The following is a 230,686-nucleotide window of genomic DNA, read 5'->3' as shown; positions in this document are numbered from 1 at the left end:
ACCGGGCGCCTGGATTCTGCCGAAGCCCTGGTGCGCTGGCACCATCCGCAGCGCGGCATGGTTGCGCCGGGTGAGTTCATCGGGCTTGCCGAGGAGACCGGGCTGATCAGCGCCATCGGCGAGTTCGTGCTGCGCCAGGCCTGTTGGCAGGCGTGTGAATGGCAGCGTCAGGGCATGGCGCCGATCAGGGTGTCGGTCAACCTGTCAGTGCATCAGTTGCGTCAGGGAAAACTGGTGAGCCTGGTTCGCCAGGTGCTTGAGGAAACCGGACTGGCACCGCAATGGCTGGAACTGGAGCTGACCGAAAGCCAGTTGCTCGACAGCGTCGAACACATCATTGTGACCTTTCAACAGTTGCGCGACCTGGGCGTAAAACTGGCCATCGACGATTTCGGCACCGGCTACTCTTCATTGAGCTACCTGCGACGGTTTCCGGTGGACTACGTGAAAATCGACCGTGCATTCATCAGCGGGTTGGGCGATGGCACCGAAGACGCCGCCATCATTCAGGCGATTATCTCCATGGCCCACAGCCTGGGTTTGAAGGTGGTTGCCGAAGGCGTGGAAAACCAGAGCCAGCTGGAATTTCTCAGGAGCCATGGCTGTGATGAAGTGCAGGGTTATCTGATCAGTCGCCCGATCGAAGCGACCGCGATGGCTGGAATTCTGCTTCAATCATTTTAAGCCGACAGTCATATGCGGGAAAATTTTGCGGATGTAGGATTATTCCCACATATTTTTATGATTTGCCCTTCTAAATGCAGCGCTAGACGTTTCACGTTCGTTTAACTGGGCGTCTCGCAGGTCATGTAGTATAACTACAAGAAAGCTACAACCCGCCCACTGCTTCATTATCGAGTCTGCCTTTTGAATCTGCTGCAACACATCGCCCAGTCACGTCATCTGCTGCGCAAATCGGAGCTCAAGGTAGCCGACCATGTGCTGCTCGACCCTGCGGCTGTGATGCACAGTTCCATGGCTGATCTTGCCCATAGCGTGGGCATCAGCGAGCCCACCATCGTGCGCTTCTGTCGCGCCATCGGTTGCACCGGGTTTCAGGATCTCAAGCTCAAACTGGCCCAGAGCCTCGCCGCAGGCGCCAGTTTCGGGCAGTTCGCGATTCACGAAGACGATTCGGTCGCCGACTACAGCCTGAAGATTTTCGACACCACCCTGCATACCCTGATGGAAGTGCGCGAGAATCTCGACCCCCATGCGCTGCAACTGGCAGTCACTGCCATGGCGGGTGCCAATCGTGTCGAGTTCTATGGCTTTGGTGCATCCGGTGCCGTAGCAGCCGATGCACAGCACAAGTTCTTCCGCCTGCTGTTGACGGCAGCGGCGTACTCCGACCCGCACATGCAGGCCATGTCGGCGGCGACGCTCAAGCCGACAGACGTTGCGGTGTGCATTTCCCAGTCCGGCCGCTCCAAGGACCTGCTGATCACGGCGAACATGGTGCGTGAAAGCGGTGCGACCCTGATTACGCTTTGCCCGAGTCAGACACCATTGGCCGAGCTGTCATCGGTCAACCTGGCGATCGATGTTCACGAAGACACCGAGATCTATACCCCGCTGACCTCGCGCATCGCGCATCTGGTGGTGATCGATGTGCTGGCGATGGGTGTTGCCATGGCGCGTGGCCCGAGCCTGGTCAATCACCTCAAGAGCGTGAAGCGCAGCTTGCGCAGCCTTCGTCTGTCACCGAAATCGATCAAGCCTCACGAAGACTGACAGCGTTCGCAATCAGCAACACACAGCAACTAAACGCCCGCCAGAGACCTTCAGGTCACTGGCGGGCGTCGTTATGCGAAAGCCTGCTACGCGTTGATCAATGCGTAACTTCTACATCATCAATGCACACCAGCAACTGATCGTTGTGATAAACGCGAACAGAGGTAATGGTTGCGTCGCTTGGCTGGGCGTATGTAACTTGCGCCTCGCCCAGAACCTGCAAGCCGATACCTTCTTCGCTGTAGCTCAGTTCCAGATTCAATTGGCCAGCTGCACTCGGTTTGCCACTGAGGGCCAGCGTGGGAATATCGTTGCTGGCACCGGTGGGTACGACGCCAGTTACCGTAAAGGTGTTTGAACCGGGCATCCGGTCATCGCGTGCACGCCAGTTCTTGTTGTCGATAGTCATTTTTTCAGCTCCTTGCTGTAGAGGATGTCACCGGCCGGTTGCCGGTGATTTGCGTCCTGCAGGGCCAGTGTCTGACGATTGGTCTCTCGAACTGGAATACATATGTATATTTTTCGGCCAATGGCCCTGAAAAATGTAACGGTCTTGTCATGCATTCGCCGCGTCTTCGTAACAGCGAGGTGTGAAGATGCTCTTCCACGAAACGTATTGGGAGACAGGACATGGCTCGGCACTACGACGATTTACCCAACAGCACCGTGAAAACCCGCCGTCAGCAGGAAGATCAGCGTCGCATGGAATTTCGTCGCGCTATCGAGAGCTACTGTGAAGCGCGCCAGCTCAATCAGGACCTGTCTGATTATCTGGATGGCGTGACCGGTACCGTCTGGCAGACCCTCACGCCGTCCGAGGACGGCCGTCGAAACGTTCGACAAGCTGGCTGATCTGCGCACGTTCACTGCGAATGAATGCCAGAAAGGCGTGAGCTACCGGAGACAGGCGTTTGTCTCTGCCCTGAACCACGCACCAGCTTCGATACAGCGGCAACTCCGCCACGGGCAGCTCCACGAGCGCGCCGGTGGCGAGTTCCTGACACACCGCATGACGTGTCAGCATGGCCAGTCCCAGCCCCGCCACCACGCATTCGCGCTGGGCCTCGCTTGAAGACACTTCCGACGTCTGCGTGAAGTGCACACGCTTCTCCTTGAAATACTCCTCGCAGGCCCGACGTGTGCCTGATCCAGGCTCGCGGGTCAGCAGCGGCCAGGGTTCCAGATCCCGCAGGTTCAGGGATGTGTGACTGCACAGCGGATGATCCGGTGGCGCCACGGCAACGATGGGGTTGTTGAGGAACGGCAGAAACTCCAGCCCCATGTCCTGCGGCACCATTGATATGATCACCAGATCATCACGGTTGTCCGAGAGTCTTCTGATCACCAGCGCCCGGTTCACCACGGTCAGGTTGAGACTGACTTCCGGGTAATGGCGTTTGAAAGCGGCAAACAGGTGCGGGACGAAATACTTGCAACTGGACTCGATGGCCAGCTTCAACTGACCTTGCAGCGAACCCTGCATGTCCGAGAGCTGCATATCGAGGTTTTCCAGGCGCCCGAAAATATCCTTGCTGGCGGCCTGCAGTGCTTGGGCTGCCTCGGTGAGGTAAAGCTTCTTGCCGACGTACTCGAACAAAGGCTGGCCGACCAGTTCTTCAAGCTGACGAATCTGCAGGCTGACTGCAGGCTGAGTCAGCGCCACTTCCTCAGCCGCGCGGCTATAGGAGCGCAGGTCGCACACCTCATTGAAAATACGCAGCTGACGTAATGTCATACGCATCAATGACTTACGCATTCTTATAGATTCCTGTTGCTGGTCAAGATGATGACTATAAGCTTTTGCTTATGGCTGACCCAACTTTTACTCATTTTTATTAATTCTCGATCAGGCATAGGGTGTCCCTGCGGCATTCAGTCACATGCTTCGTTACAAAAAGCAGCCAGGACGTTGGTCCTTAAGGTCGAGGAAACGCCAGTGATAACAAAAATACTGATTGCCAACCGGGGAGAGATTGCCGTCCGTATCGTGCGCGCCTGTGCCGAGATGGGCATTCGCTCGGTGGCGATCTTTTCCGACGCCGATCGCCATGCCCTGCATGTCAAACGCGCCGACGAAGCCTATAGCATTGGCGCCGAACCGCTTGCGGGTTATCTCAATCCGCGCAAGCTGGTCAATCTCGCTGTGGAAACCGGTTGTGATGCATTGCATCCCGGTTATGGTTTTCTCTCGGAAAACGCCGAACTGGCAGACATCTGCGCCGAACGCGGGATCAAATTCATCGGTCCTTCCGCTGAGGTCATCCGCCGTATGGGTGACAAGACCGAAGCGCGCCGCAGCATGATCAAGGCAGGTGTGCCGGTGACGCCGGGTACCGAAGGCAATGTGGCCGACATCCATGAGGCGCTGATCGAAGGGGATCGCATCGGTTACCCGGTGATGCTCAAGGCGACTTCCGGCGGCGGTGGACGGGGCATCCGGCGCTGCAACAGCCGTGAAGAACTGGAGCAGGCTTTTCCCCGAGTCATCTCGGAAGCGACCAAGGCCTTCGGTTCGGCCGAGGTATTCCTGGAAAAATGCATCGTCAATCCCAAGCACATCGAAGCGCAGATTCTGGGTGACAGCTTTGGCAACGTCGTGCATCTGTTCGAGCGCGACTGCTCGATTCAGCGCCGCAACCAGAAACTGATCGAAATCGCTCCGAGCCCGCAACTGACGCCGGAACAGCGCGCTTACATTGGCGATCTGTCGGTGCGCGCGGCCAAGGCGGTGGGTTACGAGAATGCAGGCACCGTGGAGTTCCTGCTCGCCGATGGCGAAGTGTACTTCATGGAAATGAACACCCGCGTTCAGGTGGAGCACACCATCACCGAGGAAATCACCGGTATCGACATTGTCCGCGAGCAGATTCGTATCGCGTCCGGCCAGCCGTTGTCAGTCAAGCAGGAAGACATTATCCATCGCGGCTTCGCGTTGCAGTTCCGCATCAACGCCGAAGACCCCAAGAACAACTTCCTGCCCAGCTTCGGCAAGATCACTCGCTATTACGCACCCGGTGGCCCTGGTGTGCGCACCGACACGGCGATCTACACCGGCTACACCATTCCGCCGTTCTACGACTCGATGTGTCTGAAGCTGATTGTCTGGGCGCTGACCTGGGAAGAGGCAATGGACCGCGGCCTGCGTGCCCTGGACGACATGCGCCTGCAAGGGGTGAAAACCACGGCTGCCTATTACCAGGAAATCCTGCGTAACCCTGAATTCCGCAGTGGTGAGTTCAACACCAGCTTTGTCGAAAGCCACCCTGAACTGACCAACTACTCGATCAAGCGCAAACCCGAAGAGCTGGCTCTGGCCATCGCTGCCGCCATTGCCGCCCACGCAGGCCTGTAAGGAATACACCCATGTCCAAGAAGATCTTCGTTACCGACACCATCCTGCGTGATGCTCACCAATCGTTGCTGGCTACGCGCATGCGCACCGAAGACATGCTGCCGATCTGCGAAAAGCTCGACAAGGTCGGCTACTGGTCGCTGGAAGTCTGGGGCGGCGCGACCTTCGATGCCTGCGTGCGCTTTCTGAAGGAAGACCCATGGGAGCGCCTGCGTCAGCTGCGTGCGGCGCTGCCCAATACCCGCCTGCAAATGCTGCTGCGCGGTCAGAACCTGCTGGGCTACCGTCACTACAGCGATGACGTGGTCAGGGCCTTCGTTGCCAAGGCGGCCGTCAACGGCATCGACGTGTTCCGCATTTTCGATGCCATGAACGATGTGCGTAACCTGCGCGTAGCCATTGAGGCGGTGAAGGCGGCGGGCAAGCATGCGCAAGGCACCATCGCTTACACCACCAGCCCGGTTCATACCATTGATGCGTTCGTGGCGCAGGCCAGGCAGATGGAGGCCATGGGCTGCGATTCGGTCGCGATCAAGGACATGGCCGGCCTGCTGACGCCATTCGCCACCGGCGAGCTGGTCCGTGCGCTGAAAGCCGAACAGTCGCTGCCGGTGTTCATTCACTCCCATGACACAGCCGGTCTGGCTGCCATGTGTCAGCTCAAGGCGGTCGAAAACGGCGCTGATCACATCGACACCGCCATCTCCAGCTTCGCCTGGGGCACTAGCCATCCGGGCACTGAATCCATGGTCGCGGCGCTCAAGGGCAGCGAGTTCGACACCGGGCTGGATCTGGAACTGCTGCAGGACATCGGTCTGTACTTCTACGCCGTGCGCAAGAAGTACCACCAGTTCGAAAGCGAATTTACCGCTGTCGATACCCGCGTGCAGGTCAATCAGGTGCCGGGTGGGATGATTTCCAACCTGGCCAACCAGCTCAAGGAGCAGGGCGCGCTCAACCGCATGAACGAAGTGCTGGCTGAAATCCCGCGGGTACGGAAGGACCTGGGCTATCCGCCGCTGGTCACGCCGACCTCGCAGATCGTCGGTACCCAGGCGTTCTTCAACGTGCTGGCGGGTGAGCGCTACAAGACCATCACCAATGAAGTGAAACTTTACCTGCAGGGTGGCTACGGCAAGGCGCCGGGTCAGGTGGACGAGAAACTGCGCCGTCAGGCCATCGGCAACGAAGAGTTGATCGATGTGCGCCCGGCTGATCTGCTCAAGCCGGAGATGACCAAGCTGCGGGCTGACATCGGCGCGCTGGCCAAATCCGAAGAGGATGTCCTGACGTTTGCCATGTTCCCGGACATCGGTCGCAAGTTCCTCGAAGAACGTGCGGCCGGAACGCTGACACCTGAGCTGCTGCTGCCGATCCCTGAAGCGGGCAGCGTTGCCCGCGCAGGCGGAGAGGGCGTGCCGACCGAATTCGTGATCGACGTGCACGGCGAAACGTATCGTGTGGACATCACCGGTGTGGGCGTCAAGGCCGAAGGCAAGCGCCATTTCTACCTGTCGATTGACGGCATGCCGGAAGAGGTGGTGTTCGAACCGCTCAACGAATTCGTCAGCGGCGGCGCCAGCAAGCGTAAACAGGCACATGCGCCGGGCGACGTCAGCACCACCATGCCGGGCAACATCGTCGACGTGCTGGTCAAGGAAGGCGACATGGTCAAGGTCGGCCAGGCCGTACTGATCACCGAAGCCATGAAGATGGAAACCGAAGTTCAGGCTTCCATCGCCGGCAAGGTCGTGGCCATCCACGTTACCAAGGGCGACCGCGTGAATCCGGGCGAGGTCCTGATCGAAATCGAAGGCTGATCGGGCAGAGAGCCGATCCGACAGCTGAACCGTTTACCTCTGGGGGAGCCTTCGTGGCTCCCTTTTTTTATTCGTACAGCCGGGATGTATGCCCACGCGGAGCACTCATCGTTATACACAAATCCGCCTCAACACTGATCGTGCCCATCGCTCCGCGTGGGCATGCATCCCGTGACGCTCCGCGTCACAAATGGCACAGCTTGCGGATTCAGTGAGCCGAGCGCATGACGTGGATAACGCTGGAGCTTGTCCACGCATCTGCGCCACATTCAAGAGCGGACGCGGAGCGTCCTGGGAGGCATTCCCACGCGGAGCGTAGGAACGATCAGCGTGATCTCAAGCACGCCGATCATGCCCATGCTTGTGCTCAGCGTTATACCCGAGTCTTGTTGCGACCACGGGGTATGCATTCAGTCAGACACTTTCGTTTTGGCCCCGTTTTGCGCGTCTTTCGGACTTGTGTATAACGATGAGCGCTCTGCGTGGGAATGCCGCTCAGGACGCTCCGCGTCCGACCCGGACCCGCACGCTGAAACCTACTGCCGAAACGCTTCCAGCCCTTTGATCTGCGCGCCCTCCTTGAAGTTATCCACAGCCAGCCAGCCTTCGAATGCAGTCCGCAGGGCGGGCCATTCGCTGTCGAGGATCGAATACCATGCGGTGTCTCTGTTCAGACCCTTGACCACCATGTGCTGGCGGAAGGTGCCTTCGTAGCTGAAACCGAAGCGATCAGCGGCACGTTTGGAGCGGGCGTTGTTGGCGTTGCATTTCCATTCCAGGCGGCGGTTGCCCAGTCGAAAGGCTTCCCTGGCCAGCAGGTAGATCGCCTCGGTGCCCTTGGGCGTGCGCTGCATGGCGGCGCTGAAGGTCACGTGTCCGATCTCGATCCTGCCATGTACCGCGAAGATCGACAGAAAGCTGATCACGCCTTCAGCCTTGCCGGTCTGCTGATTGATCACGGCATAGAACCACGGATCCGTCGCCACCTGATGCCCGGCCAGCCAGGCGTCGAACGCGTTGCGCTCGTTGAACGGCCCGTAGGGCAGGTAGTCCCACAGCTTCGGGTCGGCAGCCGGCCCCTGGAGCACTGACCACAAGTCATCCGCATGCCGGGCTGTCTCCAGCTTTTCCAGGCGAATGAAGCGACCATTCAGGGTCTGCGGGCCGGGCAATGTCGCGGTTTGCCAATCCAGTGGAGTCTCGGACATCGATTGCTTCCTTCAAAGAGCCTTGCGAAATTGAATGTAGCCCGCGCGATCAGCGATGCGTTCATACAGCTGAATGGCCGTGGCGTTGGTTTCGTGGGTCAGCCAGTGAACCTTGTCACAGTCGTCGGCCTTGGCGGTCACGTAGACATGCTCGATCAACTGCCTGCCGATCCCGGTGCCGCGCTGTTCCGGCGCAACAATCAGGTCCTGCAGGTAGCAGGCGTTCCTGATGCTCCAGTTGGAGCGATGGTAGATAAAGTTCACCATGCCCACCGCTTTGCCGTCCACCCACGCCAGGGCCGAGTGCGTCGGCTCCTGCGGGTCGAGCAGGCGCTGCCAGGTCACATCGCTGACGCCTTCGGCCAGTTCGGTCTTGTAAAAGCGCAGATAGGCCTGCCACAGCGGCAGCCATTCGTGGTGGTCGTCAGCAGTCACGGGGCGAATCTGGATGTCGCTCATCAAACGTTCTCCTGGGTACTCATCAAGCGGGCGAGTTGCTGTTCGTTGATTTTCGGGCTGGCGGCAAGACCGTCGCGGACCCCGGCGATGTCCGGGGCGCTGCGGTTCTGGCTGAGTTTGCGTTTGCCTTCCAGTCGCTGGACGGGCAGGGCGAAGCCGACAATGGCTCCCAGCATTTTCGCAATGTACTCGGCGGGTGCATCATCGATGGACCAGGGTTGTGCCCGATCAGATTCGTGTCTGGTCGTCAGCTCATCCAGAAGCTGACGCAGCCGTGGCGCGTCGGTAAAGGTTTCGGCCTTGCCGTAGGCGTGAACCGCAAGGTAGTTCCAGGTAGGCACGACCTGACCATGCTCGGCTTTGCTCGGGTAATACGACGGGCTGACATAAGCGTCCTCGCCGGGAAAGATCACCAGCGTTTCGGCGCAGGTCTCCAGCTGCCGCCACTGTGGATTGCCCCTGGCCAGATGGCCGTAAAGCGTTCCGTTGGGACCCTGGTCCTCGCGTAGCAGGAGGGGCAAGTGTGATGCCTGCATGCCGTCTTCGTTCCAGGTGACCAGAATCGCCAGGCGGGTCTGGTTCATCTGCTCATGGAGTCTGGATGTTTCGTTGTCTCGGAATGCTACGGGTGTGTACATGGCGGTACTCCTTGGCCGATGAACAGATCCTAGGCAAGGCATTGGTCTGTTGTAAGATCCATTTTCAATAGATTTCATAGAGCCAATCCGATGACGTCCGATGCTCCTGCATTCCCCTCAACGTTGACCGGCATCAGGCTGGACAGGCGTCAGGGCCTGAGCAAGCAGCTGTATCGCGAGTTGCGCCAGCAGATACTGGACGCCCGATTGACCAGCGGAACGCGTCTGCCCGCCAGTCGCGAACTCGCGGACCTGCTGGCCATTTCCCGCAACAGCGTGATGCGCGCCTACGACCAGTTGTATGCCGAAGGTTTCACGGAAACCCGTGTGGGGGATGGAACCTATGTCACGCATTTGCCGGACCGCGCCAGCGCGTCCGATCAGGCTGCGAAAAGAAAACTATCCACCAACTTGTCCACAGGTTTGTCTACACCTTTGTCCACAGGCTTATCCACAGTTTTGCAGCAGGCTGCGGATAATATGGACGGTGAAGTTATCCACAGATCTGCGCTTGATCGGATCAAAACTCACCATCTTCCAGCCCCTTCAGAGCAGCGGCCCAAGGCTTTTCGTGTCGGGGTACCCGCTTTCGATCTGTTTCCTTTCGCCCTGTGGGGCAAGCTCTACGCGGCTTTCTGGCGTCGTCCGGACCCTGCCTCGCTGGGTTATGGCGCCGCAGCCGGAGAGCCGAGGCTGCGGGAGCTGATCGCCGCGTATTTGCGTTCATCGCGCGGTCTGCAATGCACCGCTGAGCAAATTGTGATCACCAGCGGCGCCCAACACGCCATCAGCCTTTGTGCACAGATGCTGGTAGAGCCGGGCGAGAGCGTTGCGGTCGAAAATCCGGGTTATCGTGCGGCCGCTCATGCATTCGCAGTCGCCGGTGCCCGACTGACAGGTGTAGCCGTCGACGAGGAAGGGATGCGCTGCGCCGATCTCGCCCGGGCCGGTTGTAAATTGGCTTACGTCACCCCATCTCACCAATACCCGACCGGTGTGGTCATGAGCCTGGCCAGACGCCTGGAACTGCTGGCCTGGGCCGAGAAGAACCAGAGCTGGATTGTCGAGGACGACTACGATGGCGAATACCGTTACAGCGGTGCGCCATTGGCACCCCTGGCCGCACTGGATCGCAGCGGGCGAGTGCTGTACATCGGCACCTTTGGCAAGATTGTCTTCCCGGCCCTGCGGTTGGGTTATCTGGTGTTGCCGCAGGAATTGGTTCTGCCTTTCAGTCAGCGCAAGGCTGTTGACATGCGCCACACCGAAGTCAGCACCCAGGTGGTAATGGCACAGTTCATCGCCCTGGGGCACTTCCAGCGCCACATCCGGCGTATGCGTCGTGCCGCGCTGAGTCGGCGCAACGCGTTGCTCGCCGGTTGGCCCATCGATCTTGCAGGATGCGCGGCGATGCCCAGCGTGGCGGCAGGGCTGCATGTGATGGTCAAGGTCGACAGCCTGGCACGCGAGCGGGAGCTGGTGGAAAAGGCGTCCAGCGTCGGTGTGGAGGTCAATGCCCTGAGCAGCTACTGGCTGCCGGATTCGACCGAACCCATGGATGAGCGGGCCGGGCTGGTGCTGGGTTTTGCCGCCGTGCCCGAGGCGCAGATCAGCGATGCGCTGGACAGGCTGCGCAAGGTCTGGTCCGAGTAAGCCTGTGGCACACGTATAATCGTTTCTTTCTGCTACTTGTCGTCGAGAGACCTATGAACACTTCCACTTCTGCAACACCCGGCCGTGCTTACGGCGCGCCGCTGGCGGCGTTGTTCCTGTTATTGATGGGCGCGCAGTTTCTGCTGCTCAGCGTCGGCGCTCATCAGGTCCTGCTATGGATCGTCGGCGCGGCGCTGGGCGTCACCCTGTATCACGCCGCGTTTGGTTTCACGTCGGCCTGGCGAGTGTTCATTCGTGAGCGACGCGGTGCCGGCCTGCGTGCACAAATGGTGATGCTGGCCGTTGCTGTGGTGCTGTTTTTCCCGGCGCTCGGCGCTGGCACGCTGTTCGGACAACCGGTCACGGGCCTGGTCGCGCCGGTCGGCGTTTCGGTGGTAGTCGGTGCGTTCATTTTCGGTATCGGCATGCAACTGGGCGGCGGCTGTGCCTCCGGAACTCTGTTCACGGCAGGCGGCGGCAACGCGCGAATGCTGGTGACCCTGCTGTTCTTCATTCTCGGTTCGCTGATCGCCACTCACCACGTCGATTGGTGGTTCGCGCTGCCGTCGTTCCCGGCCACTTCGCTGGTCAAGAGCTTTGGCGTGATCCCGGCGCTGATCGGCAACCTGGCCCTGTTCGCCCTGATTGCCTTTGTCACGGTGCGCCTTGAAAAACGTCGTCATGGTGAACTCGAAGCGCCTGTCACCAGCGAGCACACAGGTCTTCGACGACTGCTGCGCGGCCCATGGGTATTGGTCTGGGGTGCTGTGGCACTGGCTGTCCTCAACTACGCCACGCTGGCGCTGGCCGGTCGGCCGTGGGGCATCACCTCAGCGTTCGCGCTGTGGGGCGCGAAGGTCGCGAGCGGGCTGGGCGTGGATGTCGGCAGTTGGGTGTTCTGGCAAAGCGCGGCGAATGCCAAGGCACTGGCCGCGCCGGTTTGGGAAGACGTCACCAGCGTAATGGACATCGGCATCATGCTCGGCGCGTTGCTCGCCGCAGGCCTGGCCGGACGTTTCGCGCCGAACCTCAATATCCCGACCCGTTCGATCGTGGCTGCGGTAATCGGTGGCCTGCTGCTCGGCTACGGCTCTCGTCTGGCTTATGGCTGCAATATCGGGGCGTATTTCAGCGGCATCGCGTCCGGCAGCCTGCACGGCTGGCTGTGGCTGGTTGCGGCTTATGCCGGGAACGTCATCGGTGTCCGGTTACGTCCGATTTTCTTTGCCGGTGAGCGTCCGCAAGTAGCGTTGAGCGGCTGCTGAAAAAGTGTGAACCCCTGAGATAAAGCGGGCCGTTTGCGAACCATCTCCCGGAATGGCATTCAAAGGCCATGCAGTAGCGAGGATGTCCGAATGCGGTCTCGCTTATTTATCGATGGGGTAGGCCTTTGCAGCAGACGATCATGGGAAAATTCCGATTTCTCGGCAAGACAATCGGTTATGTGGGCTGGTCGTTGTTCTGGCTGCTGATTTGGGACGTGATTGTCACGGTCGATTTCATGCTGTACCTGGAACGCAAGATCACCTTGCCGTCCATGCCGTTGACCCTGCTGGGTTCGGCGCTGGTGGTGCTGACCAGCTTCCGTAATTCCAGCGCCTACAACCGCTGGTGGGAAGCCCGTACCTTGTGGGGCGCGCTGGTCAACAGCTCGCGCAGCTTCGCCCGTCAGGTGCTGACGCTGGTCGAAGACGACGAGGGCGGCATCAATCCCGTGAAGGCCACATTGCTGCGCCGTCACGTCGCCTACGTCAAATGCCTGTCTGCTCACCTCAAGGGCGGGCATTGTGGTGATGAGGTCCAGGCCCTGATCCCGCGTGAAGAGTTCGAGCGTCGGTTCGACACCAACAACTTCCCCAACGACCTGCTTAATACCTCGGCGGCGCTGCTGGCCAAGGAATACCAGTCCGGCCGACTGGACAGCATCCGTCTGGCCCGTCTCGAGTCGACGATGGTGGACATCTCCAACTGCCAGGGCGGCATGGAGCGCATCGCCAATACGCCGCTGCCCTATCCATACGTGGCGTTTCCAAGACTGTTCATTACTCTGTTCTGCCTGATCGTACCGATCGGCCTGGTAGAAACCCTCGGCTGGTTCACGCCGCTGGCGTCCACCGTGGTGGGCTTCATGCTGCTGGCAATCGAAAAGATCGGCACCGACCTGCAGAGCCCGTTCAAGGCCAGCGAGCACGAGATCCAGATGACGGCGCTGTGCGCAAATATCGAGCGAAATCTCGACTCGATGCTTCGTGGCGCGCAGGAGGAAAGCAAGGTTTCCTGAGGGAAGGGGTATTGCGATATTCCGGTTGACTCAGGCCAGTCCTGAGTCACCGAAGCCTCTCATAGACTCAGCGCAGCTCACCACACAGATCCAGCTCGACCAGCCGTCGGACTTCTTCAGTCGTCAGGTCTGCGCCAAGCAGGGTATGCAGTTTGCCAAGCGCTGCCTCACGCGTCATGCCGCCGCCGGACAGCACACCGGCACCACGCAGGCGGCTTCCCGCTTCGTAGACATCCAGTTCCACGCCGCCTTCATGGCACTGCGTGATTGCGATCACGCAGATGCCACGGGCACGGGCGTCTTCCAGGCTGGCGATGAACTGTGGATCGTCACTCGGGCCGGTGCCGTTGCCGAAGCATTCCAGCACCAGACCCTGAATGCCGCTGTCGATCAGGCCATTCAGTTGAGCGGCGCCGATACCGGGGAACAGCGGCAACACCGCCACGCTGGCCATTGTCCTGGGCTGACGGTAGTCGAGTGCGTCAGGCAGGGAAACGGCAGCATGACCGCCACGCGAGCGCTGCAACGGCGCGAACGGGTTGCGCCCGAAGCTGCGGATCTTGGCGCAGCGGGTCGGGTCCATCAGTTCGCCATGGAAATACAGGTGAACCCCCGACGCGAGTCCGTTACCGAGCGCGAGCAGGGCACCGTTGACGTTTTCCCACGCATCGCTGTCCGGCACACCGGCAGGCAGCATGGAGCCGGTAAACACGACAGGTGCATCGAGCCCCAGCAACTGGAAGCCCAGGGCCGCCGCGCTGTAGGCAAGCGTGTCGGTGCCATGCAGCACCAGCACGGCGTCACAACCCTCCACATCGACCGCTTCGATCACCGCTTCACGCAGACGCAACCAGTAGGCTGGCGTCATGTTGGCGCTGTCGATCAGTGGCGACATCTCGCGAAAACGCCACTGCGGTACGACCAGTTCGGGGAGTTCGGCCAGTTGCCCGGCCATTCGGGCTTCGAAGCCCGACGCCGGGGCAAGGCCATTGGCGCTGGCCTGCATGCCGATGGTGCCGCCAGTGTAAAGAACCATCACTCGCTGAGCGGGTTGATGTGCTTCATGAGTCATGATTCTTCTCCTTATGGCGTTGTGTGCTTAGCGTGCTTCTGGAGCAGGCTTGCCTGCCACTTCAGCATCATGAACCGGCGTCTGCGACGGGTTGGCTGGCCATGCGGTGCGGTCCAGATCCAGATCAGGGAATTTGCTGGAATCGAACACCGGCGTTTTGATGCCTGCGCGACGCTGGGCATCGTAGTCGCCCAGAATACGCTTCACGATCTTGAACAGCATCGCCAGTGCAATCAGGTTGACGAAGGCCAGCATGGTCATGGTGATGTCGGCGAAGGCCAGCACATCTTTCAGATCGACCACCGCGCCCCACAGAATCAGCACCAGTACGGCGATGCGGTAGCCGATGATCGCGTTCTTCTTCTCACCGAACAGGAAACGCAGGCTGTTTTCGCCCAGATAGTAGTTGTAGAGGATCGAGGTGAATACGAACAGCGCCAGTGCCACGCTGATGAAGATGCGACCCCAGTCACCGACCACGGCGGCCAGCGAGTTCTGTGCGAGCACGATACCGTTGCCGTCGTAGCCAACGTCATAGATACCGGACAGCAGGATCAGCAGGGCGGTGCAGGTGCAGATCACAAAGGTGTCGAGGAACACGCTGAATGCCTGAACCACGCCTTGGGCAACCGGGTGCTCGACCTGAGCGACCGCAGCCACGTTTGGAGCGCTGCCCAGACCGGCTTCGTTGGCAAACACGCCACGCTTGACGCCCATGACGATTGCGCTGCCGACCAGGCCGCCGAACACCGGGTCAAGGCCGAAAGCGCTGCGCACGATGGTCATCAGCATGGCTGGAACGTGATCGATCTGCAGAACGATGACATACACAGTGACTGCGATGTAGATCAGGGTCTTGACCGGTACCAGCAGGTCGGAGATCGCAGCGATACGCTTGATGCCGCCGATGAACGCCAGACCCAGCAGCACGACCAGGCAGATACCGGTGGTCATGGTGTCAACGCCGAAGGCGCTTTTGAGGGAGTCGGTCACAGCGTGCGATTGCAGGCCGTTGAAGGCGAAACCGAAAGTCACCAGCAGCAGAACCGCCATGACCATGCCCAGCCAGCGCTTGCCCAGGCCGTGCTGGATGTAGAACGCCGGACCGCCACGGAACTGGCCTTCGGAGTCCTTGCGCTTGTAGAGCTGAGCGAGGGAACACTCGATGAAACTGCTGGACATGCCGACCAGTGCGGTCACCCACATCCAGAACACGGCACCCGGGCCGCCAAGTGTTACTGCAATACCGACGCCTGCGATGTTACCCGCACCTACGCGGCCTGCGAGGCTGAGCATCAGGGCCTGAAAGGAACTCAGTTGACCTGCGCTGCTCTTCAAGCTGTCGCGGAATACCGCAAACATATGGAAAAAGTGTCGAAACTGAACGAAACGTGAGCGGATCGTGAAGTAACTACCCAGGCCTACGATAAGTACGATCAGTACTTTACCGGAGAGAAAGTCGTTAATCATTTCCAGCATTTTTGTTATTCCTCGCTACTTTTGAGGGGGCGCACTATACCGGTGCAAAGTTTTTACGTCTGTAGGTGCTTTCTTGTAAGACTGATTCTTCATTTACAGGACTAAATAAATACTCTGTGGATAACTCCGCAAAGCGTTGTTCCAGAGGCTGTGAATCGCTATCGGATCCACTTTTTGCCAGCGGGCAAAAAAAAGGGTCTGGAGAATCACTCCCAGACCCTCAAAAAATTGAGGGGTGTCTAGGCCCTCAATCTGGTGAGCTTGTTGCGCAGATCACTGCCTGTCAGGCCTTCAATGGGGCCAGGCGGGGAGCGATCATGTTTTCCGGCCGCAGAATGTCGTCGAGCATGGCGTCGTCGAGCAGGCCTTCCTCACGAACCAGTTCCAGTACGCCGCGGCCGGTTTCCAGCGCAATGCGGGCGATACGGGTCGAGTTCTCGTAACCGATGTAGGGGTTCAGGGCAGTGACCAGACCGATCGAGTGCTCGACCAGTTCACGGCAGCGCTGTTCGTTGGCGGTGATGCCGACGATGCAGTGTTCGCGCAGCATGTCCATGGCGCGCTGCAGCAGGCGGATCGAGTCGAAGATTTTGTAGGCGATCAGCGGCTCCATCACGTTGAGCTGCAACTGACCACCTTCGGCCGCCATGGTAAGTGCCAAGTCGTTACCGATGATTTCGAACGCCACCTGGTTCACCGCTTCTGGGATCACCGGGTTGACCTTGCCAGGCATGATCGAGCTGCCTGGCTGACGCGCTGGCAGGTTGATTTCGTTGATGCCGGTGCGTGGGCCGCTGGACAGCAGGCGCAAGTCGTTGCAGATCTTCGACAGCTTGACCGCAGTACGCTTGAGCATGCCCGAGAACAGCACGAAGGCGCCCATGTCGGAGGTCGCTTCGATCAGGTCGGCAGCCGGTACCAGCGGCTGGCCACTGATGGTCGCCAGACGTTCTACCGCAAGGTGCTGATAGCCAGGGTCGGCGTTGATGCCGGTACCGATGGCGGTGCCGCCCAGGTTGACTTCGGTCAACAGCTCCGGCGCCAGACTGCGCAGGCGGTTCAGGTCTTCGGTCAGGGTGGTGGCGAAGGCGCGGAATTCTTGGCCCAGGGTCATCGGAACGGCGTCCTGCAACTGGGTGCGGCCCATTTTCAGAACGTGGTTGAATTCCTGGCCCTTGGCCGCGAACGCCTGGATCAGACTGTCGAGGCTGGCGAGCAGGGCGTCGTGACCCAACAGCAGACCCAGGCGGATGGCCGTCGGGTAGGCGTCGTTGGTCGACTGGGCCATGTTCACGTCGTTGTTCGGATGCAGGTGCTTGTACTCGCCCTTCTCGAAACCCATGGTTTCCAGCGCGATGTTGGCGATGACTTCGTTGGCATTCATGTTGGTTGAAGTGCCAGCGCCGCCCTGAATCATGTCAACCACGAACTGATCGTGGAAGTCACCGCGAATCAGGCGGGCACAGGCCTCGCTGATGGCGGCGTGTTTGGCATCGTTGAGGTGTCCGAGCTGGTGGTTCGCATCGGCCGCAGCCTGCTTGACCATGGCCAGCGCCACGACCAGTTTCGGGTAGTGCGAAAGCGGCACGCCGGACAGGTGGAAATTGTTGACCGCTCGCAGAGTCTGGATGCCGTAGTAGGCGTTTGCCGGTACTTCGAGAACACCCAGCAGGTCTTTTTCGATGCGCGATGATGCAGGCGAGGACATGATAAAAAAAGTCTCAAATTAGGTACGGACGATGCCGGAACGCAGCGGATGGTGGGCTTTGCGTTTAAAATTGACCAATGCTGTTAAACGCTGGGCTATGCACAAACGGCATAACAGGTGTGTGACTCGGCTTTTGTGCCGTGCGTAAAGGGGACAAAATGTCGCACCCTCACATGTTCTTGTCGCAGGCGGAACGTAAAAGGTTTTTGTAGCGTCATCGCGAAAGGCATCGTCTCTAACCGCAGTCGCCTGTTGATGCAGTCAGCCATTGTCCGGGAGGACCTGATGAATCTGGAAAGCAAGTGGTTGGAGGATTTCAGCGCTCTGGCTGCAACCCGCAGTTTTTCCCAGGCCGCCGAGCGTCGTTTCGTGACGCAACCGGCGTTCAGTCGGCGTATCCGCAGCCTTGAAGCCGCGCTTGGGCTGACGCTGGTCAATCGGTCACGCACGCCGGTCGAGCTGACGGCTGCGGGGCAACTGTTTCTGGTCACGGCACGTACGGTGGTCGAGCAGTTGGGTGAGGTGGTGCGCCATCTGCATCACCTGGAAGGCGGACAGGGCGAGGTGATGCAGGTCGCGGCGGCGCATTCTCTGGCACTGGGCTTCTTTCCACGCTGGATCGCGCAACTGCGCAATGAAGGCCTGAATATCGCGACCCGATTGGTCGCGACCAACGTGGGCGATGCTGTTCATGCCTTGCGCGAAGGCGGCTGCGACCTGATGCTGGCGTTTTATGATCCTGACGCTGCGTTGCAGATGGACGCTGAAATCTTTCCGTCCCTGCACCTGGGGCAGACCCAGATGCTGCCGGTCTGCGCTGCCGACGCGCAGGGGCAGCCGCTGTTCGATATGGACGGCGAGGCCAGTGTGCCGCTGCTGGCGTACAGCGCCGGCGCGTTTCTGGGCCGCTCGGTGAACATGTTGCTGCGCCAGCGCAATCTGCGCTTCACCACGGTTTACGAGACGGCCATGGCCGACAGCCTCAAAAGCATGGCGCTGGAAGGGCTGGGCATCGCCTGGGTGCCGCAGTTGAGTGTTCGTGCCGAGCTGGCGCGTGGCGAGCTGGTGGTGTGCGGCGGGCCGGAATGGCATGTGCCACTGGAGATTCGTCTGTACCGCTGCGCACTGGTGCGCAAGGCCAATGTGCGATTGTTGTGGCGCAAGCTGGAAAGTGCGGCCGCTCAGGAGTGATCCCTGGACGGGCCGCTTGCGGGAGCGGCCCGTGTATCAGTCAGGGATACTGACTGAGGTGAGCTTCGATGCGCCGCTTGTTCTCGTTGCTGTAGACGTAGCAGTTGGCGCGGATCTGATTGCGGACCTCCAGCATATTGGTTTCACACCACCAGCCGCCCCGGTACAGCACCTCTGCCGCTTCGTGGGTCCCGTCGAGCATGTGGCCCAGTTCGTGTGCGGTGGCGTTATAGGTCGTCAGTGATGCAATGGCGGTGTAGCCCTTGATGAGCGCAACGCCTCCGACTTCCCGGTTGATCATGTCCTGAGTCAGCAGCATGTATTTGGTCGTCGGGTTGTATGGCAGGTTTCGCGCGTCGATGTACTGATCCACTCGATTCCTGAAATCCACTGAGATCCTTTCCAGATCGTCACCTTTATAAGCGAAGTCCGTCAATGTCGGGACATGGCGGATGAACTCCAGCTGGACACGCCGATGCGTGAAGTTTTCAAGGTCTTTCACGAACCAGGTGATGTAATCCTGAGCGATACGCTCAAGGTCGTGTTCTCTGACATCGTCGTGCAGAAACAGAAAGAGGAACAGCGGGCGTTTTGCGGAGGGTCCATCAGCCAGTGCGCTCTGGCCCATCAGAAGCGCAGCGATCAACAGCAGGGGGCCTGTTACGATTTTCAACATGAGTACTCATCCTTGAGTAGGTCTAAGGGTCTGCCTGCCCGGTAAGGGTCAGGTCATCAGTACTTAATAGCAATGCTCGGCGGCCGACAGTCGGGATGGGCAGCGGCGGCTGTAGTCTTGTTTGCGGGATGTTGCAGGTCGTGAATGACTCGAAGTGTCGTCCCATGCTTCGCCCGTCGCAGGCTTTGCAAAAACCTTGTGCGGATGGTCGTCGAGGGGGCTGTCATCCTGGCGCTTTGAGGTATACTGCGCGGCCTTTGGCCGGTTGAATCGGTCATTATTCGTACAGCAAGCCACGCCGGTCCTCCTGCGTGGCTTGTTGTTTTTAGATGCGCCTGCGGGCGCCCGATGAGAGGCACGACGATGAGCGCACTGGTTGGCGTGATCATGGGCTCCAAGTCCGATTGGTCCACCCTTAGCCACACCGCCGACATGCTGGAAAAGCTCGGCATTCCCTACGAAGTGAAAGTGGTGTCTGCGCACCGCACACCGGATTTGCTGTTCCAGTACGCCGACGAAGCGGAAGGCCGTGGTATCGAGGTGATCATCGCGGGCGCCGGTGGTGCCGCTCACTTGCCGGGCATGTGTGCGGCCAAGACCCACCTGCCTGTGCTGGGCGTTCCGGTGCAATCGTCGATGCTGTCGGGTGTCGACTCCCTGCTGTCCATCGTGCAGATGCCTGCCGGTATCCCGGTTGCAACGCTGGCCATCGGCAAAGCGGGCGCGATCAATGCGGCCCTGTTGTCGGCGAGCATCCTGGGCGCCAAACACCCGCAATTCCACGTTGCGCTGAAGAAATTCCGCGCCGAGCAGACAGACAGCGTCCTGGACAATCCAGACCCACGCCACGCCTGAGGTTTTTCCATGAAGATCGGTGTAATCGGTGGCGGCCAACTGGGCCGCATGTTGGCTCTGGCGGGCACCCCGCTGGGCATGAACTTCGCCTTCCTCGATCCCGCGCCGGACGCTTGTGCGGCGGCATTGGGCGAGCATCTGCGTGCCGATTACGGTGATCTGGATCACCTGCGCCAGTTGGCTGATGAAGTCGATCTGGTGACGTTCGAATTCGAGAGCGTTCCGGCCGAGACCGTGGCGTTCCTGTCCCAGTTCGTGCCGGTCTACCCGAGCGCCGAAGCCTTGCGCATTGCACGGGATCGCTGGTTCGAGAAAAGCATGTTCAAGGACCTGGGCATCCCGACGCCTGACTTTGCGGACATTCAGTCGCAAGCCGACCTGGACGCTGCGGTGGCCAGCATCGGTCTGCCAGCCGTTCTCAAGACCCGCACGCTGGGTTATGACGGCAAGGGTCAGAAGGTTTTGCGTTCGGCCGCCGACGTGGTCGGCACCTTCGCCGAACTGGGCAGCGTGCCGTGTCTGCTGGAAGGCTTTGTGCCGTTCACCGGTGAAGTGTCGTTGATTGCCGTGCGCGCACGCGATGGGGAAACCCGTTTCTACCCGCTGGTGCACAACACCCATGACAGCGGCATCCTGCGCCTGTCCATCGCCAGCACGGATCACCCGTTGCAGGCGCTGGCCGAAGACTACGCTGGCCGCGTGCTGAAGCAACTGGATTATGTGGGCGTGCTGGCGTTCGAATTCTTCGAAGTCGATGGCGGCCTGAAAGCCAACGAAATCGCGCCGCGTGTGCACAACTCCGGCCACTGGACGACCGAAGGCGCCGAGTGCAGCCAGTTCGAAAACCACCTGCGTGCCGTCGCCGGCCTGCCGCTGGGTTCTACCGCCAAGGTGGGCGAAAGCGCGATGCTGAACTTCATCGGTGAAGTGCCTGCGGTGGACAAGGTGATTGCGGTTGAAGACTGCCACCTGCACCACTACGGCAAGGCGTTCAAGACAGGCCGCAAGGTCGGTCACGCCACCGTCCGCAGCCACGACCGCGCCACGCTGGATCGTCAGGTCAAGCTTGTCGAGGCGTTGATCAAGGGCTGATCAAGCGCAACCCTGTGGAAGGCGCCACGTCTTCGACGTAGCGCTGTCGCGCAGCAAACACGGACCGTAGGAGCGCGCTTGCCCGCGATTGCGTTATGTCAGTCGCTGATTTTCTGTCTGTAAGAACCTATCGTCGGATTCCCGCCCAGACCAAGCGCGCTCCTACAAAAAAATCGCGTTTCTTCAGTAGGTTACAGGTTTTTTGACAAGAGGCGGCTTGCCGGTGATCTGCCTAAAACCTGCGTATGCGGTGTGTCAGATGCATTCGGGGGCTGCTGCGCAACCCATCGCTGCCGTCGTAACCTCCGAGAGCTCCTACGCCCTCCGGGCAGAAGCAGGCTTCAGCACTTCTTCAGCCCTCGGATGTTTGATAGGAGCGAGCCTTATGACCGCCGCTCTGTGGTCTGTCCTCTCCCAATCTTCATTTGCGCCGGAACCATTCCCTTTCGCCGTTCTCAGATAGCAGTAAGCCAAGGCTGCATTGGGTCGTGGCACGTTCAATTCATACAGAGGGAAATGGCATGGGTATCATCGGAACCATCTTCATTGGCTTGATCGTCGGCCTGCTGGCTCGTTTTCTGAAGCCGGGCGATGACAGCATGGGCTGGATCATGACCATTCTGTTGGGTATCGCCGGTTCGCTGGCTGCGACCTACGGTGGCCAGGCTCTGGGTATCTATCAGGCGGGCGAAGGCGCAGGTTTCCTGGGCGCACTGGTCGGCGCAATCATCCTGCTGGTCATCTACGGCATGATCAAAAAGCGCTGATAATCCAGCGTCAGCCCTCTGTTTTGTACTGCGCAGAGGGCTAGAATGCGCGGCAGTTATTCTTCCCCTTGCCGAGCACTATCATGCGTCGCTTTCTATTAATGACTTTGCTGGTGGTATCGGGGCTCGCACAGGCCCAGATGCCGGAAACCGACTGGCTGGAACTCATGCCCAAGTCGGACCAGAAGGCCCTTGAGGCCATGCCCGAAATTGATCACAACTCCCCTGAAGCGATGGGCACCTTCGACAGCAAGGGCGGGCTGAAGCAGAGCAAGGGCTTGCCTGCTGTCATGTATTCCACCAAGACCGTCGCCGCGATGAATGGCAAAAACATTCGTCTGGGCGGTTACCCTGTGCCCCTCGAAACCGATGCCAAAGGCCATAGCACGTTGTTCTTTCTCGTGCCTTATCCGGGCGCCTGCATCCACGTTCCGCCACCGCCACCCAACCAGATGGTGCTGGTGCGCTATCCCAAAGGCTTGAAGCTTGACGATATCTACGCGCCGTTGTGGGTCGAAGGCACCCTGAAGGTCGAGAAGATCAGTAACGATCTGGCCGACGCGGCCTATGCGATGGATGCAGCCAAGGTCCGTGTCGTTGTCGAATCGGACCTTTGACGCGTTGCCGGTCTAGAGCGGTTCGCTCCAGATACTCACACCCAGAATATGCATGTCATCCGGCGCCAGTGTCACCACATCACTCAGGACGTTGGCGGTTTCGACGCAGACCATGCGCTGCCAGCCGTCAGGCGCCATGTCGGTGAAGCGTGCGGTCTTTTCGATCCACGGGTTCCACAGGATCGCCGAGTTCGAACCGGTGCTGTGAATCTGGATACGACGTTGCCACTGCGGATCGACAATGCTGAGCAGGCCGGGCGTGTCCAGATAGATGCGGTCGGTTTCGCCGGTGAACGTCAAATCGCCCGCCTGCTGACGCTCTTCCCAGTTCTCCAGGGTTTCGATGTAGCGCAAACCGTCCAGCCCTTCGACGCTGACCTGACGTGAGTCGCTGACCGCAAAGTAGGTGTGCAGCGCCTGACTGATGGTGACCGGTTCGGTGCCGCAGTTGTAGCTGACCAGGCTCACATTCAGCGCATCGTCCAGACGAATGCTCAGTTTGAGCGCCACGTTGTGCGGCCAGCCCGGCAATTTGCCTTCGGCCTGCGGCAGAACGAACTCCACCAGCAAGGCGGGGCCATCTTCGCCGACGCCCAGCAGTTCCCAGTCCAGCGCGCGTACTTCACCGTGGGCCTTGGCGGGCTCATCGCCTTGACGCATGGCCTGCACGCTTTCCGGGTTGCGCTCCAGATTGCCGAACCATGGCCAGCAGATCGGCATGCCTGCACGGATCGGCTTGCCCTGTTTGAAGACCGCTTCTTCGTTCAGCCAGACCAGAGGCTGTTGGCCGTCGCGCTGGTAGCTGAGGATGTGCGCACCTTGTTGAGCGACGATCAGTTCTGCATCGCCATGACGGATGCGCCAGCAGTTCAGTTCATCGTACTGGACGGGTTCGACGCTGGATTCAACCGGGGATGTAGACATGCGAAATCTCTCACTCAAGGGCCGTGACGAAAATAGACCGTTATGGACGGGATGAGTTTACCCGAGAGGCCGCGACCCTTGCAGGCGCCAGCTCTCAGGCAGGACCGGCTCAGCGGCGCGCGGGAACCGAACGCGTACGGCCGCTGGTGTCGATGGCCACAAAGACGAAAACCGCCTCGGTGACTTTGCGCCATTCGCTGGTCACAGGGTCATCGCTCCACACTTCGACCATCATCTTGATCGAGGTGCGTCCGACTTCGAGGGTGCGTGTATAGAAAGACAGCTGTTCGCCGACGGCCACCGGCACCAGAAAGGCCATGCGGTCGATGGCAACCGTGGCGACACGCCCGCCTGCCACTTTGCTGGCCATGGCCGTGCCGGCCAGGTCCATCTGGGAGACCAGCCAGCCGCCGAATATATCGCCGAAGCCGTTGGTTTCACGGGGAAGGGCCGTGATTTGCAACGCAAGATCGCCTTGCGGAGTTGGATCTTCTTGTTCGAGCTCGATCATGCCTAGGGTGCCTCTGACCCATGACTCTATTATTTTTTGCCGCGGTTGACTGGCGCCATTCAACCCCTTGCACGTGAACATTGTATGTTCCGCTGCCGGGATGGCCCTTGAGGGAAACTCTGCGAAAACCGCTGATTCAGACGTTTTCGCACAAATTCCCACTGCGGTTGACAGCCTGCGAGTATATCGGGCGTTGCGTCATAGAACGACCGCCGGGTTCTCTTTTTGCCCCTGCGAAGTTCTCGCTAGGTGTTTTTTGAGACAATTTGTTATCTTGCTGGATCTTTACAGGTGACAAGACTGCCTGTACACGCAATTTTGGTGCCTATCTGCACAGTTGCCCCGGACAATCGCTTCTGCACGCCACCCCGCCGCAGCCAGCGTAGCTGTCGCATGCCCTTTCAGAACAAGTAAAGAGAAGCCTTGTCATGTCATCTGTTTCTTCCAGTACCGCGCAGCCGTCGCGACCCTTGACCCGTAGCGATTACAAGACGTTGTCGCTTTCCGCCCTGGGTGGCGCGCTGGAGTTCTACGACTTCATCATTTTCGTGTTTTTCGCGGCGGTGGTCGGAAAGCTATTCTTCCCGGTGGATATGCCTGACTGGCTGCGCATGATGCAGACCTTCGGCATTTTTGCTGCCGGTTATCTGGCACGCCCGCTGGGCGGCATCATCATGGCGCACTTCGGCGACCTGCTGGGGCGCAAGAAAATGTTCACGCTGAGCATTTTCATGATGGCCGTACCGACCCTGATCATGGGTCTGCTGCCGACCTACGCACAGATCGGCATGTGGGCACCGATTCTGCTGCTGCTGATGCGCGTCATTCAGGGCGCGGCGATTGGTGGTGAAGTCCCTGGCGCCTGGGTGTTCGTGTCCGAGCACGTGCCGGCACGCTACATCGGTTATGCCTGCGGCACCCTGACGGCGGGTCTGACGGCCGGCATTCTGCTGGGCTCGCTGGTCGCCACGGCGATCAATACGATCTACAGCCCTGTCGAGGTGGCGGACTACGCCTGGCGTATCCCGTTCCTGCTGGGCGGCGTGTTCGGTCTGATGTCGGTTTACCTGCGTCGTCTGCTGCACGAAACGCCGGTGTTCGCCGAGCTGCAACTGCGCAAGGCGCTGGCTGAAGAAGTCCCGCTCAAGGCGGTACTGCGTGACCATCGTGGCGCGGTCGCGCTGTCGATGCTGATGACCTGGCTGCTGTCGGCCGGCATCATCGTCGTGATCCTGATGACCCCGACCATCCTGCAGACCATTTATGGTTTCCCGGCGGCCACGGCATTGAAAGCCAACAGTCTGGCCATTGTCTTCCTGAGCATTGGCTGCATCGCGGCGGGGGCACTGGCTGACCGCGTCGGCGCCGGGTGGGTGTTTCTGCTGGGCTGCGCCGGTCTGCTGGCGAGTTCCTGGACCTTCTATCACATCCTGGCGGACAACCCAGGCGTGCTGTTTCCGCTCTATGCGATCACCGGCCTGTTCGTCGGGACAATCGGTGCGGTGCCGTATGTGATGGTCAAGGCCTTCCCGCCTGTGGTGCGCTTCTCGGGTCTGTCGTTTTCCTACAATCTTGCGTACGCAATCTTCGGCGGCCTGACCCCGATGGTCGTGACCTTCATGCTCAAGAGCAGCCCGATGGGACCGGCCTGGTACGTGGCCATCCTGTGTGGCGTAGGCATGGCAATCGGCGTCTACCTGATTTCCAAAAAGCGCTGATACGTCAGTCCCGATCCGGCATTACGGTTAAGGCCATCCCCTGAGCAAGGGTGATGGCCTTTTCATCTTATTGTCACAATCAATTCATAGAGTGGTCACAAGACTCGCCCTGGCGCGTCTGGATCCCTACATACCCTGCCAGGAGCGCAAGGCATGACACTCAAGAGTTGGATGACTGCACTTACATTCGCTGCGGCCGGAGTTGCCGCTGCCAATTCGTTCGCTGCCGTTGACCCCGCCATCAAGGCCTACACCAAGACTTCCGGTGTGTCGGGCAATCTCTCCAGTGTCGGCTCCGACACCTTGGCCAACCTGATGACCTTGTGGGCCGAGGCTTACAAGAAAGAATACCCGAGCGTGAACATCCAGATTCAGGCAGCCGGTTCGTCGACAGCGCCGCCCGCGCTGACCGAAGGCACGGCCAATCTGGGGCCGATGAGCCGCAAGATGAAAGACGGCGAACTCTCGGCGTTCGAGCAGAAGCACGGTTACAAACCGACGGCCATTCCGGTGGCGGTGGATGCCCTGGCGGTGTTTGTCCACAAGGACAACCCGATCAAGGGCCTGACGCTGCAGCAGGTCGATGCCATTTTTTCCGTGACGCGCCTGTGTGGTGCCAAGGCGGATGCGAAGACCTGGGGCGATGTCGGCGTGACAGGCGATCTGGCGGGCAAGCCGATTCAGCTGTTTGGCCGCAACTCGGTGTCCGGCACCTACGGTTATTTCAAGGAAGAGGCCTTGTGCAAGGGCGACTTCAAGCCCAACGTCAACGAACAGCCAGGTTCGGCCTCGGTGGTCAGTTCGATCAGTAATTCGCTGAACGGTATCGGTTACTCGGGGATTGGCTACAAGACCTCGAATGTCAGGACGGTTCCGCTGGCGAAAAAGGAAGGCGCAGAATTTGTCGAAGACAATGAAGCCAACACCTTGAACGGCACGTACCCGCTGTCCCGCTTCCTGTACGTCTACGTGAACAAGGCGCCCAATCAGCCTTTGGCACCGCTGGAAGCCGAATTCATCAAGCTGGTGCTTTCGAAACAGGGGCAGGAAGTTGTGATGAAAGATGGTTACATTCCGCTGCCCGCTCGCGTGGTCGAGAAGGCGCTGACCGACCTTGGCCTGCAGGGTGCCGCTGGAGTAGCGGCGAAGTAACAGACGCATCAACGAGGCTCAATGGACTGGCCTTGTCACACGTTGAACAGTCCGCCGCCGGTTTTCCTGGGCAGCGGGCTTTCTTGCGTCACTCTTCTGTAATGTTTCTGTCATACAAGGCCGCTACGGTGTGTGCGCATGAATGAGTTGGCTAAAGCCGCAATGAATCAGGACTCACCTCCAGAGCGTATTGACTTCAATACGCCTGCGATGCTGCGCAAGCGTCGTTTTCGCGCGTTCAAGGATCGCCTGACTCACTGGTATGTCGCCATCGGTGGCCTGGCGGTGCTGGCCGCAATCACCCTGATTTTCTTCTACCTCGCTTACGTGGTGGCGCCGCTGTTCAAGGGCGCGAGCCTGACCGCCGCTGCGCCACTGAATGCCGCCTGGCTGCAGGACGCCGGCAAGCCGCTGATGCTCGCCATTGAAGAACAGAACCAGATCGGGATGCGTATTTCCGACAAGGGCGAAGTGGTGTTCTTCAACATCAGTGACGGCGCGGAGCTGCAACGTGTCGCCCTGCCGATTCCTGCTGGCGCGAGCGTCGTGTCCATCGGCAAGGACCAGCCGGGTGCACCGCTGATTGCCCTGGGCCTGTCCAATGGGCAGGTGCTGATATTCAGGCACTCGTACCTGACGACCTACCCGAACAATCAGAAGACCATCACGCCAAGCGTTGCCTGGCCCTTCGGCGAGACGCCCCTGGTGCTGGATGAAGCCGGGCGTGCCGTCGAGCACGTGACGGTCAGCGCCGACGGGGAAAGCCTCAAGCTGGCGGGTTCCACCGGTACGCAATTGCATGTCATGGCGCTCGATCAGACCGAAAACATGATGACGGGCGAAGTGACCCGCGAGCAGAGCCGTATCGAGCTGCCGCAGATGTCCGCCGAGGTCAAAGCCATCTACATCGATCCGCGTCAGCATTGGCTGTACGTGATCAACGGCCGTGCGCAGGCCGACGTGTTCAGCCTGCGTGACCGCACGCTCAACGGTCGCTATAAACTGCTGGAAGACGGCAACGCCGAAACCACTGCCAGCGCGCAACTGGTGGGCGGCATTTCCTTGATCATCGGCAACTCGAAGGGCGGCATGACCCAATGGTTCATGGCCCGCGACACCGACGGCGAGCAGCGCCTCATGCGCGTTCGGGATTTCAGAATGGGCAGTGCGCCCATCGTGCAGATCAAACCGGAGCAACGTCGCAAAGGCTTTATCGCACTGGATGCGTCGGGCAAGCTGGGGGTGTTCCACAGTACTGCGCACCGCACCCTGCTGATCGATAAGGTCGTGGACGGTCCCGGGATTCTGGCATTGTCGCCTCGTGCCAACCATGTGCTGGTGGAAAGCGGCAGTACATTGTTGCCGCTCACCTTGGATAACCCGCACCCGGAAGTGTCCTGGAGTTCGTTGTGGGGCAAGGTCTGGTACGAAAACTACGATGAGCCCAAGTACGTCTGGCAGTCCACGGCGTCCAACAGTGACTTCGAGCCCAAACTGAGCCTGGCGCCGCTGACCTACGGCACGCTCAAGGCGGCGTTCTACGCGATGCTACTGGCGGCACCGCTGGCCGTCGCCGCTGCGATTTATACGGCCTACTTCATGGCGCCGCGCATGCGCCGTAAGGTCAAGCCGGTGATCGAGCTGATGGAAGCGATGCCGACGGTCATTCTCGGCTTTTTCGCCGGTCTGTTTCTGGCCCCGTATCTGGAAGCCCATCTGCCGGGCATCTTCAGCCTGTTGTTGCTGACGCCCATCGGCATCCTGCTGGCAGGCTTCTTCTGGACGCGTTTGCCGGATTCGATTCGCCTGCGTGTGCCGGACGGTTGGGAAAGCGCAATTCTGATTCCGGTCATTCTGCTGGTGGGCTGGTTCTCGTTGAGCATGAGCCCGCACCTGGAAAACTGGTTCTTCAGTGGCGACATGCGCAGCTGGATACGTGACGACCTGGGCATCACCTACGATCAGCGCAACGCACTGGTGGTCGGGCTGGCAATGGGTTTTGCCGTGATTCCCAACATTTATTCGATTGCCGAAGACGCGGTGTTCAGTGTGCCGCGCAGCCTGACCCTTGGTTCGCTGGCGCTGGGTGCCACGCCCTGGCAGACCCTGACGCGTGTCGTGATCCTGACCGCCAGCCCTGGCATTTTCTCGGCCCTGATGATCGGCATGGGTCGTGCCGTGGGTGAAACCATGATTGTGCTGATGGCGACCGGCAATACGCCGATCATGGACATGAACCTGTTCGAGGGCATGCGCACGCTGGCGGCCAACGTCGCCGTGGAGATGCCGGAGTCGGAAGTGGGCGGCAGTCATTATCGAGTGTTGTTTCTGGCGGCGTTGGTGTTGCTGATGTTCACCTTTGTCATGAACACCGTCGCAGAGCTGATTCGTCAGCGCCTGCGCAAGAAATACTCGTCGCTTTAAGGAAGGTAGAAGTTCGTGAAAAGGAACTCCCTCAAAGGCTGGTTCAAAAGCGGCGCCCCCGGCGTCTGGATGAGCGCGGGTGCCGTTTCCATTGCCGTGATCATGACCATCGGCCTGCTGGCTGTGATTGCCGTGCGAGGCCTGGGGCACTTCTGGCCCGCCGACGTGATTGCTGCGCAATACGACGTGCCCGGCCAGGCGAAGCATATGCTGGTGGGTGAGCTGGTCGAGAAGGAACAGGTGCCGCGTGTGCGCTTGAAGGATGCCGGTTTGCCGGTGCCCGAGTCGGGCCCTGAATTCATGACCCGTGAGCTGTTCAAGGTGGGTAATCGTGACCTAAACCCCAGCGATTTTACCTGGGTGATCGGCGAATGGCTGACGGATGAAAGCTGGCCTGTCGACCTGATGACTCTGGAGCGTCGTGAGTGGGGCAACTTCTATGGCTATCTGGTCAATGTGAAGGAGGACGGCAGAGTCGTCGCCGAAGGCGAAGCAGCCTGGCCGACCCTGCAGGAGCGCATCAAGCGCGTCGAAACGCTGGCTGACGAACTGTACGCACTGGAAAAGAAAGACATTGGTGCCATCAACCATGGCATCGAGCGTCTGCGCTTACAGGCCCGCAAGCTGGAACTCGACGGCAGACTCGATGCCGCCGCACAGGCCGACATGGCGGTCGAGCGCGCAGAACTCGACGCCCGTTACGCGGCCATCGAGGATCGCCTCGGTGCGCTGCATCAGGCCTTCGATCGCGACAGCCTCACCGCGCGCGATGCCAATGGCAAGGAAGTCGAAATCAGTCTGGGCAAGGTGGTGCATGCCTATCAGCCCAACGCGATGGGCACGGCCACCAAGCTGAGTTTCTATTTCAAGAAACTCTGGGAATTCCTGAGCGACGACCCCCGTGAAGCCAACACCGAGGGCGGTATTTTCCCGGCCATCTTCGGCACGGTGATGATGACCCTGATCATGGCCGTCATCGTCACGCCATTTGGCGTGCTGGCGGCGGTGTATCTACGTGAATATGCCCGGCAGGGTCCGCTGACCCGCCTGATCCGGATTGCAGTCAACAACCTCGCGGGCGTGCCTGCGATTGTGTACGGCGTGTTCGGCCTGGGGTTTTTCGTCTACGTGCTGGGCGGCTCGGTGGATCGGCTGTTTTTCCCCGAAGCCTTGCCTGCGCCGACTTTCGGTACGCCGGGCCTGTTGTGGGCATCGCTGACTCTGGCGCTGCTGGCAGTCCCGGTGGTGATCGTGGCGACCGAAGAAGGGCTGGCGCGTATTCCGCTGACCCTGCGCGAAGGTTCGCTTGCCCTGGGGGCCACCAAGGCCGAGACGTTGTGGAAGATTGTGCTGCCCATGGCCAGCCCGGCGATGATGACCGGACTGATTCTGGCCGTGGCCCGTGCTGCAGGCGAGGTCGCGCCATTGATGCTGGTCGGGGTGGTCAAGCTGGCGCCGTCGTTGCCGGTGGACGGAAATTATCCCTACCTGCACCTCGATCAGAAGATCATGCACCTGGGGTTCCATATTTACGACGTGGGCTTTCAGAGCCCCAACGTCGAGGCTGCGCGACCGCTAGTCTATGCCACGGCGCTTTTGCTGGTGCTGGTGATCGCCTTGCTCAACCTGTCGGCGGTCAGCATTCGCAACCATCTGCGAGAAAAGTACAAGGCACTCGATAACTGATCCCTGAGTGCCGCCCCCTCGAGCGAGGCGGGCGGCCCGATGAAACGAATGGTTCGCACAGGAGCAATCCATGCAACACGAAAGCCCGAATCACGGCATGAATATGTCGGCTCTGAGGCGTCACAAGCAAAGCCTGTATCTGGCCGACGAAACCGTGGCGATCGAAGTGCCGGGGCTGAATCTGTTCTATGGCGAAAAACAGGCGCTGTTCGACATCGCCCTGAACATTCCCAAACAGAAGGTCACATCGTTCATCGGTCCGTCGGGTTGCGGCAAGTCCACACTGTTGCGCACCTTCAACCGCATGAATGATCTGGTCGATGGCTGCCGTGTCGAAGGCGCGATCAATCTGTACGGCCACAACATCTATACCAAGGGCGAGGAAGTTGCCGAGCTGCGCCGTCGCGTCGGCATGGTGTTCCAGAAGCCGAACCCGTTTCCCAAGACGATCTATGAAAACGTGGTCTACGGACTGCGCATTCAAGGGATCAACAAAAAGCGCGTACTCGACGAAGCGGTCGAGTGGGCCTTGAAAGGCGCTGCACTGTGGGATGAGGTCAAGGACCGACTGCATGAGTCGGCACTGGGCCTGTCTGGCGGTCAGCAACAGCGTCTGGTCATTGCAAGAACCATCGCCGTGGAGCCGGAAGTCCTGCTGCTCGACGAACCCTGTTCGGCACTCGACCCTATTTCGACCCTTAAAGTCGAAGAGCTGATCTACGAACTGAAATCCAAATACACCATTGTGATCGTTACTCACAACATGCAGCAGGCGGCTCGGGTGTCGGATTACACCGCGTTTATGTACATGGGCAAGCTCGTCGAGTTTGGTGACACCGATACGTTGTTCACCAACCCGGCCAAAAAACAGACTGAAGACTACATCACCGGTCGTTATGGCTAGGACGTGCTTCGTCAGACCTGAACCACCGCTGCGTTTTCGCAATTAACCGGACGTTCCAAGGACACCCAGCATGATCCACAAAGACAGCCACACGCATCACATTTCCCAACAGTTCAACGCTGAACTCGAAGACGTTCGCAGCCATTTGCTCGAAATGGGTGGCCTGGTCGAGAAGCAGGTCAACGATTCGGTCACGGCGCTGATCGAAGCCGACTCGGGCCTGGCCCAGCGGGTTCGTGAAGTCGACGACCGGATCAACCAGATGGAGCGCAACATCGACGAAGAGTGCCTGCGCATTCTGGCCCGTCGTCAGCCTGCGGCTTCTGACCTGCGTCTGATCATCAGCATCTCCAAGTCGGTGATCGATCTGGAGCGCATCGGCGACGAAGCCACCAAGATCGCCCGTCGTGCCATCCAGCTGTGCGAAGAGGGCGAGTCGCCGCGCGGCTACGTCGAAGTGCGGCATATCGGCGATCAGGTGCGCAACATGGTGCGTGACGCGCTCGACTCGTTCGCCCGCTTCGATGCCGAGCTGGCCCTGTCTGTGGCTCAGTACGACAAGATCATCGACCGCGAGTACAAGACCGCCCTGCGCGAGCTGGCGACCTACATGATGGAAGACCCGCGTTCGATTTCCCGCGTGTTGAACGTCATCTGGGTGCTGCGCTCGCTGGAACGAATCGGCGATCACGCCCGCAACATCTCGGAGCTGGTGATCTACCTGGTTCGCGGCACTGACGTCCGTCACATGGGCCTCAAGCGCATGAAGGAAGAAGTGCAGGGCATTTCTGCGAGCGAAAAGACTAATGTTCCGGGCGACGCTGACGATAAGTAAGATTGCCTGCAATAAAACGCCCGGCACCTGCCGGGCGTTTTTCGTTGTGCAGAAGTACATTCTCAGCCGCCTGCGGATTAAATCCCATGGCGCAGTCAATCAATATGGCAGTTGGCTACTGGTCAACGCTATGCTTGCCGAAACAAAGGGCGTGTTGGCATTTAGCAGTTCGCCTCCAGAGTGAACACGTCCGCAGGAGCGTCGATGAGTAAGGTCAGTGTATTGGTGGTGGATGACGCGACGTTCATTCGCGACTTGGTTAAGAAATGTCTGCGCAATTATTTTCCCGGGATTCACACCGAGGACGCAGTCAATGGTCGCAAAGCTCAGGCGGTGCTGAGCAAAGATACGTTCGATCTGATTCTGTGCGACTGGGAAATGCCGGAAATGTCCGGTCTTGAACTGTTGGCCTGGTGCCGCTCGCAAGACAATTACCTGAAAACCGTGCCGTTCATCATGGTGACCAGCCGTGGCGACAAGGAAAACGTCGTGCAGGCCATTCAGGCCGGTGTGAGTGACTTCGTCGGCAAGCCGTTCACCAACGAACAGCTGCTTTCCAAGGTCAAGAAAGCCTTGGCCAAGGTCGGCAAGCTGGACGCGGTCATGTCCACCGCCCCGGCCCGCATGAACTCGCCACTGAACGACTCGCTGAGCGCGCTGACCGGTGGCAAGGCCGAGGTGGTTCGTGCTGCACCAGCCGCTGCTCCGGTTTCCGGCGGTATTGCCAAGGCACCGCCTGTGGTTGCCAAGACTGCAGAGCCGTCCGGTCGCGGACAAGGCCAGTTGCGTCTGCCCAACGGCATTCAGTCCTGCGTGATCAAGGCGTTGAGCCTGAAGGAAGCGTCGCTGGTCGTGCGTCGCAGCGATAACCTGCCGCAAGTCCTCGACAGCGCTGTGCTGGACCTGGAGCAGGGCGAAAGCAATGAGACCGCTCGCTTGAACGGCTACCTGCATTCGGTTGCGGCCTTCGAACAGAAGCCCGACAGCGACTGGCTGCAAGTGATCTTCCGTTTCGTCGACCAGGACGCGCAGAAGATGGACTACCTGTCACGCCTGATTGCCCGCGGCACGGCCCAGAAGCACTTCGTTCCGGGGGCTTGATCCTCGATTCTGTCGAAACGCGCTGCCAGACAGCGCGTTTGCCCGCGATAGGTTCTTACAGACAGAAAATCAGTGACTGACATGACGCAATCGCGGGCAAGCGCGCTCCTACAAAAAATCGCTTTTCTTCAGTAGGTTACAGGTTGTTTGATAAGAGGCGGCTTGCCGGCGATCTGCCGGGAACCGGCAGCAAAACCTGCACACGCGGTGTTTCAGATGCACTCAAGGGCCGCTGCGCAGCCCATCGCTGCCGTCGTAACCTCCGAGAGCTCCCACGCCCTGCGGGCAAAAGCAGATTTCAGCGCTTCTCCAGAAGCCAAGTGTTTGATAGAGGCTGCTGTTACCGCCGGAAGATGACGCCCACACCCGTCTGTTTGACGTCCGATAGGTCGGGGTGAGCTTTCTCGCTCATACAGACGAGCCGTCTGCTTTCCCGGAACCTGCAGGTTCTATTTAGTTTTTCCAGTCCCTCACCGTTCGTGAGGTAACTGGAAAATCACTGAATGTTATCTACATCGTTCCAATCCCCCGACATCCTGGCGATCGACGCCAATCAACTGCTTCTCGCCATCGAGCGTGCACTGGGTGCATCCAGCGATTCGGCGTCCTACATCACGGATGGCATCGTTCTGCCAGACGATCAGTTTCGGATTGTCAGGCGGGTGCTGATTCACCTGCTGGGCGAGGACATCCGGTTCTCGACACGCGATCTGGCTGCCGCAGATGCTGAGCAGGAACACAAACTGTCACTTCTGTATCGCAGCGCCAAGGCTCGTAAACTCTACGCGGATGCCATGGGCGTGGAGGAGGCCGGTGTCAGCCCCTGGCACATGCATCAGTTCTACGCCCGTATCGCCTGGCTGAATGAATCGACGGTCACTGGCGAAGCGGCCAGGGCGCAACTGGAACACTACGTGTTCAAGTCACTGCCGTTCTGGGGCGCTGCGGCGGTGCCCGGAAAATCGGGCTATTCAGCGTTAGGTGAGCTGCTTACACCCATCCCGGAAGATTTGCGTCTGTGGATGGTGCAGTTCAAGCGCGGTGCTCGTCTGGTGCCGGTTGCCGAGTGGATCGGCCACTGCTCGGCACAGTCGCTCTATAACGGCCTGACGGCGCTGCATGCGCGCGAGTCGGACGGCGACATGCCTGACGCCTTGAGCCTGTTCTGCGACACTCTCTCAGACCTGATACCTACGGATCGCTATCACGACCGGGAGTTATCCGACTGGCTGAATCCGCTGCTGGCAACGCCGGCTGGCTGGTCTGACTGCATAGGCGTGTTGACCAGCGTCGAGCACCGCGAACCGACCCTTGGCGGCCTGCAGATCGATGCGGGCACGCATATGTCATTGCCGACCCGGATTGAGTACCTGTGCAAGCTGGCGGCCTATGTGGTGAACCCCGATAACGAGCACTGGCTGGCGCCTGCAATCGCCAGTGCAGAACAAGCGCCCGCCATGCGGGCGTTGTCGCTGGCCATCAGGCTTCGATTCGAGCACTGGAACCTGGCGTTCGGGCCAGCCATGATGCTTGCTTCGCTGTTACTGATGCCGGCACTTGAAACGAGCATCGAACCGGACGATGCCTTACCCACTGCTCATACCCTGAACAGTCAGGTCGTCCCGCCGCTGGATACCTGGAGTCCGATGCACAATGCGGACTACCTGTTCTCTCAAATGGGCATCGAACTGCTTTGCGATTCAAACGAAGCAGGCCGCACGCTTCGCTTGTCACCCCAGCACACCTGGCATGCGCTGACCCATACCGTGCAGTTTCAGTCCGCCGTGGCGCCCTTGCTCGAGGCCATGGGCTGGTACGGCGCGCATCCCGGAGAGCAGGCTTCTCCCCGCATCACTCAGGCACTGGTCGGGCGTTCGATCATCGACTTTTTCCTGGGCGCTCCAGAAGCCGATGGCGAATCTCTGGAAACCTTCATCAGGCGCGGGTGGGTGCTGGACTACAGCCATGTGCAACTGAGAGAAAAGGTCCGGGACCTGGTACGGAACAGGCAGCCCGGTGCATCGCCGAGCACGGTCGACCTGCTGCATTACCTGTTGTTGCGCGAAACGATGCCCGAACTGTTGGTAGACGGCGTACCCGATCATTTGCAGTACGGGCGATCCCTGCAGAGCGTTGCCTTGCTTCATGGCGTCGCGCTGGTCGAGGCGATGACGCCGGGACTGGCGGTCATCACGTCTTACGATGAGCTGATCAAAATCAGTGCAGAGCTGGCCGAGTCCGAGGATCCCGGGGTTCAGGCGCTCTGGGCAAGCACACTGACCCTGCCTGCCTGGCGCTACGCCACGGCGCATGGTGCAGTTGAAGGAGCAGCCAGTGAGGGTCTTCAACAGGCATCCGCCGCACAGGTTGCTCAGGCCCTGAGCTATTTGCAGACACAGCAGCAATTGCACGCTCAGGAATTGAACCGTTTGTTGGCAATCAAACCGCCCGACCGCAAGGCTCTGGCAGCGCAAATGCTCACCGAGGCGGACGTGCCGGAATGGCTATGGGAGCAGGCCGTAAATATCGACCACTGGCCGGTCCTGCAGAATTGTGGATTGACGGTCGCCGCTTCCTATTCCATTGATCGCCTGACCGCAGTGGGTCAACCCCAGGCTACCGTCATCCAGTTGGTCATGATGGGAGAGGTTTACCTCTCCGGCACGCCGACCGTTGCGCAGGCCTATGCCATTGCTTTCAAGACGTTCAGCGAATCGCTGGTGAGTGCTGAAACCGATGTCATCAAAAGGCTGTTGTCCGAGGCGCAGCCCGAGGTTCGGGCGAAACTGTCGGGTTCGACCTGCGAGGTCAGTCGCGTCCGCTTCAAGGACCAAGAGGGGACACAGGGCATCTTCGTCCGCTGCCAGGAGGGCGATCACCTCAATGACTTCGAGGGCCACTCGGTAAAAGAATGCTTTTTCGAGCTGATTCCCGCGTGCGGCGTGGTGCGTGAGGTCAGCCAGTCGTTCACGTATTCGGTCGAGGGCGTGACCTGGTCTGGCCCTGTTTCGATTCCAGAGGCGCTACGTCGACGCGAAGCCCACCAACAACGTATCGAAGCAGCCAGAACCACGCCGTTACTGCCCATGGACAGCGACGCGTACCTCACGGGCACGGTATCGCGCAGCTCCACGGTTCCACATACTCCGTTGCAAGGAACGCTGATTCCTTCGGCGAAGCTGGTTTATCTGCCGGATACTGATGAACAGACCCGAATCGACACGCTGGCCGGTAACGCTGCCAGGCACCTGCTTGCCCGGTTTCTGGAGCAGAGCAACACCGAGCATTCACACGAAACCCCTTGGGAACATATCTGGGCGAAGGAGCGTGAGTACGCCGACACTGCTGCGCGGTTTCTTATTCCGTTCTATGGGTGCATTCAGGATCTGCGGGCGGGCGAGCATTCCGCCGGGGTGATCGTGGGGTGCGTGCTCGACGCGGCCTTCGCTCTTGTCCCGCTGGGGCAGTTTGCAGGCGCAACCGCACGCATCGTGATGCGTGCCGGAGAGCTGAGTGTGTTGTCGATCACTCGGCTGACAGGCAAGGCGCTCGGTCGACTGCTGGCGGGTCTTGCAGAGCAAAGCGGTCTGGCGGTGTTGCGTGACCTGGGCAAGGCCGGTGTGAAACTGAGCAGGCTTGGCTGGTCGGCGCTGTTGCACGTCTCTCCCTCGCTGAAAACCGTATTGTCATCGCGAGCGGTGGTTGAAAGTGTTTTCGGTTTCGACAAGGGCATGTATCGGGTGCTCGACAGTGTCGAACACCCCTGGCAGCCGCTGCGTGTGGCGTCGGACAGGCATGCAGCGGTGGATGGCAGTCCGGCCGTGGCGGTAAGGAACATCGGCAGCCCGGAGACACCCGATTTCAGGCTGCTCGACCCGGACTATGACCGCGTTTTCGGCAAGTCACTCACGCCGGTCGCGCAGGGTGAGCGCCTTGAGCTTTCGTCTACTTCGGCGTTGGACGGCATAGGTCCTGATCGCTACCCGGCTGTTGTGCCTGTCATTTCCGAAGCCGATGGTTTTCATGAGGTGCGCATCGACCGCGCGTCCAGTGTAAGTAGCATTGAAAGGGGCGAAGGGGAGTACGACATTCTGGTCGACGGTCAGGTCTATCACCTGGACTCCGGCGCGCCGGATGCCGCGCTGCGCAAACGGGCCGTCGAAAAGCTCTCCACGGCATCGGGCACTCTGGAGGAAGTGGAAAACCTGTGCCGGGTTCGTCGTGATCTGGAGCCGGTTGTCTGCGCCACGGGGATCAGGCTTGCCACCCCGGTGCCCGAGCCGGTTCCGGCAGGCTCGACGTCTCCGATGCGAACCGGCAGGTACCCCAGTCAGGCCATGGATGCCCGTGAGTTCGCGCTGGCCAGGCTTTCCGCACGTGCGGATGAAGCATCGAGCATCGATGTTTTCGTCAATGAGGGCAAATTCTGCAAATGGGCCGAGCCGGCCGAGGTCACCGCAACCACGTCAGCGTCCAGCGGCAAGGTCGTCAGTCCGCTTTCGGAACAGGAGCTTGCGCATCTCTCTTTGCCTGAAACGCCCGAGTACCTGCCTGCGCTGGAGGGGGCGCTGGCCCAGGATGGCGTGTTGGGTCTTCCGGCGAACATTCCCCATGATGACGCCGTGTGGATCTACCAGAATATCCCGGTGATCGAGCTTGGGCCTTTGGCTTCAGGTGTGAACGATGCCCGCACGTTACGCGGCGTTCGAATGCAGATTGCCGACAAAGACTGGATTTTCATCGAGCCCGACAGCGGTGTGTTCTACAAGGCCCTGACGCCAGCCGAAGGCGGCACGGAACTCGGGTTTGCCCGTGTTGAATCGGCAGACGAGATCAATGAATTCATTCGGGTTTCGGAGCAGTATCGAGTGTTTCGCGAGCGACCGAATGCCGTGACGGATCAGGAAAACATCGCCCGTCTGCTGTTTGATCTGCTGGACGAGTCGGAAAGGGCTGCGTGGAATCTCTCTTGGGACCAGGCCATTCAGAGCTATGACGACTACGCGAAATGGTGCAAGGCCAATGGCGAGAAGAACGAGTTGTTGGCCATTGGCCGTAACGTGCTGTCGGGTGAGGCGATTCAGAAGAAATTTGTCGATCTGGTCAAGGCCAGCGTGCCTGACTTCATGAAAGTTGCCAAACGAAGCGTGCCCGAGCAACAGCACATTGTGGAGGTGCTCAATAAACTTCTGCCGGTGCAGGGCTCAAAGGCCAAGTGGGAGGCGTTGAATCTGCAGAGTGTGGTCACGCCCAAGGCGGCGAAGACGGTTCTAGGGCAGATCAAAGGTGCCAACCTTGCGTTTGCGCACATTCACACCGAATCGGGGGAGCGAATCGTGTATTACGCGCTGTCCGGCGGGCAGCGCGCCAAGGACCTGAGGCTGCAACTCGACATGGCCGAAGGCAGCGAACGTGTCATCGATGGCGTGATCTTTCGCGATGCTCGGGCGCGTATGGTGGGTCGTGAGCCTGACCCGACGTTCACCAGTCTGCCGGTGGTGAGAGATGCAGAGCGCCTCGTGGTCAGGGAGTTTTCTCGTCACGTGGATTCCGAGCGCCTGATCGCGACGATCATCAAGCAAGACATGGCGTCGACCCCGTTGGCCCACATCAAGTTCTTTACGGTGCTCGATACCTGCCGGTCGTGCGGTGGATTTGTCTTGCCGCGTCTGAAACTCGACTTTCCCGATGCGCTGTTTTCGGTGACGTACATGAAGGATTACGCGACGGGCTGACGGGCCTGAAGCATGTTGCAGGCTTTCTGACGTGCAGTTTTTGGCGTGCGGTCTGTTGCCGATTGATACCGTTGAGTGCTGTTCGGGTCCTAACGCTGCTAGGCTTGGCATCCATTGCCCATGAACCCGAACCTTCCGATGCTCGAACGCCTGCTGATCCTGATCGCCCTTACCCTGGCCACGCCTGTGGCCTGGGCGATCACGATCTATAAAACCACTGATGCCGATGGCGTCGTCTCATTCTCGGACCGCGCCTCGCCTGGTGCGTCCGTGATGGTGTTCCGGGACCGGATGGTGGAGCGCATCGACCAGCAGGTGCACCTGAGCATCCGGCGTGACAGGGGCGTACACAGCCTTTACGTGCGCAACGACTTGTATGCGCCGGTCGAGGTCGAGTTGAAACTGTCCAGCGTGACCAACGTGCTGGGCGTGGCAGGCTCGTCGACAACCCTGCGCCGCACGATCCCGGCACGAACCAACGAGCGTGTGGTGGTGTTGAGCCCCAAGGTGGCGAACAAGGCGATGAATTACGCGTCGATGCTGACCTCGACCCTGGGCGACCCACGCAGCACGGCGCAGTCCTATCGTTATCCGCTGCCCTGGATTGGCGGCCCGTTCCGCCTGACCCAGGGGCCGAATGGCAAGTACAGCCACTTCGGTGTCAAAGGACGCTACGCAATGGACATCGCCATGCCCGAAGGCACGCCGATCATTGCGGCGCGTGGCGGCACGGTGATCAAGGTCGAGAACAGCCAGTCAGGCCGGGGTTCGAACGCCTCGGGTAACTTCGTGCGCATCCTGCATGACGACGGCACCATGGGCGTCTACCTGCATTTGATGCAAGGTTCGGTGAGCGTCAATGAAGGGCAGCGGGTGAGGGTGGGCAGTCCACTGGCGCGCTCCGGCAATACCGGCAACAGCACCGGCCCACACCTGCACTTCGTCGTGCAGCGCAACACTGGCCATGAACTGGTCTCCATCCCCTACGAATTCGCCCAGCCCGTGCAGAGCCTGCCCAACTTTGCGGTGGGCGGGAATTAGTCTGAAGCTCATCCTGATCGTGCCCGCGCTCCGTGAGGAACGATCATTCCCGATACTGATCGTGCCCATCGCTCCGCGTGGGCATGCCGCCCGTGACGCTTCGCGTCACAAATGGCACAGACTGAGGATTCAGTAAGCCGAGCGCATGACGTGGATAACGCTGGAGCTTGGGCACACATCTGCGCCACATTCCAGAGCGGACGCGGAGCGTCCTGGGAGGCATTCCCACGCAGAGCATGGGAACGATCATTGCGCGATATTGATCGTGCCAATGCTCCGCGTTGGCATGCATCCCGTGACGCTCCGCGTCGCAAATGGCACTGATTGCGGATTCAGTAAGCCGGGCGCATGACGTGGATGACGCTGGAGCTTGGGCGCGCATTTGCGCCACATTCAAGAGCGGACGCGGAGCGTCCTGGGAGGCATTCCCACGCGGAGCATGGGAACGATCATTGCGCGATATTGATCGTGCCAATGCTCCGCGTTGGCATGCATCCCGTGACGCTCCGCGTCACAAATGGCACAGACTGGGGATTCAGTAAGCCGAGCGCATGACGTGGATAACGCTGGAGCTTGGGCACACATCTGCGCCACATTCGAGAGCGGACGCGGAGCGTCCTGGGAGGCATTCCCACGCAGAGCGTGAGGAACGATCAATCCAGAACTGGCGAAGCCCGCCTCAATCCAGCTTCAGCACCTTGGCCAGGACGATCTTGGGGCCTTTCATCTTTTTGATGATGATGCGCAGGCCTTCGACTTCCATCTGCTCTTCTTCTTCCGGCACCCGCTTGAGGGTTTCGTAGATCAGGCCTGCCAGGGTTTCGGCTTCGATGTGGTCCAGGTCGATGCCTAGCAGACGCTCGATCTTGAACAGCGGCGTGTCGCCCCGCACCAGCAGCTTGCCCGGCTGATAGGCGAGGATGCCGCGCTCCACCTTGCGGTGTTCGTCCTGAATGTCGCCGACCAGCACTTCCAGCACGTCTTCCATGGTCAGGTAGCCGATGATCTTGCCATCGGCTTCTTCAACCACGGCAAAGTGCGCGCCGCCCTTGCGGAACTGCTCAAGCAATTGGGACAGCGGCATGTGCCGGGAAACACGTTCCAGCGGGCGGGTCAGCTCGGCGAGGTTGAACGACTCGGGAAGGTGGTCCAGGTCAGCCAGTTCCAGCAGCAGATCCTTGATATGCAAAAGACCGACAAACTCGCCGCGTTCGGCGTCGTACACCGGATAACGACTGAATTTGTGGCGACGGAACAGCGCGAGGATTTCCTTGAGCGGTGCGTTGAAGTCCAGCGTGACCATGTCTTCGCGGGAGTTGGCCCAGTCCACGACTTCCAGCTCGCCCATTTCCACGGCAGAGGCCAGCACGCGCATGCCCTGGTCGCTGGGGTCCTGACCGCGGCTGGAGTGCAGGATCAGTTTCAGTTCGTCGCGGCTGTAACTGTGTTCGTGATGCGGGCCGGGTTCGCCCTGGCCGGCAATGCGCAGGATCGCGTTGGCGCTGGCGTTGAGCAGGTAGATCGCCGGGTACATGAGCCAGTAGAAGAGGTACAGCGGCGCAGCAGTCCACAGCGACAGCAGCTCCGGCTTGCGGATCGCCCAGGATTTGGGTGCCAGCTCACCGATCACGATGTGCAGATAAGAGATGATGAAGAAGGCAGTGAAGAACGAAATACCTTTGACCAGTTCCGGCGTGTCGACGCCCATCGCACTGAGCAGCGGCTCCAGCAGGTGAGCGAAGGCCGGCTCACCGACCCAGCCAAGCCCCAGGGAGGCGAGGGTGATACCCAGCTGACAGGCCGACAGGTAGGCGTCGAGCTGGCCGTGTACCTTGCGCAGGATGTGTCCGCGCCAGCCGTTCTTGTCGGCAATCGCCTCGACCCGCGTGGAACGCAGTTTGACCATGGCAAATTCTGCCGCAACGAAGAAACCGTTGAGCAGAACCAGGAACAGCGCAAAAAGAATCATGCCGAAGTCGGCAAAGAGTGAAGCCAGGTTGAAACTAGGGGAAGGGTCCATGGTGGGGTTTTACGGGGTCCGTTCTAACAGAATAAGAGGTGGTGCTGCGCTGAAAAAGCGCCATGAACCCGGCAATGTAGCGGCTGTACAAGCGATTGCCTAGTAGTCTGAGTCGTCGCTTTCGGGTTTGGACATCTGGCTGGTGGCAAAATGGCAGGTGAAAACGCTGCCCTTGTTCGGCACGCTGTTGATTTCAAGGGTGCCGCGATGACGCAGCAGCACGTGCTTGACGATCGCCAGTCCCAGCCCTGTTCCGCCGGTATTCGACGCACGGCTGGTGTCGACCCGGTAGAAGCGCTCGGTCAGACGCGGCAGGTGCTTGGTGTCGATGCCGATTCCCGAATCCTGCACACTCAGGTGCGCGCCACGCTCGTCTGTCCACCAGCGGATGCGGATAGTGCCTTCTGCAGGTGTGTACTTGACCGCATTGAAAATCAGGTTGGAAAACGCACTGCGCAGCTCGGTTTCGCTGCCCTTGAGCCGCATCTCGCTTTCGATGCTGAGGCTGATCTGCTGATTCTTGCTGCCTGACAGCGCGTTGGCGTCGGCCTTGATGGTCTTGAGCAGATTGCTGACGACCACCGGGTGATTGTCCGACGGGTAATCAGTGGCTTCGAGCTTGGCCAGCAACAGCAAGTCGTTGAGCAGCGTCTGCATGCGCCCACCCTGCTGGTGCATCTGCTGCAGCGCCCGCACCCAGCGTGGATTCACTTCATCCACGTTATCGAGCAGGGTTTCCAGGTAGCCGAAGATGACCGTCAGCGGTGTGCGCAATTCATGGGAGACGTTGGCGACGAAGTCCTTGCGCATCTGCTCCAGCTGGTGGATGCGCGTGACATCGCGCACCAGCATCAGGTGTTCGTTGTTGCCGTAACGGGTAATCAGCAGCTGTATGCGCAAGTGATCGTTGGTGGGCGAGGGGATTTCCAGCGGTTCGGCGTAGTTGCCTTGCGCGAAGTATTCCTTGAAGCGCGGGTGACGCACCAGATTGGTCACCGGCTGGCCGCTGTCCTGCGGCGTCTTGAGACCCAGCAGGGTTTCGGAAGCGCGGTTCCACCACTCCAGATTGCCCTCGCTGTCGAGCATGATCACCGCGTCCTTGAGGGCAGCGGTGGATTCCTGGACTCGGTCGATCACGGCCTGCAGACGGCCTCTGACCCGCTGGTCGCGGCGTTGCAGGTGATAGATGCTGTCGAAGACTTCGCCCCACAGGCCGTAGCCATCCGGTGGCGGTTCGTCAGCCTTGTGGCTGCTCAGCCACTCGTGCAGACGCAGCAGTTGCTTGAGGGTCCAGGCCAGATACAGGCCCAGTCCGATGGACAGGCTCCAGCCGTACTGTCCGCTGATCAGGCCGACCAGCAGGCAGGCGGTCACCAGCAGCAACATGTGGCGTATCAGCGTGCCATGCCAATTTTGGTTCAATTAAGGGTAAATCCTTGTCTGGTGCACGCTGGCCGGTGCCCTGTGTCTGCGAAAACGACTGTCAGCTTTTCGTGGAAAAGCGATAGCCGGTGCCGCGCACGGTTTGTACCAGATTTTCATAAGCGTCACCCAGGGCTTTGCGCAGGCGGCGAATGTGAACATCCACAGTGCGCTCCTCGACATAAACGTTGCCGCCCCAGACCTGGTCCAGTAACTGACCACGGGTGTAGGCGCGTTCCTGATGGGTCATGAAGAATTGCAGAAGGCGGTATTCGGTCGGGCCCATTTCTGCCGGTTTGCCATCGATGGTAACGCGGTGGCTGATCGGGTCGAGCAGCAGGCCACCGACTTCGATGGGTGCTTCACCGTCCGTCGGCCCGGCACGACGCAGCACGGCCTTGAGGCGCGCCACGAGTTCCCGAGGGGAAAACGGCTTGGTGATGTAATCGTCAGCGCCCACTTCCAGGCCCTGAATCTTGTTGTCTTCCTCGCCCTTGGCCGTGAGCATGATGATCGGGATGTCCCCGGTCAGCTCATCGCGCTTGAGACGACGCGCCAGTTCGATGCCTGAGGTTCCGGGCAGCATCCAGTCGAGCAGAATCAGGTCCGGCTTGCGATCAACGATGATCGCGTGGGCCTGCTGAGAGTTTTCGGCTTCAATACAGTCGTAGCCGGCCATTTCCAACGCAACGGCGATCATTTCGCGAATAGGCGCTTCGTCGTCAACGATCAGAATGCTCCTGCCAACCATGCTTGAACCTCGTGTCATTTAACTGTCTTGGGGCGCATTAGATAACGGAATTATTGCAGTCGTGTGACAGGTTGGGATGAGGCTATCACGCATGCCATCGGCCGACTAAGCTGGGTGGGCTGTCTCGAACTCATTTCTACGATAAAAAAGAGGATGTACCCGATGGCTAATGTCTCTACTTCACTCAAGTGTCTGCTGGCTGCCGCCGCCCTTGTATCGTCCGCACTGGCCTTCGCAGCCGAGCCTGCTATGGAGAAGGACGGCAAACTGGTCGATCATGAAGGCATGGCGCTCTACACCTTCGATAAGGACAGCACGGGCAAATCCGCCTGTAACGATCAGTGTGCGATCAACTGGCCGCCGCTTGCCGCCGAAGCCGACAGTTCGGCCGAGGGCAAGTGGACAGTGATCACCCGTGACGACAAGACCCGGCAGTGGGCTTACGACGGCAAGCCGCTCTACACCTTCAAGAGCGACACCAAGGCGGGAGAGGTCACCGGTGACGGCAAGGGCGGTGTCTGGCACGTGGCCAAACCCTGAGGCATGAAGCCATTGGGTGATCAGCGCACCGCGTAGTCGGCGACAATCCCCAGGAAGATCGCCAGCCCTGCCCAATGGTTATGGAGAAAAGCCTTGAAGCACGCGTCCCGCTCGCGCAGGCGCGTGCTCCAGAACTCCCAGGCAAAGCAGCCTGCGGCGACTGCCAGACCTGCGTAGAAACACATCCCCAGCTCGAACCGCGAACCGGCGAGCATCAGGCATCCCAGTGCCAGACCCTGCAACGTCAGAATGATCACGCGGTCCGCATCGCCGAACAGCACGGCGGTGGATTTCACACCGATCTTCAGGTCGTCGTCGCGGTCCACCATGGCGTAGTAGGTGTCGTAGCCGACCGTCCACAACAGGTTGGCGATGTAGAGCAGCCAGGCAGCGGCAGGCAAGTCGCCGGTCTCGGCCGTGAACGCCATCGGCATGCCCCACGAGAAGGCCGCACCCAGCACCACCTGCGGGTAATAGGTGTAGCGCTTCATGAAGGGGTAGCAGGCCGCCAGCGCCAGACCGCCGAATGACAGCCAGATGGTCGTTGCATTGGTGAACAGCACCAGCACAAAGCTCAGGCCCACCAGCACCGCGAACAGAATCAGTGCTTCCCGGCCGCTGACCTTGCCGCTGACCAGAGGCCGCTGCTCCGTACGCTTCACATGGCCGTCCACCTTGCGGTCGGCGTAATCGTTGATCACGCAGCCTGCCGCGCGCATCAGGAATACACCGACCGTGAAGATCAGCACGTTTGCCAGCGACGGCGAGCCCTTGCCGGCTATCCAGAGCGCCCACAATGTCGGCCACAGCAGCAGATAGACGCCGATCGGCTTGTCGATTCGTGTCAGTTGGACGAAGTCCCAGACGCGTGGATTCAGGCGATTCAGTGATTTGAGCAACGACAGGTACATCAGACGGGTTCCTTGTTCTGAACCAGGCTCAGGAAAGACGGCAGGAAGACTTCGGCGACCAGCACGCGCAACGGGCCCCGACTGAAGCAGGAGCGGCGTGCCCACAGGCCTTTGGCAGAATCGGCAGGCGGCAGGCAGGTGGCAGGGTAACGGCAGACTTCGAGCGGGCCACGGTCGAATGCAGGGTCACTGAACAGCAACTCGCCCAGTGAACGCGATCCTAGCGTGTCCATCTGCAACCCGCCGTTCTGCAGGGCGCTGCGGGCCGCCACGCTGCGGGCGAAGACCCAGCGGTTGCCATTGCCGAGCAGATACACTTCGCGAACCCAACCCTCGCTCGCCTCGGGCAGCGCCAGTGCGGCGCATTCGTCATCGCGTAATGACTGCCAGCCTTCGAACAGCGGAATGACGCTGAATCCTCCGTCGGACAGACGGTCCAAGCGACGGGTCAGGGAATCCTGATTGAACAGCCAGTCCAGAATCACCGGCGCGGGCGCATCGACCAACCGGTCGCGCTCAAGCCAGACTGGCGTCGTAAAGGCGGGGTTTTGCTGGGTCACGGTAAGCATGCGTCGGCAGTTATCGGGGCGGCGAGCTTATCACGATTGATGACCCCGACAGCCGGGGGGAAGACAGCCAGTTATATAAACGGGCTTGCATCCCGGCCTGCCGATCAGTACAACGCCCCTTCAAGCGGCGAACGACCGCTGCGCCAATACTCAGCCTGATGAATAGAGAACCGAACCATGAAGAAGTGGCAATGCATTGTCTGTGGTCTGATTTACAACGAAGCCGAGGGCTGGCCGGATGACGGCATCGCGCCGGGCACGCTCTGGCAGGATGTACCGGAAGACTGGCTGTGCCCCGACTGTGGCGTCGGCAAGATGGACTTTGAAATGTTCGAAATCGCTTGATCCACCTCACTCGGGAAACAGCAATGAGCGCACCTGTCGTCATCATCGGTACCGGCCTTGCGGGCTACAACCTCGCTCGGGAATTTCGCAAGCTGGACAGCGAAACGCCGCTGTTGCTGATCACTGCCGATGACGGCCGGTCGTACTCCAAGCCCATGCTGTCCACCGGGTTTGGCAAGAACAAGGAGGCCGACGGGCTGAGCATGGCCGAGCCTGGCGCCATGGCCGACCAATTGAAGGCTGAAGTGCGCACGCACACGCGCATCAGCGGTATCGATCCCGGCCACAAGCGCCTGTGGGTCGGTGAAGAGGCTGTGTATTACCGCGATCTGGTGCTGGCCTGGGGCGCTGAAACCATCCGCGTGCCGATCGAGGGCGACGCAGCGGATGCGGTGTTCCCGATCAACGATCTGCAGGACTACGCGCGCTTTCGGGCGGCCGCTGCCGGCAAGCGCCGTGTACTGATTCTGGGTGCAGGCCTGATCGGCTGCGAATTTGCTAACGACCTGATGCTGGGCGGCTACGAAGTGGATCTGGTCGCGCCCTGTGAACACGTCATGCCAACGCTGCTGCCCGCCGCCGCCGCGGCGGCTGTGCAGATAGGGCTCGAAGGGCTGGGCGCGCGTTTCCACCTGGGGCCGGTGCTCACGCGCCTGCAACGCAGTGGTGAGGGGCTGGAAGCCCATTTGTCCGACGGTCAGGTGATCACCTGCGATCTGGTGGTGTCGGCTATCGGCCTGCGGCCCAGAATCGATCTGGCGGCAGCCGCAGGTTTGCAGACCGGACGCGGCATTCTGGTTGATCGTTATCTGCAGACGTCGCACGCCAACATCCATGCGCTGGGCGACTGCGCGGAAGTCGACGGCTTGAACCTGCTGTACGTGATGCCCCTGATGAGCTGCGCAAGAGCCTTGGCCCAGACCCTGGCCGGAACACCCACGTCGGTGAAATACGGGCCGATGCCGATCACTGTCAAGACGCCTGCCTGCCCGCTGGTGGTTTCGCCGCCTCCGCGTGGAACACAGGGTGTCTGGAGCGTCGAAGGGCAGGGCGCCGACATCAAGGCACTGTGTCACGACGCCGAGGGACAATTGCTGGGTTACGCGTTGACCGGCGCCGCCGTTATGGAAAAACTCGCCCTGAACAAGGCGTTACCTGCGTTATTGGCATAATTTCGCGTCATTTTGTCGGATAGAACACTTATTTGTACCGATAAACCTCGTCCATCCACTGGCGCAGGTAACGTCGGCATGCCATCCTCGCTCTCGTCTGCCGCTACGTAGAGCCGTCGCGGCGCCTTGTTACTGTTTGCCATAAGCAGTACGGAACATAAAAACAAAAACCGTAAAAGAGGCTTCATATGCGTAAACCACAACTTGCAGCCGCCATTGCTGAAAAGGCGGATCTGACCAAAGATCAATCCAACCGTGTTCTCAATGCCATTCTTGAAGAAATCACCGGCGCTCTGTCTCGCAAGGACAGTGTCACCCTGGTTGGCTTCGGTACATTCCTGCAACGCCATCGTGGAGCCCGTACCGGCAAGAATCCGCAAACCGGCGAACCGGTGAAAATCAAGGCAAGCAACACGGTTGCCTTCAAACCGGGCAAAGCCTTGAAAGACAGCGTCAATCCCGAGCCAGCCAAAAAGAAGAAATCCTGATAACAACGGCTTGCCTCGGCGGGAGGTAAGCAGTGAGCGACGGGCACATCAGTCAGACTGGGTGCCCGTTTTTCATGCGCGCAGAACAACCGTGGCGTCAATGTCGTCGCGTTGACCATTCGTAAGAAGTTTCCTACTTGATTGCACTCGTCTGCCTTCCAACAGCTCAGTCTTTCCTGACTTTTTATCGTTGCTCATTCCCTTAAAGTCCCGCTCCCGCAGCTTTTCTGGCTCGCGGCGCTGAACACTAAATCTTGGGAAGTCAAAAATGAATAAGCTATGGAAGTTCGCTGCTGTTGCAACCCTGATCGCCGCCACCTCGGGCTGCGTCAGCTACAACGTGAGCCAGCCGACTGCACCACTGGAAGGCACCGTCAAAACCGATCTGAAGGCTGACGTGAAAGTGGGCGGCACCATCAGTGGCGAGTCCTCCACCAACGTACTGTTCAACTTCCTGAGCATCGGTGGCGATACCCAGTTCGCGGACGGCGTTGCCTACGGCGGTGCGAGCGGCGGCGGAATGGGCCTGGCACTTCCAGACCCGGTATCGACGGCCAAGGCTGCCGCAGCCTACAAGGCTGTCAAATCTTCCGGTGCCGACCTGATCGTTGCGCCGCGTTATGAAGTCAACGTGAAGGACTACTTCATCTTCAAGAAGGTGAATGTAAAGGTTACGGGTAACAAGGGCAGCATCAGCAGCATTCGCTGATTGATCGCCGAAGTGCTGCCGTGCCCGTCAGGGCAGCACTCACGAGCTGAAAAAATTGTCTCGATTCTCGCCGAAAATAAGAATTTTCCTACAGGAAACAGGCGGATAAGCCGCTACACTGCGCCGCCGATTCTGACCGCCGGTTCGAACTCTTGCTGAGGCTGTTACATGAAATTTCGCTTTCTTCTCTGGATGCTGGGCCTGTTGATGGGCCGCGCCAGTCGTAACAACCCTGCGTTCCAGCAACAGTTGGCGGGCAAGGACCTGACGTTCCAGTTGCAGACAACAGATGGCAGGATCGCCCGCCACTTCGTGGTTCGTGATCAGCGTATTCACAGTGTGAAAGGGCTGGCTGTAGAGCCTGCGTTTGCCATCTCGTTTCGCGATGCCGCATTCGGCTTTGCCACCCTGCAGGCCAAGAACAAGCAGCTGGCCTTCATGCAGGGTATTCAGGACAAGGACATTCAGATCAAGGGCAATCCGGCCCTGGTGATCTGGTTCCAGGGCCTCACCAAATATCTCAAGCCTAAAAAGAAGACCGGTTGATCAAGGCAGCTGCAATCCGCCCGATGCCTTGTGCAAGGCGCGCAGGTGATCACCCATCTGCTTGAGGTTGGCTTCGTTTGCGGCGATTTCCTTTGCACGTTCCGGGCCCAGCAACGCGCGTACTTCCTTATCGAGGTCGCCCGTCAGGCGCTTGAGTTGCTTCTGACGCTGGCTGCTCTCGCTTTCCAGCTGTTGCCATTCCGTAGCCTGCGGCAAGCCGTAACCTCTGCTGCCGAGCAATTCTGCAGGGCGGCTGAGGAAGCCGCTGCTGGCCAGCAGTTCCTGCAAGGTGCCGGTCGCTTTCGAGACGCGGCCGTCTTTCTGCTCCCGAGCCCCGAGATAGCTCTGCTTCACTTCGTCCTGGGCCAGCAGCAACTGTCGACGCAGGCTGGCCTGTTCCAGCAGCAGAATGGCGGCGCTTGTGCGCAGGTCAGCCTTGTCGAACCACTGACTGCGCTCGTGGGCGGGAAGGCTCATCCAGTCTTCGACGGTGGTCTGCCGGATCGGCAGTTGCTTTTTCAGCACCTCGAACATGGCCTGATAGCGGTCGCGATAGGAATCGAAGCGGTAGCCAAGCCGTAACGCTTCCTTGGGATCGTCCAGCACGCTGGTATCAGCCAGACCACGCCCTTTGAGCACTTCGAGCAAGCCGTTGGGCAGGATGCTGTCCAGACCGACCAGCTTGGGGTTATGCGTACCGCTGCGAAGCAGCTTGAGGTTCTCCACCGCGCAGTTGTTCGACAGGAAGTAATAGTTGCCGTCGTAGCTCCAGTGCATTTCGGCGGCGTGCTGGACCAGCCCTTCGATTTCAGGGCGCGACAGCGTGATCGGCACAGACGCCAGGCTGCGCAGTTCTGTCTTGGTGTACTCGTCGATTACCTGCGCCAGCGGCAGCACGAACAGTCGCGAAGGGTACGCGCCCATCAGGCCGTCCCAGCTGGATAACTGTACGTCCCCCACAAAGGCGCGGTAGGACAGGACCAGGTGCTGGTCCAGGTCGAGCCGACAGTCCGGCCCGCGTGGGCGACCCGGCTTGCAGATCACCAGACGCAGCATGCTGTGGCCCCAACGGCTCACCCAGTTCTGATTCGCCTCGGCCAACAGGTAGTCGACGGCGTAGACGCGTTCGGGGTCCAGCTTGCCCAGAGGCTCGCGGCCAAAATCACTGCCAGCGTTCAGGTACGGATAAAAGGTGGGGCAGGTCTCTTTTGCAGCAGGTGCCCAGCCGAAACGCTCCTTGTAGTAGGCGTACAGCGCAGGACGACGACAGGCGTAGGCCGGGTCGAGCAGGAAGTACTCCATGTTCACCGCCACGAACTCGAGCGGGCTGGTGGTCTCGTAGATGTCGGGACTGCGGGCAACCTGACCGTTATGTTCTTCTCGTTCGCCACGGCGTCCGACGTATTGTTGCCAGCCGGCAAGGTCCAGCAGGCGAGGATCGTCGCTCAGGGTGAAACGTCGTTCGGTCTGGCCGCGGCAGTCATCGGGCAGGCCGACGTTGCCCAGCGAGCTGTTGCGACGTGAACAGCGCACCAGCGTCGCCCGCTCGCTCGCCGACCACAGGCGTGCGCGGTCATAAATGTGAGTCAGCTCATGCAGAACGGTGGCGAGCATTTCCCGGCGTACCGTGCCGTGCGGCCGACCGGTCTGCGTCGTCGCGGCAGAGCCGTCGGTCAGCGCAGGCAGCAGATGGGTGTTGAGGTACAGCTGATAAGGGCCTGCCGCCTGGCCGTAGGCATTCTGCGGCATGTCACTGGACCAGCTCACGTTGACGGTGCGGTCCAGCGACTCGACGAAGCTGGGCGGCAGAGCGCGCATGGCCTCGTCGATCAGCGCCTGGCTGGCTTGCTGTTGGGCCGCATCAAGGCCGTTGGTCTGCAGCTCAAGCTTCAGGCTGGCTGAAGCATAAGTCCCGACCAGCGACAATGCGCCGGCAAGCAGCCAGACGCCAAGTCGCCTCACAGTGCGAGGATGGCTTCAGCCAGTGTCTGGTCGCTGGCATCGCGCGCTTCCGGCACGCGGGCACGCAGCGTATCGAAGGCCGCGTCGAGCTGGGCGCCATGGATGTCGCCGTTGCTGGCGACGTAGCTGGCTGCATCGTCCCGGGCTTCGCGCACGACTTTGGAGTCGCGGATCGAGGTGGTGGTGTCCGAGGTGAAGTCGATGGTACGACCAAATGCACGGACAATGATGTTACTCGTGGCAACAACGGTCTGAGCCTGGGCCAGGTCGGCCATCAGCAGCAGGCCAAGGGAAACAGCAATCAGCGGCGTACGCATGTCAGTAACATCTCCAGTTACGCAGAAGGGCAAAGTGGCTATTGGACGAGGATTGCCTGCGCCAGTTCAAGGTCGCTGGCACGAAGTTTTTCATCAGCCTGGCGCAGGCTGCGCAAGGCCGATTCGAGTCGGGCCCCGCGGATCTTGCCGTCGCTGGCGATGAACGCAGCAGCATCATCCTGAGCTGCCATGATCTGCTTGTTATCGAACGGTGAGCTGCTGACCTGGCTGGTGGCATACCCGGTCTTGACCAGGCCCTGCGTGGTTGAGTCGAAGGCATGGGCAGAACCCGTCCAGACCAGGCTGGCGAGAGAAGCGAGCAAAAGAGAGTGCAATGAACGCATGGCTTTCACGTACCGGCAAAACAGGCGTCAAGGCTAGCGCAATGCTCTGGCCGGAGCTACCCCGGCAGCTTGCAGGCCGCCGGAGGCACTCATCAGATGGCCAGAATGGCCTGAGCCAGCTGGGCATCGGTGGCGTGCAGTTCAGGCAACTGCTGACGGATGTGCTGGAAGGCGCCTTCCAGTTGCGCACCGCGGATATCGCCGGCGCTGGCCACGAAGCTGGCGGCATCGTCACGTGCTGCGCGAACGATCTTGTCGTCCTTGAACGAAGACGAAATATCGGAGGTCGCATCGGTCGATGCCGCGACAGCGCCGACGACTGTATCGGTCGTCACGATGAAGCTGGAGGCGTTGGCGCTTGCGGCAGCGGCAGTCAGCAGAACGGCAGCGCCAAAGGTACGTAGCAGGGACATGGTCGAATTCCGTCAGATGGAGTTACAGGCAGAGGTTGCGGGAGGCACAGGCTGTGTGCCAGGCCGATCAGGCGTCCAGCCTATATCAGCGCTGTCCGGCTTGCTATTGCAATACCGCGTTGAAACGCCATACGGCATACATGAAATGGTAACTGTACCGGCTTCGTTTTGTAACATTTAAGACTGTACTTGTTTTGCTTTTGAAATCCTTGCAGCGCAAATGACAAGACCCGATTCAGTTGCCTGAATCGGGTCTTGTATGAAGCAATTCGGGTTGCTGGCGGGAGACTTCAGCAGTCTGGGGCCAGCGGGCGCTGCATTAGCGCCAGAACGGCTTGCTCAGCTCTTCGTAACGCTGTGCTTCGCTGATACCTGCGTCGGCCAGCAAACGTGCATCCAGGCGAGCCAGTTGATGGCGGCTGGAGAGACGACGCTGCCAGAGCATCAGGTTGGCGAACATGCGCAGAGGCAAGGACGATTTGGCAGTAGTGGCGGTGCTTTCGCTGAACAGATCGGAACTGATTGTACGTTCCATGGTGTGACTTCCTTCCGCTTGTGGCGGGATAAGTGAGTTGCTTGACTGGTGCCCATTCTCCGCTTGATTGGCCAGCCCCAATAGACACAGTTCATCTGTATTGTGAGGGTTCAGTTAACTGTTTATAGGGACTGTTTTGTTCGTTATTGGGGCAACTGTACCGGTCTGCACATTTTTAGTGCATTTTGCAGTGGGTCGCACTGAATCTGACTCACCTCATGCTACTTTTGACCAGTACAGCAGTACAGTTTTTTCAAGTACAGGGAGTAACAGTGGAAAGGTGGGCAACAAAACCATTTACTCACCTCCAACTGTCTTGTTCAGACGGGCAACATGCGACCGGTCTCTTCCAGATTCAGGTGCCAACTCAGTGCGTCGCGCAGTATGTGAGGCGTATGGCCACCGCGCTGGCAGGCGGCGTTGAAATAGTCGTTCAGCGCAGCGCGATAATCAGGATGAACACAGTTGTCGATGATCACCCGGGCGCGCTCACGCGGCGCCAGACCACGCAGATCCGCCAGCCCCTGTTCGGTCACCAGAATGTCCACATCATGCTCGGTGTGATCGACATGGCTCACCATCGGCACCACGCTGGAAATCGAGCCGCCCTTGGCAATCGACTTGGTCACGAAGATGGCCAGATGCGCGTTGCGTGAGAAGTCGCCGGAGCCGCCGATGCCATTCATCATTCGCGTGCCGCACACATGGGTGGAGTTCACGTTGCCATACAGGTCGAACTCCAGGGCCGTGTTGATCCCGATGATACCCAGGCGGCGAATGACTTCCGGGTGATTGGAGATTTCCTGCGGGCGCAGCACCAGCCTGGATTTGTAGCGATTGAAGTCGGCGAACACCTGAGCGTGCTTGGAAGCTGAAAGCGTCATGGAGCTGCCCGAGGCAAAGCTCAATTTGCCTGCATCGAACAGATCGAAGGTGGAATCCTGCAACACCTCCGAATACATGGTCATGTCATGGAAGGGCGAATCCAGCAAACCGTGCATGACTGCGTTGGCAATGGTACCGATGCCTGCCTGTAATGGCATCAGGGTGTTGGTCAGCCGGTCTTCACGCACTTCATTCTTGAAGAACTCCACCAGGTGTTGGGCGATGGCCTGGGTTTCCACATCCGGCGGCAGCACAGTGGACGGGGAGTCAGGCTGATTGCTGATGACGATGCCAACGATCTTGGCCGGATCGATCTTCACCGCATGGCTGCCAATCCGCGAGTCGGCTTCCAGCACCGGGATCGGCAAACGTGTCGGGCGGTAGCTTGGAATGTAGACGTCATGCAGGCCTTCCAGCTCAAGCGGCTGGGCCAGATTGATCTCGACGATCACCTGTTTGGCGAGAATGGCGAAGCTGGCAGAGTTTCCTACCGAGGTGCTCAACACCAGATGACCGTCCTCGGTGATGGCGACGCATTCGATCACGGCCAGGTCGACCGCCTTGATCTGGCGATTGCGCAGTTGCTCGACGGTATCGGACAGGTGCTGATCGATGAACATGACGGTGCCGTCGTTGATGGCGCGGCGCAACGTGCTGTCCACCTGGAACGGCATGCGTCGGGAAAGCACACCGGATTCGGTGAGTTGCTTGTCCAGATCGTTGCCCAGGCTGGCGCCTGTCATCAGGCTGATCTTCAGTGGCGAGGTCTTGGCGCGTTCGGCCAGCGCCTGGGGAACGGCTTTGGCTTCGCCTGCGCGGGTGAAGCCACTCATGCCGACGGTCATGCCATCTTCGATCAGGGCAGCGGCGTCGGCTGCGCTCATTACCTTGCTCATCAGGGAGGGCAGGCGGATACGGTCACGGTACATGGATTCTTTCTCGGAGGTGGAGACGAGCGACAAGTCTAGAGAGTCGGGCCTTGTTCGTCCCGCTACCATGGTCGCATTTGAGGGCTCTAATTAGCGGGTCTCAGCGCAAAACACTGTTACGTGAAATGTAAAAAGCCCCGGTCGCAACGCGAGCCGGGGCTGTGCTGAAGCAGATGCAGGCTATGCGTTATCGACCGCCTTCACCATGTCCTCGATCACCTTTTTGGCGTCTCCGAACACCATCATGGTCTTGTCCAGATAGAACAGTTCGTTATCCAGACCGGCGTAGCCGCTGGCCATCGAGCGCTTGTTGACGATGATGGTCTTGGCCTTGAATGCTTCGAGGATCGGCATTCCGGCAATCGGCGATTTCGGATCGTTCTTGGCGGCCGGGTTGACCACGTCGTTGGCGCCGAGCACCAGCACCACGTCTGCCTGACCGAACTCTGAGTTGATGTCGTCCATCTCGAACACCTGGTCATAAGGCACTTCTGCCTCGGCCAGCAGCACGTTCATGTGGCCGGGCATGCGTCCTGCCACCGGGTGGATCGCGTATTTAACCGTTACGCCATGATGTACCAGCTTTTCGGTCAGTTCCTTGAGCGCATGCTGGGCACGTGCCACTGCCAGGCCGTAGCCCGGCACGATGATGACCGTGTCGGCGTTGGTCAGCAGGAAGGTGGCGTCGTCCGCCGAGCCGGATTTCACCGGGCGTGCTTCCTTCGCTCCCGCCGGGCCAGCCGTGTCCGTTGCGCCGCCGAAGCCGCCGCCGATGACATTAAAGAAGGAGCGGTTCATCGCCTTGCACATGATGTACGACAGGATCGCCCCGGAAGAGCCCACCAGCGAACCGGCGATGATCAGCATCGAGTTGTTCAACGAGAAACCGATACCCGCCGCCGCCCAGCCCGAATAGCTGTTGAGCATCGAGACCACCACCGGCATGTCGGCTCCGCCAATCGGGATGATCAGCAGAACGCCGATCACGAATGCCAGGGCGAGCATGATGGCGAACGCGGTCAGGCTGCCGGTGAACATGAACGTCAGACCGAAGAACAGGGTGGCCAGACCGAGGATCAGGTTCAGCTTGTGCTGCCCGGCAAACTGTACGGGTGCACCCTGAAACAGACGAAACCTGTACTTGCCCGACAGCTTGCCGAACGCAATCACCGAGCCGGAGAAGGTGATCGCACCAATCGCCGCGCCCAGGAACAGTTCCAGACGATTGCCGGTCGGGATGGCGTCGCCCAGGTTGCGAACGATACCCAGCGACTGAGGCTCGACCACCGCCGCGATGGCAATGAACACCGCTGCCAGACCGATCATGCTGTGCATGAAGGCCACCAGCTCCGGCATCTTGGTCATCTCGACGCGCTTGGCCATGATCGAACCGGCTGTGCCGCCGACCAACAGGCCGACGACTATATAGCCGATCCCTGCGCTGGTGCCTTCAGCGGTCGACAAGGCCGCGAGCTTGAACACCAGGCCGATCGTTGTGATGACTGCCAGCCCCATGCCCAGCATGCCGAACAGGTTGCCACGGCGCGAAGTCGTCGGGTGGGACAGGCCTTTGAGTGCCTGGATGAAGCAGATCGACGCGATCAGATACAGCAGCGTTACCAGATTCATACTCATGGCTTCTGCACCTCGTCTTTCGCTTTAGGTGCCTTTTTCTTGAACATTTCCAGCATCCGCCGGGTAACCAGAAAGCCGCCGAACACGTTGACCGCGGCCAGCGCGACCGCCAGCGTGCCCATGGTCTTGCCCAGCGGAGTGACCGTGAGCGCGGCGGCGAGCATCGCACCTACAATCACGATCGCGGAGATAGCGTTGGTCACGGCCATCAATGGCGTGTGCAGCGCAGGCGTCACGTTCCAGACCACGTGGTAGCCAACATAGATCGCCAGCACGAAAATGATCAGGTTGTAGATGCCGGGGGAGATCAACTCTTCCATTGGTGTGTCCTCAGCCGTTCTTGCGGATGACCTGGCCGTCGCGGCACATCAGGCACGCGGCGACGATGTCGTCTTCCAGGTTGATCGAGAATGCGCCGTCCTTGTCGAACAGCAGCTTCATGAAGTCCAGCAGGTTGCGCGCATACAGTGCCGAGGCATCGGCTGCGACCAATGCGGGCAGGTTGGTATAGCCAACGAGGGTGACGCCATGTTCGATGGTGACCTGATCTGCCACAGTCAGAGGACAGTTGCCGCCCTGAGCGGCTGCGAGGTCGATCACCACAGAGCCGGGCTTCATCTGCGCCACAGTTTCTGCGCTCAGGAGTACCGGTGCCTTGCGGCCGGGGATCAGCGCGGTGGTGATGACGATGTCCGAAAGCTTTGCGCGTTCATGCACGGCGACAGCCTGACGCTGCATCCAGCTGGCGGGCATGGGGCGTGCGTAACCACCGACGCCTTCAGCGCATTCGCGCTCTTCGTCGGTCTCGTAAGGGACATCTATGAATTTTGCACCCAGCGATTCGATCTGCTCTTTCACAGCCGGTCGCACGTCCGACGCTTCGACCACTGCACCCAGACGCTTGGCAGTGGCGATCGCCTGCAGGCCGGCCACACCGGCGCCGAGGATCAGCACCCTGGCAGCTTTCACCGTTCCGGCGGCCGTCATGAGCATCGGCATGAAGCGCGGGTAGTGATGAGCGGCGAGCAGGACGGCCTTGTAACCGGCGATGTTGGCTTGCGAGGACAGCACATCAAGACTCTGCGCTCGCGAGGTTCTTGGAGCGGCTTCAAGCGCGAAGGCGGTAATGCCACGCTCGGCCATCCGGGCGATGTTCTCGTTATTGAAGGGGTTGAGCATCCCGATCACGATCGTGCCGCTCTTTATAAGCGTCAGTTCGCTTTCATTCGGGGCCACGACCTTGAGGATAAGTTCGCTGGCGAAGGTGTCGTCGGCTCCGCTTATGGCGGCGCCTGCGGCCTCATAGGCACTGTCCGGTACGCTGGCATGAATGCCTGCTCCGCTTTGTACAGTGACGCTATGTCCCTGGCTGATCAGCTTCTTGATGGTCTCCGGGGTGGCAGCCACCCGGGTTTCACCTGACTGGGTTTCGAGAGGAACACCAATGTGCACGACAGAATCTCCTGCGCGATCTTTTTATCTTCATGAATAAACCAGTGCACTACGGCTGGTGCGTCTGGAGTAGCCGGTCAGCACGCCCCTGAATACAGGGAGCGCCGCATTTTGCAGGCGAAGTCAAAGGGCTTCAACAAATTCTGTAACGAGACTGAAAATTAACTACAAGTCATCCTGTGACCTATTGTCGCACAGGTCGCCTTCAGGCCTTTGTTTACGGGGATTTTCTGAGTTTATAGCTGGATTTGGCTAAAGACCGACGTTTTTCCTGAACGCAGCCGCAAACCCTGAAAAAACGGGCTTTAACCCTTATAAATAGAAGGTTTAAGGCATTGTTGAGGGTCATCGTACAACTGTTGTATATGCGACATATGCTTATATCTGTAGGTGATAAGCATCATGCACTACGCCTTGTCACAGAGGCTCAAGCCCTTACGGATGGCAGCGTGTAGCCATTTGCCTGATCAATGAGCCAGTCGCGGAAAGCCCGCAATGATGCTGATTCGACTTTTCGCTCCGGAATCATCAGGTGATAAGCCTTGTTACTCGGTAACGAACGGGCGTTGGCAATCACAAGGCGTTTTTCATGCAGCTCGCGCTGAATGAGGAAGGGTGGGATCAGCGCCACGCCCATGTCGTGCATGGCGGCTTGCGCAAGCATGGAGAACAACTCGTAGCGAGGGCCTGTCATGTCGCGTGCGATGTTGAGGTTCTGAGCGTTGAACCACTGTCGCCAGGCGTAGGGGCGCGTGGTTTGCTGAAGCAGCGGCAGTTCGGCCAGCTCGCTCGCATCGAGATGCTCGCGGCCTTGCATGAAGGCGGGGCTGCAGACGGGCATGGAGTTCTCACTCATCAGCCGATGTGCTTCGGTGCCCGACCACTCGGCATCGCCAAAGTAGATCGCGGCGTCGAAGTCGGTATCGGCGAACAGGAACGGACGTGTGCGATTGGTGAGGTTGACTGTCACTTCAGGGTGCCTGTTCTGGAAGTCCCTCAGGCGAGGCAGCAGCCACTGAGTGCCGAAGGTTGGCACCACGGCAAGCTCGATGACGCTCGTTCCCTGCTGACCCATGATCGACAGCGTGTCGCGCTCCACGGCATCCAGCTGCAGGGCGACCCGACGGCTGTAGGAAAGTCCGGCTTCCGTCAGCTTCACGCCGCGCCGTGAGCGCCGGAAAAGCTCGAGGCCAAGAAACGCTTCCAGACTACCGATCTGTCGGCATACGGCCCCTTGGGTGAGCGACAGTTCCTCGGCGGCCCTGGTGAAGCTCTCGTGGCGCGCGGCAGACTCGAAGCTGATCAGTGCGGTGGTGCTGGGTATCTTGCGTCTCATGTACGGTGTCCTCACTGATCGCTCTGATTTGTCGAGCTTCGCAACGTTTCGGAGTGAGAAATTAGCACAACAGGTTGAGGAATCCTCGTTTGTCGATGCGGCGATCCGGGTCTAGGATCAGGCACACACCATTCAGGCATACGTGAGGGCAGGTTATGAGCGGCAAAGCGAGTTTCAACTGGATCGATCCTCTTTTGCTGGATCAGCAGCTCACTGAAGAAGAGCGCATGGTTCGTGACAGCGCCGAACAGTTCGCCCAGAGCAAGCTTGCCCCACGAGTACTGGAAGCCTTTCGGCATGAGCAGACCGATCCGGCCATCTTTCGCGAGATGGGCGAAATGGGATTGCTGGGCGCGACCATTCCCGAAGAGTTTGGTGGTAGCGGCCTCAATTATGTGTGCTATGGCCTTATTGCCCGTGAGGTCGAGCGTATCGACTCCGGTTACCGCTCCATGATGAGCGTGCAATCTTCGTTGGTCATGGTGCCCATCAACGAGTTCGGTACGCAGGCGCAGAAACAGAAGTACCTGCCCAAGCTGGCCTCCGGCGAATGGATTGGCTGTTTCGGTCTGACCGAGCCCAACCACGGTTCCGATCCGGGCGCCATGATCACCCGAGCCAGGAGTGTCGAGGGCGGCTATCGCCTGACCGGCAGCAAGATGTGGATCACCAATAGCCCGATTGCCGACGTGTTCGTGGTCTGGGCGAAGGATGACGCGGGTGATATCCGCGGCTTCGTTCTCGAGAAAGGCTGGGCGGGTCTCAGCGCTCCGGCGATCCACGGCAAGGTCGGTCTGCGGGCCTCCATCACCGGCGAGATCGTGATGGATAACGTATTCGTGCCCGAAGAGAACATCTTTCCGGACGTGCGCGGGCTCAAAGGGCCGTTCACTTGCCTGAACTCGGCACGCTACGGTATTTCCTGGGGGGCTTTGGGTGCTGCGGAGTTCTGCTGGCACACGGCGCGTCAGTACACGCTTGATCGTCAGCAATTTGGTCGGCCTCTGGCGGCCAATCAGTTGATCCAGAAGAAGCTGGCTGACATGCAGACCGAAATCACGCTGGCCCTGCAGGGCTGCCTGCGTCTGGGGCGCATGAAAGATGAGGGAACCGCTGCAGTGGAGATCACCTCGATCATGAAGCGCAATTCCTGCGGCAAGTCTCTGGATATCGCACGCATGGCGCGTGACATGCTTGGCGGTAACGGCATCTCCGATGAGTTTGGTATCGCGCGCCATTTGGTCAATCTGGAAGTGGTCAATACCTATGAAGGCACGCACGACGTGCATGCGCTGATTCTGGGTCGTGCGCAGACCGGCATTCAGGCCTTCTATTAAGGAGGGCGGATCATGGGCGCGCTTTCTCATATCCGGGTGCTGGATCTGTCGCGTGTGCTGGCCGGCCCTTGGGCAGGGCAGATACTTGCCGACCTGGGTGCGGATGTCATCAAGGTCGAGCGGCCGGTGTGCGGCGACGACACCCGCTCATGGGGGCCGCCGTTTCTGAAGGATGAGGCGGGGCAGAATACAACCGAGGCGGCTTACTACCTGTCGGCCAATCGGAACAAGCAATCGGTGACCATCGACTTTACGCGCCCTGAAGGTCAGCGGCTGGTGCGGAAGCTGGTGGCGAAGTCCGACATCGTGATCGAGAATTTCAAGGTGGGTGGGCTGGCGGCCTATGGTCTGGACTATGCGTCGTTAAAGGCTGTGAATCCGAAGCTTATCTATTGCTCCATCACCGGGTTTGGTCAGACAGGTCCTTATGCGAAGCGCGCGGGCTATGACTTCATGATTCAGGGGTTGGGCGGTTTGATGAGCCTGACTGGCCGACCTGATGGCGATGAAGGTGGCGGGCCTGTAAAGGTCGGGGTGGCGCTGACTGACATATTGACCGGGTTGTATTCGACGACCGCTATTCTTGCTGCGCTGGCCCATCGTGATCAAAGCGGCGTGGGTCAGTACATCGATATGGCATTGCTGGACGTGCAGGTCGCCTGCCTCGCCAATCAGGCAATGAATTACCTGACGACTGGAGTCGCGCCAAAGCGGCTGGGGAATGCCCATCCGAACATCGTGCCGTATCAGGACTTCCCGACTGCCGATGGGGATTTCATCCTCACTGTAGGCAACGACAGCCAGTTCCGTAAGTTTGCCGAGGTGGCGGGGCAGTCGCAGTGGGCGACAGATCCTCGTTTTCTCACCAATAAGCTGCGCGTGGCCAATCGGGGTGAGCTGATACCGCTGATACGCCAGGCAACCGTGTTCAAGACGACGGCGCAGTGGGTGGATGAGTTGGAAGCGGCAGGCGTGCCTTGTGGGCCGGTCAACGATCTGGCGCAGGTGTTTGACGATCCCCAGGTGCTTGCCCGCGGACTCGCTATTGAGTTGCCGCATGCATTGGGTGGTCGTGTGGCGCAGGTGGCCAGCCCGATCCGATTGTCCGAGACACCGGTGGAGTATCGGCGTGCGCCTCCCTTGCTGGGGGAGCATACAGCGCAGGTTCTGCAGGCGTTGCTCGGTATGAGTGGGGATGAGGTGGCGGCTCTCAAGGAGGCGGGCGTGTTGTAGCTATATATAGATAGGCCGGGTTTTGGCCGTCTCTATATAGCCATAGGCTTGGGATCCACTAATTTCATCTGATTTGAAAATAACGGTTGACGCGCTCGTTGAGGTGTCTATAATTCGCCCCACTTCCGGCGCAGACGGAAACGAAAAAGCCTTGTAGTTCAATGAGTTACAAGGGTTTATCGAATGAGGTCAGCGAGGAAGTCGGTCGAGTTTTTCTGAATCGACAGCGGTGAGAAAAAAGAGTTTGACACGCGGTTGTAACGCTGTAGAATTCGCCTCCCGCTGACGAGCAACGCAGAGTTGATCGAAGCGCAAGTGATTGAAGTTGATAAGGAAACTTGGAAAACTTCAGAAAATAATCGCTTGACAGTTACAGAGGACGCTGTAGAATGCGCGCCTCGGTTGAGACGAAAGGCTCAACCCACCGCTCTTTAACAACTGAATCAAGCAATTCGTGTGGGTGCTTGTGGTGTCAGACTGAAGTCAACAGATTATCAGCAACCCAAGTTACTCCGCGAGAAATCAACGATGTAACCAACGATTGCTGAGCCAAGTTTAGGGTTTTCTCAAAACCCAGTTAGATGTTTGAACTGAAGAGTTTGATCATGGCTCAGATTGAACGCTGGCGGCAGGCCTAACACATGCAAGTCGAGCGGTAGAGAGAAGCTTGCTTCTCTTGAGAGCGGCGGACGGGTGAGTAATGCCTAGGAATCTGCCTGGTAGTGGGGGATAACGCTCGGAAACGGACGCTAATACCGCATACGTCCTACGGGAGAAAGCAGGGGACCTTCGGGCCTTGCGCTATCAGATGAGCCTAGGTCGGATTAGCTAGTTGGTGAGGTAATGGCTCACCAAGGCGACGATCCGTAACTGGTCTGAGAGGATGATCAGTCACACTGGAACTGAGACACGGTCCAGACTCCTACGGGAGGCAGCAGTGGGGAATATTGGACAATGGGCGAAAGCCTGATCCAGCCATGCCGCGTGTGTGAAGAAGGTCTTCGGATTGTAAAGCACTTTAAGTTGGGAGGAAGGGCAGTAACCTAATACGTTATTGTTTTGACGTTACCGACAGAATAAGCACCGGCTAACTCTGTGCCAGCAGCCGCGGTAATACAGAGGGTGCAAGCGTTAATCGGAATTACTGGGCGTAAAGCGCGCGTAGGTGGTTTGTTAAGTTGAATGTGAAATCCCCGGGCTCAACCTGGGAACTGCATCCAAAACTGGCAAGCTAGAGTAGGGCAGAGGGTGGTGGAATTTCCTGTGTAGCGGTGAAATGCGTAGATATAGGAAGGAACACCAGTGGCGAAGGCGACCACCTGGGCTCATACTGACACTGAGGTGCGAAAGCGTGGGGAGCAAACAGGATTAGATACCCTGGTAGTCCACGCCGTAAACGATGTCAACTAGCCGTTGGAATCCTTGAGATTTTAGTGGCGCAGCTAACGCATTAAGTTGACCGCCTGGGGAGTACGGCCGCAAGGTTAAAACTCAAATGAATTGACGGGGGCCCGCACAAGCGGTGGAGCATGTGGTTTAATTCGAAGCAACGCGAAGAACCTTACCAGGCCTTGACATCCAATGAATCCTTTAGAGATAGAGGAGTGCCTTCGGGAGCATTGAGACAGGTGCTGCATGGCTGTCGTCAGCTCGTGTCGTGAGATGTTGGGTTAAGTCCCGTAACGAGCGCAACCCTTGTCCTTAGTTACCAGCACGTTAAGGTGGGCACTCTAAGGAGACTGCCGGTGACAAACCGGAGGAAGGTGGGGATGACGTCAAGTCATCATGGCCCTTACGGCCTGGGCTACACACGTGCTACAATGGTCGGTACAGAGGGTTGCCAAGCCGCGAGGTGGAGCTAATCTCACAAAACCGATCGTAGTCCGGATCGCAGTCTGCAACTCGACTGCGTGAAGTCGGAATCGCTAGTAATCGCGAATCAGAATGTCGCGGTGAATACGTTCCCGGGCCTTGTACACACCGCCCGTCACACCATGGGAGTGGGTTGCACCAGAAGTAGCTAGTCTAACCTTCGGGAGGACGGTTACCACGGTGTGATTCATGACTGGGGTGAAGTCGTAACAAGGTAGCCGTAGGGGAACCTGCGGCTGGATCACCTCCTTAATCGACGACTCAGCTGCACCATAAGCACCCACACGAATTGCTTGATTCATTGAAGAAGACGATTAGAAGCAGCTTTTGCTTTGCACACCCTATATTGGGTCTGTAGCTCAGTTGGTTAGAGCGCACCCCTGATAAGGGTGAGGTCGGCAGTTCGAATCTGCCCAGACCCACCAGTTACCTGGTGAAGTTGGTCAGAGCGCGTACGACACCCGGTTACGGGGCCATAGCTCAGCTGGGAGAGCGCCTGCCTTGCACGCAGGAGGTCAGCGGTTCGATCCCGCTTGGCTCCACCATTTACTGCTTCTGTAAAGCTTAGAAATGAGCATTTCCTTCGGATGAAGGCTAAATGTTGATTTCTAGTCTTTGATTAGATCGTTCTTTAAAAATTTGGGTATGTGATAGAAAGAAATAGACTGTTGACCACTTTCACTGGTGGTGAACAGGCTAAGGTAAAGTTTGTGAGAACAAACTTTCGGCGAATGTCGTCTTCACAGTATAACCAGATTGCTTGGGGTTATATGGTCAAGTGAAGAAGCGCATACGGTGGATGCCTTGGCAGTCAGAGGCGATGAAAGACGTGGTAGCCTGCGAAAAGCTTCGGGGAGTCGGCAAACAGACTGTGATCCGGAGATGTCTGAATGGGGGAACCCAGCCATCATAAGATGGTTACCTTACACTGAATACATAGGTGTATGGAGCGAACCAGGGGAACTGAAACATCTAAGTACCCTGAGGAAAAGAAATCAACCGAGATTCCCTTAGTAGTGGCGAGCGAACGGGGACCAGCCCTTAAGTTGGATTGAGAGTAGCGGAACGCTCTGGAAAGTGCGGCCATAGTGGGTGATAGCCCTGTACGCGAAAGTCTCTTTGCAATGAAATCGAGTAGGACGGGGCACGAGAAACCTTGTCTGAATATGGGGGGACCATCCTCCAAGGCTAAATACTACTGACTGACCGATAGTGAACCAGTACCGTGAGGGAAAGGCGAAAAGAACCGCGGAGAGCGGAGTGAAATAGATCCTGAAACCGTATGCGTACAAGCAGTGGGAGCCCACTTTGTTGGGTGACTGCGTACCTTTTGTATAATGGGTCAGCGACTTATTTTCAGTGGCAAGCTTAACCGAATAGGGGAGGCGTAGCGAAAGCGAGTCTTAATAGGGCGTCTAGTCGCTGGGAATAGACCCGAAACCGGGCGATCTATCCATGGGCAGGTTGAAGGTTAGGTAACACTGACTGGAGGACCGAACCGACTACCGTTGAAAAGTTAGCGGATGACCTGTGGATCGGAGTGAAAGGCTAATCAAGCTCGGAGATAGCTGGTTCTCCTCGAAAGCTATTTAGGTAGCGCCTCATGTATCACTGTAGGGGGTAGAGCACTGTTTCGGCTAGGGGGTCATCCCGACTTACCAAACCGATGCAAACTCCGAATACCTACAAGTGCCGAGCATGGGAGACACACGGCGGGTGCTAACGTCCGTCGTGAAAAGGGAAACAACCCAGACCGTCAGCTAAGGTCCCAAAGTCATGGTTAAGTGGGAAACGATGTGGGAAGGCTTAGACAGCTAGGAGGTTGGCTTAGAAGCAGCCACCCTTTAAAGAAAGCGTAATAGCTCACTAGTCGAGTCGGCCTGCGCGGAAGATGTAACGGGGCTCAAACCATGCACCGAAGCTACGGGTATCATCTTTTGATGATGCGGTAGAGGAGCGTTCTGTAAGCCTGTGAAGGTGAGTTGAGAAGCTTGCTGGAGGTATCAGAAGTGCGAATGCTGACATGAGTAACGACAATGGGTGTGAAAAACACCCACGCCGAAAGACCAAGGTTTCCTGCGCAACGTTAATCGACGCAGGGTTAGTCGGTCCCTAAGGCGAGGCTGAAAAGCGTAGTCGATGGAAAACAGGTTAATATTCCTGTACTTCTGGTTATTGCGATGGAGGGACGGAGAAGGCTAGGCCAGCCTGGCGTTGGTTGTCCAGGTTTAAGGTGGTAGGCTGAGATCTTAGGTAAATCCGGGGTCTCAAGGCCGAGAGCTGATGACGAGTGTCCTTTAGGACACGAAGTGGTTGATGCCATGCTTCCAAGAAAAGCTTCTAAGCTTCAGGTAACCAGGAACCGTACCCCAAACCGACACAGGTGGTTGGGTAGAGAATACCAAGGCGCTTGAGAGAACTCGGGTGAAGGAACTAGGCAAAATGGCACCGTAACTTCGGGAGAAGGTGCGCCGGTGAGGGTGAAGCATTTACTGCGTAAGCCCACGCCGGTCGAAGATACCAGGCCGCTGCGACTGTTTATTAAAAACACAGCACTCTGCAAACACGAAAGTGGACGTATAGGGTGTGACGCCTGCCCGGTGCCGGAAGGTTAATTGATGGGGTTAGCGCAAGCGAAGCTCTTGATCGAAGCCCCGGTAAACGGCGGCCGTAACTATAACGGTCCTAAGGTAGCGAAATTCCTTGTCGGGTAAGTTCCGACCTGCACGAATGGCGTAACGATGGCGGCGCTGTCTCCACCCGAGACTCAGTGAAATTGAAATCGCTGTGAAGATGCAGTGTATCCGCGGCTAGACGGAAAGACCCCGTGAACCTTTACTATAGCTTTGCACTGGACTTTGAATTTGCTTGTGTAGGATAGGTGGGAGGCTTTGAAGCGTGGACGCCAGTCTGCGTGGAGCCAACCTTGAAATACCACCCTGGCAACTTTGAGGTTCTAACTCAGGTCCGTTATCCGGATCGAGGACAGTGTATGGTGGGTAGTTTGACTGGGGCGGTCTCCTCCTAAAGAGTAACGGAGGAGTACGAAGGTGCGCTCAGACCGGTCGGAAATCGGTCGTAGAGTATAAAGGCAAAAGCGCGCTTGACTGCGAGACAGACACGTCGAGCAGGTACGAAAGTAGGTCTTAGTGATCCGGTGGTTCTGTATGGAAGGGCCATCGCTCAACGGATAAAAGGTACTCCGGGGATAACAGGCTGATACCGCCCAAGAGTTCATATCGACGGCGGTGTTTGGCACCTCGATGTCGGCTCATCACATCCTGGGGCTGAAGCCGGTCCCAAGGGTATGGCTGTTCGCCATTTAAAGTGGTACGCGAGCTGGGTTTAGAACGTCGTGAGACAGTTCGGTCCCTATCTGCCGTGGACGTTTGAGATTTGAGAGGGGCTGCTCCTAGTACGAGAGGACCGGAGTGGACGAACCTCTGGTGTTCCGGTTGTCACGCCAGTGGCATTGCCGGGTAGCTATGTTCGGAAAAGATAACCGCTGAAAGCATCTAAGCGGGAAACTTGCCTCAAGATGAGATCTCACTGGAACCTTGAGTTCCCTGAAGGGCCGTCGAAGACTACGACGTTGATAGGTTGGGTGTGTAAGCGCTGTGAGGCGTTGAGCTAACCAATACTAATTGCCCGTGAGGCTTGACCATATAACACCCAAGCAATCTGCGACTCGAACGAGCACAGATTGCGGTGACTGTGAAGACGACACGAACCGAAAGTTTGCGTCACGAACGACACCGATATCACATACCCGATTTGCTGAATCGCGCCGCACGGCACGCTTCGGTACCCGAATTTCTTGACGACCATAGAGCATTGGAACCACCTGATCCCATCCCGAACTCAGCAGTGAAACGATGCATCGCCGATGGTAGTGTGGGGTTTCCCCATGTGAGAGTAGGTCATCGTCAAGATTAAATTCCAGAACCCCTCATCGCTCACGCGGTGAGGGGTTTTGTCTTTTAGTAGAAGTCACCCTTTTCGCTGACACGTTACTGGCTAACGGATCGGCTGCAGAATTTCTTGACGACCATAGAGCATTGGAACCACCTGATTCCATCCCGAACTCAGCAGTGAAACGATGCATCGCCGATGGTAGTGTGGGGTTTCCCCATGTGAGAGTAGGTCATCGTCAAGATTCAATTCCGAAACCCCTCATCGCTTGCGCGATGAGGGGTTTTGTCTTTTCCGGCTCTGAATAACTGCAGAGTCAGGCAAACAGACTGCGTGCGTTACTCATGGCGCTGTCTGCGAAGCCCTGTAGAAACGCCTCGAAGTTCGGCAATGTTTCAGGACCTCCCTGATCGGGTTCGGCAATGATCGTCCAGGTAGCCACACACTCGTTGTCACCCTTGGACTGCACCGTCATGGATGCCCACAGATTGCCGACAGGCAAACTGGTGTGTATCAGCGACCACGTCATGTACAACGCGTGATCATCCCGGCTGTTCAATTGCTCGATCGCAAAGTTGCCGTCCTTGAACAGCTTCTTGCGTACCGAGCGGACACCTTTGCCGGTGACTTCAGTACTCTCCAACGCAGGAATGAACGCTTGAAAGCCACCGAAGTCTCCTACGACTGCCCACACACTGTTGGCATCGCTCGGGATCTCCACCGCTACCGACACACGGCACAGCGTAGGGTTCTTGATGAGGGTGTCAGGCTTGAGATTGCTGTGGATCGTGTTCATGTCGTTCTCCATTTCGTTTATTGATGACTCGACTCAGATGAAGTCGATTTCCTTCAGGTAATCGCAGCCCTTGCGCAACAGCGCGGGGGTTTTCTGCGGGTACTGCTCGCCCATCTGGCGGACGCCAGCCAGGGTGTTCTGGTGCTCGATCATCGAGATGTCCCCGATGTCTTCTTCAAAGCCGTCCAGATAGAAGCCCAGTACGCCAAACAGGGCGTTATCGCTGTCGACCCGGCTCAGTTGTGTCTGCCAATCAGCAACGCTGACCAACTTGAACTCGCGACCCGCCTCGCGGAACGACTCCACGTAGTGGTTCCAGCTCAACAGCTCAGGGTTATGCAGGTTGAATACGGCGCGCTCGGGCTGATAGCGACTGGCGTGAAAGCCAATAAAACGTGCGAGGAAGTCCACCGGCATCAGGTCGAAGTTGATGTCGAACGCCGGGACCTGACCCAGCTGCAGGGACCCCTTGAGCATCAGCATCAAGCGGTTCTTCTGCGGCTGACAAACGCCAGTGCGGCTGTTGAAGGCAATGTTGCCGGGTCGGTAAATGTTGACCCACACACCTTGATCCCTGGCGTGCTGCAAAATATGTTCAGCGACCCATTTGGTGAGGTTGTAACCGTTCTTGATGTAGATAGGCGGCGTAGCGGCAGCCGGTTGTTCAAGCACGGCGCCGGTGCCATCAATTGCGCTGCAGGCAGACAAGGTCGAGACGAAATTGAAAACCTTCTTGCTGCGTCCTTCACACAACTTCAGGCATTCGAAGACAGGCCCAACGTTGTCCTTGAACAGCGCTTCGTAATCCTGAACGTGGTTCACGTTGGCTGCGTTATGCACCAGCGCACCGAAGTCACGGTCCAGCCGCTCATACACCGCTTCGCTCAAACCCAGACGCGGCTGGGTGACGTCGGCTGGATAGACCGTCACTCGACTCAAGTCCAGATGCCCGAGTCTGTTCTCCGCCAGCGACTGTTCGAAGCGCTCCTGTGCGCTATGCCCGGCCGATTCACGCACCAGACACGCAATCTCGGTCGCGCCCCAGTCCAGCAGCGCCTGGACGATATGCACACCCAGAAACCCGTTGGCCCCGGTTACGATCACCTTGTGAACGTCGCCCAGCTTGCTGACAGGCAGCGCCGTTACCTGTACGTGCGGATTCGCATCCATCAGCGCTTTCGGGCTGATGGTATAGGTCGAGCTGCCTTCGCTATCGAGGAGGCTTGCGAGCGTCAGTACGGTCGGTGCTTCTATGAAGCGGTTGATGGGGATGCTGCGTCCGAACCGCTCGCGAATACCCAACAGCATGCGCGAGAGCAGAATCGAGTGGCCACCCAGATTGAAAAAACTCTCGTCAGTCGAGATGTCACCGGTTGGCAGCTCCAGCAACTCGCCCCACAACGCCACTAGCTGTTCCTGCCGCTCGTTTTCCGGCAGGCGCCGTGAGTGCTGATCGCTGAAGCTCACCGGCAGCTCCAGCAATGCCTTGCGATCAGTCTTGCCATTGCTGGCAAATGGCAAGGCATCGACCTTGGTATAGGCAACTGGATGCATATAGTAAGGCAGCAACTGCTGGGTATGAGCCTTCAACGCGCTCAGCGTCGAGTCATCATTCTGGGCACCGTGAGGCTGAGCGACGAAGGCCAGAATGCGCCGCTGCGCATCGACGACCACTGCGACCTGTCGATACAGCTGACTGGCACGCAGACAATGCTCGATCTCTTCAGGCTCGACCCTGAAGCCGCGAATCTTCACCTGATTGTCGCGACGTCCGCTCAGCTCGATACCCTCTGCGGTCCACTTGGCCATGTCGCCGGTGCGATAGGCGCGCATTCGCTCAGCGTCCGGACGCGTCAGCCACACGTAGCGCTCAGCCGTCAGTTCGGGATTGTTGAGGTAGCCCAGACAAACCCCGGGTCCGACGATGTACAGCTCGCCCTGAACCTCCTGTGGCACAGGCCGCAACTGGTCATCGAGAATCCAGACCTGACTGTTGGCGATCGGTCTGCCCAGATTGCGGTTGCTGCTGTTTGGCTGGAACTGCCCGGCCGTCACCAGCACCGTCGCTTCGGTCGGCCCGTACAGGTTGTGAAACTGACACTGCCCGGTGAGCTGCGCGATCACGTGAGGCTCACAGACGTCACCTCCGGTCACGACATGCTTGAGCCCCAATGGCTGATCCAACGGCAGGATGCTCAGCAATGCGGGGGGCAGAAACGCATGGGTAAGCCCGGCCTTCAAGGCGCTGACCAGTTGCAGCGGATCACGCCGCTGATCCTCGTCGGGCACCACCAGTTCGGCACCACTGAGCCAAGTCGGGAAAATGTCGATCACTGATGAATCGAAACTCAGGGTCGAGAATTGCAGCACCCGGCTGTGTTGATTCAGGTTCACGTAGTCCGCATACCAGGCCGTGAAATGGCTGAGGTTGCGCTGGCTGAGCAGAACGCCCTTGGGATGCCCCGTCGTGCCCGATGTATAAAGCGCCATGCACGGCGCATCGCAGGCAGGGTAAGCGTTTGCTGCGAGAGGGACTGTCTCCGGGATCTGCATGGCACTGATGTTCAGTGCGGGAAACTCGGCGGCCGCCAATGGGTGCGATCCGTCATGCAGCAAAAGCCTCGCCCCGGCGTTTTCGAGGATGTACTGCTGCCGCTGCAACGGCAGAGCCGGGTCGAGCGGCAGGTAAACCGCTCCGCAACCCAGGATCGCAAGCACGCCGGCATACAGTGCCGCGCACTTGGGCAGGCAGATACCGATCACGGGTGGCATATCCGTGTTGCCGGCCTGTGCAATGAGCGGCAATAGATGACGCTGAATGGCGGCGCTGTACATGGCCAGTTCGCGATAACTGTACGACTTATCCTGAACCGACAAGGCTGGCCGCTCTGCAAAGGTCTGCAAGGCCAGCGCCAGCCGCCGGGTAAGCGGCGTTTCCGCCAGCTGCAACAGCTCCGTTTTCGCGGTCTGGTTGAACTGATGCTCGAACAGCAGCGCATCGATTGCCTGCAAGCCGTCCTGGCGCTCGCTCTGAGCAGGCTGCGCCACGGGCAGATCATCGAAGTAATGATCGTCCCGTGAGCGTCGGCTCACCTGCAGGGCGATGATGTCCACCCATGCGGCAACAGCGTTGTCTCGCAGCATTCGACCATTGCCCGAAGGTTCGACGGGCAGCCACTCGCGAACAATCAGACGCTGTGCCTTGGCCGATCCATGCCAACACAACAGCTCCAGCCGTGGAAGCGATCCTGCAGTGTTGTCCAGCCCGACACGCAGGCTCAACACAGCCGGCTGGCCTAACCCTTTCAAGTCCTCACCGCCCAACGCCAGGCTGCCGTCCTCAATCAGCGTCGAGGCGTGAGACGTTCTTTGTGATTGCAGTGCGGCCAAGTCAGTCAGGTGATGCACGGCATGACCGTGAGCCTGCAGTTCGGTATTCAGTTCGCTGAGGGTCAGGCTGTGACCGAGAAGCACGATCTCCAGGCGTTTCATTGCAGCATCCCCTGGGCGGGCAGGTAATCGGCCAGCGCTTTCTGTACACACGGGGCGTCCAGCATCGAGCTGGCCTTGAAAAAGCGCATGATGTTGCCGATCAGTGGGTGATGGCGGTTTATCGGAAAACTCACCGCCAGGGATTCAGCCTTGAGTGCTTGCCTGACCGATTCAGCGACCGGCAGATGCTCGATCAGCGTGAAGTCAAAGCCGTGCTGTATGTCGCTGGTCAGGTACTGCGCGATGAACACCGGCATGATGTCAGCGATGCACTGGCGGTCCTCCTCGCTTGCCGTGTGCCAGTAGATACGCACCAGCCGCGCCCAGAAGCCTGAGTGGCGACCTTCGTCCAGCAGGTGGTCGGCCATCAGGCCCTTGACCGACTGCTTGACCGAGTCGTCTCTGGCAAAGGCCGCCACATCGTTGGTCACGGTGTTTTCCGCAATCGCGACGCAGATCAGCTCTACAGCGCTGCGCAGGTGTTCCGGCGCCAGTGCAAGCGCCGCAGGGATCGCCCGGCTCAGTTCGATTTCACCCGGCAGTTCGATGGGCTGTATGCCGGTCAGCGCGATGGTCTGCTGCATGAAGTCCATGGCAACCAGCGCGTGGTAGTCCTCATCCACCACCACCGTCATGGCGTCGTAGCGGCAGGCGAAGGGAAAGCGAATCGCGAAGTTGTCCTTGGCGATACTGCGCGCGGTCTTGTCGACGATCTCGGTTTCGAAGATCACCACATCATTGATGAATTTGTAGAGGCTCTGAACCAGCGCGTAATCACGCAAATGCGCACATTCGCGGCTGAAGGTTTCGCTGAGCACCAGTGGCTGGCGGCTGAGCGGGTAGATCAGTTTTTCATCGTTCTCGACGATTCGGCGTGGGCGAGTGCGAATCGTGGCGCGACCTTCCCACGCATCGATGAACGAGCTGTAGTCTTCTGCTTTCATGATGGCTTCCTTGTAGAGGCTTGAGCGCTGACCGTTGAGGGCAGCCCTCGGGAACTGACCGGTGCTAGGCGCTGACCTGCATCAGCGGTGCGCGCATGCTGAGTCGTAGCGTGTCCCACAGCTGAACCCTGCTTTCCACGGCGGCGATGGCGGCCTGGTACACCTCTTTTTCGCGTTGCGGATCGCCCGCCACCAGTCGTGCCAGCAGGCGCTCTGCGGCCGGGCCGTGATCTTCGGAGTCGACTTCGATGTGGCGTTCCAGGTAATAGCGAAACGTCGGTGCCTGACTTCCGGTGATGCCCCAGTCATCGAGAATGCTCTGGAACATCAGGGGGATGACGCTCTCGCGGCCATGCAGAAATGCAGCCGCCACGCTGTGAGCCGGCGCATGCAGTGCCGTCTCAAGGGTGCTTGTCACGAACACCGATGCCGCCTGGCCTGCGTTGACGCGCTGCAGGGCGGTTGTGTAATGCACTCCCTGATGCTGAAGCTCAATGAAGCGCTCGATCTGCTCAGTGCTGGCGCCTACCTCGCGCATGGCATCCAGATACAGCTCGAAATGGCTGTAATGGCCCCGGTCCAGTCGGTCGTCGGATTCCTCTCCCAGCACGATCTCGTTGATCAGTCTGGCGGCGGCGGGATCTTTCGGCGGCAGCCAGGGCAGCTGTGTACAGGTCAGTTCCTGTTGCAGGCGTTTGGTGAGCGACATGAAATCCCACACCGCGAATACGTGGGTCTCCATGAAACGTCTCAGCACGTCCAGAGAGGTGATTTCACTGAATACCGGATGACGGCTAAGTTCGAGTTTCTTTTGGTCCAATACTGTTTTTTGACAAGGCATGGCTTTATCTCTTGGTGGTGTTGGCTACGTGAAAGTTAGCGATTAAATACGCAGCGTTTATTCGAAGCTGTCCATCATTGGAATAACGGACACGCGAGGGCCTGCGGGTTGAACGATTAAAATCGTCAGCGTTCTTTATATGACTTCATTAGTTTTGCGGTGCCATGTGCTGGCGCCGTCAGCCCTTGAGGCCTTGGATTTGTGCGGTTACGGCACCTTCCACAAGGACTGCGATGAAAAGTTAAAACACAATTAATAACGTGTGCAATTGGTTTTTGAATTATTTCAAGTTGCACTTTATCAGGGCTGAAAGTTGCCATATAAAACGTGGTTTTCAAGTTTTATATGGGTGTAGGCAACCCTTCCGGTCGATAAGGACCAGAATTATAAATAATGAACGAATGCCTCGTTCAGCGTTGCCGTGATGCCGAACAATTAGAATGAATAGGTTTTTGGCGGGCGATATCGGAAACGACTTCCAATGTCTCTCTGCCCGTTGCGCTGACTCCTTTTCGTGGCGTTCACATAAACGGATATCACCGCCCTGATAACGCGCAGGCAGTGAATCCCGACCAGCATTGAACCCTCCGGTTGGATCCATCGAGGTCATGGCCGAGTTTGCCTTATTCAGGCGACCGACCACCCGACGGCCCTGGAAAATAGATATAAAAACGCCCGACGACACGGTGCCGGGCGCTGGACGGAGAGGGGAGGCAACAGCGGCTGATCCGGATGGAAAGCCGCAGGAGGGAGGTCAGTCGTGAGTCTTTTTGCGGGAGCGTACGGTTTTCTCTTCGCTGGCCTTGCTGTTCAGGTATTGGGTGATGGCCTGAACGCCGCGATTGAGGTGATATTGCAGTGCTGCCACGGTCGGTTCGACGGCCTTCGCTTCTGCGAGGCGAAGCAGTTCCCAGTGGTCATCCTGGGACAATTTGCCGAGGCCCATGGACGACAGATTGAAGCGCAGGAAACGCTCTTCTTCGTTCAGACCTTCTTCAACCAGCTGCATCAGTCGCTTGTTGCGCGTTTTGGCGTACAGCGACATGTGAAACAAACGGTTGAGCCTGCCGATCTGGGTGTAATCGGTCTCAACTTCGAGCAGCTCGATATAGCTTCTGGCGGCTGCCAGATCTTCTGCGGTCAGGTGGGGAATCGACAGCCGCAGCGCTTCGGACTCCAGCAGGATGCGCAAGGAATAGGCATCAACCGCATCTTCGGTGATAAGCGGTGCGACTACGGCACCCTTGTGCGTTTCCACCCGCAGCAGGGACTGCGCTTCAAGTTGCCGCAGGGCTTCACGTACCGGCATCCGGCTCACGCCGAACAGCGTGGCCAGTTCCTGCTGGCGCAACGCAGTGCCGCTCGGCAAGCTGCCGTCGATGATTGCATTGCGCAGTTTTTCTTCGATAACGGCCCGGGCAACATTGGCTGCGGGCTGTTCGTTGCCCAGTACCGAGCTTAAAAAGGCTTCTCTGTCTGATTTACGCATCGCCATACTTCTTCATCAATCCGGCAGGATAGGATCCAATAATTAGCTGGACTGCCGACAGACTAGCCAAGACTTGCCAGAAAGTCGCGAGCGTAGAGGTGTGTTCGGTGTTTTTAATGGGGCACATGAGTCGCATTGTGGTGAGCAATCGTTGATACGTTCAACACTATCTTAGCGCCCCTCAGGCCGAGTGCCGAATGAGCATTTATACACATAGCCATTTTCAGCTGTGTTTTCACCGCTGAGCATGCTGGCAGATCACTGCCAGCGCCCAAGGGCGGCCAGACCCGACCCTTAACTGCGGGGCACACGGCCTGACACAAAATGCTGCACGTCGTTGAAGCCAGGCGTCGATGCGTGACCGGGCGTTACCAGCGAATCGATGAACGCCTCGTCTTCCGGAGTGATGATGACGTCGAGTGCCTTGGTGTAGCCATCCCACTGCTCTTCGGTCCGAGGGCCGACGATGGCGGAAGAGACGGCCTGGTTGTTCAGTACCCAGGCAATGGCGAACTCAACCATGCCGACACCTTTTTCCTGCACGTGCGCCTGGATGCGCTGCGCGATGCGCAAGGACTCCACACGCCACTCCGTCTCCAGCAGCCGCTTGTCCTGACGTCCGGCACGGGTGCTGCTGTCAGGTGTGACGTCGGGCGAGTACTTGCCGCTGAGCACACCACGCGCCAACGGGCTGAAGGGCACAACGCCGAGTCCGTAAAACGCAGCGGCAGTGATCTGTTCGACTTCTGCCTGACGGTTGACGATGTTGTACAGCGGTTGACTGACGACCGGCTTGTCCACGCCCAGACGCTGCGCGACGTTGACGATTTCCGCGATCCGCCAGCCACGGAAATTGGAGACGCCCCAGTAGCGGATCTTGCCTTGGCGTATCAGCTCGCCAATGGCCGATACTGTGACTTCCAGCGGCGTGTCGTGATCCTCTCTGTGCAGATAATAGATATCCACATAGTCGGTATTCAGCCGACGCAGGCTGTTTTCAATGGCGTTGAACACATGTTTGCGACTCAAGCCCGCCCGGTTGGGGATGTCGCTGGGAGCGCTGTAACCGAGCTTGGTTGCCAGCACCCAGTCGCTGCGACGCGAAGCGATGGCCTGGCCCACGAGTTCTTCCGAGCGACCGCCGTTGTACACGTCTGCCGTGTCGACGAAATTGACGCCCTGATCCCAGGCCTTATCGATGATTCGCAAGGACTCGTCGGCGCCTGTCTGCTCGCCGAACATCATCGAGCCCAGAGTCAGTGTTGAAACCTTGAGACCGGACTGGCCAAGAACACGATAATTCATGTTTAACATCCTCCTTGTCATTCACGCGGGATCAGTCGGACATACTGGCGCGTATGCCGAGGCATTGAAAAGGTGAGTCGACCCACGGTCAGCGCTCATCGTTATACACAAGTCCGCCTCGACACTGATCGTGCCCATCGCTCTGCGTGGGCATGCCGCCCGTGACGCTCCGCGTCACAAATGGCACAGACTGAGGATTCAGTAAGCCGAGCGCATGACGTGGATAACGCTGGAGCTTGGGCACACATCTGCGCCACATTCCAGAGCGGACGCGGAACGTCCTGGGAGGCATGCCCACGCAGAGCGTAGGAACGATCATCATCGTATTCCTCCAGGAGGGCTTGTGTATAACGCCGAGTGGTCAGCGACAGGGCTGCTTAGCCGATATCCGGCAGTCCCCAGTCCTTGAGCGAGAAATCGGTCAGTGAATCAATGACCAGATCCGCATGCTCGTATTGTTCACGCGGCATGTGCGAATCAGGCACTGCTACGGCATACATGCCCGCCGCCTTGGCTGCGGTGACGCCGAACGGCGAGTCCTCGAACACCAGGCAATCGGCCGGGTCCACGCCCAGACGGCGCGCGGCTACCAGAAAAATGTCCGGCGCCGGCTTGGCTGCCGTCACGTCCGGGTCATCAGCGGTCACCACGGTTTCGAACAGCTCGAACCAGGCGCGGTGCAGCGTGGTCTTGGCGTGGAAGTAATGCACCGACGAACTGGTGCCCACGGCGATCGGAATGTTGTGCTCGGCCAGATGACGCACCAGCGTCTCGGCACCCGGCATGGCAGGCGAATGCGGGAAGCGCTCGTCGAGCATCGGCTGGCGAATCTCCAGAAACTCCTCGGCGGTCATCGGCAGCTCGAGTGTTTTGGTCACGTACTCCGCAAAGTCGGTGGCGCCCCGGCCGATGGTGTGCTGCTTGATCGCCCAGTCAAACGTCTTGCCGTGGCGGCTGGCGATGGCGTGAGTAACTTCGGTGTAGATGCCTTCGCTGTCGAGCAGCAGGCCGTCCATATCGAAAATGACGGCCTTGATCGGGCCGCGTGGGTTCTGCGTCGTGCTCATGTGATTCCGTCCGGTCAGCAAATTCGTTTCAGCCTAACGTTTCCGCCAAGACCATGGCTACCCCATGTTTTAAGGAGCGTGTCTTGAAGGCAGTTTCAGAACGGCCTGTTCGCAACAAAAGGCAGAAGGCCATGTCCAAGGGGCACTCAATAAGTGCAAACGCACACAGAACTGACCAACAATGCTGGGCCGTCGCGAGCTGGCGGTGATAATCTCTCGCGACTTTTCGGCAGCGCTGCAGGCTCTGTCGACCCGCGACTCACAGGTGTGAACACACTGTGATTTCAGGGACGACTTCTCATCATCAGAACGGACATCTTCGAGTCACTATGAATAAATCAGCAGGTATAGCGGTTGGCGTGATCGTCGTGGCAGGAGCTCTGGCGACGGCTGGCGCCTGGTACACCGGTACTCAACTGGAAGGCGCGTTGAACGACTCCATCAGCCAGGCCAACCAGGAACTGGCGAAGTCGTTCAAGGGCACCGACACCAGCGTCAAGCTCGAAATGCTCTCCCTTGAGCGCCATTTCTTCAGCAGCACCGCGCATTACCGCGTCGATATCCAGAACCTGTCTGATAGCACCCAGGGCGGGCAGTTCCTGTTCGTCGATCACATCCAGCACGGGCCGATCCCGCTGTCCCGCCTCAAGACCCTGAACCTGCTGCCGGTGATGGCGCTGAGCAATTTCGAGATGGAGAAAAGCCCAAGCTCGGAAAAATGGTTTGCGCTGAGCAAGGACGTATCGCCCCTCAAGGGTCAGGCCAGCATCGGTTATGACCGCGCCACCAAAGGTTGGGTGCAACTGGCACCGCTGGAAATGAACGACACTGACGGTACGTTCAAATTCTCCGGCATGACCGTGAATGCTGCTTCCTCGGCTGACGCTCAGAAGTTCGACCTCGACGGCAGCCTGGACAACCTGCAGCTGAATGTCCTGTCGCCCGATGGTCCGGTGAACATCGAAGTCAAAGGCATGACGTTCGACACCGGCGGCACCAAGGGTAAATCCGGGTTTTACCTGGGCCATACCAACATGAAAGTCCAGGCCGCCGCGTTCCAGCTGGTCGGCAAGCCGCAGGTGCAGCTCAAGGACTTCACCAACACCAACCTCGCTCAGGAAGATGCCGGTAACTTTGCCGCACAGGTCAACTACGACATCGGCATGATCGCCTATGGCGGCAAGGACGTCGGTGCCGCCCATCTGGGCATCAAGATCGCCAACTTCAATGCGGTGGCCACTCAGGCGCTGTATCAGCTCTACCAGAACACCATCCTGCCGCAACAGCAGGCCGCGATTCTGGCCGAGCGTCCGCTGCAGCTCGAACTGACGCCTGCCGAGCGTGAAGTGATGAACACCCAGACGAAAACGCTGCTGGCCGGCAAGCCTCGTATCGAACTGGAGAAACTCTCGCTCAAGACCGCCAACGGCGAAAGCCACATGCAGATCGCGGTGGACCTGACCGATCCGGGCTCGCTTGATCAGCCCGCTGATGCGCTGGCCGTGAAAACGGTAGGCGAGGTCAACGCCAAGGTCGTGCTTTCCAAGCCGATGATCCGCGACATCGTCACCCAGCAGGCCATTCGTGAAGGTCAGACCGACCTGAAGGCCATTGCCGATCAGGCCAGCGCTGCCAGTGACATGGCCAGCGCGATGGCCGAGATGATGCAACTGGCCAAGGTCGAGGGCGAAACCATCGTCTCCGACCTGCATTACGCCAACAACATGGTCGACTTCAACGGCCAGAAAATGACCCTGCAGCAGTTCATGGCGACGGTCATGGGCAAAGTCGGCGCACTGGGCGCCCAGTAAGCCTGCGTGTCGCTCGGGGCTGCAGCCGCAGCCCTGGGCTACGCCTTCTTCAGGGACACGTCGCGCATCAGCGTTCTGATGACTTCCAGCGTCTGGTGATAAACCGTCCCGTAATGGTCATGATGGCAGCATGGCCTGACCGAGAGGGTGATGGCATCCGCTGTCGCAGCGGCCAATTGCACATCCACCTGAGGGCTGGTCAGCACATTGGGAAGGCTGCCCACCTGATCCTTGAGCCGTGAGATAACCGCCTGTTCGTCTTCCGTGTTCGGCAATGTCGCCGTCAGCTCCACGCGCCGGAAATCATTGCTGGAGTAATTGATGATCGTGTCGGCGAAAATCTTGTTGTTACCAACCAGATTGAGCACATTGTCAGCCGTGTTGATGGACGTGACAAACAGCCCGATCTCGACCACCGTGCCTGTCACACCCGCTGCCGTAATGGCATCGCCGACCTTGAACGGCCGCAACACAATGATGAAACCACCCGCCGCCAGATTCGCCAGCAAACCCGACCACGCCATGCCGATCGCCAGCCCGACCGCCGCCAGCAGCGCTGCGAAGCTGGTCGTCTCTATCCCGCAGTAACTCAGAATCGCGATGACCAGAATGATATTCAGCGTGACGGTAATGAACGAGCCCACGTAACGCAGGACCGTCGGATCGAATCGCTGGCGGGTCAGGGAGCGTTGTACCATCCTGACCAGCACCCCGATCAACCAGCGCCCGAAGATCCACAGGAAAGCCGCGATGACCAGCTTCAGAACGATCGTCGCTCCATACTGCAAAACGATGTTGAGCAGCGAATTGACCTTGTCGGTGCCGACATTGATGACATTCAGCGCATCCATGAACGCAACTCCTGAACGTAAGGCTCGACCGGCAGATGGTCTGCCGGATGAACCCGTACATTGTTCAAAAAAACACCAGAACATCTACTGGCAGTTTTGACAGAAGGCGAAGTGCTGGCATTCGTTGCGCGTGATTTTTCGTTACTGAGTCAGCCCCACCAAGGTATCCGCCAACTGCCGGGTGCGTTGTGATGTTCCCGCCGTCATGTCGCTCGATCCCTCCAGCTCACTCAACAGCCCGGTCAGCGTGCCGACCTCGGCCGACTGCTCTTCGATATGCTGCGCGACCTTGCGAATCTCTTCAGCCAGACGCTCGATATCGGTGCCGATGTCGTTGGCGTTCTGCGAGGTCTTCTGCGCCAGTTGCCGAACCTCGTCGGCCACCACTGCAAAGCCACGGCCCATTTCGCCTGCGCGTGCCGCTTCGATGGCAGCGTTGAGCGCCAGCAGGTTGGTCTGTCCGGCGATCTGCTGAATCGTCTGCACCACCGACTGGATGCGCAAGCTGGATTTGGCCAGTTCCCGCGAACCCGACACCACTTCGTCGGCCTGATTGACCAGGCTCTTGACGGTATCGCCCGCCTTGTCGATGACCTTCTCCTGATGCGTGATCGTCTGGGTCAGTTCATCCATCGAGACGTGCAACTCGCCCGAGTAGTGACGCAGCTGCCCGGCAATCTCTTCCTGATCCTGGTGAGCCTTGACCAGCACGTCGCCCAGATCGCTCAGGCCGCTGAACACCGGACGAATCTGTTCATCCAGACCGCTGGGGTCAATGGACTGGACGAAGTTGCGCTGTTTGAACTGGTCGATCTGCTTGACCACCACATGGCTCAGGCCCGCCAGTTTCTTGATCTGCCGACGCAGAAAGAACGCCTTGAACTCACCGTAGTAGGCGATGAAGTTGTCGATGTAGTCGTCACGGAAGGACTGGCCTTCAGGCACTTTGAAAAAGAACACGGCGGTCAGCGTCTGATTGAGGTTCAGCCCGAGGATCTCCCCGAAGGTCGAGAAGCCCACGACAGGCGTGTCGCCGAACACATCGTTCATGCGGCCCAGTTCGCTGCCGTTGTTCAGGCGGCGCAGGATGCAGTCGCTCAACAACCCCAGCAATGGCTTGCCGGACTTGCCCTGCAGGAAGCGGGCGAAGTCCTTGCGTGTGCTGTCGATCATCGACGTTCGCTTGACCATCACCAGCTCTTCGCCTGGCGCAACGTCACAGAACAGATGGACCCGCTCGCTTTCGTAATCAATGCGCGCGATGGAACGAACGAACAGTTCCTCGCCCACCCGGATGGCAAACGAGTACTGCGCCAACTTGTTCTCCAGATCACGCCGCTCGCAATGCAGCGCGTCACACAGTGCCGCCACCATGGTGCTGATCTCGCCACGCGCGTTGACCACCTGGCTGATGTAACGCTCTTCCAGCGACGCGGTCAGCACGCTCAGGCTCAGTGACGTAGGCTCGAAGTTCTGGCTTTTGAAAACCCCGAAGCGCACGTTCTTCGCACTCTTGAGGAACACCACCTGAGCATGGTTCTCGTAACTGCGCTTGCCGTCGTGGATCAGCGTTTTCTGAAAGTCGCCCTTGCCACCCGCAGACCCGCCGACGAACAGACACGGAAAGCGCCCGGACTCATACAGCGCTTCCATGAAAAACGACTCCGACGCCGACAACCCGTCGAACGTGACATAGGCCAGCGTGTCGCGATGATCGATAGGCGTGCTCACTTGCGTGCGCTTGATCGAGTCAGTCAGCCGCGCGATACGCTCACGCATGGAAAGCCGCTTGCCCGCGCCGCGAATGTCCTCACTGTGCAACGGAATGTGCACCACCTCGGCACTCTTGATCACGCTGGCGTCGAACAACGCCAGCACGATCCGATCCCACTGATTGTCAGCTGCGCAATACAGCGAATCATTACTCGAACACAACTCGCCCGACGTTGTGCACAAGCTGATTTTGGCATTCGGAAAACGCGCCGCCACAGACCGCGCCACCTGATCGAAATCGACATGCGGCGAGACAAAGCCGGTGAGGTAAACCGGGTCGAAACTCAGGGCAGAGAGTTTTGCACTCAGCTCGCGGGCAGAGGTAATGACACTGAGAACGCCGCCGGTTCGCGTGGCCGTGGTCCGAAGACGGGATAGAAAGCTCATGATTGAGTCCGAAGAAGGTAGGAAGCGGGGCCGCGGGGGATGCGGTCAGATACTTTTTCATCGGCTGGGAGGGGGATTGCGGTAGGGCTGAGGGGTGAAAAACTGTCCGAATGGTCGGGATTTTGGATGGGTGGTTTCCGAACGTGCTTTAAAGAAGTGCCCAGACGGAGCGCTCATTGTCACGCTGATCGTCCACACAGAGCGCTCATCGTTATACACAAGTTTGGAAGACACGCAAAACGGGGCCAAAACGTAGGTATCTGACTGAATGCATACCCCGTGGGAGGCGGCTTGCCGGCGATGGCGTCAGTTCAGTCACTGATAGGTCGCTTTAGAAAAGCATCGCCGGCAAGCCGCCTCCCACAGTCCGTGGTCGCAGCAAGACTCGGGTATAACGCTGAGCACAAGCATGGGCATGATCGGGGTGCTTGAGATCACGCTGATCGTTCCTACGCTCCGCGTGGGAATGCCGCTCAGGACGCTCCGCGTCCGCTCTCGAATGTGGCGCAGATGCGTGGACAAGCTCCAGCGTTATCCACGTCATGCGCTCGGCTCACTGACTCCGCAATCTGTGCCATTTGTGACGCGGAGCGTCACGGGATGCATGCCCACGCGGAGCGATGGGCACGATCAGTGTTGAGGCGGATTTGTGTATAACGATCAGGACGGAGCGTGGGGCGATATCCGGCCTCTAACGCTCCACACTGCCGCTGATCTGCCCCAGAAACTTCTGTGCGAAAAGCACTCGCTGCTCCGGAGTGTCAGCAGCGCCGCCTCGAGCCAGTTCTCTGATGCGAGCCTCCACCCCCTCGGCTCGATAGGCCAGGCCACATTCGTTGGCGATCTGTGCACTCAGGTCGGGTCGGGCGTTGATTTCAATAACCAGAGGCCCGAGATTTTGATCCAGCATCATGTCCACTTCGATGTAACCCAGCCCGCAAAGCTCGTGGCACCTGGCAGCAAGCTTCATGAAGTCGTTCCAGGCCGGCAGCCGGAAGCCTTCGATGACATCAGTCTTGTCCAGAGGCTTTCCAATATCCTTGAGCCAGGTACCTCGCAAGGTCATGCCAGACGCGATGTCGATCCCGACACCGATGGCGTCCGGTTGCCGACTGGTCCAGCCGGCCGATTGCCGCGTGGGAATACGCAGCATGGCCATCACCGGGTAGCCCATCAACACGGTAACGCGAATGTCCGGAACTCCGTCACCGCTGAAGCCTTGAAAGACGTCGTCCGGAATAACCCGATACTCGACCAGCGCACGATCCTTGTCGCCCCGCGAATAGGCTCCGCTGAGGATGTCTGAAACATGGTCCTCAATGTCCGCGTGGGTGACGATCTGCCCGGACAGCGTTCGATAACGGTCTTCGAAGCGTTCGGTGATAACCATAATGCCTTTTCCGCCCGTGCCTCGGGCAGGTTTGATGACAAAGTCACTGTGCCCGTCGACAATCTGGCCGAGCTTTCTGATCTCTCTTTCAATGGCAATGACGCCATAGGTCTGCGGCGCTTCAAGGCCCGCCTGCGTCGCCCGTTCCTTGGTGAGGATCTTGTCATCGGCCAACTTGCTGAGCCTGCGCTTGTTGTACGTGAGCTCATAATCGAGATCGCGCCGATTGATGCCCGGTATGCCCCATGCGTTCAGGGCCTTGCGGATTTTCCACAGGCCGGTCATTAGGCTTTTCTCTCCACGAACGCTTTCAGCTCGACCAGCTCTGTCAGGCGATAGCCGCGATAGCGACCCATCGCCAGCATAAAGCCGGTCAGGACCAACAGCACGGCCGGGAAGGTAAAAACGAAGTAGACCAGCTCCGGCACGCTCATGATGATGTGCGCCAGCGACGCGGCGAAGAGGGTGCCGATTGCAACTTTCAGGGCGTGCCCGCCGCCGCTTTCTTCCCAGGTAATGGACAGGCGCTCGATGGTCATCGTCAAAATCACCATCGGAAAAAGTGCCACCGAAAGCCCGCGCTCCAGCCCCAGCTTGTGGCTGAGCAGACTGACCGCGGCAATCAATATCACGACGAAGGTCAGCACTACGGACAGGCGAGGCAGCATTTGCAGTTTCAGGTGTTCAAGATAAGAGCGAAGCATCAGGCCCAATGCGGTGATGCCCGTGAACAGCAGAATGCCAACGTCGAGTTGGGTTTCCCTGAACGCCAGCGCGATGAGCACGGGAGTGAACGTGCCCAGTGTCTGAAGACCGATCAGGTTGCGCAGCAGCAAAATCACCAGCACGCCGACCGGGATCACAATCATGATCATGAATGTTTTCTGAGTCTCCAGCGGCAGACCGTACAACGAATAGGACAGGAAACTGTTCTCTGCGCTTGCATCCGCCAGTTTGGCCAACTGCATCGCGTTCATTTCGCTGTTGTTCAGGCTGAAGCTTACCGTTGCGTTCTTTCCGCCATCGACAGTGATCAGGTCTTCGTTACCGATCCACCACAACAGCCTGTCATCCGGTAACCCGGCCTGGCCTGTGTCCGGGTTGAAGTACAGCCACTTCTTGCCATTGAAACTGCGCAGCCAGAGTTCGGGCGTTTGCGGCTGATCGGCTACCAGCCGGATCGTGTGGACTCTTTCCATCGGAACATGTGCGAGTGAGAGCAGCAACTCAGTGATCTGCGCTTTTTTCTCTACCGACGTATTGCCAGCCAGCAGGAACCTCGCGTCATCGTTACCCGTATCGTTGACGCGCTTGATGGCCTCGCTCATGAAGGTTTCGACATCGGCGGAATGCCGGCGGATCGGTGCCACCAGAGCCTCTGCCGCGATTTTCTCTGCACCCGCAACCGGCAGACTGTCGCGATAGATCGGTCCTTTTTCCTTGGGCTTCTCTCCACGATATCGCTCGGTCAGCACCAGCCGGTAATACAGCTCCTGAGTCCCTTTGGCCCGACGCGATGACCAGGTCGCCTTGCGATTGCCGTCCACCACATTGACGCTCACGCCATAGTTCCTGGAAATGAAGCTTTCGTTGAGGTTTACGTAGTCCGATGCCAGCGAAGGCAAGAACATCTGAACCTTGATCGCGTCCCCGACATTGGCCTGAAACTCTACCTTGGCATCAATGTTCCAGAGATGATCGGTTTCATTCTGAGTCATCGGGATGCCGAGAACGGCAATCTGATAGGCCGTAACCCCGATCCCCAACAGGGTCAGAATTGCGATCAGAAATTTCAGGTGGAGTGAGGTGGCGCGCATGGCTTTACTCTGCGTTGAGCGATGACGAGGTGAGTGTTGATATCGAGGTACTACGTCCGTGTGAGCAGACCATCATCTTCAGCATCGTGTGCGGATGGCCAGACAAGCAATCGTGTGCTGACATCCCAGGCAGGGTTGGCCGGATGGTTGAACAGCCAGTTTCCGCTGCCGACTTCTGCAAGGTACGTTTTGATCGTTGCAAAGCGGGATGGCACGCTCTTGACGCGTACAGATCAGGAAAGGCACGACCCTGATCTGAGTCTGAAAGGAAGGGCTGATCACGCCTGATGGGGCCATGCATCCGACAGAGGGGCCTTCAGGCAAAGTAGTGGTGGGGGCTTTAGCGTCCAGCATGCATTGAATTCCATCCATTGAATAAGCATGACGCGGAAATTTGATTCCTTCGTGTCGGGTAGCATATTGCTATTTCCGCAGGCTTGGATACCTCTATCTGCTGGTGATGGAGGCGATTTTAGCATGGGCCTCTGGAGGAGGATCAGTACGGGTCAAGCGCCTTAATCGCTTAACCGTACATGTGCAGCAGATCCTCGATCGGCTTGAGCTCATGTACCGCGAACGGTGTTATTACTTGCCCAGCCATTGCCTGATGCCTTATATTTTTTCGAAAAAAACTTCCGTTCCGATGTTGATCCTAAAAGATTTCGCAGCAGAGAAATCGGGGAGCTTGAGCCGGTAATTCAATGCTAAATCAGGGTGAAAGAATTATCTTGGTTTACCTATATTATTAATTGGGGGGTTGAATAATTCTATCGGAGTGATTCAAGCCAATTTTTATAGTATTCTGATTGTGTGGTGGGCTCGTTAGTCAAGCTCTCTTCTTCATAATCAAAAATATTAACTAGATTTTCTCTGCGCGCTTGTTTTCCTGTTTCAAGTTCGTATGCCATTAATCCAGCTGACATTTGTGAAGACATTCTGGACGGATGTACATTACGTTTTGCTCCTTTGCAAAGAAATTTAATTTCGGGCAGCTCTTGCCTGAGCTTAATAAAGCAGGAAAACAAGTTTTCGCCATGACAGATTTTTTCAAAATTTTTGAATTTAAATATTATAGATGGTTGTTCCGTATCATAAAATACCGTTGCTTTTTCTTGAGCTCCATTGCGTATTAAAGTTATTTCTCTGTTATCCATTTGTCATTTCCTCGCTGGGTTGGAATTTATTCAATTCGCCCGCTAGCTTGGTCGGGTCGGGCGTCAGAAACCGTCCATTGTCCGGGTTTTTATAGCGATGGCGGTTGTAGTGTAGGCCCGTTTCCGTATCGAAGTACTAACCCTGAAAGCGCAGCGGGTTGTCGATTTCGGCGATGTCGAGGGTGGCGAGGTTGCCTTAGGCCCGATATTTCGCCGACCACATGATCTCGCCGCTATAGTCGGTGAGTTCCTGCGGCGTACCCAGATGGTCAAGCTGGTAGTAGAATGGCGTTGCTTTCAGCGGCCCTTCGCCGTCAAGCATGGCCAATGGGCGGAAGGTGCCGGGTTCGTAGATGTAGGTGCGATACCGGTTGCTTGCGCTTTCGGCGATGAGCCGTTCGCCTTGCCAGAGGAATTCGGTAGTGTGGCCGTCGACAGTCTTTTCGATCCGGCGGCCAAAGGCGCAGTACTTGTAGGACGCGGTACTGCCGCCCGGCAGGCTGACGCCGATCCGGCGGTGCTGGAAGCAATATCAATTGCCAAATTTTTCTTCGTTATAAAACTAGTATGGAAGCTAAGTTTACTGTGGTTCCTCAACAGCCAAGTCTGACTTGAGTTTTAGATATTAAAACGCTGCTAGTCTTCGAAAAAGTTTTTTGCAATTGATGACCATTTTTTATCTTGTATTAGTTGTAGCGTGGGGTTTTCTGTTTCAAATTCTACTAGTAATGTCAGGAAGCCATTTTTGTTTTCGTCGGCATCTTTTGGATTCAGCCATCCCATTTCACAGTCTTCACAGTGGAGGTATAGTCTTTCGTTAGTTGTATCGTGGGTAATTATAAGTCTGCCCTGTTTGCAGGCTGAGCAACTTGTATACCAGTAGTGTTTTTCCATTTCTCATTCCGACGGAAAAGCAGTGATGATTTGTTGGTTCCGGGAGCCAATTTGATTTCAAGGCTGTAAACTAGTTCCCAAAATGCGCCTCTACTTCCGCAGAATGGCCAATTATTCTCCCCATTGGTACTTCTAATGTACCATCGGCGTCGGTTTAATTCCATTCGCTTGAGCCTTTTGCCACGCCTCACTTGTTAGATTGACGGCGTCGCCATTAAAAACTCCATTCAGCGGCTTAGCTGTGTCATTAAAATTATGTAGTCTGACGTGATTCTCTCGAACTTCGCCTTTATATTTGCCTTTAAGAAATACAACACTTTTCCAGTCAAGCGCCTTCCCAGAGGGTGCCGGTACTTTGGGTGAAGCTTCGCTAACGGCTGATCCTACTATAGGCCCGGTATTTTGTAAGCGCTCCATAAACCCCACTTGGCTAAAGATAGGTAAAGCGCTTAGCTGTGAAGTCGAGGTTCGCAGTTCCACGGCAGCAAGGCTTCGTAATCCTCAACCGAAGTCGCCGTTGGCAGGCGTTCCAGTGCGTGGCGCAGCCACGCATAAGGCTCTTGGCCGTTGGCTTTGGCAGTCTCGACCAAGCTGTAAAGTTGAGCACTGGCCGTCGCGCCCTTGGGCGTGTCGCTAAACAGCCAGTTCTTTCTTCCGATCACGAAGGGGCGGATCGCGCGTTCTGCCGCGTTGTTGTCCATCGGCAAATACCCTTCCTCGACGTATCGCTCCAGCTTGCTCCAGTTACTTGCGAGGTAACTGATGGCTTTGCCCAAGGCATTCTGAGCGGTGACCTGGGGCTGCGTCTTTTCGATCCAGCTTTTCAACTGAGCCAGTATCGGCAGGCTATGTTCGTGACGGCCGATTTTACGGTCAGCATCGCTACTGGCCTTCAAGTCGCGCTCGATGCCGTAAAGCTTGTTGATCAGGTTCAGCGCGATATCGGCACGCCCCGTTTTACCTTTGGGCTGCACTTTCTGTGCTTCAACAAACTTGCGTCGCGCATGCGCCCAGCAGCCTAGACGCTCAACTCCGTCCTGCGCGCCCAAGGCATTGTAACCGGCGTAGTCATCGGTCATCACGTAACCGCGATAACCTTCGAGCAGGCGCGTTGGCACCTCCTGCGCCCGGCTGGTGGAGTAGTTAAAAAGGATGACCGGCCTATCCGGTGGGCCGCCGGTTTGCACCCACATCCAGGATTGGCTGCTCGGTTCTCGATCTGGTTCTTTCAGCACTTGCACGCGCGTTTCGTCGCAGTGGATGACGCGGCTTTCCAGTAGCCGGTCGCGCATCAAATTCAGCAGCGGCTGAAAGTGTTCGCCGCACTGGATCACCCAGCGAGCCAAAGTCTGGCGCGGGATATCAATACCGTGGCGACCCAACACTTTTTCAAATCGATGAAGCGGTAAACCGTCAACGTATTTGGTAGTCAGCAACATCGCCAAAACGCTGGGGCTGGCCATGCTTTTTTCAATCAGTTGAGCAGGCTTGTCCGCAGTGACTGGGGCGGCTTCGCATTCACGGCAACCGTAGATCTTGCGCACATGCTTGATCACGCGGATCTGCATTGGCACGATCTCAAGCTGCTCGCTGATTTCCTCACCAATGCTGTGTTTACGGCAACCGCAGGCGCAGGTCAGTTCGTGCTCGGGCAGTTCGTGGATGACTTCGATGCGCGGCAGATCGGCAGGCAGCGGCTTGCGCTTGCCACGGCGCTTGGAGGGGGCGACAACCTCTTCTTCAGCGTTTTCGTCGATAGCTTCGACGACGCTTTCGGCTTCGTTGAAGAGCGCCAACTGCGGTGTGGCCGGATCGGCTGTTTGCTCGGACTTGCGTCCGAACAAGCGCTGGCGCAGCAATGCGTTCTCTTCTTCTAGAAAACCGACCCGCGACTGCATCTTCGCAAGCATTTGCTTGAGCAGTTGGAGATCGTCGGGAAGGTTGTCGGGCATGGATTTCATGCCCTGGATTATACCGAATCAGGCCAAGAATCGCGGCGTCAAAACCTGATGGGGACGGTTACGCCAGAGGTCAAAACCGTCGAGCAGCCAGTTCAGTTCCTGGACGGTGAGGACAATCGCCTCGTCGGTGGCATCGGGCGATGTTTTGAATCGCTCTGATTCCAGGCGTTTGAGCCAAAGGCAGAAGCCGTTGCGCTCCCAGTACAAGATTTTCACTCGGTTGCGCGGCTTGTTGAGGAAAACGAAAAGTACCGGGTCGAACACGGCAACCTTGATATCCAGTTCGACCAGCGCAGCCAGTCCGTCGATGGATTTTCGAAAGTCTACAGGTTTGGGGTAGAGGTACACTTTTTCGACTTTGGCGTCGGGTCGCATCATGGCGCACGGGCTCCTGAGAGTATCGGGAGCCCAGCATCCCGCGTTAGCTTACTGCTTTGAATGTGGGGTTTATGGAGCGCTTACGGTATTTTGACTGTCAGCATCCGGGCTAACCGCCAGTTAGCCCCAACGGATCTGCCCACCCCGTAGGGTAAGGCACGTACTGATAGTTGTTAAGCTAACCCGTGAGTTTAATTGAATCTGCGTCAGCCAAGTGATAGCGTTACAGTAAAGCTTATAATACATGGCAAAGCAAGGTGAAGTGGGTTTTTAACATCGGGGTCTGGCCTGGCTGACGCTCACTTGAGAAATAAATTTAGGCTTCCGGAATTTATTCCTTCTAAGTGTCGCTCCATATCAGCCTCTCCAAGCATTGAATCAAATGTTCACTTATTATCTTTCTCACTGTGGCGAGATTTCAATCACATAGTAATTATTCATTCTTTCTCCGGGAGAACGTCTACTCTATCGAGCTTTATTATTCGTCTATCGATTTGTAATTTTATTTGTAATGTCTCTAATTTTGCTTTTAGTCGTTTAAAGAGTTTCAAGGTCAATGGTGCAGCCATTTGATTTTATTTCTAAAAGGAAATTGTCAAAGCTGATTACCGGTTTTTCAGCGTTTTTTTGGTCATACTCTTCTCGAAGCAATCTAAACAGCTTTCCGATTTTTCCTTTCTGTGCATGATCAAGTTTTTGGATCAGGTCAAAGCCGTTCTCAGACATAGAGTTTATCTGTGTTCGCAGCGAATAATAGCAGCTTATGTTTGATAGGAGTGAGTCTGCGTTCTGGTAGTTGACATGTAAAGAATCTACATATGCGTTGAATGCTCCAATTAATGTTTGGTTAGGGTTTTCTTTCGGTTTTAAATATCCACACAAGCCTTGCCAGTTGTTGATGTAAAGGTGGTCGCCCCAATCAGGGTCCCGAGAAAAATATTCGTTTTGGCCTTTGAAAAACTTCGGAAATTCATTTTTTTCTAAAGCTATTTGGAATTTAGTTTTCATTGAGGTTTTCCACAGTCTTCGAATTGATCCAACAGTGAGCCAATCTTTATTGGATGAGCTATATTTCTCTACAACTTCATCCATTCAGATGATAAACCTACGAATTTAAGCTCTGGGAGGCTCCCGGTGAGCGGTTACATAGCTCTCTGGAAGAGAGTCGCCAGGATTCGGTGGCCGATCCGCTTTGTCCATGTCGATAATTTCGTCGAACTTTTCCTGAGTCATTGTAAGTGGTCAGGTTTAGTAGTGTTCGCGGAGTTTGTAGGAAGCTTACAATCAGGTCCCGGACAAGCCGAACTCAACCCCAACGGATCCACCCATCCCGTCGGGTTAGGCACATACTGATAGTTGTTCAACCCACCCGCAAGTTTGATCGGGTCCGGTGTCAGGAACCGTCCAGTGCCGGGATTGTAATAGCGATGGCGGTTGTAGTGTAGGCCTGTCTCGGCATCGAAGTACTGACCCTGGAAGCGCAGCGGGTTGTCGATTTCGGCGATGTCGAGGGTGGCAAGGTTGCCGTAAGCGCGGTATTTGGCCGACCACATGATCTCGCCGCTGTAATCGGTGAGTTCCTGTGGGGTGCCGAGGTGGTCAAGCTGGTAGTAGAACGGCTGGGCCTTCACTGGGCCTTCGCCATCGAGCATTGCTAAGGGACGGAAGGTGCCCGGCTCGTAGATGTAGGTGCGATACCGGTTGGTTGCGCTTTCGGCGATGAGCCGCTCGCCTTGCCACAGAAATTCGGTGGTGTGGCCATCGACGGTTTTTCCGATGCGACGACCAAAAGCGTCGTATTTGTAGTACGCGGTACTGCCGCCCGGCAGGCTGACGCCGATCAGGCGGTGCTGGCAGTCGTAGCGGTATTCGGTGACGAGTTTCTGGTCGGTGCTGCGTCGCTCGCGGATCTGGTTTCTTTCGCAGTACCGGTCGTCCTGCATGAGTGAACAAGCCCTGTTAACGCATACCAGAAGAGGCTTTTTCAGACACTGACGTGTTGCGTCAATGTTGCACCGGACTTTTTTCATGAAAGTAGTGAGTTGCTCCATCTAATAAGGGGTTGTTAAGTGCCTGCGTCGCTACCGCTATGTTACGCTGTTTTTAAATTGATATTACTGACTTTCTTTAGTGTTCTCATATCTGATTAGGCATTCCAAAAGCGTTCTCATAAACTTGCGGTTGTCTGTAATCTCGTCATCAAAGTATGTACTCAGGGAGTCGAACACAGAATCGAAAGTTTCATCTTTTGCTAAAAAAAACTCTAAAGTATCGATAAGGTTCTCGCGAGAGTTTTTTGGGCGCGACATAAAGCTCGGTTTTAGTATTTGATCAAATAATCTAGACAGATCTGCGCTATCATTGACATTTTTTGAGGCGATTATCTCTTCGCGTTGTACATCGTCTGAGTAATCAATGTCAAAAGCAAACAGTAGGTTCTGTAAGTGTGATAGTTTAGGTGTGTGTTTCATTTTAATATTCCGGGTATGAGGTTATTACTTTTCCTTGATCGCTTATGCGTGTTACTGCCTTGGTTTGACTTCCATAGCTTAAGCTTCCTTTTTTATAACCTTCGCCAATTTTACGACCCATTTCGATGGGCTCAGCTGCTAGATCAACATCACCAGTCCGTTTAAAGATTTGTAACGCTCGATTAATAGCATTTAATTGATCTCTATGGCTAATATAGCGTGTAGCGGCACTAGGCAGTTTAGCTTGCCCTGCTTTTTTACCCTTGGTGAAAGTTTCAATAACTCCAGTCGTTGGGTTTTTACCTGTGCTGGCTCTTTCCAATTGAGAAGGCAGAGTCGTCTGTGCGCCGTGCTTTTCGAGGAAGTGAGCTCCTGGAGTAGCGGCTTCCATTTTTTGAAGCTCTTTATGTGCGTTCGCTTCTGCAAGTTGATTAATTCGAGCTTGTCGTTCCGCTTGACTCATTTTTGGCGCGGAAGGCTCTCCTGCATTTACCGCAGGTTCGGTCGCAGGGTTGCTTCCCTCTGATTGCTTTGCACTGTCGTCCCCAGGGCACCCATTCAACCCCAACGGATCCACCCACCCCGTAGGGTTAGGCACATACTGATAGTTGTTCAACCCACCCGCAAGCTTGATCGGGTCCGGCGTCAGAAACCGTCCAGTGCCCGGATTGTAATAGCGATGGCGGTTGTAGTGTAGGCCTGTCTCGGCATCGAAGTACTGACCCTGGAAGCGCAGCGGGTTGTCGATTTCTGCGACATCGAGGGTGGCGAGGTTGCCGTAAGCCCGGTATTTGGCCGACCACATGATCTCGCCGCTGTAATCGGTGAGTTCCTGTGGGGTGCCGAGGTGGTCAAGCTGGTAGTAGAACGGCTGGGCCTTCAGTGGGCCTTCGCCATCGAGCATTGCCAAGGGGCGGAAGGTGCCCGGCTCGTAGATGTAGGTGCGATACCGGTTGGTTGCGCTTTCGGCGATGAGCCGCTCGCCTTGCCACAGAAATTCGGTGGTGTGGCCATCGACGGTCTTTTCAATGCGGCGACCAAAGGCGTCGTATTTGTAGGACGCGGTACTGCCGCCCGGTAGGCTGACGCCGATCAGGCGGTGCTGGCAGTCGTAGCGGTATTCGGTGACAAGCTTCTGACCGGTGCCGCGTCGCTCGCGGATCTGGTTGCCGTAGGCGTCGTAGTCGTAGTGCCGGTCGCCTTGCATGAGCAGGCGGTTGCCTTTGACGTTGGCCAGGTTGGCGACGGGCAGGTCGTTCTGGGCGAGCAGGTTGCCGGCCGGGTCATGGGCGAAGCTTTCCGGGGTGCTGCCGCGCACGCTGATCAGGCGATCCAGCGGGTCGTAGTGGAAGCTGCGGTTGCCTTTTCGACTGTCGTTGACGCCTGCCAGATTGCCATTTGCGTCGTACGCGTAGTGGCGGTGGAACAGGTTGCGGTCCTGCTGGCTGACACTGTGGGCCTGAAGGCGACCCTGGTCATCGTATTGATACTGGCTGAGCAACAGACCCTGCTGGCGCTGCTGCTCGCGACCGGCGATGAACTGGTGCGTGGTCAGGCGCGAGCCGTTGAGGTCAATGCTGCCAAGCTGGCCGCCGCGCTGGTGGTGGTAATCGAGTTTGCTGCCGTCAGGCAGGCGGCAATGGCTCAACTGGCCAAGCGCGTCGTACTCGTAACGCGTGGTGCCCCAGCCCTGATGCTCGGTAATCAGGCGATCCTGCAGGTCGTATTCGTAAGCGAGCGGCCAGTGACCGTCGTCGACGCTGACCAGGCGGCCGAGAGCGTCGTAGCGGTAGTGGATGGTGCTGCCATCGGCCAGGGTTTTGACCAGCAGGCGGCCAGCGCTGTCGCGCTGATACTCGGTGACGAGTTCGCTGCCGTCGTCGCCGAACTCGGTTTTCTTGAGCAACTGGCCGTTGAGGTCGTATTCGTAGGCGGTAGTGCGGCCGTCGAAGCCGGTTTCCCGCTGGATCAGGCCATTGCTGTAGTAGTCGAGATGATAGTGCTCGCCACGCTCGTTTTCGATTTCGGTGAGTAGCAGGCGGGCATTGTCGTAGCGATAACGCAGTTGGCTGCCATCCGGGTTGATGCGGCGGCTGACCAGATGCAGGTTGTCGGCATATTCATAGCGGGTGATGCGGCCCAGTTCATCGCGTTCGGCAGTGACTTTGCCGTAGGCGTTGTAGGTAAAAGCGCGGGTGGCGCCGCCGGGCAGGGTGATTTGTGCCAGACGGTCGACTGTGCTTTTTGAATGCTTTCCAGTTTAAGCTGTTTGCGAGGACATGTTCCGGCAATTGAGTACAATTTTTGGTAGTAGTAGCTATAGTTTTTCTAGGTCTAGCGTGCAGCCATTGTTACGAATTCTATCTAGTAATTTTTCTAGGGTTATAACAGGCTTTCCAATGTTTTGAGAGTGATAATCACGCCGTAGAAGTCTAAAAAGCTTTCCTATTATAGATTTTTTTTCGGGGGTTAACGCTTTTATTAAATCATATCCATCGCGCGACATGAATGCGTAGTCTTCGCGCATGGAGTAATAGCCGCTTATATTGTATGCTAGTGATTCAGCGTCGTCATATGACTGTTTTAATGAATTTAAATATACTATGAAAGAATTTTCCAGTATTTGATTCTCATCATTTTTTGTATCTAGGTTCTCTAAGTACTCGCAAAGGTCCCGCCAGTTTCTGATATGTAGATGAACTCCCCAGTCAGGGTCTGGTGAAAAATATTGTCCGGCACCTTTAAAGAACTCTGGTATTTCCGAGTTTTTCAGGGCAATTTGAAATTTGTTTTTCATTGAAGTTTTTCCCATTTTTCAAATTGTTTTAGCAACGCATTTATATCGTTGTCATGTTGAATCTTCTCTGAGCCTATTAGAGCTGCTTCTTTTGTGCCACTTTTTGTTGCTCCTCCAGGAACCCATTCTTTGGGATAGGCACCGGCTTCCTGACCGTTGGGCATTTCATATTGAAACCTTGGATCGCCTGGTGATATTTTGACTAAATAGATTTTCTCTTTTGACAAGTCTGATCCGAGGTTTAGCTCGTCGTTAAGGATCCGCCAGTCATTATTTGCTGATTTATACTTGCCTATAACTTTTTCCATCTCCGATGTTAGCCCAACGAATTTTCGTTCAGGAAACCCTGGGAACCTCGCGGTTGTGATCCATTTCTCAATTACGACAAACGACCCACCTTCTTTTGCAAAAAGCTCCCGATGAGCGGTTACATAACTCTCTGGAAGATAGTCGCCAGGATTCGGTGGCCGATCCGCTTTGTCCATGTCGATAATTTCGTCGAACTTTTCCTGAGTCATTGGTAAGTGGTCAGGTTTAGTAGCGTTCGCGGAGTTTGTAGGAAGCTTACAATCAGGTCCCGGACAAGCCGAACTCAACCCCAACGGATCCACCCACCCCGTAGGGTTAGGCACATACTGATAGTTGTTCAACCCACCCGCAAGCTTGATCGGGTCCGGCGTCAGAAACCGTCCAGTGCCCGGATTGTAATAGCGATGGCGGTTGTAGTGTAGGCCCGTCTCGGCATCGAAGTACTGACCCTGGAAGCGCAGCGGGTTGTCGATTTCGGCGATGTCGAGGGTGGCGAGGTTGCCGTAAGCCCGGTATTTGGCCGACCACATGATCTCGCCGCTGTAATCGGTGAGTTCCTGTGGGGTGCCGAGGTGGTCAAGCTGGTAGTAGAACGGCTGGGCCTTCAGTGGGCCTTCGCCATCGAGCATTGCCAAGGGGCGGAAGGTGCCCGGCTCGTAGATGTAGGTGCGATACCGGTTGGTTGCGCTTTCGGCGATGAGCCGCTCGCCTTGCCACAGAAATTCGGTGGTGTGGCCATCGACGGTCTTTTCAATGCGGCGACCAAAGGCGTCGTATTTGTAGGACGCGGTACTGCCGCCCGGTAGGCTGACGCCGATCAGGCGGTGCTGGCAGTCGTAGCGGTATTCGGTGACAAGCTTCTGACCGGTGCCGCGTCGCTCGCGGATCTGGTTGCCGTAGGCGTCGTAGTCGTAGTGCCGGTCGCCTTGCATGAGCAGGCGGTTGCCTTTGACGTTGGCCAGGTTGGCGACGGGCAGGTCGTTCTGGGCGAGCAGGTTGCCGGCTGGGTCATGGGCGAAGCTTTCCGGGGTGCTGCCGCGCACGCTGATCAGGCGATCCAGCGGGTCGTAGTGGAAGCTGCGGTTGCCTTTTCGGCTGTCGTTGACGCCTGCCAGATTGCCATTTGCGTCGTACGCGTAGTGGCGGTGGAACAGGTTGCGGTCCTGCTGGCTGACGCTGTGGGCCTGAAGGCGGCCCTGGTCATCGTACTGATACTGGCTGAGCAACAGACCCTGCTGGCGTTGCTGTTCGCGACCGGCTGTGAACTGGTGCGTGGTCAGGCGCGAGCCGTTGAGGTCAATGCTGCCAAGCTGGCCGCCGCGCTGGTGGTGGTAATCGAGTTTGCTGCCGTCAGGCAGGCGGCAATGGCTCAACTGGCCAAGCGCGTCGTACTCGTAACGCGTGGTGCCCCAGCCCTGATGCTCGGTAATCAGGCGATCCTGCAGGTCGTATTCGTAAGCGAGCGGCCAGTGACCGTCGTCGACGCTGACCAGGCGGCCGAGAGCGTCGTAGCGGTAGTGGATGGTGCTGCCATCGGCCAGGGTTTTGACCAGCAGGCGGCCAGCGCTGTCACGCTGATACTCGGTGACGAGTTCGCTGCCGTCGTCGCCGAACTTGGTTTTCTTGAGCAGCTGGCCGTTGAGGTCGTATTCATAGGCCGTGCTGCGGCCATCGAAGCCGGTTTCCCGCTGGATCAGGCCATTGCTGTAGTAGTCGAGATGATAGTGCTCGCCACGCTCGTTTTCGATCTCGGTGAGTAGCAGGCGGGCATTGTCGTAGCGATAACGCAGTTGGCTGCCATCCGGGTTGATGCGGCGGCTGACCATATGCAGGTTGTCGGCATATTCATAGCGGGTGATGCGGCCCAGCTCATCGCGTTCGGCAGTGACTTTGCCATAGGCGTTGTAGGTAAAAGCGCGGGTGGCGCCGCCGGGCAGGGTGATTTGTGCCAGACGGTTGGCCGCGTCCCACTGGTAATGGGTGATGGCGCCGGTTTCTTCCTGACGGGTGATCTGTCGACCCAGCGCGTCGTAACGGTATTTGCGCTGACCGCCATCAGGCAGGCGCTCTTCGAGCAACTGGCCAAGGCCGTTCCAGCCCAGCGTGTGGCGACTGCCGTCGGGGTGACGGATTTCCAGCAGGCGACCGTGCAGGTCGTAGCTGTAATGGGTTTCGTTGCCGTCCGGATCGATCTGGACGGTGATGTCGCCTTGACGATTTCGATCGTATTTCCATCGTGCTTCGCCACGTTCGACGCTTACCAGTTGGCCGTCGAAATAGCCGTAATAGGTTGGAAGTCCTTCAGAGGGAATGAGGGCGATCAGGCGTCCGGCATCGTTGTAGCGGTATTCAGTGACTGCGTCGAGTGCATCTTTTTCTGCAATCAGACGACCTTGTTCGTCGTAGATTTTCTGTAATTTTGCGCCATCAGGATCGGTTTGGCTGACCAGCCGCGCATTGGTGTCATGCACGTAGACCTGTTCGCTGCCGTCAGCATTGATGACCGTGGCTGTTCCGTTGTCATCCCAGACGTAGCGTATGTCCATCTGCGAGTAGTTGGCCCATTGACGCACACAGCGTGAGGCCTTGCCTTCGCGCTCCCATTCCCAATGGAAGCTGGCACCACCGGCCAACTGCCGTTCGAGAATGACGTGCTGATCACTGTAACGATAGTGCTCGCTTTCACCGGCTGCGTTTGTGGCTCGGACCAGCTGATGTCGCTCGTTGTAGTGATAGCTGACGAGGGTCTGTACTGTCAGCCATGGATCCTGCCGCTTGCCTTGCTCGTCATATTCCGGACGTTGTTGCTGGTACTCGACCGAGGCGATGTGTCGGTCGTTGTAACGCAACAGCAGCGAGCGTCCTGCTCCGTTGTCGATACGCTGGATGCGATCAACAAGGTCGTATTCGATATGTAGCTGGTTATCGTAGGCATCGCTGATGGTTGTCAGCCGACCGGCGCGGAAATGATAGAAGCGCGGCTTTTGTCCCGCTTGGGTCAGAATCAGTTCGCCTGGGGCATCACCTACAAAAATCGCTGCACTGGCCAGGCTGTTGGTAATGGCCGGACGCCGCTCGGTCGGCATCGGGAAGCGGGTCTGACGATTCTCGTTGTCAGTCCAGAGCACACCCTCATCGTCCAGTTGCAGGCGGTGGGAGAGCGAATGGCTCCAGCCGTAGCCCAGACGGCTATCGATTTCGACTGCGCTCGTCCGGTACAGGCGTGTCCATTCGAGATTCAAGAGTCCGCCGAGCTCACCGTCGGTGAGGGTCAGAAGCTCTTCCCCTGTGACCATTGAAACAGGGTCGCCGTTGGTGCAGGTTTTCTTCGCAGGTTCTGCAGGTTCATCAGCCGGGTTCTTTGACTGTGCAGGCGCGTCGTCGACGTGCTCTTTCTGTTCGACCTTTGTCGCGTTCTTCTTCTTGCCCCGTGCCTGAACCTGCGCGTCCGGTTCCACTGTGCCGGAAATGGGCGGTTTTTTCTTCGGAGCTGTAGCCGTGACAGCCGGTTTTGGTGGCGCGATGGCGACATCCGTCTTGCGCGCAGGGTTCAGCTTTGCCTCCGCATTCAGCAGCAGGGGCTTGGCGGTTTCGGCGTGAGCCTGTGCGTTTTTCCGGCTGAGCTTCATCAACATCGAGGTGAAGTCTTCAATCAGCGCCATGACTTTGCCGCTGTTTTGCGTCGCCTTGAGTGCCTTGGTGGCAACCCTTACAGTCAGGCCGATACCACCGGTCAGCACGACGCCGATCAAGATGTTCATCAGCACTTCGGTGGTCAGTTCGGCGAGCACTTCAGTGCAGGTCTGCGGCGGCAGCATCTTGACCCACGCTACAATCGCAGCCACATAGATCCACATCAGCGGCTCGTCGCTGGCAATCAGCAACGCCGTGTGGATGGCTTCTTTGGACGCGTTGTAAATGCGTTTGATTTCTTCCTCGGTGAAGAACTTTTTCAGCTTTTCGTAGTTTTCCCGGGGATGGGCGACCAGGTTGTAGAGACTTTTTATATCCCCCCACAAACCCATGATTGCTTTGAGAAAACCTTTCCAGGCCGAATCCAGTTGCTGCATGGCTCGCCCGGTCATGGACGCGTTGCTATGCGCCTGCCAGAGCGGCAAAAAGTCCGTACTCCACTGGGTGGTCAGCCAGCCGCTAAGCTCGCCTATGACACCCTGATATGAGTTGAACAGGCTGTCGATCTGTGCGGGCGTCGGGTTGGGGAAAAAAGTGATCTTGTATTGCTGGTTAGGCTTGAGCCCCGTGACTTCTTTGATGCCGCTGGGGCCAATGGTCACGTTGATAGGACCGCCAGCCTCATTCTTGCCCATGAATAAACCGTCGACCACAGGCACAAGTCGCACAGGCGTGTTGCCGATCGGTACAAAACGCGCGGACTCGAAGCTGTGCACCAGCTTGAGTTTGCCGTTGGCCGGGCATGTCGCATACAGGTCAGCGCTGCTCTTGCTGTCCTTGTCCTGGGTGCCGACTTCATCGCCTACCTGAAACTGCTGTTCCGCATCCAGAATACCGCCATACCAGGCCTCGGCATGTTTGCGGTAGTCCGCGAGGCACTTCTTGAAGTCCTTGATGATGACCTGAGCATCGGGTTGCTCGGCTGTCAGGTTGCCGACGATAGAACCCATGGAAATGTTCATACGGTCACCTCATTCTCCAAGTGGGCTTTCAAGAGCCCGGTATAGTTTTCTTCCGTGAGCGAGGTACGCTTTACGAAACGCGCCACTTTCTGCCGCAGATTGGATTCGGGAAACGAGAAGTACAGTTCGGCTTCATTTTCTTGCAGCCACTGCATCATGTTGTCGATGACAGTGTTGGGATCGTCGCCCGCAAGCTTTTTAATCAGTGCATCCGGCACGCTCCACCAAGGGAACGGCATCGGATCACCGACGACCCCCTGACCTGTTGTCAAAGCTCGTCCGTTGATCAGATAACGATCAAAAACCGGAACCACCTCAGACGCTTCTGCGCCGAGTTCGCTCAGAATCGGATAAATATGCCGCCCATCCCAAAACCGGAAAAACACCTCGGCCCCGTCCGGCATCTTCACTTGGGTCAGGCTGCGCAGGTGTTCGAACACCACCTGCGGTGGATGCGTTGAAACGGCCAGCCAGCCCCAGTCTTCGGCATCGGTTTCAGCTACCCAGGTCAGGAAGGTTGATCGAGGCTTGAGTTCGCTCAGGTAGGGCATCACCGGTTGCCAAGTGTCATAAGGCGTGCCGCCCCAGATCGGAATGAATCCGGCGTCTGGCTCAGTCATGTGCAGGGTTTTAAGTGCGTCGGCATCACTGGCGGCGCTGACGACCACGTACAGGTGTTCGTCCTTGCGCAACGGTTGTTGCGTCAGCCAGTCTCGTGGCGTAAGGCGGTCAGATTGCACAGGCACCGTCCTTGCACTTCTCGCATTCTTCACAGAACGGTGCATTGCGTTTGAGGGTGTTGATCTGCGCCGGGGTCAGTACCGCACCGGCCTTGTCGGCATCGGCCTGCTGTAGCGGACCCGGCATCAGCGGGGCTGCCGGAGTGCCGCTGCCGGGGCTTCCGCCGGTATTGACGTTGATCACCGGGCCGCTCAGGGTGACGCCGCTGGCGTCGATTTTGATGAAGCTGCCGCCCGCTTTAAGGGTCAGTTCGCTACCGGCCTCAAGCACGACCTTCATGCCGCTGCTCAGGTGGATTTCCTGACCGGCTTCGATGAACTGGCCTGTGCCGATCTTCACGTGCTGGTTGACCGCCACGGTCAGGTGATCGTCGGCGCGGGCTTCGACCTTGCGGTCGGCGTAGACGGTGTGGTGTTCCTCGGCCTTGAATTCGCTGTAACTGTTCTGCTCGACGGTGTCGTGTCGCTCGTTGCCGACGCGGATCTTTTGGTCGTGCTCGACGTTCTCGTCCCAGTCGCGCTGGGCGTGCAGGTAGATCTGCTCCTGTCCCTTGCGGTCCTCGATGCGCAGTTCGTTATAACCGCCGCCGCCCGGTGAGCTGAGGGTCTTGAACGTGCTACGGGTCTTGTTTGCCGGCAGGTCGTACGGAACGACATTTTCCTTGTGGTACAGGCAGCCAGTGATCAGCGGCTGATCGGGGTCGCCTTCCAGGAAGGTCACCAGCACTTCCATGCCGATACGCGGAATGGCGATGCCGCCGTACATCGCGCCAGCCCATGCGGATGAGACCCGCAGCCAGCAACTGGTCTTGTCGTCGGCCTGGCCTTCGCGATCCCAATGGAACTGTACTTTGACGCGGCCGTACTGATCGCAGTGAATCTCTTCGCCCTGAGGGCCTGTGACCACGGCGCTCTGGCTGCCGAGAATACGTGGCTTGGGGTGGTCCAGCGGCGGCCGGTTCGGCACGTCCCACGGGGTGGCCTGGAAACGGTTGCGGTAGCCCTGATGGAAGTCATCCTTCAGGTCGGTCGTGTCGCTGGTGACCGACTCTTCCAGCACTTGCGGCTGCTTGCCTTCGTGCAGGATTTCAGTGAGCAGCCACAGGTCGTTCCATTTGGCCTTGGGGTGTTGAGTCATGGCCAGGAAATGGCCACTGACCAGCAACGGCTGATCGCTCTTGCCTTCGACCAACTGGTAGTCGCTGCGATGACGCTCCAGCGCTCGCTTGGCGAGGTGCTTGCCCCGGTCACGGTCAACAAAGCGGCCGGGGTAGTCGTAGTCCTCGAGGTCAGGCAGTGCGTCGCCACGGTTTTCGCTTTCCAGCGTCATGCGCGGCTTTTCGAAATCGTAGTCGCGACGGGTCGTGCGGCTGGTGCGGGTCTCCAGGCGCAGGTCGAAACGCTTGATCACCGGGTCGCTGGCGACCATGCCGGAGTCCTGCTGATAAGCCACGGGCGCCAGTTTCGGGAACACCGTCTGGTCATCGCCGAACACCAGCGTGTGACCGGTGGTGCTGTGCTGGAAGTGGTAATGGATACCTTCTTCCTCACACAGGCGCTGGACGAAGTGCAGGTCCGATTCATCGTACTGAACGCAGTAAATGCGCTCCGGGTACGTTGCCCCGACCTTGAACTGATAGGCGTTGCTCTGAATGCCATGTTCTTCGAGGACCTGGCCGATGATTTTCGGCGCGCTCAGGTTCTGGAAGATGCGCTGGTTGATGCGGTGCGCCAGGTACGCCAACTGCGGGCGCAGGGTCACGGCGTAGCGGGTCAGCCGCTTGCCGGAATCGCCCTGGGCGGCGCGGTAGATCTGGCCGTGAATGCCGCTGCCGTCAGGCGAAAGCTGCAGAAAGGCCGGTTTGTGCAGCAACGTTTCGAGGTCCAGGGACGGTTGCTCACTGACCAGCTCCACCTCGAAGGCGAATGGCTGGCTGATGGCTTCCCGGCCGGTAAGGGCGAACACTTGAAGGTCGTTCGAAAGCCCTTCTACGGTCAGGCTGAAGTGAGTCTGATTGGCCGGCGCGAACATCCCTTGTTCCTCGTGCAGTGCTGCTGCGCGCGTCGAGGCTCAAATAAAGCGGCCCGGCACACGCGAAATTCTGGAGGGGCGTAAACAACATCGACCAGCAGAGCTGGCCGATGCTTGAAGCGGTCGGCGCGACTTAGCCGGCGACCGGGGAACGCCAGTCATCGGAACCCGAAGTACCGGATACTTCGTGGGTCCAGGTGATTTTGCGGTAGGTGAACTCTACATCTTCCAGGTGAGTGAAGTGCGCGTTCGCCGGGTCCTGGCAGTTGTGCATGTAGTCCTTGATGTCGACGATGATCGCGTCTTCAAGTTTGGTGGTGAAGTAGTGTTCCTGGGTGCCGGCAGCCGAAGTGCGGTACCACTGGATGGTGATCTCGGTCAGGCGCTCGCCCGACGTCAGTGCTGCCAGCAGCAGTGGCGAGGACTTGTCGAACACCTTGGTGATCTTGACTGGCTTGTGAACGCGCTGACCGGTTGGCTGACCGGACTGTGGGTCACGCGGGATGATGACTTCGTGGCTGAAACCCTGAACCATGACCTGGTCTTCGTGACCTTCCTGGTAGGTGTTGCCGACCGAATCAGCGGTGAAGGCACCGGCAGTGATCAGGCCTTGTTTGGTGCCGGTGATGGACATGTACGCTGGCGTAGCCATGGAGGTGCTCCTTGCTGAATAAGTGAAGGTGCCCGGAGGCGAAATCGCCCGGAGGGTGCCTTGCAGATATCAAGCTTCGTGCCAGCTTGCAGGCAGCGTCTGTAAATCAGGCAGTTACCTGACATGGCGTGGGAAAAGGAGGCTATTTCTGTGGGAAATACCGCTGAATGTGCGCAAGAAGTTGCGCACTACTGCGCAACTTCTTGCGCACTAAGCCGTATGGCACGTCTTGTATGGGTTGTAGAGATGTGTCCACAGGTTATACACAGATCTGGTGCGCCATTTCTTGCGCATGATGGCCATATGATGCTTTTTCGTGTAGTTGGTGTGTAATCCAGTCATAGAGATGTTTATGAAATTTATTGCATCTTTTTGGGTGCAGTTTGAAACCTAGTTCTCATGATGTGTGTCATACAACCTTATTATTTTTTTTATGAAATTTTCGCATTTATTTTTTCAACTTTTTCGTTCCGTCGCGTAGACATCCCATAACAGAATTTTCTGCTGAAAAGGCTCTGTGTCGCTGCTTTCAGGCGACTGGTCAAGGTGCATTTCGAGCGGCTCGGCAATGCGTTTTCGTTATAAAAAGAAATTTCCTACAGAAAATGAAAACGCGTCTCCTTGATGTTTAATCGAATGCTTGCTAGTGGCCATCTCCGTGAGTAAGATTCCGACCTCTGAAAGCGTAAGACTCTCGACCGGCCAGCCGCGTGGTCGAGGCTTTTTGGCGCTTTATGCCATCGCACCCTCTAATGGCCCAACGGATGTCGTCGTAATCGAAGGTCAAGGATGTCCTACTCAAGCAAACTTTCTGCCCACTACCTTGAACTTGCCAAAGTTCCTGTTTCCGCTGAAAACTTCGCGGGAGAGGACGTGCGCTTTTCGGTCGAGTTCGAGGCACTGGAAAGCGAGCTGGGTAAAGCGCAGTCCATGCACGAAGCCGGTCAGATCGACTGGCTTAAAATTCGAGAAAACAGTGAGAGTCTGCTTCGCACCCAGTCCAAGGACTTGCGCGTAGGCGCATGGCTTGCGTGGGCGCTCTACCAGCGAGAGTCCTTTCAAGGACTGTTGGCCGGACTCGGTGTTCTGCACCACCTTTGCGAACATCACTGGGCTGATATTCATCCCAGAAAAGCCCGCACGCGCGCCGCTGCCGTCGGCTGGCTGGTGCCGCGTCTCGAGCAGGTGCTTAACGAAAACGTCGCGATCAAAGAACAGTTGCCAATGTTCCGGCGTCTGGTCGAACACCTTGAAGGCCTCGATAAAGCGTGCACTGAGCATCTGGGGGACGACGCTCCATTATTACTGCCGATTTCCCGCCGTCTGAAAAGCATGGTCCAGCGCGCGGCTGACAACCAGCCGGAGCCAGGCGTGGTTGGTGCAGCGGTTGCGCAGGTCAAACAGGCGGCCACACAGCTGTTCACGCCCGGCGCGCCTATCGATAACGAAAAGGAAGCGCACAAGGCCCTGCGTGCCCAGCAGGAAAACGCACGTCCTCTGTGTGCCTGGTGGCTTAAACAGAAGGCCAGCGATCTGCGAGCCTTGCGCCTCAACCGCACATTGCTGTGGCTGCCGATCGATGCAATCCCCGAGCGAAACGCCGAGCAGATCACGGCTCTGCGCGGGTTGCCTGCAGACAAGCTCAAGGCCTATCAGGATCGCTACGATCAGGCCAAATATGCCGATCTTCTGGTCGAACTGGAAGCGAGTCTGGCGAAGGCGCCATTCTGGTTCGACGGCCAGCGCATGGCGTGGGAGTGCCTGCAAGGACTAAACGCCGAGATGGCCATGCGCGAAGTGGAAATCCATTTTGCGCTTCTGCTTCAGCGCCTGCCCGGCATTATCGAACTGCGCTATCACGACGGCACACCCTTTGCCGATCCGGCTACCCGGGCATGGGTCACCGCAAGCGTCATGCCGCACCTGCAAACCAACAGCGCACCGCGCAAGGTCGAAGTTGCCGATACCCAGCCAGCCTGGGAAGTAGCCCTCGAAGCGGCGCTGCCCATTCTGCGCAAGGACGGCCTGAAAGCGGCTGTGCAGCTTCTCAAGCAGGGGCTGCAAAAGGCGCAGGGCGGACGCGCTCGATTTTTCTGGCAGTTCGCCCTGGCCCGGCTGTGCTTCGTGGCCAAGAAATACGAACTGGCCAAGGCGCAACTCGAGACGCTGGATCAGACGTTACAGGAATCGGGCCTTCATGCATGGGAGCCCGATCTTGCACTGGAAGTACTGCATCTGCTGCATAGCTGCTGTGAGCTGTTACCGCAGAACCATGTAGTGCGCGAACGCAAGGAAGAGATTTATCGCAGGCTGTGCCACCTAGACCTCGAAGTGGTACTCGAATAGGCCCCAGGGCCACAACCGAAAGGAGAAAAGCCATGGCCAAAGAAGGCTCTGTAGCCCCAAAGGAACGCATCAACGTCACTTTCAAACCCGCTACCGGCGGTAATCAGGAAGAGATCGAGCTGCCGCTGAAGTTGTTGGCAATCGGTGATTACACCCATCGCAGGGACGAGCGCAAAGTTGAAGATCGCAAGCCGATCAGCATCGACAAGATGACCTTCGACGAAGTGTTGGCCAAGCAGGAGTTGGAGCTGACCCTGAACGTACCGAACCGTCTTCAGGATGAAGAAGGCGTAACGGAAGAGCTGCCCGTGAAGCTGCGTGTCAACTCGATGAAAGACTTCAACCCGGCCAGCTTGGTTGAACAGGTGCCGGAGCTGAAAAAGCTGATGGAACTGCGCGATGCGTTGGTGGCGCTCAAAGGCCCGCTGGGTAATGCGCCTGCGTTCCGCAAAGCCATCGAAAGCGTCCTCGCCGACGACGAATCCCGCGGTCGCGTATTGGGCGAACTGGGCCTGAAGCAGCCAGCCCCAGACGCCTGAGTCCCTATCAGCCAAGGAAGTCAAACCCATGCCAAGCAACAGTACAGCAAAGCAAAAAAACGTTGAGACAGGCGAACAAAGCATTCTCGACAGCATCATCGCCCAGACCAGCCTGACGCGTGACGACGAAGCCTACGACATCGCCAAGCGTGGTGTATCGGCCTTCATCGAAGAATTGCTCAAGCCGCAGAACGGCAACGAGCCGGTCAAGAAGGCAATGGTCGACCGCATGATCGCCGAGATCGATGCCAAGCTCAGCCGTCAGATGGATGAGATCCTGCACCACCCTGACTTCCAGTCTCTGGAATCGTCGTGGCGTGGTCTGCAACTGCTGGTCGATCGCACCAACTTCCGTGAAAACATCAAAATCGAAATCCTCAACGTCTCCAAGGATGACTTGCTGGAAGACTTCGAAGATTCGCCGGAAGTGATGCAGTCGGGCCTGTACAAGCACATCTACACCGCTGAATACGGCCAGTTCGGTGGTCAGCCGGTTGGCGCGATCATCGCCAACTACTTCATGTCCCCAAGCTCGCCGGACGTGAAACTGATGCAGTACGTCTCCAGCGTAGCCTGCATGTCTCACGCACCGTTCATTGCTGCTGCCGGCCCGAAATTCTTCGGCCTGGAAAGCTTCACCGGCCTGCCGGACCTGAAAGATCTGAAAGATCACTTCGAAGGCCCGCAGTTCGCCAAATGGCAGAGCTTCCGCCAGTCGGAAGACTCCCGTTACGTCGGTCTGACCGTTCCGCGTTTCCTGCTGCGCAACCCGTACGATCCGGAAGAAAACCCGGTCAAATCGTTCGTGTACAAGGAAACCGTTGCCAACAGCCACGAGCATTATCTGTGGGGTAACACGGCTTACGCGTTCGGCACCAAGCTGACCGACAGCTTCGCCAAGTTCCGCTGGTGCCCGAACATCATCGGCCCGCAGAGCGGTGGTGCGGTTGAAGACCTGCCGTTGCACCATTTCGAAAGCATGGGCGAAATCGAGACCAAGATCCCTACCGAGGTTCTGGTCAGCGACCGTCGTGAATACGAACTGGCTGAGGAAGGCTTCATCTCCCTGACCATGCGTAAGGGCAGCGACAACGCGGCGTTCTTCTCCGCCAGCTCCGTGCAGAAGCCGAAGTTCTTCGGCAACAGCGCTGAAGGCAAGGCTGCAGAGCTGAACTACAAGCTGGGCACCCAGCTGCCGTACATGATGATCGTCAACCGCTTGGCTCACTACTTGAAAGTGCTGCAGCGCGAGCAACTCGGTTCGTGGAAAGAGCGTACCGATCTCGAGCTGGAACTGAACAAGTGGATCCGTCAGTACGTCGCCGACCAGGAAAACCCGAGCGCCGAAGTGCGTGGTCGTCGCCCGTTGCGCGCCGCCCAGATCACCGTCAGCGACGTCGAAGGCGAGCCTGGCTGGTACCGCGTCAGCCTGAACGTGCGTCCGCACTTCAAGTACATGGGTGCTGATTTCACCCTGTCGCTGGTTGGCAAGCTGGACAAAGAGTAAACGGAGCTCACTCATGACTGGATACGGCAGCCTTTTCGAACGCCTGAATGGCGATGCGGAAAAACGCGTCAGCTGGAGCCGCGAGGTTTCCGCCACGGCGTCCGTGGCTGCCCATCTGGCCAAGATGCTCAGCACCCGTGCGGGCAGCGTGCAAACGCTGTCCGACTACGGGCTACCCGATCTCAATGACATGCGTCTGAGCCTGCACGACTCTCTGAGTCAGGCCCGTTTGGCCATCGAAAGTTTTATCGAAGCCTACGAGCCGCGCCTGAGCAATGTGCGTGTCATTTCCCTGCCGCGTGATCACGATCAGCTTCGCCTGTCCTTTAGCATCGAAGGGCTGTTGGAAGTTGAGGGTTTCAAGCGTCAGGTCAGTTTCGCCGCTCGCCTGGATGGTAGCGGTCAAGTGAAGGTCAACTAAGGAGATTCCTATGTCCGGAAAACCCGCAGCACGCGTCACCGACCCCACGGCTTGCCCGCTCCCCGGCCACGGTACCAATCCTATCGTCGCTGGTTCCGGCGACGTGTTTTTCGACGGCCTCCCGGCCGCCCGCCAAGGCGATGCCTCGGCATGTGGTGGTGCGATGTCGGGCGGTCTGGCGACAACCGTTCTGATCAACGGAAAACCGGCTGCCACGGTTGATTCTGTTGGGACCCATGGCAACAAGGTCACAGCCGGGTCCGGGACGGTGATTATTGGTAATTCGCACACGCCTGCGGCGTTTGTGGCGCCGTTGCCGGTGGATATCAAGTGGCCGTTCAACCAGCACTTCGTTGTGACTGATCCGGAAACAGGTCAACCGGTTGTGGATCGCGCTTACACAATCCGCACTGACTCAGGAAAAGAAATAACCGGTGTTACGGATGGTGCAGGTAAAACCTCGATCATTGGCTCCTCGATTGCTGAAGGGGCCACGTTGTTGTTGGAGCCCCAAAGCTCCATCGCCATTTATTGAGGCTTGTATTATGCCCGCACCGATTGCCGCACCCTTGACGCCGGCTCAAAATAAAGAAGGCCAGAACGTTCAGGCCAAGACGTTTCCGCTTTCCTCAATCCCTAAGGTTATGGCCAGGTTGGGGTGGACGGTTTCCGCTCGTGTCATGAACAAGTGGTTCTCCGGTGCTCCTTATGAACTGCCAAAGGCAGTTAAACAAGGCGATGTTTCAGCGAGCACCTTGAGTGCGGAAAAGCTGATCACCGATATACCCTTCGAGTGGCTGTTTACCGCGTCGGATCGCGTGAAGCCAAAAGTTGATGAGTATATTTCTGAGTTTTCCTCTACGTCAGAGTTTAACGGAAGTGCCGGTAGAGTAAAAGGCTCGCTTGATGAGCTGTCGAGGGGGCTGGTTGTATTAATGACTCGGCTGCAGCGACTTGGGCTGTTAGATGCAAAGTCAAAAAAGCTTAAAGGCGCATATCTGGATTACAGTAATAAGACCGCCCTTGAGTTAGAAGATATCTCTCAGTTCAACCTTATTCGATTTGGGGCGTCGGATTGGGAGAAAGCAACTGACGCGTTAGACGACGTATACGGCGCACTGGGAACATTTGTAATTAAAGTCGCGGCCACTAAATTTCGGACTGTCGAGAATGATAATGGATTTCCCGCAATCGAGGTCGAGCAGATAGGTCTTTATGTTCGAGATACCTACGACTTTCTAAACGTTGGGGATGACCAGTTGCTGGGCTACTGGTCGCCTGAGGGGGTCATTCGACCTGGGCCGATTGATTATTTTACTGAACCTGCAGTAATTGAAAAATCAGGTGTTGAATATTATAAAGTAACCAACGGTCATTTTAATAAATATAGGAAACTACATAAGAAGGGCGGTGATTTGATGGTCTATACGACTGTTAAATTGTATGACGTATCTTTCGTTATTCATCTTGGTCCCATCGATTTCGATGAATATTTATCGCGCTCTGGATCTAAGTAGTCATGAGAAAAATATCGTTGACGTTAACCTTTGTTGTTTGTTTGCTCTGCAGCTTAGGCTTAACTTGGCTGTATGTTAAACAAGGAGCTGCTTCTGCAGCTGTAGTGTATTCAACAACCTGGAATGACCCGAAAACTTGTTATATCAACTCATATATTCCGCAGTATTCGGGGTTTGGTGTTGTTGGGAAATTTGTGAAGTTGTTCGCCAGCGAAGCTTTTTTTAGGGTGTATACCGATAAAGGAGATCTGCTGAAGTCGTCTGAGTGGCTGCTTTGGCAGAATGAATTTACGACTGACGAGCGCTCGCGGTGGGTTAATGGCCATGCGATTTATCCGACTTCAAGCGGGTATGAAGGTTGGAATATTTCAGAGTGCGCAGCGTTAAATGATAATAAAGAGTAAGCAGGCGCGGAACGTGGCAGTAATTTATCAAGCGAGCGTTGAGATTACGGCTAAAGAATTGAAGGATCAGTCATTATGAGAGTGATGGATTTGAAAGGAGATCTAGTCATAGTTGCTGACAGTGATGTGTTCGGCCGCCCACTAGGGCGGTGCCTCGGCGTTGCGTTGCGGCGCCTTTGGGTTGGTGAAGACATAATGGTTTCTAAGAAACTAAAAATCTTCTTGACTTTGTTAACTGCCATCGTTGGTGTGTTCGTAGGTTCTATAAATAGTCTCAAGCACCGTCAAGCCAGCAGCTTTGTAGTAAGTAATACGGGTGAATATCTTGTTGAAAATGTGTCAGCTAGGGGATTGCTTGTGCCATTTGAGAATTTGTCGTATCTGCGCATCGCGGATAAGAGGGATTCAAATGCAGCGTTCCGTTCCCCGCTGTATTTGAGCAATTCGCTCGACATGAGCAGCCATGAGGATGAAATGATTGCTGGTATCGTGTGGCTTGATTTTTATAAGCGTGATCAGCATTTCGTTCTCAGATTTCCCGAGTGGGAGCCACACTGGTTGAATTTTTTTGTGAGCAACACTCCATATGAAGTGATTGGGGAGTAGTAGAGCAGTGAATCGCTTGGGTGGAATTGCCTCCAGTCCTTATTTTTTCTCCGGATTCTCTCTGGTGGAAGAGGTCACTGTGGTCCTGAGTCTGCGGGCGAAATTAAGAATTTTTGCGATGATTAGCAATTTTATTTTATGCGCTGAGTCCCAGAGTAAAAGGCTTGCAAGGCGTTTTTATGCCGCCGGCAACTCCTGTTTGGCGAGGACATATGGATTGGTATGGAACGTGGAAAATATGATCGCCAGAATAGCGCGAAGCTTGGTCATACATGCTCTTTCCTGCGTCCTTTATGTCGTTGTTAATTATTGTGGGATTTCGCTCTATAAAGCGATCTTTGGCGGTCTGACCTCTAGAGGCGCTTCCATTGGGATTGCCATGTACATGGTTTTTTTTCTATTTGTTTTTTCGAATGCAGTGATTGCCGTAATTCCAAGGCAGCTTTTCAAGTGGTGCGTTGTTGCTTTCATGGTTGTGTTGATATTGGCTTATCTGTTGCCGCTCTATCCCGTTCGAGCGGTAGCTTATAGCGCTTTGACGGGTGGGCTTACTGCTCTGGCAATAGTGGTGGCTGACCAGTTCGAAAGGTTCTGGCTCACTCGGAACCTCAAATGAATTTCTTTTCCATGGTCGTGCTCTCAGCAGCTTCAGCGCACATCAAACGAATCTATACCCAGGCAGCCAGACATGTCCTTTAACCACTACTACCAAAGCGAACTCACTGCACTGCGCCAGCTTGGTCGTCGCTTCGCCGAGCGTAGTCCTGCATTGGCGCCGTTTCTGGGGCAGGCCGGGCGGGATCCGGATGTGGAGCGGTTGCTCGAGGGCTTTGCGTTTCTGACGGGTCGGCTGCGTCAGAAGCTGGATGACGAGCTGCCGGAACTCAGCCATTCGTTGATGCATTTGCTGTGGCCCAATTACATGCGGCCGTTGCCTGCGTTCAGCATTTTGCAGTTCGATCCGTTGAAGCGTTCGGGGCCTGCGTTGAGGGTCGAACGCGATACACCGGTCGAGAGCCTACCGATCAATGATGTGCGCTGCCGTTTCCGCACGTGCTATCCGACCGAGGTTCAGGCGCTGGATCTAACGGCGCTGAACTACTCGATCAAGGGCGGTGGTTCGTTGTTGAGCCTGCGTCTGGAGATGAGCGCTGAGGGTCATCTGGGTGAGCTGGAACTGAGCCGCTTGCGCCTGCATTTTGCGGGCGAACGTTACATCAGCCAGATGTTGTACCTGAGCTTGTTGCGCAACCTTGATGGCATCGAGTTGATTCCTCTGGACGGTGCCGGCAAACCCATCAATGGCGTCAACGGCACGCCGATGGCGTTCAAGATGCCCGGCGACCGCGTGCAGCCGGTAGGGTTTGCCGAAGAAGAAGCATTGATCCCGTATCCGCTGAACACCTTTCGCGGCTACCGCTATTTGCAGGAATACTTCGCGTTTCAGGACAAGTTTCTGTTCGTCGATATCAATGGCCTGGATCTGCTTAACGCGTTACCTGAAGAGACACTCAAGCAAGTCCGCGGCGTTGAGTTGCGTTTCGATATTCGCAAGAGCGGCATCCAGCGCCTGCGGCCCACGCTGGACAATGTGAAGCTGCATTGCACGCCGATCGTCAATCTGTTCAAGCATGACGCGCTGCCGATCCGCCTCGATGGCAAGCAGGACGAGTACCTGCTGTTGCCCGCCGAGTACGATCTGGAAACCTGTGGCGTGTTCTCGGTTGAAACCGTGACCGGCTGGAAGCCGGGCGGTCTCGGTTATCAGGATTACGTGCCGTTCGAATCCTTCGAACACGATCCCAGTTTCGATGTGCCCAACAGCCGTCCGCACTACAGCATTCGCCAGCGTTCCTCGTTGTTGCACGACGGTCTCGACACTTATCTGAGCTTCGGTATTCGCCACATCGAAGCACATGAAACCCTGTCGATCGAGTTGATGTGCACCAATCAGAACCTGCCGCGCAAACTCAAACTGGGCGATATCAACCAAGCCTGCGAAGACACGCCGGAATTCTTGAGTTTCCGCAACATCACGCCAGCCACCTCCAGTTTCGCGCCACCGCTGAACCGTGACTTCCTCTGGAAGCTGATCAGCAACATGTCGCTCAACTACCTGTCGCTGGCCGACGTCAATGCGTTGAAGGTGATTCTCGAAACCTACGATTTGCCGCGCTATTACGACCAGCATGCAGAGAAGGTCAGCAAGCGCCTGCTGGGCGGTTTGAAATCGATCAAGCACAAACACGTGGACAGATTGCACCGAGGGTTGCCGGTACGCGGACTGCGCACTGAGCTGACCATCGACCCTGAGGGGTATATCGGCGAAGGCGACATGTTTGTGTTCGCTTCGGTTCTCAACGAGTTTTTTGCGCTTTACGCCAGCCTCAATTCGTACCACGAGCTGCGGGTAAAAAGCACACAGGGAGAGGTGTACCAATGGACACCACGTATGGGCCTCCAGCCCCTGCTTTAAGCGGGCTGACCCTGGGTATACGCGAGTACTCGCTGTTTCAGGCCGTGCTGCTGGTTGTCGACCGGCTGCGCGATGCACACCCGCACCTGAGCGAAGACGACCTATACGACCAGTTGGAGTTTCAGGCCAACCCGAGCCTTGGCTTCCCGTCGAGTGACGTCAGTCGCGTGGAGTTTTTCCACGAGCACGGGCATTTGCGCGCGCGTATGCAGTTCAACCTGATCGGTCTGGTCGGTTCGGGTTCGCCACTGCCGGCGTTCTACGGTGAGCAGGCGCTGGGCGACAGCGAAGACGGCAACCCGACGCGTAACTTCCTCGACCTGTTCCACCATCGCCTGCAACGGTTGATGTTGCCGATCTGGAAGAAATATCGCTACCGCGCCAGTTTTGAAAGCGGCGCGCTCGATCCATTTTCGGCACAGCTATTTGCCTTGATCGGCCTGGGCGGCGAAGAAATCCGGCGCGCCCAGGAGTTGAACTGGAAACGCCTGTTGCCCTATCTGGGCCTGCTCAGCCTGCGTGCGCACTCGGCTGCGCTGATCGAAGCGGTGCTGCGTTATTACTTCAAGCACGCCGAACTGACCATCGAGCAATGCATCGAGCGCCGGGTGGAAATTCTAGACGAACAGCGCAACCGCCTGGGACGTGCCAACAGCATGCTCGGTGAGGATCTGGTGCTGGGCGATCACGTGCGCGACCGCAGCGGCAAGTTTCGCATTCATATCCGCGAGCTGGACTGGCAACGCTTTCACGAATTCCTGCCGATCGGTTTCGGCTATCAACCGCTGTGCGCGCTGGTGCGGTTCACGTTGCGTGACCCGCTCGACTACGACATTCGACTGGTTCTGCGCCAGGAAGAAATCCGCGAGTTGCGTATCGGTGAACAGAACGCCTGTCGCCTGGGATGGACCAGTTGGCTCGGCCGCGAGAAAGCGGACGGCGTGGTGACCCTGGGCAGCAAAATTCATTAAGGATCAATGACTGATGAGCAACGTAGACCTGCAACAACTGATTCAAGCGCTGGACGCCGAAACCCGCCGTGATCTGGAAAGTTCTGCGGAGCGCTGCGTCGCCCGTGGCGGCAGCAAGATTCTGGTTGAAGATTTGTTGCTGGAGCTGCTTGAGCGTCCGCAAGGTCTGCTCGCGCGCGCCCTGCAGGATGCGGAAGTGGACGCTGGCGAGCTGAGTGCTTCGCTGCAATCTCGGGTCGAGCACAGCGCCTCGCGTAACCCGGTATTTGCTCCGGAACTGGTGCAGTGGCTGCAGGACGCTTTGCTGGTCGCCAACCTTGAACTGGGCCAGACCCAGGTCGAGCAGGCCGCGCTGATTCTTGCACTCCTGCGTAACCCGATGCGCTACGCAGGCAGCCGCTATCAGCCTTTGCTGGCCAAGCTGAATATCGATCGATTGAAAGAGTTTGCCTTGTCTCAACAGGAGCAGCCTGCCAGTGGCAAACCGGCTGCCCAGGGCGAGTCGCTGTTGGAGCGTTTCACTCACAACCTGACGCAGCAGGCCCGCGACGGCAAGCTTGATCCGGTGCTGTGCCGTGACGGCGCGATTCGGCAGATGGTCGACATTCTGGCTCGTCGCCGCAAAAACAATCCGATCGTGGTCGGTGAGGCTGGCGTCGGCAAGACCGCCATCGTCGAAGGCCTCGCATCGCGCATCGCAGCGGGTGAAGTACCGCAGGCGCTCAAGGGCGTAGAACTGCTGTCGTTGGACATGGGGCTCTTGCAGGCCGGTGCCAGCGTCAAAGGTGAATTCGAGCGTCGTCTCAAAGGTGTGATCGACGAGGTCAAGGCGTCGCCGAAGCCGATCATTCTGTTCATCGACGAAGCCCACACGCTGATCGGTGCGGGCGGTAACGCGGGTGGCTCGGATGCAGCCAACCTGCTCAAGCCGGCGCTGGCGCGTGGCGAACTGCGTACCATCGCTGCCACGACCTGGGCGGAGTACAAAAAGTACTTCGAGAAAGACCCGGCTCTGGCCCGTCGTTTCCAGCCTGTTCAGTTGCATGAACCGACCGTCAGCGAAGCCGTCACGATCCTGCGTGGCCTGGCGCAGGTCTATGAGAAGAGCCATGGCATCTACCTGCGCGATGACGCCGTAGTTGCCGCCGCCGAGCTGTCCGCCCGCTATCTCGCTGGCCGCCAACTGCCTGACAAGGCCGTTGATGTCCTCGATACAGCGTGTGCCCGTGTGCGCATCAGTCTTGCCGCTGCTCCGGAAAGCCTCGAGCGCCTGCGTGGCGAACTGGCTGAAGGCGGTCGCCAGCGTCAGGCACTGCGTCGTGACGCCGAAGCCGGTCTGCTGATCGATCACGAGGCGCTGGAAGCGCTGGAAACGCGTCTGGAAGCTGCCGAAGAAGAAAGGGCGGCACTGGAAGCGTTGTGGCTTGAACAGAAGACGCTCGCCGAGCGCTTGCTGGAACTGCGTCAGCAACTGGCCAAGGCGCGTGAAGCGGCCGCTGTCGAGCCGACCGTTGAAATCGGAGAGGACGACGAGGGCACGGTCATCGAGGCCGTGGCGCTGGATGAAACGCAAAGTGTCGAAGCGCTGACCGCTGCTCTGAACGAAACGCACGTGGCCCTGACCGCACTGCAGGTCAAGGAGCGACTGGTGAGCTTCGAGGTCTGCCCGCGCCTTGTGGCTGAAGTGATCAGTGCCTGGACCGGTGTACCGCTGGCGCAACTGGCTCGTGAGCACAACGCCAAGGTGGCCAGCTTCGCCAAGGACCTGCGTATTCGTATCCGTGGTCAGGAGCAGGCTGTTCACGCGCTCGACCGTTCGATGCGCGCGACCGCTGCCGGTCTTAACAAACCCGATGCGCCGGTCGGCGTGTTTCTGCTGGTTGGCCCGAGCGGCGTCGGCAAGACCGAAACCGCGCTGGCGCTGGCTGATCTGCTTTACGGTGGTGATCGTTTCATTACCACGATCAACATGTCCGAGTTCCAGGAGAAGCACACCGTTTCTCGCCTGATCGGTGCACCACCGGGCTACGTGGGCTATGGCGAGGGTGGCATGCTCACCGAAGCGGTGCGTCAGAAGCCGTATTCGGTCGTGCTGCTCGATGAGGTCGAGAAAGCCGACCCAGACGTGCTCAACCTGTTCTATCAGATCTTCGACAAGGGTGTGGCCAACGACGGCGAAGGCCGCGAGATCGATTTCCGCAACACGTTGATTCTGATGACCTCGAACCTGGGCAGCGACCAGATCAGCGCTTTGTGCGAAGACGGCGCACGGCCAACCGCCGAAGTGCTTGAAGAAACCATTCGCCCGGTCCTCAGCAAGCACTTCAAGCCCGCGCTGCTGGCGCGCATGCGCGTGGTGCCGTACTACCCGGTCAGCGGGCCGGTGCTGCGCGAGCTGATCGAAATCAAACTCGGTCGTCTGGGCGAGCGTCTGAACCGTCGTCAGCTGGAGTTCACGTACTGCCAGAAACTTGTCGATCATCTGGCCGAGCGCTGCACGCAAAGCGACAGCGGTGCGCGTCTGATCGACCACCTGCTGGACCTTCATGTCTTGCCGCTGGTTGCTGACCGCCTGCTCGACGCCATGGCTACCGGAGAAAGTCTGAAGCGTGTTCATGCCACGCTGGACAGTTCCGGCAGTGTGACTTGCGAGTTTGCCTGAGGTGGGTGTGATGTTCACTCAGATGCCGCAGCCGTTGGCGTACGCCGAAGCCTTGCTGGCGCAGTTCGCCAGCCTGGCGAGGGCGGCCAACGGCGCCGAGTTGCTGGGTGATTTTGTGCGCGGTCTTGCTGAACTCAGCGGCTGCGAGCTGGCACAGCTTTATCTTTTGGATGCCACTCACACCTGCCTGAAAATGAGAGCCGAGTGCCTGGACGGAATCCTGCAACCACGGGAAGCCGCAGGCCTGCCGGTGGATTACAACGGCGAGCAGTTGTTGCAGTTCGCCCTTTGCCAGAACCGCGTGGTGTGTCTGGGCGAACTGAGCGGCAGCCTGCACGAAACCAGTTTTCTGCCGACGCAAAGCACGCCGTGGCAGTCGTTGTTGTGTGTGCCGGTCATCAACCATCAGCAGGCCGTTGAAGGCGTGTTGTTGTGTGCGAGCCACCGGCATGTCGATCTGCAGGGGTTTGCTGATTCCCTCGGTCAGTTTGGTTCGTTCGCACTGGGTCAACTCAACCTGCTGCAACGCTTGCATCAACCTGTGGATGAGGTGCGACCGGCCGTGGTCAGCACGCCGAGCATCAGCGGATACGGTTTGATCGGAAAAAGCGCAAGCATGCGTCAAACCTACTCCATGATCAGCAAGGTGCTGCACAGCCCTTACACCGTGTTGCTGCGCGGCGAGACAGGCACCGGCAAGGAAGTCGTTGCGCGGGCGATTCATGACTTCGGTCCGCGTCGCTCTCAGGCTTTCATCGTTCAGAACTGTGCCGCGTTTCCAGAGAACCTGCTTGAGAGCGAACTGTTCGGTTACTGCAAAGGCGCGTTCACGGGCGCTGATCGTGATCGCACCGGGCTGTTCGAGGCTGCCAATGGCGGCACGCTGTTGCTCGACGAAATCGGCGACATGCCGTTGTCACTTCAGGCCAAGCTGCTGCGCGTGCTGCAAGAGGGCGAGATTCGCCCGCTGGGCTCCAACGACACGCGCAAGATCGACGTGCGCATCCTGGCCGCGACGCACCGGGACCTGGCTGTGATGGTCAGCGAAGGCAAGTTCCGCGAAGACCTGTATTACCGACTTGCGCAGTTTCCCATTGAGCTGCCAGCCCTGCGACATCGCGAGGGTGACATTCTCGACCTGGCCCGGCACTTCGCCGACAAGACGTGTGCGTTCCTGCAGCGCGGCGCGTTGCGCTGGTCGGATGCGGCCCTTGATCACCTGTCCGGTTATGCGTTTCCCGGCAACGTGCGCGAACTCAAAGGCCTGGTCGAACGTGCAGTCCTCTTGTGTGAGGGCAATGAGTTGCTGGCCGAGCATTTCTCTCTGCGCCCGGACGCTGTGCCCGAGGACAGCAGCCTCAATCTGCGCGAGCGGCTGGAACAGGTCGAGCGCAGCCTGCTGCTCGACTGCCTGCGCAAGAACGATGGCAACCAGACCCTTTCCGCGCGTGAACTCGGCCTGCCGAGGCGCACGCTGCTTTACCGCCTTGGGCGCCTGAATATCAATCTGGGTGACTTCAATGGGTAGGCAAAAGCACTTGTTTTCACCTTATTCGCTTCTGACAGCGCTCCCCGAAAGGGGCGGCGCTTTTTGCTCACTTCTGGAGACCCTCTGATGTCTGTTCGTCACTGGCAAGCCGTCCTGCTCACTGTTGTCGTTCTATGCGGCCTCGGGGGCTGCAGCGGCAATTACAAATTCAACGACAACACCTATCGCCCATTGGGTGATCCGCAGGCGGTCAACCGCGGCAAGTGACCGCAAGGAGCATCATTATGGAACTGGTTTTCGAAATGCTGAACACCAAGCAGTTCGTGCCCACTGACTTGTGCCAAAAGACCTTCAAACAGGCTGGCGGCGTGATTGGCCGGGGGGACGATTGCGACTGGATCATCCCGGACCGCAAGCGGCACTTGTCCAATCATCACGCGTTGATCAGCTATCGCGACGGCTCGTTTTTTCTGACCGATACCAGCAGCAACGGTATCCAGGACAGCACCAACGGCACGCGCCTGCGCAAGGGCGAAGCGGTACGCATCGAGCACGGCAGTGAATACATTCTCGGTGATTTCGAAATCCGTGCCCGACTGGTACGTGACCCGGCAGCCTTCGACGTGGAAGTCGGTCGTCCGCAGGCGGCTGGCAGCATCATTCCGGACGACGCATTCCTTGATCTTGATCCGCTCAATGCGCTTGATCAGCAGGAGCGCGTTTACTCGGAAATCGAAGAGCTGATTTCACCCAGCAACGTAATTGATGACGGCCGTCAACGCGCTGACTATGCCCGTATCGACATGGAAAGCCTGCTGGTGCCGGAACTGGTCGAGGTTCCAAAAGAGCCCGCACCTGCGCCAGCCCCGCCACCGGTCGAGCGTCAATCTGACGGCTTTTGGGAGAAGTTCGGGGCTGCGCTGGGCGTTGACCTCAAAGGGCTCGACCACGATGCGAAAGAGGCTCTGGCTCTGAACGCAGCGCGCTTGCTCAAGCAAAGCGTCGGCGGTTTGCAGCAGAGCCTGCGCACGCGCAGCGAGCTCAAGAACGAATTGCGTCTGGCGCAGACCACGGTGCAAGGCTCGCAGAAAAACCCGTTGAAGTTTGCCGTCGACGCCGGTGAAGCGTTGGACATTCTGTTGCACGGCAACAAGCCCGGACAGTTGCCGGCCGATCAGGCGATATCGCGCGCCTTCCGTGATCTGCAGGCCCATCAGGTCGCCTTGCTCACAGCCAGCCGCGCGGCTGTTCGCGGCACGCTTGAACACTTCTCTCCGCAACAGCTCACGCTGCGTTTCGAGCGCGACAACAAGCCGCTGATTGCCACCTCCGGCAGCCGCTGGAGAGCCTATGGCCGCTATCACCAGGCGTTGCGCCAGGATACCGACTGGAGCGAGCGCCTTCTGGCCCGCGATTTCGCTCAGGCCTACGAAGAGCAGATTCGTCTGATTTCCACACTCCACACTGACCACCAAGGATGATACGCATGTCTCGCCGCTCGACTGCTTTCTTCAACATGCTGGCTGCGCTGACCGCCCTGGTGGTGCTGGCTGGCTGCTCTACGTTGTCGCCGTATTCACACGTCACCAAACTCAACCTGAAGCTGACCGCCAGCGATCAGGTGAACCCGGATCTGAATGGTCGCCCGTCGCCTGTCGTCGTGCGACTGTTCGAACTCAAGCATCCGGTGGCGTTTGAAAACGCGGACTTCTTCAGCCTGTATGAACGCGCGAAGGAATCGCTGGCGCCAGACATGGTTGCCTCCGAGGAACTGGAACTGCGTCCGGGTGAAACCGTCGAGCTCAAGCTCAGCCTGCAGGAAGGCAGCCGCTACGTCGGCGTTCTTGCAGCCTATCGGGACCTGCCGGACAGCAGATGGCGCTACACGCTGCAAGTGACGCCGGTAGAGATCACTGACGCCGATCTGACGCTCGACCAGAACGGCATTCGCAACACTAATGAACCGCTCGCCAAGGCAGATGACTGACCATGAATTCCCATAAAGTCATTTGGCAGGAAGGCATGTTGCTGCGCCCGCAGCACTTCCAGCACAACGATCGCTATTACGATCACCAGATGAAAACCCGTACCCAATTGCTGGGTAGCTATACCTGGGGTTTTCTGAGCCTGGACATCGACCTGCAGTTTCTCAATATGGGCAAGCTGGTCATCAGCAATGCCTCGGGAATTCTGCCGGACGGCAGCCTGTTCGAGCTGGGAGGCAACACCGAGCCGCTGGCGCTCGACGTGCCGCCCAACACCGGCAATACGCCGATTTATCTCGCACTGCCGCTGGTCACGGGCAACCACATCGAATCGCGTCGTCCGGAGCAGTCCGATGTGCTGGCGCGCTACACCGCTTACGAGGCGGAGGTGTCCGACTCCAACGCGGGCGATGACTCTTCGAGTCAGGTCAGCTGCGGTCGTCCCGACTTCAAACTGCTGCTCGGCCAGCAGCAGAGCGACCAGGCTTACGTGAAGCTGAAGGTCTGCGAAGTGCTCGATACCACGCCGGATGGCGTGATCAGCCTCGACCCCGATTTTGTCCCGACCTATATCCAGGCTCACGCGTCCAGCTACCTGCTGTCCTGCCTCAAGGAAGTCATCAGCATGCTCAGCCACCGGGGCGACACGATCGCTGACCGGATTCGCTCCAACGGCAAGGTGGGCGGCGCTGAAGTCGGTGACTTCATGATGCTGCAACTGATCAACCGCACCGAGTTGCTGCTGCGTCACTATCTTGGCCTTGAGCAAGTACACCCTGAAGAGTTGTATCGCACGCTGCTCACCATGCTCGGCGATCTGGCGACCTTCTCCAGTGACAGCAAGAGACCGCGTCTGGACAGCCGTTATCAGCACAGCGATCAGGGTGCCAGCTTCCGCAAATTGATGGAGGCGATCCGCCAGGTGCTGTCCATGGTGCTGGAGCAGCACGCCATCGAGCTGGTTCTGCAGGCCCGTCAGTACGGCATCATCGTATCGCCGCTGCACGATCACAAACTGCTGGGCTCGGCGTCGTTCGTGCTGGCAGCCAGCGCCAACTGCGACTCCGAAGAGCTGCGCCACCGCTTGCCGGCGCACCTCAAGGTCGGTCCTGTGGAGCGTATTCGCCAACTGGTCAACCTGCATCTGCCTGGTATCAAGGTCAAACCGCTACCGGTGGCCCCGCGGCAGATCGCGTTCCACTCCAACAAAACCTATTTCATCCTCGAACTCAGTTCCGAAGACCTGGCACAACTCGAGCGCTCCGGCGGCTTCGCGTTCCACGTGTCCGGCGAATTCGCCGAGCTTGAACTGAAATTCTGGGCTATCAGGAACTGACCGACATGAGCAAGGACACGGATTACAACCAGGACGATAAAACCGTCCTGCTCGACCGCCAGGGCCACGGCCCGGCCGCGAGCCCGCTGACGGACTTCGCTGCGCCGCCACGGTTCGAGCAACTGGAAGAACGCATGATCTACGCGGCACGTCTGCGCCCGGCCGAGGCCTTCAACATCAGCCTCAATTCGCTGGTCGCGGCTGCCTCCGATCTGCTGTCGGAAGTGGTACGCCTCAAGCACAGCGACACCCGCGAAGACATGTACGCGCTCAACGAGCGACTGACTGCCGGCCTGAAGCTGTTTGAAGTCCGCGCATTGCACAACGGTGCTGAAAGCAGCCAGGTGATGGCCGCCCGTTACGTGTTGTGCACGGTGGTGGACGAGGCAGTGGTGACCACCCCGTGGGGTAACGAAAGCGAGTGGTCGCAGATGAGCCTGCTCAGCAGCTTCCACAACGAAACCTTCGGGGGCGAAAAGTTTTTCCAGCTTCTCGACAGGCTGTCGAAAAACCCGGTCAAGCATCTGCCGATGCTGGAGTTGATGTACCTGTGTCTGTCGCTCGGCTTCGAGGGCAAGTACCGGGTGCAGGCGCGCGGCATGCTCGAGCTTGAAGGCATCCGCGATGCGCTGTATCGCCAGATTCGCCAATTGCGCGGCGACGTGCCTCGCGAACTGTCACCCCACTGGGAAGGTTTGAACAATCAGCGCCGCAGTCTGGTGCGCATCGTGCCTGCCTGGATGGTGGTGTTGTTTACCCTGGTCTGCCTGGCGGTGATGTATTTCGGCTTCGCCTGGGTACTGGGTGAACAGCGCGAAACCGTTTTGCAACCTTATCAGCCGTTTGATCCGGCCGCGGTCCAGCCGCAGTCGCAGCCGTAAACAGGGACGCATGATGAAAAACTTTTTCAAGAAAGTCGGCGCATTCCTGCGCAAGACATGGGTCTGGACGCTGCTGCTGGTGCTGTTCGTTGCGCTGTTGGTGTGGTTCGTCGGGCCGCTGCTGGCGGTCGATGATTACAAGTTCTGGGAAAGCTCCACCTCGCGCCTGCTGACCATCAGCGTGCTGTTCCTGATCTGGGGCCTGACGATGGTGTTCGTCAGCTGGCGCGCGGGTGTTCGCAAGAAAGCCCTCGAGGAAAGCGAAGACGGCCAGGATCGTATCCGCCGTGAAGAGCAGATCGACGAAGAGCAGAAAGAGCTGAAAACGCGCTTCAAGGACGCGTTGAAAACCCTCAAGACCTCAAGCCTGTATCGCGGTCGCAGCGAGCGCTGGCGCAGTGATTTGCCGTGGTACCTGCTGATTGGTCCGCAGGGCAGTGGCAAAACCAGTCTGCTGGATTTTTCGGGCCTCGAGTTTCCGATCAACAAGATCGAACGCAAGCTGACCCGCGACACCCTCGGCACTCGCCATTGTGACTGGTACTTCGCCGATCACGGCGTGCTCATCGACACCGCTGGCCGCTACCTGACCCAGCCGGATGCCGAAGTCGATGGCAGTGCCTGGAGCACCTTGCTGGATCTGCTGCGCAAACGTCGTCGCAATCGTCCGCTGAACGGTGTGCTGGTGACCATTCCGGTGGAAACCCTGCTGAACAGCAGCGAGCAGCACCTGGAAACACTGGCTCGTCAGGTGCGTGCGCGCCTGCAGGATGTGCATCAGAAACTGCACGTCGATGTGCCTGTCTATCTGGTTCTGAGCAAAGCCGACCGTCTGTTGGGCTTCGACGAATTCTTCGATCAACTGACGCGTGAAGAAAGCGATCAGGTCCTCGGCACCAGCTTCCGCAAAGAGCAGAAGGGCACCGATGTCGCGGTGCTGCGTACCGAGTTCGAGGAGTTGCTGCGTCGCCTGAACAGTCAGGTGATCATGCGCATGCACCAGGAGCGTGATACCCAACGCCGTGGCCGCATTCTCGACTTCCCGCATCGACTGGGGCAGATCGGCGAACGCCTGTGTCTGTTTGTTGACCTCGCATTCACTGGCAACCGCTACCAGCGTGTCAGCCAGCTGCGCGGTTTCTACCTGACCAGCGCACCGCATCTCACAGAGGAAATGGACGCCACTACGGCCGGTATCGGTGCCAATCTGGGCATGAGTGCTGGCGTGCTGCCAACCCTGCGCAGCGGCCGGTCACGGTTTATCCATCACCTGCTCAGCCGTGTCATCTTTCCAGAGGCCGATCTTGCTGGCCTGGACAAGCGCGAGCGCAGCCGTATTCATTGGGGCCAGCGTGCCTTGTACGTGGGGGCACTTGCTTCTCTGGCGCTGTTTGGCGTGCTCTGGGCAGGCGGGTTCTCTGCAAACTATTCACGGCTGGAGAATCTGCGCAATCTGGCCCAGAACTGGACGCAGCAGCGTTCGGCGCTGACCGCCCGCGATGACTCCATGGCGGTCCTCAAGACGCTCGACACCAGCTATGCGGCCACTCAGGTGTTTCCCGAAAAAGGCGATGTGAGTTACCACGAGCGTGTTGGTCTGTATCAGGGCGAAGAGGTCAACCCGGTGGTCAGGGTAGCTTATGAGCGCGAGCTTCATGATCAGTTGCTGCCCCGCGTAGCGAACCTGCTGGAAAGCCAGATCCGCGCCAACACCAAGGATCGCGACCGCCTGCTCAACAGCCTGCGTGCATACCTGATGCTGAACATGACGGATCGCCGCGACGCGCAATGGCTCAAGGACTGGGTCGCCACCGAATGGTCTCAGCGCTATACCGGCAATACAGCGGTACAGAACGGCTTGAACACCCATTTTGATCGTTTGCTGAAGCAGCCATTCAGCTACCCGCTGAATGATCCGCTTGTGGCTCAGGCGCGTCAGATTCTGCGCAGCGAGTCCTTGGCGACTGTGGTTTACCGCATGCTGCGCGAGCAGGCCCGTAATCTGCCGGAATACACCTTGAGCCAGCACCTTGGTCCTCAGGGCGCACTGTTTGTCGGCACCGATTACAAAATCCCCGGCTTCTACACCCAACAGGGCTACCAGCAGTACTTCTCTGTTCAGGGCACGAAACTGGTCACCGATATCCTGAGCGACAACTGGGTTCTGGGTGAGGGCACTGGCCTGAGCACCATGGACCTGCGTCGTCTGATGGTTGAACTGGAGCAGCTGTACTTCCGTGACTACGCCAACTATTGGGGCGAAGCGGTAGGCCAGGTTCAACTGCCTGCGATCAATGACTTCGGCGAAGGCGCCGAGCAACTGGCAGGTCTGACGTCGGCCAACTCGCCGATCATCCAGATGCTGGTTGAAGTGCGCGAGAACACCCGTTTCCCGGTGGTCGCCGACACGGCTGATGAGGCCGCTGATGCAGCAGGCCAACTGGCGGAGAATGGCGGCAAGCTCGGTAAGCTGGCGGCCGCTGCAGCGGGCAAGGCATCCGATGCGTTGGCAAAAAACCTTCCGGATACCGCCAGAAAGTCTCTGCAAAGCCGCTTCGAGCCATTGCATCGCTTGCTGGATGACAACAATGGCCCGACTGCCGACCTGACCCCGGCTCTGGCCGCGCTCAACGAGCTGCAACTGCAGATGGCAAGTCTGGCCCGTTCCAGCTCGCCGGATCAGGCTGCTTTCGAAATGGCCAAAAACCGCATGGGCGGTCAGCGTGATGCGCTAAGCAACTTGCGCACGACATCCGGTCGTCTGCCACGTCCGGTGGGTGTGTGGTTCAACGTGCTGGCAGAAGACACCTGGCGTCTGGTGTTGGGCGATGCCTATCAATACCTGAACCAGCGCTACCAGAGTGAGCTGTACAGCTTCTACGGCAAGGCGATCAGCAAGCGTTATCCGTTCGATGCCCACAGCGCCAGCGACGTCGCAATCAGCGATTTCCGTGAGTTCTTCAAGGCTCAGGGTATTGCCGATCGCTTCTTCGACAGCTACATGCGTCCGTTCGTCAGTGGCGATCCGGGCAACTACCGCATGCGCAGCGTCGATGGTTACACCTTGCCGGTTTCCAAGGTCTACCTCGATCAGATGGCCTCGGCACTGGTGATCCGTCAGAGCTTCTTTGCCGACAACCCTGCCGAACCGCAAGTGCAGTTCAAGCTGGAGCCTTACACCCTTGACCCGGCTGTCAGCCGCTCCGAGTTCAAGTTTGGCGACAAGACCATTGAATACCGTCACGGTCCGATCGTACCGGTGTCGTTCAAATGGCCTACTGATGCCGAAGACGGTCGCACCAGTCTGGTACTCGACAGAATGGCTGGCCGTCCGCTGGGTCTCGAAAAGAACACCGGCCCATGGTCGCTGTTCCGCCTGTTCGATCTGATGCAGACCGAATACCTGAAGGGGCGTGACGTCCTGGTGCTCAAGGCCGACGTGGGTGGTCTGCGCGCCAACTACCTGTTGACCAGCCAGCGCACGCCTAACCCGTTCGACATGGGTACGCTGCGCAGCTTCCGTATGCCGGGGCAGCTTTGATGCTGGTAGCCAGCCCCTGGCGCAGCGCTGCGCGCACCGATGCCGGCAAGGTTCGGGCGCGCAACGAAGACGCTTTTCTGGACTCCCCACAGCATGGGCTGTGGGTGGTCGCGGATGGCATGGGCGGTCATCAGGGTGGTGATGTCGCCAGCCAGTTGATCGTCGCCAGTCTGGCGGAATTGCCGGTGCAGGAAGGCTTTGACGAGCGCCTCAAAGGCATTCGTCAATGTCTGCACTGGCTCAACCGCCGTTTGGGTCAGGAGCTGACGGTCACTGCGGGTCACCATGACAGCATCATGGGTAGCACCGTGGTGGCGTTGATGGTCGAAGGCAATCGTGCCGCCTGCATCTGGGCGGGCGATAGCCGTTGTTATCTGTGGCGTGGACAGCGTCTGTATCAGCTGTCCAAGGACCATTCACTGCAACAGCAACTGATCGACGAGCAGAAAATGAGCGTCGAGCAGGCCCGCGCCCATCCTGCCGCGCATGCCTTGACGCGTGCGGTCGGTGCAGCAGAACAACTGACCCTGGATGTACTGGAACTGGAGGTGTATCCCGGTGATGCGTTTCTGCTGTGCAGCGATGGCCTGTACCAGGGACTCAGCAGTGATGCACTGGGTAGCGCCCTGAGTTTGACCGCACCCCAAGTCGCGCTGGAGCGTCTGTTCGATGGCGCCTTGCGTGGTTCGGCGCGGGATAATCTGACGGCGGTGGTGATCCGCAAATGACTGAACTCATGCGACCGACCGACGACCTGCTGGTGAACGAGGAGCAGGACAACAACCTGACCTACTTTGCGTTTGCCAAGTCGCACAAGGCCGAACCTGCACTGGCACCGACCAAGGCCAGTATCGGTGAGATGCCCGAGGTGCTGGCGGGGCGTTACCGTATCGAGCGTCTGCTGGGTGCCGGTGGCATGGGCGCGGTCTACCGTGCACGGGACTTGCTGAGCGAACAGTTCGGCGAGCCTGATCCGTATATTGCGCTGAAAATCCTCAGCGAAGAATTTGCCGAGTCGCCGGACGCCAGTGCCTTGCTTTACAGCGAGTTCGCCCTGACCCGACGCCTTCGCCATAACAACGTGCTGCGCTTGCACACGTTCGAAGTGGACACTGAGTGCCAGCGGGCTTTCATCACCATGGAACTCATGCGTGGGCTGACCCTGGACAAACTGCTCTGCGAGCGGCCTCTTGGCCTGCCGTGGAAAGAATTGCGTGACATCGCGCTGCCGCTGCTCGATGCACTGGCCTACGCCCATGCTCGTGGTGTGCTGCATGGCGACATGAAACCCAGCAACGTCATGCTCAGCGAAGACGGCGTGCGCCTGTTCGACTTTGGACTTGGCCAGGCCGAGGAGGGCGTGATGCCGGGATTGCCTCATCTGAGTCGCGACCGTTTCAATGCCTGGACACCGGGCTACGCCGCGCCGGAACTGTTGGAGGGCCAGACACTGTCGGCCAGTGCCGATGTGTACGGTGTGGCCTGCGTGATCTTCGAATTGGCGGGAGGCAAGCATCCGTTTCGCCGCCTGCCATCGACCCAGGCCCGCGACGAGCGTCTTGAGCGTGAGCTGAAGGCCCCGGGGAATTTACCGAAACACTGCTGGCCTGCGTTGCGGACGGCACTGACATTCGATGCACGGGATCGCAAGATCACCGCCAAACAACTGCGTGACGCTTTCGCCGTCACTTCGTCCAGGCTGCAACGCTTGATGCCATGGTGTAACGGATGACGACCGAACAGGGAGCAAATGATGTTCAATCCATCTAACGAAACGCACTTCAGCCTGACCGTCAAAGACTTTTCGGGCGATCTGCAGGTGCTGTCGTTTACAGGTACTGAAGGTATCAGCCAGCCGTTTCGTTTCGACCTGGAACTGGTCAGCGAAAACCCGGACATCGATCTGGAAGCGCTTCTGCACAAGCAGGCGTTTCTGGCGTTCGACCCTCAGGGTAATGGCATCCACGGGCAGATCTACCGCGCAGCCCAGGGGGACGCGGGCAAGCGTCTGACGCGTTACACCCTGTCTCTGGTGCCGCAGTTGCAGTATCTGCATCACCGTACCAACCAGCGTATCTATCAACAGATGTCGGCGCAGCAAATCATCGCGTTGATCCTGGAAGAGCACGGCATCAAGGGTAACGGCTACAAGTTCCAGCTCGGCCAGCCGTGCCCTGAGCGTGATTACTGCGTGCAGTACGATGAAACCGACCTGCATTTCGTGCAACGACTGTGCGAGGAAGAGGGTGTTCACTACCACTTCCAGCACAGCCAGGAAGGGCATGTACTGGTGTTCGGCGATGACCAGACCGTTTTCCCCAAGCTGGGTGAGCCCACGGCGTATGTACAAGGCAGCGGTCTGGTCGCTGACGTGCCTGTCATCAAGGGCTTCAAGCTGCGCCTGGAAACCCGCACAGGCCGCGTGACCCGACGCGACTACGACTTCGAGAAGCCGAAACTGCAACTTGAAGCCGCTTACAAACCCGCCAACGAAAGCAATGAGCCGGACCTGGAGGACTATGACTATCCGGGCCGCTTCATTGATCGCGCACGGGGCAAGTTCCTGAGCCAGCGAGCGCTGGAGCGTCATCGTGCCGACTACCAGCAAGCCGACGGTTGGGGAGATCAGACCGCGCTCAAGAGCGGGCATTTTCTTCAGCTATCCGAGCACCCTCGCGCCGAGTGGAACGACCTGTGGCTGCTGACCGAAATCTTCCATGAGGGCAAACAGCCGCAAGTACTCGAAGAGTCGGTCACCAGCGACACCACCAACAATAAGGACGACTTCCACCAGGGCTATCGCAATCGATTCCTGGCGACCCCGTGGGCCGTCTTCTATCGCCCTGCGCTGGAACACCCCAAACCACGCGTGCTCGGTAGCCAGACCGCCGTGGTCACCGGCCCCAAGGGCGAAGAAATCCACTGCGACCAGTATGGCCGGGTGAAGGTCCAGTTCTTCTGGGACCGCGAAGGCCTTGCCGATGACAAGACCAGCTGCTGGCTGCGCGTCTCCAGCAGTTGGGCGGGCGACCGCTACGGCGGCATCAGCATCCCGCGCGTCGGCATGGAAGTCCTGGTGTCATTCCTTGAGGGCGACCCGGATCAGCCACTGGTGACCGGCTGCCTGTACCACAAGGAAAACCAGGTTCCGTACCCGCTGCCCACCAACAAAACCCGCACGGTGTTCAAGACCCTCAGCTCGCCGGGCGGCGGCGGTTACAACGAACTGCGCATCGAAGATAAAAAAGGTGCTGAACAGATCTTCATCCACGCCCAGCGCGACTGGGACGAGAATATCGAGCACGACCAGAAAATCCGCGTCGGCAACGAACGCCACGACACCGTTGAAAAGAACACCTACACCGAACTCAAGGCCGAAGAACACCGCACCACCTACGCCGACCGCAAAACCGAAGTCCGCATGGACGACCACCTGACCGTCGCGCAAAACCAGCACGTCAAACTGGGCACCGCGCAACTGACCAGTGCAGGCACCGAGATCCACCTGAAAGCCGGTGAGAAGATCGTCATCGAAGCGGGCGTGGAACTCACCGTGAAAGCGGGCGGAAGCTTCATCAAGCTCGACGCCGGCGGAATCACCATGGTCGGACCGATCGTGAAGGTCAATGCTGGAGGCTCCGCAGGGAACGGCACCGGGATCGGCATCAAACCGCCGGTATTGCCGGGGGTTGTGGATAAGGACAAGGCGGGAAGTTTGATGGATCAGGCGTTGGTGAATGCACCGCCCGAGAAGGTTGAGCCGAAGGCTTTTTTTGTGTTTTCCGAGTGATGAAGCCTGCAATGAATAGGAACGATCGAATGCGAAATTCCTGCTTTAAATGGTTAATCCTGCTCACTTTAGCGGTGAGCTCAAGCGCCTTTGCCGCGCAATGTCCGACTCATGATTTTGCCGGGTTCATTAAGGAGTTCTCTACAAACCCCGAAATGCAGAGAGCCTTCACGGCCTCTCCTGTAGTCCAACAGACGGTCGAGCCGAAAGGACCAGCTTATCAGGTGGTGTCGAGGCCATTGCAAACTGTTGATTCATCGGCCCTTTTACTATTGGCTCCTGAAAACGATCAGAAGCCTGGCCTGAGCGCGACAGTTCAACTGCCGAATCAAGTCTATATACGTGACAACAAAGGCAAGGTTCTGAAGATCCTAACCTTCAATCATAGAAATTGCTGGACGTTGTACCATATTGAGGACTGGTCGCTCGAAAAAGTGCTTGATGCTCAAGACCCAAGCGGTAAATTATCGTTGGCTGCAAGAGCCTTTAAACGTGGAGAGTTATTCAATCAGTTGGGTACGGAGATTCAGTCTCCTTCATCAGCCCAACTTTACGTATCGGCATTGAACAGCTATTTGGACGGTGCGGAGCAAGGTTCTGCAGAGGCCGCTTTTGCTGCTGCAGCAATCAGTTTGTCTGGCCAGGCGCCCCGTCTCGAAAATACGAAGATTCTTGGATTGCTTATCGACGCTTCAAAGAGCGTTCCGGAGGCAGGAGTAGCATTGGCCGACTTTTACTGTAATGAGGGTGACAGCGAGGAGACGCGAGCGTGTTTGAACCCCGAGAAATCGCTGGATGCTCTTGTAACGGCGGCACGTTCAGGTGCTCCTTCGGCGTTGATCCAGTTGGGTAGTGCCTACGAAGTCGGCGCCATTGTGCCAAACGACCTACCTAGAGCGATGGCCTGCTACGAGGAGGCCGAGAGAGGAGGGCACGAAGCAGCGTCCTCAAACGTGGAACGGCTTCGCAAGAAAGGTATCACCGTGGATACCAACACTCACTGTTTCAAAGCAGGACGCTTCTGATGAGCACCGGATTACTCGAACAGCGCGCTAATTATCCTCATACGGGATATGAATACGGCTATGGGAGCGTTGGTAACACCGACGCCGATGGTGACGGTCGCAAAGAGATCGACTGCTCGCATCTCCTGACCAAAATGCTCACTGGCGCGGGCTACACCATCCCTTACAAAACTACGAGGGAGTTAGCGTCAGACACCACCCACTACGATTTTATTGCCCTGAATGATGTCCAGGAGGGTGATATTGCCCTGTGGACGACAAAGGGACACACCGGTGTTGTGGAAAAAATGGATGCAACCCGCACCAAGGGAGAATTCTTCGGATCGCAAACCTCTACGGGACCGAAGTCCGCAAAATTCGGCGCTGGTGCTTACTGGCCGATGCCCGACAAATATCTAAGGCCTAAAGCCCAGTATCGAAGCGGAGCGCAACCGGCACCTGCTCCAGCGCAGGCACCTGCTCCTGCCGGGCCTGCACCTTTGATGAGTTTCCAATATCCGTTTCGTAAGGCTGACGGGAAGCAATTCACCGATGCAGAAGAGGTCTACAAGGCGTTGGAAGGAGAGACGTCCGGTCACTATCTGCTGGGCAGTAACAAATTTTGGCACGGTGGTATCCACATAAGCGACAAGAGTGCCCCGCAGTGCGTGTTGAATGAGCCAGTGCGCTGTATGGCCGATGGTGAAGTTGTGGCTTATCGTCTGAATGAGGATTATCTGGAGTCCACGTTCGGTGACAACGAGAAAAAACTCAAATACTCCAACTCCTTTTGCCTGGTGCGTCACGAGTACAAATCTCAGCCAAATCCAGAGACGGGACCGAATAAGGATAAGCAAAACAAGCTGACGTTTTACAGTCTGTATATGCATTTGCTCCCTTACAAACGCTACCCGCTTGCCCCAGACGAAACACCAACGCCCAAGGTGACCATGACGGTGGGCGACTTCAAGGCTTACGATACGGCTCCAGCGCCAGGTGTGGCGAGCGAGTCTTGTGGAAAGCTGGCAAAGGGAACGAAGCTGGAGATACTCGAGACGGCCCTGAATGGGGACGTGACCTACGCCAAAGGCAAGATTCTGTCAGGCGGTGTGAATCAGGGCTCAGTCAAGAAGCGAAGTGAAGGCGCTGAGGTCTGGTTTGCTTATTTGAAAAACGGCGAGCCGTACAAAAACTCAAAGCCTACCCAGATCTGGGTCGCCGACAAAATACCTGAGCGAGCAAGGCCTAACTATTGGCAGGGCAAGGTAAAGGCCCAGATACTGAAAAAGCTGGACATGTACGGAGATCCTGCCGTTGCAGAAAACGGTAAACCTGTGGGCGCTTCGCTTGCGTTGTCGCAGCTTAACCCAGGCGGTGTCATCGAGTTTGATAGCAAAGAGGTGTTGAATCTCAATGTGGGTGGCGTTACTCGAAGAATGGCGAAGTGCACAAATGTCAGTGCCGTATTGGCAGGTGCCGGCACCATACCGCCCAGCTTCTGGGTATGTGTAGAAAACGCTGCGGACTACCACATGCTTGACTGGACCTCTCTGACCCCAGGCAGCTTCGATTCAGTCCAGGCCGCCAGCACTGGGATCAAGGCAGGAGACCCGATCGGTTACCTGGGGCAAACAGAAAATCTGACCGGTGAGGATGGCGGTGTCTCCAGCAAGTATCAGGTACATGTTGAGATTTTTACCGCCGAAGCAGAGGTCAAAGACTTTCTCAAAAATACCGCTGGCTTGAAGAAAGGAAAGCAGTACGTTCACCTACCTGTCGGTACAGCGCTCAAGAAAAAAGCCCCTGCAACGGAGACCACTACAATCCAGAAACAGCATGCGGTTGACCTGAGCAAAGCTCCGGTCATCAAGGAAGGCACTGAGGAGTGGTATGAGGTCAGCGTGACAGAGGACGGGCAATCGATAACTGGATTGGTGAAAAAAGCGGGTGCGGTCATCATCACTCAGCACGATTGGGAGAAGTTGGGATTCCAGATCGTTGAGGAAAACAATGCGACAGCAGACGGTTTCCTTGATCCTGAAGACATGCCTCCTTTTTTCAAGGACCTGTTCGCGAAAGTAGATACGAACCATGATGGGGATGTTTCTCCTGGCGAACTCGCGGAAGCGTTAAAAAATACCGACACTAGAGATCAGTGGGCGAAACTGATTGCGCACCATCCGACTGAATGGAAGTATAAGGCTGACGCAGCCAAGTGGAGTAAACTGGACAAACTACTTGAGACGTCGCCTAAAACGCTGAAGCACGAGAAAGAGCGAATTAGCAAGTATGTCTTTTGGGAGGAGCTTACCGGTAAGGCGAGTGTGAGTACTGACGTGGTTTGGCATTTTCATCCAATCGAGTTCTTAAGGAATATGAGAGCAAAAGCCGGATTTGTATTCACACTCGAAATGATGCAAAAAATCTATCCGGCGGTAAATCCTTCCAGACAATCAGAACTGCAGGAAATCGCAGATGAGTTAAATGCCCATATCGACATTTATAGGTTGGATACGCCTTTACGAAGAAGCCATTTCTTTGCACAGGTTATGCAGGAGACAGGTGCTTCTCTTAGTGTTGAAGAAGGGTTTGTTTGGAAGGCGTCGGCTTTGATTGGGTCTTTCTCATATTTCCGTCATAATCCTGCTGCAGCACGTGCACATGGTTACGACACTACTAAACCAATAAAAGCCGATGGGACACGAGTTAATCAGGCAGACTATGAAGCTGTTGCTAACGGTGCGTATGGTGGGCGTGCAGAACTAGGAAACGGAAATTATGCAAGCGGGGACGGCTGGAGATTTCGAGGGCGAGGTCTCAAACAGCTCACGGGCAGGGCGCATTATAGAAAGTTTACAAAGTGGTGTTCGACCAACTCAGCTGAATGGCCGGGTGAACTTCATGATTTTGAGGCGAATCCTGACCTTTTGGTTCAAATGAAGTATGCCGTCCGTTCCGCTGCGTTTTTCTGGATAGATAATGGGCTGCATCGGAGGGCCGACGCAGGGGCTAATGACTCCACAGTGCAGTCAATAACCGATGTAGTAAACTATAATACTGATAGCAGATCTGCGCGAATAGATAATTTTAAAAAGATTTGGCAGCAGGAGCTATTTAAATGAGTGGATTCTATGTTTAAGTCTAAATTTACCGCTATCACCTGCTTTTGTTGTTCAATGCTTTGTGTGCCGTGGGCACAAGCGTATGACGATGAGCCAGAAAAAACTTTATGTGGAGCCAGCGAGCAGATTTATTTTAGTTGTCCTTTTTCGGATGAGAAAATAGTTTCGATATGTGCGTCCGGTAATACCAGCCCTAGTACTGGATATGTTCAGTATAGGTATGGCACTCCAGACAATATTGAGATGATATTTCCGCAGGAAAAGATTCCGCCTAGGAAAAAGCTTTTTATAGTGAATGCTTCCGAAGGTAGTGTGAGCAAAGATATTATTAAATTCAAGAATGGAAGCTATACATACCTTGTTTCACAGATGTCAATGAGCAATTTAACTGTGCTAAAAAATGGAAAGGTTATATTAAGAAAGTTTTGTGATGAGGGCGGGAATAAAGTCGTAAGTCGAGAGGCAAGACAAGGCATCGAGAAGGTACCTAAAAGTGATGAGGATTTCAAATAACTTGTTAAGGTGGACATCTAAGCTCGAGCTTTGTGTGTCCATAGTTTAAATGTGAGAGCAGACAGTTAAGTGTGGCTCCAGTAATTAAAGGCTGGGGCCAGCTGGCTGTTGTTTATTCAGGCTTCAGATGAGAGAAATCTATAAGCTGTTGACCCTGTTGACCCTGTTGACCCTGTTGACCCTGCTGACCCTGCTGACCCTGCAGGCTCAGAAGTAAACCCCCGCAATATTCTTCCGTGCCTAAATAAATATGCGGCTGCTTATAAGTTTGAGCAGTCAAGAGTTATAGCTAACTTTCTTTCAAAAGTCGCACATGAGAGCAGCTAAGGGTCGTGGAAGAGGGTCTAAGATTTAGTGCTACGCAGATGAAAAAACATATGGATGCAAAACGCAAAACAGAGTCAATGGTTATAATGCCGCGACCGATAGTTGTAACTTTGGAACGCTTCGAGATAAGTTATGGACGCAGACAAGCTTTTACGCAATGAATGCCGAAAATTTGGGCAGCTACGTTTACGCCAACAGAATGGGTAATGGTAGTGAGGAAAGCAAAGAGGGATACATGTACAGGGGGCGAGGCATGCTTGAAGTGACCGGGAAGTCGGAATATAGGAAATTCACTACCGTACACAATCAAAAAAATCCTACAGATATTCAGGACTTTGTTGCCAATCCTGACATGCTAGTAAGCTCGATAGAATATGGTGTGGAATCTGCATTTGTATTTTGGTTTACTAAAGTGGGACGGACGGGGAACAAGTTGTCGGACGTGGCGGAGACAGGTAGTGTTACAGAAGTTACCGAGTTAGTTAACGGCGGGCAGAATGGATATACAGATAGAAAGACCAGGTTTCAGTCTCTACAGTCACTAATGAGGTTTTGAATAATGTTGATTAATAAGCTTGCGTTAATCTTTTTCTTTGGTTTTTTTTCGGTTTTTGCTTCAGCGCAAAACGAAATAAATTATGTTGATGGCGGGGTGGTACAAGGGCCGTTTAAAACCGATATTATTGAGGGAGGGGAGTTGTCTATAATAAATACAAATGATATGGAATTCCCTGTATCGCCTGTTCTGAATATAACAAGGGGCGGCGTTAGGAGCGATAGAGCCCTCGTCGACAAGTATGATGTCGCTGGTTCCGACCCTAAAATCGAATCGTTGTTTTTTTTATCCTGTGAAAGGTAAAAAAATGTGTTCGTGTTGGCGTCTTGGGAGATTACTAGTAGAGGTATAGGGACGTATGGCACACTCTATCAAGTTTATGCGTACAAAAAAGATAAAAATGATAAGTTGATACGGAACAAGATTATCACCTTAGATGATAATTTGTCAGGTATGGAAGGTTACCAAGAGGGGGAGGAACAGCACTTTTCTTATAAAGACGCTGCTTCGATAAAGCGCTATGTAAAAGACGTGATTAATAAGTGATACCTTGAAGGGAGAGTATTTTTTTGAGGTTTTAATTGTATAGCGACTGATTTTAAGACGCCGGATAACTGTTACTTAGTAAATGGTGAGTTTCTTGATACGTCTAGGTGATTTGGAAGTAGCTCAAGCAGTCCCCCGGAACCGAAACCTTTCTGGGGATGGATATTGTAATGCATCCCCAAGGATAGCTGTGCAGCGTTGGACTGGCTTATATGTTAGCAACGGCTCGGCACGAGACTTATAACTACTTGGGGCCTAAGTTTTTTAGCTCCAAAGCGGAGCTGGGTAGCGTAGCATACTTCAATAAATATGATCCGGTTTTGGCAGGCACAGCTCTCAGAAGATCGACTGCCATAAAATTCGAAAATACAGTGCAGGGTGATGGTTACACCTACCGAGGGCGAGGTTTGGTAAACTTGACCTGGAAAAACTACAGAAAAGCTTCAGAATATTTTGGCATCGACTTTGTATCTAAGTCTGATTTGGCTGCAGAGTTCCAATACTCAATACCAATAATGATTTGGGGGATGAGGACGGGTATTATAACGGGTAGAAAGCTAGGTTCTTATATATATAACCGCATGCCGACTATTGTGGAGCAAGAGCTGTAATTAATGGCGCCGATATGAGAGGGATAATCGCCAGTTATGTTGTAAAGTTTGAGGCTATACTAAAGGCAATGTCTTTGGCTCCGGAGAGTAATTAGCATGAAGTTCATCAGGTTTGTAGTGGTTTTTTTTCTTCTTGGAAGCCCTTTAGTGAAGGCGGTTGAAAAGCAAACGAGCGATGCAGATATTTATGTGATTGATGAAGAAAGCCAGAGTTTGCGGATTAGTTGGCCTGCCGGAAAACTATCGTTGAAAGGAGTTGTAGGGGAAAAAGGAGCGATTACAAGAGATCTGGTAGCTTTTGACGGCAAGAAAGCTCTGCATTATGAGAATCTAGGCGTTCGATCTCAGTTCGAGGCATATGTAACCTTAAAGAGGGTTGGCCATGACGTATTTGTTGATTGCATTTATGGCAATATTAGAAGTGAGCAGAATGGGGCTTTGATTAATAAGGCTGTATGCGATATCAACGAAAAACTAATTCCGGATTACGAAAACTTTATTTATCGGTATTCTGATGCATGGAAAGAAAGTGTAAGCGCACTGGACATTTCATCTTTAATCCAAGAGCCCTCAAACGCTGCGTCTATTAAGGATGGGGTGTTTAACGATATAACAGTGCTACGGGTGTATAAGTCTCGGGATTCGTTAATAGATAAGTTGCCTGTCACTGTTTTGCAGAAGGACTCTCTTAAGCATGAGTTAGGGGCTGATATGATGTTTACTGTTTATGGTAAGTCCGATTTAAATAAGGTGACCCGCATAGAGGTTCCTCCTAAAAACTTAGAGGGGGTGTTTAAAAGATTGGATTATGAAAGCGTCAATAGTCTCTTGCATTGACGGCCTGGATTTTTTGATTTGATCGTGCGGTGTGCATGATTTAGTGTAACCGCTCAACGATAATAATACGATTCAGGTTAATGTTAGGGGTAATACAATGCTTTTTATAATAAATTCAGCTTTTTGCGAAAGCGTATTTCTCATAAAAAAGGAAGTGGGTTTATGGTGAAACTTTCCTCAAGGGGTATCGCGGCTGCTCCATGACCTATGATTACGCCGGCAACAACGTGTTGGACGAATGGGGGGATATTTGAGGGCTCGGGATGCTGGACGCATTTTCGTCGCAACCTCGTTGAATTACAAAAGTGAAGCCCTCAAGTAAAACGGGGCACGCGGATGTTGCGCTGAACCTGAAAAAAGTTATATCGGATCAAGCGTGACATGAAGCCCAGTGAGCGATGCTCACCTTAAAATAAGTTGTCACGAACGAAGTCTGCCGACACCTGTTTAGTAAAAAAATATGGATCTAAAGTGCGCAGCCACAGTTAAAGGCTTAAAATTTAACACCATCAGTTAATTGGCCAGCAACTGGAGCAAGCTCGATCGGTGCATTGAAGAAGGCTATTTACCAATGGACAAAAAAGTCGCAGAACGCACGATCTGCACCATCGTGATAAGAGGCAAGAACTGGTAGTTCAGCGACACGTCTAGAGGCGCGACGGCCAACGCCCAACTGTACAGGCCTGTCGAGACATTCAATGCCACCTGCCCAACGTTCTATGCGGGGTTGACCCACGCATAGAGCTTTTGTCAATGGCATCTTTGACTGAGGCTTACAAAGGCTTACTGCCGCGGAGCTTCGACCCTTGACCTCACGGCTAGATGTTCTACTCTGATTTTTTAGCTCCGTGGGTTCATTGAGCACATACAAAAATTGAACCATGCACTAGCGGTAATAAGGCAAAAAGATTATTTGGGCTATTATATGAATTCGTCCCAACAAGAATAATTGATATTTGCTGAAGCGCACATAGACGTCCTAAGGGAAAAAGATTAATGAGAGTGGTTTTTTCTTTTTTGATTTTGCTGGCTGCTGGTCATCTGAACGCAGCCACCAAATGTGAAGCCGATCTTAGCGGGGACGGAGTGTGTGATAGCTACACGATAACGCGCACAGAGGATGGAGCCAGCTCAAATATTACGATTAATATCGGAGCAACGGACAAGACGGTTTCTGAAGGGTTTGACCTAGGAGACGGAGGACTATCCGTAGGCTATTTTCCTGCAGAGTTTTCGTTGCTTTTGGATTTTCACACCCGAGATACTGATTTAACAAAATACGTATTCAAATGGAGTGCTGCCAATAAAGATTGGGTGCTCTACAAGAGGGCAACTTGGGTCGAGCCAAGTATAGATGAGAGATATTCGCTCTACGGAGAAAAATTCCCTAAGGAAGAATTGTTTCCACAAGGCTTTCATATTGAGCGCATAGCATGTTGCACCTATTTCTCTGCGTTTTCGGAAGTCAATCCGGAGATTAAAGTGTTAAGTGCAGATGACGCGGCTGTAGAAGTAAGTAAAGAACTGGATCTGGTATTCTCGAAGTTGCCGCAGGGCGAGAAAGGCGAACTTTTCTATACGTTGGGCAATGAGGGAAACAAAATTAGGAAAAATATACCTCAAGATTTTATATATGAAACTTCTATGGCGATAAACGAAAGGAATGTGGGTAAAATAAATGACTATGCAAGTTATCTTTATCTTAATGAAAATAACATAATGGCTGCGCTGATCCTTAAAGAGATTCGTAAGAGATATCCTGATAGGGTGGTGGCGACTCTAAATTTGGCTGATGTCTATTGGTCGCTTGTATGCGATCCGTAAACCCCACCTAACCAAGGGTGGGGCGACGGTTTACTGTGGCATCTCTGGTGAGCAGTTCCACGGCAGCAAGGCTTCATAATCTTCAACCGATTGCGCTTGCGGCAATCGCTCAAGTACGTGGCGTAGCCACGTATAGGGCTCCTGGCCGTTGACCTTGGCGGTCTCGACCAGACTGTAGATCTTTGCGCTCGCAGTAGCACCGTTGACGGTATCGCTGAACAGCCAGGCCTTGCGTCCAATCACGAACGGTTTGATCGCTCTTTCGGCCGCGTTGTTGTCGATGGGCAAATAACCCGCTTCGACATAACGTTCCAGTCGGTTCCAGTTATTCGCCAGATAATGCACCGCTTTGCCCAGGGCGCTTTGCGGCGTTACTTGCGATTGGGTTTTATCCAGCCAGACTTTCAGCTGACCCAAGATCGGCAGGCTCTTTTCCTGGCGAGCGATAAACCGCTGTTCATTGCTGGCGTCCTTGAACTCACGTTCTATGCCGTACAGCTTGTTGATCAGCGTCAGCGCGATATCCGCACGCCCCGTCTTGCCCTTGGGCTGCACTTTTTGCGCGTCCACGAACTTGCGCCGGGCATGAGCCATACACGCCAGACATTCCACGCCCGGCTGCAATGCCAAGGCGTTATAGCCGGCGTAATCATCGGTCATGACATAGCCACGATAACTTTCCAGCAAACGCAACGGTACGTCCTGCGCACGGCTGGACGTGTAATCAAAAAGCACGACTTTTCGATCCGGCGGACCACTGGCTTGCACCCACATCCAGGATTGACTGGTCGGGTCTCGATCCGGCTCTTTCAGCACCTGGACACGGGTTTCATCGCAATGGATTACCGGACTTTCCAGTAATCGGTCGCGCATCAAATTCAGCAAGGGCTGGAAGTGTTCGCTGCACTGGATGATCCAGCGCGCGAGAGTCTGGCGTGGAATATCAATGCCATGTCGGCTGAGCACCGTTTCAAACCGGTGCAACGGCAAACCATCGACATACTTGGTGGTCAGCAGCATCGCCAACACGCTGGGGCTGGCCATGCTTTTTTCGATCAACCGGGCCGGTTTGTCGGCGGTGACCGGTGCAGTTTCGCAGCCTCGGCAGGCGTATATCCTGCGGACTTGTTTGATGACGCGGATCTGCATTGGCACGATATCCAACTGCTCGCTGGTTTCTTCGCTGATCACATGCTTGCGGCAACCGCAGGCACAGGTCAGTTGGTGCTCGGGCAGTTCGTGGATGACTTCGATGCGGGGAAGATCAGCCGACAACGGCTTGCGTTTGCCGCGGCGAGGTGTCGGTGCAACGACTTCTTCGTCAGCGTCACCCACTGACGGCATGGGCTCGCTTTCAGGCTCATTGAACAGGGCCAGTTGCGGCGTATTGGGTTCTACCGTCTGCTCGGATTTACGACCGAAAATACGATCACGCAACAGCTTGATCTGCTCTTTGAGATCAACGATGTGAGTGGCGTAAGCGTCTTTGACTTCCCGCTCGCGCGCGCGCTCTTCATAGCTCTCAAGCAACATCTGTTTGAGAAGCACGGGGTCGTCGGGGAGGTTTTCGGGCACTGGTCGCATGCCCTGGATTATACCCGTCAGGCCACAAATCTTGGAGTCAAAACCTTATGCGGGCGGTTTCTCCAGAGATCAAATCCATCAAGCAACCAATTCAATTCCTGAACAGTCAGCACGATGGCTTCGTCGACTTCATCCGGTGAGGTTTTGAAGCGCTCGGATTCAAGGCGCTTGAGCCAAAGGCAAAAGCCGTTGCGCTCCCAGTAAAGGATTTTCACTCGATTGCGGTGGCGATTCAGAAAAACAAAAAGCACGGGGTCGAACACCGCCACTTTGATATCCAACTCCACCAACGCGGCCAGGCCGTCAATGGATTTTCGGAAGTCGACGGGCTTGGGGTAGAGATACACTTTTTCGACTTTGGCGTCGGGTCGCATCATGGTGGATGGGCTCCTGAGAGAATCGGAAGCCCAGCATCCGGCATTAGCTTAGTGCTTTGAATGTGGGGTTCATGGAGCGGTTACGTTTGTCTGAGTACAAAACCAGCACGTCAAACGGGGCACCGGGCGGCTGACCAGTGCAGGCACCGAGATCAACATGAAAACCGGTGAAAAGATCGTCATCGAAGCGGGCGTGGAACTAACCGTATAAGCGGGCTGAAGCTTCGTCAAGCTCAACGTCGGCGAAATTATCAGGGCCGGACCGGTCGTGAAGGTCAACACCGGAGGCTCCGCATGCAACGGCACCATTCAGGATATTTTAATTGATTGTGTATATCAAGGGTTTACCAAAAGAGAAAACCGCGATAAAAGCGGGGATGAAAGATGACTTGGATGAATTGATCCTTATATAGAAAACACCTCGGCGATCAGTCATTATGAACCCGGGCGGAAACGAGCTGCATATCTCAAAAAAATTGTTGGGAGTCGGATGTGAAAATAAATTGTAGATTTGTTTTAGTTTTAGTCTCTCTCTATTTTCTGCCAGCGCACGCTGATTGCATTAATAGCGGTACGAGCCAAGAAGTTGACGCGTGCGCAAAGGCAGAAAAAAACACCGCAGATGCCCGGCTAAACGACAGTTATAAAAAATTAATTGCAAGAGCTCAACGTCAGTATAGATCAGATGCTAGGCTTGGCGATGAATTTAAAGCGAAGCTAAAAGAGTCGCAGCGTGCATGGCTAAAGTTGCGTGATACGAATTGCCCACTTGAAGCATTTGAAATAGAAGTTGGGCAGGCTGCTTACCTGACAACGATTAATAACTGTGTGGCGGGGATGAGCCTGGAGCGTGCGGCTTATTTGGATAAAGTATTGCCCGATATTTAAGACGAATTTTAGATTGGAATTTTCCCTGCGTTCATCGCTGCGACTTAGGTTTAAAGGTTTGCAAGAGTGGAGTGGGTTTGAAGATAGGAGGCAACTCTTGGATCGGCTAACCTTATGTGTGGCTGCGCCACGTACTGGAGCGTCTGCCAATGGCAAGTTTGGTTGAAGATTACGAAGCCTTGTTGCCGTGGAGCTGTTCACCCACAATGCTAGCTGAGCGCGCCACCCTTATTGAGTTTAGTGGGGTTTATGGAGCGCTTACAAAAGATCGTCATCAAAGCGGGCGTGGAACTCACCGTGACGGCGGGCTGAAGCTTCATCAAGGTCGACGCCAGCTGAATACCTTGATTGACCTCGATCGTGAGGGGCAACGCTGGAGGCTCTGCAGAAAGCGGGATCGGCATCAGGCCTCTGGTACGCAGATAGCGACAAGGCGGGGCGTTTGATGGATCAGGGATTGATGAATACGCCGCCTGAGAAGGTTGAACCGAAAGCTTTTTGGTGCTTTCTGCGTAAAAAGGGTTTCTTGATGAAGAACAATTTGGTTTTCCGGTTTGCCATGGCTCTCTCACTACTTAGCGCTTTTACTGTGGTGACTGAGGCTGCTAGCAGTGGCCAAGTGCTCTGCCCTTCGAAGGATATTTCCACGTTTGTGGGCGTATTTGCCGAGGATGCGGCCTTTCAAAAGCAGTTCACTGTTTACCCTCTCAAAAAAATAATGACAATAGACGCTGAACCAGAGCCTAAGCAGGAAACCCAGCTGATTACAAAGGGAAGTGTGTCGTTCCCACTCATCCCAGAGAAAAGAGTACGCACGGAACGTGGGCTGACGCTTGAGGTAATTGATAATGACCAGAAGACAGCCACGGTTAAGCTGGAAAAGCCCGATACAGGCTATCTAGTCCTATACGTGTTTAAGTTAAGCAACTGCTGGTTTTTAGAAGAAGTCGAAGATTATTCGCTTTGACGCTTGGTTGAAAAGAAATTTATATGTCTTTTGCCAAGGTTATGCTTCGGGGTCTGCCTCCGGTAAATGGTATACAGCCACACATGAATGGGTACTATAGCGAGGAAAGTCCTACCCGGCGCGTTGATCAGTCCGGAGGTTTGGCGGAACGAGCGTTCGGCCGCTGGAGGTAGCCCGGCACGGTTGGAGCAGGTAGGTTCTTCGGTCAGCTTTCAGTTCCCTATTCGAAAAACGGGAGGCTCGCAGTTCAAACGAGCAGAAAAAACGCCACGAAATATCGCACTGACGCTTTTAGTAGGCGTATGGGTATCATCAAAGGGCTGACATACACCGCGAGTATGAGCGGCGAAATGGCTACGCGTACGAATACGAACTACAACATGATTATCGAAGGGCACTTCTGTGATTTCTAAGAAAACGTTATTCGCTGTTGTTTTTACGTTTGTCTCTTCTGCGAGCGCTGAAGCAGATAAAGTCGTATGTGATCCGGATAGTCATTTGTGTTCTATCCAAATTGATAAAAATTATTGTGACGATGGTGAGATTGCTACTTCGAGATGGGACATATTGAGTGGAGAGTATGTGCTAAGCTGTGAGTGTGACTGCACTGCGCAAGAGAACCGCTTTTGGATTATAAGTCCGAGTGGAGGTGTTAAGTCTCTTGAAGCGAGCAAAGTAACGAATTCAGTCGATTTAGTTAAGCATAAGAAAGGTGTGTCTGATACTTTCGGGGTAGTTCCTTTTTGCAGTGCAATGCTGTCACGTTCGAACGGGTTTATTTTTCTTGAAAAGACACCAAGTAATGCGTATGTTAGCGCACCTTATTGCTACTCATTGATAAAGAAAGATTCAGCAGGGACTTGTCAGTCTGAAACTTGCATAGATAAAGAAAAAATTGTCACGGATTTTGCAAAGAAATACAATGAGCAGTTTTTAACTGAGTTTAAAAATGCTACTTCCCGGCTATACAAAGAGAATGCCAGATTTGCCGACTTTCCAAAGAGGTCATTTGTGAAGCTTTACTTAGATAAGTATGGGTTTTCCAAAAATAATCAGCAAATACTCAATGATACAGCCTATTTTTGGCAGCAGGCCAATTACAATGGTGATGCAATTTGGTTGCTTGAGAAAATAATTGATAATAACCCCGAAAGAGTGGTCGCATATTTAAATCTTGCAGATGCCTATTGGTCGGAAGGCGAAAAACAAGCTGCACAAAAAAACTACAATACCTATGTTTCTATTATGATCCAACAGGGCAGGCAGCAAAAAATACCTAGCCGGGTAATGGAACGTTATGATCCAAGGTGGTAACAAGGAAGTATTAATAAAAACCAAAGAAACTACTGTGAACGCTAAAAGAATTTTGAAACTATATACAAAATTAAAAAGATGTTGAAAACGTTTAAACGTCAGGGGCTTATTGCTTTTTTCTGGGCTAAGTATTCCTGGCAATTGGGTTGTGGATAGTCCGTCAAAAGAACAACTGCATCCGCTTGTGGTAGCCTCATCGGGGCGGCGAAAGGTTTCGGTGTTTTTTCTGAAGAACAACTTGAAATAAAAAGTACGTAATATTCCTGTCGCACACGCAGAAATCTTCTACACACTAACTAATGGTGATCCGCAACCTGAACTATGTTTAGTAAGTTGAAGGTGAAGAGATAGTATCTGTGTTTTTTTGAAAGAAAGTTAGTGAAAGTTCTTGGCAAGTCAGTGTAAGTGCTTATAAGAAGCTATGTCGAGCATAAGGTGTTTCAAGGTTTGATATTTTCAACCCTGGAAATGCTCATTATGATAGAGGTGGATAAAATGTCTGTGAAATGCTTTGCAGGGAGATCCAATGGATGCCGCTCTCCAAAATTGCAATGAAGGGCAGGATCTGGTAACGGGAAAGGAGTTGATCGTGATAAAGGTTTGCGTACGACTTTGATGGCTTTTTCGTTGCTTTCTAAGCAGGCCAATTCCCACAAATCGTTATGGGTCGAATATTTACGGTATTCAGGTCGGCACTGAGTTTAAAAATGGTGTTGACAGTTCAAGGTTTATTAAATTCTTAAAGGTGGTTTAAGTGTAAAAAGATATGGAAAACGCATCAGCAGTTGGATTTTGGAAAGAGTTTCATTTGTGGTTTGCGCACCTAGGATAACGATCTTCGATCACACGCTCATCCAACTGTGCAGAAAGCTTTTGATGCTATACTGAGCCAACATCCTTAGGTTCGGAAAGGAGTTTTCGGAGCTTGAATAATGAATAAGCTTGTCGTTGTTTTGTTGTTCCTATGGCCCTTCACGGCGCATGCTGAAACTAAAAGTTTTAAGCTTGATCCTGAATTTATGGGCGCCTCACAGTTAGTGTTTGCCTCCGAAAGTGTCAAAGGACACGAGGTGCTGAAAGGATGGGTTATAAGCGGTGAAGGCCAAAAGTATAACGTGCCTGACGTATGCGAACCTGAAGGTGGCGTGGCAGAGATAAGCGATGCTTACGTAGTTAATGGCAAAGCTCGTTACTTTGTTTTCACCTGTTCTTGGTCTGTTTCGCACCCGGGCATCGGTTTAAAAGGAATCCAATATGAGACCTTTATATACACTGGGAGCTCCTTTGGTTCATTAAAAAAGGAAACAATGTTGTCTGGGGCTCTTTCAGGGTACGAAGGAAGTCTAGAGGAGGGTGGGTACAGCTACGCGTGGTACGTCGTACGTGATATTGCTAGCAAAAAAATTATTGAATTAGAGAGAGGCAAAACGGACGACTCGCTCACATTGGCACGTGATATTGCTTTGGTTAGATTAAAAAGTAATGATTATAATGCTGTTAAAGCGTATCTAGAACCTGTAAGAATGAGTCAGTTGCTTAAGGGGTCACCGATTAATAATTCTAACGTTACCATCTATAATGATTTGGGGTTTGCGTTAGGTCAATCTGAAAGCTTTGAACTTGCATATAAGGTTCTAAGTGAGGTGGAACGTGTTTCGCCTGATAGGATGGTTTTAAAGCTGAATATTGCAGATGTTTTGTGGGGGATCGATAAGCGCAAAGCTGGTGTGTATTATAAAGAATACGCTAAATTGATGAGAGAAGCTGGCAAGGAGAGGTTAATACCTAGGAGGGTTTTGGAGCGCATGCAATAGCCTAGTCGTGTTGAGTACGATATTGGCGTATTTGCGCAGTTGAAAATAATCCAGTAAATTTGACACGGCAGGTGTTGATGAATGCACCGCATGAGAAAATGGAATCGTGCGCTTTTAGTGTTTTCCAAGTAATCAGGTCTGCAGCAAAGGAACTGTTGAGTGCCAAATTCTAGCTTTAAATGGCTAATCTTGCTCACTGTAGGGATGAGTTCAGGCGCTTTTGCAGCTCAATGCCCGACTCAGGACTTTGTCGGGTTCGTAAAGGAATTCTCCGCTAATCCGGAAGTGCAGAGAGCCTTCACTGCCTCTCCTGTAGTCCGGCAGACGGTCGAGCCGAAAGGGTCAGCTTATCGGGTGGTGTCAAGGCCGTTTCAAGCTGTTGATTCATCAACCCTGTCATTATTGGCTCCTGAAAACGCTCAGAAACCTAGGCCGAGCACGACGGTTCAATTGCCGAATCAAGTCTATACACGTGACAACAAAGGCAAGGTTTTGAAGATATTCACCTTCAATCATGGCGATTGCTGGACTCTGAACCGTGTTGAAGACTGGTCGCTCGAAAAAGTGCTCCATGCTCAAGATCCAAGCGGTGAGCTATCGCTGGCTTCAAGAGCCTACAAGCGTGGGGAATTGTTTAATCAGTTGGGCATGGAGACCCAGTCTCAGTCATCAGCTCAACTTTACGTATCGGCATTGGACAGCTACCTGGACGGTGCGGAGCAAGGTTCTGCAGAGTCTGCTTTTGCTGCCGCTGCAATCAGCTTGTCTGGTCAAGCGCCCCGTCTCGAAAATAAGAAGATTCTTGGATTGCTTATCGACGCCTCCAAGAGCATTCCTGAGGCAGGAGTAGCGTTGGCTGACTTCTACTGCAGCGAGGGGCATAGCGAGGAGGCGCGAGCGTGTTTGAACCCTGAAAAATCGCTGGACGCTCTTGTAACGGCCGCACGTTCAGGTGCTCCTTCTGCGTTGATCCAGTTGGGGAGCGCCTACGAAGTCGGCGCCATTGTGTCAAACGACCTACCCCGAGCGATGGCCTGTTATGAGGAGGCCGAGAAGGCAGGGCATGAGGCTGCATCCTTAAACGTGGAACGGCTTCGCGAGAAAGGTATTATCTTAGACAACAACACTCACTGTGTTAAAGCAGAACGCTTCTGATGAGCACTGGATTACTCGAACCTTGCGTCGGTCAAAAAAAATACCGAATTCTATGAAGAGCAATTTAAAATGTCCAATAATGGGTAAAGCGATAGGTGGTGGCAATGTTTGATAAACGAGCGCTATTGTCTTGGATTATAGTTTTTCCATTTTGGATCAACCATCCCGCGCTGGCTGTTGAGAGAGCAGCGAGCAATCAAATAGTAACGTTTAAAAATGTCGATCTGGTGCCAGGTGTTACCGAGCAGAAAATTGTAATCACAGAGAGCGACAGCGGTGCGGAGGTGATCGCTATTGGTAATAGGTTAGGAAAAAAAATTGTAACTTTTGAGTCAAGTAAGTTGCTGCCGAACGTAAAAAACAAGTATTCCCCTGCAAGCTTTGATGGGTTTAAAATTGAATTTTTCAAAGGTAAAGACAAACTGCTGAGCGCCGTCGATGTTCAGGGTAAAGTTACAGACTATAATTACAATGGGCCTTCAGATCAGGGCGTTTTGAATTTGGTTACGAAGGAAGAAGATAATGCTTCCTATGTATTCAATATCCAGTTTCAGTATGATGAAAAACAAAAAGAAATAAGAGTGAGTCGAGTTATATATGTGGCTGCTAACGAGTCATGCGACAGATCGGTTCTGAGCGCTTACGTGTTAGCGGGCACAAGCCTAGAGGGTAGAGTGTTAGACGATTTTGACGGATCTGAAGCTTTTGACTATTTAAAGCGCGTTCACTTCAGTGTTCAATCCGGTGGACAAGAAGCGAAGAAGTTAATGCCGAACTCAGTCGCAATAGATATTAGTAATGCATTAAGCGCTTACAGAAAAGAGGATAAGAAGGAGCTTGATCAGTTGATGAGCGCTTTGCTTGCTGATGGAGGCAAGGATGAGGATTGTGCTCCGGAGCGGTACATCGTGCAGAAATACTATTTCAAAGATAAGGTTGCTTGGTCTAATGATGTAGGTTTTTTGTTTTCTGAGTCTGGGCATTACGCTGAGGCGGTTGAACTTTTGAGACGAGTAGTCTTGGATAATCCAGATAGAAAAGTCGCTTATCTAAATTTGGCGGATGCCTATTGGGGTATGAATAAGAAAGTTGAAGCAAGAGAAAACTATCAGAAATACCACATGCTCATGCTGGCGGCTGGAAAGAAAATAAAACTTCCAGAAAGATTAAGTGTAAGAATGGCTGGTGATTAAGGGCTGCTTATTAGTTTAGAGCACGCTTCGTGGTGCGGTAAACTAGTTAAGACGTTGGTAGGATGGTTTAACTAAAGGAGCAGTATCTGTGATCACCCCTAGATTTATCACTGTTGCCTGTTTTTGTTTTTCAATGCTTTGCACGCCTTGGGCGCAAGCAGATGAGGAAAAAACAGAAACAACTTTATGTAGCGTTGGTGAGAAAATTTATTTTAGTTGTGCTTTTTTCGGATGAGAAAATAGTTTCTATCTGTGCTTGCGGTAACATCAGTCCTTATACTGGATACGTTCAGTATAGATATGGCACTCCAAACGATATTGAGATGATTTTCCCCCAGGAAAAGATTCCACCCGAGAAAAGAATTTTTGTGGTGAATGCTTCCGAAGGAAGCGTGAGTAAAGATTTTATCAAGGAGTGGAAGCTATACCTACCTTGTCTCACAGATGTCAGCGAGTAATTTAACTGTGATAAAAAACGGAAAAGTGGTTCTGAGGAATTATGTGATAAGTGCGGAAATAAAGTCATAAGCCGAGAGGTTAGAGAGGGTATTGAGAACGTGCCTAAAAGTGCCGAGGATTTCAAATTAACTATTGCAGGGAATTCCATTTGCGAGCTTATGTGTTAATTGCAAAAGAATTTGTTTCGCCCTACCTGGTTATCCAGATTTTAGACCCCAGTAAAGCCTGGCATGTCGTATCTGAAGAAAATATTTGTAGCTTGGGTTCGAAATCGTTGCTGGATGATTTTGCTTTTGCGGAGACGAAGAATACTGTCCTCAAGCGGCGGTATCAGTTTTGATTTGGATGTTACACCCCTGACGCCGATTGAAGATGAGTCTTACGCTTGCGTCATTCCTGTCTCAAATTATACGATAGACAAACTTGAATGCTCCAAAAGCGAAGGCTGAGCAAATAGAGTTTTTTGTTATTTTATTGCGTCGTCAATGTTTGGAGCATAGATTGAAATGAGCGTGACGAATTTCCCTGGTAAAATACTGTATCAATTGGCATCGCTTTTCGTGTTCGTGACCTCAGCATGCGCCGCTCAAAGTGATCCAGACAGTTTAGGCGTAACATTGTGCGCGGCAGATGAAGATATCTATTTCAGTTGTCCTTTGCCGGGGGATAAGATCGTATCAATATGCGCATCCAACAACACCAATCCCATCTCTGGGTATGTTCAATATCGCTACGGTACGGCGGACCAAATAGAAATGTACTATCCTGATAAAAAGGCTCCACCAAATAATCGGTTTTCCCTGATGGATGCTTCAGAAGGTAGTGTTAATAAAAATATTATCAAATTCAAAAATGGGCAATATACATATCTGTTGTCGCAGGCATTTGTGAGTTACCTGACTGTGCTGAGAGGCGAAAAAGTGGTACTGAGACGTACGTGTAATGAGGGCGGGTATGCATTTATCAGTCGGAAAGCTGAGCAGGGTATCTATTCCGTTAAGAAAAGCGATGAAGACTTTCGTTGAGCGCTACGTTTTAGCTTCAGCGAGTTGAATGAGCTACCCGATCTAAATGAGATAGCTGAATTAAGGTTTTATGACAAAGGGATAGTCAATGTTTATCGTCAGCAGTCCTCCCCTTCCCATGCCCCTAAAGGCTGTTCTACTTACTTTACTTCTTTTCACCTTATCCGGTTGTTCACATACAACGCTGGAGGACCAGTTCAACGGAATTGAGGTGTGTGGGCTCAAGAATATATATCTTGATCAGGTAACAAACACACCGACTGGCGCCTATTTCACCGAACGGGGGCTCAAGCCTTGCCGCATTGATGAAGTGGCGTTCTATTGTCTGAGCGACACGTTCTATGGCCTGCCAGTCAACGAGGTTGCCATCCCGTACCTTGGGCCTTTCAGCGTCCACGCAATCTATTTTAGAGCTTCCCCTGCCACGGTAAAATCAGTATTGCAGGCTAAGCGTGTAGGCATTGTGCTCAATAATAGTGACGGGCGTTCACCCAAGTTAATTGAGAATCCTAAGCAAAAAGGACAGTCTGTTTTATACTGTGATAAGTACAGCGAGTGAAAACGTGTTTAAAGTATGATCGATAGGTGCAGAAGATGAAGTTTATGAACGTGTTGTTAGCGATACTCTTTACTCAATGCGCTTTTTCTACGGCTGCCTGTGAACGTCCTAATGGCAAAGCCTTTGACTCGCTAAGTGTAGGTGATGGCGCTATAGTTTTTGATTTTGTTTCTGTGGATGATCACTCCGGGATTGCACGGTCTGGTGACCAATTAGGCATAAATGTATACCATGTAAAGTGCAGTGATGAAACGAAATCACTCCTTGGTGACCTGCCTTACCTAGCAGCAACTGGCTTGGTTAGAGCAGCTTTCCTTGCAGACACGGGTAGTGGTTCGGAACTCTTCGTTATTCACAGCGTAGACATTCGTTCGGATGCAGGTATGAGATATTCTAGCGATTATTATTCTGTACATGTCTACAGACCGACGGCTTCTGGCTACACCAAAGATGAGCGTCTTTCCAGGTATTTTGGAGACGGTGCAGATGTTTTGAATGAGGATTATAAGCGTGAGTTATATACATTTCCTTATAAAAATCAGCTGTCTATTTTGGCATAGCTGAACTCTGATGCCTACCGACGATGGCGTTCAGGTTCTTCAGTGAAGCTTGTAATCAATACGAAAGCGTTTTTGCATGAAGCGCCGACGCTTGCAGATAAAACCCGGATGTATCTTGTCGCAGGTGACCAGGTCCAGCAGATCGGCGTTGAAGCGGGGTGGTTGTCGGTTTCTTATAGAACTGTCAAGGGTAAAGTCATTGATGGATGGATTCAATGCAGTGACGCGGATGGTTGCTGAGGAAGCAGCCGTTATTGTTCGGACCCGAGAATCTAACCAGAATTGTTATTTACCAGAGCGCCATCGATGAAGCCTTACTTTTTTACTTTCTTGATTTTTCTGCTGTCTTCAAAAGCGCTGGCCGGGGAACTCTGCAAGGAGTTGATCCCTGATGAGGCCGCGCTATTTCAGTCTTACGATCTGGGTAAGGATTTTGCATGCTTATACAACACGTCCGACACCGATGAATACGCGACCCTGAGCTTTTATTCAAAACAAAAAAACGCTTCCAGGTTGATTGCTTCCAATAAAAGTTTGATCACCGCCAATGATGCTCGCGATCAGATGAACGTGCCTGATATTAATAAGTCGGACAATGGTTCTGTTCAGCTCCTGTGGAGCTACCCGAACGGAGTCGACTGGCTTAAGCTGTCATTCTCAAATGGAGAGCTTTATCTGGTTAATGCGGGAAAGGAGTTACGTCTACCTGTCTCTTTAGTCGAGGGTGAAGTAAATTCACTCGTTTTGGTCAACGTGGCTAAAGGATCCAGTACCGTTCCGTTCTCGAAAATTAACCGTGATCAGGTTTTTGATAAAAATGCATTATCGCTTGAGCCAGGAAGTTTTGCTGCGGCAGTAAGCCAGGATAAAGCCACGTTATATATTGATGCTTCGGAAGGCTCGCGGACCAAAGGCTATCTGATCAAGGGTGATCGTGTGCGTATTTTGGAATATCGCTTTGGCTTCTTGAAGATCGCATACGAAAGTAAAAGCGGGGCTGTTTTACATCGATGGGTCGAATTGTCTTCGGTGATATAGTCCTTCTCATAAGTCGTACCAGCAGGAGATGTTAAATGGTGTCGTTAGCCTTATCAAACGCGTTGTTTGCCGGGTTATGTATTCTGAGCTTGACGGGTGCTGCGTTCGCTGACAGCGACTGTAATGTCAACGAAATATCCAATCCGGATATTATTACTTGTACCCAAGCGTCTTATGCCAAATTGGATAAAGTATTGAACGCGCAGTACAATTCGCTGCTTTCTGAGCTGGACTCGCCTTCCAAGTCTGAGCTGCTCTCCACACAGAAGGCGTGGGTCACGTTAAAAGAGGAATATTGTGACGACCTGAAGCACTCGGGTGCTGAGTCCCCCGTGGAAATTATTTCCTGTAAAACGCAATTCACAAGCTTTCGCTTGAGCGAGCTTATTTATCTTCATACAGGCGTTGTGGGAGATGGATTCTACAAGGCTGTTTCGATGGTAAATAACAATGTAACATCCTTCGATTACGCCAAGGCTTTTGAATACGTTAGCGGGGACAGCGATTTTGGCGCTTTGTGGAAGGATTACGCAGGGAAGAATTGTGCCATGACGAATAAGTTGTACGGTGAATCGCTGAAAGGCTGTATGGCAAGGATGAGATTTCAAACGCCCATTTATTGATAGGGCAATAATAGCGCGTCAATAAATCATGTTTGAATGTTTATGGTTCGCTATGTTTTGTCGGCGGCTCCTTTTCAGATTTTTTGAATTTATGCGATTGCAGGGTGATTGAATGTTTAATCGTGAAATGATGACCGTGACCCTGTCTCTTTCATGCTCCATGCTATGTCACGCGAACACGGATCCAGTTGATATTGTCGGGATTGGCGGTAGCACGCTGCACTTCAGTCATTTCAACGAAAAATTCGGTGGCTGGAGTCATGTGGAATATAAGTCCCCCACACATCGTTTCCTTCTATATGCACCGCCCGACGGGACTGTCGATTCCGGTATAGGCGTTGTAGCTGGATCTGATAACAGCATGGTATCGCCAGATAAAAAGAACGTGCTCATCCAGCGTACAGCAATCGGCTATGTCGAAGATCCGCAAGGCAATCGTATTGTTTCTGAGCAAACCCACTGTGATGTGATCTCTCTGAAGAGCGGTTGCGCCAAAAATCTCGGCTCCGCGATTCAGTGTGACGGAGAATGGGTTGGCGATGCATGGAAAGACAGTACAGGCCATTTGTTTGATTTTTCAACATCAGGATCTTCGCCTCAGGAGGTTAGAAATCAGGCGTCGAAATTGTCCTCTGCCAGGCCCCGCGCGCTTTCGTTGAGCGACACGCTGTTTATGGGGGGGCCGTCATACATGGCGTGCTATCCGGTAGACGAAGATATTGCTGCTTACAATGATCTTGGTTTCTACTTCGCCGAAGGTGGAGAGCATCTTTGGGCCATGCAGATTTATGAAAAGTTACTGGATCTGGCGCCAAGAAGAATTCCTCTGCAGCTGAATGTCGCGGACTCGCTTTGGGCGCTGGGTCGGCACGACGATGCCAAATCTCACTACGCCATTTACCGTGATGCCATGCTGACAAAAGCCCCTGCAAACAGGATCCCGGACCGTGCCGAGCTGCGGCTGAAATAGGCTCCACGCAGTTCGTTCTGCAGGACAGGTCATGACCCCATCAAGGAAGACCGAAATTGGGCAAACAATCCCGCAACAAGCCAGGCCCCCTCGACCCAAAGCTGATGTATTTCTACGCCCCGTACACCTTTCGCGCCCGCTACTTTCCGATGTTCATGTTTTCCATTTTCATGTGCATTTTTTCGCTGGCCATCACGACAAGCATCATCACGCAGGCCTGGTTTGCTCATGACCGCGATGCTTCCATGGATGCCTTCAAGCTCATGATGGGCACCAGTGTGATCATGTCAGCCGGGGGCATTTTGCTGGCAAGAGGGCGGCTGTGGGGGATGTGGGTGTTGGTGGCTTTGCTGGCAATCTGTCTGGCAGCGGTGCTGGTGACCTGGGCTTTGCCTGATCGGCGTGTCGATGTGATCAGTTCGATGCTGGGCGTGCTGTTTCCGTTGCTTGGCTTTTTGTCGTTGAACAGCAAGCGTCACCGGGAGTTGCGTGAGCAGTTTGTGTTCAATCGCGCTCAGCGCAAGGTGTTACGTGAAGAGTACAAGCTCAGGGATGCGCGTAAGCGCCATATCGAGAGTCGCAGGGCCATGCTGCGCGAGAGGAAGGCGAGCCGTCGATAGCGGGGGCGTTTTCGACAGGCAACAAAAAACCCGCCGAAGCGGGTTTTCCCAAGACCATCCCGACTTCCTGTCGGACGCCTCCTAGGCGATGGTCGATCATCCTTGATCCTGGTGAGCTCCCTGCTCACCACTTGTTGGATCCAATATTACGGCTCTTGTTGTTGGACAAAAATAGCCAACTACCCCTAGGGCGTGTAAGCCTTTGGCTATACGAGGCCGTTGCAGCCCTGTTCCTGCATCCAACATGCCGTGGGAATGTGACAAGTGATGCGTGGGAGGAGGAAGGCGTACATATTTTGATCAGTCGTTCATGACGCTTCACAAATCGCAGGCAATAAAAAACCCGCCGAAGCGGGTTTGTACCAAGACCATTCCAACTCCCTGTCGGCTGCCTTCGTGGCGATGGTCGATCGTCCCTGATCCTGGCGAACTCCTTGTTCACCAGTTGTTGGATCCAATATTACGGCTATGTCATAGGTTCAAAAATAGCTGATGGCTCATTAGCGTGTAAGCCTTTCGCTATACCTGCGTGGGATTTAGTCGAAGGTCGGGTGATGCAGTCCTGCCTGCGCAAGCTATAACTGAGCACAGCAGAATCACGAAATCACCGGCCCGCTGGGGTCCAGAGCTAATAATTCGCCAGGGTGTGTCTATGTCGATCTTCCATCAGGGGCTGTCCAAAGGCCCGGCCAACCACATGGCGCTTACGCCGCTGAGTTTTCTTGAGCGTACTGCCGCGACCTACCCGGATTATCCGGCGGTCATCCATGGCGCGGTCCGTCGGGACTGGGCGCAGACGTATCGCCGTTGTCGTCAGCTCGCTTCAGGGTTAAGCCAGTTGGGCGTGCAAAGCGGCGATACGGTTGCGGTGATGCTGCCCAATATTCCGGCAATGCTTGAAGTGCATTTCGGGGTGCCGATGCTGGGGGCGGTGCTCAATACGCTGAATGTGCGCCTGGATGCGTCTGCCATCGCTTTCATGCTCGGGCACGGCGAAGCCAAGGTGTTGATCGCTGACCGGGAGTTTCATGCGGTGGTGCATGCGGCACTGGCCATGCTGGAGCATCCGCCGCTGTTGATTGACGTGGACGATCCTGAATACGGCGAAGGGCGGGCACTCAGCGAGCTCGACTATGAGGCACTGCTCGCCGTGGGCGATCCCGAGTTCGAGTGGCAGTGGCCTGAGGACGAATGGGCGCCGATCTCCCTGAATTACACCTCCGGCACGACCGGCGATCCCAAGGGGGTGGTCTATCACCATCGCGGCGCGTTTCTGAACGCCATCGGCAATCAGATGGCGTGGGGCATAGGTCTGCATCCCGTCTATCTATGGACGCTGCCGATGTTTCACTGCAATGGCTGGTGTTATCCGTGGACGATCACTGCGCAGGCCGGTACGCACGTATTCCTGAGGCGGGTCGATCCGCAGAAAATCATCACACTGATCAGCGAGCACAAGGTCAGTCATCTCTGCGGGGCGCCCATCGTGCTCAATGCGCTGGCCAATCTGCCCAATGCCGCGGACGTCTCGTTCGGGCACGCGGTCAATGCGATGACCGCCGGTGCTGCGCCGCCTGCCCGGGTGATTGCGTCTGTCGAGGCGATGGGCATCTGTATTACTCATGCCTATGGCCTCACTGAGACCTATGGTCCGGTCACCGTCTGTGCCTGGAAAGCGGAGTGGGACGAATTACCGCCTGACGAGCGTGCGTCGCTGAAGGCGCGTCAGGGCGTGCGTTACCCGACGCTTGAAGGCGTCATGGTCGCCGACCCGCATACCCATGAGCCGGTGCCGAAGGACGGCCAGACCATTGGCGAGATCTACATGCGCGGTAACACGGTCATGAAAGGCTATCTGGGCAACCCGGCCGCGACAGACAAGGCCTTCGAGGGCGGCTGGTTTCATTCCGGCGACCTGGCCGTCTGGCATGCCGACGGTTACCTGGAGATTCGCGATCGCAGCAAGGACATCATTATTTCTGGCGGCGAGAACATTTCGACCATCGAGGTCGAGGGCGTGCTGTATCGCCATCCTGCCGTTCTTGAGGCGGCAGTGGTGGCCAGACCCGACGAGAAGTGGGGCGAGACGCCGTGTGCCTTCGTCACACTCAAGACCGGCTGTGACGAGGTGACGGGCGAGCAGATCATGCGTTTTTGCCGCGAGCACCTGGCAGGTTTCAAGGTCCCGAAAACCGTGGTGTTCACACCGCTGCCGAAAACCTCGACCGGCAAGATCCAGAAGTTTCTGCTACGGGACTGGGCGAAAAATGGCCAGACCGATCAGGGCGTAAAGGTCGCCGCTGCTTCGCAATAACGTTGTTCGGCGTTTCTGCTTTCCTGATCGCGGTCCCGGCTGGCGCGCTTGGTCCAGTCCCGACATTCTTCGCGGAAATTGACCTGAGCGGATCTGCGGCACTCGCGCCGCTCCACCGAGCGGGCGAGGAAGTTTTCGCACACGCTGTCGCCGTCGATGGTGTTGTCATAGACACGCCATTGCGCGCGATAGCGGTCGCGGCCGTCCCATTCGCGTATCGACACCGTTGCGACCTTGTAAGGGCGTGACGGACGGGCCGCGGGGCGAGCGGCATCGGCCTTGAATTCAGCCATGTAGGTTGCGGACACCATGCCTTTGGCCGGCTCGGCCTGAACGGCTCGCGGAACTTGTCCGAAGCGGCAGTTCAGAACGCTTTCGTCGATGACATTGCCGTTCTTCAGACAGTTATCCAGCGGTTGCACCGGGGCGTTTTGTGCCGCCGTGGTCGCAGGAGCAGGCGTCGGCACCACGTAAGGCTCCTGGCGCAAGGTCGCAGAAGGCGTGCTGGCAGGCAGTGCGGGCTCGGAGTCCGTCTCGGGTGTTTGCGCCTCAACGGCGGGCTGCTCAATGGCAGGAACAATGACCTTGGGCTTGCGCAGCTGCGAAGCAATCATGCCGCCGAGGCAGCCCACGACGATCAGACCTGCCAGCCATAGGCCGTAGGCGTGCGGCTTGCGAGGACGTGGCGTTGATCGCCGGGCCGGATGCGAACCCAACACCACATCGACCTGACCGGGCACCAGACGCTGGATGCGGATAATGCCGTCATCGTCAGGCTGCTGCTGATTGGAATTCATCCCTGCTCCTTGAGTCATCCATCGTACGCTGCCAGGTCTTGTCGCCGTGCAGCGGGCGCGAAACTTCAAGGATATCGGCGTTCGGCGAGATTTCTGAAATGTTTTAGAAGTGTATTCGCGGAGCCCGACAGGCTAAGGTCGAGTCCGTTTTGATTCACCACGGAATTTTGCCTATGCACGAGCGTCTTGAACAGGTTTTCGGTTACTCGCAGTTTCGTCCAGGGCAGGAGGCTGCGATCAGCGCCGTGCTTGCCGGGCGCTCTGCGGCAGCCATTTTCCCGACCGGCTCGGGCAAGTCCCTGTGCTACCAGTTGCCTGCGCTGATGTTGCCGCACCTTACGCTGGTGGTTTCGCCGTTACTGGCGTTGATTCAGGACCAGTTGGCGTTTCTGCAGCGTCACGGTATTTCGGCGGCAAGTATCGATTCAGCGCAGAGCCGGGAAGATGTCGCGCAGGTCATGGCGCGGGCGCGGTCCGGCGAGCTGAAGATTCTGATGATCTCCGTGGAGCGCCTCAAGAACGAGCGTTTCAGGCAGTTCATTACTCAAGTGCCGATCTCGCTGCTGGTGGTGGACGAGGCGCACTGCATTTCCGAATGGGGCCACAACTTCCGTCCCGATTACCTGAAACTGCCCGACTACCAGCGTGAGTTCAATATCCCGCAAGCCTTGCTGCTGACCGCCACGGCCACGCCGCAGGTAATCATCGACATGCAGGAGAAATTCGCCATCGCCCCGCAGGACGTGGTGACCACCGGTTTCTATCGCCCCAACCTGCACCTGTGGGTCGAGCCGGTTGCCGGACGCGACAAGCGTCGGCGGCTGGTCGAGTGGCTGAGCGAGCGAGGCGGGCAGCCGACTATTGTCTACGTCACGTTGCAGAAGACCGCTGAATACATCGCCGCGCATCTGCAGCAGAACGGACTTCCCGCGAGTGCCTATCACGCCGGTCTGCCGAACGATAAGCGTGAATCGATCCAGAAACAGTTCATGAGTGGCCAGTTGAACTGCATCGTGGCGACCATTGCCTTCGGCATGGGCATCGACAAGAGCGACATCCGCAACGTGGTGCATTTCGATCTGCCCAAGTCCATCGAGAACTACAGCCAGGAAATCGGTCGGGCAGGGCGTGACGGCGCGGCGTCCGATTGTCTGGTGCTGGCCAACCGCGACAGCCTCAACGTGCTGGAAAACTTCGTGTATGGCGACACGCCGGAGCGCGAGGGTATAGCACGGGTGCTGGACGACCTGCTCGCCGCGCGTCATGACGGGCAGTGGGAGTTTCTGCTGAACCCGCTGGCCGATCTCAGCAATATCCGCCAACTGCCGCTCAAGACCCTGCTGGTGCAACTGGAGCTGCGCGGGATCATCGCGCCGCGTTATGCGTACTTTGCCGAATACCGTTTCAAATTCCTTATCGAGCCCGCTGAGTTGATGGCGCGCTTCGAGGGCGAGCGGCGTCAGTTTGTCGAAGCTGTGATCCAGACCTCCAGCCGGGCGCGAACCTGGGCGACGGTAGACTTCGACGCGCTGTATCAGCAATACGGCGCCGAGCGCGGGCGTGTAGTCACGGCGCTGGATTACTTTCAGGAGAAGGGCTGGATCGAGCTGGAAAGCAAGCAGATGACCGAGGTCTACAGCCTGCTGCGCACCGACTTTGACCCGGATGCGCTGAGTAAAGAGTTGCACGTCTACTTCAGTGAGCACGAAACGACCGAGGTCGCCCGTATTCACACCATGCTGGAGGTGTTTGCCAGCGATCAATGCCTGACTCATCGCCTGGCCCGGTACTTCGGAGACGATAATGCGCCCGAGCGTTGCGGGCATTGTTCGGTATGTCACGGCCAGGTTGCCTACCTGCCAGAGACGCCCGCACTACAGCCGCTTGAGGACAGGGATTTTCAGCACCTGTGTGGCGATTTCATCCGCAAGCACCATGACTACAACGGCCAGCTACCCAGCGCTGAATGCCTGACGCGTTTTCTGTGCGGCATCAGCGTGCCGCTGTTCACCAAACTCAAGGCACGGGCGACCGCAGGGTTTGCCGAGCTTGAGGATTACCCGTATGCGCAGGTCAGGACGTGGGTGCAGGGTGGGATGGACTCCTAAACACTCTGCAATGTACTGAAAATACACGCATGCCTGCTTCTGCCCGGAGGGCGTAGGAGCTCTCGGAGGTTACGACGGCAGCAGCAGGCCCAGGTTTCGTCTGACACACCGCGTGTGCAGGTTTTGTTGCCGGTTCCCGGCAGATCGCCGGCAAGCCGCCTCCCACAGTCCGGTGTTTGCTGCGCGACAGCTACGTCGAAGACGTGGTGACGCCTGCACGGAGTATCAGCTCGCCGAATGCAAACCGGCCGCTCGAGAGCGGCCGGTCATTCATGCGTTTTGAAGATCAACGATCACGGTAGTAGTGACCACGATCATTCTTGCGATGACCGCGATATTTCTTACCGTGGCCGCGACGATCACCACGGTAACCGCGCTCGTCTTTCTGGCTTTCAGTGCCCATGTAGTTACCCAGCGCCGCACCTGCGGCACCACCACCAGCCGAGCCAACCAGGCTGCCTGTATTGCCGGCTACGCTGCGGCCTATCACGTTACCGCCTGCCGCGCCCAGACCGCCGCCAATGGCCGCTTCTGTGCGGTTATGACGGTTTGCGCCGACTGCACCACCGGCTGCGCCGCCGACGCCAGCGCCAATCGCTGAACCGGTGCTACCGCCGAGCTGCTGGCCGACGACTGAACCGAGTACCCCACCCAATGCTCCGCCTACGCCTGCCGTCACGTTATCGCCTGCAGAGGCGAAACCGGTGGTCAGGGTAAGAGACAACAACAGTATCGAGGAATACTTCATGTAGGGAATCTCATAGGGATGACGGCGCGATATTCGTGTCAAGTGAAGAATGTAGCAATGCAAATCCGACGAGTAACACGAATGCAACACAGAATGCTAAGTTATTGTTTTGGCTAAGGAACTTAAACCTGAAAACGCAGTCTGAGGTTACTTGTGAAAGGCCCGTTTCCAGCGAAACGGGCCTTTTTTGTGGGCGTCAGATAATCCGCGCCGACTCAGTGGAACGCTCAAGACGAATCGCCACGAACTTGGATGTTGGCGTGCTGCTGCCTTCGCCGACGCTTTCCAGCGGCACCAGAGGGTTGACCTCTGGGTAGTAGGCGGCAGCCTGACCGGTCGGGATGTCGAACGGCAGCAGGGTGAAGCCTTTGACGCGGCGTTCGCGTTTGTCGTCCCAGATCGAGATCAGGTCGGCTTTCTGGCCTGGCTGGAAGCCCAGACGAATGATGTCGGCTTCGTTGACGAACAGCACGTCGCGCTGACCTTTGACGCCGCGATAACGGTCGTCCAGGCCATAGATAGTGGTGTTGTACTGATCGTGCGAACGCATGGATTGCATGATCAGGTCCGGCACCTCTCCAGTCGAGCTGATGCCCTCGTGCAACAGAGTGCCTGGCAGCTTGTTGGGTTTGAAGTTGGCGCGGGTCGATGGCGTGTTCCAGCGACGTGCACCCGCCGCGTTGCCCAGATAGAAGCCGCCCGGATTCTTGATGCGCTCGTTGAAATCCTTGAAGCCCGGAATGGTATCGGCAATCAGGTCGCGAATGCGGTTGTAGTCCTCGACCAGCCACAGCCAGTCCACAGGCTGCTTGCCTAGCGTGGCGTTGGCGATACCGGCCAGGATCGCAGGCTCGGAGCGCATCTGCGACGACGAAGGCTGCAATTGACCGTTCGAGGCGTGAACCATGCTGAACGAGTCTTCCACCGTGACCGCTTGCGGGCCATTGGCCTGAATGTCGATGTCGGTACGACCGAAGCACGGCAGAATCAGCGCGTCCTTGCCATGGAACAGGTGGCTGCGGTTGAGCTTGGTGCTGATCTGGACGGTCAGGTCGCAGTTGCTCAGTGCTTCTGCGGTGCGATGGCTGTCAGGTGTGGCCTGGGCAAAGTTGCCGCCCAGTGCGATGAATACCTTGGAACGACCTTCGGCCATGGCGTGAATGGCTTCGACCACATTGTGGCCGTTCTCGCGTGGCACCTTGAACTGGAAGCGTTTTTCCAGCGCGTCGAGCAGGAACACCGGAGGGCGCTCGTTGATGCCCATGGTGCGGTCGCCCTGCACGTTACTGTGGCCGCGAACCGGGCACAGACCTGCACCCGGCCTGCCGATGTTGCCGCGCAGCATCATCAGGTTGGCGATTTCCTGAATGGTCGCCACCGAATGACGGTGCTGAGTGATGCCCATCGCCCAGCACATGATGACGTTCTTGCCCAGTGCGTACATGCGCGCCGACTGCTCGATGTCGGCAAGCGTCAGGCCGGACTGCTCGACCAGCTCGTCCCACGAGGTGTCATCGATGGCGGCCAGGTAATCCAGCACGCCTTCGGTGTGTTCGTTGAGGAACGCGTGGTCGAAGACCGACGGCGCGTCGGCAGCCTGTGCCTCGCGTTCCCATTGCAGCAGGAGCTTGGCCATGCCGCGCAGCAGCGCCATGTCGCCACCCAGAGCCGGGCGGAAGTAGGCGGTGTTGGTCGGGCGGTCGCCGTTGGTGAGCATTTCCACCGGGTGCTGAGGATGCTGGAAACGCTCCAGACCACGCTCCTTGAGCGGGTTCACGCAGACCACTTGCGCGCCTCGCTTCACCGCTTCACGCAGTGGCTCCAGCATGCGCGGGTGGTTGGTGCCGGGGTTCTGGCCGAGTACGAAGATCGCGTCCGCGTGTTCGAAGTCGTCGAAGGTGACGGTGCCTTTACCGACGCCCACGCTTTGCGACAACGCAACGCCGCTGGCCTCGTGGCACATGTTCGAGCAATCGGGGAAGTTGTTGGTGCCGTAGGCGCGCACGAACAACTGATACAGATACGCCGCCTCGTTGCTGGCGCGGCCCGAGGTGTAGAACTCGGCCATGTTCGGGCTGGGCAGGTTGTTCAGGTGTTTGGCGATCAGCGCAAAGGCCGCGTCCCAGGCGATCGGCTTGTAACGGTCGGTTTCGGCGTCGTAGACCAACGGATCGGTCAGGCGACCCTGATACTCAAGCCAGTAATCGCTCTGCTCCAGCAGCGAAGTGACGCTGTGACGGGCGAAGAAGGCCGGGTCGACGCGACGCTTGGTGGCTTCCCAGTTGACCGCCTTGGCGCCGTTCTCGCAGAACTTGACCATGCCGCTTTCCGGCGAATCGCCCCAGGCGCAGCCCGGGCAGTCGAAGCCGCCGTTCTGGTTGGTCTTGAGCATCATGCGCAGGTTTTTCAGCGCGTTGTCGCTGCCCAGCCAGGCCTGCGTCACGCTGATCAGTGCGCCCCAGCCGCCTGCCGCACCTTTGTATGGCTTGTAGCGAGGGGTCGGTGTCTTGTCGGCTTGGTGATGAGTGCTCACGCTTGAATCTCCATCGCAGGGCTATAGACCCGCGGCGCACTGTGCTGCGGCAGGTGAATTAAATTGAGGTTGTGCCGACGTGCCCATTGCAGGGCCAGGCCGGTGGGCGACGACAGGCTGACCAGTGTCTGGATGCCTGCGCGCAAAACTTTCTGAATCAACTCCAGGCTGCATCGGCTGGTCACGATGGCAACGCCACCGGCCAGCGGGATGTCCTGACGAACCAGCGCGCCGATCAGCTTATCCAGCGCGTTGTGGCGACCGATGTCTTCGCGGCCCAGCAGCAACTGGCCGTTGCCATCCATGTAGATGGCGGCATGCACCGCACCGCAGTGTCGGCCCAAGGGTTGGAATTCGCCGATGCGCTGACGCAGGCCTTCCAGCCACTGGATGGGTGGCAGCGGAGCGCCGGGCAGAACGTTCAGGTCCGGCAGCGCCTGCTCTACCGCTTCGACACCGCACAGGCCGCAGCCGCTGGTGCCAGCCAGTTGGCGGCGCTGTTGTTTCATTTCCCAGAAGGCACGGCTGGCGATTTCGACTTCGGCCTGCATCGCAGAGCCACAGCCGCTGAGCTTGAAGTCGTAGATTTCATCGCGAGAGGCAATGATTCCGCTGCCCAGACTGAAACCGACGATGAAGTCTTCAAGATCCGTCGGGCTGACCAGCATGACGGCCTGACTGATGCCGTTGTAGGCGATGGCCAGCGCCACTTCTTCAGCAAGCTCGGTGCGTGCGCCGTCCTGACCTTCGAGGGTCGCGTAGCTGTAGGACTGGCTGGCTTCGGGGGCGGGCGCGAAAGCAGACGCGGTGCCGACCGTGCGCTTGGCTTGCATGGGCATAGATACCGGCAGATTGACACCTGTAAGACTAGGCGTGTTGTCCGGTATCGTCTAATCGCTAGTTCCGATGCGCTGATAGATGACGTCGATCAATGTGTTATCGAGGGATTTCTGCCACCAGCGCAAAGCACGCTTCCGCCAGCGCGGAACGAGGTGCGCTGCGGCGCATGATCAGCCCCAGCTGGGCCAACGTGCGGGCATCGGCAATCGGATGCATGGCCAGATGCTCGGTCAGCGTCTCCAATCCGCCGTCCAGCGGCATGATTGCGCAGCAGAAACCGCCGTGTACGGCCTGTAATAACTGATGAACGGCATCGGTCTGCAGCAACGGCTGAGGTTGAAGACCCCGGCTGTGGAAATTGTGATCGATGGATTGGCGGAAGTGCATGCCGCTGGTCAGCATGCCCAACGGCAGCTCGACCAGATCCGCCCAGCTCAACGGCTCATCGCCGAAGGTGAAGTGGCGTCGGTCGTAGAGCAGGCCCATTTTCGTGTCGTCCAGCGCCAGCGAGTCGAAACGGTCGTTGTCCAGCCGCTCCAGGTACGAGACGCCCAGATCGATACGATTGCTCGCCAACTGCTCCAGCACCTGCTCGGAGCTGAGCGAAGACAGTTCGAAGCGCAGGTTGGGGTGCATCTGATGCAGCCGGTGCAGCAGCGGCAGAGGATCGAAGCTCGACAGCGGCACCACGCCCAGGCGCAGCGTACCGACCAGATGACCCCGACAGGCCGCCGCTTCGGCCTGCAGACCGTCGTAGGCCGCAAGCACCGTGCGTGCCCAGGCCAGCACGCGCTCGCCTGGCGCGGTAAAGCCTTCAAAGCGCTGGCCGCGATTGACCAGCGGCAAGCCAAGCTCTTCTTCCAGATTGCGCAACCGCATCGACAGCGTGGGCTGGGTGATATTGCAGCGCGCAGCCGCTTGCCCGAAGTGGCGGGTTTCGTCGAGGGCGATCAGGAATTTGAGTTGCTTGATGTCCATATTCACTCCGGTGGGCAGTCCAGGTGGTCGATTCTACGCGTTCAGGCTGAACGATGGTCAGTCCACGTTGGTCGGAACTCTGCAGGCCACGTTTTATAAGGGCTATGGTTGATGGTGCACATCTGACAACTCAATTGAGGAGAACCGGATTATGAGCATTTGGAGTTTTGTGAAAGAGGCGGGCGAAAAGATCCTTGATGCGATCACGCCCGGCAATGCCAACGCAGATGAAGTCCTGAAGGATCATATTTCCAAGGTCGGATTGGGCAACCCCAACATTCAGACAGAAGTCGACGGCGGAACAGTCATCGTGAAGGGCGAGGTGGCCAGTCAGGAAGAGAAGGAAAAAATCCTGGTGACACTGGGCAATATCGAAGGCGTCGAGAAAGTGGACGACCAGATGACCGTCGCCAGCAGCGCGCCAGCCGCGACCGAGTCCAGATTCTATGAGGTCAAAAAAGGCGACACTCTGAGTGCGATCTCGAAAGCGATGTATGGCGATGCGAACAAGTACCAGAAAATCTTCGACGCCAACAAACCCATGCTCAAGGATGTGAACAAGATCTATCCGGGGCAGAAGCTGCGCATTCCGGAGTGAGTAGTCGCTCGGGCAAATGATCGTCCGCTACGCTCCGCGACTGCTCTCGAATGTGACGCGGAGCGTCACGGGCTGCATACCCACGCGGAGCATGGGCACGATCGGGTACAGATGCCAGCCCTCACACTGATCGTTCCTACGCTCCGCGTGGGAATGCCTCTCAGGACGCTCCGCGTCCGCTTTGCGGTGCGACGCAGAGCGTCTACGGGCCCATCACAATCCCTTGATCAACTCCCGATAATCCTCGACGGCCGCGAACTCTTCAGTGTCCTTCGGGGCTTTCTGGCTGTTGGGCTGGCTGACCGCCAGCAAATGCGCGACACCGAAACGGCCAGCACTGCGCAGGATTGGCAGGGTGTCGTCGATGAACAGGCTGCGGGCCGGGTCGAAGGCCGTGTCGGCGCGCAGCGCGTCCCAGAACTGCTGGTTTTCCTTGGGAAAGCCATAGTCATGGGAACTGATCAACCGCTCGAAGTAGGGCGCCAGTTCAATCCGCTCCATCTTCAACGACAGCGAATCGCGGTGGGCGTTGGTGATCATGATCACCCGCTTGCCTGCCTGTTTGATCGCCGCCAGAAAGGTCTCTGCGTCCGGGCGCAGCGCAATCATGTGGGCGATTTCCCGTTTCAGGTCGCGCACCGACAGCTTCAGCTCGGCGCTCCAGAAGTCCAGGCAATACCAGTTGAGCGTGCCTGCGTTGCGCTCGAACAACGGTTTCAATTCCAGCCAGGCCATGGCGAAACTGATGCCATGCAGTTCGGCGTAACGCTGCGGCAGGTGGTGCAACCAGAAGTGGTCGTCGTAATGCAGATCGAGCAAGGTGCCGTCCATATCCAGCAGGACGGTATCAATTTCGCTCCAGGGCATGGAAAGCATGGTTGCCTCTTGGAAGTGGGTTCTGATGAGTAAGCATATCCGACACGAACATTCGGAAAAGCCGCGTTATAGTACCCCGTCCATGTGAAGGAGCCTGTCATGCGTCAGAAACCAACCGTTCTCGCCCGCGCTATCGTCGCCAGCAGTCGTCTGTTCCGCGTGGAGGAGTTGCAGTTGCGCTTCGCCAACGGGGTCGAGCGTACGTATGAGCGTCTGGTGGGCAGAGGCACAGGCTATGGCGCGGTGATGATCGTGGCGATGCTCGATGCCGACCACGCGATTCTCATCGAAGAATATTGCGGCGGCACCGACGAGTACGAGCTGTCGCTGCCAAAAGGATTGATCGAGCCGGGCGAAGACATCCTTGCCGCGGCCAACCGTGAACTCAAGGAAGAGGCCGGTTTTGGCGCGCGCCAACTGGAGCACCTGACTGAGCTGTCGCTGTCGCCCGGCTACATGAACCAGAAAATCCAGGTCGTGCTGGCGACCGATCTGTACGAAGAGCGGCTGGAAGGTGACGAGCCTGAGCCGATCCGTGTGGACAAGATCAATCTCAGGGAGCTGGCGAGTCTGGCCCAGAATGCGCAGTTCAGCGAAGGGCGCGCCTTGGCTGCGTTGTACCTCACCCGTGACCTGTTGACCCAACGTGGACTGTTCCAATCATGACCGACTCGCTCGACAACCTGCCGCATCCGCTGCTCGCTCCCGTCATCGACCTTGCGCGTCTGGCGGGCGAGGCCATTCTGCCGTTCTGGCGCGCGAACGTCAGCGTGACCTCCAAGGCCGATGATTCGCCGGTGACGGCGGCTGATCTGGCGGCCCATCAGGTGCTGGTCGAGGGCCTGCTGGCGCTGGATCCGACGATTCATGTGCTGTCCGAGGAAGACGCCGACATCCCGCTCAGCGAGCGTGCGACCTGGGAGCGCTGGTGGCTGGTCGATCCGCTGGACGGCACCAAGGAGTTCATTTCCGGCAGCGAGGAGTTCACGGTCAACGTCGCGCTGATCGAGCACGGTCGCGTGGTGTTTGGCGTGGTGTCCATGCCGACCAATGACCGCTGCTATTTCGGAGGCGCAGAACTGGGCGCGTGGCGCAGTGACTCACCCGGTCATTGCGCGCCGATTCAGGTGCGTCACGAACTGCACAGCGGGCAAGCGTTCACTGTCGTCGCCAGCCGCAGACACTCAAGCCCCGAGCAGGAGCATTTGCTGGCAGGTCTGGCAGCAGGCCTCGGTCCGCTGCAGTTGACCAACATCGGCAGTTCGTTGAAGTTTTGCCTGCTGGCCGAAGGCGCTGCCGACTGCTACCCGCGTCTGGCCCCGACCTCGCAGTGGGACACCGCTGCGGCGCAGGGTGTTCTCGAAGGCGCCGGCGGTGAAGTCCTGCAACTCGACGGCCAGCGCTTCTCTTATCCTGCCCGCGAGTCGCTGCTCAACCCGTTTTTCCTTGCGCTGCCCGCCAAAGCCGAATGGCGCGAGAAATTGCTGGTGCTGGCGCAGTCTTGAACTGACTGCTGCATGCCCGTGGCATGTGATGATCGTTCCTCACGCTCCGCGTGGGAATGCCGCTCAGGACGCTCCGCGTCCGCTCATCGATGCAACACAAACTGCCCGGTAAACTTCACTGCCGGTTCATCGCTGTCCTGCGCATGAATGCGGGTCGGCAGCTCCAGACGTGCGCGGCCGCGACGCTGGTAGGTGGTGATGAACCTGTCCCACTGCGCCACATCCGGCGCATCGCACACGGCAATGGCGTCTGCGCGGACCGGCAGCGGATAGCTGATCTGCCCGTCCTGAATCACGATGTGCCCGTCGTCGATCCCTGCTTCACGCAGGCGCAGATGGAGCCAACCCCATCCTGCCAGCACCGCGCCGCAATACAGGCTGCCGCCGAACAGCGTGCTCTTGTGGTTGACGTTGGGTGCCAGCGGCAGGTGCAGGCGCAGTCGATGGTTTTGCCAGTCGATGACGCGGATGCCCATTTCGCGGGTCAGCGGGATGTCGTGGTGCAGCACCTGCTCAAGTTCCGCCGCTGCGTTGCCGGACAGCGGTGCCTGTGGCTCAGTCGGTTTCATCGGACGCTCCGCTGCTGTCGCCAAAATTCAGACCGTGCTTGCGCAGCTTGTCATGCAGGGTCTTGCGCGGCACGCCCAGCGCTTCGGCCAGGCTGCGCACCGAGCTGTGCGGGCGGGCCAGTTCGGCGGCAATCAGCGCACGTTCGAAACTTTCCACCTGCTCACTCAAGCCGCCACTGACGGGCGGCGCGTCCGGCATCGCATTGCCTTCCAGCTCCAGTTCAAGCCCCAGCGCAAAGCGTTCCGCAGCGTTTTGCAGCTCCCGAACGTTACCGGGCCAACTGTGACGCAGCAGCAGGGCACGCTGGCCCGGCTTGAGTTCCTGCGTGGGAATGCCGTGACGCATGCTGGCCGCATCGGCGTAGTGCTCGAACAGCATCAGCGCGTCTTCACCCCGCTCGCGCAACGGCGGAATGCGCAGCGAGGCGACGTTCAGCCGGTAATACAGGTCGGCACGGAAACGCCCCTGATCCGCCGCCTGACGCAGGTCTTCCTTGGTGGCGGCGATGATGCGGATGTCCAGCGGGATCTGCTGATTGCTGCCCATGCGCTCGACCACACGCTCCTGCAGCAGCCGCAGCAGCTTGACCTGAACATCCAGACTCATGCTTTCGATTTCATCGAGAAACAGCGTGCCGCCATTGGCGAATTCGAACTTGCCGATGCGGCGTTTCTGCGCGCCGGTAAAGGCGCCCGGCTCGTGGCCGAACAACTCGCTTTCCACCACCGACTCGGCCAGCGCTCCTGCGTTGATTGCCACGAACGGACCGTTTCGACGGTTGGACAGGTCGTGCAGCGCCCGCGCAACCACTTCCTTGCCCGCACCGGTTTCGCCCAGAATCAGCACATCGGCGCGAGTGCCTGCCAGCGCACCGATCTGTTCGCGCAGACGCAGCATGGGCGCCGACTGACCGACCAGACGCGTGCTCAGCTGTTGGCGATCACTCAGGGCCAGACGCAGGCTGCGGTTATCCAGTACCAGCCGGCGCAAGGCCAGGGCACGGCGGACGCTGTCGAGCATGGCATCGCTGGCGAACGGTTTTTCCAAAAAGTCGTAAGCTCCGGCGCGCATGGCTTTCACCGCCAGCGGTACATCGCCGTGCCCGGTGATCAGCAGCACCGGCAGGTCCGGATCCTGTTCATGCAGTTGCACCAGCAACTCCAGTCCGTCCATGCCCTGCATGCGGATGTCGCTGACCACCACGCCCGGCCAGTCGCGACCGATGCGCTCGGCCAGCCCGTCGGCTTCGGACAGAGGCAGAACGTTCAGGCCCGCCAGATCCAGGGTCTGGCGCAGTGCCTGACGCAGGTGGGAGTCGTCGTCGATCAGCACCACCTGAATCTGGCTGTCGATGGCTGTGTCCGAACTCATGCAGATAGGTCCTCTGGCGGTTGAAGGTTGGCGCCGGAAGCGCCGGCACGCAGGCGCAGGGTCAACAGTGCGCCGCCGCTCGAGTGATTGGCGAACAGCAGTTCGCCGTCCAGCGCACGCATCAGGGTGTCACAGATCGCCAGCCCCAGCCCAAGGCCCTGAGTGCGGGTCTTGGTGGTGAAGAATGGCTCGCGTGCCCGTGTCAGCGCCTCTTGGGAAAAGCCCGGCCCGTTGTCGCGAATGTACAGATTGACGCCTTCGCGGGTCTGCTCGGCACTGATCCACAGTTTGCGTGGCGGTCCCTTTTCAGTGAGTGCATCCAGCGCGTTGGCCAGCAGGTTGCCGAGCACCTGGCGCAGGCGGGTTTCGCCCGCCTGTACCCACAGTGTCGCGTCGGGCACGTCACGGATCAACTCGACTTCCATGGCACGCCGACGTTTGGTCAGCAACGCCAGCGCGTCGTCCAGTGCCGGTTGCAGCGCCACGCTTTCCGGCGCATGCCGGTCGCGCCGGGCAAAGGCGCGCAGGTGGGCGATGATCGAGGCCATGCGCCCGGTCAGTTCGCTGATCAGCTTCAGATTGCCGCGTGCCTCCTCGGTGCGCTGATGATCGAGCAACACTTCGGCGTTCTCCGCATAGCTGCGAATGGCGGCCAGCGGCTGGTTGAGTTCATGGCTGATGCTGGCCGACATGGTGCCCAGTGCCGACAGCTTGCCGGTCTGCACCAGTTCGTCCTGAGCCCGCACCAGCTCCTGCTGCGCCTGTTCACGCTCCAGCACTTCCTGACGCAGCCGGCTGTTCAGGCCTTCAAGATCGCTGGTGCGTTCGATGACGCGCATTTCCAGTTCCCGCCGGGCCTTGGCCTCGAAGGCGATGCGGTCCAGATAGTGACGCCGACGCTGCATCATCAGCCCCAGCAACAGCATCAGGACCAGCAACGCCGCGCCGCCGATGGCCTGCACGGTGCGTACGGGCCGGTCGATCAGCGCACGGGGCGCGAGGATGTTTACGTTCCAGCCGGTCTCGGTGATGGCCTGGCTCTGGGTCAGCCACGCGTGGTCATCGATCTTGAGCGGACGCGGGTCACGGGTCGGATAGGGCTGGATCGCAACGATGGCTTTTTTCTCGTCGTCAGTCAGGTCCCGCGTCGCCCGAAAGCGCCATTCCGGGTTGGAAGTCAGAATGACCACGCCGTTCTGGTCGGTCAGCAACAGTTGCTCGGGTGTCTTGCCCCAGAGCGTTTCGGTGTGGTCCAGATCGACCTTGACCACCAGCACGCCGATCACCCGTTCGCCATCGTGCACGGGACCGGCGAAGAAGTAACCGCGTTTGACCGAGGTCGTGCCCAGGCCGAAAAACCGGCCTGTTCTGCCCGCCAGTGCATCGGTGAAGTACGGACGAAACGAGAAGTTGCGACCGATGAAGCTGTCGCGTTGATCCGAGTTGGATGCCGCCAGCGTCAGGCCCTTGGCGTCCATCAGGTACATGACGTCCGCGCCGGTCTGTTGCGAGATGTCCCTGAGCAGGCGGTTGGCGTTGCCCTGTGCGGTGCTGTCGCCCGGAGATGTCAGAACCGCGCGCAAGGCGGGCAGGTCACCGAGGATCTGTGGCAGGGTTTCGTAACGATGCAGCGTGCCGAGCAGGTTGGCGACGTACAGGTCCAGCGTCTGGCGGTTCTGATTGGCCAGCTCGTTGCGGTAATAGCGCTCGGCGAGGTGTTCCAGTGGCCACAACAGCGGTGCCAGACAGATGGCCAGCAGGGCGAGGCTGCGCCAGCGAGGGCGGGGAGGCAGGGCAGAGGTTATGGTCATTGGCAATCGCCGAGTGGTTGGCGGTGCCTGCAGCGGCTATCGCGGATGCCGCCGCTGGCGTCGAACAGAGGTTCAACCCCTGGCAGCGACTGCGGCGCCTCGCGATGATGTCCCTGCGGGCAATGGAAAACCCGGTCGATCCTGACGTGGGCATCAAAGGCCTATTATGCCCGCCATGACCGCGTCAGGCACCCGGACAAACCGCCGCTGCCGGAACGGTCAGGCGAACAGTTCGGCTTCTTTCAGGCTTTTGCCCTGTTGATCCTTCGCCGACAACTGCGGTGCTGCGTCGAGCTGCCAGTCGATGGCCAGGTCCGGGTCGTTCCAGCTGATGCAACGCTCTGCCGACGGCGTGTAGTAGTCGGTGGTCTTGTACAGAAACTCGGCGTAGTCGCTCAGTACCACGAAGCCGTGTGCGAAGCCTTCCGGCACCCACAGCTGACGGGCGTTCTCGGCAGACAGCTCAACGGCTACCCACTGACCGAAGGTCGGCGAGCTGCGACGAATATCCACTGCAACGTCAAGAACCTTGCCTGCGGTGACGCGCACCAGTTTTCCCTGGGCATTGTCGATCTGGTAGTGCAGGCCGCGCAGTACGCCTTTCTGCGAGCGGGAGTGATTGTCCTGCACGAACTGCCTGTCCAGGCCGGTGGCTTCACTGAACGCCTTGGCATTGAAGCTTTCATAGAAAAAGCCGCGTTCGTCGCCGAACACCTTGGGTTCCAGAATCAGGACATCGGGCAGCTTTGTTGCAATTACATTCACGTGGTTTCCCCTGCGATCTTGAATAGATACTGACCGTAACCGGTTTTGCCGAAGTAGTCGGCACGCCTGAGCAAATGGTCACGGTCGATCCATTCATTCTGATAGGCGATTTCCTCAAGGCAGGCAACTTTCAGGCCCTGTCGGTGTTCGATGGTCTGTACGTAGGCCGAGGCGTCGAGAAGACTATCATGAGTGCCTGTATCGAGCCACGCGAAGCCACGTCCGAAGCGCTCTACACGCAGGTCGCCGCGTTGCAGATAGGCGTTGTTGACGTCGGTGATTTCCAGCTCGCCACGGGCCGACGGCTTGACGTCTCTGGCAATCCGGATCACCTCGTTGTCGTAGAAATACAGCCCGGTCACGGCGTAGCTGGATTTGGGCGCCCTGGGCTTCTCTTCGATGGACAGTGCGCGGCCAGTCACGTCGAAGTCGATCACGCCGAAACGCTCAGGGTCCTTGACCCAGTAACCGAATACCGTCGCGCCGGTCTTCTGGGCCGCAGCCTGCTGCAACTGCACGCTGAAATGCTGACCGTGGAAAATGTTGTCGCCCAGGATCAGGCACACCGAATCGTCGCCGATGAATTGCTCACCAATCAGAAAGGCTTGCGCCAGACCGTCCGGTTTCGGCTGCTCGGCGTAATTGAATTGCACACCGAACTGGCTGCCATCCCCCAACAGCTTGCGGTACTGCGGCAAATCCTCCGGCGTGGAGATGATCAGGATTTCCCGGATACCGGCCAGCATCAGCACCGACAGCGGGTAATAGATCATGGGTTTGTCGTAGATCGGCAGCAACTGCTTGGACAGGCCAAGCGTGATGGGGTGCAGGCGGGTGCCGGAGCCCCCGGCCAGAACGATGCCTTTGGTCATGCAATCAGGTCCTTGTGGTCAGTGAAGCCCAGTCGCTCTCCTTGATAACTGCCATCCTGAACCCTGCGGCACCAGTCCAGGTTATCGAGATACCATTGCACGGTCTTGCGCAGCCCGGACTCGAAGGTTTCTTCGGGTGTCCAGCCCAGCTCCCTTTCAATCTTGCCGGCGTCGATTGCATAGCGCAGGTCATGACCCGGGCGATCGACCACGTAGGTGATCAGCTCGCTGTACTGCTGCACGCCCGCCGGTTTCTGCGGCGCCAGTTCATCCAACAACGTGCAGATGCCGCGCACCACATCGATGTTCTTCTGCTCGTTATGGCCGCCGATGTTGTAGGTCTCGCCGATCACGCCGTCGGTCACGACCTTGAGCAGTGCGCGGGCATGGTCTTCCACATAGAGCCAGTCACGCACTTGCAGGCCGTTGCCATAGACCGGTAGCGGCTTGCCCGCGAGAGCGTTGAGGATCACCAGCGGAATCAGCTTTTCGGGAAAGTGATATGGCCCGTAATTGTTCGAGCAGTTGGTGAGCACCACCGGCAGGCCGTAGGTGCGATGCCAGGCGCGGACCAGATGGTCGGACGCCGCCTTGCTGGCCGAATACGGCGAGCTGGGCGCGTAGGGCGTGGTCTCGGTGAACAGGTCATCGACGCCGTGCAGGTCGCCGTACACTTCGTCGGTCGAAATGTGATGAAAGCGAAACGCCTGGCGCTCGGCCTCGGGCAATTTCAGCCAATAGGCGCGTGTGGCTTCCAGCAGGCTGTAGGTGCCGACGATGTTGGTCTGGATGAACTCGGCCGGACCATCGATGGAGCGGTCGACGTGGGACTCGGCCGCCAGGTGCATGATCGCCTGCGGCTCGAAACGTGAGAGTACGGCGCTGACGGCCGCCTGATCGCAGATGTCGGCCTGGACGAATTCATAACGGGTATTGGTTGCGATAGGGTGCAACGATTCCAGGTTGCCCGCGTAGGTCAACTTGTCGAAGTTCAGCACGTCGTGATCGGTGTTCTGGATCAGGTGTCGAATCAATGCCGAACCGATGAAACCTGCACCTCCTGTAACAAGAATTCGCATGAACTGACCTTTGGTGTGGGTGAAGTGTAAAGCAGCATAGCTGCCCGAATACGACCTACAGGATCGGGCATTAATCGGCTCTCGGGGCATTAAATAAATCAATTCCTGTTGCTGAATACGACACGAAACCGACGTCGTCTTTTTATTCCCGAACGTGATTGGGTACGGCGGGCCAATCCCCTTATAGTTGCTGCACCGAAAATAAAGCGCTCTGCCGTTCCAGCGAATAAAAACAGAGGTCCACATGCCGCTCGCCACGCTTATCCGTCGTTCCAGCCTGCCTTGTCCGGAGGTGAGTGCCGAGCAGGCCCTGCAACTGCTCCAGCAACACTATGGGCTCAGTGGCACGCTGAAAACCCTGGGCAGCCAGCAGGACCGCAATTTTTTGCTGGAGACCGAAAAGCGGCGCTATGTGCTGAAAATCTGTCACGGCGCCTACTCGATCCAAGAGCTGGACGCCCAGCACGGCGCGCTCAAACATCTTGCCGGGCACGGTGGGCTAAGCGTTCCTGGCGTGATCCGCGCCAATGACACCGAACAACTGCTCTCCCTCGAAATCGATGGCCAGCCGGTGCACGTACGCCTTCTGGAGTTCATCGACGGGCAGTCACTGGGGCATGTCGCGCATCTGGGACGTGACGTCGTGGTCGGGCTTGGCGAGCTGTGTGCAAAGGTCGACCGGGCGCTGGCCGACTTCGAACATCCGGGCCTTGAGCGCATTCTGCAATGGGACCCGCGCCATGCTTATGCACTGATCAAGCACCTGTTGCCGGTGATCGAGAGCGCTGACGCCCGCGCCTGTCTGATCGAGGCGGGCGAGCAGGCGCATCGACGGCTGCTGCCGTTGATCCCGGCGCTGCCCATTCAGGCCGTGCATCTGGATATCACGGAGCACAACGTGGTCTGGCTGCGCGACGCCCAGCGGCAATGGCAGATGCAAGGGTTGATCGATTTCGGCGATCTGCTGACCACCTGGCGGGTGGCGGATCTGTCGGTCACCTGCGCGGCGCTGCTGCACCATGCCGAAGGCGATCCGCTGTCTATCCTCCCGGCCATTCAGGCCTACCACGCCATCAATCCGCTCAAGACCGAAGAGTTGCAGGCGCTGTGGCCGCTGATCGTCGCCCGCTCGGCGGTGCTGGTGCTCAGCAGCGAGCAGCAGGCCAGCGTCGAGCCGGGCAATGCGTATATCCAGGCCAACCTTGAAGGCGAGTGGAACATCTTCGACGTTGCGACTTCAGTGCCCATGGTTCTGATGGAGGCGGCAATTCTGCAGGCGGTGGGCTTGAACCCTGCACCTTTCGAGCAACCTGCGTACGCGCCGTTGCTGCCGACGCTGGCAGGCGTGAAGCCGGCGCTGGTCGATCTGGGTGTCCTGAGCGAGCACTTCGTCGCGGGCAATTGGGAGCAGAGCGGTATCGATGAATACCTGCTCAGCGAAGCCGCCGAGCACACGGGTCTGGCTGCCAGTCGTTTTGGTGAATATCGCCTGTCGCGCACGATGCCCGACAGCGCCAGAGAGCCTGAGACGTTTGCCCTGCACGTCGAGCTTCATATGCCGGCCGAAACGCCGCTGCACGCACCTTTCGCGGGCGCACTCCGATTGATGGCCGATGGCGCTGTGATGCTGGCAGGCGAGGGTGTAAACCTGCGTCTGTGGGGCGTCATGCCTGATCTGACTGTGCAGGGGGCGGTGAGCACGGGTGACCTGATCGGGCACGGCGCAGGCTCACTGCTGCTGCAACTGTGTACCGTGTCAGATCTCAGCCCGCCGTTATTCACCACAGCCTCATGGGCCGGTGCCTGGCGCACGTTCTGTCCGTCTCCTGCTGCGCTGCTGGGCTTCGATTGCGATGCACCGGCGCTGGAAGACCCTGCGCATCTGCTGGCGCGACGTGACGCCAGTTTCGCCCGCTCGCAAAAGCACTATTACCACGCACCGCCGCAGATCGAGCGCGGCTGGCGCAACCACCTGATCGACATGCATGGCCGCTCCTATCTGGACATGCTCAACAACGTGGCCGTGCTGGGCCATGGTCATCCGCGCATGGCTCACGAGGCGAGTCGTCAGTGGTCGCTGCTCAATACCAACTCACGCTTTCACTACGCGGCCATCGCCGAGTTTTCCGAGCGCCTGCTCGAGCTGGCGCCGGAGGGCATGGACCGAGTGTTTCTGGTCAACAGCGGCACTGAAGCCAATGATCTGGCGATCCGGCTGGCGTGGGCCTACAGCGGCGGGCGCGACATGCTCAGCGTGCTGGAGGCCTATCACGGCTGGTCGGTGGCGACCGATGCGATTTCCACCTCGATTGCCGACAACCCTCAGGCGCTCAGCACCCGGCCAGACTGGGTGCATCCGGTGACGGCGCCCAACGTTTATCGCGGGCCGTATCGCGGTCCTGACAGTGCGCCCGAGTACGTGCGCAGCGTCGATCAGGTGCTGGAAAAACTGGCCGGGCAGCAGCGCCAGGTGGCGGGTTTCATCTGCGAGCCGGTGTATGGCAACGCAGGCGGTATTTCCCTGCCGCCGGGTTACCTGCAACAGGTCTATCACAAGGTTCGTGCTGCGGGCGGCGTGTGCATCGCCGACGAAGTGCAAGTGGGTTACGGGCGTCTGGGCCATTACTTCTGGGGCTTCGAAGAGCAGGGTGTGGTGCCGGACATCATCAGCATGGCCAAGGGCATGGGCAACGGCCATCCACTGGGCGCTGTCATCACTCGCCGTGAGATCGCCGAGGCGCTGGAGGCCGAGGGTTATTTCTTCTCGTCTTCAGGTGGCAGCCCGGTCAGCTGTCGGATCGGCATGGCCGTGCTGGATGTGATGGAAGAAGAACAGCTCTGGGAAAACGCCCGGGTCATCGGGGATCACTTCAAGGCGCGTCTGCAGACCTTGGCCGATCATCATCCGCTGGTGGGGGCGGTGCATGGCATGGGGTTTTATCTGGGCGTGGAGTTTGTGCGTGACCGCCAGACCCTCGAACCCGCGACCGAAGAAACCGCACAACTTTGCGAACGCCTGCGCGAGCTGGGCATCTTCATGCAGCCGACTGGCGACTACCTGAACATCCTCAAGATCAAACCGCCGATGTGCACCACCCGCCAGAGCGCCGACTTCTTCGTGGACATGGTGTCGAAGGTACTGCGCGAGCTTGAGTGAGCTGAGGGCCAGAATGATCGAGCCCATGACTGTGCGTCGCATTCGAGAGCGGACGCGGAGCGTCCTGAGAGGCGTTACCACGCTGGAGCGTGGGAACGATCAGCGTTTGCCTCGACACGGCTGCATGCCCATGCTCCGCGTCACAATGGATCGGCTGATACAAAATACAGATTAATATCGACAAATTAAGCGATAAAATACTAAATAAATACAATTAGCCCTTTTTATGCAGATTTTTATCCGCTATAAAGTCGCCCAGATTGTCATGGCCGGTCTGTTAAGGTCACGATCAACACCTTCGACCTCCCACTGGAGTCCTGACTGACATGACCACACTCAACAGCACGCCACGCGCCGATGGCTTTCACATGCCTGCCGAATGGGCCACGCAGACTCAGGTCTGGATGGTCTGGCCCGAGCGCCCGGACAACTGGCGTCTGGGTGGTAAGCCTGCTCAGGCTGCACACGTGGCAGTTGCCAAGGCCATCGCACGTTTCGAACCGGTAACCGTTGCCGTTTCCGCCGCGCAGTACGACAACGCCCGTGCTCGCCTGGACATGCCGAATATCCGCGTCGTGGAGATCAGCAACAACGACGCCTGGGTGCGCGACACCGGCCCCACGTTCGTCATCAATAACCGTGGCGAAGTGCGTGGCGTGGATTGGGACTTCAACGCCTGGGGCGGCTTTGACGGCGGTCTGTACGCGCCGTGGAACCTCGACTCGCAAGTGGCGAGCAAGATCATGGAAATCGAGCGCTGCCCGCGCTACGTGACCGAAGGTTTCGTGCTGGAAGGCGGTTCTATCCACGTCGATGGCGAAGGCACGCTGATCACCACCGAGGAATGCCTGCTCAATCGTAACCGTAACCCTCATATGACCCGCGAGCAGATCGAGACCGTACTGAGCGACAGCCTGGCCGTGGACAAGATCGTCTGGCTGCCTGACGGCCTGTTCAACGACGAGACCGACGGGCATGTGGATAACTTCTGCTGCTACATCCGTCCGGGCGAAGTCCTGCTGGCCTGGACCGATGATCCCGAAGACCCCAACTACCCACGCTGCCACGCCGCGTTGAGTATTTTGGAAAACACCCGTGACGCCCAGGGTCGCGAGTTTATCGTGCACAAAATGCCGATTCCGGGCCCATTGTTCGCAACGGACGAAGAATGCGCGGGCGTCGATCAGGTGCATGGTAGCCAGGAGCGCAATCCATCGGTGCGCCTGGCCGGTTCCTACGTGAACTTCCTGATTGTAAACGGCGGCATCATCGCCCCGAGTTTTGACGATCCCATGGACGAAAAAGCCCGGCAAATACTGCAACAACTGTTTCCAGAGCACGAAGTGGTGATGGTTCCAGGTCGGGAATTGCTGCTGGGCGGCGGCAATATTCACTGCCTGACACAGCAGCAACCGGCCCCTAACAAGGACTAGTCAGTAATGATTAGTAACATCTGATAGTGGCCAACTGGTCCTGTTCTTGCTGCTTCAAGCCCATCGTCCGATGGGCTTTTTTTTGCGAAATACCTCGTAGCGTTTATCGGAATCTCATCTTTAATCAACAGGAGGCCTGATTCGTTTTCTTCGCGTGACTGTCACACAGCGTCCGTAAATTTAGCCCCTCATGAATTAAGAGGTTGTCACTATGAACGCAGTTATCAGCCAGCATCGTGCTCGTGGGTTGTCTGCTTCTTCCAGTAACGAGGCCCGTCAGTTGATGGCGGATTGGTTAAGGACGACCAGGCCTGCAAAACCAAGACCGGATGTACGCGCCATGTTGCTGCAGCGCTATCCGGCCGGTTTATTCAACGATGCCGAACTGGAGGCGTTGCTGGGTGTGCTGAAGGATTAAGTGCCGACTGCTCTGTTTCGGCCCTCTGCGTGTTTGACACCCTTCAAGCCCTGGGACTAGGATTCGCGTCCCACCGCTTGTGGCTTTGCGCCATGTACGTGCATCAGTAGTCCACTGCGATGACATCGTGCGGCTGTCAGGTTTGGAACCTGAGAGTCCTGAACGGCTTCCGCCGTCGCCACAGCGCGTGTCAACTCGTATAAAAAGGGAAGACAGATGCTTAACACACGTATGGGTATGCTCGCACTGGGCATCATCAGCGCTGGCCAGGCCATGGCTCAAGGGCAGGCAGACTCCAAGGGTTTCGTCGAAGACAGCAGCCTGACCGTCAATCTGCGCAACGCTTACATCAATCGCGACTACAAGAACGACCGTGAAGACAAGGCCGAGTGGGGCCAGGCATTCATGGGCGTGTTCACGTCAGGCTTTACGCAGGGCACTGTCGGTGTCGGCGTAGACGCATTCGGCCTGTATGGCATTCGTCTGGACGGCGGCAAAGGTCGCGCCGGTGCCGGTGGTATCGACTTCTTCAAGAAAAGCGACAACGGTCAGGGCGACGCCGCCGATGACCTGACCCGTGCTGGCGCGGCCGTCAAGGCCCGCATCTCCAACACCGTCATCAAGTACGGCGACCAGATGCCTCAGCTGCCCGTGCTGAGCTACGACAACTCCCGTCTGCTGCCGGAAAGCTACACCGGCACCATGATCACTTCCAAGGAGATCGATGGCCTTGAAGTGGTGGCGGGTCGTTTCACCCAGCAGGCGCGCAAGAGCGCCGAAGGCCGTGACAGCGGTGACCTGAAAAGCATCAACGTCTACGGTGCCAGCTACAAGTTCACCAAGGAATTCTCTGCCGCTTTCTACGCGTCCGACGACGAAGACGTCCTGAAGAAGCAGTACGTGAACCTGAACTACGTGTTCGCTCTGCCGCAGGAACAGTCGCTGACCCTGGACTTCAACGGCTACAAGACCAAACTGGACAAGGACTTCGCCAACAGCGACGACCGTGACAACAAGATCTGGAGCCTGGCGGCGACCTGGGCGGTGGGCATCCACTCGTTCACCCTCGCTCACCAGCGCAGCAGCGGCGACATCGGCTATGTGTACGGCGGCTATCGCAACGACGGCGGCACCAGCGATGGCGGTAACACCATCTACCTGGCCAACTCCTACTGGTCCGACTTCAATGGCAAGGACGAGCGTTCGTGGCAGGCTGCCTATGGCGTCGATCTGTCCGGTCTGGTCACGCCGGGCCTGAGCTACCGCGCTGCTTACGTGCGTGGCGACAACATCGACGACGGCACTGCAGGCAGCGGCAACGGTACCGAACGCGAAATCTTCAGCCAGTTGACCTACGTCGTGCAGAGCGGCCCGGCCAAGGACCTGTCGATTCGTCTGCGTAACTCGTTCCTGCGTGTGTCGGCCGATGCTCAGGCGTACAACAGCGAAGGCAACGAAACCCGCATCTTTGTGGATTACCCGATCAACGTTTTCTGATCGTTTGACGGGTTAGCGCTTCATCAAAATGCCTCGGTTCCGGACCGGGGCATTTTTGTTTGTGCTGACCTCAGGCCGCTCAACGTGCGCTGACGGCTTTGCTACCATGCGTTCACTTCCCCGAGCCGATCACTGTCATGGCCCTTGCCGCACCGCCCGATCTTTCCGACATCGCCGTTCCCGTTCAGCCGCTGTCGCGTACCTATCCGCGTGGGCGCTTCATCGAGCCGCACCAGCATGTGTGGGGGCAGGTGCTGTACGCCATGTCCGGCGTGATGTGGGTCGAAACGCCGCTGGAAGCGCTGGTCGTACCGCCGCAACGCGCGGTCTGGTTGCCGCCCGGCGTCGAGCACGGGATTCGCGTGGTGTCGGACCTGGAGATGCGCAATATCTACCTGCGCCCGGCCATTGCCCAGACGCTGGAAAGCACCGTCCAGGTGTTCGAAGTCGGCGGCCTGTTGCGCGAAGTCATCCTCAATCTGGTGGCGCTGGATCGGGATCGCGAGCAGGAATATTACGACGCGCTGGTGAGTCTGGGCTTGTTGGAGCTCAAGCGCGCCCGCCGCTCGCTGCTGAAAATCCCCATGCCCGACGGTTCGGACCGGCGCTTGATGAACCTGTGCCAGGCCGTCATGAGTGAGCCATCACTGGACATCCCGTTCGAACAGCACGCCGAAAATGCCGGCGCCAGCGTAAGGACGCTATCGCGCCTGTTTCAAAGCGCCCTCGGCATGGGGTTCGCCGAATGGCGCAGGCAAGTGCAGTTGGCCACTGCCGTGGCCGAAGTCATCCAGGGCGTGCCCGTCAGCCGCATCGCCCGCTCACTCGGCTATTCACCCAGCAGCTTCAGCGACATGTTCCGCCGCGAACTGGGCGTCGCGCCATCGCAGTATGTTGCCAGCAACGATCAACGCGAAAGTGCCTGACTGAATACATACCCCGTGGGAGGCGGCTTGCCGGCGATGGCGTCAGTTCAGTCACTGATGTGGCGCTTCGGAAAGCGCATCGCCGGCAAGCCGCCTCCCACAGTCCGTGGTCGCAGCAAGACTCGGGTATAACGCTGAGATCGGCGTGCTTGAGATCACGCTTATCGTTCCTACGCTCCGCGTGGGAATGCCGCTCAGGACGCTCCGCGTCCGCACTTGAACGTGGCGCAGATGCGTGGCCAAGCTCCAGCGTTACCCACGTTATGTGCTCGGCTCACTGAGTCCGCAATCTGTGCCATTTGTGACGCGGAGCGTCACGGGAGGCATGCCCACGCAGAGCAATATCACGATAACGCCTACATCTGGCCGATAAACAGAAGCCCTTGGCCGATCCGCATTCCAGCCCTTCCATACACTCTGCTCATCGCTTACCTCTTCGGAGCTTCTGCATGAGTTACCTCATTTCCCTCGCCATCGGCGCAGCCGTCGGCCTGTTGTACGGCGCACTGGATTTCCGCTCGCCCGCACCGCCTGCCATTGCGCTGGTCGGTCTGCTTGGCATGCAACTGGGTGAACAGGCCTGGCCGATGGGCAAGCACCTGCTGACCTCCTGGGTTTCCTGATCTTCAGTCTTCCATTTTCAAAAAAGGCCTCCCCAATGAATGCCCTGCAATTCTCCCGAACAGGCGACCTCGCCGCCCTGCAATACGTTGAACTGCCAACACCCAAGCCTGCCGAAGGCGAAGTACTGATCCAGGTAAAAGCCGCCGGCCTCAACCCCAGCGACGTGAAGAACGTGCTGGGTCGCTTTCTCTACACCACACTGCCGCGCATTCCCGGTCGCGACTTTGCGGGTGTGGTCATTGAAGGCCCGCAAGCGCTGATTGGTCAGCCCGTCTGGGGCACCGGCAAAGAGCCGGGTTTCTTTCGCGACGGTTCGCACGCCGAATACATCTCCCTGCCTGCCGCAGGCGTCGCCCTCAAACCCGAAGCCTTGAGCTTCGTTCAGGCCGCGAGCCTTGGCGTGCCGTACACCACCGCCTGGGATGCTCTGCAGCGCAGCCTGGTAAAAAGCGGAACACGCCTGCTGGTCATCGGTGCCAATGGCGCGGTCGGCAGTGCCGCCATGGCGCTGGGCAAGATTCTCGGTGCTCAGGTGTTGGGTGCGGTGCGTCGTCCCGAGCAACTTCAGGCGCTGAAAGCCGATGGTTTCGCCGGACTGTTGCTCGATACCCCGGAGAGCCTCGGCAGTCAGGTCAACGAAGTCTTCAAAGGTGGCGCCGACGTGATCTTTGACACCACCGGCTTCTGGCTGCCCGCCGCCGTCCCAGCCCTGGCGCCGTTCGGGCGCATCGCAATCATTGCCGCGCCCGCTGACGGCCATGTGCAACTGCCTGCGCTGGCGCTGTATCGCAAAGGCGGATCGGTGGTCGGCATCAACTCGCTGCTCTACGACTGCGCGACCTGCGCCACCATGCTGGATCAGTTCGGTCAGTTCTTCGATCAGGGACTGCTGGTGCTACCGGGCGATCTGGTTGAATCGCCCTTGAGTGAAGGTGTGGCGCGCTATGCCGAGGTCAACGAGGGCAGGGGGGACAAGATCATTCTGGTGCCTTGAAACCGTAATCAGTTGTCCAGTGCAAGCAACTGCACGAACACCGCGAAACTGCCCAGAAACAGCCAGAAAAAACTGAACAGCCAAGGCGTGCGCTTGGAGAACAACAGTGATTTCTTCGGCCCGGTTTCGCTGGACTCCCAGTCGCTGAACAGCGGCGAGTCGTCATAGGTCAGCCCGATGACCGGCTCGCTGCGCAGCAACCCCGCCTGCTTGCGATGCCAGTGCATGATGATGTCGCACGCCGCCCGAATGCCCGGCCACGCCGCAATCGTGCAGAACAGCCCCAGCAACGCCAGCATTGGCGGCACCACCAGCGTGAACATCACACCCCAATCCGCATTAGCATTCGCCATCGACGACGCATAGGCAATCACCAGAAACGATTGCGCCGACAAATAGGCGTTGGTGCGGTTCGACAGGTTGGTCGTTTCGTAATGAATCTCGCGCCGATAGAAATCCAGCCGTTCCTTGGGCGAGCCGAACAATTTGACCTGTTGCTCATCGACGACGTGCTCGGGCGTCTCGTCTGTGATAATTCTGGGCACTGTGAATTAATACCGAATGTTAAAGATGCTGGGTAGACCCTGATTCAAGTTGAGCAGTTCGACCAAAATTGCCCGAACGGGGACCGTTCATCCTGTAAATCCGGCGACACGACAAGGACCTCGTCATGAGCACGACCCCAACCCTGCAAACCGAGCGCCTGCTGCTGACAGCTCTCCAGCTGGCCGACGCACCCGCCATGCAGCAGCTTTTCCCGCAGTGGGAAATTGTACGATTCTTGAACAACCGCGTGCCCTGGCCGTATCCCGAAGACGGCGCACTGCGCTACATCCAGGACGTCGCCCTGCCAGCCAGTGAGCAAGGCACCCAATGGCACTGGATGATCCGCCTGCACACCGCGCCGAACGACATCATCGGCAGCATCAGTCTGATGACCACTCCCGGCAACAACCGCGGCTTCTGGCTGCACCCTGACTGGCAAGGCAACGGCTACATGCAGGAGGCCTGCGTGGTGATCAACGCGTTCTGGTTCGAAACCCTCGGCCAACCTGTAATGCAGGTTCCCAAGGCTGCACCGAACGGAGGATCACGACGGGTTTCGATCAAGGAAGGCATGCGACTGGTGTCGACGGGGGAAAGTGATTACGTGAGCGGCAGATTCCCGGAGGAGATCTGGGAGATGACGCGGGAGGAGTGGGTGGGGCGTATGGACCGTGGCATGGCTGATTGAGGGCTGACCCCGGAAGTCACCCCGGAAGTCGCCCCGGAAGTGACCCCGGAAGTGACCCCGGAAGTCGAGCTGCTTGTTCTTCCAATGATCTGAGCGGTTTGAGTCGGCGCTCTCAAGGAAAACGACTCAAACCGCTTCTACATCCGCCACGGCTTCCAGTTAATGAAATCAGCGAGTTCGATCACCGCTATTTCTATCGGAAACCCTGATCAGTCATCACGCCGTCGCTGCAAACCCCTTCGAACGCGCTTCCATTCTCGCCGTCAGAACTTCCGGCGTCGCCCGCTCGGCCTTGGAGGCCATCTGATTGAAGAACATCCCGTCAAACTGCTCCTTGGACGGTGTCGAGGTCTTGGGGATCAACAACGCTCCCAGATCCAGCGTATTGGCGAAGTTTTCCTTGGTCAGGTTGTACATGCCGAGGTAGCTGCCCGAAAAAGCGGAATCCGCATTCACCATATCAATGGCCGAATCGCGATAAGCCACCGCCGCTGACTTCAGATCACTGGACGCATTCAACAGCGAATTCAAACGCTCCATATCGGAGTCACTTAACTGCCCGGAACTGTTGATGGCCTTGAGGCTGCCATCTTCCTGCACCGTGAAGCCGAACTTCTTGTCAGCCAGATCCGGATACAGGTACGCCAAACCTGCCTTGAAGTCCTCGAACGAGCCCTTCATCTGCGCCGTGATGGATTTATTCAATTCCGCCAATCGAGGAAAGTCCGGCGACTGCTCAGGCCCTATAACCGTGTCGATCACTACGATGGGGCCGGTGGTTGTCGGCGGTACTACCACGGGAGGCGGAACCACGATCGGCTTGGCATTCAGCAACGCTTCTCTCGCGGCATCGCTCATGGGCTGTGGCGTGAGCTTGACGTCTGAGGGGGTGAGCTTGGCGACGATAGATGGGATAGCGGATGGATTTAGGGAGGTAAGCATATTCATCGATCCATGATTGTGTTTGTCCACAGGGTATCGACGGGGTAGGGGTGGAGCTTTAGAGGGGGGTGACGGGCGGTGTATCGGGGGTGTTACAGAGTATGAGGCTCGTTTTGGGCCTTATCCTCCTCTAGACAAGCGCCTTACGGGCTTTCCAGAAGCGCATGCTTGCCTGGGTTAGCAGGGGCCGAGCTTACCAATCCTCGGCCCGTTCAATGCGTTGATGCAGAATTCGATAAATTCGGATCGTCTTGTCTATCAGCGAGTAGACCGCCCTATAGGGATATTTCGAAATTATCAATTCCCTGCAGTCGGGCAGATCTGAAGCTTTCCCCAGCTGTGGGAAGGTCCCCAGCATCTCTATCGCACTGATAATGTGAAAGACGACGCCTTCAGAAGCCTCAGCGCCCAACAACGGTTCGTAATGCTCGTAAATACCGTAGAGATCACTTTCCGCCTTGCTGGTTAATGCGATTTTCAGCACGAGCTACCCACTTAGCCTTCACGGCATCCAAATCGACCAGGTTGCCTGCTTCTGCATCCGCAACGCCTTCAGCTACCGCTTGAAAATGCCAGGATTCTGATTCCACGTAACGCGCCAAAGCGCGCTTGAGATGATACTGACGATCCCGATCGGTTGCTTCGGCGAGCTGATCGAGCTGATTGATCAGTTCTGCTTCCACACGGAAAGACAGGACAGGCGAGGCCATGGGAACACTCCTGATGAGGTTGTATACGATGTAGACATGTGTTTGGTGTGTAGACTCTATCTGGTTACCCGCGGGCGTGACAACCCGTTTTAGGGGCGCGGTTTAAGACCGGTGTTCTACGCCCAAGAACACTTCGAAAGTAATCCACAACCCTTCGTGAAATCAACGGTTTAGAACCTCGCTGATCTCCATCAGTTTTTTCCATTGCTTTTAGTCAGGTTGTACATCTCGGTGATCAGCGTGTCGATTTCGTCAATCAAGTCCGAGCGTTCCGCCTTGGTGGTGCTGTCCCGAAGGGTATTAAGACGATTGGTAATGATCCGCTTCTTACCGAGTAGGCTGTAATCCTTAACGCTTCCGTAGATTCCCAATAGTCATAGCTTGGGTATTTGATTGCGATCTGAGAGATGTTGACGCCGCTTTCCAGCATCTGATTCATGTCTTTCAGTTCGTGTTGTGCAATGGTCATCAGCTCTACTCGTCCTTGTGACGGCGAGCAAAAGCGCTCGCCAAAATCGGAGGGAAAATAGCCAGTCAGCGGGCAGAAGTGCCACTCTTTTGATATCGCGCTCCGACGCATTCTGTGAGCGCTCAGATTGGGCTCGTAATCTGTCCTGTCGCTGCAGTGCGAGCTTCCAAACCCCGAAAACAAAAAAGGCCCACCTTTCGGTGAGCCTTCTTCGGTATTGCGTATGGTGCGGCACCAGACGAACGGTCTGTTTCGGTAAGGCCAGGTTTTTCGGGCGTCTGGATTTCGGTGGAAAATTCGGCGTACCCCAACTAGTAACTATAAACAAATCAGCTAGTTATGGCGTTCAGTGGAATCGAACCGGAGGCTTGTACTACATCATAGAGTTGCTGATTTTGAGCTCCCGCTACCTTTTTTGTATCTACTCGGTGTTGGCGAAGCTCGCAATTTACACGTGCTTCTTAAGGTAATGGACTTTCGACTTGGCTGGGAGTCAATTGATGTCTAAAGTATGTGTGCTGGCGACTTGCCAGTTTCAGGAGGTGAGACACATGGATCGTTACAAAAATCTCAGTGGTCAGTCAAATGTGGTGGCATATGAACTGGCACAAGGGTCGATATCCGTAGAGTTCGCCTCAGGAACCTATAGAACCTATGTATATGATTCCAATCGTCCCGGACCAGTAATGGTTGCTGAATTACAGCGACTTGCTGTGGCTGGCCGCGGACTCAATAGCTATATTTCAAGCGTGGTTAAATCAAATTTTTCTCGTAAATATTGACTTGTATCACTTGTGAGGTGGTAGCGGGTAAATCGTTACCACTTTAAGTGGTTTTTTTGGACGGAACCATGCTGAAACTCAAAGATATGTGCTTTTATTGTTTTTTAATATTGACTAAATGCGTGCCAGCTATTCGATATAATTTCACGCTTCTCTTGGCGAAGATCGGAGGCAGGTCATGATATTAAGCGAACTAATTAGTCGGCTATTTTTGATCATCGTGGTCTGTGCCGCGTAGCACTAATCTGTCCCGTTTTATTTGCGAAGTGTGATTTCATGCTACCGTCTTTTAGTATAAAACTTATTGGTTTTTAGGGGTTAAAGTTGAGCATTGGTTATGCAGAGCGAATAGCATTTAGACATCTTCTCGAATTTGATCATAGTATGGATGTTGCTGAATATAAACGATCAGGATTGGTGGTGAAGTCTGAGTTTAGTGACGAAGTGTGTCATATTTGCCGAGGTGAGCTAAAGCATTATCGAGAGCCAAAGGAGATGAGTCGGGGCGACATAGTGGAGTTTGATGAGATAATAAAATCTAAACCCGGATCATCTTTTATTTTGATGTGCAAGAATTTATTCTCTTGCTCTAGGTGTGGTTGGTGGTGGTCAAACGAGCGAGGAGTGATTTATCCGTCTGGTATAAACTCGCGAAGTCCCGATGATTATTGCCCAGGGATAGAAAAAATAGATATATCGAGCAGCAAGGTTGCTATTGATGATCTGGTTTTTCATCTGACCAGAAAGTGGAGTGATCGCAAGCTGATTTCTGCGTCAGCAGCAGAGTTACTTGTGGGAAGTCTTTTAAAAGAGCATCTAGGTTGTGACGTGGTAAGTGCAACAGCCAATACACATACTCAGGATGGGGGGATAGATTTGCATGTTTGCCACAAGGGTGGAAAAATACTATCGGCGGTCCAGGTGAAGCGAAGAATAAATCGAGAAGTGGAAGGGGTGGCGGAGATTAGAAACTTTTTAGGAGCATTAGCCATTGAGAATATTTCTAAGGGAATTTTCGTGACTACTGCGACAAGGTACAGTAAAAAAGCTTTAGAGATTCCGGATAAACTAAAGCATAGTGTAAATGCTAGGTTAGAGCTTGAACTTTTCGATGGTGAAAGATTGCTTGAGCTACTTAAGAGCCTGCCTCGAGCGAACGCCTTGATTCTTCCAAAGGAAGTATCTGGTCCAGACATTTGGTTGGACGATAGCAATAACGAATTTACCACGCGGCAAATATTGTACGGTTATTAATTTGTTGTCGAAGGGATAAATAAATCACCTAGTTATGGCGTTCGGTGAAATCGAATCCGGGTCCGCAGAGTCCTTAGGCTGTAAGCGCTCCATAAACCCCACCTGGCTAAAGATAGGTAAAGCGCTTAGCTATGAAGTCGAGGTTCGCAGTTCCACGGCAGCAAGGCTTCGTAATCCTCTACCCATGTCGCCGTTGGCAAACGTTCAAGTGCGTGGCGCAGCCACGTAAAGGGCTCCTGGCCGCTGGCTTTGGCAGTCTCGACCAGGCTGTACAGTTGAGCACTGGCCGTCGCGCCCTTGGGCGTGTCGCTAAACAGCCAGTTCTTTCTTCCGATCACGAAGGGGCTAATCGCGCGTTCTGCCGCGTTGTTGTCCATCGGCAAATACCCTTCCTCGACGTATCGTTCCAACTTGCTCCAGTTACTGGCGAGGTAACTGATGGCTTTGCCCAAGGCATTCTGAGCGGTGACCTGGGGCTGCGTCTTTTCGATCCAGCTTTTCAACTGAGCCAGTATCGGCAGGCTATGTTCGTGACGGCCGTTTTTACGGTCAGCATCGCTACTGGCCTTCAAGTCGCGTTCGATCCCATACAGCTTGTTGATCAGATTCAGCGCAATATCCGCACGTCCTGTTTTACCTTTGGGCTGCACTTTCTGTGCTTCAACAAACTTGCGTCGAGCATGAGCCCAGCAGCCTAAACGTTCAACTCCAGCTTGAGCGCCCATTGCGTTGTAACCGGCGTAGTCATCGGTCATGACGTAACCGCGATAGCCTTCAAGCAGGCGCGTTGGCACCTCCTGCGCCCGGCTGGTGGAGTAGTCAAAAAGGATTACCGGCCTATCCGGTGGGCCGCCGGTTTGCACCCACATCCATGACTGGCTGCTTGGCTCACGGTCAGGCTCTTTCAATACCTGCACCCGCGTTTCATCGCAATGGATGACCCGGCTGGCCAATAGGCTGTCGCGCATTAAATTCAGCAGCGGCTGGAAGTGTTCGCCGCACTGGATCACCCAACGGGCCAGGGTTTGGCGCGGGATATCAATGCCGTGGCGGCCCAGTACTTTTTCGAAGCGATGCAGTGGTAGGCCATCGACGTATTTGGTCGTCAACAACATCGCCAGAACGCTGGGGCTGGCCATGCTCTTTTCAATCAGTTGAGCTGGCTTGTCTGCTGTGACGGGTGCCGTTTCGCAGTCGCGGCAGCCATAGACTTTACGAACATGCTTGATGACCCGGATCTGCATCGGCACGATTTCAAGCTGCTCGCTGACTTCCTCGCCAATGGCGTGTTTGCGGCAGCCGCAGACGCAAGTCAGTTCATGCTCGGGAAGTTCGTGGATGACTTCGATGCGCGGCAGGTCAGCAGGCAGTGGCTTGCGTTTGCCACGGCGCTTAGCGGGGGTGACAACCTCTTCTTCAGCGTTCTCGTCGATAGCTTCGACGACGCTTTCGGCTTCGTTGAAGAGCGCCAACTGCGGTGTGGCCGGATCGGCTGTTTGCTCGGACTTGCGTCCGAACAAGCGCTGGCGCAGCAATGCGTTCTCTTCTTCTAGAAAACCGACCCGCGACTGCATCTTCGCAAGCATTTGCTTGAGCAGTTGGAGATCGTCGGGAAGGTTGTCGGGCATGGATTTCATGCCCTGGATTATACCGAATCAGGCCAAGAATCGCGGCGTCAAAACCTGATGGGGACGGTTACGCCAGAGGTCAAAACCGTCGAGCAGCCAGTTCAGTTCCTGAACGGTCAGAACAATCGCCTCGTCGGTGGCATCGGGCGATGTTTTGAATCGCTCCGATTCCAGGCGTTTGAGCCAAAGGCAGAAGCCGTTGCGCTCCCAGTACAAGATTTTCACTCGGTTGCGCGGCTTGTTGAGGAAAACGAAAAGTACCGGATCGAACACGGCAACCTTGATATCCAGTTCGACCAGCGCAGCCAGGCCGTTGATAGATTTTCGAAAGTCCACAGGTTTGGGGTAGAGGTCCACTTTTTCGACTTTTGCGTCGGGTCGCATCATGGTCGATGGGCTCCTGAGAGAATCGGGAGCCCAGCATCGGGGATTAGATTAGTGCTTTAAATGTGGGGTTCATGGAGCGGTTACAGAAGATCGAGGCCCTGGGAGCGCTCAACCTGCTTTCAGGCGGATCCGCGAGCCTGGCGGCAGTGAGCGACCTGCACCAGGCGACCGGGCGCGATCTGAACCTGGTGGTTGGCCATAAGCACAACGCCACGGTGGGTGGCGACATGCATGAGCGTATCGAGGGATTACGAGAGAGCATCACCAGCGAGAGTCAACGCTTTCAAGCATCTAAAACGTGGATGGGGTCAGAAAGTCTAAATATATTCAAGGTACTCTGCGATACACTAGATTTAATCAAAGCTATGAATGCCCAAATTGCATCTCACTCTCACGGGGGGACGCCTATTCCGGACAATGCAAAAGAATTTAGTTTGGACGGATTGAAAGCCGATATTCTTCTTTCTGAGTTAAAAAAAGTAACGCATTTGAAATGCGTTACTAATTGACAATAGTTGATTGCATTGCGCTGCAGTTATGGTTTGGTTTTCTGAAATCTTGAATAATAAACCTTTACAAGTTCGCTTATTCTGTATTTGTCAAGTGGTGAAGCGTTTGATGCATACAAGATGAGCTCTTGTGTAATGCTCTCCGCCCATTCCGACTCTTCACTTAACGTAGTTGTGAGTTGGTCCGCTTCATATCTGTGTATCAAAGCTCTGGATACAAGCTGCATCTTAGCGGGTCCTAACTGTAAAAGCGCTTTAACAAATTGATCAGGGTGGATGAAATGTAAAAAACTTATATATCCAGCTGACTTGAATCCGTTTAAGCTCGTTATTTCCATGCAAAACTCACTCGCATCGGTTTTTAATTTTTCAAAGATTCTGGCCGCCAGTGATATTTTGTATGTTTCCGCCGCTTCGAGCCTTTTTTTGTTTAGGTAATTCATAGCCGATATGAATTCGTTAGTACTGTTTTCTTTGATTTTTAAATTTAAGCTAGATTCATAGTCTAATCGATTTCTGCCGAATACGGGGGTTAGTTTTTCGGCTGCCAACAAATCGTCTACGTATGTTTCAAAGTTTTTTTCTATATCAACAACAGAGCTTTGTGTGTATCCAATTTTTGCGGACCAGAGAAAAATGCCTAGAACATGTAAGATTTCACCAAGGTCAGTATAAAGGCGATCGTCATATTTTGTCTTCATGTCATTAAATGCAACATCGTATTCCTCATTTGAAATATCCGCGGCATGCCACGCGATCAGCCATGTTGGCCGATCTACATATCCAAAATTCAAGCTTGCGGCTATAGATGCTTTTATTTGCGTACTATCTATATGGCCTCGAATTAAAATGTCTTCTAGGACCGAACTGGAAAGCAGCGTATTGCATATGTCGAACCCTAGGTACTTATCTCTGATCTTCCGAAAAGCCACTCCAACATCATTATCCTCGCCATCATACCTATAATCTATGCTTTCCCTAAGCTGAATGTCCTGCTCACTCAAATTCCCTGATCTGAGCTCTAGGGACCATGCAAACAAAAGTCTGGCTATATCTAGCATCACACTATCATTGTCAATGACGCTTCTATCGAGTATCTCGTAGACTCTCTCATAGGTCCATGTTGCCATTTGCAAGCTTCTAAAGTTGTTGACGTTGGAATGCTCATAGATCTGCAGTATTTCGGTTTTTTGCTTTTTTAATAACTCTGCTGTATTGGCGTTGCTTAGTTTGGCTATGAGTGATGTGAAAACCTCATCAGGGTCGCTATATACTTTAAAAGTAACTCCTATTAATTTTTCTTTCCTTTTAAGGTAATCCTCTTTTTGTTTTACTTCGTGTTCATTCACTGATATTAGTACCTTTCCACCCGTATCCTCGATAAGTGAACTGATAAAGCCCATCAAGTTTTCGAGTGGTATTGCACATCTTTCAAAGTCGTCAAATATATATAATTTTGTAAAGGGAGGGTCTGTAATGTCTGAGATTTTTAGGTCGGATTTTATGCGGAAAAAGCCCATTGCTGACTGTGCTGCCTTGACCCCTATTTTTGCTGCTTTATTATCTAGGATGGGGTAAACTGCGCGAAGAAATGCAGACCGAATATCATCCGTGTCTGATAGTCCATAAAGGCTGATGTATACATAGTCATTTTTGTTGGGGAACTTTAAGTTTAAAAAATTCCGTATGAAGTGTGTTTTGCCGGAGCCCCACTCTCCAGTGAGTGCAACAGCAAATCTAGGTGTTTCAGATAAGTTAATATAGTACTCTAAATACTTTTCAATTTTTTGGTTTTTGTTCATCTCGCCATCCCTGTCTTGAGTTGATTATAAGGTTTAAGTGTGGAGCAGCGGTTGGTATGTTAAATTGTCATGGCCGAAATATCAAGTTTGTGGTTTTCTGTCTTAAGCCAAGACGGGCTCTCCCAAGCTGAATATTTAATTACAGTTCATGCCAGTTGTCGCGGATGAATTCATGCAGACGATAGCGCCGGTACAAGTTCATCAAACCACTCAGAGTACGAAAGAATTTTTTCATACTTAAAGGCATCTGAATGACCTTCCTCCAGCGTTTTTCCCGGAACACATACGCTGTTGGGGAATCGCTCATTGAAAGTTTCCCGTGAGGACAGCAAGCCAACTACTAACTGAGCTTGCGGAAAAAACCGCCCTACTAAGGCGGTTCTTTTGCGCCCCAGAACGTGATGGACTGGCCAAGTATGCCGGTTTCCGGCCACATCAGGACCGATCAGAAAAATCCGTCGCAAAAAAATCTGACCAAAAATGCACTTATCCCCCTCCCGCCGACGGGCTTCGCGTCCGTTTTTTTGCAAATCTCAATGCAGTGCAATAGCCCTTCAAGCCCAAGCGGGCCGTGGGCCTCTGGGGCTGATCAGCCATTTCACAGAGTGCAAAGTTTTGAAGAGTAATGCAGTGGGATTGCACAGTGGACCTTGGACGGGCATTCAGGAGCTCCGTGCAGAAGCCCCCGGTTTTGCTGGGTGAAAAACCAAAAAAGACCCTGAGGCCAGGGTTTTCGAAATCAGGGTCGATTAAATCGCACACCGATTTCGGTCACAGCCTCGTTCGCAATGGATGGGCTGGAAGCCTTGAGCGACACGGCTTGTAGATCAGTTTGGCGGTTTCACTGCATTACACAGTTACTCACGGGCTTGAAACACCATGCACCTGACTGTTTTCTTCAGTAAAACACTGGCCACGTTCCTGTTGGCCTCGACGAATTTCGGCTTAACGGACTCGGTTAGAAATCTGCGGAGAGATGAGTCGACCTGTAGCCCGCAACCATGCTTGTCCAGACGTGACTGCAGATCTTTGAAGTTGATCGCGAGCAACGACTCGGGTGCCGCCGAATGGTTGTACTGTTCGCCTTTGCCATCCAGTAGGTCGAGTGCTGACCAGAATGGAATCAATGCGTCCTCAGCTGACTGTTCGGGCAAGCCAATGGTATCGAGGGCTGGTATCGGCATGCAGAGCAGCGCAGAAAAATGGGCGAGCTGGTCATAGATCGCCGAACGAAGCGCCATGCTCCTGGTTCGATTCAACTCCCTCAGGAGGAAAACTCGATGGCGGGACAACGCGATCTGGTCAGTGACGCATAAATCCTCGGACATGTTTATCTCCTATGCCCCGACCGGGTCGATGGCGCTGAAACGTGACCGGAACGTGGGATTTCGCTCTGAAAATGGGGGTGGGGTAAAAAAAATAGCGATATTAGCTAGATGTGAGGAAAAAGGGGTTGGAGGCCCCGGTTTTGCTGGGTCCTTCATATAGCAGGGGATAGCGATATGATAGCTATATGAATAGCGATATTTTACCAAACCCCCGGAATCATTGGGTTTTAAGGAAGGTAAATATTACTGTTCATAAAGGTAATATTATCGCCTTCATATCGCTATTTACCGAAAACGCTGAGAGCCTTGATTTACAAGGGCTGTAGCCGTTTTTAGCAACGCATATTACTAATATTGCTCTTTTTTTCTGCCCCAACAAATTTTGAGACGCTGCCCTTGGGTGGGCTGCTTGGGGAGGTGCGGACGCGTGTTGGCGTGTGCGCTTTTACCGGCGCGAGTAATCACGTCTAAGGCCTGATCAGGCGCAGTGAAAGGATGGCTTGTTACGTGTACCGCAAAAAACAAGGGCCTGCATCGCTGCAAGCCCTTGATTTATATGGTGCCGGCACCAGGAGTCGAACCCGGGACCTACTGATTACAAGGAAGATGCTTTTAACTTACAGATCAATGGGTTACAGGTTTCTCTATTACGTCGCGAAACCCTGGACAGCCCGCCTGGCGCGGGTGTTAGGCTGCTTATTACGTGTCATCGTTTGTGCTTTCAAAGGCCTTGAGCATCCTGCTGTAGAGTTTAGTCGATAGCGATCAGCGAGACGGTCATGATGACTAGTACTAGGTTCGGCCAGACAATTTTTCCCAGCCGGCGAAGGCATGTGCTAACAATACGCCACCACTACAAGGAGTGTTACCGATGGCAGATTTTTTGATTGGCGATGTAAAGCAAGTGCGTGAGCTTGTGATCGAGCGTGAAGTTAACGAGCATCTCGGGGACGGTTGGGTTTTACTGCTGGTTCGGGCCGGCGTGGATCATGATCGCAACCCTGAGACGGGCGAGTGGGAAAACCTACCCAATACCAGCTATGTGCTCGGCTGGCTGGGTGAGGGTGAGCCAAAGACCATCGACCAGTTTGAGGACGAGCGGCTGATGGGTAGACAGCCGGATGCGGGAGATTTCTAATGCAACTTCATGAAGTAGGAACGTTAATTGAAATCCCAACGCCCGAGGCTGCAAGCATGCTAATCGCTGAGGGATGGACATTGGTCGCCATCATACCGGGCGAGCGCCATGACCAAGGGCAGAAGGCGGTTGGTCCTATCTACGTGCTAGGTAAGCGACCTGAGCTTCAACCGACGAATTGGAAGGCTATGGTCGGAGAATAAGTCTTGGCGTTTCTGATAACGCGCTCTGTGTTAAATCCGCACTACGGAAAAGCCCGCCTCGGCGGGCTTTTCTGCAAACCATAGAGCAGGTGGCAGTGACGCCGGAGCCTTAGATTCTCGGGTTTACATTAATCTTCTTGCTCTAAAGTGCTGAAATAATCTTTATCTTCAAAAATGCAAAGTTGAAACTCACCCTGTTGAAGTATTCCTATGTAGAAGCTAGTTATATTTGTTCGGGCCATTATTTGATGGGCGTTTTTTCTTAATATTTCATAGTTGTCGCCGTTATTTATTTGCATGAATTGCTGGGGCGTGATTGGTATAATGAGTGATAGTGAGGTTATGTTCCCTAATGCTAAATGGTTTAGTGCTTCTGCTACCCTTGTGCTCATGTGGAAAATAGTGACGTTGTCGTTAATTAAGGCCTGAGTAATGACGTGGCCTTCTGTCCCGAGCGGAGTGTAAACGTCGAAGTCTGTATATCCTGTTAATAAATGTTTAGATGATGGGAATTGCCTCTCTAGCCACTCCAGGATGATCTTGTTTTTCCAGAAGTTAGGCCTTTTTTTGTAAGTTTTAATACTTTCTAAGTGAGTAGGTGCGCCGCCCAGATCGTTGATGAAGTCTGATGGATACATTTTTTCAGGTAACTGAGCTTTGGCAACTTGCTGGATTTCGGCAACTGATTCAGTGGATATTTTGGCATGTGAGTATTTGTTTGCTTGCTCGACAAACTGTATGGACGAGTACATCCAGAATAGCTCCACACCGCCTTCTCTCTGTATCTCTCTGATCAATTCCGGATGAGGGCCAATAGTTTTACCTTGCTCTTTCCACCACCAGTCATCTTTTCTGTCGGCTGTTATAAACAACACAGTTTTGATTCGGAATTCTTTGACATGACTTAGTAGTTGTTTCCATAATATAAGATCGCCAAATTTCTTCTTGTACTTTATATGGTCGAATATAAAGGTAGCATCGTTGGGGTTTTTATCTTTATCAGCGTCGGCAAACCCAGGAGGTATTTTATCTGCAAATCTTTCCTCTCCTTTTTCAATTATTTTATCAAGCTCTGTTTGGCTTTTGGGGGCGGCACCAACTTTATCCGCTAAAAGGCTGTCAAGAGCATTTCTTACTGAGTCGGTAGAAGATACGTCAATCTGAGCTGTGTGAATCGCTTTGATAGCATTAATCAGTTCTTGGTTAGATTTTTCTAATTGATCTAGCAACGGCTGTGACTCGATGCCAAGTCCACGTTTATCAATCTGTAATCCCTCTACTTTCTGCTTCACCTGCCCGACAATATTTTGTGCAGCTCCCAACGCATCCTCTGTAGATTTACGTTCGTTGGCAATGACGTTAAGTCGACCTCTTTGAAACTCTAAACCTACCTGATGTGGAATCCATAGTCTGTTTTCCAAAAGGCGTAGCACTTCTAAAAGTTCATCTCTAGCTAATGTAGGAAGTCTGTATAAATTTAGAAGCACATTAGTGTCTAGGACGAACAGAGCTTCATTCCATAAAATTTCATACTGCTCAGGCGTCGGGGGGTAGTACCCGTTAAAACTGTTTTTCATGAGACCTCCAAGTCATTGACATCCAAAGTGAAAGGCAACCAATAAGATGTTATTTTAGATTTGCCCCCTAAATATAATACTTATGCCTTCTAAAATGCACTTAAAAATGTCCAGCGATATCAGCTCCTGCCCCCAAAAAATGCTGTGCTATTTTTCGGAGTCATTTTCTGATGCCTCTTTTATCCCCTAAGTGCTAGACGCGTCCACTATTGGAATACTGAAATCATAAACGTCCATCATGGCTCCGTCTCGGTGGCCACTTGCTTCCTGCTTGTCTGCCCTGGTACCAGTAGTATCAGTGATGCCCCGCCGCTTGAGGTCATGCAGGCCAAACCGCTGCTCGACAGTTATGGTGCCGTCTTCGATGGCCGAGGTGATGAATCGTTGCCAAGCCGTATCCAGACTGGATTTGCGTAATGCCCCACCGTGGCTGGCCACGATGATGTAGCGGCGATCAGGACGAATCGGAACGACCGTTGATTTGCTGGCCCACACCTTGGCCCGGTAGGCCTTCGCTCCCTCCCAGGCTGCGCGCAGTCGCGGCGTCCAGCGGACAATGTTGTCCCGGCTGCCCTTGCGCCGGTTGGTCATGATCCCTTCGGCCAGTTCATGGGCATCGGTCAGGGTGATGGTCTCAATGCCCCTCAAACGGCACAGGTAACCGATCTCCATGACGTAGCTCAGGTACTCCGGACAGCCGCCTTTCTCGTTCCGCGCCAAGCGCCCAAACGCCAGAGCACGGTCGACCAGCACCTCCATAACCTGGTGCTCCGGTAAACGCCGGCGTTTGCGCTCCACCGGTGCTTCAATACCCTGCGCCGGATTGCTGTCGAGGTAACCCCGGTTGCGGCCCCACTGCAGCACCCGACGCAGGTAGCGCAGGACATGTGCCGCTTTTGACGGCGTGCCTTCGTCGGCCAGGCGATCGACAATCCGCTGTATCAATGCTGCCGTGAATTTCTTCACCAGCAGATCCCCCAACGGTTTGCCCAGCCGGGTCGGTATGCCAAGCAAGACGTCTCGCGAATAGCAGTAGTCGCCGTGAGTCTTGAGGCTGAGTTTCTTGTAGCGATCGCTCAGGTGAAACTGCGCGCATACATAACGCAAGGTGCCTTGGTCGACGCCCGAGGTTTGCTCCATGATCTGGTGCAACTCGGCCAGGCTCACGTCAGCAGGTGCCACATTGCGCCGGCGCTGTTTGCCTGTCTCGTCGTAATGCAGCGTGTACCAGACGCCGGCGTTGCGATGATCAAAATAGATGGCCGCTGGAAGAGCGGCCTGGTCGATGTGTTGGGGGATGTGCGGATTGTGCTTCCGCTTACGCGCTTTCCTCATAGGATATTGGTGTCATAACTCTCTGAGGTTACAGGCTCGACGCCCGCAGCGTGGTGGATGAGATCCAGCGTCGTCCACGGACCAGTGCGCCCCCGGAACATTCGGATCCCCTGAGTGATCAGCGAGCGTTCGACGTCGGAGCGGCGTTGGTAGCCGGTGATGCGCTGCAGGTCCTCAAAAGTGAGGACCTTGCCTGTTTGGAAGTTCATGATTGCTCTCTATCTCAAGCAGCAATCAGGGCAGTGTAACGTCCCACCCTGATGCTCAAAGCCAGAACCTGACGGCTCAATTACTGGGGGAGGGGATGGCGAGAATGCTGGCCAGAACGCGCATGTCGTTGGCGCTTAGATCACCTTGGGTCTTGGCCTGTGTGGCCAGGCTTTCAAGTCGCCCGCGAGTGTGCTGAGTCTTGTGCACCTGGTAACTGATCAATGCTGCGCCGATCAGGGCGATAGTCAGCAGGTTTTGGGATGGTGTGCTAGCCTTTGGATCGCTGCTGCTTGGATGTTCCGTCTTCATCACCGTACTCCTAGTCGTAGTGAGTGCTGGAGAGCTGCAACTCTCCAGTACTGTTTGCTTAAATCTTTAACGTCAGTTAATCCGGTGATAGCTCTCATCGACTTTGAACAGCAGGTCGACGTCCTCTACTCGATAGCATCCGCCCACACCGCCTTTAACGATGTAGCCCGATGGATCAGGTTCAAATCGCACAGGGAAGGGATAGTCTTTTCCAGGCTGCATCCAGCCGATCTGGGATGCATACCTGCTTGTAGCCTTAATTTCTGCGTAAAGCTGTTGACCTAGTACACGCGCTGGGTTTGGTGCCGCCCCTTCCAGGTATGCTTCAAAAACCAGTTGAACCGTCTTGTTAACGAAGCATTTACCGTCGTGTCCCATATTCTTTGGATCGATCTTGTGGAACATCAGGTCGACGAACGTTTTAACGTTCAGTTGCTGTTCGAGACGTTGCTTCTCTTCTTCATGCATAGTTGCTTCCTCTGAGTGGTGATTAGGCAGCTTGGAAAATCCAGCACCGCACGGTTTTCGGCTTATCGGCGGCGTCGATATCCCAGGACGAACACACGTTGCGGTTTGTCTCGATAAACTTCGGGCACTTGCTGGTTTTCAGGTGACGTTTGAGTTCGGCCAGATCCGGGACCTTCTGCCGCTTGTTCGCTGCAGCTTCGGCAAAGTCGTTCAGGTTCACCGCAATCAGCCCCTCATTACGAGAGTGGTTCAACGCACCAGCGTGGCTGTTCAGGTATTCGTAAAGCTCCCAGAACTCAACGACCATCGGGTGATCAGCGTTGATTGCCAGTTGTCGCTCTTTGGCCATGCTTTGAACCTCGGCATGGGCTGCGTCAACCTGGTGTTGCTGCAGTGGCACGACATGTACCAGGGCGTCGACCAGCGCATGCAACTGGGCGTGGTTCTTGGCAATACGCACCGTGCGGATCTCGGGCAACTGCAGCAGCCGCTGTTCATAGAGCGGCACACTCGCTTTCACGGTCTGCATCACTTGCGCTTCCCGGGTTGTTGCCATCAACAGAAAGCCACTCACCTTGTCGACGGGCATCTGCTCGAGCTCTTCCACCAGCAGTTTGGTTTTGGCTGTCTGGCCGTCCTTCGTCATGCCGACGTGGGCTATCCGCTGCAGGATGGGCTCCGAGGCGTTCACAGCATGGTTTTGGGCGAACACAAAAGCACCGCGGAACGGCGGCTCCCGCGTGTCGTTGCCGTTGTTCTTGACCCCGGTCGACCGGACGCTACGGCCGTTGTAAGCGGTTTTCAGCTCGTCCCAGTCGTACTGCTTAGTCGCGCTGCCATCGGTCTTTTCCCGTTCGGATTCGATCAGCACGACCGGTAGGTTGCCGACCTGGGCGAAGTTACGGGCGCGGGCAACCGGTGTGCCCTTGGATGGGTCAAAGCCTTCGTAGTCGAGGCGACCAAGCAGCTTCCACAGAAACTCGATCAGCGTGGACTTACCCGCGCCGGCTTCGCCGACTACCTCAAGAAACAGATAGCTCTTCTGGTGTTGCCGGATCTGCTCCGCGAACAATGCTCCAAGCCAGTACGCCAGAACGACGATTCCTTTGGCCCCAAAGCACTGCCAGAGAATGTCGAGCCAGCGCGTTGTGAACTTGTTTAGATCGGTGTTGATGTTCAGCGTGACGGACTGACTGAGCGTCTTAATGCTCAGTTTCTCCATGTCGAAAAAGTCTTCCTCGTTCAGTTTGTAAACCTTGCCGTCGCGCACGGCCACGTCGCCGTAAACGTAGGCACCGTGTTCGCGGGTGTAGCCGGTGAAGTCGATTGTCTGCACGGTCTTGAGCGCGTTTGTCTGCTCCTCAATGAACGCGTCCAGTTGCTGCGTGGTGCCGGTGAACATCCCACCGGGTGCGATCCCGAGCAGTCGTTTCTTGAACTCGGCGGACGAGGCGATCTGCGAGCTGGTAAAGGTGTTCTTGATCGGCGCGGCGTCGTGGGCAAACGTGATCCGGAAGTAGTACCAGGACTCGTCGGTTAGCTTGTTCTCCTGGTAGTACAGCGCCTTGGGGTTGCAGGTGGCGATTCGCTGAATCGCGCCACATTGCTGCATAGCTTTGGCTCGACGTTGCTTGTCGTTCAGTAACTGATCGTCCTGATGCTCGCTGTCCTCAAGGTCTTGCATGGCCCGGTTGAATTTCTCCAGGTCGAGCTTGAACCAGTAGAGGCGATTACCAAATTCAAGGTGGAATTCGCTACGGCGCTTCCAGTCGAAAAGTACCAACGCTTTTTCCGTTGCGTTGTCGGCGATCAGCAGAGCACCGTGGTGCCTGGCAACAGTCAGGTCCTTCTGGGTCTGCTCAGTCCGCTTGTCATCTTCATCGATGGCCCACCAACGCTGGTGAAGATCGTTCCAATCGACTTTGCGACCATCACGCTGGGGGATCTGAGCTGCTTCGCATACAAAGCCCAGCTCACGTGCCTGGCGTACCCAGCGCTTCGTGTACGCGTGTGCACCTGGCTCGTTGTCCAATGCCCACACCAGCTTCGGTAATTTGCCTTCACGGTCTTTGGCGAGGCGCTTCAATGACTCGTCTGGAAAAGCATTGGACGACATAGCGGATACTGCTGCCACGCCGTGATGCACCAGCGCGATGGCATCAAAGATTCCCTCGACAATCCAAAGCTCTTTGATTTCCAGCAGCTCGACACACGGGGGGCACCACCAGACGCCTTTGTAGCTTTCGCCTGGTTTGAAGCGCGCCTTCATTTTCCCGAACCGGGCAGGGCGGTCAATCAACCGCTCCCAGTAGCCACCTTTCTCTAGTGCGAAACGCACTGTGGCGCTGCCGGCATCATGTTGTGACGAGAAGAAAGTGTCTTGGGTGAACCAGCCGGTAATCAGCGACATGTCGAAGCTGCGGGCAAATTCCATGTAGGCGCGAGCTGTTGCGGTAGGGGCGTTATCGGTCGCGGGTGCGCGCTTGCTCCAATCCTCAAATAGGTCGTCGTAAATCTCTTTGACGTGCAGCGTGTGACCACACTTCTCCTGCCGGCCGCAAATCAACTGCCATGGGCTGTCAAAGCGGGTGTAAAGCTCCTTTTTGTTGCACTTGGGGCAGGTGCCGCCGCGCATATAGTTGGTTGATTTGCGGAGCTTCAATCCGTAGTCGGACTGAATGCGCTGCAGAACGTCGTGGCGTAGATCGTCTCTCATGAATGCTTCACTGCTTTGAGGCTTTGGCTCAGGGCTGCCATAAGGCGTTTTTGCGCTGCCATAACAGGGACGTGGGCGAGAATTGCGCCATGGCGTTGGCCGTCCGCTACAAAGCGGTATTGGTCGTCGTACCAGTATTCATTGAGCCTCAGGCGGTACTGTTCACGCAGTTCTTCAAGCAGTGCTTGAGCCTCTGCCTGGGGCAATTGAGCGGTGACGATCACGGCGTTGGCCATCGTTAAACCTCGAATTTAGGCGCAGCTCACCCATACCCACTGGAGTGGGGCAGGCAATGTTTGGGGGTGTTTAAGTGGCGGGGGAGACGGGTTTGCCGTGGCCGGCAGCGATCAGGTGTTCATAGATCAGATGAACAGGTACAGACCAAGCGAGTCCTCGAATGGGATCACTGATCACTACTGTCATTTCTGCGCTTGCCTGAAGGTCTATACGCTGGCGACCGATGACTGCCAGAACGTTGCTGTAGGCCTGGTGCACCAGATGGTTTGCAAAAGACTCTTTGACTTCGAAGCTTTCGACCAGGTGATCGATTGTTCGACTAAGCAGTTGGCCCAGATCACCCAAATGCTCGCCCTGATGACGCTCGATAAATGCCTGAGCTGCAGCGCGGATTGTCTCTTGATAATCCATATCAGCTGATACGTTGTTCATTTTTCAGTCCCTGATTTAGCGCGGTACAGATCGATAGCTGCCAACACTTCTGCATGACGTGCAGCCATGTGCAGGTTGTGTGCGTTGAGGATGTGTTCTGCCTCGGCCTCATTGATGCAACCGTCTGTAAGTGCCTTGGAGATCTCCAGGTCGACACATCCACGCTTTGCCGCCGCGTGAATGGAAAGGGCGTACATCTCGACGTTGTCCAGCGAATCAGGATCAGCCACCGGAACGAACAGGCCGCCGTACATCGAGGCCACATAGTTGGGTAGATGCTGAGTTCCGGCTTCCTGCTCCAACTGGAACAACTGAACATCATTTAGCGGGCGACTGTTGTTGTTCTCGTAGGCGTGGTTATCGAATTTCTTCAATGCCAAGCCGATACGAGCAGCTGCGCACTCCCGTCCACCTGGATAACTGCAGATGATCGCGCTGACTACTTCACGGCGTGTCTTTAGAACTGGGCTTTTCATGTTCTGCTTTTCCCTGCTGATCTGCGCCATTACTGTGCGATCACACCGTCTTTTATACCCAGCAACACCGCGGCGCGATGTGCCTCCCCTCGGCGACCTTTGATCCTTCCATTCAAAAGGTCGCTGACCAAATTTTTGTTCAATCCATGTTGTCGGCTGAATTCCGCAATGCTGACCCCCTTGTGATCGAGAGCTGCTCGGGCTTGCTCGGGTGTAACGGTGGCGGGCATGATGTGCACTCTGTTTGTTCGTGGTCGTTTCTGTTGGTCTGTGGTGATTCTTGGTCAAATAATTGATCAAGTCAAGTGTGGTGAATAAAAATATGCACATTGCTGACGGAGTAGGTGAGCGCCTTAAGGAAGAGCGCGAGCGCTTGGGCTTGAGTCAAACCGAGTTTGGAACGAGACTCCGAGTTAGTCGTGGAACTCAGAAAAATTATGAGCTTGGTGCGAATTCATTGGACCTCCGTTACGTCGCGGCCCTCGTGGATCAAGGCATTGACGCCGGATATGTACTTACCGGGCTTCGCTCTCCTGCTCCTGGACAGGGGTTGAAGCCGGACGAAGCGGAGCTGGTAGATCAATATAGGAGATTGCCTGTAGATGATCAGAAAACTGTACGTCGAATTGTGAAGTCTATGGCAGCAGAAGCCGCTGAGGCCTCGAAGTAAAATTTATCGATTCCTGAATCGAGCTATTTCCAGTCATCTGCGTATCCTCAACAGGCTCCGTACCGTCGCCTCCAAATGTATTTAATGGAGCGTAAGTATGTTGGAACGCAGTAATCTCCAGAGCCTTAGTGGTGAATGGTCAAGCTTTCATCGGCTTGAACTCACAGAGTTAGAGAAGGATTTAATCAAGCTTTACCGTCAGATGTCTGAGAGCGAGCAAAAGCAAATTCGCCGCATCGCTGGTTATCTGGCCAAGCCAGTTGAGATTGAATAATTATCTTGTGGGCCATTGAATCACGCCTGCACCGCCTATCGCCGACTCCTCTGGTCGGCGGTTCATTCAAGCCACTGCCTGCCGCCCTAGTTGCTCAAACAACTCCTTCTGCTTGTCAGGTGCAAGGTCCCTTAGCCGATCAAATAGCATCACGTCCAACTGCTGCCCGGACGGCCTGAGCGTATGCGAAAACGTCAGGTTGGCCACCCATGTATGGCCGCAACTGGCGTCTAGGCATTGGCAGTACAACTTCACATACGCCCTCGTCACTTCCTCCCGTGAGCTGATCCGTCCTTTGTGCCCGCATGTTGTGCAATAAATCCGCATGTTCCCTCCCCAGAGCCATCCTATAGCTACTATTTTGCCATATCTGTAATGGCATTATCTGTGCTTTCGGTCATATCAAGCCGTTACAGATGTATCCTGCAGCGGTTTCCAGGCGAACCGCCTGTCCTCTCGCAAAGTCGCATTAGCTTGGTCAAACAGCTGACAGATCGGCCTGATCTCGTTGCTGGTGTAAACGCGATCGATCTTCTCGATGTCACCGAATCCGCCACTGTTCTCCGGGATGATTCCGGCCAGCGCCGGGTTCATGCGCCAGGCCGCGATCACGTCATTGCGCGTGATGTTCTTCACCTTCTCCAGTTCGTCCTTGGCCTGGAAGTCACCCACCGGGATGATCTGAATGGCCTTCTCGGAACCGCCCGGAATGTTGACGAACATCGATCGGAAGTTGCCCACGCCCTTGCTGGCCGTGATCTGGGCACGTAGCTCGTCTTCGTCCTCTTCGGTCAGGTTCGGGTCGTTGGTGTAGAAGATGTATCCCGCATGCGCGCCGTTGCTGTAGTAACGTCGGCGAAACAGTGTTGCTGCCTCGTTGAGCAGCAGTGCCTGCAGACCGCCCAGGTACTCAGGCACGCCGTAAATGTTCTGTTCGACGTCGTAGTTGAGGACGTGCTCGATCTCGTCCGCGTCGAACTCCGTCTCTCGCCCGTTCTGCTCCAACTGGATGAACCCACCGTCGACCTTGACCCGCATATTGATGGCCGGCAGGTGTCGCAGCTCCAGAATCTGGCCCAGCAGGTTAGGCACCCGGTAGAAATACGCTTCGCCAAAAACCATGAAGTCCAGCGCAGCCCTACCTATTTCGGCCACTGACAGGCCGGCTGAAGGCATGAACTCACGCAGCAGCAGATTGCGTTTGAACCCTGGTATCGCGCCGTGGTGTGCGTTGGCTTTGAGCAGCTTGGCCAGCCCCCTGCGTGAGACTGGCGGCGTGAAGATGCGACCGTCGTCGCTGGCGAACACGCCCAGGTACTGCGCGATGTTGTCGGTCAGCACTGATTCCGGCGCACCGAACGTGAATGCACGCATGGGCCGTTGCGCCGGTTTTTCCTGCTGCAGGGTTTTGGGTTTTGCCATGGGAAGTTGATCCAGTGAGTGCGTAGCGACTGCGCCGCTTTTTGTCCGTGTTGAGGGGTTCGTACTGCAGGGCGTGCATGACCGCCCAGGCCACGTCCGCGTGACCTGTTGCGTCGGTTCGCGACGCGCTGTAGGTCACCTGGCCGCTGGCGGTTGTGCCGCGCTTGATTGTCAGGAAGGCCTGGGCGATATCGTTCCAGCCGGCGTCCCACTCGATGCGGCTGCCTTGGATGGTGTCCTGCGCCTTGAGCACCAATAGGTTCTTGGTTTCCAGGCTGTAGTGGATCGAGGTCGCACGCGGGTAGAAGTCGCGCACCAGGTCGAAGACGCCGTAGCCGATGCCGGTCGTGTCGATCCCGATGTGCTGAACGTTGAAGCGCTCGGTCAGCTTCTTGACCTGCTCGGCCTGGTACTTAAATGACTGACCACGCCAGCTGTGCTTCTCCAGGATCCGGAACTTGCCGCCGTTCTCCAGCGGCGGTGCGATGACCACGCACGTCGCATCGTCGCGTGTCCGGCTCGGGTCGTAACCGATCCAGACCGGGCTGTTGCCATACGGGCGCGGATCGTCCGGGTCGAAGTCGGCCCACAAGGACAGGTCCGAATAGCAGCGCTCCAGATCTGCCAGTGAAAACGCGCTCTGGCTGCTGTCGATGAATTTGCACATGAACAGCTGCTGGAACTTGTCGTCGTCGTACTCCAGCTGCAGCTGCTCAAGGTCGAACAGATCGCAGCCGCCGGCGATGGCGTCCAGGATGGTGATCACCTTGCGCCACTGACCGTCCGGACACAGCGTGCCGGCAGAGATCTGCTTATCGCTCGGCCATGGCTCCTTGGCGTTCTTGCGCTTGCTGTTGCGGAATTTCTCACCCTGCCAGAATGGGTACGCCTGATGCGATACGGCGCTAGGCGTAGAGAAATAGGTTTTGCGCCACTTCTTATGGGTCGCCATGGCGCTGGCCACGGTGTTCAGTTTCTCGAAGTCGCGGATCCAGAAATATTCGTCGACATACACATGGCCATGGTGACCCTGCGCAGTGCTGCTGTTGGTACTGAGAAAGCGCAGCTCGGCCCAGGGCTTGCCGTCCTTGCTGAGTACGATCGGGTTGCCGGTCAGCTCCAGGCCAAACCACGCCTGGGCAAAGGCGATGATGTAGCTGCGGAAAATCTCGGACTGGGCGCGGCTGGCCGACAGGAACACCTGGTTATCGCCGGTCAGCACCGCGTCCATGAAGGCTTCGCCGGCGAAGTAGTAGGTCAGGCCCACCTGGCGGCTTTTGAGGATGTTCCGGATCCTGGCGGTCAGCGGGTTCTGTTTCGCGGCGAACAGCTCTTTCTGGTAGCCGTACATTTTGCTGATGAACTTGTCGAGAAAGTCCACTTCGCGCAGCTCGCTAACGTCGTTCTTGACCTTCTTTTCCCGCTTCTTGCCATCGCGCTTGCCACGCTCCCGACGCTCACCGCGTTGATCATCGGGGCGATGGCCATCGTTGTCCTGGTCATCACGGACCGGCGCAGTCACCGGCTTTACACACTGCTTAACCAGTCGTTCGCGAACAGTCGTCAACCGGTCCAGTTCGTCCAGCTCGCCCTTGGTCAGCGAGTCGGCTTTCTCCAGAAGCAAGGTGATACGCCGGCTGACGGCGGTCAGCGGTTCTTCATCCGTCAGCATGTCTTCCCAGCCACCAACGCGGATCCAGTGGTACACGATCCGGATGTTGGGCAGGTTCAACTGCGCCTGAATTTCCTTGGCCTTGTGACGGCGTAGAAACAGGCGTTTGGCGGCTTCTTTGACTTCGGTTGAGTAGTACATGGGCCGCAGTCTATGCGGCGAAAACGCGGAAAACGTGCAGTTAAAATCCGTGTTTCTCCTATAAATCAAATATAGGAGAAGTGCGAAAGTAAACCGTTTGTTGGAGGCGTTGCGGCTCCCTATCTTGGGGCCTCAACTTACCGATGAGCGCAGTTCTTCCCATGCCCCGTTCCCTTGTCAGCTTCTGGAAACGCGTCGCCACCAGCGGTCCTACCGTCGATGGTCGCGTCATCACGCCCCAGGAACTGCGCGACATCGCCGAGACGTACAGCACTACTACTTACACGGCCACCATCTGGTCCGAACATGACCGCTGGCCAGGCTCCTACGGCACTGTGTTTGCCGTGCGCCTGATCGAGGACGTCGAGGGTCTGGCCCCCGGCCAAGTCGCGCTGGAAGCGCAGTTGAAGCCCAACCAAAAGCTGTTGTGGCTCAACGACCAAGGCGAAAAGCTCTTCACCAGCATCGAGATCATGCCCGACTTCGCTGGCACTGGCAGGGCGTACCTGACCGGCCTGGCTGTCACCGACGAGCCGGCGAGCCTTGGCACTCAAGAACTTTACTTCTCCCGCAACCCCGGCAACCCCGGCAAGCGCGTGCACTACGCGGCGGCCGTCCCGCTGGGTTCGATTGGTGAAGACGAACCGCAGGGCGAGGTGGCCAAGCTGTTCAGCATGTTCACCGGCCTGTTCAAGCGCTTTGGCATTGAAGAGGTGCCAGCCGAAACCACCCCGCAAACCCCTACTGAGAGCAAACCCCCAATGGATGAAGCTACAGCCAAAGCGCTGCAGGCCTTGATCGAACAGCAACTGATCGTTACTGCCGGCATTCAGGCGCTGATTGACAGTTTCGCAGAGGCACCGCCGGCCCCCGACCAGGCCCCGATCGACGACGTACAGACGGCGGTCGATGACATCGTGGCCACCGCCGAAGACGAAAAGCAGTTGAGCCGCAAGGGCTCGTCTAACGCCGCAGTGCTGGCCGGCATGAACAAGCTGCAGGCGCAATTCAGCGCGTTGCTGGACAAGCCGGAAGGCCGCCACCTGTCACGCACCACTGGTGCCGCTGACCCTAAACCGAAGCGGGTACTCTGACATGGCCCAGTCACTGAGCGCATACGGCGCGAAGATGTTCGCGGCCCTGCAGGTTTCCCTGGCTGAATCCTACGGCGTCGAGCTGGCCAGCAAGACGTTCAGCGTCGAGCCGTCGATTGCCCAGGAACTCAACGAGGCGATCACCCACAAGTCCGATTTCCTGCAGCGCATCAACGTCATCGGCGTGACCGAGATCAAGGGTCAAAAGGTATTCCTGGGCGTCTCTGGTCCGGTGACCGGTCGCACCAACACCAAGACCACCGATCGCGAAGCCAAGGACGCCTCGGCGCTGGATGACAACCAGTACGAGCTGTATTCCACCGAATCTGACGTCAGCCTGCCTTACGCCAAGATCGACGCCTGGGCCAAGTTCCCGGACTTCCAACAGCGTTACTCCGCTGCCGTGCAGAAGCAGATCGCACTCGACCGTCTGATGATCGGTTTCCACGGTCTCAAAGCCGCGCCGCAGACCAACCTCACTGAATTCCCGATGCTGCAGGACGTGAACAAGGGCTGGTTGCAGATCGCTCGCGAGCAGATCCCGGAGCAGGTTCTCAAGGAAGGCAAGGTCGCTGGAAAGGTGACGCTGGGCGAAGGCGGTGACTATGCCAACCTCGACGCCCTGGTGCATGACACCAAGCAGATGGTCGACGAGCGCGTTCGTGATGGCGGCGACCTGATCGCAATCATCGGCAGTGACCTGCTGGCGGCTGACAAAGCCAAGCTGTACGCCAAACAAGGCGATCTGCCAACCGAGAAAGAACGCATCGAAGACGCTCAGGTCATCGCGACCTATGGCGGTCTGCCAAGCTTCAGCGTGCCGTTCTTCCCGGTCAACGCCGTGGTGGTCACCAGCTTCGACAACTTGTCGATCTACTTCCAGGATTCCAGCTGGCGCAAGCAAACCATCGATAACCCGAAGCGCTCCCGCGTCGAGGATTACAACAGCCGTAACGAAGGCTATGTGATCGAGCAGCTGGAAAAGTTCGCCATGACTGAAAACGTCGAATTGGTGAAAGCATGAGCCTGGCACTGGCGCACAAACGCCGCTTGATCGCAGAAGGCCCAGCGGCTGCGATCGCCGGTGCCCAGATGGCTTATTCGGCTGACACCGCGCTGTCCAGTCCTGCCAATGCACGCAAGCATTTGAAGCTGATGGAAGACGCCTTGGCCGGTGATCTGGAGCGCATCAGCGCGATCAATAGCCGCGAGCAGCGCCAGATGCTCAAGCGTGACGAGCTGCTGCCCAAGTACCTGGATTACGTACAGCGGTACCGCGATTCGGAATTGAATTTCCAGAACTCGGTGCTGGTGTATGTCCTGATCTGGCTGTTCGACACCGAGCAGTTCACCCAAGGCCTGGAGCTGGCCGACTTCGCAATAACCCAGGGCCAGGCGCTGCCTGAGCGCTTCAACCGCGACATTCCGACCTTTGTTGCAGACGAGGTGATCGACTGGGCCGAGGCGGAATTCAAGGCCAGGCGCAGCCCTGAGCCCTACGTTTCCAACCTGCTGCCCCGTGTGGATGGCGAATGGCAGCTGTATGAGCGCATCCCGGCGCGCTACCACAAGTTGCTGGGAATGATCGCGCTGCATCGCAAGGACTGGCCTGTCGCTATTCACCACTTCGAACGAGCCGAACAGCTCTACGAAAGCATCGGCGTAGGGACACGCCTGTCTGACTGCCGCAAGGCGCTGGCCAAGGCGCAAGCCAAAGAAAACGCCGGCAACGGCACCGAATAACCGACTACCCCCCCCCCGCGAGAAACTGTGGATGTGAGCCAACCATTTTATGGCCCCTGACCCACTGAAACAGTTTTCCCGCCCCTAATACAAAAAGCCCCGCACTGGGCGGGGCTTTGTGAGGCACAGATGTTTAACGGATCACTGCGAGAGCTTATCTATCGCCATCTTCCCCTCGGGGAAGGTCGCGGTGACTTCCAAACTACTGCCTCCCAGCACGTGGACGCACTCCCTCAGTGCTATGACGTACCGGTCAGCGACTTTCAGCGCTGCCTTTATCGTCGCCACATGATCACCTTGGGTGCGCATAAACATAAGCGCCATTGCGTGTGCGTCCTCAAGTCTTCTATCGGAGAGCTGCTGCTTACGCCTGGCAGCAGTCTGGCGCGCCTTAAGACGCTCTTTCATAGAAACAACCTTTCCTTGTTCGTCGGTCATGTTGAGCAGTCCTCCTTGGCTTGTGGGGAAAGTGTATGAGCTTTTCCGGAAAACCCACGGTGCTGGTAGACGAACGGATCGGGAACGATGGTTTTTGGCCCGACCTATCGATAGCCGAGTTCCAGAAAGGTTACCGCCTGCCGGCGGAGTACCTGGTAGAGATGCTGGCCGCCGATCTGAACATGGCCATGGTCGAGGTCAATACCGACCTGGCCAAGTTAAAAGCGCGATGGCAGGGCGCTGGCGTGTCCAACGTTGAGTCCGCAGACACCACCGTCCTGCCAGAGCGCACCTTTCAAGCGGCGACGTATAAGCGCGCCGTGTACAGCCGGGCGAAAGCCAGCTTGCTGACCCAGTTCGCCACGGTCAGTCGTCGCGAAAGCGCCGAAAACGTGGGCAAGGAACTGCCAGAGCGCTCCGAAACCTTCCTCGCTTTCAGTCAGGCCGCCGTGCGGTCGCTGCAGGGCCGTGGCCGCATCACGGCGGCGCTGTTGTGATCAAGCTCAAGGCTTTGACCGCCTACCTACTTGAGCGCCAATTGGTTGCCCCTGAGCAGCTCGACAGCTGGACCGACCAGGTGCAGGTCGAGCTGGTCTGGAAGCCTGACACCCAAGGCATGCACATGGGTGACATGAATTACGGCGCGACCATCTCGATCGAGCGGTTCGCGGATCACCCTGCGCGCCTGTTTGCCCTGGTAGGCAGTTGGCTGGAAACCCACGACCAGGACCGCGACGGTCTGCCAAACGTGGTGTTCGATGTGGTCATGCTCGACAACGATCTGGCCGACGTCGACATCAAGCTGCAGTTCACCGAGGCGCAATACCTGGCCGAGGATCCTGCCGGCGAGATCGAGGCCTTTGGCAGAACCTGGTCGTTCGTACCGTTCGAACTGTGGGTTGCTGAGAGCGGCGAGGTGACCGGTCATGGCCTTTGATCTGGACATTCGCGGCATGCTCGAAGCCCAGGACCTGCTGGCTTTGATGGAGCTTCCGACGCCCAAGCGCAGACGTCTGTTGAACAACGTGGCCAAGCGCGTGCGCAGTCTGAGCCGCCAGCGGATCCGCAACCAGCAGAACCTGAATGGAACTCCGTTCGCTGCCCGCAAGGACACGTCCAAGGGCAAGAAGAAGATGGAAACCGGCCTGGGCAAGCTGCTCGATGTCACTCGCCTGACCGGTACCGAAGCGGAACTGGGCTGGCGTAACACGCTGACCCGCTGGGTTGCCTCGCAGCAGCACAACGGCGTGTCCGAACGGCGCACCGCCGCGCAGATGCGCCAGTGGAACAAGGTTCCGCCGGGCACCGCCGCTACGGAAAAGCAGGCCAAGACCCTGCGCCGGCTGGGTTTCAAAACCCGGCAGGAAGGCAAAAAGACCCTGACCCGCCCATCCGTGGCGTGGATCCAGCAACACCTGAACTACGCCCGGGCGGGATTGCTGATCCGCGTCCTGGACGACGAACGAGCCGAATCCACCGGTGCGCAAAGCTGGAACATCCAGCTGCCTGCGCGTCAGTTCCTCGGTGCCAGCGACAGCGAAACCGGCCAACTGGTGAACCTGGTGCTGCAACAAATCCTTAATTCACCCCGCTAACGAGGCACCGCTTTATGGCACTCGGCAAAGTCAGCGTTAACAATCTCAACCTCGGCCAGGGTGCCGTGAGCGAGATCGAACGCTATTTCCTGTTCATCGGTCCCGCCGCCAAGAACGTCGGCAAGCTGGTCCCGTTGGACACCCAAAGTGATCTGGACGTCCAGCTGGGCGTTGCAGACAGCGACCTGAAAACCCAAATCCTGGCAGCGCGCAGTAACGGCGGCGATCGCTGGGCATGCATCGCTGCTCCGATCGCAGGCGAAACCACCTGGCAACAGGCGCTTGAGAGCGCCACCCGCAGTTATTCCTTCGAAGCGGTGGTGATCGTCGATCCGGTGACCACTCAGGCCGAGCTGTCAGCGATGCACGTTGCAGCCAATGACCTGAGCAACAAGCTGGGCCGCCGCGTCTTCGTGCTCGCCGCGACTGCCGGCATTGCTCCGCAGTTGAGCTGGAGCGCTTACGTTGTCGAGCAGAAAGCCATCGTCGACGGCCTGGCTGCGCCTCGGGTTCTGCCGGTACCGCAACTGCACGGCAATAACCTGGGCGTGCTGGCCGGTCGACTGGCCAATGCCGCCGTGAGCATTGCCGACACGCCGATGCGCGTGGCCACCGGCGCGGTCCTGGGCCTGGGCGCTGAACCCAAAGACATGGACGGCATCCCGCTGAGCACCGCGGTGCTTTCACAGCTCGACGCAGCACGTCTGTCTGTGCCGCAGACGTACCCGGACTATCCGGGCACCTACTGGGGCGACGGCAACATGCTGGACACCCCCGGCAGTGACTTCCAGGTGATCGAGAACCTGCGTGTCGTCGACAAGGCCGCCCGCCGCGTGCGCGCTCTGCTGATCCGCTACGTGGGCGATCGGACCCTGAACAGCTCGGCCAACAGCATGGCGACCACCACGTCCAAGCTGATGGCCCCGCTGCGCGCGATGGCCAAGTCCACCAAATTCGCCGGCCAGGTGTTTCCGGGCGAGATCGAGCAGCCCAAGGACGGCGACATCGTGCTGACCTGGACGAGCAAAACCTCTGTCGTGGCCTACCTCAAGCTGCGCCCCCTCAACTGCCCGAAAGACCTGACCGCGAACATCGCGCTGGACCTTTCCGTTACGGATTCGGAGTAACCCATGGCCGCAAAAATTGGCGGTAAGAACTTCGACGTGAACCTGGGCGATCTGCTCGTTCACGTCGAGGCCGGCACCATCGACATCACGGACAACAGCACCGTGGCCCAGACCAAGGGCGTGCCCAACGGGCACGTCGACGGCGATGTCGCTGCAGCCGGCGAACTGGAGCTGGACACCACCAACTTCAATCTGCTCATCGAGCAGGCCAAGACTGCCGGCAGTTTCCGCGAGCTGGAGCCGTTCGACATCGTGTTCTTCGCCAAGGCCGGCGAAGAGGAGCTGCGCATCGAGGCCTTCGGCTGCAAGGTCCGCGTGTCGAGCCTGCTGAGCATCGATCCCAAGGGCGGCGCGAAGAACACCCACAAGGTGCCGTTCGACGTCACCAGTCCGGACTTCATCAAGATCAACGGCGTGCCGTACCTGGCTGCTGCTGAAATCGAGGGCCTGACGTAATGGTTTGCCCGTTCGATCGTGCGCAGGCTCTGGAGCAGCGACAGCGCGACCAGGCCATTGCGGCCCAGTTGGCCAAGCCGCGAGCGAGCGGGCCGAGCCTCACCCATTGCCAGGACTGCGACAAGGAGATCCCTCCGGCGCGCCAGGCGTTAGGCGGCATGACCCGTTGCGTGCCTTGCCAAACCCTGACCGAAAAAGGACTTCGCTGATGAGCACGAATCAAGTTGCTCAAGACACAGCCATTGCCCTGGTAAAGGCATCGCCCGCCATTGGCGTTGCCGCCACGGGCGCGACCGGTGCCGTCGACTGGTCGACAGTGGCCTACATGCTGACCGCGTTCTACATGGTGCTGCAGATCCTGCTGCTGATCCCCAAGTACCGCCAGATGCTGCGTGAGTGGGAGACCAAGGCATGAGCCTGCGCGTCAAGATCACCGCTGGCTTGCTGCTGCTCTGCAGCGGCACGTTGACCGCCTTCCTGGGCACCTGGGAAGGCAACGGCCAGAACGTGGTGTATGCCGACAAGCTGGCCAGTGGTTTGCCCACGGTCTGCAAGGGCATCACCAAGCACACGAGCCCGGATCCAGTGCTGGTCGGTGAATATTGGTCGGATGCGCGCTGCGCCGAGGTGGAAGGCCTGGTCATCGCAAAGGGGCAGTTGAGCCTGGCCGACTGCCTGACCAACCAGGCGATCGGGCAGAACACGTTCGACGCCTTGAGCAGCCATGGCCACAACTTCGGCGTGCCGACGACGTGCGCGAGCCGTGCCGTGGGCCTGATCAATGCGGGCCGCATTGCCGAGGGCTGCAAAGCGCTGGCCTGGGCTTCCGACGGCACGACGCCGGTGTGGGCCTACGTGACCGGTGCCGATGGTCGTAAGACCTTCGTTCGTGGCTTGCACAACCGCCGGCTGGCCGAAATGAGGCTGTGCCTGCAATGACCATCAGCCCGCTGCGCCTTGCCCTGTTTTTGCTGGTGGTCGGTCTGCTGACCTGGGGCGCTTTTGAGTACCAGGGCAACCAGCTCGTCGCTGCCCGCGCTGAGCTGGTCGACGCCACTGCAGAACTGCACACCGAGCGAGAGGCGGCGCGCCTGGCCCGCGATCAGCTGGAAGCGCGGGACCAGCTCGACACCCACCACACTGAGGAACTGAACCGTGCCCGCGCTCAAATCAACACTCTGCAGCTTGCTGTTGCTGATGGCAGTTACCGGCTGCGCATCAAAGCTGTCTGCCCCGCAATGCCCGGTGCCCCCGGCACCGCCGGCCTGGCTGATGCAGGCAGCGCCGAACTCGCAGCAGACGCTCGATCGGATTATTTCACCCTCAGAGACGAGCTTGCCCTCAGCCGGCAAATGATCCTCGGCCTGCAGGACTACATCCGCCAGGTCGTGCAACGCACGCCGGCACAACCCTGACCCTTTACAACTCAACCTTACGGAAACACCGACATGAGCGAAGTAAACCGCAGCATCACCCTGGAACGTGGCGACAAGGAATTCACGTTCAACCTGACCCCGCAGGTGATCACCAAGTACTTCAATGCCACGACCCAGGCCAACAAGGTCGCGCCGGCCCACAACCTGCTGATGGGCACCGTCAAGGACGAAGACAAGGCCGCACTGAAGGCGCTGCTGGAAAACCCGATCACCACCATGACCCTGGCCGGTGCGTTGCTTGAAGAGTATTCGCCGGACGTTGAAGTGATCGTAAAAAAGCCCTCGAACATGCCGAAGGCCTGACCCAGGACGGGCTGGGCCAGTTGCTGGCCCTGACCCAACGCTGGCTGCCTGGCGCTGAGCCCACCATTGAAAGCATGGGCACTGCCAAGTGGCTTGAAGACGAACACTGGAGACGCATGGAAATTGCCGTCGCCAACGGCATTTCCACTGCCTTTAACGGATAACCCTGATGGCTGACCGTTCCGCCCGCCTGGCTTTCATCCTGAAACTGACCGACAAGGTCAGTGCCCCGTTGGGCAAGGTGAAAACCAGCTTCAGCGACCTTGCCGCCAAGAGCCAGCAGAACATCATTCAGATGGGCGCGGGCCTGGCCGGCATGGTGGGGGCGGGCAAGGCCATCACCGAATCACTGGAACCAGCGCTGGAAGTGAACCGGGCGCTGGGCGACATGCGCGCCTTGGGCACCACTGAAGACGCGCTGGCGTCGCTGAACCGGACTGCCCTCGAATTCTCGATCACCTACGCCACCAGCGCCGCCGAGTTCGTGGCGTCGTCACGCGTCATCGATGGCGCGATCAAGGGCCTGGTCGGCGGCCAGCTGGCCACCATCACCAGTGCCAGCAACCTGTTGGCCAAGGTCACCAAATCCGACGCCGAAACGACCGGCGCGTACCTGGGCACCATGTACAACCTGTTCAAGTCCCAGGCAGACAAGATGGGCAGGGTGGAATGGGCCCAGCAACTGACCGGCCAGACCGCGCTGGCGGTGAAGCTGTTCCGCACCGATGGTGCCCAGTTGAAAGACGCCTTCAAGGAAGTCGGGGCGATCGCCACCCAGGCCGGTGTCAGCTTTGCCGAACAAATGGCGGTGGTCGGTACGCTGTCCAGCACCATGGAAGGCGGCGACGCCGGCGGGCGCTACAAGGCGTTTTTCGAAAACCTCAGCGCGGCTGCCGAAAAAACCGGCCTGAGCTTCACGGACGCCGCCGGCAATGCACTGCCCATGCTGCAGATCATGGACAAGCTGCAGGGCAAGTACGGCGACCTGACCAGCGCGGCTGCCGGCACCAAGCTGATGGAAGTGTTCGGCGGTGAAGGTGCCCAGGTGATCGGCGCGCTGGCCAAGGACACCGATCGCCTGCGCAACGGCATTGCCGAACTGGGCAAGGTCCGGGGCCTGGAGAACGCCGAGAAGATGGCCAAGGCCATGGTCGACCCATGGCAGCAGTTCGGTAAAGCCGTCGAAGCGCTGCGCATCGCCTTCGGCCAGTCCCTGATTCCGACGCTGACACCGCTGATGGATCGCCTGGTGGGCATTGCCAAGACCTTGACCCGCTGGACGCAGCTGTTCCCGAACATCACCCGCATCATCGGTATCACCACACTGGTGGTCTTTGGCTTCATCGCCGCGATGTCGCTGCTGACCCTGGTAGTCGGTGTCAGCAAGATGGTCTGGCTGGGCATGCTCACCGTGTGGAAGCTGCTCACTTGGCAGGGCTTCAAATCGATCGCCATGTTCCTGTTCCACACGGTCATGGTTGCGGCTTTCGTGGTCGGCCTGATCGGGCTGTACACCTGGATGGCGATCGTGCGCGTCGGCATGTTGCTTTGGCAGGGCGCGATCTGGCTGGTCAACGCCGCCATGCTGGCCAACCCGGTGCTGCTGATCGTGGCCGGCATTGTCCTGTTGGCCGCTGCCGTGGTTGCGGCGGTCGTGTACTGGGACGATCTGTGCACGGCGCTGATGAACACCACCGCGTTCCAGTGGATCAGCGATCAGATGGCCAAACTGTCCAGCTGGTTCGACTCGATGGGCGGCTGGTCCGGCATCGCCAAAACTGCCTGGGACAGCATCCTGTCCACGGTGAAGGGCGCAATCAATGGCCTGATCGAGATGGCCAACAAGATCCCCGGTATCAACATCGAGACCACGTTTGGCGATTTGCCAGAGCCGCCGAAGGTGCCCGACCTGCCTGGTCAAGTGGGCGCGCCTGTACCGGGTCCACAACTGCCGGCAGTGGTGACCACACCGCCAGCGGGCACCGTACCGGGGGCCAAAGTCGCCTCGGCAGCTCCCGCTCCAGCAAGCCAGCCACCTAAGCCCTTGGCTCTGGTACCGGCAGCGGTCGCTCGATCTGCGCCAGCCCAGGGTGCTGCAGCGAGAGTCCAGGTGAAACCTGCACCGCCTATCAGCCTGCCGCAACCCAACGTGCTGCCCTTCAAACCGCTGCAGATGCCTGCTCCGCAGATCAGCCAGGCCGACCCGATCATGCTGCCGCCGGCGTCGGCTGACCTGGCGTTTTCGATGCCGACCAAAACGGCACTGCCAGAGCGCGTCGAGAAGGTCATCGAGCTGCCCGCCAGATCGGACAAGGGTATCGAGGCCCGCAAGGCGATCAACGCCAATACGTCGATCAGTCCCACTAAACCGCAGGCCGTCCCGAAAGGAGGACTGATGCAAAGCTTCCAGAACCAGAGCAACGCCATGAACCCCAACCAGCGCCCCGGCACCCACGTCGAGACAGTGAACATCAATACCTCCAAGCAGATGACCCCGCTGGAGCTGGAAAACATGATGGCCATGGCGGTGGGCGGCTGATGAGTGAATACGTCGACCTGCTGATCATGAACAACGACTTGGTACTCGATCCGGCCCGCCAGCCTCTGCTGGTTGATGACCGCGCCTCGATCGCTCAGGACATCGCGCACCTGATCCGCGAAAGCGGCCTGCTGATCACCCTGGTGGCCGAGCGCGACCGGTTGCGTCAGCGTGACTGCATTCAGCAGATGGAGCTGCTCGTCGAGGATGACGAACGCCTGGTACCAGGCACTGCGCAGATCGAGCAGACCCAGCCGGGTGTGTACCTGGTGACCGCCACGACCGTGAAGTTCGGCCAGGTGGAGATCACCCTATGACCGTCGACTTCAAAAAGGCGCTGGGTGACTCCGGCATTCCGACCACCGAGGCGCAGCTCAAACAGGCCTGGGAAAAGCTGGCCGTCGAGCAGGGCAGCACGCTGACCAACACCAGCGCGTACAGCCCGTTCTGGCGAATCATCACGGCGCTGGTCACCAAGCCGGTGCTGTGGCTGCTGGAGTTCGTCAGCGGTACGGTGCTGCCGAACTTCTTCGTCAAGACTGCCGGCGCGCAATGGCTGGACATGCTGGCCTGGGCGGTGAACATCGAGCGCAAGGCCGCGACGGTGGCCGTTGGTGAACTGCTCTTTACCCGCGCCAATACCGGTGGCGAGCTGGAAGTGCCGATCGGCACTGTCGTTCAGTCACCGACCCTCAATAGTCATATCTATCAGTTGGTGACCACCGAACCGCGCAGCTTTGAAGAGGGCCAGAGTCAGCTGGTGGTACCGGTTAAGGCCGTGGGAGCCGGCAGCGGCTACAACCTGGCACCTGGTTATTACGCCGTGCTGCCTCAGTCGGTACCGGGCGTTGTCCAGGTTGTGAACAATACCGACTGGCTGCAGACGCCTGGCGCGGATTCCGAGCATGACGACCAGTTGCGCCTGCGCGTGCGCAACCAGTTTTCGGCGGTCAACCAATGGCACACCGACGCGGTGTATCGGGCGATCATCACCGATTTTCCTGGGGTTGCCGCTGACGGCGTGTACTTTGAACACGGCGCACCGCGTGGACCAGGCAGCGCCAATGCCTTCGTACTGTTCGACGCCGGCGTGCCCGCCGATACCTTCCTCGAGCAGATCAACACGCATATCCGCGACGGCGGTAACCATGGCCACGGCGACGATCTGCTGGCCATGGCCATGCCTGAAACCCTGCACGCGATCAGCGTCAACGTCTGGCCGGTGGCCAACCTCACCGTGCTGCAGCTGCAGACGCTGCAGGCCGAGATCGGGTTGTTCATCCGCGCCGCTTTTCGTGAAAGCACCCAGAGCGACTACGCACCGACCCGCACGTTCCCCCAGTCGCGTTTCAGTTTCAGCCGCCTGACCGAAGAGCTGCACGTCCAGTTTCCGGATATCAGTTCGTTGCGGTTCGCCAACAGCGACATCGTCTCGGCCTTGGACATCCCGCGCATCAGCACCCTGGCGGTGGTCCTGCAATGATCAAGCTCAAGCTGCCGTTCTGGCTCGAAGGGCTGGAGCTGACCAAGCTGGTGGCCACCGCCCAGCTTTGGTGGGAACAGGCCACCGAATGGCTGCGCTGGCCGTACCTGCAGTTCGACGCGGACACCTGCCACCTGTCGATTCTGGAGCTGTGGGCTTGGCAGCGCGACGTCACGCGGTTTTCCGCCGAACCTGAAAGCCTGTTCCGGTTGCGGGTCAAGTACGCCTTTATCAACTCCGTGGACGCCGGCAGCACTGCCGGTTTGAAACGCATCCTGGAGCGCTTGGGCGTCGGCTACGTCGAGATCCAGGAACGCATGCCCGAACGCGACTGGGACGTCGTGCTGCTCACCCTGAGCGATTCCCAACTGTCCGAGAACCCCGACCTGTTGCGTGTGCTGATCCGTCAGTACGGACGCACCTGCCGCCGGTATGACTTCGTAACCATCACCCCGGTGCGGCTTGCTGTTGCCCTGGTGGATTTCAATGACGATCAGCAAACGCTGGTCGCCAGCCTTTAGGAGCCCTCATGGCTGCAAGTATCACCCTCGCCGGCGAGAAACTGATCGCCCAGAAACAAGCGGCCAACCTGCCGCTGACCGTGGCCCGCTTCGTGCTGGCCAACGTGCCAGGCCTCAACGTGAGCGGCCCGGTCAATCGCGCCGGCGTGAAGCCGCCAGCGGCCCAGATCGTCTACACCGCAAACATCACCCAGCAGGGTTACGTGAACCCTAACCAGGTGGTGTACAGCCTGCTGATGGGCACCGATATCGGCGACTTCGACTGGAACTGGATCGGCATGGAGTCCAGCGACGACGTGCTGCTGTCGGTCGCCTACGTACCGGTGCAACAGAAGCGTAAAAACATCCTGCCCGACCAGATCGGCAACAACGTCACGCGCAACTTCCTGTTGGTGTTCGACGGGGCCCAGCAACTGACTGGCATCAAGATCGACGCCAGTACCTGGCAGTTCGATTACACCGCGCGCATGAAAGGCATCGATGAGCGTGAGCGCGTCAGCAACCGTGACATGTTCGGGCGCGCCTGCTTTTTCGGCGCAGGCCTGCAGCTGCAGAAGGTGGGCAATGCCTACCAGCTCAATCCGGGCGTGGCTTATGTCGAAGGCGTTCGTCTGCAGCTCGATACCGTGCTACCTGTGACCGTGCCGGCAGTGCCGACCAAAGCCTGGCTGGATGTGGTGCTGCAGCGCGAGCTGAGCGACGTCGTGGCCTCGTTCAAAGTTGTGTTCGGCCAGGAAGCGAAGGTCTACTACACCGACAGCGCCTCGGCCAAGCACTACCTGGTGCCGTTGGCCGACATCACCGGTACCAGCAGCCTGGTCGACCTGCGCCCGATCGAGGCGATCGACAGCGAGCTGGTGAAGTACTTCGCAGCGCGGGTTGGTGACTATCCGGAGCTGCGCGCTCGCGCCACGACCAAGGACGATGTGGGCCTTGGCAAGCTGCCCAACGCGATTAGCGACGATCCGAACAGCAACAGCAGTGCTGTGCTGGCCAGTACCAAACTGGTCAACGCGGTGCGCTCGGCGTTGGATGCTGTCATCGCTGCGATCGTCGACGGCACCACCGCAGTGGGCAAAGCGGCGCGCCTGTCGACGGCCCGAACCCTGAAGTTCAAAGGCGCGGCCACTGGCTCTGGAACCTATGACGGCGCGAGCGATACAGAGATCGCGCTCACCCTGGCCGACAGCGGTGTCGCAGCAGGTGCGTTCACAAAAGTAAACGTCAACGTGAAAGGTCTGGTCACCGGCGGCAGTAACCCGACAACGCTCGCCGGCTACGGCATCACCGATGCGTACAGCAAGGATGACGCGAACAAAAGTTTCGTGAAGCAAGGCGGTGGGCCTGACCAGAAGGGCAATCAGATCAACATCGGCTGGACCGGCGCGACGCTCAAAGCGAGCGTCGACGGCAACGATCTGGGCAGGATCTGGACGGAAACCTCATTCAACCCCAATGACAAGGCCAACAAGGCCACCTCGCTGAGCGGCTACGGGATCACCAACGCTTATACCGTCGAGCAGGTCAACGACCTGGTGGGCAGACGGGTACTGGCCGACTCCATCGTCCACGCCGGTTTTGCCAGCAACAACACCGACTATCCGTATTTCCGTCGCATCTCTGATGACAAGGTCTATTACCTGCAGCCGCAAATCGGCTTCACGCCCTTGCAGCAGGGTGGCGGTGCAGGCCAGAAGACCAACAAGGTGTACATCGGTTGGTCGGACGTCGGTCTGAAGTTGACGGTCGACACCTCGGACATTGGCCGGATTTGGACGGAACAGTCGTTCAACCCCAACGACAAGGCCAACAAATCCAACTCCATCGCCGGCTACGGCATCACGGACTGCTACACGGTCTCTCAGGTCAACTCTCTTCTGAACCAGCGCGTCGCCGGGGATTCGATCCAGACCGCTGGTTTCGCTAGTGACAACCCGGAGTACCCCTATTTCCGTCGTACCTCTACCGGCGGCATTTATTACCTGCAGAACCGTCTCGGCTTTACCCCTGTGCAGCAGGGTGGCGGTGCGAGTCAGAACGCCAATACGTTGAGGCTGGGCTGGTCAAACAATGGCGCAGGCCTGCGCCTGCAGGTAGATGCATCAGACATGGGCGTGCTCTGGGGAGAACAGAATTTCTTCCGGCCCGACACCAGTAACTTTTTCTCGGTTGCGGTAGTGGGCACGTCTGTGCAGCTCCCGGCAGGCGGCACCTGGTGCTACACGCTGATGCACTACTACTCCGGCGGCGCCGGCGTTATAGGTCGTGGTGGTCAAGCAGCAGGCGGCACCGTCATTCAATTTAGTGGGGGATCCACCATCTATGGTTTCGCCTGGAGATACGCACCATGACTGATATTTCACTCAACACACTCGAAGAGGTGCTGCCGCCTTTGGACCAGTCCCCGGCTCAGGAGTCTGAGACCGTCGCGGTCATGTTTACCGACGTCGCCCGTAAAAACGATGGCTCGTTCGTGATAACCGTTGCTGGCAACCGTTGTCATGTTACCCAGGACTACAACCCACCGCTGTATCAAGCCGTTGTCGACTACCTGGACGCCGGTGGCCACGCTACCGAGTATGCCGAGGACGTTGTTGTCCAGAGCGATCCTGGTTTGTTAGCCAGGCTCTGGGTTGAGCTGCGCTTGAAGGTCTCGGATAACCTGGTATCGCAGTACCGCGATGCTCGCGATCTGGGCGGTGAACTGCCGATCACACCCGAGCAGTTCACCCAGTTGCTGACCTGGCGGCAGGCCGTGCGTGAATGGCCGCAAGTGCCTGGCTACCCAAAGGAAACCACGCAGCCGGTTACCCCGGACTGGATTGAAGCGGTCGTGCTCGATGGCGAATGAATGGGCACCAATCAAGCTGCAGTGGCCAGTGCAGGCCACTCAGTGGATGGACCAGATGGCCGGCGCACGCGACCTGATCCAGAGTGAAATGGCAATCACCGGCCAGCGCGTATCGATGCTGGCCGATATCGCTACCACCAGCCCTGGACTGATCGCAGGGGCCGCGAAGTCCGCCATCAACGCCGGACGCGATGCGTTGGTAGCACAGTTCGAAAACGTTCCGTCGTGCATCGTGGTGACGCCTTTTCAGCACGGTATAGGGCAGGGCAGCGGTGGTCACCAACGCTTTCTGTCTGCGCCCAACCTGCTGCAGCTGCTGGCCGACAAGTTGACTGACACGACCGACGCAGTCCGCCCGCAAGGTCAGCAGAGCGCCCTGGTACTGATATTCCTCGCCACGCGCCTGGACCAGCTCGCCGCGACGCTGGGGCGGTTCAACGTGGTGTTGCCTATGCCTGACCTGGTGCGCGCCGAGCGCCGTGCCGAACACCTGGCCAAGCTGGAGGTGGAAAAATGGATCATGCCGATCGCCGGGCAAATGCCGCTCTGGAGCCAGTTGCCGCTGCAGCGCTGCCCGATCACCAAGCTGGCCAGCCAGTCCATGGCCGGACAGCTGGCTGTATTGGAGGGCTATGCCGCCGACAGCTCGCCCATGGCGGACCTTGCAGATCTGCAGGCGCGAAAGAAGGCGCAGGTACAAGAGCGCGAGCAGCAGCTGTCCGACCTGAAAGCCCAGTTCACCAACAGTGCCGACGACGTATCGATACAGTCCAGGATGCTGGGACCAGGTGACCTGGGCCAGCTGCGCCGCGAACTGCTCGAAGGCGAAGCACCTGGCCATGAATGGCCGCTGTGTGCCGGCGCGCTGCTGGTGGGCTCTGCAGAGAGCCTGAGCTTTGTTCAGGAACTGGTGGGCCTATGACGCTGCTACTCAATGGCGAGCAGATCGTCGGCCACCGCATGAAGCTGACGGCCAACCTCAAGATCGAGGCCGATGAGCTGGGCGGCCAGACATCGGGTACCGACAAATCGCACAAGGGGTTCAAACCCAAGACGCTGACCGTCGCGCTGACAATCCCGTACAAGGCCCTCGAGGACTTACGCACAATCATGCGCCTGGCCGAGGCGACTGCAGGCGGTGGCCAACTGCAGACCTACCGCATCGTGAACGACACGGCCAAGGCCTTTGGCATCCGGCAGGTGACGTTCTCTGACGGGGTCAGCGCCCGCGAGGACGACACACTGGCCCAATGGATCGTCCAGTTCACCCTGAGCGAGAAGCTATCCAACCCGGAGAAGGTCGAGAACCGTCGCGCCGGCAACGGCGTGACATCCCAGTCAGCGCCTGGCGATGGTGTGGCGGGCAGTGGGTCCGGATCGGGCGCAGCCGAAGAGCTGACCGGCTTTGAGGCCGTGCTCAAGAAGGTGGACACCTACCTGGGCGGCACGCCATGAGCATGAAGCTGCACAAAGTGCTGACAATCGGCGGCGTGGCCATGCCGCTTATCAATGACGATGTTCGACTGGACCTCAAGAGTCCGGGCCGCGCCACGTTCACGATCAAGGCCGGTGTCAGCGTCAAAGGTTTGGTCACGTTCGATATGGGCTACAACGAAGCGGTCCTGCAGCGTCATTTCATTGGCTACGTCGAACGCTGCACCGCCACCAATGGCATCGAGCAGGTGGTGCTTTGCCGCGAGTTAGCCGCGGTGCTGGCCAACCCGTTGCCCATGAACCTACGCCACGTGGATCTGCGCGCTGTGCTGGCAGATATCGGCGGCAAGACCGGGCTGCGCTTTCGGGTACCGGATCAGGCGTATACACGCACCAAAACGCCGTTCTTCTACAACCTGGCCGCTGGATACCAGGCGCTGGACAGCATGGCGCGGGTGTTCGGCATCAAGGACTTTATCTGGCAGCAACAGGGCGACGGCGAGATCTACGTCGGTGCCTGGGCTGACAGTTTCTACGGCGCTCGGTCGCCGTTGCAGTTGCCGGTCAACCTTTTCGACGGTTACCAAGGCAGCCAGAGCGCAATGATCGCGGCCTTGCCAGGCCTGCGACCAGGCGTATCAATCAACCGGGGCGAGCGGATCACGAACGTGACGCTGGCCGGCACACAGATGGCCATCAAATGGACGACGCAATCAAACGCAGCGTAGAGCGGCAATTCCCTGAACTCACTGGCGGCTATCACTTGCCGCGCTTCGCCAAGGTGGTGGCCGTGGCGGATGCGCCGGCCAGCGCCGGGCTGTGTGATGACTTCCGACCGCGCTTCTCGGTCGACTTGCAGGTGATGGGGCCAGATGGCGAGATCGACACGACGTTGCCGGTACTGGCCGGCGTGCCGCTGCCCATGCCGGTGGGTGGTGATGAGATGGGATTCTTTGCCTTTCCGGAAGAGGGCACCAGCGTGGTGGTGTGTTTCGCCTACGGCCTGCCGCATAAGCCCTACATCCAGACGATCCTGCCGCACGGCCTGACACTGCCAAAGGTCCCCAAGGGCGATCAGGTGTGGCAGCACAGTGACGCGGTGCAACAGCGCGTCGACGCGGATGGCAACTGGCTGCGCAAGACCGACGGTAAGATCCGGGACCAGGCGATCGAGCGCGAAGTCGACGCCATGACGAACACCGAAAGCTTCCAGAGCCACACCAGGACAGTGGACGACCATTCGACTGAGTCAGTGGGTGGCGTGAAGAAGATCGAGGCCCTGGGAGCGCTCAAGCTGTTGTCAGGCGGATCTGCGAGCCTGGCGGCAGTGGACGACCTGCACCAGGCTACTGGTCGGGATTTGAACCTAGTGGTAGGCCAGAAGCACAACGCCACGGTGGGTGGCGACATGCACGAACGGATTCAGGGTCTGCGTGAGAGCATCACCAGTAAGAGCCAGCGTTTGCAGGCCCCTAAAAACTGGGTCGGTTCTGACAGCGTGAATATTTTCCGAGTACTGTGCGATACGATAGAGATATTGCACCATATGAATATTCAATTGGCGGAACATACACACGGTCCATCACCTGTCCCAGTTAACGCTTCAAAGTTTGCGAGTGATGCAGCGAAAGCTTTTATATTATTACAAGAAATCAGTTCGATAACAGTAGCCTGAAAAATTACTGACCTAGGTTGAGGTAGTTATGATTCCCTCACCAGAATTAATTGTGGTGAGAGAATCATATTTTTTATTTTTTAATAAGATCTTTTACTATGGCCAGTGTCTCAGGTAAGGAGTAATCAAGAAGCGCTAGTGGACGTTTGACTCTGATTAAGGCTGCTGGTCTTCCATGCATTGGTTTGCCTTTTTCGATTTTAATTCGGCCGTGCTGCTCCAATATGTTTCTTATATGAGGCCAGTTGTCATCACGCAGCATGAAGGTTCCCTCATCATCATCGCCGCCGTCTCTTAAATAGCAGTAGCGCACAGAGCGGCGAGCAACTTTTTCCAAGAGGTAAACCGCCGGGTGCGCTCGAAAAGTTTCTACATCGGATTCGGTTGAGTGCGCCCTAATAAAGTCTTCAATTATTTCAGAGTTTCTTTCAATGTAGGCGTCGGCAATTCGAACTTCTAGAGCGTCGACCTGAGGCCTACTGTCGCCAAACTTTGTGAAGTCATCTACTACTAATGTACTGATCTTAACATTGTTGAATACAACTGATGAAATGTCTGAGCCGCAAAGATCTAATCTGCTGATGACTGTGTCTTGGATTGAACCAGTAGGAGTTCCGCCAGCGAAAGTTGCATCGTTAATTGTCAAAAAATCTATTCGATCTATCAGGCCATATGAAAAACCTAGCAAGACCATTGCTCCGCCGTTTACTAGGAGTCCATCGTTCGAGGAGTCTGAGTTCATCGTCAGGTATAGGTGGTCTATAGCTTTTTTGGCATCTATTTCATCTGAAGCAAATACCTCCGCGAATACCTCCAAATGTTCAGCGCTTAATATTGTGCGTCTAAGTATGCTTGGGATCGTTTTTTTTGCAAGTTGACGAATTAGAGCTTTGCCTAAAAAGTAGTATTGTATTTCGGTATGTGGAAACATTCTTTTGTCTTTGGAGTCAGAAAGCTCAAGTAGTGAAATGCTTCCTGACTTGTGTGTAAGCTTCCTCTTGGAATTTTCATCTAATAAATCGCTAAAACAGTAGTCTGTAAGAAATGCTAGATGCTCTGTTTCTATAAGGTTGTTCTCTCTAGTTGCCATTTCTAAGGAGATCTCTTCGAAAAGAGCATTAAGGCTAGGTATAACTGTCTCGCTTTTAATGCCGCCGATTGTTTTGGATAGTATCTTGGCTTCGCGATCAATTAGGTTGCCGACTAAAAAGCTTCGGAATCCTTCTGCGCGTACCTTCGTCCAGCCGCCGGCATCTTTTAGTACGCTGAGGAAGAAGGGTCTTAATGCATATTTGTTGTTGGAGAATATATCAGATGTCATCTCTGATGCTATGTCCATTGGGAGCCATTTAGAACTGGCTAGATATTTTCTCGCAGTGTCTGGACTCGCTAGCAAAATGTGTGCAAGCTTCAAATTTATGGTGTTGGGGCTTTCGGCTTTGGTGTTCTCCGTTCTGATTCTTTGAATCAACTCCTGTTCATCAAGAAAAGTATCACGTGCTGCAAGAATTATTATTCCAGAATTCCCGACCTCTTCTATGAACTCTCTGAGCGCCCTCCAAGAGTCCTCATACCCGTCCGCATCCACAAGTTCATCGAAGCCGTCAATGGCTGCAATTAAAAGGCCGTGCCTAACTAACATTGGTACATGCTCTCCATTAAAAGAAGCACCAATGCTTTGCGTTGTTGCCGCTAAAACATCTCTGAAGTTTGATAGGCGCCGACCACTGCTGGAGACGTGGAGAATAGGAGGGCTTATGTTGTTTGCTAAAAATTTTTTTGATTGCGCTTTCGCAAGCTGCGTTATTTGAAAGGTCTTACCTACTCCTGCTGGGCCGTCTAAGAGGATTAATGTGGTTTTCTCTTCGGTACTGTCAATGCTTTCGACTAACTCTTCAGCCGGAATATTATTGCCGGAGTAGTTTATTTCTGATTCGATGATGGCTTGCTCTTTAACCTTCGAAAATGCTCTTTTTTGAGTTTCAGCAAGTCGCTTAATGTCTGCAAATTCAGCTGATGCAATAAGCGTTTTGATATTTGGATACTCGGCTTTTTTATGTTTTGCTGAAATTCTTCCTGTGATAACATCAATGTCGTAGATTAGTTCGCGCCCGTTGCGCGTTAGTATAATTCTCTTTTTGCCTGCAACAGGTTTTTGTGCCATATCCGTGAACGGATCGCAAAACATTTTTATGTCTTCAATAGCCTGCAAAACGTCCATATTAAATCCTATGTATGATTCCGTCAGTATTGAGGAATTTATTATCGTGATCGCGAGTTATGCGAAAGACATAAATTGGGAGGCCCCAGGCTTCTGCAACAAAAACTCCGGGCAGCAAGTCGTCATCATCACCAACCACAATTGCTAGCTTAGTAGGTTTTTCGTTACGTCTAAAGCTGCTGCTCTCACTCCGGCAATAACTAAGAAGATCAGAAACAAGAGCAGTATCTACCATTTTTTGACTTAAGCTTCCGGGTTTGTTAAAGCTTGGCCTTAAAGTGTCGTATAGTTTGGATCTATGACCTCTGCAGATTAGCTCATTCCCAAATTCAATATCCGATAAATAAGAAACTTTGTTTCTTGATATGCCTTTTAGTTCAAGCTTTACAGTCTCCCAAGCTCGCATATCTTCAGTAGGCTGCCTTCCTTTGTGCCAGCCATGATATATTCTGGTTCTGAGTATTTTTATAGGCGTGTTTTTTTCAATTTCGGATAGTTTGTCGATTATTCTCTCTTGTAAATCAGAGTAAGCCTGTTTGATCCAGGAAGCCCTAAGCTGAAGCGGCATTTCCTGACTTTGCTGCACCCTAGAAACTCTAGATGCAGAATCCCAGTCAATAAACAAGTTTGCGGTTATCAAAGCTAAATCCTCTTCATCCATGTCATATAAGAAGTAAGCGTTAGATATACGCCGCAATAGTTCTGGTTATAATTTCAATTTTCTTGAATGGGGGGTATTAAGGATTTAATATTGGATTGATGGTGGCGATCGTAACGCCCCAACCAGCTTGATTTTTTCAGTAAATTCAATTCTTACTCTTCCTTGTATGCTTGATATCCATTTGCGCTAGCGTGGACCTCACGCTAGCAGTGGGGTTGATATCAATATTAGCTGAAAAAAATCGCATAAAGATAAAATGTACAGAAAAGCACTTATCCCCCTCCCGCCGACGGGCTTCGCGTCCGTTTTTTTTGCAAATCTCAATGCAGTGCAATAGCCCTTCAAGCCCAAGCGGGCTGTGGGCCTCTGGGGCTGATCAGCCATTTCACAGAGTGCAAAGTTTTGAAGAGTAATGCAGTGGGATTGCACAGTGGACCTTGGACGGGCATTCAGGAGCTCCGTGCAGAAGCCCCCGGTTTTGCTGGGTGAAAAACTAAAAAAGACCCTGAGGCCAGGGTTTTCGAAATCAGGGTCGATCAAATCGCACACCGATTTCGGTCACAGCCTCGTTCGCAATGGATGGGCTGGAAGCCTTGAGCGACAAGGCTTGTAGGTCCGTTTGGCGGTTTCACTGCATTACACAGTTACTCACGGGCTTGAAACACCATGCACCTGACTGTTTTCTTCAATAAAACACTGGCCACGTTCCTGTTGGCCTCGACGAATTTCGGCTTAACGG

Annotated in this window: 202 protein-coding genes, 2 tRNA genes, 4 rRNA genes and 8 pseudogenes (2 of these 216 running past the window's edge); 126 read left to right on the top strand and 90 right to left on the bottom strand. The window is 56.6% G+C overall.

Going from position 1 to position 230,686, the window contains the following annotated elements; all coding sequences use genetic code 11:
- Together CFBP1590_RS27025 and hexR are read left to right on the top strand one after the other, a co-directional pair.
- Positions 1 to 684, top strand: the end of a protein-coding gene (locus CFBP1590_RS27025; RefSeq protein WP_374729080.1) for a putative bifunctional diguanylate cyclase/phosphodiesterase. 1,677 nt of this gene lie to the left of the window's left edge; 684 of the gene's 2,361 nt are visible here — the last part of the coding sequence; its start codon lies off the left edge, out of view; it ends in the stop codon at positions 682 to 684.
- Positions 685 to 867: 183 nt separating this feature from the next.
- On the top strand, positions 868 to 1,734 hold the full coding sequence (gene hexR / locus CFBP1590_RS27020; protein WP_004881672.1) for a transcriptional regulator HexR: 867 nt from the start codon (positions 868 to 870) through the stop codon (positions 1,732 to 1,734).
- A 97-nt stretch (positions 1,735 to 1,831) separates the two neighbouring features.
- On the opposite strand, the gene CFBP1590_RS27015 is transcribed toward hexR, so the two are convergent.
- Positions 1,832 to 2,143: a hypothetical protein gene (locus CFBP1590_RS27015; RefSeq protein ID WP_088236311.1), complete on the bottom strand. Its 312-nt coding sequence runs from the start codon at positions 2,141 to 2,143 to the stop codon at positions 1,832 to 1,834.
- Between the two features lie 221 nt (positions 2,144 to 2,364).
- On the opposite strand from CFBP1590_RS27015, the gene CFBP1590_RS27010 reads away from it, so the two are divergent.
- Positions 2,365 to 2,586 (top strand): PA3496 family putative envelope integrity protein, encoded by a 222-nt coding sequence (locus CFBP1590_RS27010; RefSeq protein WP_050575475.1) that lies wholly within the window; start codon positions 2,365 to 2,367, stop codon positions 2,584 to 2,586.
- On the opposite strand, the gene CFBP1590_RS27005 is transcribed toward CFBP1590_RS27010, so the two are convergent.
- Positions 2,540 to 3,490, bottom strand: a complete 951-nt coding sequence (locus CFBP1590_RS27005; protein ID WP_088236310.1) for a LysR family transcriptional regulator — start codon at positions 3,488 to 3,490, stop codon at positions 2,540 to 2,542. The genes CFBP1590_RS27010 and CFBP1590_RS27005 overlap by 47 nt on opposite strands.
- Positions 3,491 to 3,670: 180 nt before the next feature.
- Between CFBP1590_RS27005 and CFBP1590_RS27000 the strand changes: the two genes are divergently transcribed.
- Entirely contained in the window at positions 3,671 to 5,086 is a 1,416-nt protein-coding gene (locus CFBP1590_RS27000; RefSeq protein ID WP_025995457.1) for an acetyl-CoA carboxylase biotin carboxylase subunit, read from the top strand.
- A gap of 11 nt (positions 5,087 to 5,097) precedes the next feature.
- Positions 5,098 to 6,906, top strand: coding sequence for a sodium-extruding oxaloacetate decarboxylase subunit alpha (oadA, locus tag CFBP1590_RS26995; protein WP_088236309.1), 1,809 nt, complete (start codon positions 5,098 to 5,100; stop codon positions 6,904 to 6,906).
- 536 nt (positions 6,907 to 7,442) lie between these two features.
- Here the strand turns inward: oadA and CFBP1590_RS26990 are convergent.
- The 3 genes from CFBP1590_RS26990 to CFBP1590_RS26980 are packed head-to-tail and all read right to left on the bottom strand — an operon-like array spanning position 7,443 to position 9,211.
- Positions 7,443 to 8,114, bottom strand: a complete 672-nt coding sequence (locus CFBP1590_RS26990) for a GNAT family N-acetyltransferase (RefSeq protein WP_029242118.1) — start codon at positions 8,112 to 8,114, stop codon at positions 7,443 to 7,445.
- Positions 8,115 to 8,126: 12 nt separating this feature from the next.
- Positions 8,127 to 8,573 carry a GNAT family N-acetyltransferase gene (locus CFBP1590_RS26985; protein WP_088236308.1) on the bottom strand — a complete coding sequence of 149 codons (447 nt, stop codon included), beginning with the start codon at positions 8,571 to 8,573 and terminating at the stop codon, positions 8,127 to 8,129.
- The gene (locus CFBP1590_RS26980; RefSeq protein ID WP_029242120.1) at positions 8,573 to 9,211 is read right to left on the bottom strand and encodes an FMN-binding negative transcriptional regulator; all 639 of its coding nucleotides are present in this window, start codon (positions 9,209 to 9,211) and stop codon (positions 8,573 to 8,575) included. Before CFBP1590_RS26980 ends, CFBP1590_RS26985 begins: the two co-directional genes overlap by 1 nt.
- 90 nt (positions 9,212 to 9,301) lie before the next feature.
- Here CFBP1590_RS26980 and pdxR point away from each other — a divergent pair, with 90 nt between their 5' ends.
- From pdxR to CFBP1590_RS26965, 3 genes are all read left to right on the top strand, one after another.
- Positions 9,302 to 10,864 carry a MocR-like pyridoxine biosynthesis transcription factor PdxR gene (pdxR, locus tag CFBP1590_RS26975; protein ID WP_058430841.1) on the top strand — a complete coding sequence of 521 codons (1,563 nt, stop codon included), beginning with the start codon at positions 9,302 to 9,304 and terminating at the stop codon, positions 10,862 to 10,864.
- Positions 10,865 to 10,917: 53 nt separating this feature from the next.
- Entirely contained in the window at positions 10,918 to 12,129 is a 1,212-nt protein-coding gene (locus CFBP1590_RS26970) for a YeeE/YedE family protein (protein WP_025995451.1), read from the top strand.
- Between the two features lie 140 nt (positions 12,130 to 12,269).
- Complete coding sequence (locus CFBP1590_RS26965) at positions 12,270 to 13,145, top strand: bestrophin family protein (protein ID WP_162850630.1); 876 nt, start codon at positions 12,270 to 12,272, stop codon at positions 13,143 to 13,145.
- A gap of 67 nt (positions 13,146 to 13,212) precedes the next feature.
- On the opposite strand, the gene CFBP1590_RS26960 is transcribed toward CFBP1590_RS26965, so the two are convergent.
- The 3 genes from CFBP1590_RS26960 to aspA form a co-directional block, all read right to left on the bottom strand.
- Positions 13,213 to 14,217, bottom strand: a complete 1,005-nt coding sequence (locus CFBP1590_RS26960; RefSeq protein WP_029242124.1) for an asparaginase — start codon at positions 14,215 to 14,217, stop codon at positions 13,213 to 13,215.
- A gap of 27 nt (positions 14,218 to 14,244) precedes the next feature.
- On the bottom strand, positions 14,245 to 15,696 hold the full coding sequence (locus CFBP1590_RS26955) for an alanine/glycine:cation symporter family protein (RefSeq protein ID WP_029242125.1): 1,452 nt from the start codon (positions 15,694 to 15,696) through the stop codon (positions 14,245 to 14,247).
- Between the two features lie 283 nt (positions 15,697 to 15,979).
- Entirely contained in the window at positions 15,980 to 17,404 is a 1,425-nt protein-coding gene (gene aspA / locus CFBP1590_RS26950; RefSeq protein ID WP_004881647.1) for an aspartate ammonia-lyase, read from the bottom strand.
- 285 nt (positions 17,405 to 17,689) lie between these two features.
- Here aspA and CFBP1590_RS26945 point away from each other — a divergent pair, with 285 nt between their 5' ends.
- Positions 17,690 to 18,595, top strand: coding sequence for a LysR substrate-binding domain-containing protein (locus CFBP1590_RS26945; protein WP_004881646.1), 906 nt, complete (start codon positions 17,690 to 17,692; stop codon positions 18,593 to 18,595).
- A gap of 40 nt (positions 18,596 to 18,635) precedes the next feature.
- Here the strand turns inward: CFBP1590_RS26945 and CFBP1590_RS26940 are convergent, their stop codons facing one another.
- Entirely contained in the window at positions 18,636 to 19,271 is a 636-nt protein-coding gene (locus CFBP1590_RS26940) for a hypothetical protein (RefSeq protein ID WP_088236307.1), read from the bottom strand.
- A gap of 363 nt (positions 19,272 to 19,634) precedes the next feature.
- Here CFBP1590_RS26940 and purE point away from each other — a divergent pair, with 363 nt between their 5' ends.
- The 4 genes from purE to CFBP1590_RS26920 all read left to right on the top strand — a co-directional run bounded on the left by purE (position 19,635) and on the right by CFBP1590_RS26920 (position 22,602).
- A complete protein-coding gene (gene purE, locus CFBP1590_RS26935; RefSeq protein ID WP_004881642.1) occupies positions 19,635 to 20,126 on the top strand; it encodes a 5-(carboxyamino)imidazole ribonucleotide mutase in 492 nt (163 codons plus the stop codon).
- Positions 20,127 to 20,135: 9 nt separating this feature from the next.
- Positions 20,136 to 21,218, top strand: a complete 1,083-nt coding sequence (locus CFBP1590_RS26930) for a 5-(carboxyamino)imidazole ribonucleotide synthase (protein WP_069142578.1) — start codon at positions 20,136 to 20,138, stop codon at positions 21,216 to 21,218.
- Positions 21,219 to 21,739: 521 nt separating this feature from the next.
- Complete coding sequence (locus CFBP1590_RS26925) at positions 21,740 to 21,985, top strand: GlsB/YeaQ/YmgE family stress response membrane protein (RefSeq protein ID WP_004881638.1); 246 nt, start codon at positions 21,740 to 21,742, stop codon at positions 21,983 to 21,985.
- A gap of 83 nt (positions 21,986 to 22,068) precedes the next feature.
- The gene (locus tag CFBP1590_RS26920; RefSeq protein WP_058430844.1) at positions 22,069 to 22,602 is read left to right on the top strand and encodes a DUF3299 domain-containing protein; all 534 of its coding nucleotides are present in this window, start codon (positions 22,069 to 22,071) and stop codon (positions 22,600 to 22,602) included.
- A gap of 12 nt (positions 22,603 to 22,614) precedes the next feature.
- On the opposite strand, the gene CFBP1590_RS26915 is transcribed toward CFBP1590_RS26920, so the two are convergent.
- Positions 22,615 to 23,526 (bottom strand): D-hexose-6-phosphate mutarotase, encoded by a 912-nt coding sequence (locus tag CFBP1590_RS26915; RefSeq protein ID WP_029242129.1) that lies wholly within the window; start codon positions 23,524 to 23,526, stop codon positions 22,615 to 22,617.
- Positions 23,527 to 23,635: 109 nt separating this feature from the next.
- Positions 23,636 to 24,037, bottom strand: a complete 402-nt coding sequence (locus CFBP1590_RS26910; protein ID WP_004881633.1) for an acyl-CoA thioesterase — start codon at positions 24,035 to 24,037, stop codon at positions 23,636 to 23,638.
- A 428-nt stretch (positions 24,038 to 24,465) separates the two neighbouring features.
- Here CFBP1590_RS26910 and CFBP1590_RS26905 point away from each other — a divergent pair, with 428 nt between their 5' ends.
- The 9 genes from CFBP1590_RS26905 (at position 24,466) to CFBP1590_RS26865 (ending at position 40,633) form a co-directional block, all read left to right on the top strand.
- The gene (locus tag CFBP1590_RS26905; protein WP_029242130.1) at positions 24,466 to 25,755 is read left to right on the top strand and encodes an MFS transporter; all 1,290 of its coding nucleotides are present in this window, start codon (positions 24,466 to 24,468) and stop codon (positions 25,753 to 25,755) included.
- A gap of 153 nt (positions 25,756 to 25,908) precedes the next feature.
- Entirely contained in the window at positions 25,909 to 26,907 is a 999-nt protein-coding gene (locus CFBP1590_RS26900) for a phosphate ABC transporter substrate-binding protein PstS family protein (RefSeq protein ID WP_004881629.1), read from the top strand.
- A 138-nt stretch (positions 26,908 to 27,045) separates the two neighbouring features.
- Complete coding sequence (locus CFBP1590_RS26895; protein ID WP_162864072.1) at positions 27,046 to 29,331, top strand: ABC transporter permease subunit; 2,286 nt, start codon at positions 27,046 to 27,048, stop codon at positions 29,329 to 29,331.
- A gap of 69 nt (positions 29,332 to 29,400) precedes the next feature.
- Entirely contained in the window at positions 29,401 to 31,017 is a 1,617-nt protein-coding gene (pstA, locus tag CFBP1590_RS26890) for a phosphate ABC transporter permease PstA (RefSeq protein WP_191625375.1), read from the top strand.
- Positions 31,018 to 31,087: 70 nt separating this feature from the next.
- Positions 31,088 to 31,921, top strand: coding sequence for a phosphate ABC transporter ATP-binding protein PstB (pstB, locus tag CFBP1590_RS26885; RefSeq protein ID WP_004881624.1), 834 nt, complete (start codon positions 31,088 to 31,090; stop codon positions 31,919 to 31,921).
- A gap of 70 nt (positions 31,922 to 31,991) precedes the next feature.
- Entirely contained in the window at positions 31,992 to 32,756 is a 765-nt protein-coding gene (gene phoU, locus CFBP1590_RS26880) for a phosphate signaling complex protein PhoU (protein ID WP_029242133.1), read from the top strand.
- A gap of 204 nt (positions 32,757 to 32,960) precedes the next feature.
- Positions 32,961 to 33,857, top strand: coding sequence for a response regulator (locus tag CFBP1590_RS26875; protein WP_004881620.1), 897 nt, complete (start codon positions 32,961 to 32,963; stop codon positions 33,855 to 33,857).
- A gap of 503 nt (positions 33,858 to 34,360) precedes the next feature.
- Positions 34,361 to 39,592, top strand: a complete 5,232-nt coding sequence (locus tag CFBP1590_RS26870) for a deaminase domain-containing protein (protein WP_088236304.1) — start codon at positions 34,361 to 34,363, stop codon at positions 39,590 to 39,592.
- Between the two features lie 138 nt (positions 39,593 to 39,730).
- The gene (locus CFBP1590_RS26865) at positions 39,731 to 40,633 is read left to right on the top strand and encodes a peptidoglycan DD-metalloendopeptidase family protein (RefSeq protein ID WP_088236303.1); all 903 of its coding nucleotides are present in this window, start codon (positions 39,731 to 39,733) and stop codon (positions 40,631 to 40,633) included.
- A gap of 679 nt (positions 40,634 to 41,312) precedes the next feature.
- On the opposite strand, the gene CFBP1590_RS26850 is transcribed toward CFBP1590_RS26865, so the two are convergent.
- The 3 genes from CFBP1590_RS26850 to phoB form a co-directional block, all read right to left on the bottom strand.
- Complete coding sequence (locus tag CFBP1590_RS26850) at positions 41,313 to 42,653, bottom strand: hemolysin family protein (protein ID WP_025995438.1); 1,341 nt, start codon at positions 42,651 to 42,653, stop codon at positions 41,313 to 41,315.
- Between the two features lie 99 nt (positions 42,654 to 42,752).
- Entirely contained in the window at positions 42,753 to 44,075 is a 1,323-nt protein-coding gene (gene phoR, locus CFBP1590_RS26845; RefSeq protein WP_004881609.1) for a phosphate regulon sensor histidine kinase PhoR, read from the bottom strand.
- Positions 44,076 to 44,136: 61 nt separating this feature from the next.
- On the bottom strand, positions 44,137 to 44,826 hold the full coding sequence (phoB, locus tag CFBP1590_RS26840) for a phosphate regulon transcriptional regulator PhoB (RefSeq protein ID WP_004881608.1): 690 nt from the start codon (positions 44,824 to 44,826) through the stop codon (positions 44,137 to 44,139).
- Between the two features lie 162 nt (positions 44,827 to 44,988).
- Here phoB and CFBP1590_RS26835 point away from each other — a divergent pair, with 162 nt between their 5' ends.
- Positions 44,989 to 45,366, top strand: coding sequence for a COG4315 family predicted lipoprotein (locus CFBP1590_RS26835; RefSeq protein ID WP_029241625.1), 378 nt, complete (start codon positions 44,989 to 44,991; stop codon positions 45,364 to 45,366).
- Positions 45,367 to 45,386: 20 nt separating this feature from the next.
- Here the strand turns inward: CFBP1590_RS26835 and ubiA are convergent, their stop codons facing one another.
- The gene (ubiA, locus tag CFBP1590_RS26830) at positions 45,387 to 46,277 is read right to left on the bottom strand and encodes a 4-hydroxybenzoate octaprenyltransferase (protein WP_043304003.1); all 891 of its coding nucleotides are present in this window, start codon (positions 46,275 to 46,277) and stop codon (positions 45,387 to 45,389) included.
- On the bottom strand, positions 46,277 to 46,837 hold the full coding sequence (locus CFBP1590_RS26825) for a chorismate--pyruvate lyase family protein (RefSeq protein WP_029241623.1): 561 nt from the start codon (positions 46,835 to 46,837) through the stop codon (positions 46,277 to 46,279). The genes ubiA and CFBP1590_RS26825 overlap by 1 nt, the downstream gene beginning before the upstream one ends.
- A 186-nt stretch (positions 46,838 to 47,023) precedes the next feature.
- On the opposite strand from CFBP1590_RS26825, the gene CFBP1590_RS26820 reads away from it, so the two are divergent.
- From CFBP1590_RS26820 to CFBP1590_RS26795, 5 genes are all read left to right on the top strand, one after another.
- On the top strand, positions 47,024 to 47,191 hold the full coding sequence (locus tag CFBP1590_RS26820) for a rubredoxin (protein WP_058430849.1): 168 nt from the start codon (positions 47,024 to 47,026) through the stop codon (positions 47,189 to 47,191).
- Between the two features lie 23 nt (positions 47,192 to 47,214).
- A complete protein-coding gene (locus CFBP1590_RS26815) occupies positions 47,215 to 48,363 on the top strand; it encodes an NAD(P)/FAD-dependent oxidoreductase (protein ID WP_088236301.1) in 1,149 nt (382 codons plus the stop codon).
- 188 nt (positions 48,364 to 48,551) lie between these two features.
- The gene (locus CFBP1590_RS26805) at positions 48,552 to 48,851 is read left to right on the top strand and encodes an HU family DNA-binding protein (protein WP_004881597.1); all 300 of its coding nucleotides are present in this window, start codon (positions 48,552 to 48,554) and stop codon (positions 48,849 to 48,851) included.
- A gap of 268 nt (positions 48,852 to 49,119) precedes the next feature.
- Positions 49,120 to 49,560: a hypothetical protein gene (locus CFBP1590_RS26800; RefSeq protein ID WP_025995431.1), complete on the top strand. Its 441-nt coding sequence runs from the start codon at positions 49,120 to 49,122 to the stop codon at positions 49,558 to 49,560.
- 168 nt (positions 49,561 to 49,728) lie between these two features.
- Complete coding sequence (locus CFBP1590_RS26795) at positions 49,729 to 50,106, top strand: hypothetical protein (protein ID WP_058430851.1); 378 nt, start codon at positions 49,729 to 49,731, stop codon at positions 50,104 to 50,106.
- Here the strand turns inward: CFBP1590_RS26795 and CFBP1590_RS26790 are convergent, their stop codons facing one another.
- From CFBP1590_RS26790 to CFBP1590_RS26745, 10 genes are all read right to left on the bottom strand, one after another.
- Positions 50,107 to 52,068 (bottom strand): DUF7844 domain-containing protein, encoded by a 1,962-nt coding sequence (locus CFBP1590_RS26790; protein ID WP_025995430.1) that lies wholly within the window; start codon positions 52,066 to 52,068, stop codon positions 50,107 to 50,109.
- The gene (locus tag CFBP1590_RS26785; protein WP_004881587.1) at positions 52,065 to 52,385 is read right to left on the bottom strand and encodes a DUF2388 domain-containing protein; all 321 of its coding nucleotides are present in this window, start codon (positions 52,383 to 52,385) and stop codon (positions 52,065 to 52,067) included. The genes CFBP1590_RS26790 and CFBP1590_RS26785 overlap by 4 nt, the downstream gene beginning before the upstream one ends.
- A gap of 38 nt (positions 52,386 to 52,423) precedes the next feature.
- The gene (locus tag CFBP1590_RS26780) at positions 52,424 to 52,729 is read right to left on the bottom strand and encodes a DUF2388 domain-containing protein (RefSeq protein ID WP_029241621.1); all 306 of its coding nucleotides are present in this window, start codon (positions 52,727 to 52,729) and stop codon (positions 52,424 to 52,426) included.
- Positions 52,730 to 52,821: 92 nt separating this feature from the next.
- Positions 52,822 to 53,142, bottom strand: coding sequence for a DUF2388 domain-containing protein (locus CFBP1590_RS26775; protein WP_025995428.1), 321 nt, complete (start codon positions 53,140 to 53,142; stop codon positions 52,822 to 52,824).
- A 319-nt stretch (positions 53,143 to 53,461) separates the two neighbouring features.
- Complete coding sequence (locus CFBP1590_RS26770) at positions 53,462 to 53,677, bottom strand: DUF1127 domain-containing protein (RefSeq protein ID WP_004881584.1); 216 nt, start codon at positions 53,675 to 53,677, stop codon at positions 53,462 to 53,464.
- 320 nt (positions 53,678 to 53,997) lie between these two features.
- A complete protein-coding gene (gene scpC / locus CFBP1590_RS26765; protein ID WP_025995427.1) occupies positions 53,998 to 55,491 on the bottom strand; it encodes a succinyl-CoA:acetate CoA-transferase ScpC in 1,494 nt (497 codons plus the stop codon).
- A gap of 180 nt (positions 55,492 to 55,671) precedes the next feature.
- Positions 55,672 to 57,126: an NAD(P)(+) transhydrogenase (Re/Si-specific) subunit beta gene (locus CFBP1590_RS26760; RefSeq protein WP_025995426.1), complete on the bottom strand. Its 1,455-nt coding sequence runs from the start codon at positions 57,124 to 57,126 to the stop codon at positions 55,672 to 55,674.
- The gene (locus tag CFBP1590_RS26755; protein WP_004881581.1) at positions 57,123 to 57,446 is read right to left on the bottom strand and encodes an NAD(P) transhydrogenase subunit alpha part 2; all 324 of its coding nucleotides are present in this window, start codon (positions 57,444 to 57,446) and stop codon (positions 57,123 to 57,125) included. The genes CFBP1590_RS26760 and CFBP1590_RS26755 overlap by 4 nt, the downstream gene beginning before the upstream one ends.
- 10 nt (positions 57,447 to 57,456) lie before the next feature.
- Positions 57,457 to 58,578, bottom strand: coding sequence for a Re/Si-specific NAD(P)(+) transhydrogenase subunit alpha (locus CFBP1590_RS26750; RefSeq protein WP_088236300.1), 1,122 nt, complete (start codon positions 58,576 to 58,578; stop codon positions 57,457 to 57,459).
- 427 nt (positions 58,579 to 59,005) lie between these two features.
- Positions 59,006 to 59,914, bottom strand: coding sequence for a LysR family transcriptional regulator (locus tag CFBP1590_RS26745; RefSeq protein ID WP_029241619.1), 909 nt, complete (start codon positions 59,912 to 59,914; stop codon positions 59,006 to 59,008).
- 155 nt (positions 59,915 to 60,069) lie between these two features.
- Here CFBP1590_RS26745 and CFBP1590_RS26740 point away from each other — a divergent pair, with 155 nt between their 5' ends.
- The 8 genes from CFBP1590_RS26740 to rrf (CFBP1590_RS26700) all read left to right on the top strand — a co-directional run bounded on the left by CFBP1590_RS26740 (position 60,070) and on the right by rrf (CFBP1590_RS26700) (position 68,512).
- Positions 60,070 to 61,251, top strand: coding sequence for an acyl-CoA dehydrogenase (locus CFBP1590_RS26740; RefSeq protein WP_029241618.1), 1,182 nt, complete (start codon positions 60,070 to 60,072; stop codon positions 61,249 to 61,251).
- A gap of 9 nt (positions 61,252 to 61,260) precedes the next feature.
- Positions 61,261 to 62,484, top strand: a complete 1,224-nt coding sequence (locus CFBP1590_RS26735; protein ID WP_179302837.1) for a CaiB/BaiF CoA transferase family protein — start codon at positions 61,261 to 61,263, stop codon at positions 62,482 to 62,484.
- Positions 62,485 to 63,071: 587 nt separating this feature from the next.
- A 16S ribosomal RNA gene (locus tag CFBP1590_RS26725) occupies positions 63,072 to 64,608 on the top strand.
- Between the two features lie 96 nt (positions 64,609 to 64,704).
- Positions 64,705 to 64,781 (top strand) — tRNA-Ile (locus CFBP1590_RS26720).
- Positions 64,782 to 64,825: 44 nt separating this feature from the next.
- Positions 64,826 to 64,901, top strand: a tRNA-Ala gene (locus tag CFBP1590_RS26715).
- Positions 64,902 to 65,128: 227 nt separating this feature from the next.
- A 23S ribosomal RNA gene (locus CFBP1590_RS26710) occupies positions 65,129 to 68,021 on the top strand.
- Between the two features lie 151 nt (positions 68,022 to 68,172).
- Positions 68,173 to 68,288: ribosomal RNA gene (gene rrf, locus CFBP1590_RS26705) — 5S ribosomal RNA — on the top strand.
- Positions 68,289 to 68,396: 108 nt separating this feature from the next.
- Positions 68,397 to 68,512, top strand: a 5S ribosomal RNA gene (gene rrf / locus CFBP1590_RS26700).
- Together the 16S, 23S and 5S rRNA genes with 2 tRNA genes alongside form the textbook arrangement of a ribosomal RNA operon.
- Positions 68,513 to 68,584: 72 nt before the next feature.
- Here rrf (CFBP1590_RS26700) and CFBP1590_RS26695 read toward each other — a convergent pair.
- The 7 genes from CFBP1590_RS26695 to CFBP1590_RS26665 all read right to left on the bottom strand — a co-directional run bounded on the left by CFBP1590_RS26695 (position 68,585) and on the right by CFBP1590_RS26665 (position 78,202).
- A complete protein-coding gene (locus CFBP1590_RS26695) occupies positions 68,585 to 69,064 on the bottom strand; it encodes an SRPBCC family protein (protein WP_088236299.1) in 480 nt (159 codons plus the stop codon).
- Positions 69,065 to 69,097: 33 nt separating this feature from the next.
- Positions 69,098 to 72,556, bottom strand: a complete 3,459-nt coding sequence (locus tag CFBP1590_RS26690) for a non-ribosomal peptide synthetase (RefSeq protein WP_088236298.1) — start codon at positions 72,554 to 72,556, stop codon at positions 69,098 to 69,100.
- Entirely contained in the window at positions 72,553 to 73,500 is a 948-nt protein-coding gene (locus CFBP1590_RS26685; protein ID WP_088236297.1) for a diiron oxygenase, read from the bottom strand. The genes CFBP1590_RS26690 and CFBP1590_RS26685 overlap by 4 nt, the downstream gene beginning before the upstream one ends.
- Positions 73,501 to 73,564: 64 nt before the next feature.
- Positions 73,565 to 74,341 carry a DUF3050 domain-containing protein gene (locus CFBP1590_RS26680; RefSeq protein WP_088236296.1) on the bottom strand — a complete coding sequence of 259 codons (777 nt, stop codon included), beginning with the start codon at positions 74,339 to 74,341 and terminating at the stop codon, positions 73,565 to 73,567.
- Between the two features lie 754 nt (positions 74,342 to 75,095).
- On the bottom strand, positions 75,096 to 75,830 hold the full coding sequence (locus CFBP1590_RS26675; RefSeq protein WP_088236485.1) for a GntR family transcriptional regulator: 735 nt from the start codon (positions 75,828 to 75,830) through the stop codon (positions 75,096 to 75,098).
- Positions 75,831 to 76,124: 294 nt separating this feature from the next.
- A complete protein-coding gene (locus CFBP1590_RS26670) occupies positions 76,125 to 77,135 on the bottom strand; it encodes an aldo/keto reductase (RefSeq protein ID WP_088236295.1) in 1,011 nt (336 codons plus the stop codon).
- A 377-nt stretch (positions 77,136 to 77,512) separates the two neighbouring features.
- Positions 77,513 to 78,202 (bottom strand): HAD-IA family hydrolase, encoded by a 690-nt coding sequence (locus CFBP1590_RS26665; protein ID WP_088236294.1) that lies wholly within the window; start codon positions 78,200 to 78,202, stop codon positions 77,513 to 77,515.
- Between the two features lie 329 nt (positions 78,203 to 78,531).
- On the opposite strand from CFBP1590_RS26665, the gene CFBP1590_RS26660 reads away from it, so the two are divergent.
- The gene (locus CFBP1590_RS26660; RefSeq protein ID WP_029242547.1) at positions 78,532 to 80,013 is read left to right on the top strand and encodes a YdgA family protein; all 1,482 of its coding nucleotides are present in this window, start codon (positions 78,532 to 78,534) and stop codon (positions 80,011 to 80,013) included.
- 38 nt (positions 80,014 to 80,051) lie between these two features.
- On the opposite strand, the gene CFBP1590_RS26655 is transcribed toward CFBP1590_RS26660, so the two are convergent.
- The 18 genes and pseudogenes from CFBP1590_RS26655 to CFBP1590_RS26565 form a co-directional block, all read right to left on the bottom strand.
- Complete coding sequence (locus CFBP1590_RS26655; RefSeq protein WP_088236293.1) at positions 80,052 to 80,864, bottom strand: mechanosensitive ion channel family protein; 813 nt, start codon at positions 80,862 to 80,864, stop codon at positions 80,052 to 80,054.
- Between the two features lie 141 nt (positions 80,865 to 81,005).
- A pseudogene (locus CFBP1590_RS28670) lies at positions 81,006 to 81,362 on the bottom strand (methyl-accepting chemotaxis protein); the annotation flags it as partial.
- A 555-nt stretch (positions 81,363 to 81,917) separates the two neighbouring features.
- Positions 81,918 to 83,024 (bottom strand): annotated as a pseudogene (locus CFBP1590_RS28665) (FIST signal transduction protein); the annotation flags it as partial.
- 691 nt (positions 83,025 to 83,715) lie between these two features.
- A complete protein-coding gene (locus tag CFBP1590_RS26645) occupies positions 83,716 to 84,699 on the bottom strand; it encodes an alpha-L-glutamate ligase-like protein (RefSeq protein WP_088236291.1) in 984 nt (327 codons plus the stop codon).
- Positions 84,699 to 86,231 carry an osmotic stress tolerance membrane protein RloB gene (rloB, locus tag CFBP1590_RS26640; protein ID WP_088236290.1) on the bottom strand — a complete coding sequence of 511 codons (1,533 nt, stop codon included), beginning with the start codon at positions 86,229 to 86,231 and terminating at the stop codon, positions 84,699 to 84,701. Before rloB ends, CFBP1590_RS26645 begins: the two co-directional genes overlap by 1 nt.
- 767 nt (positions 86,232 to 86,998) lie before the next feature.
- The gene (locus CFBP1590_RS26635) at positions 86,999 to 87,385 is read right to left on the bottom strand and encodes a hypothetical protein (protein ID WP_088236289.1); all 387 of its coding nucleotides are present in this window, start codon (positions 87,383 to 87,385) and stop codon (positions 86,999 to 87,001) included.
- 19 nt (positions 87,386 to 87,404) lie between these two features.
- Positions 87,405 to 87,917, bottom strand: a pseudogene (locus CFBP1590_RS28240) (RHS repeat domain-containing protein); the annotation flags it as partial.
- 811 nt (positions 87,918 to 88,728) lie between these two features.
- Entirely contained in the window at positions 88,729 to 90,240 is a 1,512-nt protein-coding gene (gene tnpC / locus CFBP1590_RS26610) for an IS66 family transposase (protein WP_088236286.1), read from the bottom strand.
- 18 nt (positions 90,241 to 90,258) lie between these two features.
- Positions 90,259 to 90,618 carry an IS66 family insertion sequence element accessory protein TnpB gene (tnpB, locus tag CFBP1590_RS26605; protein WP_231991798.1) on the bottom strand — a complete coding sequence of 120 codons (360 nt, stop codon included), beginning with the start codon at positions 90,616 to 90,618 and terminating at the stop codon, positions 90,259 to 90,261.
- Positions 90,619 to 91,155: 537 nt separating this feature from the next.
- Positions 91,156 to 91,626 (bottom strand): hypothetical protein, encoded by a 471-nt coding sequence (locus tag CFBP1590_RS26600; protein ID WP_088236285.1) that lies wholly within the window; start codon positions 91,624 to 91,626, stop codon positions 91,156 to 91,158.
- 263 nt (positions 91,627 to 91,889) lie between these two features.
- Positions 91,890 to 92,564, bottom strand: a pseudogene (locus tag CFBP1590_RS26595) (RHS repeat domain-containing protein); the annotation flags it as partial.
- A 168-nt stretch (positions 92,565 to 92,732) separates the two neighbouring features.
- Positions 92,733 to 93,089: a hypothetical protein gene (locus CFBP1590_RS26590; RefSeq protein WP_088236283.1), complete on the bottom strand. Its 357-nt coding sequence runs from the start codon at positions 93,087 to 93,089 to the stop codon at positions 92,733 to 92,735.
- Position 93,090: 1 nt separating this feature from the next.
- Positions 93,091 to 95,322 (bottom strand): annotated as a pseudogene (locus CFBP1590_RS26585) (RHS repeat-associated core domain-containing protein); the annotation flags it as partial.
- A gap of 84 nt (positions 95,323 to 95,406) precedes the next feature.
- A complete protein-coding gene (locus CFBP1590_RS27790; protein ID WP_127051615.1) occupies positions 95,407 to 95,886 on the bottom strand; it encodes a hypothetical protein in 480 nt (159 codons plus the stop codon).
- Positions 95,883 to 100,850, bottom strand: a complete 4,968-nt coding sequence (locus CFBP1590_RS26580) for an RHS repeat-associated core domain-containing protein (protein ID WP_088236282.1) — start codon at positions 100,848 to 100,850, stop codon at positions 95,883 to 95,885. Before CFBP1590_RS26580 ends, CFBP1590_RS27790 begins: the two co-directional genes overlap by 4 nt.
- Positions 100,847 to 101,590 carry a DUF4123 domain-containing protein gene (locus CFBP1590_RS26575; RefSeq protein WP_029242937.1) on the bottom strand — a complete coding sequence of 248 codons (744 nt, stop codon included), beginning with the start codon at positions 101,588 to 101,590 and terminating at the stop codon, positions 100,847 to 100,849. The genes CFBP1590_RS26580 and CFBP1590_RS26575 overlap by 4 nt, the downstream gene beginning before the upstream one ends.
- Positions 101,580 to 103,622, bottom strand: coding sequence for a type VI secretion system Vgr family protein (locus CFBP1590_RS26570; protein ID WP_088236281.1), 2,043 nt, complete (start codon positions 103,620 to 103,622; stop codon positions 101,580 to 101,582). Before CFBP1590_RS26570 ends, CFBP1590_RS26575 begins: the two co-directional genes overlap by 11 nt.
- Before the next feature lie 133 nt (positions 103,623 to 103,755).
- On the bottom strand, positions 103,756 to 104,274 hold the full coding sequence (locus CFBP1590_RS26565) for an Hcp family type VI secretion system effector (RefSeq protein ID WP_004882969.1): 519 nt from the start codon (positions 104,272 to 104,274) through the stop codon (positions 103,756 to 103,758).
- A 789-nt stretch (positions 104,275 to 105,063) separates the two neighbouring features.
- Between CFBP1590_RS26565 and tssA the strand changes: the two genes are divergently transcribed.
- The 29 genes from tssA to CFBP1590_RS26415 all read left to right on the top strand — a co-directional run bounded on the left by tssA (position 105,064) and on the right by CFBP1590_RS26415 (position 140,085).
- Positions 105,064 to 106,620, top strand: coding sequence for a type VI secretion system protein TssA (gene tssA / locus CFBP1590_RS26560; RefSeq protein ID WP_004882970.1), 1,557 nt, complete (start codon positions 105,064 to 105,066; stop codon positions 106,618 to 106,620).
- Between the two features lie 32 nt (positions 106,621 to 106,652).
- Entirely contained in the window at positions 106,653 to 107,159 is a 507-nt protein-coding gene (gene tssB, locus CFBP1590_RS26555; protein ID WP_004882971.1) for a type VI secretion system contractile sheath small subunit, read from the top strand.
- Positions 107,160 to 107,187: 28 nt separating this feature from the next.
- Positions 107,188 to 108,666, top strand: coding sequence for a type VI secretion system contractile sheath large subunit (gene tssC / locus CFBP1590_RS26550; protein WP_004882972.1), 1,479 nt, complete (start codon positions 107,188 to 107,190; stop codon positions 108,664 to 108,666).
- Between the two features lie 13 nt (positions 108,667 to 108,679).
- Positions 108,680 to 109,087, top strand: a complete 408-nt coding sequence (gene tssE, locus CFBP1590_RS26545; RefSeq protein WP_003413694.1) for a type VI secretion system baseplate subunit TssE — start codon at positions 108,680 to 108,682, stop codon at positions 109,085 to 109,087.
- A 10-nt stretch (positions 109,088 to 109,097) separates the two neighbouring features.
- Complete coding sequence (locus CFBP1590_RS26540; protein WP_088236280.1) at positions 109,098 to 109,622, top strand: PAAR domain-containing protein; 525 nt, start codon at positions 109,098 to 109,100, stop codon at positions 109,620 to 109,622.
- A gap of 10 nt (positions 109,623 to 109,632) precedes the next feature.
- Positions 109,633 to 110,604: a DUF6402 family protein gene (locus CFBP1590_RS26535; RefSeq protein ID WP_088236279.1), complete on the top strand. Its 972-nt coding sequence runs from the start codon at positions 109,633 to 109,635 to the stop codon at positions 110,602 to 110,604.
- A gap of 2 nt (positions 110,605 to 110,606) precedes the next feature.
- A complete protein-coding gene (locus tag CFBP1590_RS26530; RefSeq protein WP_231991796.1) occupies positions 110,607 to 111,008 on the top strand; it encodes a hypothetical protein in 402 nt (133 codons plus the stop codon).
- 75 nt (positions 111,009 to 111,083) lie between these two features.
- The gene (locus CFBP1590_RS26525) at positions 111,084 to 111,614 is read left to right on the top strand and encodes a hypothetical protein (RefSeq protein WP_231991794.1); all 531 of its coding nucleotides are present in this window, start codon (positions 111,084 to 111,086) and stop codon (positions 111,612 to 111,614) included.
- A gap of 7 nt (positions 111,615 to 111,621) precedes the next feature.
- Complete coding sequence (locus tag CFBP1590_RS28235) at positions 111,622 to 112,230, top strand: hypothetical protein (protein ID WP_231991792.1); 609 nt, start codon at positions 111,622 to 111,624, stop codon at positions 112,228 to 112,230.
- 72 nt (positions 112,231 to 112,302) lie between these two features.
- Positions 112,303 to 114,090: a type VI secretion system baseplate subunit TssF gene (tssF, locus tag CFBP1590_RS26515; RefSeq protein ID WP_025993982.1), complete on the top strand. Its 1,788-nt coding sequence runs from the start codon at positions 112,303 to 112,305 to the stop codon at positions 114,088 to 114,090.
- A complete protein-coding gene (tssG, locus tag CFBP1590_RS26510; protein WP_004882977.1) occupies positions 114,054 to 115,061 on the top strand; it encodes a type VI secretion system baseplate subunit TssG in 1,008 nt (335 codons plus the stop codon). The genes tssF and tssG overlap by 37 nt, the downstream gene beginning before the upstream one ends.
- A 13-nt stretch (positions 115,062 to 115,074) precedes the next feature.
- On the top strand, positions 115,075 to 117,723 hold the full coding sequence (gene tssH, locus CFBP1590_RS26505) for a type VI secretion system ATPase TssH (RefSeq protein WP_088236278.1): 2,649 nt from the start codon (positions 115,075 to 115,077) through the stop codon (positions 117,721 to 117,723).
- A 10-nt stretch (positions 117,724 to 117,733) separates the two neighbouring features.
- Positions 117,734 to 119,251 carry a sigma-54 interaction domain-containing protein gene (locus CFBP1590_RS26500; protein WP_004882979.1) on the top strand — a complete coding sequence of 506 codons (1,518 nt, stop codon included), beginning with the start codon at positions 117,734 to 117,736 and terminating at the stop codon, positions 119,249 to 119,251.
- Between the two features lie 87 nt (positions 119,252 to 119,338).
- Entirely contained in the window at positions 119,339 to 119,479 is a 141-nt protein-coding gene (locus tag CFBP1590_RS26495) for a hypothetical protein (protein ID WP_004882980.1), read from the top strand.
- Between the two features lie 17 nt (positions 119,480 to 119,496).
- Positions 119,497 to 120,693 carry a type VI secretion system-associated FHA domain protein TagH gene (gene tagH / locus CFBP1590_RS26490; protein ID WP_004882981.1) on the top strand — a complete coding sequence of 399 codons (1,197 nt, stop codon included), beginning with the start codon at positions 119,497 to 119,499 and terminating at the stop codon, positions 120,691 to 120,693.
- 5 nt (positions 120,694 to 120,698) lie between these two features.
- Positions 120,699 to 121,199, top strand: a complete 501-nt coding sequence (gene tssJ, locus CFBP1590_RS26485; protein ID WP_004882982.1) for a type VI secretion system lipoprotein TssJ — start codon at positions 120,699 to 120,701, stop codon at positions 121,197 to 121,199.
- Positions 121,200 to 121,201: 2 nt separating this feature from the next.
- The gene (tssK, locus tag CFBP1590_RS26480; protein ID WP_004882983.1) at positions 121,202 to 122,533 is read left to right on the top strand and encodes a type VI secretion system baseplate subunit TssK; all 1,332 of its coding nucleotides are present in this window, start codon (positions 121,202 to 121,204) and stop codon (positions 122,531 to 122,533) included.
- A 5-nt stretch (positions 122,534 to 122,538) separates the two neighbouring features.
- Positions 122,539 to 123,414 (top strand): type IVB secretion system protein IcmH/DotU, encoded by an 876-nt coding sequence (icmH, locus tag CFBP1590_RS26475; protein ID WP_004882984.1) that lies wholly within the window; start codon positions 122,539 to 122,541, stop codon positions 123,412 to 123,414.
- A 13-nt stretch (positions 123,415 to 123,427) separates the two neighbouring features.
- On the top strand, positions 123,428 to 126,955 hold the full coding sequence (tssM, locus tag CFBP1590_RS26470) for a type VI secretion system membrane subunit TssM (protein ID WP_058431375.1): 3,528 nt from the start codon (positions 123,428 to 123,430) through the stop codon (positions 126,953 to 126,955).
- Entirely contained in the window at positions 126,955 to 127,683 is a 729-nt protein-coding gene (locus CFBP1590_RS26465) for a PP2C family protein-serine/threonine phosphatase (RefSeq protein WP_004882986.1), read from the top strand. The genes tssM and CFBP1590_RS26465 overlap by 1 nt, the downstream gene beginning before the upstream one ends.
- A complete protein-coding gene (locus CFBP1590_RS26460) occupies positions 127,680 to 128,687 on the top strand; it encodes a serine/threonine-protein kinase (protein WP_029244040.1) in 1,008 nt (335 codons plus the stop codon). Before CFBP1590_RS26465 ends, CFBP1590_RS26460 begins: the two co-directional genes overlap by 4 nt.
- Before the next feature lie 21 nt (positions 128,688 to 128,708).
- Positions 128,709 to 130,745 carry a type VI secretion system Vgr family protein gene (locus CFBP1590_RS26455; protein WP_004882988.1) on the top strand — a complete coding sequence of 679 codons (2,037 nt, stop codon included), beginning with the start codon at positions 128,709 to 128,711 and terminating at the stop codon, positions 130,743 to 130,745.
- 29 nt (positions 130,746 to 130,774) lie between these two features.
- Positions 130,775 to 131,770, top strand: a complete 996-nt coding sequence (locus CFBP1590_RS26450) for an SEL1-like repeat protein (RefSeq protein ID WP_088236277.1) — start codon at positions 130,775 to 130,777, stop codon at positions 131,768 to 131,770.
- Positions 131,770 to 134,871, top strand: a complete 3,102-nt coding sequence (locus CFBP1590_RS28230) for a hypothetical protein (protein WP_231991790.1) — start codon at positions 131,770 to 131,772, stop codon at positions 134,869 to 134,871. Before CFBP1590_RS26450 ends, CFBP1590_RS28230 begins: the two co-directional genes overlap by 1 nt.
- Positions 134,872 to 134,880: 9 nt before the next feature.
- Entirely contained in the window at positions 134,881 to 135,384 is a 504-nt protein-coding gene (locus CFBP1590_RS27785) for a S8/S53 family peptidase (RefSeq protein ID WP_145958198.1), read from the top strand.
- An 886-nt stretch (positions 135,385 to 136,270) separates the two neighbouring features.
- Positions 136,271 to 136,570: a hypothetical protein gene (locus tag CFBP1590_RS28225; protein WP_231991788.1), complete on the top strand. Its 300-nt coding sequence runs from the start codon at positions 136,271 to 136,273 to the stop codon at positions 136,568 to 136,570.
- 6 nt (positions 136,571 to 136,576) lie between these two features.
- Positions 136,577 to 136,813, top strand: a complete 237-nt coding sequence (locus CFBP1590_RS28220; protein WP_231991787.1) for a hypothetical protein — start codon at positions 136,577 to 136,579, stop codon at positions 136,811 to 136,813.
- 707 nt (positions 136,814 to 137,520) lie between these two features.
- Complete coding sequence (locus tag CFBP1590_RS26420) at positions 137,521 to 138,261, top strand: hypothetical protein (protein WP_088236274.1); 741 nt, start codon at positions 137,521 to 137,523, stop codon at positions 138,259 to 138,261.
- Positions 138,262 to 139,257: 996 nt separating this feature from the next.
- On the top strand, positions 139,258 to 140,085 hold the full coding sequence (locus CFBP1590_RS26415) for a hypothetical protein (protein ID WP_088236273.1): 828 nt from the start codon (positions 139,258 to 139,260) through the stop codon (positions 140,083 to 140,085).
- A 30-nt stretch (positions 140,086 to 140,115) separates the two neighbouring features.
- Here the strand turns inward: CFBP1590_RS26415 and tnpC (CFBP1590_RS26410) are convergent, their stop codons facing one another.
- Both tnpC (CFBP1590_RS26410) and tnpB (CFBP1590_RS26405) read right to left on the bottom strand, forming a co-directional pair.
- Entirely contained in the window at positions 140,116 to 141,669 is a 1,554-nt protein-coding gene (gene tnpC, locus CFBP1590_RS26410) for an IS66 family transposase (RefSeq protein WP_088236272.1), read from the bottom strand.
- A 17-nt stretch (positions 141,670 to 141,686) separates the two neighbouring features.
- Positions 141,687 to 142,046: an IS66 family insertion sequence element accessory protein TnpB gene (gene tnpB / locus CFBP1590_RS26405; RefSeq protein ID WP_231991785.1), complete on the bottom strand. Its 360-nt coding sequence runs from the start codon at positions 142,044 to 142,046 to the stop codon at positions 141,687 to 141,689.
- Positions 142,047 to 142,143: 97 nt separating this feature from the next.
- Here tnpB (CFBP1590_RS26405) and CFBP1590_RS28660 point away from each other — a divergent pair.
- From CFBP1590_RS28660 to CFBP1590_RS26325, 18 genes and pseudogenes are all read left to right on the top strand, one after another.
- A pseudogene (locus tag CFBP1590_RS28660) lies at positions 142,144 to 142,353 on the top strand (type VI secretion system tip protein VgrG); the annotation flags it as partial.
- 185 nt (positions 142,354 to 142,538) lie between these two features.
- Positions 142,539 to 142,934: a lysozyme inhibitor LprI family protein gene (locus CFBP1590_RS26395; RefSeq protein WP_088236271.1), complete on the top strand. Its 396-nt coding sequence runs from the start codon at positions 142,539 to 142,541 to the stop codon at positions 142,932 to 142,934.
- Positions 142,935 to 143,044: 110 nt separating this feature from the next.
- Positions 143,045 to 143,143, top strand: a pseudogene (locus tag CFBP1590_RS28655) (transposase domain-containing protein); the annotation flags it as partial.
- 251 nt (positions 143,144 to 143,394) lie between these two features.
- Positions 143,395 to 143,901, top strand: coding sequence for a hypothetical protein (locus CFBP1590_RS26385; RefSeq protein WP_145958197.1), 507 nt, complete (start codon positions 143,395 to 143,397; stop codon positions 143,899 to 143,901).
- A 402-nt stretch (positions 143,902 to 144,303) separates the two neighbouring features.
- On the top strand, positions 144,304 to 145,215 hold the full coding sequence (locus tag CFBP1590_RS27770; protein ID WP_145958196.1) for a tetratricopeptide repeat protein: 912 nt from the start codon (positions 144,304 to 144,306) through the stop codon (positions 145,213 to 145,215).
- A gap of 932 nt (positions 145,216 to 146,147) precedes the next feature.
- A complete protein-coding gene (locus CFBP1590_RS26375; RefSeq protein ID WP_088236270.1) occupies positions 146,148 to 147,029 on the top strand; it encodes a tetratricopeptide repeat protein in 882 nt (293 codons plus the stop codon).
- A gap of 159 nt (positions 147,030 to 147,188) precedes the next feature.
- A complete protein-coding gene (locus CFBP1590_RS26370; RefSeq protein ID WP_029244048.1) occupies positions 147,189 to 148,184 on the top strand; it encodes an SEL1-like repeat protein in 996 nt (331 codons plus the stop codon).
- A gap of 104 nt (positions 148,185 to 148,288) precedes the next feature.
- Positions 148,289 to 149,377, top strand: a complete 1,089-nt coding sequence (locus CFBP1590_RS26365; protein ID WP_050575467.1) for a tetratricopeptide repeat protein — start codon at positions 148,289 to 148,291, stop codon at positions 149,375 to 149,377.
- Between the two features lie 113 nt (positions 149,378 to 149,490).
- The gene (locus tag CFBP1590_RS26360; RefSeq protein ID WP_050575468.1) at positions 149,491 to 149,835 is read left to right on the top strand and encodes a hypothetical protein; all 345 of its coding nucleotides are present in this window, start codon (positions 149,491 to 149,493) and stop codon (positions 149,833 to 149,835) included.
- A 507-nt stretch (positions 149,836 to 150,342) separates the two neighbouring features.
- Positions 150,343 to 150,861 carry a hypothetical protein gene (locus tag CFBP1590_RS26355; protein WP_088236269.1) on the top strand — a complete coding sequence of 173 codons (519 nt, stop codon included), beginning with the start codon at positions 150,343 to 150,345 and terminating at the stop codon, positions 150,859 to 150,861.
- An 88-nt stretch (positions 150,862 to 150,949) separates the two neighbouring features.
- The gene (locus tag CFBP1590_RS26350) at positions 150,950 to 151,420 is read left to right on the top strand and encodes a hypothetical protein (RefSeq protein ID WP_050575469.1); all 471 of its coding nucleotides are present in this window, start codon (positions 150,950 to 150,952) and stop codon (positions 151,418 to 151,420) included.
- 35 nt (positions 151,421 to 151,455) lie between these two features.
- Positions 151,456 to 151,980, top strand: a complete 525-nt coding sequence (locus CFBP1590_RS27765) for a hypothetical protein (protein WP_145958195.1) — start codon at positions 151,456 to 151,458, stop codon at positions 151,978 to 151,980.
- 42 nt (positions 151,981 to 152,022) lie between these two features.
- A complete protein-coding gene (locus tag CFBP1590_RS27760) occupies positions 152,023 to 152,220 on the top strand; it encodes a hypothetical protein (RefSeq protein WP_145958194.1) in 198 nt (65 codons plus the stop codon).
- Positions 152,221 to 152,286: 66 nt separating this feature from the next.
- Positions 152,287 to 153,018 carry a hypothetical protein gene (locus CFBP1590_RS26345; RefSeq protein ID WP_029244050.1) on the top strand — a complete coding sequence of 244 codons (732 nt, stop codon included), beginning with the start codon at positions 152,287 to 152,289 and terminating at the stop codon, positions 153,016 to 153,018.
- A gap of 35 nt (positions 153,019 to 153,053) precedes the next feature.
- Positions 153,054 to 153,641 (top strand): lysozyme inhibitor LprI family protein, encoded by a 588-nt coding sequence (locus tag CFBP1590_RS26340; protein WP_029244051.1) that lies wholly within the window; start codon positions 153,054 to 153,056, stop codon positions 153,639 to 153,641.
- Between the two features lie 112 nt (positions 153,642 to 153,753).
- Complete coding sequence (locus CFBP1590_RS26335) at positions 153,754 to 154,611, top strand: tetratricopeptide repeat protein (protein WP_088236268.1); 858 nt, start codon at positions 153,754 to 153,756, stop codon at positions 154,609 to 154,611.
- Between the two features lie 56 nt (positions 154,612 to 154,667).
- Positions 154,668 to 155,231 (top strand): CCDC174 family protein, encoded by a 564-nt coding sequence (locus CFBP1590_RS26330; RefSeq protein ID WP_088236267.1) that lies wholly within the window; start codon positions 154,668 to 154,670, stop codon positions 155,229 to 155,231.
- A gap of 652 nt (positions 155,232 to 155,883) precedes the next feature.
- Positions 155,884 to 157,545 (top strand): acyl-CoA synthetase, encoded by a 1,662-nt coding sequence (locus CFBP1590_RS26325; RefSeq protein ID WP_088236266.1) that lies wholly within the window; start codon positions 155,884 to 155,886, stop codon positions 157,543 to 157,545.
- Here the strand turns inward: CFBP1590_RS26325 and CFBP1590_RS26320 are convergent.
- Entirely contained in the window at positions 157,512 to 158,342 is an 831-nt protein-coding gene (locus tag CFBP1590_RS26320) for a hypothetical protein (protein WP_088236265.1), read from the bottom strand. The genes CFBP1590_RS26325 and CFBP1590_RS26320 overlap by 34 nt on opposite strands.
- Positions 158,343 to 158,515: 173 nt before the next feature.
- On the opposite strand from CFBP1590_RS26320, the gene CFBP1590_RS26315 reads away from it, so the two are divergent.
- Positions 158,516 to 160,450, top strand: coding sequence for a RecQ family ATP-dependent DNA helicase (locus tag CFBP1590_RS26315; protein ID WP_088236264.1), 1,935 nt, complete (start codon positions 158,516 to 158,518; stop codon positions 160,448 to 160,450).
- 286 nt (positions 160,451 to 160,736) lie between these two features.
- On the opposite strand, the gene CFBP1590_RS26310 is transcribed toward CFBP1590_RS26315, so the two are convergent.
- From CFBP1590_RS26310 to CFBP1590_RS26295, 4 genes are all read right to left on the bottom strand, one after another.
- Entirely contained in the window at positions 160,737 to 161,198 is a 462-nt protein-coding gene (locus tag CFBP1590_RS26310) for a glycine zipper domain-containing protein (protein ID WP_088236263.1), read from the bottom strand.
- A gap of 196 nt (positions 161,199 to 161,394) precedes the next feature.
- Positions 161,395 to 163,731, bottom strand: coding sequence for an FdhF/YdeP family oxidoreductase (locus CFBP1590_RS26305; protein WP_088236262.1), 2,337 nt, complete (start codon positions 163,729 to 163,731; stop codon positions 161,395 to 161,397).
- Positions 163,728 to 164,564, bottom strand: coding sequence for a formate dehydrogenase accessory sulfurtransferase FdhD (gene fdhD, locus CFBP1590_RS26300; RefSeq protein ID WP_088236261.1), 837 nt, complete (start codon positions 164,562 to 164,564; stop codon positions 163,728 to 163,730). The genes CFBP1590_RS26305 and fdhD overlap by 4 nt, the downstream gene beginning before the upstream one ends.
- Before the next feature lie 103 nt (positions 164,565 to 164,667).
- The gene (locus CFBP1590_RS26295) at positions 164,668 to 165,549 is read right to left on the bottom strand and encodes a LysR family transcriptional regulator (RefSeq protein WP_004883001.1); all 882 of its coding nucleotides are present in this window, start codon (positions 165,547 to 165,549) and stop codon (positions 164,668 to 164,670) included.
- Between the two features lie 151 nt (positions 165,550 to 165,700).
- Here CFBP1590_RS26295 and lysM point away from each other — a divergent pair, with 151 nt between their 5' ends.
- Entirely contained in the window at positions 165,701 to 166,147 is a 447-nt protein-coding gene (lysM, locus tag CFBP1590_RS26290) for a peptidoglycan-binding protein LysM (RefSeq protein WP_004883003.1), read from the top strand.
- 213 nt (positions 166,148 to 166,360) lie between these two features.
- Here lysM and yrfG read toward each other — a convergent pair whose 3' ends face one another.
- Positions 166,361 to 167,023, bottom strand: coding sequence for a GMP/IMP nucleotidase (yrfG, locus tag CFBP1590_RS26285; RefSeq protein WP_088236260.1), 663 nt, complete (start codon positions 167,021 to 167,023; stop codon positions 166,361 to 166,363).
- A 99-nt stretch (positions 167,024 to 167,122) separates the two neighbouring features.
- Here yrfG and nudE point away from each other — a divergent pair, with 99 nt between their 5' ends.
- Positions 167,123 to 167,689, top strand: coding sequence for an ADP compounds hydrolase NudE (gene nudE, locus CFBP1590_RS26280; RefSeq protein WP_088236259.1), 567 nt, complete (start codon positions 167,123 to 167,125; stop codon positions 167,687 to 167,689).
- Entirely contained in the window at positions 167,686 to 168,528 is an 843-nt protein-coding gene (gene cysQ / locus CFBP1590_RS26275; RefSeq protein ID WP_025996597.1) for a 3'(2'),5'-bisphosphate nucleotidase CysQ, read from the top strand. Before nudE ends, cysQ begins: the two co-directional genes overlap by 4 nt.
- Positions 168,529 to 168,611: 83 nt before the next feature.
- Here cysQ and CFBP1590_RS26270 read toward each other — a convergent pair whose 3' ends face one another.
- From CFBP1590_RS26270 to rfbB, 6 genes are all read right to left on the bottom strand, one after another.
- Positions 168,612 to 169,097, bottom strand: a complete 486-nt coding sequence (locus tag CFBP1590_RS26270; RefSeq protein ID WP_088236258.1) for a thioesterase domain-containing protein — start codon at positions 169,095 to 169,097, stop codon at positions 168,612 to 168,614.
- Entirely contained in the window at positions 169,084 to 170,469 is a 1,386-nt protein-coding gene (locus CFBP1590_RS26265) for a sigma-54-dependent transcriptional regulator (protein ID WP_088236257.1), read from the bottom strand. The genes CFBP1590_RS26270 and CFBP1590_RS26265 overlap by 14 nt, the downstream gene beginning before the upstream one ends.
- Complete coding sequence (locus CFBP1590_RS26260; protein ID WP_088236256.1) at positions 170,466 to 172,280, bottom strand: sensor histidine kinase; 1,815 nt, start codon at positions 172,278 to 172,280, stop codon at positions 170,466 to 170,468. Before CFBP1590_RS26260 ends, CFBP1590_RS26265 begins: the two co-directional genes overlap by 4 nt.
- Positions 172,281 to 172,499: 219 nt before the next feature.
- Positions 172,500 to 173,045 (bottom strand): dTDP-4-dehydrorhamnose 3,5-epimerase, encoded by a 546-nt coding sequence (gene rfbC, locus CFBP1590_RS26250; protein ID WP_004883011.1) that lies wholly within the window; start codon positions 173,043 to 173,045, stop codon positions 172,500 to 172,502.
- Positions 173,042 to 173,917 (bottom strand): glucose-1-phosphate thymidylyltransferase RfbA, encoded by an 876-nt coding sequence (gene rfbA, locus CFBP1590_RS26245; protein WP_088236254.1) that lies wholly within the window; start codon positions 173,915 to 173,917, stop codon positions 173,042 to 173,044. The genes rfbC and rfbA overlap by 4 nt, the downstream gene beginning before the upstream one ends.
- The gene (rfbB, locus tag CFBP1590_RS26240; protein ID WP_029242380.1) at positions 173,914 to 174,996 is read right to left on the bottom strand and encodes a dTDP-glucose 4,6-dehydratase; all 1,083 of its coding nucleotides are present in this window, start codon (positions 174,994 to 174,996) and stop codon (positions 173,914 to 173,916) included. Before rfbB ends, rfbA begins: the two co-directional genes overlap by 4 nt.
- A 244-nt stretch (positions 174,997 to 175,240) precedes the next feature.
- Between rfbB and CFBP1590_RS26235 the strand changes: the two genes are divergently transcribed.
- The 7 genes from CFBP1590_RS26235 (at position 175,241) to CFBP1590_RS26205 (ending at position 184,045) form a co-directional block, all read left to right on the top strand.
- Positions 175,241 to 178,153, top strand: a complete 2,913-nt coding sequence (locus CFBP1590_RS26235) for an aminotransferase (protein WP_088236253.1) — start codon at positions 175,241 to 175,243, stop codon at positions 178,151 to 178,153.
- Between the two features lie 326 nt (positions 178,154 to 178,479).
- Entirely contained in the window at positions 178,480 to 179,586 is a 1,107-nt protein-coding gene (gene aguA, locus CFBP1590_RS26230) for an agmatine deiminase (protein WP_088236252.1), read from the top strand.
- A gap of 211 nt (positions 179,587 to 179,797) precedes the next feature.
- Entirely contained in the window at positions 179,798 to 180,004 is a 207-nt protein-coding gene (locus tag CFBP1590_RS26225; protein ID WP_029242383.1) for a hypothetical protein, read from the top strand.
- Positions 180,005 to 180,220: 216 nt separating this feature from the next.
- On the top strand, positions 180,221 to 181,501 hold the full coding sequence (locus CFBP1590_RS26220) for an OprD family porin (protein WP_004883019.1): 1,281 nt from the start codon (positions 180,221 to 180,223) through the stop codon (positions 181,499 to 181,501).
- A gap of 137 nt (positions 181,502 to 181,638) precedes the next feature.
- A complete protein-coding gene (locus CFBP1590_RS26215) occupies positions 181,639 to 182,427 on the top strand; it encodes an AraC family transcriptional regulator (protein ID WP_088236251.1) in 789 nt (262 codons plus the stop codon).
- A 449-nt stretch (positions 182,428 to 182,876) separates the two neighbouring features.
- The gene (locus CFBP1590_RS26210; protein WP_004883022.1) at positions 182,877 to 183,050 is read left to right on the top strand and encodes a DUF1427 family protein; all 174 of its coding nucleotides are present in this window, start codon (positions 182,877 to 182,879) and stop codon (positions 183,048 to 183,050) included.
- A gap of 35 nt (positions 183,051 to 183,085) precedes the next feature.
- Complete coding sequence (locus CFBP1590_RS26205; RefSeq protein ID WP_088236250.1) at positions 183,086 to 184,045, top strand: quinone oxidoreductase family protein; 960 nt, start codon at positions 183,086 to 183,088, stop codon at positions 184,043 to 184,045.
- 8 nt (positions 184,046 to 184,053) lie between these two features.
- On the opposite strand, the gene CFBP1590_RS26200 is transcribed toward CFBP1590_RS26205, so the two are convergent.
- The gene (locus tag CFBP1590_RS26200) at positions 184,054 to 184,590 is read right to left on the bottom strand and encodes a hypothetical protein (protein ID WP_088236249.1); all 537 of its coding nucleotides are present in this window, start codon (positions 184,588 to 184,590) and stop codon (positions 184,054 to 184,056) included.
- 125 nt (positions 184,591 to 184,715) lie between these two features.
- Between CFBP1590_RS26200 and CFBP1590_RS26195 the strand changes: the two genes are divergently transcribed.
- The gene (locus CFBP1590_RS26195; protein WP_088236248.1) at positions 184,716 to 185,279 is read left to right on the top strand and encodes a GNAT family N-acetyltransferase; all 564 of its coding nucleotides are present in this window, start codon (positions 184,716 to 184,718) and stop codon (positions 185,277 to 185,279) included.
- 216 nt (positions 185,280 to 185,495) lie between these two features.
- Here CFBP1590_RS26195 and CFBP1590_RS26190 read toward each other — a convergent pair whose 3' ends face one another.
- The 3 genes from CFBP1590_RS26190 to CFBP1590_RS26180 all read right to left on the bottom strand — a co-directional run bounded on the left by CFBP1590_RS26190 (position 185,496) and on the right by CFBP1590_RS26180 (position 186,931).
- Positions 185,496 to 186,221: a hypothetical protein gene (locus CFBP1590_RS26190; protein ID WP_163001713.1), complete on the bottom strand. Its 726-nt coding sequence runs from the start codon at positions 186,219 to 186,221 to the stop codon at positions 185,496 to 185,498.
- A 193-nt stretch (positions 186,222 to 186,414) separates the two neighbouring features.
- The gene (locus tag CFBP1590_RS26185; protein ID WP_088236246.1) at positions 186,415 to 186,705 is read right to left on the bottom strand and encodes a type II toxin-antitoxin system RelE/ParE family toxin; all 291 of its coding nucleotides are present in this window, start codon (positions 186,703 to 186,705) and stop codon (positions 186,415 to 186,417) included.
- Complete coding sequence (locus tag CFBP1590_RS26180) at positions 186,668 to 186,931, bottom strand: CopG family ribbon-helix-helix protein (protein ID WP_088236245.1); 264 nt, start codon at positions 186,929 to 186,931, stop codon at positions 186,668 to 186,670. The genes CFBP1590_RS26185 and CFBP1590_RS26180 overlap by 38 nt, the downstream gene beginning before the upstream one ends.
- Positions 186,932 to 187,951: 1,020 nt before the next feature.
- On the opposite strand from CFBP1590_RS26180, the gene CFBP1590_RS26170 reads away from it, so the two are divergent.
- Together CFBP1590_RS26170 and CFBP1590_RS26165 are read left to right on the top strand one after the other, a co-directional pair.
- Entirely contained in the window at positions 187,952 to 188,182 is a 231-nt protein-coding gene (locus CFBP1590_RS26170; protein WP_088236243.1) for a hypothetical protein, read from the top strand.
- A 324-nt stretch (positions 188,183 to 188,506) separates the two neighbouring features.
- Positions 188,507 to 189,436, top strand: a complete 930-nt coding sequence (locus CFBP1590_RS26165; protein ID WP_145958193.1) for a restriction endonuclease — start codon at positions 188,507 to 188,509, stop codon at positions 189,434 to 189,436.
- 125 nt (positions 189,437 to 189,561) lie between these two features.
- Here the strand turns inward: CFBP1590_RS26165 and tnpC (CFBP1590_RS26160) are convergent, their stop codons facing one another.
- Both tnpC (CFBP1590_RS26160) and tnpB (CFBP1590_RS26155) read right to left on the bottom strand, forming a co-directional pair.
- Positions 189,562 to 191,073: an IS66 family transposase gene (gene tnpC / locus CFBP1590_RS26160; RefSeq protein ID WP_088236241.1), complete on the bottom strand. Its 1,512-nt coding sequence runs from the start codon at positions 191,071 to 191,073 to the stop codon at positions 189,562 to 189,564.
- 18 nt (positions 191,074 to 191,091) lie between these two features.
- On the bottom strand, positions 191,092 to 191,451 hold the full coding sequence (gene tnpB, locus CFBP1590_RS26155; protein WP_231991783.1) for an IS66 family insertion sequence element accessory protein TnpB: 360 nt from the start codon (positions 191,449 to 191,451) through the stop codon (positions 191,092 to 191,094).
- An 80-nt stretch (positions 191,452 to 191,531) separates the two neighbouring features.
- Between tnpB (CFBP1590_RS26155) and CFBP1590_RS26150 the strand changes: the two are divergent.
- A pseudogene (locus CFBP1590_RS26150) lies at positions 191,532 to 191,960 on the top strand (hypothetical protein); the annotation flags it as partial.
- Between the two features lie 26 nt (positions 191,961 to 191,986).
- On the opposite strand, the gene CFBP1590_RS26145 reads toward CFBP1590_RS26150, so the two are convergent.
- Positions 191,987 to 193,762 (bottom strand): P-loop NTPase fold protein, encoded by a 1,776-nt coding sequence (locus tag CFBP1590_RS26145; protein ID WP_088236240.1) that lies wholly within the window; start codon positions 193,760 to 193,762, stop codon positions 191,987 to 191,989.
- A gap of 857 nt (positions 193,763 to 194,619) precedes the next feature.
- Positions 194,620 to 195,090, bottom strand: a complete 471-nt coding sequence (locus CFBP1590_RS26140; RefSeq protein ID WP_088236239.1) for a hypothetical protein — start codon at positions 195,088 to 195,090, stop codon at positions 194,620 to 194,622.
- An 871-nt stretch (positions 195,091 to 195,961) separates the two neighbouring features.
- Between CFBP1590_RS26140 and CFBP1590_RS26135 the strand changes: the two genes are divergently transcribed.
- Positions 195,962 to 196,228, top strand: a complete 267-nt coding sequence (locus CFBP1590_RS26135; RefSeq protein WP_183132468.1) for a hypothetical protein — start codon at positions 195,962 to 195,964, stop codon at positions 196,226 to 196,228.
- Positions 196,229 to 196,559: 331 nt separating this feature from the next.
- On the opposite strand, the gene CFBP1590_RS26125 is transcribed toward CFBP1590_RS26135, so the two are convergent.
- The 10 genes from CFBP1590_RS26125 to CFBP1590_RS26080 form a co-directional block, all read right to left on the bottom strand.
- A complete protein-coding gene (locus CFBP1590_RS26125; protein WP_088236237.1) occupies positions 196,560 to 198,008 on the bottom strand; it encodes a PIN-like domain-containing protein in 1,449 nt (482 codons plus the stop codon).
- Between the two features lie 186 nt (positions 198,009 to 198,194).
- Positions 198,195 to 199,343 carry a site-specific integrase gene (locus tag CFBP1590_RS26120; RefSeq protein ID WP_088236236.1) on the bottom strand — a complete coding sequence of 383 codons (1,149 nt, stop codon included), beginning with the start codon at positions 199,341 to 199,343 and terminating at the stop codon, positions 198,195 to 198,197.
- Positions 199,340 to 199,552, bottom strand: a complete 213-nt coding sequence (locus CFBP1590_RS26115; RefSeq protein ID WP_088236235.1) for a hypothetical protein — start codon at positions 199,550 to 199,552, stop codon at positions 199,340 to 199,342. The genes CFBP1590_RS26120 and CFBP1590_RS26115 overlap by 4 nt, the downstream gene beginning before the upstream one ends.
- A 76-nt stretch (positions 199,553 to 199,628) precedes the next feature.
- On the bottom strand, positions 199,629 to 199,862 hold the full coding sequence (locus tag CFBP1590_RS26110) for a hypothetical protein (protein ID WP_088236234.1): 234 nt from the start codon (positions 199,860 to 199,862) through the stop codon (positions 199,629 to 199,631).
- 72 nt (positions 199,863 to 199,934) lie between these two features.
- Positions 199,935 to 200,330, bottom strand: coding sequence for a hypothetical protein (locus CFBP1590_RS26105; RefSeq protein WP_088236233.1), 396 nt, complete (start codon positions 200,328 to 200,330; stop codon positions 199,935 to 199,937).
- A 22-nt stretch (positions 200,331 to 200,352) separates the two neighbouring features.
- Positions 200,353 to 203,046 carry a toprim domain-containing protein gene (locus CFBP1590_RS26100; RefSeq protein ID WP_088236232.1) on the bottom strand — a complete coding sequence of 898 codons (2,694 nt, stop codon included), beginning with the start codon at positions 203,044 to 203,046 and terminating at the stop codon, positions 200,353 to 200,355.
- The gene (locus CFBP1590_RS26095) at positions 203,043 to 203,282 is read right to left on the bottom strand and encodes a hypothetical protein (RefSeq protein ID WP_088236231.1); all 240 of its coding nucleotides are present in this window, start codon (positions 203,280 to 203,282) and stop codon (positions 203,043 to 203,045) included. Before CFBP1590_RS26095 ends, CFBP1590_RS26100 begins: the two co-directional genes overlap by 4 nt.
- A gap of 70 nt (positions 203,283 to 203,352) precedes the next feature.
- Positions 203,353 to 203,715, bottom strand: a complete 363-nt coding sequence (locus CFBP1590_RS26090; RefSeq protein WP_003420293.1) for a hypothetical protein — start codon at positions 203,713 to 203,715, stop codon at positions 203,353 to 203,355.
- Complete coding sequence (locus CFBP1590_RS26085; RefSeq protein WP_331717156.1) at positions 203,712 to 204,191, bottom strand: YmfL family putative regulatory protein; 480 nt, start codon at positions 204,189 to 204,191, stop codon at positions 203,712 to 203,714. The genes CFBP1590_RS26090 and CFBP1590_RS26085 overlap by 4 nt, the downstream gene beginning before the upstream one ends.
- Before the next feature lie 29 nt (positions 204,192 to 204,220).
- Positions 204,221 to 204,421, bottom strand: coding sequence for a BcepMu_gp16 family phage-derived protein (locus tag CFBP1590_RS26080; protein ID WP_032633662.1), 201 nt, complete (start codon positions 204,419 to 204,421; stop codon positions 204,221 to 204,223).
- A gap of 92 nt (positions 204,422 to 204,513) precedes the next feature.
- On the opposite strand from CFBP1590_RS26080, the gene CFBP1590_RS26075 reads away from it, so the two are divergent.
- Positions 204,514 to 204,861, top strand: coding sequence for a helix-turn-helix domain-containing protein (locus tag CFBP1590_RS26075; protein WP_044422709.1), 348 nt, complete (start codon positions 204,514 to 204,516; stop codon positions 204,859 to 204,861).
- Between the two features lie 97 nt (positions 204,862 to 204,958).
- Positions 204,959 to 205,135 carry a hypothetical protein gene (locus CFBP1590_RS27960; protein WP_162839122.1) on the top strand — a complete coding sequence of 59 codons (177 nt, stop codon included), beginning with the start codon at positions 204,959 to 204,961 and terminating at the stop codon, positions 205,133 to 205,135.
- Positions 205,136 to 205,201: 66 nt separating this feature from the next.
- Here CFBP1590_RS27960 and CFBP1590_RS26070 read toward each other — a convergent pair whose 3' ends face one another.
- From CFBP1590_RS26070 to CFBP1590_RS26060, 3 genes are all read right to left on the bottom strand, one after another.
- On the bottom strand, positions 205,202 to 205,462 hold the full coding sequence (locus tag CFBP1590_RS26070; protein ID WP_005737198.1) for an ogr/Delta-like zinc finger family protein: 261 nt from the start codon (positions 205,460 to 205,462) through the stop codon (positions 205,202 to 205,204).
- Positions 205,463 to 205,537: 75 nt separating this feature from the next.
- Positions 205,538 to 206,389, bottom strand: coding sequence for a phage portal protein (locus tag CFBP1590_RS26065; protein WP_231991884.1), 852 nt, complete (start codon positions 206,387 to 206,389; stop codon positions 205,538 to 205,540).
- The gene (locus CFBP1590_RS26060) at positions 206,316 to 208,370 is read right to left on the bottom strand and encodes a terminase large subunit domain-containing protein (protein ID WP_088236229.1); all 2,055 of its coding nucleotides are present in this window, start codon (positions 208,368 to 208,370) and stop codon (positions 206,316 to 206,318) included. The genes CFBP1590_RS26065 and CFBP1590_RS26060 overlap by 74 nt, the downstream gene beginning before the upstream one ends.
- 161 nt (positions 208,371 to 208,531) lie before the next feature.
- Between CFBP1590_RS26060 and CFBP1590_RS26055 the strand changes: the two genes are divergently transcribed.
- From CFBP1590_RS26055 to gpM, 3 genes are read left to right on the top strand one after another with little or no spacing between them, the layout of a single operon-like run.
- Entirely contained in the window at positions 208,532 to 209,464 is a 933-nt protein-coding gene (locus CFBP1590_RS26055; protein WP_003413628.1) for a GPO family capsid scaffolding protein, read from the top strand.
- Between the two features lies 1 nt (position 209,465).
- Positions 209,466 to 210,488: a phage major capsid protein, P2 family gene (locus tag CFBP1590_RS26050; protein WP_024662766.1), complete on the top strand. Its 1,023-nt coding sequence runs from the start codon at positions 209,466 to 209,468 to the stop codon at positions 210,486 to 210,488.
- A complete protein-coding gene (gene gpM / locus CFBP1590_RS26045) occupies positions 210,485 to 211,207 on the top strand; it encodes a phage terminase small subunit (RefSeq protein WP_088236228.1) in 723 nt (240 codons plus the stop codon). Before CFBP1590_RS26050 ends, gpM begins: the two co-directional genes overlap by 4 nt.
- Before the next feature lie 141 nt (positions 211,208 to 211,348).
- Here gpM and CFBP1590_RS26040 read toward each other — a convergent pair whose 3' ends face one another.
- The gene (locus CFBP1590_RS26040) at positions 211,349 to 211,645 is read right to left on the bottom strand and encodes a hypothetical protein (RefSeq protein ID WP_003342323.1); all 297 of its coding nucleotides are present in this window, start codon (positions 211,643 to 211,645) and stop codon (positions 211,349 to 211,351) included.
- Positions 211,646 to 211,680: 35 nt separating this feature from the next.
- Here CFBP1590_RS26040 and CFBP1590_RS26035 point away from each other — a divergent pair, with 35 nt between their 5' ends.
- The 21 genes from CFBP1590_RS26035 to CFBP1590_RS27750 are packed head-to-tail and all read left to right on the top strand — an operon-like array spanning position 211,681 to position 227,065.
- Complete coding sequence (locus tag CFBP1590_RS26035) at positions 211,681 to 212,142, top strand: head completion/stabilization protein (protein WP_088236227.1); 462 nt, start codon at positions 211,681 to 211,683, stop codon at positions 212,140 to 212,142.
- Positions 212,139 to 212,582, top strand: a complete 444-nt coding sequence (locus tag CFBP1590_RS26030; RefSeq protein ID WP_003420277.1) for a phage tail protein — start codon at positions 212,139 to 212,141, stop codon at positions 212,580 to 212,582. The genes CFBP1590_RS26035 and CFBP1590_RS26030 overlap by 4 nt, the downstream gene beginning before the upstream one ends.
- Positions 212,572 to 213,240 (top strand): phage virion morphogenesis family protein, encoded by a 669-nt coding sequence (locus tag CFBP1590_RS26025; protein ID WP_088236226.1) that lies wholly within the window; start codon positions 212,572 to 212,574, stop codon positions 213,238 to 213,240. Before CFBP1590_RS26030 ends, CFBP1590_RS26025 begins: the two co-directional genes overlap by 11 nt.
- A 14-nt stretch (positions 213,241 to 213,254) precedes the next feature.
- A complete protein-coding gene (locus CFBP1590_RS26020) occupies positions 213,255 to 214,367 on the top strand; it encodes a DUF2586 domain-containing protein (protein WP_088236225.1) in 1,113 nt (370 codons plus the stop codon).
- 3 nt (positions 214,368 to 214,370) lie between these two features.
- Positions 214,371 to 214,823: a phage protein gene (locus tag CFBP1590_RS26015; protein WP_003342306.1), complete on the top strand. Its 453-nt coding sequence runs from the start codon at positions 214,371 to 214,373 to the stop codon at positions 214,821 to 214,823.
- Positions 214,823 to 215,032 carry a TraR/DksA family transcriptional regulator gene (locus CFBP1590_RS26010; protein ID WP_004407224.1) on the top strand — a complete coding sequence of 70 codons (210 nt, stop codon included), beginning with the start codon at positions 214,823 to 214,825 and terminating at the stop codon, positions 215,030 to 215,032. The genes CFBP1590_RS26015 and CFBP1590_RS26010 overlap by 1 nt, the downstream gene beginning before the upstream one ends.
- Positions 215,032 to 215,238: a hypothetical protein gene (locus CFBP1590_RS26005; RefSeq protein WP_004415377.1), complete on the top strand. Its 207-nt coding sequence runs from the start codon at positions 215,032 to 215,034 to the stop codon at positions 215,236 to 215,238. Before CFBP1590_RS26010 ends, CFBP1590_RS26005 begins: the two co-directional genes overlap by 1 nt.
- Complete coding sequence (locus CFBP1590_RS26000; protein WP_088236224.1) at positions 215,235 to 215,762, top strand: lysozyme; 528 nt, start codon at positions 215,235 to 215,237, stop codon at positions 215,760 to 215,762. Before CFBP1590_RS26005 ends, CFBP1590_RS26000 begins: the two co-directional genes overlap by 4 nt.
- Positions 215,759 to 216,238, top strand: coding sequence for a lysis system i-spanin subunit Rz (locus tag CFBP1590_RS25995; protein WP_088236223.1), 480 nt, complete (start codon positions 215,759 to 215,761; stop codon positions 216,236 to 216,238). The genes CFBP1590_RS26000 and CFBP1590_RS25995 overlap by 4 nt, the downstream gene beginning before the upstream one ends.
- A 33-nt stretch (positions 216,239 to 216,271) precedes the next feature.
- Positions 216,272 to 216,562 (top strand): putative phage tail assembly chaperone, encoded by a 291-nt coding sequence (locus tag CFBP1590_RS25990; protein WP_003342295.1) that lies wholly within the window; start codon positions 216,272 to 216,274, stop codon positions 216,560 to 216,562.
- 20 nt (positions 216,563 to 216,582) lie between these two features.
- Complete coding sequence (locus tag CFBP1590_RS27955) at positions 216,583 to 216,726, top strand: DUF6890 family protein (RefSeq protein ID WP_003342293.1); 144 nt, start codon at positions 216,583 to 216,585, stop codon at positions 216,724 to 216,726.
- A 5-nt stretch (positions 216,727 to 216,731) separates the two neighbouring features.
- The gene (locus tag CFBP1590_RS25985) at positions 216,732 to 219,101 is read left to right on the top strand and encodes a phage tail tape measure protein (RefSeq protein ID WP_088236222.1); all 2,370 of its coding nucleotides are present in this window, start codon (positions 216,732 to 216,734) and stop codon (positions 219,099 to 219,101) included.
- Positions 219,101 to 219,418, top strand: coding sequence for a DUF2590 family protein (locus CFBP1590_RS25980; RefSeq protein ID WP_003342289.1), 318 nt, complete (start codon positions 219,101 to 219,103; stop codon positions 219,416 to 219,418). The genes CFBP1590_RS25985 and CFBP1590_RS25980 overlap by 1 nt, the downstream gene beginning before the upstream one ends.
- Positions 219,415 to 220,584 carry a baseplate J/gp47 family protein gene (locus CFBP1590_RS25975; RefSeq protein ID WP_088236221.1) on the top strand — a complete coding sequence of 390 codons (1,170 nt, stop codon included), beginning with the start codon at positions 219,415 to 219,417 and terminating at the stop codon, positions 220,582 to 220,584. Before CFBP1590_RS25980 ends, CFBP1590_RS25975 begins: the two co-directional genes overlap by 4 nt.
- Complete coding sequence (locus tag CFBP1590_RS25970) at positions 220,581 to 221,105, top strand: phage tail protein (RefSeq protein ID WP_088236220.1); 525 nt, start codon at positions 220,581 to 220,583, stop codon at positions 221,103 to 221,105. The genes CFBP1590_RS25975 and CFBP1590_RS25970 overlap by 4 nt, the downstream gene beginning before the upstream one ends.
- An 8-nt stretch (positions 221,106 to 221,113) precedes the next feature.
- Positions 221,114 to 223,456, top strand: coding sequence for a phage tail protein (locus tag CFBP1590_RS25965; RefSeq protein WP_088236219.1), 2,343 nt, complete (start codon positions 221,114 to 221,116; stop codon positions 223,454 to 223,456).
- The gene (locus tag CFBP1590_RS25960) at positions 223,453 to 223,956 is read left to right on the top strand and encodes a hypothetical protein (RefSeq protein WP_088236218.1); all 504 of its coding nucleotides are present in this window, start codon (positions 223,453 to 223,455) and stop codon (positions 223,954 to 223,956) included. The genes CFBP1590_RS25965 and CFBP1590_RS25960 overlap by 4 nt, the downstream gene beginning before the upstream one ends.
- On the top strand, positions 223,946 to 224,878 hold the full coding sequence (locus CFBP1590_RS25955; RefSeq protein ID WP_088236217.1) for a hypothetical protein: 933 nt from the start codon (positions 223,946 to 223,948) through the stop codon (positions 224,876 to 224,878). The genes CFBP1590_RS25960 and CFBP1590_RS25955 overlap by 11 nt, the downstream gene beginning before the upstream one ends.
- Positions 224,875 to 225,411 (top strand): baseplate complex protein, encoded by a 537-nt coding sequence (locus CFBP1590_RS25950; RefSeq protein ID WP_088236216.1) that lies wholly within the window; start codon positions 224,875 to 224,877, stop codon positions 225,409 to 225,411. Before CFBP1590_RS25955 ends, CFBP1590_RS25950 begins: the two co-directional genes overlap by 4 nt.
- Positions 225,408 to 226,118, top strand: a complete 711-nt coding sequence (locus CFBP1590_RS25945) for a hypothetical protein (RefSeq protein WP_088236215.1) — start codon at positions 225,408 to 225,410, stop codon at positions 226,116 to 226,118. The genes CFBP1590_RS25950 and CFBP1590_RS25945 overlap by 4 nt, the downstream gene beginning before the upstream one ends.
- Positions 226,091 to 227,065 (top strand): hypothetical protein, encoded by a 975-nt coding sequence (locus tag CFBP1590_RS27750; protein ID WP_145958192.1) that lies wholly within the window; start codon positions 226,091 to 226,093, stop codon positions 227,063 to 227,065. The genes CFBP1590_RS25945 and CFBP1590_RS27750 overlap by 28 nt, the downstream gene beginning before the upstream one ends.
- A gap of 73 nt (positions 227,066 to 227,138) precedes the next feature.
- Here the strand turns inward: CFBP1590_RS27750 and CFBP1590_RS25935 are convergent, their stop codons facing one another.
- From CFBP1590_RS25935 to CFBP1590_RS25925, 3 genes are all read right to left on the bottom strand, one after another.
- Positions 227,139 to 229,286 carry an NACHT domain-containing protein gene (locus CFBP1590_RS25935; RefSeq protein WP_088236214.1) on the bottom strand — a complete coding sequence of 716 codons (2,148 nt, stop codon included), beginning with the start codon at positions 229,284 to 229,286 and terminating at the stop codon, positions 227,139 to 227,141.
- A gap of 1 nt (position 229,287) precedes the next feature.
- On the bottom strand, positions 229,288 to 229,947 hold the full coding sequence (locus CFBP1590_RS25930; protein ID WP_145958191.1) for a hypothetical protein: 660 nt from the start codon (positions 229,945 to 229,947) through the stop codon (positions 229,288 to 229,290).
- A gap of 644 nt (positions 229,948 to 230,591) precedes the next feature.
- On the bottom strand, positions 230,592 to 230,686 hold the 3' end of the coding sequence (locus CFBP1590_RS25925) for a hypothetical protein (protein WP_088236212.1). 376 nt of this gene lie beyond the right edge of the window; the window shows 95 of its 471 coding nt (coding positions 377–471); the start codon falls outside the window, past its right edge; the stop codon is at positions 230,592 to 230,594.

It is taken from the genome of Pseudomonas viridiflava (genome assembly GCF_900184295.1).
In the GTDB taxonomy this organism is placed as follows: Bacteria; Pseudomonadota; Gammaproteobacteria; order Pseudomonadales; family Pseudomonadaceae; genus Aquipseudomonas; species Aquipseudomonas viridiflava.
Note: the sequence above shows the minus strand (reverse complement) of the source record. Positions and strands in the feature narration are given on the sequence as shown.

Coding starts and splice junctions, on each gene's coding strand:
- CFBP1590_RS27015 (WP_088236311.1), bottom strand. CDS start 2,143: ATGACTATCGACAACAAGAACTGGCGTGCACGCGATGACCGGATGCCC.
- CFBP1590_RS27010 (WP_050575475.1), top strand. CDS start 2,365: ATGGCTCGGCACTACGACGATTTACCCAACAGCACCGTGAAAACCCGC.
- CFBP1590_RS27005 (WP_088236310.1), bottom strand. CDS start 3,490: ATGCGTAAGTCATTGATGCGTATGACATTACGTCAGCTGCGTATTTTC.
- oadA (WP_088236309.1), top strand. CDS start 5,098: ATGTCCAAGAAGATCTTCGTTACCGACACCATCCTGCGTGATGCTCAC.
- CFBP1590_RS26990 (WP_029242118.1), bottom strand. CDS start 8,114: ATGTCCGAGACTCCACTGGATTGGCAAACCGCGACATTGCCCGGCCCG.
- CFBP1590_RS26985 (WP_088236308.1), bottom strand. CDS start 8,573: ATGAGCGACATCCAGATTCGCCCCGTGACTGCTGACGACCACCACGAA.
- CFBP1590_RS26980 (WP_029242120.1), bottom strand. CDS start 9,211: ATGTACACACCCGTAGCATTCCGAGACAACGAAACATCCAGACTCCAT.
- pdxR (WP_058430841.1), top strand. CDS start 9,302: ATGACGTCCGATGCTCCTGCATTCCCCTCAACGTTGACCGGCATCAGG.
- CFBP1590_RS26970 (WP_025995451.1), top strand. CDS start 10,918: ATGAACACTTCCACTTCTGCAACACCCGGCCGTGCTTACGGCGCGCCG.
- CFBP1590_RS26965 (WP_162850630.1), top strand. CDS start 12,270: ATGGGAAAATTCCGATTTCTCGGCAAGACAATCGGTTATGTGGGCTGG.
- CFBP1590_RS26960 (WP_029242124.1), bottom strand. CDS start 14,217: ATGACTCATGAAGCACATCAACCCGCTCAGCGAGTGATGGTTCTTTAC.
- CFBP1590_RS26955 (WP_029242125.1), bottom strand. CDS start 15,696: ATGCTGGAAATGATTAACGACTTTCTCTCCGGTAAAGTACTGATCGTA.
- aspA (WP_004881647.1), bottom strand. CDS start 17,404: ATGTCCTCGCCTGCATCATCGCGCATCGAAAAAGACCTGCTGGGTGTT.
- CFBP1590_RS26945 (WP_004881646.1), top strand. CDS start 17,690: ATGAATCTGGAAAGCAAGTGGTTGGAGGATTTCAGCGCTCTGGCTGCA.
- CFBP1590_RS26940 (WP_088236307.1), bottom strand. CDS start 19,271: ATGTTGAAAATCGTAACAGGCCCCCTGCTGTTGATCGCTGCGCTTCTG.
- purE (WP_004881642.1), top strand. CDS start 19,635: ATGAGCGCACTGGTTGGCGTGATCATGGGCTCCAAGTCCGATTGGTCC.
- CFBP1590_RS26930 (WP_069142578.1), top strand. CDS start 20,136: ATGAAGATCGGTGTAATCGGTGGCGGCCAACTGGGCCGCATGTTGGCT.
- CFBP1590_RS26925 (WP_004881638.1), top strand. CDS start 21,740: ATGGGTATCATCGGAACCATCTTCATTGGCTTGATCGTCGGCCTGCTG.
- CFBP1590_RS26920 (WP_058430844.1), top strand. CDS start 22,069: ATGCGTCGCTTTCTATTAATGACTTTGCTGGTGGTATCGGGGCTCGCA.
- CFBP1590_RS26915 (WP_029242129.1), bottom strand. CDS start 23,526: ATGTCTACATCCCCGGTTGAATCCAGCGTCGAACCCGTCCAGTACGAT.
- CFBP1590_RS26910 (WP_004881633.1), bottom strand. CDS start 24,037: ATGATCGAGCTCGAACAAGAAGATCCAACTCCGCAAGGCGATCTTGCG.
- CFBP1590_RS26905 (WP_029242130.1), top strand. CDS start 24,466: ATGTCATCTGTTTCTTCCAGTACCGCGCAGCCGTCGCGACCCTTGACC.
- CFBP1590_RS26900 (WP_004881629.1), top strand. CDS start 25,909: ATGACACTCAAGAGTTGGATGACTGCACTTACATTCGCTGCGGCCGGA.
- CFBP1590_RS26895 (WP_162864072.1), top strand. CDS start 27,046: ATGAATGAGTTGGCTAAAGCCGCAATGAATCAGGACTCACCTCCAGAG.
- pstA (WP_191625375.1), top strand. CDS start 29,401: ATGAGCGCGGGTGCCGTTTCCATTGCCGTGATCATGACCATCGGCCTG.
- pstB (WP_004881624.1), top strand. CDS start 31,088: ATGCAACACGAAAGCCCGAATCACGGCATGAATATGTCGGCTCTGAGG.
- phoU (WP_029242133.1), top strand. CDS start 31,992: ATGATCCACAAAGACAGCCACACGCATCACATTTCCCAACAGTTCAAC.
- CFBP1590_RS26875 (WP_004881620.1), top strand. CDS start 32,961: ATGAGTAAGGTCAGTGTATTGGTGGTGGATGACGCGACGTTCATTCGC.
- CFBP1590_RS26870 (WP_088236304.1), top strand. CDS start 34,361: ATGTTATCTACATCGTTCCAATCCCCCGACATCCTGGCGATCGACGCC.
- CFBP1590_RS26865 (WP_088236303.1), top strand. CDS start 39,731: ATGCTCGAACGCCTGCTGATCCTGATCGCCCTTACCCTGGCCACGCCT.
- CFBP1590_RS26850 (WP_025995438.1), bottom strand. CDS start 42,653: ATGGACCCTTCCCCTAGTTTCAACCTGGCTTCACTCTTTGCCGACTTC.
- phoB (WP_004881608.1), bottom strand. CDS start 44,826: ATGGTTGGCAGGAGCATTCTGATCGTTGACGACGAAGCGCCTATTCGC.
- CFBP1590_RS26835 (WP_029241625.1), top strand. CDS start 44,989: ATGGCTAATGTCTCTACTTCACTCAAGTGTCTGCTGGCTGCCGCCGCC.
- ubiA (WP_043304003.1), bottom strand. CDS start 46,277: ATGTACCTGTCGTTGCTCAAATCACTGAATCGCCTGAATCCACGCGTC.
- CFBP1590_RS26820 (WP_058430849.1), top strand. CDS start 47,024: ATGAAGAAGTGGCAATGCATTGTCTGTGGTCTGATTTACAACGAAGCC.
- CFBP1590_RS26815 (WP_088236301.1), top strand. CDS start 47,215: ATGAGCGCACCTGTCGTCATCATCGGTACCGGCCTTGCGGGCTACAAC.
- CFBP1590_RS26805 (WP_004881597.1), top strand. CDS start 48,552: ATGCGTAAACCACAACTTGCAGCCGCCATTGCTGAAAAGGCGGATCTG.
- CFBP1590_RS26800 (WP_025995431.1), top strand. CDS start 49,120: ATGAATAAGCTATGGAAGTTCGCTGCTGTTGCAACCCTGATCGCCGCC.
- CFBP1590_RS26795 (WP_058430851.1), top strand. CDS start 49,729: ATGAAATTTCGCTTTCTTCTCTGGATGCTGGGCCTGTTGATGGGCCGC.
- CFBP1590_RS26785 (WP_004881587.1), bottom strand. CDS start 52,385: ATGCGTACGCCGCTGATTGCTGTTTCCCTTGGCCTGCTGCTGATGGCC.
- CFBP1590_RS26780 (WP_029241621.1), bottom strand. CDS start 52,729: ATGCGTTCATTGCACTCTCTTTTGCTCGCTTCTCTCGCCAGCCTGGTC.
- CFBP1590_RS26775 (WP_025995428.1), bottom strand. CDS start 53,142: ATGTCCCTGCTACGTACCTTTGGCGCTGCCGTTCTGCTGACTGCCGCT.
- CFBP1590_RS26770 (WP_004881584.1), bottom strand. CDS start 53,677: ATGGAACGTACAATCAGTTCCGATCTGTTCAGCGAAAGCACCGCCACT.
- scpC (WP_025995427.1), bottom strand. CDS start 55,491: ATGTACCGTGACCGTATCCGCCTGCCCTCCCTGATGAGCAAGGTAATG.
- CFBP1590_RS26760 (WP_025995426.1), bottom strand. CDS start 57,126: ATGAGTATGAATCTGGTAACGCTGCTGTATCTGATCGCGTCGATCTGC.
- CFBP1590_RS26755 (WP_004881581.1), bottom strand. CDS start 57,446: ATGGAAGAGTTGATCTCCCCCGGCATCTACAACCTGATCATTTTCGTG.
- CFBP1590_RS26745 (WP_029241619.1), bottom strand. CDS start 59,914: ATGAGACGCAAGATACCCAGCACCACCGCACTGATCAGCTTCGAGTCT.
- CFBP1590_RS26740 (WP_029241618.1), top strand. CDS start 60,070: ATGAGCGGCAAAGCGAGTTTCAACTGGATCGATCCTCTTTTGCTGGAT.
- CFBP1590_RS26695 (WP_088236299.1), bottom strand. CDS start 69,064: ATGAACACGATCCACAGCAATCTCAAGCCTGACACCCTCATCAAGAAC.
- CFBP1590_RS26690 (WP_088236298.1), bottom strand. CDS start 72,556: ATGAAACGCCTGGAGATCGTGCTTCTCGGTCACAGCCTGACCCTCAGC.
- CFBP1590_RS26685 (WP_088236297.1), bottom strand. CDS start 73,500: ATGAAAGCAGAAGACTACAGCTCGTTCATCGATGCGTGGGAAGGTCGC.
- CFBP1590_RS26680 (WP_088236296.1), bottom strand. CDS start 74,341: ATGCCTTGTCAAAAAACAGTATTGGACCAAAAGAAACTCGAACTTAGC.
- CFBP1590_RS26675 (WP_088236485.1), bottom strand. CDS start 75,830: ATGCGTAAATCAGACAGAGAAGCCTTTTTAAGCTCGGTACTGGGCAAC.
- CFBP1590_RS26670 (WP_088236295.1), bottom strand. CDS start 77,135: ATGAATTATCGTGTTCTTGGCCAGTCCGGTCTCAAGGTTTCAACACTG.
- CFBP1590_RS26665 (WP_088236294.1), bottom strand. CDS start 78,202: ATGAGCACGACGCAGAACCCACGCGGCCCGATCAAGGCCGTCATTTTC.
- CFBP1590_RS26660 (WP_029242547.1), top strand. CDS start 78,532: ATGAATAAATCAGCAGGTATAGCGGTTGGCGTGATCGTCGTGGCAGGA.
- CFBP1590_RS26655 (WP_088236293.1), bottom strand. CDS start 80,864: ATGGATGCGCTGAATGTCATCAATGTCGGCACCGACAAGGTCAATTCG.
- CFBP1590_RS26645 (WP_088236291.1), bottom strand. CDS start 84,699: ATGACCGGCCTGTGGAAAATCCGCAAGGCCCTGAACGCATGGGGCATA.
- rloB (WP_088236290.1), bottom strand. CDS start 86,231: ATGCGCGCCACCTCACTCCACCTGAAATTTCTGATCGCAATTCTGACC.
- CFBP1590_RS26635 (WP_088236289.1), bottom strand. CDS start 87,385: ATGGATAACAGAGAAATAACTTTAATACGCAATGGAGCTCAAGAAAAA.
- tnpC (WP_088236286.1), bottom strand. CDS start 90,240: ATGAAATCCATGCCCGACAACCTTCCCGACGATCTCCAACTGCTCAAG.
- tnpB (WP_231991798.1), bottom strand. CDS start 90,618: ATGATGCGACCCGACGCCAAAGTCGAAAAAGTGTACCTCTACCCCAAA.
- CFBP1590_RS26600 (WP_088236285.1), bottom strand. CDS start 91,626: ATGAAAACTAAATTCCAAATAGCTTTAGAAAAAAATGAATTTCCGAAG.
- CFBP1590_RS26590 (WP_088236283.1), bottom strand. CDS start 93,089: ATGAAACACACACCTAAACTATCACACTTACAGAACCTACTGTTTGCT.
- CFBP1590_RS27790 (WP_127051615.1), bottom strand. CDS start 95,886: ATGAAAAACAAATTTCAAATTGCCCTGAAAAACTCGGAAATACCAGAG.
- CFBP1590_RS26580 (WP_088236282.1), bottom strand. CDS start 100,850: ATGAACATTTCCATGGGTTCTATCGTCGGCAACCTGACAGCCGAGCAA.
- CFBP1590_RS26570 (WP_088236281.1), bottom strand. CDS start 103,622: ATGTTCGCGCCGGCCAATCAGACTCACTTCAGCCTGACCGTAGAAGGG.
- CFBP1590_RS26565 (WP_004882969.1), bottom strand. CDS start 104,274: ATGGCTACGCCAGCGTACATGTCCATCACCGGCACCAAACAAGGCCTG.
- tssA (WP_004882970.1), top strand. CDS start 105,064: ATGTCCTACTCAAGCAAACTTTCTGCCCACTACCTTGAACTTGCCAAA.
- tssB (WP_004882971.1), top strand. CDS start 106,653: ATGGCCAAAGAAGGCTCTGTAGCCCCAAAGGAACGCATCAACGTCACT.
- tssC (WP_004882972.1), top strand. CDS start 107,188: ATGCCAAGCAACAGTACAGCAAAGCAAAAAAACGTTGAGACAGGCGAA.
- tssE (WP_003413694.1), top strand. CDS start 108,680: ATGACTGGATACGGCAGCCTTTTCGAACGCCTGAATGGCGATGCGGAA.
- CFBP1590_RS26540 (WP_088236280.1), top strand. CDS start 109,098: ATGTCCGGAAAACCCGCAGCACGCGTCACCGACCCCACGGCTTGCCCG.
- CFBP1590_RS26535 (WP_088236279.1), top strand. CDS start 109,633: ATGCCCGCACCGATTGCCGCACCCTTGACGCCGGCTCAAAATAAAGAA.
- CFBP1590_RS26530 (WP_231991796.1), top strand. CDS start 110,607: ATGAGAAAAATATCGTTGACGTTAACCTTTGTTGTTTGTTTGCTCTGC.
- CFBP1590_RS26525 (WP_231991794.1), top strand. CDS start 111,084: ATGAGAGTGATGGATTTGAAAGGAGATCTAGTCATAGTTGCTGACAGT.
- tssF (WP_025993982.1), top strand. CDS start 112,303: ATGTCCTTTAACCACTACTACCAAAGCGAACTCACTGCACTGCGCCAG.
- tssG (WP_004882977.1), top strand. CDS start 114,054: ATGGACACCACGTATGGGCCTCCAGCCCCTGCTTTAAGCGGGCTGACC.
- tssH (WP_088236278.1), top strand. CDS start 115,075: ATGAGCAACGTAGACCTGCAACAACTGATTCAAGCGCTGGACGCCGAA.
- CFBP1590_RS26500 (WP_004882979.1), top strand. CDS start 117,734: ATGTTCACTCAGATGCCGCAGCCGTTGGCGTACGCCGAAGCCTTGCTG.
- CFBP1590_RS26495 (WP_004882980.1), top strand. CDS start 119,339: ATGTCTGTTCGTCACTGGCAAGCCGTCCTGCTCACTGTTGTCGTTCTA.
- tagH (WP_004882981.1), top strand. CDS start 119,497: ATGGAACTGGTTTTCGAAATGCTGAACACCAAGCAGTTCGTGCCCACT.
- tssJ (WP_004882982.1), top strand. CDS start 120,699: ATGTCTCGCCGCTCGACTGCTTTCTTCAACATGCTGGCTGCGCTGACC.
- tssK (WP_004882983.1), top strand. CDS start 121,202: ATGAATTCCCATAAAGTCATTTGGCAGGAAGGCATGTTGCTGCGCCCG.
- icmH (WP_004882984.1), top strand. CDS start 122,539: ATGAGCAAGGACACGGATTACAACCAGGACGATAAAACCGTCCTGCTC.
- tssM (WP_058431375.1), top strand. CDS start 123,428: ATGAAAAACTTTTTCAAGAAAGTCGGCGCATTCCTGCGCAAGACATGG.
- CFBP1590_RS26465 (WP_004882986.1), top strand. CDS start 126,955: ATGCTGGTAGCCAGCCCCTGGCGCAGCGCTGCGCGCACCGATGCCGGC.
- CFBP1590_RS26460 (WP_029244040.1), top strand. CDS start 127,680: ATGACTGAACTCATGCGACCGACCGACGACCTGCTGGTGAACGAGGAG.
- CFBP1590_RS26455 (WP_004882988.1), top strand. CDS start 128,709: ATGTTCAATCCATCTAACGAAACGCACTTCAGCCTGACCGTCAAAGAC.
- CFBP1590_RS26450 (WP_088236277.1), top strand. CDS start 130,775: ATGCGAAATTCCTGCTTTAAATGGTTAATCCTGCTCACTTTAGCGGTG.
- CFBP1590_RS28230 (WP_231991790.1), top strand. CDS start 131,770: ATGAGCACCGGATTACTCGAACAGCGCGCTAATTATCCTCATACGGGA.
- CFBP1590_RS27785 (WP_145958198.1), top strand. CDS start 134,881: ATGTTTAAGTCTAAATTTACCGCTATCACCTGCTTTTGTTGTTCAATG.
- CFBP1590_RS28225 (WP_231991788.1), top strand. CDS start 136,271: ATGTTGATTAATAAGCTTGCGTTAATCTTTTTCTTTGGTTTTTTTTCG.
- CFBP1590_RS26420 (WP_088236274.1), top strand. CDS start 137,521: ATGAAGTTCATCAGGTTTGTAGTGGTTTTTTTTCTTCTTGGAAGCCCT.
- CFBP1590_RS26415 (WP_088236273.1), top strand. CDS start 139,258: ATGAGAGTGGTTTTTTCTTTTTTGATTTTGCTGGCTGCTGGTCATCTG.
- tnpC (WP_088236272.1), bottom strand. CDS start 141,669: ATGCGACCAGTGCCCGAAAACCTCCCCGACGACCCCGTGCTTCTCAAA.
- tnpB (WP_231991785.1), bottom strand. CDS start 142,046: ATGATGCGACCCGACGCCAAAGTCGAAAAAGTGTATCTCTACCCCAAG.
- CFBP1590_RS26385 (WP_145958197.1), top strand. CDS start 143,395: ATGAATACGCCGCCTGAGAAGGTTGAACCGAAAGCTTTTTGGTGCTTT.
- CFBP1590_RS26375 (WP_088236270.1), top strand. CDS start 146,148: ATGAATAAGCTTGTCGTTGTTTTGTTGTTCCTATGGCCCTTCACGGCG.
- CFBP1590_RS26365 (WP_050575467.1), top strand. CDS start 148,289: ATGTTTGATAAACGAGCGCTATTGTCTTGGATTATAGTTTTTCCATTT.
- CFBP1590_RS26355 (WP_088236269.1), top strand. CDS start 150,343: ATGAGCGTGACGAATTTCCCTGGTAAAATACTGTATCAATTGGCATCG.
- CFBP1590_RS26350 (WP_050575469.1), top strand. CDS start 150,950: ATGTTTATCGTCAGCAGTCCTCCCCTTCCCATGCCCCTAAAGGCTGTT.
- CFBP1590_RS27765 (WP_145958195.1), top strand. CDS start 151,456: ATGAAGTTTATGAACGTGTTGTTAGCGATACTCTTTACTCAATGCGCT.
- CFBP1590_RS26345 (WP_029244050.1), top strand. CDS start 152,287: ATGAAGCCTTACTTTTTTACTTTCTTGATTTTTCTGCTGTCTTCAAAA.
- CFBP1590_RS26340 (WP_029244051.1), top strand. CDS start 153,054: ATGGTGTCGTTAGCCTTATCAAACGCGTTGTTTGCCGGGTTATGTATT.
- CFBP1590_RS26335 (WP_088236268.1), top strand. CDS start 153,754: ATGTTTAATCGTGAAATGATGACCGTGACCCTGTCTCTTTCATGCTCC.
- CFBP1590_RS26325 (WP_088236266.1), top strand. CDS start 155,884: ATGTCGATCTTCCATCAGGGGCTGTCCAAAGGCCCGGCCAACCACATG.
- CFBP1590_RS26320 (WP_088236265.1), bottom strand. CDS start 158,342: ATGAATTCCAATCAGCAGCAGCCTGACGATGACGGCATTATCCGCATC.
- CFBP1590_RS26315 (WP_088236264.1), top strand. CDS start 158,516: ATGCACGAGCGTCTTGAACAGGTTTTCGGTTACTCGCAGTTTCGTCCA.
- CFBP1590_RS26310 (WP_088236263.1), bottom strand. CDS start 161,198: ATGAAGTATTCCTCGATACTGTTGTTGTCTCTTACCCTGACCACCGGT.
- fdhD (WP_088236261.1), bottom strand. CDS start 164,564: ATGCAAGCCAAGCGCACGGTCGGCACCGCGTCTGCTTTCGCGCCCGCC.
- CFBP1590_RS26295 (WP_004883001.1), bottom strand. CDS start 165,549: ATGGACATCAAGCAACTCAAATTCCTGATCGCCCTCGACGAAACCCGC.
- lysM (WP_004883003.1), top strand. CDS start 165,701: ATGAGCATTTGGAGTTTTGTGAAAGAGGCGGGCGAAAAGATCCTTGAT.
- yrfG (WP_088236260.1), bottom strand. CDS start 167,023: ATGCTTTCCATGCCCTGGAGCGAAATTGATACCGTCCTGCTGGATATG.
- nudE (WP_088236259.1), top strand. CDS start 167,123: ATGCGTCAGAAACCAACCGTTCTCGCCCGCGCTATCGTCGCCAGCAGT.
- cysQ (WP_025996597.1), top strand. CDS start 167,686: ATGACCGACTCGCTCGACAACCTGCCGCATCCGCTGCTCGCTCCCGTC.
- CFBP1590_RS26270 (WP_088236258.1), bottom strand. CDS start 169,097: ATGAAACCGACTGAGCCACAGGCACCGCTGTCCGGCAACGCAGCGGCG.
- CFBP1590_RS26265 (WP_088236257.1), bottom strand. CDS start 170,469: ATGAGTTCGGACACAGCCATCGACAGCCAGATTCAGGTGGTGCTGATC.
- CFBP1590_RS26260 (WP_088236256.1), bottom strand. CDS start 172,280: ATGACCATAACCTCTGCCCTGCCTCCCCGCCCTCGCTGGCGCAGCCTC.
- rfbA (WP_088236254.1), bottom strand. CDS start 173,917: ATGACCAAAGGCATCGTTCTGGCCGGGGGCTCCGGCACCCGCCTGCAC.
- rfbB (WP_029242380.1), bottom strand. CDS start 174,996: ATGCGAATTCTTGTTACAGGAGGTGCAGGTTTCATCGGTTCGGCATTG.
- CFBP1590_RS26235 (WP_088236253.1), top strand. CDS start 175,241: ATGCCGCTCGCCACGCTTATCCGTCGTTCCAGCCTGCCTTGTCCGGAG.
- aguA (WP_088236252.1), top strand. CDS start 178,480: ATGACCACACTCAACAGCACGCCACGCGCCGATGGCTTTCACATGCCT.
- CFBP1590_RS26225 (WP_029242383.1), top strand. CDS start 179,798: ATGAACGCAGTTATCAGCCAGCATCGTGCTCGTGGGTTGTCTGCTTCT.
- CFBP1590_RS26220 (WP_004883019.1), top strand. CDS start 180,221: ATGCTTAACACACGTATGGGTATGCTCGCACTGGGCATCATCAGCGCT.
- CFBP1590_RS26215 (WP_088236251.1), top strand. CDS start 181,639: ATGGCCCTTGCCGCACCGCCCGATCTTTCCGACATCGCCGTTCCCGTT.
- CFBP1590_RS26210 (WP_004883022.1), top strand. CDS start 182,877: ATGAGTTACCTCATTTCCCTCGCCATCGGCGCAGCCGTCGGCCTGTTG.
- CFBP1590_RS26205 (WP_088236250.1), top strand. CDS start 183,086: ATGAATGCCCTGCAATTCTCCCGAACAGGCGACCTCGCCGCCCTGCAA.
- CFBP1590_RS26195 (WP_088236248.1), top strand. CDS start 184,716: ATGAGCACGACCCCAACCCTGCAAACCGAGCGCCTGCTGCTGACAGCT.
- CFBP1590_RS26190 (WP_163001713.1), bottom strand. CDS start 186,221: ATGCTTACCTCCCTAAATCCATCCGCTATCCCATCTATCGTCGCCAAG.
- CFBP1590_RS26180 (WP_088236245.1), bottom strand. CDS start 186,931: ATGGCCTCGCCTGTCCTGTCTTTCCGTGTGGAAGCAGAACTGATCAAT.
- CFBP1590_RS26170 (WP_088236243.1), top strand. CDS start 187,952: ATGGATCGTTACAAAAATCTCAGTGGTCAGTCAAATGTGGTGGCATAT.
- tnpC (WP_088236241.1), bottom strand. CDS start 191,073: ATGAAATCCATGCCCGACAACCTTCCCGACGATCTCCAACTGCTCAAG.
- tnpB (WP_231991783.1), bottom strand. CDS start 191,451: ATGATGCGACCCGACGCAAAAGTCGAAAAAGTGGACCTCTACCCCAAA.
- CFBP1590_RS26145 (WP_088236240.1), bottom strand. CDS start 193,762: ATGAACAAAAACCAAAAAATTGAAAAGTATTTAGAGTACTATATTAAC.
- CFBP1590_RS26140 (WP_088236239.1), bottom strand. CDS start 195,090: ATGTCCGAGGATTTATGCGTCACTGACCAGATCGCGTTGTCCCGCCAT.
- CFBP1590_RS26135 (WP_183132468.1), top strand. CDS start 195,962: ATGGCAGATTTTTTGATTGGCGATGTAAAGCAAGTGCGTGAGCTTGTG.
- CFBP1590_RS26125 (WP_088236237.1), bottom strand. CDS start 198,008: ATGAAAAACAGTTTTAACGGGTACTACCCCCCGACGCCTGAGCAGTAT.
- CFBP1590_RS26120 (WP_088236236.1), bottom strand. CDS start 199,343: ATGAGGAAAGCGCGTAAGCGGAAGCACAATCCGCACATCCCCCAACAC.
- CFBP1590_RS26115 (WP_088236235.1), bottom strand. CDS start 199,552: ATGAACTTCCAAACAGGCAAGGTCCTCACTTTTGAGGACCTGCAGCGC.
- CFBP1590_RS26110 (WP_088236234.1), bottom strand. CDS start 199,862: ATGAAGACGGAACATCCAAGCAGCAGCGATCCAAAGGCTAGCACACCA.
- CFBP1590_RS26105 (WP_088236233.1), bottom strand. CDS start 200,330: ATGCATGAAGAAGAGAAGCAACGTCTCGAACAGCAACTGAACGTTAAA.
- CFBP1590_RS26100 (WP_088236232.1), bottom strand. CDS start 203,046: ATGAGAGACGATCTACGCCACGACGTTCTGCAGCGCATTCAGTCCGAC.
- CFBP1590_RS26095 (WP_088236231.1), bottom strand. CDS start 203,282: ATGGCCAACGCCGTGATCGTCACCGCTCAATTGCCCCAGGCAGAGGCT.
- CFBP1590_RS26090 (WP_003420293.1), bottom strand. CDS start 203,715: ATGAACAACGTATCAGCTGATATGGATTATCAAGAGACAATCCGCGCT.
- CFBP1590_RS26085 (WP_331717156.1), bottom strand. CDS start 204,191: ATGAAAAGCCCAGTTCTAAAGACACGCCGTGAAGTAGTCAGCGCGATC.
- CFBP1590_RS26080 (WP_032633662.1), bottom strand. CDS start 204,421: ATGCCCGCCACCGTTACACCCGAGCAAGCCCGAGCAGCTCTCGATCAC.
- CFBP1590_RS26075 (WP_044422709.1), top strand. CDS start 204,514: ATGCACATTGCTGACGGAGTAGGTGAGCGCCTTAAGGAAGAGCGCGAG.
- CFBP1590_RS27960 (WP_162839122.1), top strand. CDS start 204,959: ATGTTGGAACGCAGTAATCTCCAGAGCCTTAGTGGTGAATGGTCAAGC.
- CFBP1590_RS26070 (WP_005737198.1), bottom strand. CDS start 205,462: ATGCGGATTTATTGCACAACATGCGGGCACAAAGGACGGATCAGCTCA.
- CFBP1590_RS26060 (WP_088236229.1), bottom strand. CDS start 208,370: ATGTACTACTCAACCGAAGTCAAAGAAGCCGCCAAACGCCTGTTTCTA.
- CFBP1590_RS26055 (WP_003413628.1), top strand. CDS start 208,532: ATGCCCCGTTCCCTTGTCAGCTTCTGGAAACGCGTCGCCACCAGCGGT.
- CFBP1590_RS26050 (WP_024662766.1), top strand. CDS start 209,466: ATGGCCCAGTCACTGAGCGCATACGGCGCGAAGATGTTCGCGGCCCTG.
- gpM (WP_088236228.1), top strand. CDS start 210,485: ATGAGCCTGGCACTGGCGCACAAACGCCGCTTGATCGCAGAAGGCCCA.
- CFBP1590_RS26040 (WP_003342323.1), bottom strand. CDS start 211,645: ATGACCGACGAACAAGGAAAGGTTGTTTCTATGAAAGAGCGTCTTAAG.
- CFBP1590_RS26035 (WP_088236227.1), top strand. CDS start 211,681: ATGAGCTTTTCCGGAAAACCCACGGTGCTGGTAGACGAACGGATCGGG.
- CFBP1590_RS26025 (WP_088236226.1), top strand. CDS start 212,572: ATGGCCTTTGATCTGGACATTCGCGGCATGCTCGAAGCCCAGGACCTG.
- CFBP1590_RS26020 (WP_088236225.1), top strand. CDS start 213,255: ATGGCACTCGGCAAAGTCAGCGTTAACAATCTCAACCTCGGCCAGGGT.
- CFBP1590_RS26015 (WP_003342306.1), top strand. CDS start 214,371: ATGGCCGCAAAAATTGGCGGTAAGAACTTCGACGTGAACCTGGGCGAT.
- CFBP1590_RS26010 (WP_004407224.1), top strand. CDS start 214,823: ATGGTTTGCCCGTTCGATCGTGCGCAGGCTCTGGAGCAGCGACAGCGC.
- CFBP1590_RS26005 (WP_004415377.1), top strand. CDS start 215,032: ATGAGCACGAATCAAGTTGCTCAAGACACAGCCATTGCCCTGGTAAAG.
- CFBP1590_RS26000 (WP_088236224.1), top strand. CDS start 215,235: ATGAGCCTGCGCGTCAAGATCACCGCTGGCTTGCTGCTGCTCTGCAGC.
- CFBP1590_RS25995 (WP_088236223.1), top strand. CDS start 215,759: ATGACCATCAGCCCGCTGCGCCTTGCCCTGTTTTTGCTGGTGGTCGGT.
- CFBP1590_RS25990 (WP_003342295.1), top strand. CDS start 216,272: ATGAGCGAAGTAAACCGCAGCATCACCCTGGAACGTGGCGACAAGGAA.
- CFBP1590_RS25985 (WP_088236222.1), top strand. CDS start 216,732: ATGGCTGACCGTTCCGCCCGCCTGGCTTTCATCCTGAAACTGACCGAC.
- CFBP1590_RS25980 (WP_003342289.1), top strand. CDS start 219,101: ATGAGTGAATACGTCGACCTGCTGATCATGAACAACGACTTGGTACTC.
- CFBP1590_RS25975 (WP_088236221.1), top strand. CDS start 219,415: ATGACCGTCGACTTCAAAAAGGCGCTGGGTGACTCCGGCATTCCGACC.
- CFBP1590_RS25970 (WP_088236220.1), top strand. CDS start 220,581: ATGATCAAGCTCAAGCTGCCGTTCTGGCTCGAAGGGCTGGAGCTGACC.
- CFBP1590_RS25965 (WP_088236219.1), top strand. CDS start 221,114: ATGGCTGCAAGTATCACCCTCGCCGGCGAGAAACTGATCGCCCAGAAA.
- CFBP1590_RS25960 (WP_088236218.1), top strand. CDS start 223,453: ATGACTGATATTTCACTCAACACACTCGAAGAGGTGCTGCCGCCTTTG.
- CFBP1590_RS25955 (WP_088236217.1), top strand. CDS start 223,946: ATGGCGAATGAATGGGCACCAATCAAGCTGCAGTGGCCAGTGCAGGCC.
- CFBP1590_RS25950 (WP_088236216.1), top strand. CDS start 224,875: ATGACGCTGCTACTCAATGGCGAGCAGATCGTCGGCCACCGCATGAAG.
- CFBP1590_RS25945 (WP_088236215.1), top strand. CDS start 225,408: ATGAGCATGAAGCTGCACAAAGTGCTGACAATCGGCGGCGTGGCCATG.
- CFBP1590_RS27750 (WP_145958192.1), top strand. CDS start 226,091: ATGGACGACGCAATCAAACGCAGCGTAGAGCGGCAATTCCCTGAACTC.
- CFBP1590_RS25935 (WP_088236214.1), bottom strand. CDS start 229,286: ATGGACGTTTTGCAGGCTATTGAAGACATAAAAATGTTTTGCGATCCG.
- CFBP1590_RS25930 (WP_145958191.1), bottom strand. CDS start 229,947: ATGGATGAAGAGGATTTAGCTTTGATAACCGCAAACTTGTTTATTGAC.